Origin of the sequence: Staphylococcus sp. GDX8P114P-2 (assembly GCF_017892945.1) — a bacterium.
GTDB lineage: Bacteria > Bacillota > Bacilli > Staphylococcales > Staphylococcaceae > Staphylococcus > Staphylococcus arlettae.
In genome coordinates this window covers 115,344-291,672 of the sequence record NZ_JAESMB010000014.1, presented here as the reverse complement: position 1 = coordinate 291,672, position 176,329 = coordinate 115,344, and the positions used below count along the sequence as shown (strand labels likewise).

The following is a 176,329-nucleotide window of genomic DNA, read 5'->3' as shown; positions in this document are numbered from 1 at the left end:
GAAGCGCATTTTCAATGCAGTCAGCTACTGCCCATATGAAAAGAGGTTTCGAATAAAACATGGAGTGGGACAGAAATCTGATTTTGAAAAAATGATTTCGTCGTCCCACCCCGGCAAGGATGACTAGCGTTGAAAAAAGCTTGGTTTGAAGCGCATTTTCAATGCAGTCAGCTACTGCCAATGTGAAAAAGGTTTCGAATAAAACTTCGAGTGGGACAGAAATCTGATTTTGAAAAATGATTTCGTCGTCCCACCCCGGCAAGGATGACTAGCGTTGAAAAAAAGCTTGATTTGAAGCGCATTTTCAATGCAGTCAGCTACTGCCAATGTAAAAAGAGACTAGGACGAATCAATATTCGTCCTAGTCTCTTTTAGTTATATTTATTTTAAATAATCTAATACTACTGTGCCCACTGCTTCAGCTGCAACTAATAATGACTTTTCATTAATGTTAAATTTCGGATGATGATGCGGATAAATTTTACCATCATCTGGTGCCGCACCTGCATAAATAAACGTACTAGGAAGCTCTTTAGCATAATATGCAAAATCTTCAGAAGGCGGTTGTGGTTCGCATGCTTCAACGGCTTCTATATCGGGTAATTCCGCGTTTTGTAACGTTGTCACTACATAGTCTGTAAAATCTGGATCATTATATAGTGCTGGATAATCGTCTGTATATTCTAGTTCACAAGTTACACCAAATGTTTCTTCAAGACCATGAACTAAACGCTTAACTTCTTTTTGAATCGTATGTTTCGTATCATCTGTTAACGCACGCACATCACCTTCTAATTCTACACTTTCTTTAATGACATTAAATTGACCTTTACCGTCAAAGGAACCAATCGTAACAACGCCTGTTTCAAAAGGATTTAATCTACGTGAAACAACAGTTTGTACCGAATTGACAAAATATGCCCCTGCCACGATACTATCATTTGCTGTATGAGGTGACGATCCATGGCCACCGCTACCCGTAATTTTTAATTTGAAGATATCTCTCCCTGTTTGTACATTGCCACTACCATATAGTACTTTTCCAGCTGGCATATGGCTCATCACATGAACTCCGAGTACATGATCAACGCCATCTAATACACCATCTTTAATCATCGCTTGCGCTCCACCTGGAGGTACTTCTTCAGCAGGTTGATGAATGACAATTACTTTACCTGTAAATTGATCTTTTAATTCAATTAACGTATCAGCTAAAATAAGCATGTATGCAGTATGTGCATCATGACCACAAGCATGCATAACGCCTTCATTTTTCGAACTAAATGATAGCCCTGTGTCCTCTTGAATTGGCAAAGCATCAAAATCAGCTCTTATAGCTAATGTTTTACCTGGCTTACCACTATCAATTGTCACTTTTAAGCCTTTGGGTCCTACATTGGTTTCTACCGTACAATCTTTACCTTCATAAAATTCTTCAATATACTTTGGTGTAGCTTCTTCTTTAAAAGATAATTCTGGATGTTGGTGTAAATATCGACGAATTTCAATCATCTTGTCTTCTTTTTCTCTCAATTTTTGTACTAATTGATTTACCATATTATGTTACCCCTCTCAATGAATTTAATTACTTTATACACTATTAACTATAAATTATAACATGATAGATTGCAGAGATTTACTTTATATCCTCTAGTATTATATTTCCTAATAACGATTAGCTCACACGCTGACCTTTAACTATTAGTCTTTAATAAACGATTTAAGGCTGGAACATAATTGTTCCAGCCTTAAATTCACGCCTTATTTCATTAAAGCAGTATGTGATTACAATTAACCGTGACGTAACTGAAAGAAAGTAACCACAATTGCTGCTATTTTATTATTTTCTATTTTGTTGTTCAATCACTTGCTCGATGATTTCATTAAGTTGTTTAATATTATCACTTTGTTGTTGTAATAATTGCAACAACGCTTCATCAGAAGTGTTGTTTGGATCTGGTTGCTTAACATTTGCAGTAGTTGTTTGTTGTGATTGATATTGTTTTAGCGCTTCATATAAGAAATGTGAGTTCTGTGTTTGTTGAGCTATATTATTATAAATTTCTTTTGTTGCATTATCAACGTGCAGTGTATTGTTAGCATTAGCCGAAACGGATTGTTGATGTCCAGCTATATGGAAACTTCTATTATAAGTTTCAGTACTATTTGACTTTGATGCTGATTGTTTATGCTCTTGTAATGCATGTCCTTCAATATCAACATTAGGTAATATACGGTTCAACCAACTTGGCATATACCAAGAAGCTTTACCAAATAATTGCGTCAATGCTGGAACCAATAATAAACGGACAACAAATGCATCAAATAATACACCAAATCCTAGTGCAATTCCCATAGATTTAATCATGACATCATCTTGGAAAACGAAAGCAATGAATACACTGAACATGATTAGCGCAGCGGCTACTACAACAGGTCCACTTTCTTTAATACCGACCTTAATAGAATGTTCATTATTGCGTGTTTTACTATATTCTTCATGAATACGAGACATTAAGAATACTTCATAGTCCATTGCAAGTCCAAATAGTAATCCTATCGCTATAACTGGTAAGAATGCTAGTAATGGTCCTGTAGTATCTATACCAAATATATTAGACAAGAAGCCTTCTTGCATAATTAATGTCGTAAAACCAAGTGTTGCTGTTAAGGATAACACAAATCCTAATACTGCTTTTAATGGAATAATAATCGAACGGAACACAACCATTAATAGAATGAAGGCAAGTGCTACAATTACTCCAGCAAATAATGGAATAGCTTCATTTAGTTTTTGAGACATGTCAATATTGATTACACTTTGACCTGATACTTCAGTTTTAAAGTCATATTTATCTTGTGCATCATCTTTATAATCTCTTAAATCATGTACTAAATCATTTGTAGATTGAGCATTTGGCCCTTTTTCTGGAATTACTGCAACTAGTGCATAATCTTTACTATCACTTAGTTGTGGTGGTGTTGTCATATCAACATTATCCATATCATTAATATCTTTGGACATGTCTTGTAAATCTTTTTGTAATTCTTGTGGATTATCTTTTTTATCTTTGACATTGACGAGCATTGCAATTTGACCATTAAATCCTTCGCCAAATTTATCTGAAATAATATCATAGGCTTTTTTCTGCGTAGTATCTGCTGGTTTCATACCATCATCAGGTATACCTAGACGCATATCTTTAACTGGTACTGATGCTAATACTAAAATAATAAGACCTATTAAAACTGCTGCTAACGGCTTACCAACAACAAATTTTGACCATGGTGTCTCAACATCGTTGGCAAATTCAGATTTAGCTTGTTTAGGCTGAATTTGTTTATGGAAAATACTAATTATAGCTGGTAATAATGTTAATGCACTGATAACAGCTACCAATACACTAATTGCTGAAGCATAACCCATAACTGCTAAGAAATCGATGCCTACAAGTGCTAAACCACACACAGCAATAATTACTGTAATACCGGCAAAGACAACTGCACTTCCTGCTGTACCTACAGCTAAACCTATAGCTTTAATATGATCGGTTTCTGTTTTCATAATTTGTCGGTATCTAAAGAGTATAAATAACGCATAATCTATACCAACTGCTAAACCTATCATAACTGCTAAAGTTAAAGTCACGTTAGGTATGTCAAAGGCATAAGTTAATAACGAGATAATACCAACGCCAGAACCTAAACCGATAAGTGCACTAATAATAGGCATACCAGCAGCTATAAATGAACCAAATGTAATAAGTAATACTACAAATGCCACAATAATACCTATAAGTTCGGAACTACCACCTATTTCAGTAGATTCCATACCTGAACCCATTAATTCTACTTGAACATTATGTTTATCTTCTAAGTCGTTTACTTTATCTTGTACGTTATCTTTATTGTCATCTGTAATAGAAGTCGCACTAATATCATAATTGATATCAGCAAATAATGTCGTTTTATCTTTACTTATTTGTTTACTTTCATATGGATCAGCTACATTTTTAATGTCCTTGTCACCGTCTTTAATATCATCTAACGTACTTTGGACATCTTTCATGACATCTTGTTTAACAATACCATCATCTGTATCTGATTTAATGACCGCACGAATTTGTGCTTTTTCACTATCTTGATCGAATTCTTCTTCAATCTTATCGTTAGTATCTAATGATTGAAGTCCATTCATTGTAATATCATTATCAAATTTAGGTGCATTAAATGTTAAAGGTATGATAATTGCTACTAACACAACCAACCATCCTATAAGCGCCCACCATTTATTTTTGGCCATAAATGAACCTATTTTATACAAAAATTTTGCCAAGCTATTGCCTCCTTATTTAATCAACGTTATAGTCTAAATATATAGTGTAGATTATTTACAGTACTATACTACTAGTAATCCCCCCCAATTTTAAAGAAATAATAATTATTATATGTATATTTAAACTACAAAAACAGGAGGATTGTAGAATGAATCATTCTGATTTACGTGTTATAAAAACGAAACGCGCATTATCACAAAGCCTTTTTACACTTTTAGATAAAAAGGAATTTTCTGGAATTACTGTTAATCAAATATGCGAAGACGCGTTAGTCCATCGTACCACATTTTATAAACACTTCTATGATAAATACGATTTATTAATTTATTTAGTCACTGACTTAACGAATGGCTTTTTCTCAGCTGACATTAGCGATCGTATTAATAAACCTTTTTCGACTATGTTTGAATCATTCACCAACGTAAAATTTTTAGAGCGCATTTCACGTAAACAAGAAAATGATCGAGAGCTTGAAGAAACTTTAGTAAATCATTTCATTACGGTTTTGCAGAATGATATTAAAAAAAATGAACACCGTATAACTGTTGATGATAAAATACCGAGCGAACTCATTTTTTACATTTACGGTTCTACATTGCATGGTATTATGTCTTGGAAAAATGATTACAATATGGATTTGTCACCACATGAATTAGACAAAATTTATCATACACTTATTAATATCAAAGTTCAGGATGATTAAGTTGGCATTTCTAACATAAAAAGCCCCGTTACATGCAAAGTGCAACGGGACTTTTTTAAATTAAAACATTAAATTAAAACATTTCTGAAACAACTTTTTGTTCTAAGAAATTTAACATGTAATCTGGACTACCAGTTTTGGCATCTGTACCAGACATTTTAAATCCACCAAATGGATGATATCCTACTACTGCAGCTGTACAACCACGATTTAGATATAAGTTACCTACATCATAGTCACGTACTGCTTTTTGCCAATTTTCACGATTATTTGTAATAACCGCACCTGTTAAACCGTAGTCTGTATCATTAGCAATTGTTAATAGCTCATCGAAGTTTGAACCTTTAACGAATCCAACAACTGGGCCAAAAATCTCTTCTTGCATTATTTGGTCTTGTGATTTTAGTCCTGAGATAATTGTTGGTTCTACAAAGTAACCTGTACTGTCATCAGTACCGCCACCTTGTTCTAAATTGCCTTCTTTACTTCCAATTTCTATATAGTTTTTAATTTTATCAAATTGTTTTTGGTTAATTACAGGACCCATATACGTATTGTTTTCTGTATTACCCACAGTTAAATCTTTAGTGAGTTTAACTGCTTTTTCCAACACTTCATCATATACATCCTTATGGACAATAGCTCTTGAACATGCAGAACATTTTTGACCTGAAAAGCCAAAAGCTGAAGAAACAATTGCTTCGGCAGCTAAATCTGTATCAATCTCATTATCTACAATAATCGCATCTTTACCGCCCATTTCAGCGATAACGCGTTTTAAGAAATTTTGTCCTTCTTGTACTTTTGCAGCACGTTCAAAAATACGAGTACCAGTCGCTCTTGAACCAGTAAACGTCACGAAGTGTGTATGTTTACTATCTACAAGGTAATCACCAATTTCTTTCGGATCACCAGGTACAAAGTTAACTACACCTTTTGGTAAACCAGCTTCTTCTAAAATTTCAATTAATTTATAAGCTGTTAATGGCGTATCTTCAGCAGGTTTAAGTAACACAGTGTTACCAGCAACTACTGGTGCTAATGTCGTACCTGCCATTATAGCAAACGGGAAGTTCCATGGTGGAATTGTCACACCTGTACCAATTGGTTTATAGAAATATTTATTGTGCTCGCCTTCCCTATCTAATACGGGTTTACCATCAGCGAGTTCCATCATTGATCTTGCATAATATTCAATGAAGTCGATACCTTCTGCTGCATCACCAACTGCTTCGTCCCAAGGTTTGCCAGCTTCATAAACCATAACTGCTGAAATTTCTTCTTTACGTCTACGAATAATTGCAGAAACACGTAGTAAAAACTCAGCACGATCTCTGTGAGACCATTTTCTCCAAGATTCATACGCTTCATTTGCAGTATCAAAAGCTTTATCTACTTCTTTTTGTGTTGCTTTTGACACTTCTGCAATAATTTCAGTTGTTTTTGCTGGATTAACTGATTGATACGTATCATCTGTGTAAATCTTTTCCCCATTAATTACTAATGGAATTTTTTGGTTTAATTCACCTTTCACTTTCTTTAATGTTTCCTTGAAAGACTCAACATTTTGTTGATTTGTAAAATCAATACCTGGTTCATTGTGATAATTAACTACCATTTTTCTACCTCCATATCGTTTGTAAATAGAAAACTAAAATGGAAAAATCCATTTATTAGTTATATTCTAGCGATTCAAGAGTAGAATTGCAATCGCTTCCAACAATTTATTTTAAAATTAATATTAAGCTTACAATTTAATTCAATCGAGGGTTGCAAGTTTATTCTGTTTGATAAATTAATATGCTATTTGCTTCAGCGTAATCGAAAATTAATAATTTTTTACATTATATTTATATTGTGATTAAATTTAATGTGTTAAGCTGTTTATTCGATTAATTGAAATCACGTCATTAATTTAAAATACATAAAATACGAAGTGAAAGGTTTTGTTGTTCACATGAAAACTTATACCTCGGTTATTTTTTGGATGCGTGCCCTAGCTTGTTTGAGCATTGTTTTAATACATGCTATAACAACCACGTTTATTCAAAGCGATAATATAGGAAAAGGTACCTTAATCCGAGTCATACAATTATTATTAATGTTTAGCACACCCTTATTTGTGTTTATTTCTGAATTTTTACTAGCAAAAAATTATCATACTTCAATTAAAAAGGGCTTTTTCAAAGATAAGTTATTATTTCTTGGCATTCCTTATGTTTGTATAAATATAGGAATCTCTTATTTTTATTTTAAGCCAAAAACTTTTACTGAATTTTTAGGTTTTCTAGAATCAACAATGTTTCACGGAGCAGCAGTTACTTATTTCATTGTTATCATTCTGCAATTCTATATTTTGCATTTTCTATTTTCAAAGTATCTAGTCAATCGTAATCCTATCTTAATGGTTCTTTTTTCAGTACTATTTGCTACAGTTTATTGGGGCATTAGACAGTTTATTCCACAACCAGAATCGCCAATATTAGCTTGGTTCTGGGATCGTGAAGGTTGGATGTTATTCTTAGGTTGGTTGAGTTACTTTATTTTAGGTTTTTATACTGGTATATATTATGAAAAACTGATGGCTAATATTAAAAAATATACTTGGCTCATTTTGTTAGGTACTTTGCTAAGTACAGCATTTTTAATTTTCAATTATGTCTCAGGTGTTAGCACATGGGTAGAGTCAAAACGTTTTGATATCCCAATTTATGTAACGATGATTATTTTGTTATTCTTTTTATTCTCAGCGTATTTTAAATACGTTCCAAAATTCATTATTTTTATAAGTAATTATTCATTCTGTATTTACTTACTACATTACTTCTTTGTTAATCAATTAGGGTTATTAAGAGAAGATAGTGCCATTCGTAATATCGTTTTCACCTTTATTATTACGGTAACAGTATCTATTTGTTTAGCCTATTTAATCAATCAATTTAAATGGGGTAAATATATTATAGGTGGAATTGGTCACATTAAATACGAAAAAGTATATGAAAGTTACAAACACGGTAAAGTTGATTAACATAATAAAGCGCCGACATTCCTTAGTAGTAAGGATATGTCGGCGCTCTCTTTATGTATATTTAAGCTTTGCGTTTTTGTTGCTTGCGTTTTTTTCGTTGCTTCGTAGTACTTCGACGTGACAGTAACATGATGCCTGCAATAAACCATAATAATGATGAAACAACATTAACTGTTAAGACGTTAATAAGTGCAATTAAAATCAACAGAATGCCTGTAAATTTCGCTAGTTTGCCCATCATTGTGACACTTATCATCGCTATAATACAACATACTACACAAATAGCTAATATAATTAATGCGCCTTGCTTCATATAATCAAATAACGTACTAGGTGATAATTGACCAGTAAATTGTGCAATGTTTTGATTGTTATTCGCAGTTGCTATTAGTGGTAGCACTTTCTGTTTAATACTTGCATCATTGAGAAATGGTAATGCTAGCGCAGACGCCGCAATAACTACAAATTGCAATAAGATTCCTACCCAAGTTAATATTTTTTCTGTTGTTCGTTTCATGATTGTCCCTCCCTCAAACCAATTTCTTACACATAATTATACATTTTTTATGTTGCACAAGGCAAAAGAACTTTAGACTGATTTTATTATTTGAGTTATTTTCAAGTAACTTTAGTATTTGTTCAAAACTAATAATTAAATATTTCTGCTAGAATAAGATTATAATTACAAGGGGGATTCATTATGAATATACAAAACGCATCACCAGAACAATTACGTCATTACATTCGACATGGTATGCTCGATGGACATACTAGTGGTTTAGCTAAAGGTTATGTACAAGCCAACGTGGTCATTTTACCTTCAGCTTATGCTTATGATTTTTTAAAGTTTTGTTTTAGAAATCCTAAGTCTTGCCCGTTGCTTGATGTCTCAGAAGTTGGTTCTACTTCATTTCCATACTTTGCTAACTCTGCTGATATTCGTACTGATGTAGCTGAATATCGTGTTTATAAAGATGGTGAGCTCGTTGAAACACCTACAGACATCACACACTTATATAATGATGACTTAGTGAGTTTTTTAATTGGTTGTAGTTTTACGTTCGAACACGCTTTACTTGAAGCTCAAATTCCAATCCGACACATTGAAGAACAACATAATGTACCAATGTATATCACAAATATTCCAACCGAAGCGAGTGGGATATTTAGCGGTCCAACAACTGTAAGTATGCGTCCAATGACAGTGGCACAGGCCCTTAAAGCAACAGAAATTACTACTCGTTTTAAAGATGTACACGGTACACCGCTTCACTTCGGAGATCCTGAAACAATTGGCATTAAAAATATTAATAAACCTGATTTTGGTGAAGCTGTCACGATAAATACGAATGAAATACCTGTATTTTGGGGCTGTGGCGTCACACCACAATCTGTAGCACTTAACGTTAAACCACCACTTATGATTACACATTCACCGGGTCATATGTTTATTACAGATATTCGTGATAGTGAAATGTCACAATAGCAAGCAAAATTTTAACTACTAATCTCATTAATAAAGCGTTTGGCACATTTCGTTGTCCCAAACGCTTTATTATTTTTGAACTATCTATTTTCTAATTCATGTTTAGTAATAATTGGATAATTTTTAAATACCAGAGATGCGCCATAGCCCACAATGAGACCAATCACACCTAAAATAGCTCCATAAATAAGTATTGTAGTAGGACTATTAAACCCAAACATCACTAAAAAACCAGCTAATGGTGTCGCAGTACCAGTCGCATCATTAATCATACCAGACGATGCAATAACTGCGCCGCCAAGCGCACCTCCAATAAAATTAGCAGTATAAATCGGCACTGGATTAGCAGAAACGACATCTGCTTGTGATAACGGCTCAATACATACTGCAATCTTAGACTTACGGTCACCTAAGTTTAATCTATGGAACATTGTACCATTGATAAATGATGAACCAAATGACACCATGGCAGCAATAGCCATAGGTAAGCCTGTCATTCCTAAGAGGGCAGTAAGAGCCATAGAACTCAATGGTGCTGTACCTACAACTGTAATGATGCCGCCTAATATTAGACCCATCACAATCGGATTTACATCCATAGAATTTTGAATAATGTCACCAATCTTCATAAGTGAGTTATTTACTAATGGTGTAACACCTGTTGCCAATAATCGTGCTAACGGTGCGATTAATAAAATACCTACAATTAAATCGACACCATCTGGCACTTTTTTTTCAGCATATTTCATTATATAACCTACAACATACCCTGCAACGAAACCAGGAATAAGATCCAAACCACCACATGATACAGCAATAGCTAAAGCATATACCGGTGACACACCGATAGCTAAAGCCACTAAGCCAGCTGCAGCTACTCCACCTAAGCCACCAGCAGCGTCACCTAATTCCCCCAAAAATTTAATACCTAATAAATCTCCACCTACATATTTATGGAAAGCCTCCACTAAAAATGTAGCGATAGCAGCATTTGCCAAAGCACTCATTGCTTTCATACCACTGGGCGCTTTATATGTAAATAGCGTGAATAATGCTAATACTATTACTAAAAATATAGTCCCTATCAGAATATCCATGTACTTCTTTCCTCTCTTTTTCTTAAATAACTAATTATTTTTACATTGTCACGAATAATCATTTTAACATATTTATTTAATATATTCCGAACAATTTTATTTATTTAGTAATAAGCTCCGCAGAACATTTTATAATATTTATTAAATTTATATCAAAATATGACACAACTTTAAAAATATACAGTGTTACGTCACAGCCAACAAAATACCAACATTAACTTTGGCATAGCAGTTGGCCATACTTAGTTAGTGTTGGTATTGTAATATTGCTCTATTTTAATTTAATATGAAATAAATCTAGCCTTATGTAGTAATAGCTTTTACTACCTTTGCTGGTGTACCCATAGCTAGTGACTGAGCTGGTATATCTTTGGTCACGACACTGCCTGCACTAATAACACTGCCTTCTCCAATAGTAACACCTGGCAGCACGACTACATTCGCACCTAACCATACATTCGGACCTATTGTAATTGGTAAAGCCTGTTCTAGACCTGCATTACGTCGTGTCGCTTCTAATGGATGATTCGCCGTATAAAGACCACATTTAGGTCCGATAAACGTGTTATCTCCAATATTAATAGTTGCACAATCCATAAAGTAACAATCGTGATTCACAAAAACATTTTGCCCTAATTTGATATTATAACCATAATCGACCATGAAAGGACTTAGCAGTTCTACTTGCTGTGGTTCATAGTTTAATAGTTGCGTTAAGATAGCTTGCCGTTGTTCTAATGCACTAGGCTTAACTTGGTTCAACATATGACATAAATCTTTCGCATCCAGTCTTTCTTGTGCTAATTCTTCATTAAAATTAGCATCATACCATTCCCCGGCTAGCATTTTTTCTTTTTCATTCATCAAAATTGCACTCCCTTAATTTGCAAGCTGTTGTTAGCTTAAAAATAATAATAATCGATAAATTAGTGTGCCCGCATAGTTACCTATTACGTACCCTAGTGTTCCAATTATTAGGATAGGGCCAACTAAATTAGTCCATCGTTTGCCTATTGCTAACGCTGCTGCTGTTGTTGGTCCACCTGCAGTAGCATTACTAGCTAATAAAATTTCTTCTATTTTAAAATTGCACCATTTACCTATAACTAAGCTCAAGCCAAGATTAAATATCAATATAATAATGACAAAGATAAATAGTAATGGTGCTGTGCTTATAATTGTAACAAATGAAGCTGGAATACCTATAACAACAAAGAATATATAAATAAAAAATGTTCCAATTTCTGAAGCACCGGCCAAACGCTCAAAAAAGTCTCCCCAAATTACGACGACTAACAGCGTAAACGTTGTTAACAATAAATAAGGATCACCAAAAAACGATACTACAATATTCCATATTAAATTATTGTTAGGTAACCATGCTTGTAGTACTTCAGATAATTTAAAACTACCTGCAACTAATAAAATCGCGCAAGTAATTGATAAAGCAATATCTAAAAGTTGAATTTTTTTAGGTTGCCAATAATTTTGTTGTTCCTGTTCATTGTCAGTAGTTGCATAATCTGTATGATAATGACGTTTAATGATAGGTAATGCTGGTATCGCAATTAACAATAAAAAGTACAATGCCATTACACTATTATCAGCTACTACTGTAGCAGAAATCATCTCTTCAGGTGTATTAAGTTTAGCACTAAGTGCTGCAAAATTAACCCCGCCACCAATATAGCTACCAGTCATCATTGCACCTATTTTCGCTAAATATGGAATCCATTGTTGTAACACAATAAATCCAACTACCGTTCCTATCATAGTACCTACTGAAGCAATTAAAAATATTACTAATAAACCTCTGCTTTCTTTCCATATTTTTATAATATTAGAATTAAATAACAATAATGGAATAGATAGTGGTACTATATAATCCCACACAGTATCATAAACCGGTGATGCTGTTGGTATAATTTTAAAATTGGATAAAGCCATAGCCCCTACTAGCGCAATAATTGCACCTGAAATAGTACTTGCCCATCGATAATGTTGTTCTAATACTAAACTTACGGTTGCCCATAAAATAATTATCGCCCATAGTAACCATGTGTCATCTTTGGCAATCACTGTCCCCACATACATGATATTCTCCCCCTTTTTTTCCATACTCAATCTATAATTTATTACTGCTTATTATTACTAAGATATAATGTTTTATCAATAATTTTCAGAATTTTTGCTTAATATTACCGTTACATTATTGTGTAACTAAATTTAAATTGATATTCTTAACAATATCTTTTTAACATTCAAAGGGGTGAATTGTTATGAAACAAAGAATTGGGTTATTTCTCGGCCCATTACTATTTTTAATCATTTTATTTATTCCGAGTATTACAGGTTTGGATCATGCGCCACGCGCTGTCCTAGCTGTAACAGTTTTCGTAGCTACGTGGTGGATTACAGAAGCAATTCCCATTCCAGCAACCTCATTAATGCCATTAATTCTATTACCGTTAACAGGTGGTACCGATGAACAAATTGCTGCCAATGCTTATGCAGATCCGATTGTATTTATGTATATGGGTGGATTCATAATTGCTTTAGCTATAGAGAAGTGGAACTTACACCGGCGTATTGCTATGACAATTATTTCTATGATGGGATCCAGCAGTAACCATGTAATTCTAGGCACGATGATTGCGACAGCATTTATTTCAATGTGGATTTCAAATGCTGCTACTGCACTTATGATGTTACCCATTGCTTTAGCGTTAATAGAAGAAATTAAAACAGCAAAATTTCTCTCACCAGAATCGGCACATAAATTTTCTAAAGCTTTACTATTAACTGTGGCTTACTCTGCTTCAATAGGTGGGCTTGCTACTTTAATCGGTTCAGTGCCGAATGCAGTATTTGCTGCCGTTGCCGCTTCAAGCTTAGATCGTTCAGTATCATTCGCACAGTGGATGCTCTTTGCATTACCTATTACTATAATTTTATTAATTGTCCTTTACTTATTACTGACTAAATGGCTGTTCAAAATCGATGATGCTGATCAAGTTTCTTCTGATTTTGCTAAAAAAGAGCTACATAACTTAGGTCCAATGTCTTACGAAGAAAAATTAACAGGTTTAGTCTTTTTAATCGTAAGTGTACTGTGGATTTCAAGCAGTGCCTTACCTGCATCACTACATTTATCTGATACAGTAATTGCAATGATTGGGGCAGTTTTACTGTTTTTAATTCCTGCACGTGCTGATAAAGGTGGATTACTCGTATGGAAAGATATGTCTAAATTATCATGGGGTATTTTACTATTATTTGGCGGTGGCTTATCGTTAGCTGCTGCATTTGAAGATTCAGGACTTACCAAATGGTTTGGAGGTATGTTAGGTATTGTAGAACCATTACCGCTTATCCTTATCGTTATTGTGTTAACTACAGGTATTTTATTCTTAACAGAAGTCATGTCTAATACAGCTGTATCTAATATGCTTATGCCTATTAGTATAGGATTAGCAGCAGCCATTAATCAGGATCCATTTTTCATTATGGGAGTTGTCGCTTTATCTTCTACTTGTGCATTCATGTTACCTATATCAACACCACCGAATGCAGCAGTCTTTAGTTCCGATGAATTAGACATGAAAGATATGATTAAAGCCGGTTTCATTTTAAATATATTTACGATTATTATCATTTCGTTCTTTGTTTATTTCTGGTTACCAATTGCTTTTGGTTTGTAATGACATATGTTACAGTATCATGCTAAGGTATGATTTCACTTTTATACTAAGGACGCATGTAATTAACATAAATCAAATGTACAATAGCATTATAAACTACTAAAAGGAGTCGCTAATTATGAAAACATTAATTAAAGGTGCCATTGCTGTCTTACTCATATTGGGTGTAGTAAAAACTTTCCAAGATTATAATGTGCCCGCGGAAGCTTCAAATTACTATAACCAAGTTAAAAACGGCGAAGTGTTACAGAATGTCGAGAACATTAATTTTGATTCACTCAAAAACCTCAATTTCGAAGACTTCAAACCTGCAGATTTCTTTTAACTAGTTTATATGTAATCTCTATCCAGTACTTGAAGTAATGGTAGCCATGTTCAATTACTTCAATCATTTGCAAATACTAAATAACTATAAATACACAAGCCTTAGGTGATTGTTCGCCCAAGGCTTATTTTTATATATTATAATATCGATAGTGCTTAGGTCTTACTCTTATAAGAAGTAGACTAACCGAAGGCTATAGTCTAAAGCAGTGTCCGTGAAAAGCATGCACAAAAAAACCTGCCAACAAAGTCGGGAACTTTGTCTGTAACCTCTTGTTTTATAATCAGTAAATAAGCCTTAGATATTAATAATCCTTAGCACTTATCTATAATATTGGCAGTGGTTTTAGCCGACTTCTGCGGGAATAGCCCTAGCCGAAGACTACAGGCTGAGGCAGTGCCCGCGGAAAGCGCGCATAAAAAACTGCCAACAAAGTCGGAAACTTTGTCGACAGTCTATAAGATGCCACTTCTTATTTTACTTACAAGTGCTAAATTCAAATAGCGTGCTTCACTGTTCTACTAGAATGTATAAATGACATTATGCCAAATATACAATATACAATGGAATAAGCTATCATCACAATGTATATTGGCAGCATTTGTTGTGTTCCCATAATTTGATTAAATGCTGTAGCTGCAAAGAATGCATGACCTAATGAAACGATAAGTGGTAAACCAAAATTAACCATTACTTTTAGACTTAACCCTCGTAACATATCTCGATGCGTATAGCCCATTTTACATAAAATACGATAATTTTCGATTTCATCCTCGGTTTCATCCATCTGTTTGATATAAATTATACAGCCAGATGCTACTAAAAAAGCCAGTCCTAAAAATGATGTCACAAACAATAATATACCGATAGATTGATGTACGCGATCTTGAATCGCATCACGTGTCTCAATTTTAGGTTCAATACTTTGCGATAAGTCTGTCGCTTGAGTCATATCGTCATGATTTTTTATCGTAAAACCATATTGTTTATTCGTCTCCTCGGCAGAAGATTTTAATGATTGATACAAGTTATCGCTAAGCAAAAAGACTGGTTGATTAAACGAGACCGTTGATTGAAAAGCGTTTATAGTTTTTTCTGTATTAAATTTAATCGCAACATCTCTGTCACCTTTGAAAACAATGTCCTGCCCCAGTTTAAAGTCATAATTACCTTGTGCCGATTTAGGCATGATGACTTGCCCTTTATGACCATGTGCCTCAATACCTTTAAAATACTTGTCACTTGTTATGACAACATTAGAAGTTTTAACATTTTGCGAACCAATGTTGAACACGTCTTGTTTTTTTATCGGCACATAAGCAACTTCTTTATACGCAATATTATAATCGATATTATGTTGATTCAATTGTTTTTCTAATTTCTTAGCAGATTGTTGGTCATTATAAACAATATCTTGCGGTGATTGCATATCAACCATATCGTCACCTTGCGCTTTATTTATCGCGCTAAAACATAATACAGTCACTGTGACAGCTGAAATAGTAGCTATAATTGTTAGAGATAAAGCATTCTTTTTCATACGATGCATTATCGAAGCTGTAAACACCACATCTGTGATAGATACATGCCCACGCTTAAAGCGTTTCAGTGATTTAAAAATAACCGATACGGAACTTCTGAAAAATAAATACGCCCCGCCTATAGTCAAAATTAAAATACCTGGTATAAGTATACCTACTTGAGTAATAAATTTAGAGAACATTTCTGTCGACAAATAATAACCTGTAGCTATCATAATAATACCGAACGCACCAGCTATTACTTCTAAGACAGTAATTTTTTTGTGTGTCGTATCAGCTTTCGCTTTATCATCCATCAGCGATAAAATACTACGTTTTTTAATAAATATATAACTTTGAACTAAAATTAAAACAAATGCAATGAACAGCATAATCGCAGTTTGGATAACTGCCATGTATTGAAATCCTATCGATACGCCTATACTTATCCCTAACATTTTTAAAACGATCATCAATAAAATTTTAGAACCAAAAACACCTATAAAGATTCCAACAAGTCCTGTCGAGATAAACATGACACTTTGTTCTAAAAATAAAATACGTAACAAATGATATTTTGTTAGTCCGATTAATTGGTACATAGCAAACTCTTTTGTGCGACGTTTAATAAATAAGTAATTTGCATACATTAAAAATATAATAATTATGACGAATAAAAAATTAGCCCCAATTTCTGCACCTTTTTTAATTATCGTACTAGAATCTTCATTATTAATACTCTCTGTATACTTTAATGTCACAAAACTAAAAAACAAGACGATACTTGTTATTAAAGAAAATATATACATACCGTAGTAACGTATATTGTTCTTAAAGTTCTTTAAAATGATTTGATTAAATGTCATTCACGACACCACCTAAGGTTGCTTGCATATAAATAATATTTCGATAAAATTCTTTGTTATTATCGTCCCCTTGGTATAACTCGGAATGAATATTTCCGTCTTTTAGCATAATGACACGATTCGAATAACTTGCTGCAACTGGATCATGTGTCACCATTACAATGGTCGCATTAAATTGTTTATTCATTTCTTCTAATCTAAACAACAAATCTTGTGCACTTTTAGAATCCAGTGCTCCAGTAGGTTCATCTGCGAAAATGATAGCAGGTTTATGAACAAATGCACGCGCTGCTGCTGTACGCTGTTGTTGGCCTCCAGAAATTTCACTCGGATATTTATCGCGAATGTCATAAATACCCAATGCTTCAGTAATTTCATTAAAACTCTGAGTCATCTCTTCTTTAGACAATTTTTTTATAGACAGTGGTAACATTATGTTTTCTTTAACCGTTAACGTATTTAACACACTATAATCTTGGAAAATAAAGCCCACTTCACTTTTACGAAATGCTGCTAATTCTTTATTTTTCATTTTGCTAAGCTCATGTCCATTTATTTCGACAGTCCCACTTGTAATATAGTCTATAGAGCTTAAGACATTTAACAATGTTGTTTTACCTGAACCAGATGGGCCCATAATCGACACAAATTCACCTTTTTCAATGGCAAAATCTAATCCTTTTAGCACTTGTTGTTGGTGAAATCGATTACCGTAATTTTTAGTAAGTCCTTTGACATTTAATAATACCAACTTAAACACTCCTTTTTTGTTATTATCGATAAATCTATTGTATAGAAATTAAATTTTTTTCTCGCTGCATTCACCTAACAAATTACCTATCTCAAATGACAAAATTGTCACATCTGCACTAATGTTGCTATTTTCTCTATGATATAATAGTTAAATTGAAATCAAATCAAGGAGTAAAAAGCATGTTATCTAAATTAAAAAGAGAATGGCTAACTGACCCCGTTACTAATGTTTTAGCTGGTATCGTTGTCGCTTTAGCCCTTATACCTGAAGCGTTATCCTTTTCTATAATCGCCGGCGTTGATCCGATGGTGGGCTTATATTCCTCATTCATTATTGCAGTAGTCATTTCTATTGTTGGTGGACGACCAGCAATGATTTCAGCAGCTACAGGTGCTGTTGCTTTAGTAGTTGTTCCGTTAGTAAGAGATTATGGTGTAAACTACTTATTTGCCGCTACTATTTTAATGGGAATTTTACAGATTTTATTTGGAATTTTAAAAATCGGACGTTTAATGAAATTTATTCCAAACTCTGTCATGATTGGCTTTGTTAATGCTTTAGCAATATTAATTTTCCTTACACAACTCAAACATATTTTTGGCATTTCTATTGCTACTTATGTCTTTACCATTATTACCTTACTTATTATATATTTGTTACCTCAAGTATTCACACGTATTCCTGCACCATTAATCGCAATTATTTTATTAACCATAACAGCAATGTTAACTGGTGCAGATGTTAAGACTGTTGGTGATTTAGGTGATATCAAACGTACATTACCACATTTTTTAATACCAGATGTACCATTTACGTTTGAAACGTTGAAAATCATTTTTCCTTATTCATTGTCCATGGCTATAGTGGGCTTAGTTGAAAGTTTATTAACTGCACGTATCGTAGACAATGCTACTGATAGTTTTAGTAATAAAAACCGAGAATCTAGTGGCCAAGGTGTTGCTAATTTAATTACCGGCTTTTTTGGTGCCATGGGCGGTTGTGCTATGATTGGTCAATCTGTTATTAATGTACGTTCTGGTGCTACGACACGTTTATCTACTTTTACAGCTGGTGTATTTTTAATGATTTTAATACTAGTCTTTGGTGAGTGGGTCATTCAAATTCCTATGCCGATTCTTGCGGGCATAATGGTTATGGTGTCAGTAGGTACCTTCAATTGGAAATCTTTCAATTTTATAAAAAACGCACCACGTACAGATGCAGTAGTGATGTTGTTAACTGTCGCTATTGTCTTAGCTACAGATAACCTAGCTTTAGGCGTCGTAGCTGGTGTTATTGTCAGCGCATTGTGCTTTGCCACAAAAATTTCTAATATTACAGTTAAACGCAGTGACTCAGCTGATACGATTTACTATTCAATTAGTGGTCAAATCTTTTTTGTCTCTATTGATGCTTTAATGAATCAACTCGATTTTGATGTAACAAATAAAACAATTTATTTAGATTTTAAGAATGCACATTTATGGGATGACTCTGCTGTCAATGCCATAGATACACTTATTGAACAGTTTAACAAAAAGCATAACACTGTATACCTTCAACACTTGAATAAAGATAGTCATAAAATTATATCAGCATTAAGCGACATCAATAAAAAACATTTAATTTAAGATTTCCACTATGACTTTACTCGTAACGTGGTTGTTTGAAATAACAAAATTTAATAACTAGTATGCTAAGAGTAGAACCACGAAACCTAATATATAACTAGGCCGTGCGCATCTACTCTTTTTAAATTTAATGCTTGACTTTAATACCTATAGGGGGTATATTGAAGGCAAGATAACACATTAGGAGGAAACTCAGAGATGGCTACTTCTCATAAAACTACGTTTGGTATTACCGGTATGACTTGTACTGCTTGTGCCAATCGCATAGAAAAAAATTTGAATAAATTGCCTGATGTCGTTGCAACGGTCAACCCTACAACAGAAAAAGCGACTGTAGACTATGATCCTAATTCTACGTCACTCGAAACTATCACTGAAACCGTTCAAAATACTGGTTATGGGGTAATTACCGAAACAACTGAACTCGATGTTTTAGGTATGACGTGTGCTGCTTGTTCTACTCGTGTAGAAAAAATACTTAATCGTACAGATGGTGTATCACAGGCCAATGTGAATCTAACTACAGAACAAGCTAACATTGCGTACAATCCAGAAGTCACTACGCCAGAAGCGTTAATTGCTCGTATACAAAATATCGGGTACGATGCGCAACTAAAAGCAACAGCTGGAGATAAAGTTTCTCAAAAAAGTAAAGAGCTAAAGCGTAAACGATTGAAACTTATTATTTCAGCCATACTCTCGTTACCACTACTCTTGACCATGTTTGTTCATTTATTTAATTTGCCAATGCCCGCCATCTTAATGAATCCATACTTTCAATTAACCTTAGCTACTATTGTACAATTTGGTATTGGTTGGCAATTTTATATAGGTGCCTACAAAAGTTTACGTAGTGGTTCGGCTAACATGGATGTATTAGTAGCATTAGGTACAAGTGCTGCTTACTTCTATAGTCTATTTGAAACTATAAAATGGATTGTCCAACCACAAATCACACCACATCTTTATTTTGAAACAAGTGCAGTATTGATCACGCTTATCTTATTAGGTAAATATTTAGAAGCACGTGCTAAATCTCAAACGACTAATGCTTTAAGTACATTGTTAAATTTACAAGCTAAAGAAGCACGCGTAATTCGTAATGGTACTACGCAAATGATCCCATTAAAAGAAGTTGTTGTTGGCGATCATCTTATTGTTAAACCAGGAGAAAAAATACCTGTCGATGGACTTGTGATTAAAGGTACTACTTCTATTGACACTTCAATGATTACAGGTGAATCTATGCCAGTAACTAAATTTGAAAATGATGAAGTCATAGGTTCCACTATGAATAAAAATGGTGTCATTACTATGGAAGCAACGAAAGTAGGCAAAGATACAGCGCTATCTTCTATAGTACAAGTGGTCGAACAAGCACAAGGCTCTAAAGCACCTATTCAACGCCTAGCAGACACTATTTCCGGTTATTTTGTACCCATTGTAGTAGCGATTGCTATACTAACATTTATCGTATGGATCACTTTAGTACAAGTTGGACAAATCGAACATGCTCTAGTTGCATCTATTGCAGTTTTAGTAATCGCTTGTCCATGTGCCTTAGGTTTAGCTACACCAACTTCAATCATGGTAGGCACAGGAAAAGCAGCAGAACATGGTATATTATTTAAGGGTGGTTCTTATATTGAGCATACTCATAATATCAATACCATCGTCTTAGACAAAACAGGCACAATTACAAAAGGAACACCTGAAGTAACTGATTTTACTGGTTCAAATACTACATTACAATTATTGGCCAGTGCTGAACAGGGGTCCGAACATCCATTAGCTGAAGCAATAGTCACTTATGCTCAACAGCACGAAATAACATTATCACAACCTGAAACGTTCGAAGCATTGCCTGGCAAAGGCATTGTCGCTACAGTCGACAACCATACTATTCTCATTGGCAATCGTCAGTTAATGGATCAGTATGACGTAGATATTTCAATGGCTAATAACACTATGCAAAATTATGAAGATGCCGGTAAAACAACTATGCTTATTGCAATTAACAAAGAATATAGTGGCTTAATCGCAGTCGCTGATACAGTGAAAGCTACAGCACAACAAGCGATTGAGTTACTACATCAACAAAATATCGAGGTCGTAATGTTAACTGGTGATAATCAACGTACTGCACACGCTATAGCACAACAAGTGGGCATTGATACAGTTATTGCTGACGTCGTACCTGAAGAAAAAGCAGCAGTCATCGAGTCACTGCAACAACAAAATAAAAAAGTAGCAATGGTTGGCGATGGAATTAATGATGCACCTGCCTTAGTAACAGCTGATATAGGTATTGCTATTGGTACAGGTACCGAAGTGGCAATAGAAGCTGCTGATATTACAATTTTAGGTGGCGATTTATTACTCTTACCAAAAGCACTCTATACAAGTAAGGCTACAATACGTAATATACGCCAAAATCTGTTTTGGGCTTTCGGTTATAATGTTGCAGGCATACCAATTGCTGCTCTAGGATTATTAGCTCCATGGGTTGCTGGCGCAGCAATGGCCTTAAGTTCAGTCAGTGTCGTAACCAATGCTTTACGTTTGAAACGCATGAAATTATAGCAGTATGCTATTAAAAGGAGGTGATTCATATGACAACTGAAACAATTCAAGTTGAAGGTATGAGTTGTGACCATTGTAAACAAGCTGTAGAAGGCGCATTAACAAAATTATCTGGTGTCTCAACTGCGAAAGTTGACTTAACAGCTGGTAATGTCCAAGTTGATTATGATAACGACCAAGTTGAAGTCACAGATATGAAATCTGCAATTGAAGATCAAGGTTATGATGTCCAATAGGGAGTGGGACAGAAATCTGATTTTGAATAAATGATTTCGTCGTCCCACCCCGGCAAGGATGACTAGCGTTGAAAAAAGCTCGGTTTAAAGCGCATTTTCAATGCAGTCAGCTACTGCCAATACAAAAAGAGAGTGGGACAAATCAATATTGTCCCACTCTCTTTTTAATGATATAAATGTGCGATACTTTGCAATCGTTGTATTGCCACGGCTAACTGTTCATCATCAATTGCCAAAGACATACGTACATAGTGATGACCATTGTCCCCAAATGGAAAACCCGGTGCAACCAAAATAGATTGTTCCTGTAACAAATATTCTACAAATCCTTCTCCGTCAAAGTGTGGAGGTGTTTTCAACCATAAAAATATGCCACCCCTCATTGGTTCAAATGGTATGTCAACGTCAGCTAATGCACGTGTGATATCATCACGTCGTTGTCGGAATTTATTATTTTGTTGTTCTAAAAATGCATCATAATGATTGAGCGCGTAAGTAGCTGTATCTTGTAACGCACCAAACATGCCAGCATGTGTATGTGATTGATATTTTTTCAAAGCTTGAATAATATCCTTATTTCCTACGGCGAAACCTACCCGAAAACCTGACATATTATAGCCTTTAGAAAGAGAATATATTTCCACTGCTAACTCTTTTGCACCGTCTACTTGTAATATACTAGGATTTTTACTATCAAAACCAAACGCACTATAAGCAAAATCATGTACAATTTTAGTTTTGGTATTCTGAAATTGCGTAACTGCCTCTTTAAACACCTCGAGCGTAGCAACCGACCCCGTTGGATTATTAGGGTAAGTTAAATATACTAACCGCGTGTTTAACAACACATCTTGTGATATTTGTTGCCATTTTGGTAAATAATCAGGTGCTGTTAAATTCAACTTTTTAGGGATGGCATCAGCTAACTGGACACCCGCTAAATAATCAGCATAACCTGGGTCTGGCAATAATACATATTCCCCTGGATTTACAATAGCAGTTGGCAAAGCTACTAAGCCATTTTTAGTACCATATAAAATACACACTTCTGTATTGGCATCTAATGCTACACCATAATGACGTTGATAAAAATCAACGATCGCTTGTTTCAAACTCTCTTTACCATGAAATGCTACATATTTTTGATTCTCTGGTTCTTGCACTGCTTTGATAAATTTATTAACAATTCCATCAGGTGTATCACCATCTGGAATACCTACAGCTAAATTAATCAATGGTAAAGGGCCATGTGTCACTTTTTGTCCCATCGTTTTACCAAAATAACTATCGGGTATTTGTGCTAATCTGTCAGACATTGCCATTATTACTCCCCCTATGTATCTTTATATCAGAAATGTGCCGATATAGTGATGAAGTTCAATACATCTTACTTTTTACTTATCTGAATATTCTAACATATTAATACTAAAAAAAGACTACTCAATTGAGTAGTCTTTAGCTTTATACTGAGGTAAATTTTACCACCAGTTGTTTGAAGAACGGAAGTCTAACGCAGCTTCTACTGAACCATAACGTTCGTTAGCGTAGTTGATCATACCTTTAGTTTGTTCAGCAACTGAACCAGTTCCCCAAGATTCTTTAGTTTGACCTAAACCTCTGTATCCTAATTCGTTAACAGCATTTGGGTTACCGCTTGATTCAGGCATTACGATTGTATTCCACATAGCTTCTGTACCACCAGCAGCTAAGAATTGAGCTTTAGTTGATCCACCAGTTGAAGCTGATGAAGAGCTTGTGCTTGCTGAAGTTGAAGTTTTTGTAGTTGTTTGTGCTGGAGCACTTTCAGTTTTAACTGAAGTTGAAGCACTTGTTTGTTCTGTTTGAACTTCGTTAGTTGTTTCAGCTTTAGGAGCTTCTACTGCTTTAGGAGCTTCTACTGAAGCGTTAGATTGGCTTGAAGCTTGTGCTTGAGGTGCTTGTACATCTGTTGATGTTTGAGCTGAAGATCCACCGTCATAGCTCCAAGTCCAAGTAGTACCATTTGATTCGAAGTTGAATGAATGACCATTGTAGTTAAAGTCATAGTCATATGAACCAGAATGTACTGGTTTTTCATTTAATTCTTGAGCATTGCTTAATGCTAACTCAGCTAAATGAGCTTTATCAATGTTTTGTTCAGAAGCGTCAGCTTGGTTGCTGTTCGCTGCATATCCTGTTACACCTAATGCTACTGCTAATGATGATGCTAAAACTGTCTTTTTCATAATAAAATAAATCCTCCAATATTTTGCTTCGTAAAACTCTATTTTAAGTTTATAAATTTCGTATGTGCTAATTTCAATTTTTTAACGATTTGTTTTTCGACAAGAATTAATATACCATAAATCCAGCAAATTTGTATTACACTCAAATAACAAATCGTTTACAAAACATGTTCATTGTATGACATCATTTACTAATTGTTACTTTGAATAACAATCGCCTGACAGAATAGCATTTCCAGCACTTCAATCAAACTTGTCACAATAGCATTGAAATGACTACAAATCTAATTTATTTATTGTCAGAAAAATTACAACGTCTCACTCTGTTACATTCTTGTAATATTTCTGACGCTAATTTTGCTCTAATTATTAAGCTATCTACTAATTTTTCTGTAAGTCAAAGCAAGATTCACAAAATTCCAAGCAATAGTATTGTATTTTCGCACCAGTAATATTACACTAATAGTGAGAAAACGTTTCCTTTAGTATAAACGCGAGTTGGCACTTCCTGTTAGTTAAACGAATAACGATATATTTGGGAGGGATTAACATGGTTGCTCATGAAAAAGATTTAATCAAAGTAGACAAAAACAATGAAACACGCTCTAATAGTATTTCTGTAATGATAGACGAAGGCGGTTTAGGTGCTGATCAATATTATCAAATTGACAAGCACAAACGAAACCAATATGAAGCTATATTCAGACAAAAATCTAATACAGAGCTTGTAGATCTACTCATTACTAGTGCGGGAGAAAATGACAATACTAAATTCAACAATTCTTTACTTGCACTCCAAAATGAAGTACTACGCCGTATGAATCATTAAAACACTCTGCCAAACGATAACAGGGAAGTAACGTCTTCACGTTACTTCCCTGTTTGTATGCTCAAATCATTAAGCTAAAAATTTAAAAATATCTCTACTATATAATTTCAAAACCTTCATATATAAGGTATTAATTACAAAACCAATAATAAAAGGTATCACTAAAAATACTAAGATGACAGTTATTAAATTTAATAATGGTGAACCATCCATCAATCTAAAGGATGTTATAGGTCCTACCATACCTACAATTCCAAAGCCCGCAGATTCTTTTGTTCCTTCAATGCCTAACAATCCGCCAACAAAACCAGTTAGAATAGCGGTGGTAAGGATTGGTAATAAAATAATTGGATGCCTTACCATGTTAGGTATCATCATTTTAACGCCACCTAAAAATATAGTCAGTGGCACACCTGCTCGGTTGATCTTTATTGTTCCTGCAACTAGCGCTGCTTCACAGGCTACGATACCTAGAGAAGCTGAACCTGCTGCAACACCACTTATACCTATAGCTAATGCTGTAGCTACTGTGGAAATAGGTGAAATAATAAGAAAACTAAATACCATAGCTATAAGTATGGACATGAGTATTGGTTGTAAATCAGTAAATGTATTGACGAGATTTCCAATACCTGTAGTTATTAATTGCACATAAGGCAAAATAATCAAACCTATAAAACTAGCAATAACACCAACAAATGTCGGCATAATTATTAATGTCAAACTACCAAAGCGTTCCCCAATAACTAATATAAAAAACACTGCAATTGCTGCAGTAAGCATAGTATTTATTAAATCTCCTACCCCTACTAAGAGTACTGCTCCATTTTTAAATTGTGCTACGCCACTCCCTACAAAAGCAGAACTTGCAACCACAGCAGTAGACAGAGGCGTCAGTTGGAAACGCATGGCTATTAAAGCACCTACTAATAACGGCACTGTAAATTGAATGCCTTGCACAACTTGTAATAACATTTGAAAAATTTCATGTTTAGGTGCTAATACTTTAAATAATTCGCCTAATATCGCATTAGGTATTAACCCCGCAATAATAGCAATAGCTACCCCAGAAAGTACATTATATAAAAATTGTTTAGGACTGACTTTAATCATGTGTGGTACCTCCAAATTATGAAATGTACCTATCAATATAACATACATTCTGAATTTTCAGAATATTTATTTTAACTAACTCTAAACTACATTTGATAGAGTGTTTGTCTACTAAAAAATCTATAATTGTATTTACTCATTTGTTAACACTAAACCTTGAGTCGCGTTTTCGTAAAAATTAAGTTTTTTCAACGTATTACCAGTTGGCAAGTTAAGCTCAAATTGTTCCCAAATCCAAAATGCAATATTTTCAGCAGTCGTATTCATCTCGGGTAATGTTTCATTGAGTAATTGTTTATCTAAATACGGTGCTAAATATTGTTTATAAATTTTATCTACTACATTAAAATCTAAAGCTAAACCATAATCGTCAATTGGAGATAAGATTTCTATATCGAACTTGTAAGTGTGCATGGCTAAATCTATATGCTTCGTTTGAGAAAAGTAGATACGATTATCACATTTAAATTCATAATAATTTTTAATGCGAACAGACTGATTTTTATATTGAAATTGTTTAGGTGGTTGAACATTGTTAAATTTATTCATGTTAAAACACTTCCTTTTATTTCTTTATAATATCTATACCCAAAATACAAAATAGTAAATTTCAAGACTAACTACGATGATTAAAACATACTAAAGAAGGAAATTAACATACTAGATATTATATTCAGTTAAGAGCGACAATTACTATTACTTACATGGAGGTTTTAAAAATGCATATAAAATGCGAAAGAATCTATGCTAAACAACAATCTAAAGGCATTCGTATCTTAGTGGATCGTGTGTGGCCACGTGGTGTATCAAAAGAAAATGCTAATTTAGACTATTGGTTAAAAGATATCGCCCCATCTCCTACATTACGTAAATGGTTTAACCATGATCCAAATAAATTTGAAGAATTTAAAGCTTCTTATCTCAAGGAACTAGAATCTAATGATGCACAAAAAACAGAAGTCCAAAACATTCAAGACATCTTAAAAAACAATAACAATGATTTGTTATTACTGTATGGGGCAAAAGATGAAACTTATAATCACGCTGTAGTATTACGTTCATTTTTAGAAGAGAGGTTATCACAATGACAACTTCAAATATGATTGAATTGTCTCATCCTTGTATTAAACAACTAATAACACAAGATGCGCAACTGGCAAAACTGATAAAACACATCGGGCCAATTACATTTCCTAAGCGACCAAGTCCGCTAAAATCTATAATACGCTCAATCATCGGTCAACAAATCACTGTAAAGTTAGCACAAACGATTTTTCAACGCTTAACTGAGACAGTGAATGATGATTGGTCAATAGCATCATTATCTAAGTTATCAGCTACAAAACTACAAGAACTAGGATTATCACGAGCGAAAACGCAGTGCATTATAGCACTATTAGAGCATGTGCAAGCTGGTAACATAGATTTCCAAAAGCTACCTTATTTATCGAACACAGCAGTCACTCGCAACTTGACACAAGTGAAAGGTATAGGTCAATGGACTGCGGAAATATATCTTATATTCACCTTACACCGAATAGATATTCTTCCTGTGAAAGATGTCGGTTTGCAACGTGCAGCTCAATGGTTATATCAACCAACAAATACAACTAAAGCTGAAACTTTAAAACAATGTAATCAACGATGGACTGGGTGCCAAACAATAGGTGCGCTTTATTTATGGGAAGCCATCCGACGCGGGTACTTAGAATATGATCATATTGATGTACTTTAATATGTCACAATTATGCATTATATAAACTACGTTCACCTTCTGGTAGTTGCTCTATATAGTTTTTAGGGTCTTCTGCGTAATCATTGCCTATACCGCCTTGCATTCTTTGAAAATGTAAATGTGGTCCTGTAGTTTGTTTACCAGTATTACCTGAAAGTGCAATAACTTGCCCCGGTTTTACCGTATCTCCTTCTTTGACTTTATAATCATTTAGATGCATATACCATTGATAATAATTGCCATTACTTTCAGTGATTTGTAACACTTTACCGCCAAACTCATTATCAAATAAACGCGTAACTGTACCATGTGTTACAGCTTTTACTGGTGTATCTTCTGCCAAATGATAATCTATACCATAATGTTTTGCGTTATTTCCAAAATCACTGCGTTCGTATTCACCAAAATTCTCAGTTTCTCTACTAAAATTGAAAAATTGCTGTGATTCTGAATCTTGTCCTGTTTCTGTCACAGTATATTTCTCATTCACATCCTCTATCCAATGTTTAATTGGCTCAAAATAATAAATGACTGTAAATAAAGGAATTAAAAACAACAGAAATATAACTATAGCGTTAATACGATTTTTCAAGTTGATAAATCACCTTTCTTAAAATTTCTGTGGTCATTAAGTATACTTATTATAGCTTTGCAATGCTAGTTAATAGTCCTCAAATCCCACTCATACTTTAGTTGGAATAAAGTATTAAAAAAACCGTAAGTAGTAATCACGACTTACGGTAAAGGGTTTTACAAGTTATAATCTGCTAATAATTGCTCCATCACTTGCCAAATGGCCTCAACATTAACATCTACAGCAAAATAAGCATTCTTTTCCCCATCAGTTACATTATTCAAATCGACAGACATCGTACCATATGTGAGTGCGGAATGATGTTCAATAGCAATATGCGTATGTTGCATTTTGAACAATTCTGGTTTAATCAAATATAAAATTGCACATGCATCGTGAATAGGACCGCCATCCATGTCAAAGTGTGTTTTATACGTAGACTTAAAGAATTTCAGTAACTCAACTACAAAGCCTGCGACATCATTATTAATCAGCGCAAAACGTTGAATAATATCATCTGTAGCAAGTACTTGATGTGTTACATCTAATCCAAACACATTAATTCTCGCTCCACAATTAAACACGCGTTGCGCCGCTTCAGCATCGGCCCAAATATTAAATTCAGCTGTGGGCGTCCAATTGCCGAAAGTACCTCCACCCATTATAGTGATTGATTTGATATTTTGTACTATTTTAGCATCTCGAATTAATGCCGTCGCAATATTAGTCAATGGTCCCGTGGCTACAATTGTGACTGGCTCATCACTATTTTTAACAGCATCAATGATAACATCTGCAGCATGATGTGGTGTAGCATGGTGGCGTGGTGTTTCAGGTAACTTAGGACCGTCTAAACCAGTTACACCATGAATTTCTTCTGCAAATGATGGCTCCTTAATCAATGGTCGTGATGCACCCATAGAAACTGGAATTTCTCCTTTGCCCATAATATCTAACACATTCAATGCATTACGTGTATTTTTACTCACTGCTTGATTACCAGATACGGTAGTCACAGCTAAAATTTCCAAGTGACTTGTTCGAGCGCCTGCTAAGATCATAGCAATGGCATCATCATGTCCTGGGTCACAATCCATAATAATTTTTTCACTCATTATACTCACCTCTATATTTTTCAATAAATTGCTATGTTACAACTTATTTTGTTTTAATTTGTGTCGTTGTTTGAAATAAAATAATGTGATAATAACAAACCATAAAGGGGCTAAAATAACGCCAATACGTGTGCTTGGATTAATAAATAATACGCAAAATATAAACGCAAAAAAGACGATAATACTAAGCGCCATTATCTTACCACCAGGTAGTTTATAGTTACTTTGTGCATGTAATTGTGGATACTTTTTAGCATATCTATAATATGCTAGGGTGATTAACGTCCAAATTACTATATTCAATACTGTGGAAACTGTACTGATATATACAAACACTGCTGTTGCATTAGGGATAAAATAGTTTAGTAAGACCGCAATAGATAAACATGCACATGAAACAAGTAGTGCATTCATTGGTATACCTTTGCGATTTGTTATACCTAACCTTTCAGGTGCTTGCTTTCTATCAGCTAAACCAAACAGCGTTCGACTATTAGAAAAGATACCACTATTACATGCAGAAGCAGCTGCAGTTAAAACAACGAAATTAATAATACCAGCCGCAAAAGGGATACCGATTAAAGCAAATAATCTTACAAATGGACTGTCATTAGGGTCTAACTCATTCCATGGAATAATAGAAATAATAACAGCTAACGCGCCAATGTAAAAAATTAAAATACGAAATGGTACATTATTTATTGCCTGTGGTATGGTTTTATGTGGATTTTTAGTTTCACCTGCTGTAATACCAATCAATTCAATACCTACAAATGAAAATATGGCCATCTGGAAAGACATTAAAAAACCTGAAGCTCCATTCGGAAACAGACCGCCATGACTATAAATATTACTAACACTTGCTTGACCATATGGTGTTTTTACTGCCATTACCACCATTACAATACCTACTACTATTAAAGCGATAATAGTAACTACTTTGATAATCGCAAACCAAAATTCTAATTCTCCAAACATTCGAGTACTTAGTAAGTTAAACGCTAATAATAATAAAATACAAGCTAAAGCTGTGATCCAATTAGGTATTTGTGGCACCCAAAACGACACATATTTAGCAACAGCTGTAACTTCAGCCATACCTGATACAGTCCAAGTTAACCAATATGTCCACCCAGTGATAAAACCAGCAAGTGGTCCAACATATTCATTAGTTATGTCTGCAAATGAATTAAATTTCGTGTTGGATAATAACATTTCACCCATTGCTCGCATAAACATAAATAAGACAAAGCCAACAATTATATAGGTTAACAATATAGATGGACCAGCTAAATGAATGGATTGACCTGCCCCTAAAAATAATCCTGTACCAATTGCTCCACCTATCGCAATTAACTGAATATGACGATTACTTAACTCTCTATGTAATTTTGTTTCCATTGTTTTCCCCCTTGTAACAATAGACAGATAAAATCATTATGATTTTACCTCACACTTCATACCCCTATAACTATTCTTACCTTTGAACAGTTAATATAAAATATTATTCCCTTTTTTTAATTTTTGAAAACGCCTTCATAAATTTTATTTTTAGTATTTAAAAAAGTAGTTGTTTATTTGTATTCAAACCATATTATTTATTTATTAAACATTTATTGCAATTAGTGAATAAAGTGATAAATTTAAAATAATAATATAATTAACGAGGTGTTTTAATGAAAGCTATCTTAATTGGGGTTTTAGGAGCATTATTTTTTTCATTTACCTTTATATTAAATCATGTAATGTCCAATAATAGTGGCTCTTGGATGTTTAGCGCGTCATTGCGTTATATATTTATGTTTCCTTTGCTTCTTATTTTTGTCGCTATACACCAACGTCACCGTCATGTACATCGTCATATACGTCAAAATTTGAGTGCCTGGATACTATGGAGTACATTAGGTTTCGTCTGTTTTTACGTTCCTATAACATTTGTTGCAGATTATAGTCCTGGCTGGTTGATTTCATCTACTTGGCAATTAACTATTATTTGTGGTTTATTATTAGCACCATTATTTTACGAACAAGTTAATTACCGTAATCAAACAATTTTGATACGTGAACGTATCTCGTGGCGTTCAGTAGCTATTTCCAGCATTATGATTGTCGGTGTAATTCTGGTACAAATTCCCAACGCAACTTCTATTAAATTTACGACTTTCTTATTATCAGTAGTACCTTTAGTTATTGCAGGCTTTTGTTATCCTTTAGGGAATAGAAAAATGATGGTGTTAGTAGATAATCAATTATCTACTTTTGAACGAATCTACGGTATGACATTAGTAACACTGCCTATTTGGCTTGTTATTTTTGTGCTAGGCGTCTCATCACACGGATTACCATCACCATCACAAACACTACAATCATTTATTGTAGCAATCTTTTCAGGCATAATTGCGACATTTTTATTCTTTTATGCTACTAATCTAGTGAAACATAACCAAGCAAAACTAGCTGCCGTCGAATCGACTCAAGCTATGGAAATTGTTTTCACTTTAATTGGAGAAATGTTGTTACTCGGCATCGCACTTCCAACGCCACTTAGTATTATTGGTATTATTATAATTATGTTTGGTATCATTATTTATAGTATGTCTAACGGATTAATACAAGAAAAACAAGCAGACAGCTAAATAGTGGTATTTACCTACATAAATCTCTTACATTGACAATGATTGTTGAAATAAACATAATTTAATTAACTTCTATATTCAAGGAGCGACTGTAAATGACAACTACCGAATATATAGATCCACGTATTATTAGAACTAAAAAGTTATTGATGGATGCTTTCAGAAAAATAGCCAAAGAAAAAGAATTACACACCATGACTGTGAAAGATATCACTGATGAAGCAACGGTCAATCGAGCAACATTTTATGCTCATTTTATAGATAAATACGATATTATGGATTATACTTTGTCGGAAACAATTTTGAAAAATTTAAACAGTACACTTAATGTTTCATCAGAGCTCAATCATGACACACTTTGCAATATATTTATTACGATTACAAGTTATATTCAAAGTACTCATGAAGAGTGTAAATTAAACAGTGAAGCCTATGGTAAGATAGTCGAAAAGCGTATTAAAGAAGAATTAGAAGATATCTTTTTATCTTTAATTGAACAACAACATCCTAGTGAAAGCCGTGAGACGTTAGCTACAAGTGCACGTTTTTTATCATGGGGCTTATATGGTGTTGCTCATCACTGGTTTTATACAAGTAATGAGTCACCACAAGTATATATCGAAAAATCTTTACCCTTTCTAACTCAAAAAATTCTTAAGTAACGTTCAATATGTAGACGAACACTCATAACGACCCTTTAAAGCAGTTTTTTATACAAATTGACTTTGAAGGGTTTTTGAGACTTCAACTATACTCACTACTATTAATAATTTATTATGCGTAGCATGTAATATAAAGCGATAACCCGGGAAATCTTACTTCATTAATCAAGCTAACAGTATTAAAAGGGAGTGGGATAGAAATCTGATTTTGAAAAAATGATTTCGTCGTCCCTCCCCGGCAAGGATGACTAGCATTGAAACAAGCTTGGTTTGAAGTGCATTTTCAATGCAGTCAGCTACTGCCCATATGAAAAGAGGTTTCGAATAAAATATGGAGTGGAACAGAAATCTAATTTTAATAAAAAAGATTTCGTCTTCCCACCCCGACAAGGATGACTAGCATTGAAACAAGCTTGATTTGAAGCGCAATTTCAATGCAGTCAGCTAACTGCCAATAAGGAAAGAGACTAGGACAAATCAATGATGTTCTAGCCTCCATAACGTAGACAAATCCTTTGCATTAATTTGCGAAGAGTTTGTTTATTTTTTATTTATATAGCTTTGTCAAAATAGTAGTGCTTTTTCGTATATTTACATAGTAGGAGATAATGTCGACCTATCGAATCATATGATACATATAACCCATATCCTGTTGGCAGTGATTTATGCCGACTCCTGTGGGTAAAGCACTAGCCGAAGAATACAGGCTGAGGCAGTGCCCACGGAAAGCGTGCATAAAAACTGCCAATATACCAAACAGTCAACTACTACCAATATGAAAAGAGACTAGGACAAATCAATATTGTCCCAGCCTCTTTAACACAATCTAACAAGTTATTTATATATGTTTAGCGTCTTTTTGGATAACTGTGATTATTCCTTATTGATTATGTTCATTAATAAAGTTTAATACGTCGCCAGATAAAGGCACAGCATTATTACTTTGTCCTTCAACACCACCATAATGGATGCCGATTAATTCATTACTGCTATTGAAGACTCCAGAACCAGAATTACCACCGTAAGTACTCGCATCATATGTCATATCACCATCACCATTTGATATAATCTGACCGTTACTTTCCCACATTGTCGCTAATTCTTTATCTCCAGGATAACCAGTTATTGTAACATCATCACCTTTCTGAGCTTGTGTTGCATCACCGATTGTTGCCGGTTGCACAACATCTCCTACATGTTGCCCATTTTCATTTGGTTCGAAGTGTACTACTGCTAAATCTGCATTCCCTGGATAAGGTTCAGCACTTTTTTCTTCAAATGTACCGTTTGGATATGTAGAGGCATCTGAAGCAGCAGGTGAAAATTTCATATTACCATTTGATAAGTTCACAACGTGTTTATTGGTCAACACTGTATTTTCACCAATAACCACTCCAGTAGCTATGTTTTGACCTAAATCTGCATAGCCTACCGCCTGATAATGTCCACTAGTTGTGTTTTCGACTTGATGTCTATCGTTATTAGGTAATATGACTTCTTGCGTATTTTCTTTATCGTCTTGGCTAATTGGATAAGAAGTAGATTGTGCCTGTGATACAAAGCTGCCAGACACAATTGCCAATGCCATAATCGCGATTGACATGACTCGTGTAATAAATTTTCTCAAAATCATAATTCCTCCTTAAAATTGACCTGCATGTTCAATTTATATTTTATTTTATTATTATTCAAACATTTGCTGGTAATCAAACTAAATTAAAAACAAATAATTTATGCTAATTTTTATCTTTTCAACGTTTTTAATACTATGTTGTTTAGACAACTTCTTCTAGAGCATGTCGTTTGTCTTTACAGCCAAAGGTGCTATAATACCAATTAAACAACGGATGTTATTTAGTTAATGGTTGTTGTTTAATTTTATTAGATTGGAGGTAATGACGTGACATTAGCAGAAGAACACGAGACATTTCAGCGTACTTTTCAGCCACAGAAGTTAACGTTAGGACTAATTGTGCCATTTGACAATGCAACTCATGATGCGTATGCTTTTGCAACACAAGCACGATTAGCTAGTCTAGCTGATGATGTCGGCTTTAGTAGTTTGTTTGTCAGAGACAACCCATTATATAGCCCACATCTGGGAGACGTAACGACAAATTATGATCCATTTGTCTTTTTAACGTATTTAAGTACACATACAACTAATATTGCTTTAGGTACTTCAAGTATTGTAGCAACGTTACGTCATCCTATCCATCTAGCTAAAGCAACAACATCATTAGATTTAATATCGAATGAACGGCTGTTACTAGGTATGGCTACAGGTGATAGAAAATTTGAATTTCCTGCCTTTGACATTGATAGCGACCAGTTAAGTACAACTTTTCAACAAACAATCGAATCATTACAGTCAATGTGGCAGAGTCATTCACCACACATCGATAACGATTTATTTTCCCTATATGAAGAAAGTGGATTGCAAGTGCTACCCAAACACCGACATATTCCAATGTTTGCTACTGGATATGCACAACAAACGATGACGTGGATTAAAAAGCATATGGATGGTTGGATGTTCTATCCACAAGCATTCCAACAACAAAAAGCATTACTCGCTGAATGGCATGATTCAACACACTTCAAACCATTTATGCATCCTTTAGCCATTGACTTAGATAGTAATCCTAATGCACTTTTAAAACCTATTAAAGGCGGCTATCATTTAGGACGTAATACGTTATTACAAATGTTAAAACAATATGAAAAAATAGGAACAAACCATATTATGCTTCATTTCGTTAATTATAATCGAACTTATGAAGATATGATTTTGGAAATAGGTGAACATGTTATTCCCTATTTCTTACCACATTCAATACAGGAGGAACACAAACATGGAATTATTAGATAGAATCAATGCTTTAGCAAATAAAGAAAAAGTAACTACACTAACAACTGCAGAAAAAAGCGAGCAACATCATTTAAGACAAGAATATTTGAAAATGATTAGAGGACAAGTTGTTAATACGTTTTCAACATTAAAAGTAGTAGATCCATTAGGTGAAGATGTAACACCTGACAAAGTGTATCAATTACGAAAAGAAATGGATACTTTAGATTTGTAACTACAAATAAAAAGACTGGTGCACATTGATTGCCCAGTCTTTTTTCGTGCTTTATTAACAATTACATTGCGTATTAACGTTCTTAAAAACCAATTTACGCTTTAGCTTGAATAATTTTATACATACTACGTTCAACACTGCTAGCGTACATACCTCCAAATTTCAAAAAATGTACCATTAATAAATAGAGCTTATAAAATTCTAACCGTAGTTCCGCACCGTCAGCTAACGGTAACACTTGTTGATATGTTTCATAAAAACTCTGATTAAAAGCACCAAATACCATAGTAATTCCAATATCAAACTCTCTATCACCATATAAAGGTGCCGGATCAAATAATGCTGGTGAGCCATCTGTTAAAAACATGTGATTGCCACCCCACAAATCACCATGTAACAAGGAAGGTTCACTGTGATGTTCAGCTAAACTTTGATTAATAATTGCTCTGACTTGTTCATATTGTTGAATATCTGCTGTTTGCCACATCCCTCTCTCCACTAATGCGTCTTTCAGAGGATCTAAACGCTGTTTCACAAAAATATCTTGCCATTGTGTAGACCAAGCATTATCGAAAGTAATATCTCCACCTTGATACGGTAAATCAAAACCAAATTGACCCTCTGGTTGCTTATTTTGGTGCATTTTGGCAACTAAGCGCGCTAAATCACTTTGTTGACCTTCGATTCCTTCATCTAGATAACTTAATAATAAATAAGCATCATCTGTTATTTGACCATAATCAATTACTATAGGTGCTTGAATACCTTCAGCTTCAAACTGTTTCAGTCCAGCTATTTCTGCCGCATAAAAATCTGAGTTTCGATTACGTTGTACTAGTAAAAAATATTGTTCATCACTAGTATCTACTTTGTACGCCTCATTGACATCACCACCACTGATTGGTGTAATTGAAATTATATTTGCTATATTCAACTGTTCTATCCATTGTTTATCCATCGTATCCCTACTTTCCTTCGTGAAAATTATACGCTCTGTGGTCCAATATAAGTACCAAATTAGCAAGTCATATTAATGTATTTCACGTTTAACCTTTATTTAAATCATTACTCTATTGTAAAATAATAATAACTTTATAAATTAGTCGTAACATCAACTTTCATTTTTCAAAACTAAACTTTTTCTATTGGAGCGTAAATCATGTACAAATTACTCAAACCACTTATCTTTAACATCGATCCAGAACAAGCTCATGGTATGACCATTAATGCTTTAAAATTTATCCAAAAACATAATAAATTGCTTTCAGCAGTTAAAAGCTGTTTTGATTATCAACAAGACACGCTACAACAACAAATTGCTGGCGTAACTTTTAATAATCCTATTGGTTTAGCTGCTGGCTTTGACAAGTCGTGCGAAGTACCTAAAGTCCTTGAAATGGCTGGTTTTGGTGCCTTGGAATTAGGTGGCATAACGCCTAAACCTCAACCTGGCAATCCTAAGCCACGGATGTATCGTTTAATTGATGACCAAGCCATTATCAATCGTATGGGTTTTAACAATATTGGTATGAATAAAGCATTAAGTAATTTACGTAAATATGCTTATCATGTGCCCATCGGTATTAATATAGGCGTTAATAAAACAACTCCTTATGAAGAACGCTATCAAGATTATTTAAAGGTCATGGAAACTTTTAAATATGATGCGACATTTTTCACTGTGAATATTAGTTCACCAAACACAGCAAACTTACAAAACTTTCATGATAAAGATGAATTTGCGATGCTTTGTAATACATTAACATACTTTCAGGCATCTCAAAATATTACACAACCTATTTTCATTAAACTTACGTCTGATATTTCCACAACTGAATTAAGTCAAATTTTACCAACAATAGTTGATACATTTGATGGTATTATCTTGGCTAATACTACACAACGCCGTGAATCACTTACTTCTAACAACCAAAATGAAACTGGTGGTTTAAGTGGCAAGCCCTTATTCGAACGTAATTTAGAATTGATTAAATGGACATACCAACACACTAACGGAGACTTCCCTATTATTGGTACTGGCGGTATTTTTACTGCTGATGATGTCATTCGTATGATGCGTAATGGTGCATCACTTGTACAAATTTATAGTTCCCTTATTTTTGAAGGTCCTACACTTACTAAAAAAATGAATAAAGCTTTAGCTAGCTATTTACAACAAAATAATTATCATAATATTCAAGAGCTTGTTGGTTTAGATGCATAGTAAGTCCAGAGGCTAGGACAATATTGATTCGTCCTAGCCTCTTTTATATTGGCAGTAGCTGACTGCATTGAAATTGCGCTTCAAATCAAGCTTGTTTCAATGCTAGTCATCCTTGCCGGGGTGGGACGACGAAATCATTTTTTCAAAATCAGATTTCTGTCCACTCCCTTTCTATTATTTTGTTATATAATTCATGAAACTATTATGCACACACAAAAAATGGTAAAATAAATTTATATTGATACTTTTATTCTCACAAACTATTTTTGCCGTGCCATATATCGTTAGTTAGCAGCCCTCTCCTTCATAGCTACGTAAATTTGATAAGCAGGAGTGATTTTAATGGAAATTTTAAGAAAAACTACTGAAGATAATAAACCAACTTTTCATGTTCGCACGAATTTAGGCTTAATTATTAAAATAAAAGCAGCACCTGAAATGGATGAAACGGAAATTAACCAATTACTGGAATACGTCGCTAATGATATGGACAATAAATTAAAAAGTAATATTGAATAACTTAAGCATGCAATCTAAGTAAATACTACTAATTACCACACGCCTTTTTCTATACTATTTCCCTATGTTTTTAATAGTTATATAAACTTTATACACTGCAAAATACCAAATTTAAGTCATTATAATTTTTTTAATAGGGTATTAACAAGTAAAAGGAGGCAATGACTATGTATAATAATATTTTATTAGCATATGACTTTGACAACTCATTTACAAATGTGCCAAAAGAAATTGAAAGCTTAGCTGCAGGAAGAGACAATGTTACTGTAACGCTTTATAATGTAATATCCGAAGCGGAATTACAAAGTTCAGTGCGTTACAATAATAAACACTTAGAAGATATAGCTGAGGAAAAAGAACATCAACTACATCCATTTATTGAAGAGTTAGAAGCTACCGGTGTCTCTGTTAACGTAAAATTCAGTTCCGGACCTATTAAACAGACCTTACTAAAAGAACTTAAAGATTCCGCCTATGACATTATTGTCATGAGTAATAAACGCGATAAGGCTAATTTAGGTAATGTGCTAGGCAATGTTACACATAAAATTGCTAACAGCGCAGAGATACCTGTATTAATAATTAAATAACATAAAAAAACTCAATTTTTACAGATCTCCTTCCTATTAATATTGGAAGTTAGCATCTGTAATCATTGAGTTTTTCACTATCAACTAATCTTGGGCTTGAAGATACTGTTCAATCACTTGTAACACACCAGAATCGTCATTCGATGGTGCACGGTATTGTGCAACTCTTGCTAACTCAGGGCTACACGATGCCATAGCATAACTGTGTGGTGTCAGTTGCAACATCTCTATGTCATTGTTAGCATCACCGAAAGCTAATAATTCATGGTTCGCTATTCCCCAGTCGTCGAGCAAAGTTTGTATTGCTTTACCTTTATTCACTGATGGTACTAGTAAATCCACACTATCATTACCGCTTGTTACTGCTCTGACAATATCTGAATACCGTTGTTGTAAATCCTCAGTAATCGTAGTTACTAAATTTGTATCTTGAATGCGCATAGCGACTTTAATAAATGTATCATCAACTACTTCACTAAAATTATCCACAAATGTAATATTTTTATAGTATAACTGTGCATAATCTATAAAGGTTTGATTTGTGCCTTTCAGCATATATGCTGTTTTAATTCCACCTAATATAATATTTTCAATATGGTAAGTTTGTTGTAAATACTTTATTACATTATGTATATCACTATCGACAAAAGCCTCTTTAGCCAAGAGTTCGTTGTTAAAATAAGTTAATGCACCATTTTCAGCGACATACACAATTTTTTGATCTTTACCTGGGAAAAATGAACGCAATTGCTCATATTGATTTCCACTTGCAACAATAAATTTTATTTGTTGCTTTTCCATTTGTTTATATAATTGTTCAAAATAAGCCAGATCATATGTATGATCCGACTTAAAAAAAGTGCCGTCTTTATCGACTGCTATTGCTTTAATCAAGTTTAATCCCTCTTTCCTGAATTATTCAATTGCTGTCATCTCTTTAGCTCATCGCAATAACATTAAAGCGGTGGCCGTCCGGATCACTAAATAGTCCTCCATAATAACCTTCTAATTTAGTTCCTCGTTGCAACACTGTGCCATTTGCTTGGTTTACTAGCGTTAATAGGTCATCAACTTCCGCTTCCGTTGCTACTGATAGTGAAATTAAAGCTCCATCTATCTTTGGAATATTATCAAGACTCGCAGCTTTTTTAAATTGTTGCTGCTCTATTAACATAATAATTTTTCCATCTGCTGTTTCTATGCCTAACATCTTTGCTTGCATTGCTTCATTGTGTTTAATAGTAAAACCTAGTGCTTGGTAAAATCCTTCACTCACTGATAAATCTGCCACAGCTAAATTCAACCAATTTGATGTAATATTCATAAAAACACCATCCTTTTATCACTTAAATACCCTAAAATAATCATACAAATCGATTTTTATTACTTTGAAAATAGGGACTAAATGCACACTAAATTAACTTTTTCATGATGATTGGTTGTACCTATAGTTGAACTAAATTACTGACTATCATTCGTAATACGGGCTAAATGCTGAATTTGGCTTAAATTAACTTTTTTAATAAGTTGATTATAACTATTCATCGCAGCTACAGTTTGCTCAGCACCTTCAGCTGTCAAATATATATACATGGCACGTTGGTCTTCTACACATTCTTGTCTATAAACAAAAGCAGGAGTCATTTTTTCTAGTCTGACAATCAACCGAGACATGGCACTTTGACTTAAATCTACTACTTTAATTAAATCATTAATTTTATATTTCTTACCTTTACTGTTATAGATTTCATACAACACATAAAATTCTCTTAGACTTATATCAAATTGTTCTTTTAATACATTTTCGATCATAGTGTCGATATAACGTACGTACTTTGTAATTTCCATCCAGTTATCTATCTTTGTGCTAGCTTGCATAGTTATACCTCCTCTCTCTTAGATTACACGTGTATTTTAGTTTACATTTCTAACATCACTTGTGAATTCATATAATAATTAACTATAACATTATAATAACTTTTATTTATATTTCCAACTGCTATTGTTTTTCATTATAAGGTGCACAAGAAAATTTCACAATTTTCAGTATTGCACAACTTTAAATTTTTAAGTTATAATAACTTATATTCAATAAATGAGGTGGTTTTCTGAGTTTTTATGAATTTATACGAAATTTTACTGGTGATAATACGCCACTAGGAGAACTAGCAGATTTGGTATCTACAGATGCTGATTTTCCAATAAACGTGCAATCAAAAAGTGAAATTTTAGTATATTTTAGCACTTCGCCTTATTATAACAATAAGCATTTAGAAATTGTAAAAAGAGCCTTCTCTATTTACTTTCAAACTGCTAAATCTTAATAGGCAAATCACCATTTAAAGTCTAGAACGTTAAATTCGTTCTAGACTTTAGTTGACTGATATCAATTATTATTAAAATTTACCTATAATAAAACTACTGGCTGTAATAGATGCCAGTAGTTTTTAATATCTTTACTATTTCTTGCTTCGCCACTCTACATCATAAACAGCAAGCAATTGCTGTGTGTATGGATGTCTTTCTGCACTAAACAAATATTTTTTGTGAAAATCATCTACAATTTCGCCATCACGCATGACCACTATGCGTTCTACAGTAGCGGTAATAAACGCCATATCATGAGAAATTATAACCATTCCATGCTGAGTTTCTTCATAATAATTTAATAGTACATTGCTCATTTGTTGTTCTAGTAATACATCTAAATTTGAAGTAATTTCATCACAAATTAATATTTCAGGTTGCAACATTAATGTGCGTAAAATATTAAAGCGTTGTAATTGTCCCCCACTTAATTGATAAGGTTTTGCTTGTAATAACTCTGGGTCTAAATTCAATTGGGTCATTAAATGTTGTAACGTCAAATCAATATTACTATTAATAGATTTATAATATTTTTTAGGTTCTGCAAGTGATTGTGCCAGTGTTAAGTGGGTATTGAAACTTTCAATAGCGTGTTGAAAAATCGGCAACATCGTCAATGAATGTGCATCATATTGTCCCTTTGTTGGCGTAATTAATCTTAGCAAAATATGAGCCAGTGTCGTCTTACCTGAACCACTTTCTCCAACTATACCAACACGTTCTTGTGCATTCATAGTAAAGTTTATATTACGTAATATCGGTTTATTGTTATCAAAGTACGCTACATTTGTTAATTTAATCATATGATTCATCCTTCACTAACTGGCTGCGATGTCGAAATAGTGTCTCACTATATTGAGTCATCTGACCTTGTTTTACATTATCGATAGTAAGTCGATCTACGATTGAGCCGTCTTTTATCACTTGAATATAATCACTAAAACTTAATACATGCGTCAAATTATGAGTTATGACTAATAAAGTAGCTTTGTGTACATCAGCTAAATGACGTATAAGCGTCATTAAATGATAACCTGTAACAGCATCTAGTGCCCCCGTAGGTTCGTCAGCAATAATAAGTTGAGGTTTCAACATTAAAACACTAGCAATTTGGACTCTTGCAAGTTGACCACCTGACAATGTAAAGCGATATTGCTCCATAATTTTTTGTCCATTTAATTCAACCCATGCTAAAGCTTCCAATACTTTCGTTTTTGCTTGTTGTTTATTTACTGCAAAATGAGCTCGATAAATTGCTATTAATTGTTTGCCAATTTTAGTATGTTCATTAAAACTATGACTATAGTCTTGAGAAATATAGCCAATCGTTGTCCCTAGTAATTCGTACATATCTTTATACTGCTTACCATTATATTTTAATGTGGAGTGTGTCATTGTTAAATTATCAGGAACATGTTGAATCATTGCTTTGGCTGTCAAAGTCTTTCCTGATCCACTTTCACCAATTAACACATTGACTAACCCGCTTTTTATATATAAATCCACACCGTGAATGAGTGTTTTACCGCTATTATTGTTAATGTACAACTGCGTAATTTCTAATTGATTACTCATTTGACTCACGCTTCCCATTTAATAAATTATCCCGGAGACGATCTCCAACTAAATTAAATATTAAAATTGTTATTGTAATCATTAAAGCTGGTACAATCATTAATAAAGGATTACTTTCCATGAATGATCTACTCGCATTTAACATGGCTCCCCATTCAGGCGAAGGTGGTTGTGCACCTATCCCTAAAAATGACAATGATGAAATATATAAAATAATTTTCCCAAAATCCACTGTCATCAACACAAGTATCGACGGCATAACTTTTGGCAATACATGTTTCCAAATAATCATATAGTTTGGCACACCAAATAGTTTGGCCATTTTAATATAGGACTTGCCCATTTCGCCATTGACTATTGCACGTGTCAGTCTAGTGTAATTCATCCACTTTATAAGAGTTATCGCTATTACTAAATTCCAAATACTTGGTTTAAAGAAACTAGCCATAGCTATCATAAGTACAAATTCAGGTATACTTAAACCAATATCAAGCAATCGCATAATAACTTTATCTGTCCATCCATTCAAATATCCAGCTATTAATCCTAGTGGGACACCAATAATAACTACTAACACAAGCGTAATTAAACTCACAACTAAAGTATAGCGCGCACCTATAATCACCCTACTCAACACATCTCTACCATAATCATCAGTACCTAACCAATGTTGCAAACTTGGTGCTTCAAATGTTTGTGACAAGTGTACGTCAATAGCATCATTAGTAGAAACTACAAATTGTGCACCTATTATTATGACTAAATAACAAAAAAAGATAGCATATACAATGTTGCTCTTGTTTCGTTGAATCATTGTATACCGCCTCCTTGCTTATCTAGTTGATGCTGACGAATAGGTTGGTAAGATCTCCGTTTAGGATCTAACCACAGTAATAATAAATCACTAACAATATTTGCAATTACTACACAAAATCCAATTAATAGCACAGCCCCTTGTACTACAGGATAATCCCGAGCTCGGATGCTATCCATTAAAAAATAGCCCAATCCGGGTATACCAAATAAATTTTCAATCACCACAGTACCACCAATTAAACTACCTACAGACATTCCTAACATAGTTACAACGGGTATCATAGTTGGTTTAAACATATCGTGCCATAAAATATAATATTCAGACATACCCCGTATTCTCGAAGCTTCAACTTCTTTTGACCGAAATTGCTCAATGACTGTAGAACGAATTAAGCGTACATAGTATGCACTCATACCAATGCTCAAAGCAATTACTGGTAAAATATAACCTGTTATATTGTCGGTTCCTGATGAAGGTAACAGTTGTAATTGCTGCGCAAAAATATAAATCAAAAGAATTCCTACAAAAAATGACGGTACACTAACTGTCAATGACGTTAGTGTACGAATCAATGTATCTATCCATGTATGATAATACTTTGCTGACAGCACCCCTAGTGGGATAGAAATACACAACACAACTACAATAGTACAAAGTGCAATAATTAAAGTTGGTGGTGCATAATATAGCAATTCTTGAATTACTGGCGAACCTGTTTGATAACTCAGTCCAAAATCCAAGCGCACAATGTGCGTTAACCACTGAAAGTACTGTACGATTAGCGGTTGGTTGAGCCCTAATTTTTCTTTCGTAGCTTCAATTTGCGTTGATGAAACATTTGCCACGTCAAGCTGTAAAATTTTATCTATCGGGTTCCCTGGTGTTAACTTCATCAATATGAATGTAATGATGGATAACACAAACAAGACGATAATCATTTGTGTAAATCTGGAAATTAAATTTTTAATCATCCGTTTTCTCAACCTTATGATCTATAAGATAGATACCTTCAGGAGTAGCATTAACATTTTGCACCTGCTTATTCAAACCAACAATTGTATCATTATAAGTAATATAACTATTCGCATAATCTCGTGCAGTAATATCTAAGATTTCGTTCGTTAATTTTTGTCGTTTGTCATTATCTACCGTTGTATTGAACTGGTTAATGAGTTGATCTACTTGTTTATTATGATAATTACCTTGATTAATAGCTCCACCAGTTTTATAGGCTTGGTTAAAGAAATAACCTGTATCGCCACGAGGTAATGTTCCCATACTATACATAGACGCATCCCATTGTGATTTATCTTTTAAGTAACCGTCAATATCATCAACGTTACGCACATCAATCTCTATATTAACTTTCTTCGCATCTGACTGAATTACTTGCGCAATTTTAGGCAATTCAGGACGTCCATTATAAGTCGGCATTACTATTTTTAAAGGGTGTTCTTTAGTATAGCCTTCTTTCTTCAAGATTTTTTTAACTTCCTCAAGATTTTGCTGCTGTACTTTATTATGTTTAATGCCAGAGACAGAATCATTAAAAGGACCGTTTGCAGGTTTGGCATAGCCTTTTGATATTTCTTGGGTAATACTATGACGATCTATGACTTTATCTAATGCTTGACGCACTGGTTTAGTCATTTTATCGCTGTCATGATTATAGAGCAACATACCAGTTCTAAAGCCAGAGACATTCGAAATTTTAGTTTTATCATCTGCTTTTAAAGACTTCACTTTTTCGACAGGGACGTCAGTGATGACATCTGCTTTGCCAGATTTTAAATCACTTGCTCTAACGTTACCATCTTCTTGATATGTAACATTAATTTTTTCCATTTTCGGTTGTCCTTGCCAATAATCTTTATATTGCTGCAAACCTATTTTTTGCGATTGTTGATGTGACTTAATTTGATATGGGCCTGTGCCAATCGGTTTATTTTTAATGTCACTATTGGCATTCACATCATATATAGCAGCGAACGGACTTGCTAATTCTGAAATAAGTTCAGGATAAGGTTCCTTAGTTGTAATTTGCACTTGTTGTCCGTCGGCTTTAATTTGTTCAATAGGTAACGATCCTTTCACTAAATCACTATGTTTCAAACTATATTCCAAACTTTTTTTCACTGATTGACCTGTTAAGTGCTTACCATTTTGGAAATTAATATCATCTTTAATTGTTAAATTAAGCTCTTTAGCTGATGGTTGATTATATTTTTCGACTAATAATTTTTCAACATTACCTTTTTTATTAACTTTAAATAATGATTCAGCTGCCCCCATTTTGACAGGTACATCTGTGTCATAAGGTGCTAATGTTTTTGTTTTTAGTGGCAACTCCACATTTAAGGTCTTAGATTGATCTTGTTGACCAGACCCACTACATCCAGCTAATACGATTGTTGCAACCGCCACTAATGTAGCTAGTTTTTTCATATTAATTCCTACTTCCCATTTTGATTTTCTAATGATTCATCTATTTGTTGTTCTTGCATACGAGTGCCTGCAAACAACATAATCCATGTTGCAATAATGAATGGTAATGTAAACACCGGTAAACCAAATGGCGTTAATAATGTAGTTAATCCAGCATGTAACATGATGGTTAACAAAATCCCCAGTGCAATACTGATATATCGATTTATACGTGTTTCAAAAGCCACACCTAAAGCTAATACCGTCAAGACCACATTATAACCAAACAAACCTGCATTTATTTGATCATGATTTGCGCCAAACATTAAATCGATACCTAAACCTAATAAATTAGCACCAATTGACAACAGCCCCGCTTTTCTAGAAGCGATAAAAATACCTATTAAAATCAAGATACCTGCCATGACATTATCTAATAAAAATATTTCACTGAATCCTGACAAAAATGCTGATATAAAATGTACGTTATGTTCTGAAAAGACGATCTCTTTAACTGTATTAGGTAAAATATCAATATCAGCATCTACGTGTTGAAATTGAAAAGATGTTAATAACACACTAGAGCTAATGAACACATACGGTATAGTCAACATAGGTACACCAAAAGGTTTTAAAAATTCTCGCACTGCTGAACCAATAGGCATAGTTATTAATATCGCAATAATAACAAATACCCAACTATACCATTCTGACGTCAAAAAAATTGTTAGAGCAATACCTGTTAATACTGGGTTAAACCCAGCTAAACCAGCTGTTATTTCCGCTTCTGAATAATTGGTTTGCTTCGCTAATAATAACGCAATGATACTCGCTATAAGCGCAATCAACCCTACTTTCCAACTTCCTAAAAAGAGACCAATCAAAACAAACAAACCGGTCCATGGGTTTTGTAATAATAAAACCTGTGCAATATTATTCAAAACGATTTTAGCATACTTCATTCTTACACCTTATTTCTATTAAACTCAAGAACTTCCTATAACATTTTATAGCTAATAATTGTCAAAAACAACAAATGTAACTTTTATATAAAAATGTTTTATTATAAAATAAATGTGTAATGTTTGTACTATGTATGAAATAGTCTTAAAATTAATTAGTGCATAAACAAAATTTATATGCCAAACCAATTTAGAAAGTAGGGATTACAGTGCATTTTACACAACGCGAAGAAGATAAATTGATGCTTGTTGTTGCTGCTGACTTGGCACGAAGACGACAAGCAAGAGGCTTAAAGCTCAATTATCCTGAAGCTGTTGCTATTATCAGTTATGAATTGCTAGAGGGAGCAAGAGATGGTAAAACTGTTTCACAATTAATGAGTTATGGCAAACAAATTTTGAGCGAAGATGATGTAATGGAAGGCGTTGCAGATATGTTAACTGAAATGGAAATAGAAGCAACATTCCCAGATGGCACTAAGTTAATAACTGTACATCATCCAATAGTATAGGGAGGGACCTGTTATGAAACCAGGTGAAATAATCGTTAAACGTACAGAAATAGAAGTAAATAGCGGTTTAGACGCAACTATTTTGAACGTTAAAAACACAGGAGATCGTCCTATTCAAGTAGGCTCTCATTATCATTTTTATGAAGCAAATCCAGCGCTTACTTTTGAGCGTGAAAAAGCATATGGTAAACATCTAGATATACCTGCCGGGGCTGCTGTACGTTTTGAACCGGGAGATGCAAAAGATGTACAACTTGTTGAATATACTGGTAAACGTCGTATTTTCGGTTTCCGTGGTGAAGTCAATGGACCAATCGACGAAACACGTGTCTTTAAGCCAGAAGACGACGACAAAGTCATATTAGCAGAAAAGAAAAATAGTAAAAATGCTAATAAAGAAAGTGGGTATAAAAAATGAGTTTCAAAATGACGCAATCACAATACACAAGTTTATATGGCCCGACAATTGGGGATGCAATCCGTCTAGGAGATACGAATTTATTCGCTGTTGTGGAAAAAGATTATGCTACATATGGCGATGAAGCAGCGTTTGGTGGCGGTAAGTCTATTAGAGATGGTATGTCTCAAAACCCTAATGTCACACGTGATGATAAAGATGTAGCAGACTTAGTTATTACTAATGCTGTGATTATTGATTATGACAAAGTAATCAAAGCTGATATTGGTATTAAAAATGGCTTTATTATGAAATACGGTAAAGCTGGAAATCCAGATATTATGGGCAACGTCGATATCGTCATTGGTGCTACTACAGATGTTATTTCTGCTGAAGGAAAAATCATTACGGCCGGTGGGATAGATACGCACGTTCACTTTATCAATCCAGAGCAATCACAAGTAGCATTGGAAAGTGGTATTACTACACATATAGGTGGTGGTACTGGCGCTTCTGAAGGCGCAAAAGCAACTACTGTCACACCAGGTCCTTGGCATATTCACCGTATGTTACAAGCTGCAGAAGCCTTACCTTTAAATGTTGGTTTTACAGGTAAGGGGCAAGCTGTTAACCACACTGCACTTATCGAGCAAATACATGCCGGTGTTATCGGCTTAAAAGTCCACGAAGACTGGGGCGCAACTCCTTCAGCCCTACACCATGCTCTAACAGTAGCTGATGACTATGATATCCAAATCGCTTTACACGCCGATACGTTAAACGAAGCTGGCTTTATGGAAGATACAATGGCCGCTGTGAAAGACCGTGTATTGCATATGTATCATACAGAAGGCGCTGGTGGTGGACACGCACCAGATTTAATTAAATCTGCTGCCTACTCTAATATCTTACCTTCATCTACAAATCCTACACTTCCGTTTACAGTGAATACAATAGACGAACATTTAGATATGGTAATGATTACGCATCACCTTAATGCCGCTATTCCTGAAGATATCGCATTTGCAGATTCTCGTATACGTAAAGAAACGATCGCTGCTGAAGATGTCTTACAAGATATGGGTGTCTTTAGTATGGTAAGTTCTGACTCTCAAGCAATGGGTCGTGTCGGTGAAGTTATTACACGTACTTGGCAAGTAGCACACCGCATGAAAGCGCAACGTGGTTCACTAGAAGGCGATAGTGAATACAATGATAACAATCGTATTAAACGCTACATCGCTAAGTACACAATCAATCCAGCGATTACACATGGTATTTCAGATTATGTCGGTTCTATTGAAGAAGGAAAATTAGCAGATTTGATTATGTGGGAACCTGCATTTTTCGGTGCAAAACCAGACGTTATCGTTAAAGGTGGTTTAATTAACACGGCAGTAAATGGTGATGCTAATGGCTCTATTCCAACTTCTGAACCATTAAAATACCGTGTGATGTATGGACAATATGGCGGTAATATCCAAAGTACTTCAATGACATTCGTGTCAAAAACTGCCTTCGAAAGTGACATCGGCACACATTTAGGCTTGAGACGCAAGATTCGACCTGTGCACAATATTCGTAAATTAACCAAAAAAGATATGCAAAACAATGATGCTACACCATCATTAGATGTAGATCCACAAACTTACGAAGTATTCGTAGATGGAGAAAAGATCACAAGCGAACCTGCAACAGAATTACCACTATCTCAAAGATATTTCTTATTTTAGGAGGAACACAGTTGATTATTGAAGAAATACAAGGCAATATTGCTAATTTATCAGCAGATCAAAAGCAAAAACATATCGAAAAAGTTTACTTGGAAAATTCAGATTTAGTTAAACGTATCCAACGCGTAACTACAGATCATGGTAACGAGGTAGGCATTCGCCTGACTCAACCTATTGATTTACAGTATGGTGATATTTTGTATGCAGATGATAATAATATGATTGTAATTGATGTAAATTCTGAAGATTTACTCGTTATCAAACCACGCTCTTTACAAGAGATGGGTGATATTGCTCATCAATTGGGAAACAGACATTTACCAGCGCAATTTACTGAAAGTGAAATGCTTGTCCAGTATGATTATCTCGTAGAATCATTGCTTCAAGACTTAGGTATTCCATACAGTCATGAGGACCGTAAAGTCAACAAAGCATTTCGTCACATAGGCCATTCACATGATTGATTATAATGCTTTACGTCTATTTCAATTTTGTGATTCCCAATTTCCGACGGGTGCTTTTAGTCACTCATTTGGACTGGAAACCTATATTCAAAACAATATAGTCCACGATGCAAATAGCTTTCAACAATGGCTCACTATGTTTCTCAAAGAACAATTGACATATAGTGATGGTCTAACCATTCGTTTAGTTGTAGAGGCATTAGAACAAAATGACTCTGCCAAAATATTAAAGTTAGATCATTTACTCTTTGTACAAAGTATGCCACGTGAGACCAGACAAGGTGCAAAACAAATGGGAGTTCGCATGGTTAAATTGGCCAATGAACTTTACGATAGTCCTTGGATTAAATGGTATGAAGATGCTTATAAACAGAAAGAAGCACATCTTCACCCTGCAATTTGCTTTGCAATGTTAGGTCATCATTTAGCACTCGAAAGCGCTCAAATTATTGATTATTATCTATATCAAAACATTTCCAGCCTTACTCAAAATGCTGTACGTGCCATTCCATTAGGTCAAACTTCAGGTCAACGTATAGTGACGACTATGATTGGTCAAATCGAACCAATCAGAAATCATATTTTATCAATATCTGAAGCCGATCTAGGTTTAACTGCTCCAGGCTTAGAACTAAATCAAATGGAGCATGAAAACGTGAATGTCAGAATTTTTATATCATAGGAGGTATTTATATGTCACAAACAATAAAAATAGGTGTTGGTGGCCCAGTAGGTGCCGGCAAAACACAACTCATTGAAAAATTAGTAAAACGCCTCTCACAAGACCATAGTATTGGTGTTATCACTAATGATATTTATACAAAAGAAGATGAAAAGATTCTAGTCAACTCTGGAGTATTACCTGAAGATAGAATTATTGGCGTTGAAACTGGCGGTTGCCCGCATACTGCTATTCGAGAAGATGCATCAATGAACTTTGCCGCTATCGACGAACTCAAAGAACGTAATGACGATATTGAGCTTATTTTTATCGAATCTGGCGGGGATAACTTAGCTGCCACTTTCAGCCCTGAATTAGTGGACTTCTCTATCTATATCATCGATGTAGCACAAGGCGAAAAAATTCCTCGTAAAGGTGGACAAGGTATGATTAAATCTGATTACTTTGTTATCAATAAAACAGATTTAGCACCTTATGTAGGCGCATCTTTAGATCAAATGGCTGAAGATACAAAAACATTCCGTGGAAATCGTCCATTTGCATTTACCAATTTAAAAACTGATGATGGACTAGAAGATGTATTAAATTGGATAGATAATGATATATTCCTTAAAGGGCTTGCCTAATGTCTAATCATTGGACAGGACAATTAGATATGACCATCTTTAATAATGGTCGTAAATCTGTGGCTAGAGATGTATTTTTCGAGCAAGCTTTAAAAGTGATGCGTCCAATTTACTTAGATGAATCACATGTCCCTACATTTTATATTGTCAACGTCGGCGGTGGCTATTTAGATGGTGACCGTTACCGCATGAATTTTAATGTTGAAGCTGATGCTGCAGTAACATTAACTTCTCAAGGTGCTACAAAAATTTATAAAACATTAAATGATCATGTTGAACAATATCAAACATTTAACATTGCTGATAATGGATTTTTAGAATATGTTGCAGATCCAATTATTGCATATGAAAATGCTAAATTTTTCCAACATAACTGTATCAATTTAAGTACGCAAGGTTCTATATTTTATACAGATATTTTGACACCTGGTTATGCCAAAGATGATACTGACTTTAGTTATGATTATATGCATTTATTGAATGAAATCTATGTAGATCATAACTTAGTAAGTTATGATAATTTGTTGTTAGCTCCTAGCAAAAACAATATAGGTGACATTGGCTATATGGAAAATTATACGCATTTAGGTTCATGTTATTTTATTCATCCTCAAGTAAATCAACACTTTATAGAGGATCTATATGAACATATAAAACCACTTGCAAAACAATATGACTGTCGCGTTGGTATTACTTTATTAGCTACTCATGGATTAAGCATACGTGTGTTATCAAATAAAACAAATATCATTGAACATTTGTTTTCACAGGTACAGTCTTATGTTGTGGAACAAATATTCCATCGACCTACACCATTCTTAAGAAAATATTAAGGTGACTCATAAAAAGGTTCAAAGCAATGATTGCTTTGAACCTTTTTATTGTTTAAATTGTCTGTAATAACATAATCACACTTAATGCCAAAATAACTAGTGTCGCTAGATAAATGCTTAATTTTTCAGCTTTTGTTGCTGATTTTTCTTCTTTAGAAAACAAACTAAATAACGAGCCATCTCTACCGATTAACAATGCAATAGAATAACTAAGTAAGACAAGAGATATAATAAATAAAATAATTGCACTTATTACCATCGTTAGATTACCTCCTTGTTGTAATTACTAACTAATCTATCATGGATTCAATATTCAAACGACTAATACCCCTTATAACATCTACACAGCTTGATTTTATCTTTATCATCATGAGATGATAGTACTTAATATAATAAGTTTTTATTTGCTTAAAATGAAATTAATGGAGGAAAACCACATGACAGTCAATTATATTTACCGAAACACTGTTCAACCATCATGGATTGACCATAACAATCACATGCACGATGCACAATATTATGCTGTATTTAGCGATAGCGTGGTAGCATTCTTTGAAGCGATGGATTTTTCAGTTAGTCGTCGTAAGGATCAAAATATAACTATTTTTAGCTTAGAAGCTCATATAACATTTCTTAAAGAATTAGTCTTAGATGAGTCTTTTTATGTCCAACCACATATTTATGATTATGATGCTAAACGCGTTCATCTATTTTTATCTATGTACAACGCACTAGACGAACCGATTGCTACATACGAAATTATCATGATGGCTGTCAATTATCAAACACGTAAAAGCACGATCTTCCCCGAAGATATTTTAACGACTATTCAACAACAATATGAAACGCAAGCTGCTTTCACTCCACCAAAACAATTAGGTCATGTTATTCAAATACCACGAAAATAAACAAAAGAGTGAGACAGCAATCTAATGTTATTAACAAGATTGTGTCACCTCTCCAAAAGATAACTAACATTGAAAAAAGCAGGATTGACGTACAATTTCAATATAGTCATCTACCTACAATATAAAATTAGGCTGGGTTGAATCAATCATCCCCAGCCTTTTTACTTACTATACCTTTAAACTATAATACAAACTGTCTTTTACAAAAGTCGCAAATTCATCAAATGCTTTATCTCGTGATTTATTGGCGTCAATAATCATCGGCAAATTCAAGTTGAACGTCTGTGCAACTATAGTCCGTATAGCATATTCTTTGTTCACGTCTCTCATATAACCTTGATCAATCAACTTTTGCAATAATGGGGTTAATTGAGCGAGCAAATTTTCAGTAAACAAATTTATGACTATTGTTTGTAACTGTACACTAGTCAGTGCTTCATTGAGTAATACTTTAATTAACACTCTATTGTCATAAATAAATTGTGAACGATTATCGACGAACTTATCGATAAATGTTTTCAAATCATTAGTCAATGTAAGTTCTGTTTTGAACTCGGTAAGCGCTACAGGAATAACATTATTTTTTAAAATAGGTATTAATCCAGCATATAGTAGTGTTTGCTTATTTTTGAAATGTTTAAAAACTGTCCCTTCTGCAACTTGTGCATGCTGCGCAATATCTTTAGTAGTTGTTTTATCATAGCCCTGCTCGCTAAATAATATAACTGCACTTTGCAACACTCTTTTTTGACGTTCACTCAGATGTTCAAGCCGAGGCATAATTGACTCTACTATTGCTTTTAAACTGTTCATGACTATTCACCCTAAACTTTTCTATAACGTTTCATGCCTATGATATTTAATACGAGTAATATAAGGAAAAATGCTAATAATACAAGCAAATTTAAGTATACGTCTTCTAGTACAAATCCTTTAATCATGACATCTTGCATCGTTTGTCCTGCATAGTAAAGTGGCATAATATGAGCAATATAACCTAATATTTTACTCATAGATTCTATAGGAATCAGACCCGCAAACAGTACTTGTGGCACAATAACGAGTGGAATAAATTGAATCATTTGGAATTCTGATGCTGCAAATGTTGATAATAAAATACCAAAGGTTAATGCTACAAGTGCTGTAAGTATAGTTGTTAAAAGAACGACCAAAATTGATCCTTCTACTATAATATTCAGTACATATACTGCAAAAAGTACGACAATTACCGTTTGAATTATACTAAAGATACCGTAACCAATAATATAACCAAATATAATTTGACTACGCTTGATGGGTGAAGCTAGCAGTCGTTCTAATGTGCCTGATGTACGTTCTTTTAATAAACCAATGCCCGAAATTAAAAAAGTAAAGAAAAACACAAAGAATGCAATTAATATCGGATTAATCATATCAAAGTATGTTGAACTTGCTGAACCATATATGTAATCTGTCTTTATTTCATACGGTTGTACGTTATTTTGAGAGCTTTGACTAGCATCAGTAGCTCCTGCTTGTTGCTGTACATTTGCTAATGCATCTTGCAACTCCTTCGCATTATTTTTCATTTGTGTCATGTTTTGATTAATCAACCACTTTTGATTTAGTGAAGCCAACACTCCCGACTGTGTAGGATTATCATTCGCATATGTAACATGTAGTTGATTGTCTTCAACAGTAGCAAAACCAGTTAAATCGCCCGATTTTATTTTATTAGCAATATCCTTATTATTATCATAATAGCGAATATCTATTCCTTCTTTTTCTACAGCATTAATAAATGTTTTTGGTGCCTCAGCTACACCTAACTTAACACCATTCGAATTATCCGATACGGAAAAAATATAATATAACAATGATAAAATAAGTAACGGTGCAATGATCAATAATGCAAGTGTCCTTTTATCTCTTAGTGTTTGCTTTACAATACGCTTTGCAATGTGTAATGCATTCATCATTATTCCTCCATATTTAAAAATACGCCTTCAATCGTATCTGTATGATATTGTTGTTTGATTTCTTCCGGAGTGCCGGTTGTGATGATACGGCCATGATTCATTAGTACTAACCTGTCGCATTTTGTCGCCTCATCTAATACATGTGTGGTAACTATGATGCTTTTCCCTTGTTCTTTGGCTAGATTTAAATCATGCCATACTGCTTGTCTAAGTTTTGGATCTATGCCTACAGTTGGTTCATCTAAAATTAACACCGCTGGGTCTTGTAAAAAACTAATAGCTAAGGATAAGCGTCTCTTCATCCCGCCTGAATAATGTTTCACCTTTTTATTTAAGGCGTCCTCAAGGTTGACCATTTCACTACAAATTTTCACACGTTCACGAATATGTTTTCGTTTTTTAATATAAATACCTGCAAAAAATTTTAAATTTTCTTTACCTGTCAAATCTTCATATAGTGCATCACTTTGTGCCATATAACCGATATCTTTCAATACCTTCCTATTGGGAATCGACTTTTCATTTATAGTAACCCATCCTGTATCAGTATGCTCCATGCCAAGTATACATTGAATCAACGTCGTTTTTCCTGTACCTGAAGGACCAATTAATCCTACAATTTCACCAGGTTCAAAATTAACATTAATATCTTCTAACACTTGTTGTTTCTTAAAAGCCTTACTCACATTGTTTACTTCAATCAATTAAACTACCCCCTAAAAGTGAGTGAATACTCATTTCTCAGTTACACATTACATTTTTTTAGTAATTAAGTCAAAGGTAATCTTATTTTGACTTAATACTGACCTGTTGTTATCATTAAGTAGAACGGTCATTCTATCCAAAGGTGTGAAATATGATGTCACAAAAGAAGCAAGATATTTTAACAGCTGCAGAACGTTTATTTTATGATTATGGCTTTAGAGGCGTTGGTTTAAAACAAATCATTCAAGAAGCCAATGTTGCTACAATGACATTATATAATCATTTTGATTCGAAGGATAAATTGGTAGAAGCTGTATTACAACAACGTGAATCTCGCTATTGGCAATATCTTGATAGTCATGTAGCACGTAATCCACAGTACCCATTTTTATCCGCTGTAGAAGCGCATTGTCAGTGGTTAAATGATTATTCCTCTCAAGGCGATATGTTTATTCGAGCGATTGAAGATTATGCAGATCAAGATAACAAAATTGAAAATATTGCTCGTGGCCATAAACAACGTCTACTCAATTATTTGGAAAATTTAGCAACTGAAGCTGGTATTACGAATGGTGAAGACTTAGCAATTCAATTCACGCTTTTATTAGAGGGGACGACTTCTATGACTGCGCTTATTAATGCTAAAAGAGCGACTGCCCAGGCTTTGAGTATGGCACGGATGTTACTCAATGAAGCATACAAATAATCATTATTACGAGGTAATTGCTGTAATCAGGTGTGCCTCGTTTCTTAATTCCCTTAAATAGAATGAACGTTCTATCTAATATAAATTAATTTACAAGGTGGTATTAACGTGCACTTTTCTAAATTAGTTTTTCCTGGTATAGCCATGATTGCTACTACTTACGGACTTGGGCGCTTTAGTTTTGGTTTATTTTTACCTTCCATAACTGAAGATATCGGGATGACAACATCACAAGCTGGTATTATCTCATCTTTATTTTATTTAGCTTATTGTTTTACGATTATATATGCTACTTTTCAAACAGCTACGATAGGCCCCAAACGTATGATTATGCTTGCTGGATTATCTGTTATTGTTGGTTTATTTACTATTGGTATATCGCCAAATGCGTTAATACTATCTTTAGGTGTCCTTTTTGCTGGTGCTAGTACTGGCCTTGTTTCACCACCTTATGGTTATACTATTTCTTTATGGATTCGTATGACCGATCAAGGTAAAGCCAATACTTGGATCAATTCCGGTACAAGCTTTGGACTAATGTTTACAGGATTAACTGCAATGGTAGTATTTTTAGATTGGCGCGCAACTTATTTTATATATGGTGTTATTGCTGTTGTTGTTTTATTATGGAATTTCAAAAATATTCCACCATTACAACATAATTTAAATATTTCAACAGGTTCATTTAATATACGTGATATCACATATAGTAAGCGCATTATCCTAGCTTCTTTACTTTTAGGTTTTGCTACAGCACCTTTTTGGACCTTTTCAAAATCCTTTATAGAACAGACAGGTCATTATACAGATTTAGAACTTTCTATATTTTGGATACTTATTGGACTTTTTGGTATTATCGGAGGAGTTTCAGGCGCTATGATTGATAAACGAGGTATACATTTCGCTTATAATTTAGGCGTTATTATGCTTGCTACTTCTTCCTTATTATTAGCATTTACACCTAATATTTGGTTATTGGCCTTTATTTCTTCAGGCTTATTTGGATTTAGTTATATTTATTTAACAGGTGTATTGTTAGTGTGGGGAATTAAAATTTTCGCCAAAAATGCTTCATTAGGTATAGGCATACCTTTTTTATTATTAGCAGTTGGCCAAGTTATAGGGTCATCATTAGCAGGTATCGTCATTGATACCGTAAACTTTCAAAATACATTTATTATATTCGGTATCACTGGTTATTTAGCGTTATTACTATATCCACAAATTAAGGTTAAAGCTAAGCCACAACCTAAAGGCAAATATAACAAGTTACAACAAAGCAATAAAGAAATACTCGACTACTATGAACAGCATAATTAAATACTACTAACTAAATCTACTCTCCATAACTGACTTCCACTACATTTATGATTTGCGTTTTAATGTATTCCAATTTTAATTGCTACTATCATTCACCTAAGTGGCCAACCATAGTTCCGCTTAGGTGAATTCATTTTAATTGAACATGGCTCTTTACTTTATTGTAGTTAAACACTATTACTAGTTAAGTTATAAGTCTAACCTTGTTTTTAAAATTTTTCATATTTAATCCCTATCTTTTTAGTATGTTTTATTGATTTATAATTATATTATGTGTATAGTGTGAATTATCAGAATATTTTAAAATTAAGGAGCTTCGTTATGACTAATAATAAATGGCATTTAGATACTTTATCAATTCATGCAGGACAAGAAGTCGATGACTTTTCAAAATCAAGAGCTGTACCTATTTATCAAACTTCAAGTTATGTTTTTGATGATACAAACCACGCTCAAGCTTTATTTTCATTAGCAGAATCAGGTAATATTTATACTCGCATTATGAACCCAACTCAAAATGTCTTTGAAGAACGTATAACGGCATTAGAAGGAGGCGTAGGTGCCCTTGCAACTTCTTCTGGCCAAGCTGCGATTCACCTAGCTTTACTCAACATTGTAGAAAGCGGCGATGAAATTGTTGCTTCTTCAAACTTATACGGTGGAACTTATAATTTATTAAATGTCACTTTTAAGAAGTTAGGTATTACTGTGCATTTCGTTGATCCAAGCAATCCTGAAAACTTTGCACAAGCAATCACAGAAAAAACTAAAGCCGTCTATGCTGAAACTATTGGTAACCCACGCATAGATGTTTTAGATATTGAAGCAGTAGCTCAAGTTGCACATAACAATAACATTCCATTAATTGTTGATAATACTTTCCCTACCCCTTACTTATTACGTCCATTTGAATATGGTGCAGACATTATTGTTCATTCTGCGACTAAATTTATTGGAGGTCACGGCACATCAATAGGCGGTGTTATTGTTGATAGTGGTAAGTTTAACTGGGACAATGGTAAATTCCCTGGCTTAGTAGAACCTGATGCAAGTTATCATGGCATCTCCTATGCTCATGATGTAGGTGCAGCAGCATATATTACTAAAGCACGTGTACAATTATTACGTGATTTAGGTTCTGCCGTTTCGCCATTTAATGTACATGAATTTTTACTAGGCTTAGAAACTTTACACTTACGTTTAGAGCGTCATTCTCAAAATGCATTACAAGTGGCAGAATATTTAGAACAACATCCAAAAGTAAAATGGGTCAATTATCCAGGCTTAACAAGTAATGCTTATTACGATCTTGGTCAAAAATATTTACCAAACGGACAAGGTGCGATACTAACATTTGGTATTGATGGCACAGTTGCTGAGATTGCACAATTTGTTGATGGCTTATCATTATTTTCTCATCTCGCAAATGTTGGGGACTCAAAGTCTCTAGTAATTCATCCAGCTAGTACTACTCATCAGCAATTATCTGACGAAGAACGATTAGCTTCAGGTGTTACAAACGATCTTGTGCGTTTATCTGTTGGAACTGAAAATATCCATGATATTTTAACTGATTTGGAAAACGCCTTAAAAGAAGTTTAATTACTGTTAGATGACTCATTTTACTAAGAGGCTGGGACAATTTTGATTCGTCCTAGTCTCTTTTCATATTGGTATTAGCTAACTATATTGAAAATGCACTACAACTCATTTTTTCAACGCTAGTCATCCTTGCCTGGGTGAGACGACGAAATCATTTTTTCAAAATCAGATTTCTGTCCCACTCCCTTTAGTGTGACGGCACATTGGCTTCAGACAACCAGAAGACTACCCGCAACACATTATAATTTTTTCACTTTAGGCAACCATTTCTTTTTGAATTTATACAAAACCACTGCCATAATAATGTTAATATCTATTGGCTAGGAGGACGGACTATTGAACAGTGAACGCGATAAAATCACCATGACTGTCATTTTACTTGCGGGTAAAATACTACTCTCATCAGGCGCTGAAGTATCGCGCGTAGAAGATACCATGCGTCGTATGGCTATCAGTATGGGTTATTATAACAGTCAAGGGTACGTCATTAATGTTTTTATTAATTTTTCCTTAAGTGAAGATCACGATACACGTATCGTCAGAATCAATAAAAACATTACCAATTTATTGAAAATTTTTCAGGTCAATACTATCTCTAGACAACTCTCTAGTAACACACTGTCTATTTACGAAGCGCATCGTTTACTACAAAATATTGATCGCACCTCTTTAAGTAGTCCGCTTTGGCAAAAAGTAATCGCTGCAGGTATAATTTCTCTCAGTTTTTTATATTTACTTAATGGCGAGTGGATTAACGTACCTATTACACTACTTGCAGGAGCTATTGGTTATTTAATAGTTGAATATATGCAAAGTAAATCATTGACTATGTTTATACCAGAGTTTGTAGGTTCATTCATTTTAGGCTCAATCGTTATTTTAGGTTCTCAGATGATACATACGTACGAGTCGTTAGGACCGACAATGATCGCCTCGGTTATGCCTATTGTGCCTGGTGTAGTCATTACTACAGCAATACAAGATTTGTTTAGTCGTCATATGTTAATGTTTACTGCAAAATTTTTAGAAGCACTTGTAATCGCCTTTGCTATAGGCTCAGGTATTGCAATTGCCTATTTAATCTATTAAGGAGGCCACAAAATTATGATACTATTTTCCTGTCTATTTAGCTTTATGGCTTCTTACTTCTTTGCATTAATATATGATGCTCCAAAAAAATTATTTATACCTGCTGGATTAGCTGGTGCTTGTGGCTATATGGTACATTTTATCTTTAATTTAAGTTTTCAAATGGATACCATTTATACGAGTTTATTAGGTAGTTTGTCCTTAGGTTTAATCAGTCACATATTAAGTCGCTTATTAAAAGCACCTGTTGTGATCTTTATGATTCCCGGCATCATTCCACTTGTACCTGGAAGTCTAGCATTCAGAGCAACTCAAGAGCTAGTAACTTTGAACTTTACAGATGCTGGTAATACGTTTATACGCGCTATTTTAATTGCTGGTTCAATTGCACTTGGTCTGCTAATATCCGATCAATTGTCTAAAACTTTAAACATTAGAAAATATTGGCACATTAAGAAAAACCGCCTGTAATTATCAATATAAAAAGCACAAGTATTATTTGCATAAATACTTGTGCTTTTTATATATTACGTGACATCATACAAACCAGTTAATACATTTGCTTCTAATTTGCTTACTTCTACATTGATAGGTTTATTGGTATTTAAAATGTGTGCTTGCGCATACGTAGTAATGCATTCTTCGTAAGGTAAGGGACTTTGTGTAACCCCACCACCTAAAACAATAGTATACACATTAAAAATATTGTAAATATTAGTGCATAATTGCGCTGTCATTTGCATTATTTCTTCCATCATCGCAGTAATTTCATCATTGTCATTGTTTAAATATAACTTTATAGCTTCTTGGGTCGATACTTCACGCTCTAAAATGGTACTCGCTTTACGACTAATAGCCAAGCCTGAAATTTCGTTTTCCACACAGCCATATTGCTGGCACACCGGACATTGATAGTCACTATTACTTTTGATCATTGTATGTCCAATTTCCCCCATATTACCATCGCTTCCAGCTAATACTTCTCCATTATAGACTAGTGCCATCCCTACACCTGTACTAATTGTTAAATATACAAATGAAGATGTTGTTTCAGGCAACGCTCTTTTTTCAGCACGTATTGCGGCATCAGTGTCGTTTACAAAAGCTGGTTTGAATTCACTACGTGTTGTTATATATGCGCCAGCATCAAAATTTTTATACGCTTGTAGGTTAGGAGGATTTAAAAATATCCCTTGGTGATAATCACACGGACCAGGCATCGCAATATTTAACGTTTGTTGCTCAATTTGTTGATATTTTTGTAGCAATGCTTGTGCATGCTCAAGTATTTGGTCAAATTCTGCTTCAGGACTCTCTGTTATTGTTGGGAAAGTCTGCTGATCTACAACGGTCATGTGTGCATCAATGACGCCTACAATAGTTTTTGTTCCTCCGATATCTACGGCTATTCTATACATTTCTTTCTCCCCCTTTAACACTAAACATAACTAACGATCATACTAAAGTTTCCTGTAAAATAAATATCTTGATCTTCAGTAGTTAGAATAAAATGTGCGCCTTTTTCCAAATCAAAGTGTTGTTGTCCTATATACAGTACACCTTCGCCCTCTATTACTGACACTAAATAATAAGGTTGCTGTTTATCAAATGCTAATTGTTGATGTATATCCCATTTTTCTACAGTAAAAAATGTCGTCGATACTAGTTGTTGATACGTATATTGCTCGTATTGTTCTTTCGGTAACCTCGTCTGCGGAATTTGACGGTCGACATCAATCACAGCTTTACTTTGTTCTAAGTGTAATTCGCGCTGCTTGCCATTACTATCAGTACGTTCATAATCATAAATTCTATATGTAGTATCAGAAGATTGTTGTGTTTCTAAAATCATAATACCTTTACCAATTGCATGCACTGTCCCTGAAGGAACATAGAAGAAATCACCTTTTGTTACTTTAATATGATGAAACAATGTTTCAAAATCACCTTGGTCTAACATTTGATTTAATTCATCTTGGTTGTCTGCGTTAACACCATAGATAATTTCAGCATCAGGTGCGGCATCTAGAATATACCAACATTCTGTTTTACCATTTTCCCCTTCATATTTTTGTGCATAATTATCATCAGGATGTACTTGGACTGACAATTTATCATTGGCATCAAGAATTTTCGTCAATAAAGGAAAATTCTGTTGTCCACTAGCCCCAAATAATGACGGTGCTTGTTCCCATACTTGGTCTAATGTATATCCTTGATAAGGTCCATTCGTAATTACATTGGGACCATTGGGATGCGCTGAAATCGCCCAACATTCACCAGTGTGGTCAAAAGGAATATTATAATTAAAGTTCTTTAACTGTGTGCCTCCCCATATGCGTTCTTGAAATACAGGCTGTAAAAATAAAACCATACTATCCCACCTATTGCTTATATTAGTTTTAGTTACCGATAGATTTTCAACAATTGTTCAATAATTTTAATGTCTGCTGATTATGAGCAACTAAACACATTGACTTAATGTGCCTTTCTACAAATAGTCAAGAAACCTATCTATACTAATGATATTAATTGTAGCTACAATTAATATCATTAGCAAGTAAGCTCCGTTTAGAGTTAATTTGACCAACATGGTCAAAAGTTCTATACTTAGAGTAAAATTACCACTTAACATAATGGAAGTGATTCTATGCATCAAGCCTTTTACAAACTAGATTCCAAAAAACAACGACAAATTATTAACGCTGCTTTAAATGAATTTGCGCAAAAAGGACCTCATGACGCTTCAACTAATGCTATCGTCAGTGCTGCCAACATTAGCAAAGGAACATTATTTTATTACTTTAAAAATAAACAAAGTTTGTATTATTATTTAATTGACTATGCTTTAGAGTTTGTTCGTGAAGAGTATCTTAATAAAGTTGATATGTCACAGCAAGATATTTTCAACAGAATTCAAGCTATGATGATAATAAAAATGAAAATGTTAAAAAGTCATCCTACTATTATTAATTTTTTAAGTTTACCTATCCTTGCAACTACGGACAACGAACTTAGCGACGACTTAGTAACCAAAATTAAACAATTAGAACAACAAAGTTATGATGTAATGACTGAAAATATTGATTATAATTATTTCAAAAATGACGTAAATCCAACCCACGCCTTACAGTTAATTCAGTTTATGATTACGGGTTACAGTGAATCCGTCAAACAGCACCTTACTGTCGACGATATTACTAATAATAACTACACATACTATTTTCATGAATTCGAAGTATATTTAGCGGAAATGCGCAAATTATTTTATAAATAAATGAGGTGTCACAAATGACTGTACTTAATATCACTAACTTAACCAAACGCTTTGGCAAGTTTAAAGCATTAGACGGTATAGATTTAAAATTACAACCAGGAGAAATTTTTGGTTTTATTGGACCTAACGGTGCTGGTAAATCAACAACATTACAAATCATTTTAGGTGTACTTACACCTAGTTCCGGTAATATTGAAATCTTTGGCAAAGATGCTCTAACAGAAGTAGTGACCATACATGAACATTTGGCTTTTGTTCCCGGTGATGTCAATTTATGGCCTAATTTAACTGGAGGAGAAGTTATAGATTTCTTTTTAAGTTTGCATAAGCATGCCAACTACGCGAAAAAAGAGCGTCTCATTGAGCAATTCGATTTAGATATTAGTAAAAAGTGTGGCACATATTCCAAAGGAAATCGTCAAAAAGTAGCATTAATTGCCGCATTAAGTATCGATGCTGAACTCTATATCTTCGACGAGCCAACATCTGGGTTAGACCCGTTAATGGAAGATGTATTCCAATCATGTATTAAAGAAATTAAAGCTAATAATGGTACTGTATTATTATCTAGTCATATTTTAAGTGAAGTTGAAAAACTATGTGATCGTGTCGCCATTATTCGGAAAGGCAAAATAATAGAAAATGGTACTTTAGCTGAGTTACGCCACTTAACACGTATGAACTTCATCGTTGAAACATCACATAATTTACATGATCTTCCTAATATAGCAGGTGTGCATAATATACAACAATCTGGTTCACGTTATTCGTTTGATGTTGATTCAAATAAGTTAACGCCTCTTATTCAATATTTGAGTCAATTTACTTTGACATATTTAGAAAGTAAGCCACCAACGTTAGAAGACTTATTCCGCAGACATTATGGTGACACAATAGAAGAAGGTGAGTAGTCATGCGCCAATATTTCAACAAAACATTACACTTAACACTCTTTTATTTCAAACGCAATTTAGTAACTAATGCACTATGGGTCATTAGCATCGCATTATTAACATTAATTATTCCACCTGCTTTTAAAGCGATGTACCCAACACAACGCGAATTAAATACTGTCATTCCCATGCTAGATAATCCTGCAGTAAAAACAATGTTAGGCCCGATAAAATTAGATGACGTTAATATAGCTACTGTTTTTGCGCATGAAATGCTTTTATTTACAGCAATTGTAGTAGCAATAATGAACATTTTATTTGTTGGACAACAAACACGAGGTGATGAAGAGCGAGGACGCCTCATATTATTAAACGCCTTACCTATAGGTAAACACGCTCAAATAATGAGTGTTATGTTAAATATTATAATATTAAACCTTGCTCTATTTATACCTATAGGTAGTGGTTTACTAGTTATGTCAGGAGATGGCTTTTCAACAATCGGCTCTTTACTTTATGCACTGAATTTAAGCGCAATTGGAGTGCTATTTGGTTTTCTTACATTAGTTGTAGCCCAACTTGCAACAACCGTCAGTGGGACTACTGGTATTACAATTGGCATTTTAATGTTGTCCTATTTTATAAGAGCCATTGGCGATGGTTTAGATAATGATTTGTCTTTGATATCACCACTGGGCTGGTTGTCGAGAACATTTCCGTACGCTGAAAATAATTGGTGGCCACTCGTTTTCATAATGATACTAGCACTTATTTGTCTACCAAGCGCAATGATATTAAAAATCAAACGAGACATTAACTCAGGTTATTTACCCGAAAAATCTGGTCACACTCACATTAAACGTTATATGAAATCACCATTAGGATTACAAATTCGTTTACAACGCACCCTTTTCATTTCCTTTGCTTGTGGCATGTTGTTACTTGGGTTATCCTATGGTTCAATTTTTGGAACTTTAGATACATTCTTTGAAGATAATCCATTATTAAAGCAAATGCTAGTCAGCAAAGGCGATAACTATGCTGAACAATTTTTACCAACATTAATGGTAGTCATGGCTATGGTCGCCACAATACCAACGCTAATTTCATTGTTTAAGTTCAAAAAGGATAATCATCACGGATACACATTAATGCTATTAGCAAACCCAATGACCCGTCTTACTTATTTTGGTACTTATATTATTTTAAGTATTATTAACGCATTTACGATGATTTTTTTAGCAAGTTTAGGATTGTATATTGGTCAATATTTTGTCATGGATGAACCGTTATCTTTTATCTCAGTCATCAGTTCAGGTATCATTTATATTCCTGCTATTTTAGCTTTTGTAGCTTTAGGTATTTTAATATTAGGTGTCTCAAACAAATTGACATCAATTGTCTATGCTTATCTTGCTTACTGTTTTGTAGTCGTCTATATAGGTAACTTGCTCAATGTACGTGAATGGCTGAAAAATTTAACACCCTTTCATCATATTCCACAAATACCGATAGACGATTTTACAGTATTACCTTTAATTATTTTAATAATATTAGCACTATGTATAACTGTTTTTGGGCTCTTATTATTTCAACGTAAAGATTTATAATTGTTGCTAAATTGCACAAAATTACATGAAATAAGTATGTAAAATGATATTTAATCCTAAAAGAAAAGTAACGTACATACTCTAAACCATTGTATGCTACGTTACTTTTTGTTTCACATGGAACAGTACTCCAGCACTAATCAATGTAAAGAGCTTCCACATTTTATTAGCTTGATGCTTATTTTTAGAGAATTAATCACAATTTTTATTAAAATTCGTTACATCTCGATTTTTTGGGGTAAAAATAATATAATTCCAATAACTTATGTGAATCATTATTCACGTTCAAACACTAGTGTCATCCAGTAAAAATACATATTTTAGGAGTGTTTTCTATGCGTATTTTAGTATTAGGTGCAGGCGGCATTGGCGGATATTTCGGAGGTAGATTAGCTGAACAAGGTAAAGATGTTACCTTTTTAGTCCGCCCCAAACGTAAAGCATCGCTTGAAAAAAATGGTTTAGTCATTAATAGCGTAAATGGTAATTATGCTTTCCAACCAAAATTAATAACGGCACAACAAGATGTAGAACCTTTTGATATTGTGTTATTGTCTTCTAAAGCTTATCATTTAGAACAATCTATCGAAGATTTACGACCTTTCGTGGGACCAAATACAGTCATTATCCCCTTACTCAATGGTATTGCTCATATTGCCACACTCCAACAAGCATTTGGTCGTGAACGTATTTTGGGTGGGTTATGTATCATTGAAACTACGTTAGATCCATTAGGTGAAGTGAGCCATACGAGTGATTTTGATCAACTTATTTTTGGTGAGCTTGATGGAACCACGTCAGAACGCGTACAACAAATCGCCGATGCTTTTGCAGGTACGAAAGCAAAATTTATTTTAAGTGAGCACATCAAGCGTGATATGTGGCATAAATACTTAATGATTACTGTACTGTTTAGTGTAACTACATTAATGCATGCACCAATTGGCCCTATTCGTGATAGCGAAGGTGGTAAGCCGTATATTGAAGCAATGTATCAAGAAGTTGCTAGTATCATGCAAGCACATCAAGCGCCTATTTCAGAAGATATAGTGAAACGGTATATGAAGTCGTTAGATAATCTGTCCTATCACTTTAAAACATCCATGCAACGTGATATGGAGCGTGGGTTAAATATTGAAGGTCAACATATTCAAGGCTATATTTTATCATTAGCGAATCAATACGATTTCCCTGCGCCATTACTAACATCCGTTTACCAAAACTTAAATGTCTATAATGAAATGCTCTCATAGATTAGCATAATATCTATAAAACTATAGTACAATTATCGACATAAAGCTTCATTTTTTCTATTTCTTGAGTTGTTTGACTCATTGATTGATTCAACATAATAACTACCACTGATAATTTATAAATTATAGTATTGTCAGTGATTTGACCGACTAAAGGCTAATGCAGTGCCCGCGGAAAGCGTACATAAAAAGAGATACTCATGTGAGTATCTCTTTTTTATTATGCCTCTTTTTGATTCGTACGTTTTTGAATCAATATTGAAATTACTGCTAAAATAATAATTAGTACTACAATGCCAATTACACCTAAATATTTGGCTACATTCCCAAAAATTATACCTACCGCTAAAAAGTCAGTATCTGAGAATGTTGTGGCTGCACCACCTAAGTCACCTAAGAAAGGTAAGAACAATAATGGTAAGAACGTAATGAGCAAGCCATTTAGTGCTGAACCTGCTACCGCGCCTCGAATACCGCCACGTGCATTACCAAATACACCTGATGTTGCTCCTAAAAAGAAGTGTGCAACAACGCCTGGTAAAATAACTACACCACCAAATAAAAACAAGACAAACATTCCTATTACACCAACAATGAAACTTACAAAAAAGCCAATTAACACTGCATTTTGTGCATATGGAAAGACAATCGGACAATCTAATGCTGGTTTCGTATTTGGTACAAGTTTCTCTGAAATACCTTTAAATGCTGGTACAATTTCAGCTAAAATCAAACGTACTCCAGTTAAAATAATAAATACCCCGGCTGCAAATGTAACACCTTGTATTAATGAAAATACAATGAAGTTTTGCCCATCACTAATATCTGAATGTACAAATGCTGGTCCAGCAAATAGTGAAGCTATAAAATAAAGTAAGGTCATCGTAATTGAAATACTAATCGTACTTTCTCTTAAGAAACCAAGACTTTTCGGAAAGTTAATGTCTTCAGTTGATTTTGATTTTCCTTTAAATAATTTACCGACTTCACCTGCAGCCCAATAACTAATTGTCCCAAAATGTCCTAAAGCTACTTGATTATTACCGGTAATTTTTTGCATCGTTGGATGCGCTAAGGCTGGTAATATGGCCATAATTAAACCTAAAATAATCGCACCAATCACAACTGTTAATGTACCTGTAATTTTGCCGACAGATAATAAAATTGCTAAAAATGCTGCCATATAAAACGTATGGTGCCCAGTTAAAAATATATACTTCAAATTGGAAAAGCGTGCAATTAATATGTTCACAATCATTCCAAACACCATAATCAATGCTGCTGTCGTACCATATTTTTCTAACGCAATAGAGATAATTGCTTCATTATTTGGCACTACCCCTTGCACGCCAAAAGCGTGTTGGAATATTTTTCCAAAAGGTTCTAATGATTGTGTGACTACACTAGCTCCAGCACTTAACACTAAAAAGCCTAATACAGTTTTAATTGTTCCTGATGTAACATCAACTGCTGATTTCTTTTGTACGATCAGACCAATTAATGCAATCATTGCAACAAGAATAGCAGGTTGACTTAATACATCTACAATAAAATCTAATATTGCTTGCATAACATCCCCTCCAATCAATGGTTTATAATTTACCTAGTTCTTGCAATTTATCATTTAATTTAGTTTGTAATTCTTCTTTATCTAAAATATTGTCTAAAACCAGTACGTCACCTAAATTTTTAGTGTTTTCTTCTAAGTCACGACCACAAATAAATAATTCGGCCATATCTGGGCTCGCAGTCATAACGTCACTATGCTCAACTGTAATATCTGTAGGTGCATTTAAATTTTTCAAAGCCTCTTGTGCATTCATTTCCACCATAAAGCTGCTACCTAATCCATGACCACATACTACTAAAATTTTCATTTTCATCATTCTCCTTTTAATATATTAATAATCTCTGTATTATTTTGTGCTGATAGTAATTCTTCGACTGTTTGCTTATCGCCTAAAATTTGTGCTAATTGTTTTAATATTTCTAAATGTGCTGTATTATCGACTGCACTTAGTACAAAAACTAACGACGCAAAATGTCCTTCTTCTGAAAAGTTAATATGCTGATTAAGTTTTAGTAAACTCAATCCAACTTTATGCACATGTGAATCGGGTCGTGCATGCGCAATTGCAATTTCAGGCGCAATCACAATATAGGGCCCTAATGATTTCACACTGTTAATCATTGCCGTAATATAAGGTTGGTCAAAATAGCGTTGATTTAACAATGGTTGTGCTGCAATATCTATAGCTTCAGACCAATGCTCCACATGATCTTTAATTTGCACTTTATCTGACGTTAAAATCTCTAAGGCCATTTAGCAATATCCTCCTTAATACTAATTTGCTTGATAGCTTCAATAATTTGTGGCTTATCTCCTTGTAATAAATGTGTTCTCGTAGTTTCATCCATAATTAATTCGCTTAGTTGTCGCAAGGCATTCAAATGTATTTGCGGTTGCTCGGTTGCTAACGTAATAATTACGTTTACCGGATCATACTGTTCATGGTCAAACTTAATACCTTCTGCAAAGTGGACGATACTAAATCCGACACCTTGGCGTACATGTTTATGTTGCGCATGTATTAACGCAATATGTGGACTAATAACCATATACGGACCAAACGCATCTAATTGATTGATAATATCTTGACCGTAATTTATATCTACAATTGATTTGGCAACTAATATGTCTACTGCTTGTTGAATTGCACTATTTCTAGTTACTTTTGGCTGATGAGTGATGATGTGCTCTTTAGGTAAGACATCCTGCAAATTAGGACCTAACATTTTGACATCATTGACATATTTTTCTCTTGAGGCATTAATAATATCGTTCAATTGCATGCGATCTTCTTGAGTTAAAAATGGACTAACTCTAACTATCGGAACAGATAATTGTGTCACCTCTACTGTCGAAATCACATAATCTATACGCTCATTGCGTAGCTGTGAATCATCGATTTCGTATACTGAGTATGCATCAATTACCTCTAACTCTGGATATATATTTTTAATCTTACTTTTTAATAATTGCGATGTCCCGATACCAGAACCACATAACAACACTACTTTAATTGCTGGCTTTGTACTTGATGATAAGCGCTCAATTGCGGAAGCAAAATGAATAGTAATATAAGACAACTCATCCGCTTCAAATTCAATATTATATGCTTGTTCAATCAACCAGACATGATGTTTTAAAGCTTGAATAATATTCGCGTATTGCTGAGTAATTTCATCATTCAAAGGATTTTTATGAGTCAATTTAAATTTCATCCTATGAATGGCAGGTCGCAAATGAACGACTAAACCATCGAGTAATTTATTATCAGATAATAGATTAACCCCTAGTTCACCACTCATAAGTTCGACTAATTGATGCGTTAATATTTCTAATTCATCAGCGTCTTCAAAGACGTCATTTTCTGCTACACTTTTAGCCCCGAGTAGATGTAGCGTAATAAACGCAGACTCACTAGGTGGAAATTCAACTAAAAATGCGGTTTCTAATTTGTCAGTCAACTCCATAGCAATACGGAACTGTTCCGTTTGTACTAATTTGTCATATTCTATTGTAGGTATTTCAAATACATCATTACTACGTGTACGATGAATGGCAATTAAAATATGATAAATCAATCCATCGATTGCACTTTGAACCAAATGGTAATTATTGTCTGACAAAGTAGAAATAACTGCTAAACGAATTTGTTTTAACTCATCATTAGAAAATAATTGATTCCCCATATAATGTGTATGCGTTTGAAAATATTCATTAACCCGTGCTGCATATGCTTTGCGAAAATTGCTTTCTTCACCTTCAATTACAAAACCTTTATTCTTTTTATACACGAGTGACAATCCATTACTTTCTAACCAAGTTTGAACTACCTTTAAATCTTCGACTATCGTTCTCCTAGACACTGAGACCATTGCCGCAAATGTTTGTGAGGATGTAGGTTCAGATGATTCAAATAATTTTAAAGTAATGTAAAGTATGCGTTCACTTTTATCATAATGAAGTGTCGGTCGCACAGCAGATTGAGTTAATTTAGCATTAGTCACATTCAATTTCGTCATTTTTACACCCTTGGACTTGTTCCGTTCAATCTTCAAGTCTAAGTCTGATGCTGAAGCTTCAATCATTTCTAAATCATATTGAATTGTACGATTCGTCACTTTTAATTGTGCTGCTAAATCATGAATTGCTATAAAAGATGCTTGTGCTACCACATAATCTACAATTTTACGTTGCCTCATACTTAACAATTCAATTGCCTCCTCACACATTTATTGTAACCGTTTTCTTAAGGATATAGATGTGTAATCTCATTCGTCATCTAATCCGAAAGAGTGCACATCTATAATTAAACATTATTATAATAAAAAAGGGATAAGATAGTAATCAAATATTAACATTTGATTAACTATCTTATCCCTTAAGGGTCATTATTTAATATTGAACTTTCTACTCTACATCTCTAATGACATTTAAAAATCTTTGTAATTGTGTTGTTTGTGGATGGTTAATGATTTGATCTGGTGCACCTTGCTCCCCAATAACACCATCATGAATAAAGACGATTTTATTAGACACTTCTTTAGCAAAACGCATTTCATGTGTAACAATCACCATAGTCATACCTTCTTGTGCTAAATCCTTAATAACTTTTAAGACATCATTTACGAGCTCAGGATCTAACGCAGAAGTTGGTTCATCAAACAACATAACTTTAGGGTTCATCGCTAATGCACGAGCGATTGCGACACGTTGCTGTTGCCCACCAGATAATGCTAATGGTCGTTGGTCTTTTACTTCAGTTAATCCCACTTTTTCTAATAGCGCAAGCGCTTGTTGTTCCGCTTCTGCTTTTTTTAATTTTTTTACAGTCACTAAACCTTCCATGACATTTTCAATTGCTGTTTTATGTGGAAATAAATTATAACTTTGGAATACCATACCTGACTTTTGGCGTACCGCAATTTGTGATTTTTTATCGTCATTTTTATAAGTTATACCATCGACATACACTGTTCCCTCAGATGGTAACTCTAAGGCATTGATCATTCGTAGTAAAGTTGTTTTACCAGAACCTGAACGTCCAATCAGTGTTACCACTTCTCCTTGTTCTACCGATAAATCAATACCTTTGATGACTGATTTAGTCCCGAAAGCTTTGTGAATATTATTCAATTCAATCATGTACGATACCCTCTTTCTAGGTAAGATTCATAGTAGTTTTGTACGATTGAAATGATAAAACATACAACCCAGTACAAAATAGCAACTAAAATATAAATAGTTAAATATTCATATGTTGTAGATGCAACTTCTTGAGCCTTCCTGAACATTTCAGCAACTAGGATAAATCCTAATAAAGACGTATCTTTGATTAAACTTAAAAATGTATTACCTAAAGCTGGTACTGATACACGAATGGCTTGAGGTAAAATAATACGTTGCACTGTCTGTCTATAATTCATCCCTATAGAATATGCCGCTTCCGTTTGGCCTTTAGGAATAGATATAATGCCCCCTCGAATTATTTCTGAGGCATAAGCACCAACATTTAAGGATAGTCCTATAATTGCTGCTACAACAGGTGCTAAAGTCCATTGATTCTCTGAATTGTTCGTTATTAACCGACCTAATTCCGGAATTCCATAAAAGATAATAAATAATTGTACAATCATTGGCGTTCCACGAATAATTGAAATGTAAAAGCGTGCGATACCTCTCAACACACGACTTGTGGATATTCTCATCAATGCAGTAAATAGTGCAATGATTAACCCCAATACAAACGTTACTAAAGTTATTGGAATCGAATATTTCACAAGACCTTCCAGCATAGGTAAAAATGCTTGCCCTGCTGCGTTTAATGCATGTTGTTGTTCATCATTAAGGTTTAGAAACATCTTCGCCAAACCATTTCTTACTTATTTTCGCTAGTTCGCCATTATCTTTTAATTTTTTAACAGCTTTATTTACTTCTTTGATTGTTTTGTCATCTTCTTTTTTACTAAATGTAAATGCAGACTGACTCTTTTCTGCATCTCCTTCGATTGCTTTCACTTTTGCATTTGGTTTTTGTTTTTTATAGTCTAAATACGAAATATTATCATTAAACGTACCTTCAACACGGTTAGATTGTAATAAATCCATAGCTTGGTTAAAACCATCTACTTTCGTAATTTCAGCACCTTTAGATTTCGCTAATTTTCCATAATTTGATGTAAATGTTTGTGCTAACTTTTTACCTTTAACGTCATCAAAAGATTTAATCTTTTTATTATTTTCATTTACAACCAACACACCATGTGAATAAGTGTATGGCTCAGAAAATTTATACTTCTCTTTACGTTCTTTATTAATACCTACTTGGTTTGCTATAACATTAAAACGTCCTGAATCCAAACCAGCAAACATTGAGTCCCATTGTGTTTCTTTAAATTTAACTTTATAACCCATTTCTTTTGCAACTGCTTTTGTCACATCAATATCGTACCCAGTTAATTTATCATTCTTATCATGAAATGAGAAAGGTGCATATGTTCCTTCTGTACCTACGACAAATGTTTTATCCTCACTTACAGTTTTTGTATCACTTTTCTTATCAGATGATTCATTGCCACAAGCTGTTAACGTCAGTGCAATAACCCCTGCAACCAGACCATAAAAAATCTTCTTCATCACAAAACCTCCATCCTTATTATTCTAATCGGAATAAAAACAGTTTAGACCCATACCCACAATTAGTCAACTACTCAGTATTAATTTATACATTTATTTTACAATTGCCTATAACTTAATGTCAGTAACATACTTAGACGCAAATGTTAGGACGGCGTTATTTCCACAATAAGAACGCACTATTAAATGATTCTCACATTGTATAGTGCGTTTAAAATAAAAGTTATAATTGTTGTATCGTTTGATATAATTCTATAATTTCTTTTGCTAAGTCATTAAATGCTATTCCTGTCATCAAATGATCTTGGCTATGCACCGTTAAAAGTGTGATAGCTTGTATCTCACCTTGTGCTTCTGCAGTCAGCATATCTGTTTGTACATTATGTGCTGATACTAATGATTTTTCTGCAGCTTGCACTTTTGTATGAGCTGTTTGAAAATCACCTTTTTTTGCAGCATGTATCGCCTCCATTGCATGACTTTTTGCATCTCCTCCGAAAGCAATTAACTGCATTGCTTGAGATATACTTTTATCTTCTGCCATAGTATCCCACCTATTCAGTCATTAAAGATTCTGCCAACTCCAGTACATTTTCACCATTCATTGTGCCGTAATCTGTCATAGGTATAACAGCGATTTTTGTACCAACACTTTGTGCTTTTTCTTCATAACTTTCCTTCTGAAAACGCACTTGCGGTCCCAATAGCAAAACATCAATATTACCTTTATCAATATTTTCATCTGCTTCAGTAGTAGAAACTGCAAATACGCTTCTATCTAAATTTTTAGATGCTGCTGCTTCTTCAATTTTCTTCACTAATATACTGGTACTCATTCCAGCTGAACATACTAACATAATAGTTTTTTGAGACATGTTCTCCACCTCTTTAAGTATTTTTATCGGTTGATTGATCTTGCTATCATAGAAATCGTATGTCTTGCTCCACGAATCGCCTTACTCATTTCGTAAATATTCTCAACTGGTGCTAGTCCTCCATATCCTGCATCGCCAATATGTTGTATATCTACCCCGCACATTTTATTTTTAAGAGCAAAATCCCTAATTGTACTCACGTCAGAACTTTCTTGGCTTGTTCCAATAGCTGACATTACTAATCCCCCATGTTGATGTACTGTAGTCACTATTGTTTTTAACTGACTTTCATCGAATCCAGGAACTGTACCAATCGAAGGTACTAAAATGATATCGGCGCCGGCGTCCATAAAGTGCTTAACATATTTTTCTGTAATGACAGGTTCATCAACGCCCGCACTATGCATTTTTCCAGCAATAATTAATCCGGAAAAGTGCGTACGTGTAGTTTTAATCGCTTCAGTTATTTTGGCATTAGTCACACCAGTCCCCGGGTTACCAGTCATACAGACAAAATCAATTTTTAATTTTTCTAACGCTTGAACAGTTTGAGGATTCGCTTGTCTTCCTGTTGCTATAGTTAACTTCGTTTCATTCATATTAGCTGTTTCGTCAACTGGTTCTATATTAACGCCTATTGGTCTTCCAACATAACGCTTTAAGAGTTCAATGCTATTTTCCCCTTCAATATTCACAATTGCAGGTTCTAATGCGTCTAAGCCATTTAAGAGAATTAAATCTGCACCAAATGCCCTAGCCAATTCAGCATTAGAAATATCTGGAATAATTGGTATGCGTGTAACCACATTTTCAGATAAAATAACTCTGCCATCACTCGCTTTAATACTTTGTTTCAATTCTGTAGGAGTCATGGCAACAATTTCAGATGCATTAGCGCTAATTAATCTTTTAACCATAAAATCTTCCTTTCGTTATTGATTATTATTCGATGACGATTTTTCTTGTGTTTCCATATACAAATTATATCTTTCTAACGCTCTATAAAATGGATAATAAATAACAATATCAATAATGATACAGACAATTTGTACAATTGAACCACTAATATGACCGGTTGCTAAAAATCCACTAATTATTGGAGGCATTGTCCAAGGCATAGCTGTACCATTTGTTAAATGTACTAATCCAGTTGCCATCGCAAAATACGTTATAGTAGCGTTAATCATCGGCGCCAAAATAAAAGGTACTATGAGTCTTACATTTAAAACTACGGGAATTCCAAACAAGGTTGGTTCATTAATGTTGAATATCCCTGGAGTCAATGTTAAAGGTGCCATCATTTTTGTAATTTTACTTGCTTTATGTTTTAACGCTATGATTGCAATAACTATAACTAATCCTATAGTAGAACCACCGCCCCCCATAAACACAAAATTATCAATAAATGGTTGAGTAATAATATGCGGTAACTCACCGTTTGGATCGGCTTGATAAGCGATACGATTTTCATCAATATTTTTCAACCAAATAGGTTGCATTACAGCATTAACTACATTTGCACCATGTATACCAACAAACCAAAACATACTATTAAGCCCTACTAAAATAATAGTTCCTATTAAGGAACCGCCTAAAATGCTTAATGGTACACCTAGTGTATTCACAATGACTTCATGAATATTACCAAAAGGCAATTTATCTAGTATGATATAAATGATAAGCCACAACATAATAATGACTGTCCCAGGTATCAAAGCACTAAAACTTTTTGAAACTGCTGGTGGTACTTGCTCTGGCATCTTTATTCTGATATCTCGATTAATAAACCATTGAAATATTAATCCTGAAACAATTCCAATGATTAAAGCTACAAACAACCCTTGACTCCCCATAAATATTTGAGGAATAGCTTCTTCTGATGCTTTCCCTTTTGACATCACTGTTGGTGTAACAACTAAAAAGGCTGACATCGCAATAATACCAGCAGACACACCGTCTGTTTTATACTGTTTCGCTATACTATGTGCAACTCCAAAACTAGCAACTAATCCCATCAACCCAAACGTACCATTCACTGCTTTTAACAAATATTGCTGAATTCCTTGTTGCTCTAGCCATTCAATCCATCCAGGAATAGCAATACCACTAATCACTAAAAAGAGAGAACCAATAATAATTAATGGCATAGCAACAATAATACCGTCGCGTAATGATATTAATATTTTATTCGAACCTAACTTAGTGGCTAGTGGCAACAAGTGCTTTTCCAACGCGTCATTAAATTTACTCATATCACTCACCTCTTTTCATGTAAGCGGTTACATAATTTTTTAATTAATTATAAATTATAATTAAAAATTAGTCAATTTGTTGCATATTACACTATTTTTTCTATAATTATAATTAATCACTAATGAAATGGCGGGATAAATGTTGAAAAAAACAACGAAACAACTATATATAAGGGGACAAATACTTAATGAGTTGTATTTACGTGGCCCTATTTCACGTGTCGATATTGCTCATAACACCGGCATAACTCCCGCAACAACAACAGAAGTTACAGCTGAATTACTATCAGAAGGGCTGATTGATAATGCACCTACCGCTTCAACTATCACAACTCAAATGGGTTCCGGACGAAAAAAGATATTGTTATCTATTTGTAATCATCATAGTTATTACATTGGCATGGAATTATCACGTAGCTTTTTGTCATTCTGTTTAACAACGAATACTGGTGAAATCATTGATACAGCATATATTACGCAATTTCCTACTTCACCAGACAATATTATTGCTGCAACATTCGTAAAGCAACAAATGTTACGTTTTATCAAAAAACATAACCAACTCAATGTTAAAGCAATCGGTATTGCGTTACCGGGACATTTCAATAAAGGAGAAAAAACTATAGCATCAGTCAGCGAATGGAAAAACTTTGATATAAAATCAGTCTTCGAGGTCGCTCCACTACCTATTTAGAAAATAATGTACATTGTATGAGTCTTTATGAGCATCTGATGACTGCAAAAAATAAGGGGCAAAATTTTATATTTTTTCATGCTGTTCACGGTATTTTTTCTTCTAGTATTTATCAAGAAGATTTATATGGAAAAAGAAATTTTTCTGTAGGTGAAATTGGCCATACCATAATCCAACCCGATGGCCCTTTATGTGAATGTGGTAGAAATGGTTGTTTGCAAACTTATGTTGGTGGCTTTCATATCATCGCAAAAGCTCAAAGTATTTTCCAAAATAGTAAAAATACCTTCTTGCATAGTTTAGTATCTTGTAGCGAGGAAATTACTTTAGATACTGTGATTGAAGCTTATCACTTAGGAGATATTGCCATGATACGAATTATTAAAGAAGCAATGCAAGCTGTATCAATTACCCTAAATAACCTTACCTTGTTAATTGATGCACCAAAAATTTATTTACACGGTCCTATTTTTAATAATGATATTACATCGCAAATATTAGAAGAATATATCCATCACAAAAATCTGTATGGTAAAAGTAATGAAATTAACTTCGAAATTGTTCCTTATCACGAATTAAACGGAGCTAGAGGTGCTGCAACCTTGGCAATACATCATTACCTTATTTGGTCTCACCGCTAGCTCCTTTATTTTAAGATGTCGTAGGTATATTGGTATCGTAATCAACTTCAAATCCCATATCTTGAATCATGTCAAAATCAAGCTGATTAGGTTGTCCACCTGTTATTAAATAGTCACCTACAAATATTGAATTAGCTACTAATAATGCTGTAGGTTGTAATGATTTTAAATTCACTTCTCTGCCACCAGCTATACGGATTTCTTTAGTTGGATTAATTAAACGAAACATCGCTAAAATTCTAAGACATTTTAGTGGCGTTAACTCATCCATCTCTCCAAATTTAGTACCTTTAATAGGATGTAGAAAATTAATCGGTATACTGTCAGCATCAATTTGTTTAAGTGCAAAGGCCATATCAATACGATCTTGATGGCTCTCACCCATACCGCAAATCACACCTGAACACGGTGAAATTTGATGTTTCTTCATAATTTCGACTGTTTGGACGCGTTGTTCATACGTATGGGTAGAGACCACTTCGCTGTGATAATGCTCACTAGTATTTAAGTTGTGATTATAACGATCAACTCCCGCAGCTTTTAAACGTTCTGCTTGTTCCTCATTTGCTAAGCCTAAACATGCACAAATTTTTAATTGTGGATGTTTTTGTTTAATACTTTCAACCGTATGTGCAATATGATCCACTTCTTTATCACTCGGGCCTCGACCACTCATTACGATACAATATGTTCCAATTTGATGATTATTAGCGGCTTCTGCACCACGCTCTATTTCTTCCTGTGACACTAGTGCATAGCGTTGCTTTTGTTTCATATCTCGTGATTGGCCGCAGTAACCACAGTCTTCTGGACATATACCACTTTTGGCATTTAAGATCATATTTAATTTTACTTTTTTACCATAAAAATGCTGACGTAGTTGGTAAGCTTCATACACTAAATCCATGGTATCGATATTATTATCTTGATATAATTCATACGCTTCTTCTGCAGTTAAGTGCTGACCTGCTAATATATTATGCGCGATTTCCATACTATCCCCCCTAAATATGAGAATAGTATACCACAAATGTAAACCTTTTATATAATTAAGTTTACATTTGTTTTAGTAGTCCTTATCCGCGACCATGGTTAACTGCCTCTGCGCATTACTTCAAACTTGTTTTAAGTCGGCATTTTCACTACAAGACGTGCTGCTTCTCCACGATCTAACCGATCAAAACCTTCATTAATATCATCCAATGTTATAACATCTGTTAATAAAGTATCGACTGGCAATCGTTTTTGATTATACAAAGTTATAAAATGAGGTATGTCACGCTCAGGAACACAACTGCCTACATAGGAACCTTTGATTGTACGTTCTTCAGCAGCCAGCGTTACTTGTGGTAGTGAAAATTGATGGCTCGGATCTGGCAAGCCTGTTGTCGTAGTCACCCCACCACGTTTGGTAATGGCATATGCGACGTCCATAGCAGGAACTACCCCTGCAGTTTCAAACGCATAATCAACGCCACCTTGTACATATTTTTTAACTGCTGATGCGACATCGTCATCACCAGAATTAAATACGGCAGTGGCACCTAAACTTTTGGCTAAATCAAACTTATCTTCATTAATATCTAAAGCAATAATTTCACTCGCCCCTGCTAATTTCGCTCCCATAATGGCATTTAAACCTATACCACCTAATCCAACGACCGCCACTGTACTGCCTGCTTGTACTTGTGCAGTATTAACTACAGCACCAATACCTGTGATTACTGCACACCCAAAAATTGCTACCATTTCAAATGGTATCGATTTATCTACTTTAACAATTGAATGTGTAGAAACGACCGCATATTCAGAAAATCCTGACACGCCCAGATGATGATGTATAGTATCTTCTTCTGCGGAGGATAAACGATAACCACCGCCTAACATTTCACCTTGTTCGTTTGATTTTGCGCCACGCTCACATAAAGCTGGTCTTCCTTCTTTACACGGTAAACATTTGCCGCAACTAGGAATAAAGGTACACACTACATGATCTCCGACGTCAAAATCTTCGACATCTTTACCAAGCTGAACCACTTCGCCTGTAGCTTCATGACCCAGCACCATAGGCATTGGCCTTGGTCTACTTCCATTTATCACGGATAAATCAGAATGACATAGTCCTGTTGCCCCAATTTTAATTAATACTTCATTTTTTTGAGGTTCTGCTAATTCTACCTTTTTTATTGATAATGGCTGCGATTGCGCATATGGTTTCTCTTTGCCCATTTCTGTTAACAATGCTGCTTTCGTTTGCATTAATATCACCCTTCACTACAAAATTTAAATTATTCATAAAATCCTTCTGTAGATTTTCTGAAACCTTGGAATTGTTCTCCATCATGACCAAACCATATTTGAGCATTTTTCTCGTCTGCTAGTTTTTTTATTTTCTCTACAGACTTCGTCCAACCAATTGAATCATATAATATGCCAGGTGGTTTAAAAGGTGTCCCCATGCTTTCTTTCGTATAAATGGCATCTGATGCTAAAATAATAGTGCCTAATTCTGAACTCTCTATCTCTAAACCAATAAGTCCCCATGCATGTCCGCTACCATAGTTTAAAACACGCACGCCTTCAACCAATTTGAGATTGTCATCTTCTTTGGAGACGGTGCGCCACGTTAAATTACTTTTAATCCAGGCATCTATATCTGCCCAAATGTATGCCCCAGCTTGTTGATTGCGCGCATATGTTTTCATAGCACCACTTAATTCATCATCATGTACAATAATTGTCGCATTGGTAAAATATTCCAAGCACCCTGCATGATCCAGATGTAGATGCGAAGCAACTACAAAATCAACTTCCTTAGGATCAACTCCGATTTGCTCTAACCTGTTGGGTAAATGACATGACTCATCTGCAAAATAAGGAAAGGCTTTTTGTGTTGCAGATATCCAGCGCCCATTCTCTCCCATAGCATTTGGATTACAAGCAGTATCAAAAAGTATTTTGGCATCTGGGTGGTCAATAAACACTGTATAAATCGGAAATTCATGCATTTCGTTTGGTGCATTAGGCGCATCTAATGTTGCTTGATTCGCGTTAGCAATCATCAAATTTTTATCCATTTTCATACGTCCATTGTCTAAAACATAAATCTTCATGCGTTCTTTTTTTACATTTACCATCAAACTCACCCCTTTTATGTGTATAATTACATCTTAATTGTATTTGTTAGCTTTTTCAATTATTATCCATGTCTACATTGAACTTAGTCTTTTTACTTTGATCAATAAAAACTGGTAGTTATCTGTTTATGATAACTACCAGTTTGCGCTATATTTTATTCACTTACTTGATTATTAGATTGCGTTACTACTTAAAAAATGTCACCTAAAGTCACAGACAAAATGGACTTTATAGAATGCAACCTGTTTTCGGCTTGGTCAAAAACAACTGAATGATCGCCTCTAAATACTTGGTCAGTAATTTCCATTTCGGAAATGCCAAATTGCTCATATATTTTTTGACCTACTTCTGTATTTAGATCGTGAAAGGCAGGTAAACAATGCAATACGATAACATCTGGATTCATTGTAGTTGTTAGCATTTTTTCGTTTACTTGATATGGCAATAATTGTTCTATACGTGACTGATATACAGATTGGTCATCGCCCATAGAAAACCACACATCTGTATAAATCGCATCCGTTTGAAAAACAGCTTGTTGCACATCCTCAGTAATTAATATTTTGCTACCTGACTTATTAGCATAGTACTGCGCTAATTCTTGTATTTTAATATCTGGTTGCAACGTTTTAGGTGCTGCAATGTGAACATTTATTCCTAAAATTGCACCTGTCACTAATAAATCTTGAGCTACATTATTCTGTGCATCGCCAATGTAAGTTAAAGTTTTGTCTTCGAATGTGCCCCACGTTTCTTTTAATGTGAAGAAATCCGCTATCATTTGCGTTGGATGCCATTCGTTTGTAAGACCGTTCCACACTGGTACTCCTGCATGGTTAGCCAATGTTTCAACATCTTGTTGATAATAACCTCTAAATTCAATGCCATCATACATTCTGCCTAATACTTTGGCAGTGTCTTCAGTGGATTCTTTAACACCTAAATGAATATCACCTTGACCAAAATATTCAGCGGTTGCTCCTAAGTCACATGCTGCAACACTAAATGCAGCACGTGTTCGCGTCGATGGTTTTTCAAATAACAATGCCAAATTTTTACCTTTTAAATAAGGATGTGGGATACCTCTATTTTTCTTTTCTTTCAATTCACCTGTAAAGTCAATCAAAGTTAATAATTCATCCGCAGTAAAATCTGACGTTTTTAAAAAACTTTGTCCTTTAAAACTTTGCAATTTGTTTAATTCTGTTGTGTACGCCCCAACTAGATCACTCTCCAATATCCTAAGATTATATTTAATACTAAACGGGATAGCGTGAAAAATCAAGTATAAATATACTAAAATTTGCATATATTTAATATAACAATTAATCCATTACTAGTTTAAAATATTGCAAATAACATCAAAATACTGTAATAAAAGCTTTTATAAATAACGACACCAACCATAATAGAGTTAATTTACACGTTTTTATATACATCTTTAATCAGACTTTTTCTAATTCATTACATTTCAATTATCTTGCTAAAAAATAGTACACATAAAAAAGTGACGTGATTCCTAAATAGTTATTGTGGAATCACGTCACTGTTATTGTTTTATTTACTATGTCTCAAACTTGTCATTAAGATATTTCTTCTTTTAGTTGTTTGCCTCCGGATCTTTCTTCTGGTGTTTTGAGGAAGCGAGTCATAATAGCACTTGCAGCATATAATCCAAATAATAAATACATCATACCTTGTACACCTATAGCATCGTAAAATAATGCTACTAAACCAGGTCCAACAAATACACATAGTCCTGCGCCTAAGTTTAAAATAGCCATCGCAGGTCCTTTATCACCATCTCCAACTAAAGATGGTACAAGTGCTGAAATAGGTACAAAGCCGGCTAAACACATTCCCCATAAAAATCCAACTAGTCCAACTATAAAGACATTACCTGTGAACATTTCTGGTATAAAATATAAACCTAATGTGAAAATGGCACAACCAATTCCTCCGATATAGGAAATGGTATTTTTCCAACCAATCTTATCACTTAATGCCCCAAAAATAAGATTAAAAATAATATTTGCGACAAATATAGTTCCCCAAATATTTAACCATGTCGTCGTTTCAATACCTTTAGTCGATAAATATATAGGTAAAAATAGTGGAAATGCATACTGTGCAGCTTGATTAATAATACGCACGATACATGCTACTGCAACTCGCGGTTCTCTTATTAGAATAGTAATTCCTGCAAGCATTTCTGATATATGTGCTTTTGCTCCGCCTTCTCTTTCTTCTAAATTAAATTCATCTTTATTCACGAAAACAGCTAAGAATGTACCAATTAAAACCCAAATAATCGCTGTCCATAGTGTTGCAAAGTGACCAAATAAGTTAATAGAAAATGATGAATAAAATGCGCCTAATACACTTAAGCCACCTGTAAATACAAACCAAAACCAACCTACAGCGGCTCCTAAACGTTTTTGTGGTGAACGATATGCAACCCACACTAAAAATGAATACGCAAATAATGGATAACCAAACCCTCTAATTGCATAAGATGGTATCATAAGTTCATAATTTAATGCAGGTATTGCAAACCCTACAAATATCGCATGACCAATAATATAAAGTCCTGTTCCTAACAGCATTACTTTCCGTGGACCAAAACTTTCTACTAACACTCCAGATAGCCAAGAACCAATAGCAATTGTAACACCATATGATGTCGTTAATATCGCGGTTTGATGAACTGATAATCCTTGATCTACTAAATATGGACTAATCCATGCAAGCTCTAATCCATCACCCATCATAAAAATTAATACACCGATATACCCCCATAATAGTGTCGGTGGCATTCCCACCTTCGCCAATTTGTTATTCATACTAACACATCCCTTTATTGTATATTATTCATTTACGTAGTGTTGGAACGCACTATGCAATTCCACACCAGTAACGTCATTCGTTACTCTCACTATAAATTAAACAACCTAAAAGAAAACGTTTTCATTTGTTAGTGTAATTCTATTGCATTTTTTCTTATAATGCAAATTTATTTTCATTTATTTTCGTTTATTTTCACTTTCTCTTTGTTTTACTATTCACTTAGCATAAAACTATACCATTTAGACATTATAAAGAGAGTGGGACAGAAATCTGATTTTGAAAAAATGATTTTGTCGTCCCACCCCGGCAAGGATGACTAGCGTTAAAAAAAAGCTCGGTTTGAAGCGCATTTTCAATGCAGTCAGCTACTGCCCATATGAAAAAGAGACTAAGACAATCAATATCCTCCCAGTATCATCACAACATAAAAACCATTGTTGTTAATTTATATAGTCGGTCTTTGTGCCCGACTCTGGAAGAAAGTACGCACAAAAATACTGCCAACAAAGTTAAAAACTTTGTCGGCAGTCTGAGAACACTATATTTATACAGATAGTACTTCCATCAAATTAATTACTTTATTGATTTTTCAAATTGACTGTACAATTGTTGTGCCTCATTATCATCAGACAACCCATAGACATTCATTCTACCATCTTGAAATAAAGTACATTGCACGTGGTCATAAGAGAAAATTTTGGCAAATGGATTTGCTTTAATAAACTGACCTGGTAAATACTGAGCATTTTTAAAAGCAGATGCTTCAAACCTAAACAAGTAAGTATTACCACACAACGCTTCAATACGCTGTTGCATTGGTTTATTCAATAGTTCATATTGTTGGTTTTTACAAACAGGACAATTGTGGTCTCTCAATGTTGTAACATTAATACCTTGATGATTAAGTTTAAATGTATCTACCGTCAGTAATTTACCAGAAAACCCAACACCAGCAGCATAGCGCACTAATTCACTCACTTCCAAACTCGCCACCTGTGTCACTACAGTTGGTAAAACACCATTAACGGCACAACTTTCTGCTGTGTCAGGGATAGTATTTAATAAACATTTTAAGCACGGGCCTTGAAAATCAATACCATAAACCGTCCCTTTACTTCCTACGGCGGCACCATAAATCCATGGTATTTGATGCTTATGACATGCCTCATTAATCAGATACCTAATACGAAAGTGGTCCATACCATCAATTACAACATGTGGATTAGTATCTTGTAATATCCCTTCTATATTCGTAGTAGTCAGTTCACAGTCATAGGACTCAACAGTAACTGAGCTATTGATACGCTGTAAGTGGCGTTCAAGTGCCACAACCTTTGGCAACACTTGTTCAGCATCTTGTTCATTATACAAAGTTTGACGGTGTAAATTAGACAACTCTACAATATCCATATCAATAATAGTTAACTTGCCAATCCCCATACGTGCCAACATTTCCGCAACATGACTACCTAAGGCACCCACACCAACTATCATCACATGCAGCGCCATTAATTGTCGTTGCCCTGTTTCACCAAATTGTGGAAAGCGCAGTTGTCTTTCATAACGTTGAATCATAAAAAGCCAATACCTTCTGTAGGACTAGAAGCTTGCGCTGTATAACGTATTGGAATACGTCCCGCTTCATAACTTAAACGACCAGCTGCTATCCCATAACGCATCGCTTCAGCCATTTTCACCGGATCTGTAGCACTTGAAATAGCTGTATTAAGCAAAATAGCATCTGCACCAAGTTCCATAGCATGGCATGCATCTTTTGCCGAACCAATACCAGCATCAACAATTACTGGCACTGTTACTTTTTCAATAATATAACGTAAATTTAAAGGATTATTAATACCTCTCCCCGTACCAATAGGTGAAGCAAGAGGCATAACTGCATGAACCCCTAACTCAACTAATCGTTTGGCTAACACTACATCATTAGAGATATAAGGACATACAATATAACCTTTATCCAATAAAATTTTACAAGCTTCATATGTTTCAAGTGGATCCGGTAATAATGTGTCATCATCCCCTATCACTTCTACTTTAATCATGTCACAAACACCTGCATGCTGGGCAATTTCAGCAATACGTACTGCTTCGGCTGCAGTATGTGCACCAGCAGTGTTAGGAAATGTAATATATTTTGATAAATTTACGTTAGCTAATGGATTAGGTAATTCCTTATCATATAAATTCATTCTTCTTACTGCAAACGTTAATACTTCAGTTTCAGAAGCTGTAATCGCTGCTGACTGTATTTGTTCATTATCAAATTTCCCAGTACCTAATAATAAGCGTGACTTCAATTTAAATGGACCTATTTCTAACATATTTAACCGCCTCCTACGAATTCTAATAGTTCTAATCGGTCTGATGATTTCACCATCTGATTGTGAAACTGTGCTTGTTGTATTAATTGTTGATTGTGTTCAACGACAACTCTATTCTCATCTATTTCTAATTCCTTGAGTATTGCAACAATGGATAATTCTTGTTCAAAATGAAATGTATCGCCATTAATAATAACTTCCACTCGTACAACCTCCTAATTTAAAATCATTTAAAATTTCAGGTTTCACACCACTTTTCAACCACAACGCAATGAGTTCACCTACTACCGGTGACAACAAAATACCATTGCGATAATGTCCAGTAATGACAAATAAGCCCTGTTGTATCTCATCCATGACCGGCTTTTCTTGATTGGTATACGGTCTGACACCAGACCAATGCTTTATAATAGTAGCATTCCCCAATGCTGGCACGTATGTTAGTGCTTGGTGTAACAAGCACTGCATTCCTCCGGCAGTAACATTTACGGAATAATCATTAAAATAACTAGTCGCACCAATTAAATAACGCTGTTTCATTTTAGGTACTATATAACAGCCATCAGTAAAAAATAATGTAGTAGCTAATTGTATATCCCGTGATTCGAATAACATCACTTCACCTTTGACACCAGTAGGTTCATGGGCTTTCAGCTGACCATTCAACAAATAATGACTCCATGCTCCACCAGCTACGATTACTTTTTGAGCTGCAAATTTACCTTTATTAGTACAAACACTATAACCTTCATGGCCTGCTTGGATGTCGGTGACTTCTGTAGAAAATATACGTTCTATATGACGTTTGTGTAATGAAGCTAATAATGCTTTTGTATAACGATTAGCATTGATTTGATGATCCTCTGGAATATGAAATGCTGTATTTGTTGGAAAAGAAATATCATAGTTTCTATATTGTTGTATGTCTTTATTTGTCAGTAATCGCACTTGCGGATTATGTTGCTGTAAAAATTCATATTGCTCTAGCACTTGATGACTATGTTGTGCTTCAGCCGCTATTTTCAACAATCCACTTTGTCTATATTCAATATCGATACCAACCTCTTCAGCTATACTATGTGCTAATGGTTCAAAATATTGCTGAGACTTTAACGCTAAACGATATAAAGCACTATCACTATTAAATTCATTTTGTGCACCGAGCATACCACCTGCTTTATAAGAGGCATGTTTTCCCGGTATATCACGATCTATAACTGCTATACGATAAGCTTCGCTATTCAAAGCACGTGCAATGGACATCCCCATTACACCTGAGCCAATAATTAGTACATCATACATGATTACGCCACACCTCACTCAAAGTTTTTAATGTTAACTGTGAAGCTTCGAGAAATAAGTTAATACCACTTATACCATAGAACTCAGTTGATAATTGTTGAGCCGTATTTTCATTAATACCTCCGAGCGCTACTACTGGTATCGGTAATGCTAAAACTGCTTGAATCTCTTTGTTCTTTCTAGGGATTTGACCTGGTTTAGAGCTTGTAGGAAATATATGGCCAAACAATATATAATCAACATGATGTTGCAAGGCAAATTGTGCACTATCGACATTGTGTGTCGACATACTTACCACTACATTAGGAAACTTTTTCTTAATCGTCTGTATTTCTCTTGCTCGTTCTGAGAAATGAATCGCGCTTAATCCACATTGTTCTAATACATAAATATCGCTATGTATAGCTATTTTAGAGCGGGAAATTCCATACGTTATAGCTAATTGTATCCATGCAATTAACTCAGTAGATGTCATAGGCGTACGCACTATCAAATAGTCTATATATGGCATCACTCGTTGATAATGTACGATATCAGCATGTGTTAAATGTTTATACTGTGTAATAGCAACTAACAAAAAAAGACACCTCAATAAAAAAACGTTATTTTTCTGGGTAGAAAAATAACGTCTATATCACAAAAGTTAGTCATGTTATCAACGCCACTTTCCTACGCCAGTATCAACTGGATCAGGTTCCAGGAATCCCAAAGTTCACTACTTTAGTCTCAGCCTTTTCAAAGGCACTTCCAGTGGTCTCTAATCTATATAATTTTAATCTTACTGTTTCAACAATGCATTGTTATTGTTAATTTAACCTAATCATTAATAAAATGCAAATCCATTTATCGTTGCTTATTGCTCCTAATGCGTTATTTCATTGTCTCGTGCTTCACTTATCATTAGTAATTGTTCCGTTAGTGGTTGGCTTTGTGTATAAACTTGACGATAAATATCAAAATATCGCTTATACTGCTGATGATTGACACTATCAGGATGAAATTCTTTGTCATAAGTTACAAAAACACGACTACATGCTTCCATACTATCAAACCAGTTAACACCTGTTGCTGCAATAATAGCTGCTCCCATACTCGGACCTTCTTCATGACTTAATTTGCGCATAGACGCATTAAAAATATCTGCTTGTAACTGCAACCAAAAATCACTTTTAGCTCCACCTCCAGTAGCAGTAATATGTGTTAAAGACTTGCCATTTTCTCGTAAATATAATATTGACTCATACAAGGAATAGCTAATCCCCTCAATCACTGCACGTGCCATGTCACTACGTGTATGCAAACTACTAAGTCCAATCCAACTCCCCCTAATATACGCATCACCATGAGGTGTACGTTCGCCTGAAAGATATGGTGTAAATAATAAACCGTTAGCACCTATAGATGATTGTTGAGCTAGTAACAAAATATCATCAAAGCTAAGCTCTGGTGCTAGTGTTTTTTGGAACCATGCCAAACTATCTCCTGCAGCTAAAGTTACCCCCATAATGTAGGATACATGCGGTAAAGCATGTTGAAATAAGTGCATATTTTGACCATAGCTTGCAGCATTCGCTTCACAAGTCAAAATTACACCAGAGGTTCCAATACTACATAACGTATCATGAGGCTTAACTACACCTGAACCTAATGCAGCACAGGCGTTATCACCACCCCCTGCAAATACTTGAATATTAGTATTCAAACCGAGAGACTTTGCTACATCCGGCTTTACATTACCTACATATGATTCTGCTGAAGTTAGATCCGGAAAGATCTGAGCATCTATGCCAAACAAGGCTCCAGTATCATATGACCATTGTTGCGTTTTCGGGTCTAATAATAAAGTGCTTGAAGCATCAGACACTTCCATAGACAATACTCCAGTTAATTTAAAACGAACATAGTCTTTAGGTAATAAAAACTTATAAGTTCGTTCCCAATTGCTAGGTTCATATTGTTTTACCCACATCATTTTAGTTAAAGTAAAGCCTTCTAGCACAGGATTACCTAGCACATATTGTCCTAAGCGTTTTTTGATAATTTCACACTGCTCAGTCGTTCGTGTATCATTCCATAAAATGGCTGGTCTAATTGCTTCACCATATTGATCGACAAGGACTAAACCATGCATTTGTCCTGAAAACGACATTCCTTCTACTTGTACTACTCTCATACTTTCCATCTCACTAATGGTCTGCAATGTATCTTTAGTGGCTTGCACCCATTCATCTGGGTGTTGTTCACTAAATCCTGCTTGTGGGTGTAGCGTTGTAATTGGCTTATTGGCACTGGCTAACACTTGTCCTTGTTGGTTAACCACAATTGTTTTAACTGCACTCGTACCGATATCTACACCGAGTACTACTTTTTCCATGTAACCTCTAACCTTTCTTTTGTAAATTGACATTGTCGTCACCTAAATTAATACAGTAATCTCCACTATTTGGCAACTGCTTAAATTTCACTACTTGTTACTTCTTTTTTACTATTATAGTTGCGCTAAAAATGAATTTAAGACCTCCCGGAGTCTAATTCAATTTAGACTATCAGTGCTAACAAGGACTTCACCCTTACAACTAAAATTTTCAAATCATCATTTATCGAGGTTCATAATAAACTGTTGTAAAAACTTTTAATCCGTTTTCATTTTGTATAATTATATTAATAAATCTTTCATTAAGTCTTTTTGCTTATCAAACAATTGTTATAGCTGTATAATTTATATAGTTTGTCAAAGGAGTGATATATCATGAGTACATTTTCAACTGATGAAAAAGTACAAATATTATCTGATATTGTAGCTATGAATACAGTTAATGATAATGAAATTGAAGTATGTGAATACTTCCAAAAATTATTTCAACAACACGGCATTACATCAACGATTGAAAAAGTGGATGAACGTCGTGCCAATTTAATTGCTGAAATCGGTGAAACAGGACCTGTTATTGGTATTTCAGGTCATATGGATGTAGTTTCCGAAGGTGATCGTAGTCAATGGAGCTATGAACCATTCCAATTGACGGAAAATGATGGTTTCCTTTATGGTCGTGGTGCTGCAGATATGAAATCAGGTTTAGCTGCACTTGCCATTGCCCTAATAGAAATCAACAATAGCAATACTTTAAACTACGGGAAAATTAGATTTCTAGCGACTTCGGGTGAAGAAATGGAACAACTCGGTTCTCAAAGTTTATATGAACAAGGTTATATGGATGATGTAGAAGCTTTAATCATCGCTGAACCATGTCAAAACATGTTAGTTTATGCACATAAAGGCTCTATGGATTATCGTATTACATCACATGGTGTGTCTGCACATAGTTCCTTACCTATCTTAGGTAAAAATGCTATTAAACCATTAATTGAATTTATTCAAGATATCGATACTACATCAACACAAATAGCTAAAGAAGTTAAAGGCACAGCATTTGATTTTTCTAATATGATTTCTAAATTTAGTCAACAGTTACCACAAGCCATACAAGCAGCTCAAGTAGAAGAAGTATTAAGTGGACTTGTTGTAAGTAATACATTGATTAAAGGTGGCGTACAAGTAAACTCTATCCCAGAATCTGCTGAAGCTGAGTTTAACATTCGAACTATACCAGAATATGACAATAATCAAGTTAAACAATTATTCAACAATACTTTAGCAAAACATAATGAATCAGGCGCTAACTTGGTCAGTGATTTATACCTCGATTTAGACCCAGTATTAACTACTGGTAAAAATAGTTTGATTGATACAGCTAAAAATATCGGAGATCGTATATTTGCTACAGATTTACAAGCTGAACCAACTGTAGCTGTTACAGATGCTTCTAATTTATTAAGAAGTAAAGATGAATCATTCCCATTGTTAGTTTTCGGTCCTGGTGAAAATCCACATCAATTAGATGAATGTGTAAGTAAAGAAAAATATTTAACATTTATTGATTTTTATATCGAATTATTAACAACTTATAATCAACAATAAATAATATCCAAACAAACTCTCACTAAATCGTAGTGATTGTTTCAGACTGTCGACAAAGTTTTCAGGTTTGTTGGCAGTTTTTTTGTGCGCGCTTTCCACGGGCACTGCCTTATCCTGTAGTCTTCGGCGAGTGCTTTCCCACTGGAGTCGCCCATAATAACTCTAAAACTTCATAATATAAAAAAGGTTGGGACAATATTGATTTGTCCCAACCTCTTTTATCTATTAATAATACATCAATGTATAGTGGTTCCAACGGTATCACCTTTGTGCACTTTTTCCACAATGTGTGTTTCCGAACCTGCTGCAATAACTACTTTTTGACAGCCGTGTTGAATTGCTAATACAGCATCTTGAACCTTTGGAATCATCCCACCATAGATTTCTTTTTGTTCAATATATTTTTGAATATCTTTAGCATTGAGTGACGCCTGTACTTTTTCGTCAATAAGCACCCCTGGAATGTCGCTTAAAATATAAATTGGCGCTTCTAAAACTTCGGCTATTTTATATGCTAAAGTATCTGCATTAATGTTGTACTGTTGTTTTGTACCTTGTTTCAATCCTATTGAAGCAATAACTGGAATAAATTCTGATGCTAGCACATTCAATGCAACAGTATTAATATTGATCGGTTCACCAACAAAGCCATATTGTTGATGTAAAGGTTCAATATCAAACAATTGGGCATCTATACCATTAAGTCCAAGTGCACCTTGTCCTTGTACATTAAATTTACTTACTAATTCAGGATTCACTTTCCCAATTAGTGTCTGACTCGTTATGCTTAATACTTGTTCAGAAGTTACGCGTAACCCATCTTTAAATTCAGGTGCTACATCATTATGAGCTAAAGCTGTATTAATAAAAGGTCCTCCACCGTGTACTATTATTGGCTGATAACCTTGTTGTTTTAACCTATAAATATCTTGGATAATTGAATCATCTAAATTCGTTAATGTACTACCGCCTATTTTAATTACAATATAACTCATTTCATCATCCTCACGTTCTATATGACGCATTTATGCGCACATAATCATAAGTCAAATCACAACCGTAAGCAACAGCGTTACCATGACCATCTCCTACTTTAGCTTCAATGACAATATCATCTTGCTCAAGCTTTGCTTTCATCGTAACTTCATCAAAGGCTACTGACATTCCTTGATGAACAACGTCTGTATCACACAATGAAACATAAGTGTCATCTGGTTCAAATTGATCAGAAGCATAACCCATAGCTGCAACAATACGTCCAAAGTTGGCATCTTCACCATGTATTGCTGTTTTTACTAAATTAGATGACACGATACTTTTAGCTATTTTACGTGCATCGATATCGTCAACGGCTCCAGTTACTTTGGCTGTAACTAACTTCGTTGCACCTTCACCATCTTTAGCAATTTCTTTTGCAAGATATTGGCAAACATAATGCATTGCTTCTTGGAATTCTTGCCAATCTGGGTGTTCAGTAGTTAATGGAGCGTGATTCGCTTGGCCATTAGCCATACAAAGCACCATATCATTTGTACTTGTATCGCCATCAACGGTAATCATATTAAAAGAATCATCAATCGTCATTTTTAAACTTTGGCTTAATGTTTCACCATCAATATTAGCATCAGTAGTTACAAAACCTAACATAGTGGCCATGTTAGGATGAATCATACCTGAGCCTTTGGCTGTTCCGCCAATAGTAACGGTTGTGCCATCAATTTCTACTTGAACAGCTAAATTTTTAGTACATTTATCTGTAGTTAAAATAGCTTCATTAAAATACTCACTATTATTATATTGTTCTTTTAATACATTCTGTGTTCCATGATAAATTTTATCCATAGGTAAAAATTCACCTATCACGCCTGTGGAAGCAACTCCAACATTGGTCGGTAAAATTTTCAATTGTTCTGCCACCCATTGTTGCGTATCTTTAGCATCTTTCAGCCCTTGTTCACCTGTACAGGCATTGGCATTAGCAGAATTAACTACGATGGCTTGTAATGTTTGATTTTGAGCTATGCTTTCTTGTGTCACGATCAAAGGCGCAGCTTTAAAACGATTTAACGTATACACACCAGCAGCTTGCGCTTCTGTAGTAGAAAAAATCCACCCAAAATCATTATTTTGTTTTCTTAATCCTGCATGCATACCACCAGCAATAAATCCTAGAGGTGAGCTGACATCACCTTCAAAATCTACATTTAATTTACTTTTTACTTGTACATTACTATAGTCTTCCATCCCATCTCTCCCATCTATGGATATACTGGCAATTGATTCAATCCTGTAGCTGAATCAAGGCCAAAAAGTTTGTTTAAATTTTGAATTGCTTGACCACTAGCACCTTTTACTAAATTATCAATGACTGACACAATAATAGCTTGGTTATTCTCTTCATTTACGTACACACCAATATCACAAAAATTACTACCTGCTACCTCTTTCGTTTTCGGAAATTCTCCTATGTCTCTAATTCGTACAAAGGGCGCATCTGCGTAATAACGCTGAAATTGTGCATGCAAGGATTCAGTGGTTGTATGTTCTTTTAATTGAACATAAATCGTTGATAAAATACCGCGTGTCATCGGTACCAAATGTGGGGTAAACGTTACCGCTATTTTTTCATCGGCAAGCTGTGTTAAATATTGTTCAATTTCTGGCTTATGTTTATGTTTACCTATAGCATAAGCACTGAAATTTTCATTCATCTCTGAATAGTGCACATGTTGGGCAAGTGACCTTCCAGCACCGGAAACACCTGTTTTAGCATCTATAATAATAGAATTATTATGAATTATTTGGCTATCTACTAATGGGTGTAATGCTAATAAAGTAGCTGTAGGGAAACAACCAGGATTGGCAATCAATTGTGTATTAGAAGCGTCAATAGTCGACCATTCTGCAATACTGTATTGAGCTGAATCCAAAGCTGATTGCGGTGCTGCTGTTTCTCCATAAAATTGTTCATACACCGCTCTATCTTTTAATCTAAAATCACCTGATAAATCAATGACTTTAATGTTTTGTGCTAAAAATTTCGGTGCTAAATGTTTACTTATATTTGATGGCGTAGCAAAAAACACAACATCACATGTAATATTATTATTTTCTAAAGACTCAAAACGATAGGGTAAATGGTTTAAGTGAGGAAAAGTTCCAGATACGAGTTCTCCTGCTTTAGAATGTGAAAAAATATATTTAATTTTTACACTAGGATGATGTGCGAGCAATCTAATAAGTTCTACCGCACCGTATCCACTTCCGCCTACTATACCAACTTCAATCATTTAGTTCAGTCCTTTCAGAATATTCCGTCTTTTAAGTTAATTTATTTTTGTAATACTTCAGTAATTACATCGATAACTTTAGTGATTTCTGTCTCATCAATAACTAATGGGGGCGAAATTCGAATAATATTACCTTGTGTTTCTTTGCATAACACACCTTTTTTAATCATCTCTAAACAATAAGGTTGTGCATTTTCTGTCAATTCGATCCCGATAAACAATCCTCTACCTCTCACATCGACGATTACATCACTATCAATCAACTGTAAATTGTTCAGTAACTGTTGACCTAATGTCGCTGAATTTTCGATAAGTTTTTCTTCTATTAATACATCTAAAGCTGCAGTAGACACTGCACATGCCAGTGGATTACCACCAAAAGTCGAACCGTGTGTACCTGGTGTAAGTACATTCATGACTGACTCGTCTGCTAATACTGCCGAGATGGGGTATAATCCTCCACCCAATGACTTACCGAGCAAGTATATATCAGCTGTTACACCTTCCCACTCCGTTGCAAACATTTTACCTGTACGACCTAGACCAACTTGAATTTCATCTGCAATAAATAAAATATTATGTTCATCACAAAGTTCACGTACTTGAGCAATAAAGTTATCAGATGGAATATTCACACCACCTTCTCCTTGAATAGGCTCTAAAATAATTGCAGATGTATGTTCATTAATTTCTGATTTTAGCTGTGCTACATCACCGAAATCAATGTAATGCATGTTATCTAATAAAGGTCCAAAACCTTGCTTATAACTTTCTTGCGATGATAAAGACAATGCCCCTAATGTTCTGCCATGGAAATTACCGTTCATTGCAATAATCTCACTGCGTCCTTCTGGCACACCTTTAACATCTTCGCCCCACTTACGTGCAATTTTTATCGCAGTTTCTACTGCTTCAGCACCTGTATTCATGGGTAATACTTTATCTTTATTAGCTAATGTACAAATTTTTTCTTCCCAAACACCTAAATTGTCGCTATATAAAGCACGAGAGACCATCGTTATCTGTTCGCTTTGTTCTTGAAATGCTTTTATGATTTTGGGATGGCAGTGCCCATGGTTAACAACTGAAAATCCTGAAATACAATCAATGTACTCATTGTTTTCAATATCCCAAACTTTCGCACCTTTACCTTTGGATAGAACTAGATTCATTGGACTATAATTGATCGAACTATACTTATCTGTATGTGTAATTACATCGTTCTTTAAATCGTTCATCAAAACCCTCTCTCTTTATATTTATTCTTAAAAATGAATTAATATTCGTTATCATACACCTCGACTGTTAATAAGTCAAATTAAATTACAGCTTCTTTTCTGTTATTAATCCTGCTACTCACTATTATCAAATGTTTACCATTTGTCATTATTGCAGCTTCTTTTTAACTTTTGTGATAGATTTAATATTTCAAAAAAACATGGCAACTGCAATTTTTTAAAAGATTCCTATACTATCCAACCATACAATGGGTTGTGCCACACATACTTTTCTAAATATTGTTAATATTCTGAAAAAATTAATTATAACATACTCTTAAACTATTACAACTGTTATCATCGTAAAATTACACACAAATACGCATACAAAATTTATGCAAGTTTTAAGTTAATAAATAAAACCGGCAAATACTCAAATATTATTTGTCGGCTTTATACATGAGTTATTTTATCCTCCTATAAAGCTTTATTCTGCTGTTGTTGAGTCTAATTTTTGTTCTACTTTTAATTGTGAAGTCATATCTTTATTAATTTTTTTGGCACGTTTAAAATAAATGCTTTCAAAATAACTCGTTGTACCTAATTTATAAAAGATTAAAGCTACGATGATAATAACTACAAAATCATAAGGATAATGTATCCAGTTTAATCCTTTAAACTCTTTACTACCAATAAACGATAAGAAAGCTAAAATAATTAAATACACAATAATCCATAAACTACCACCGATTTGTTTTTTCGTGTTTTTCCAATTCATTTTATATTCATAGAAGAAATAAATTGGCAAGCCTAATATAATAATGAAAATCACTTCAGCTGTGGTTGGCCACATTGCCCAATAAATTGCTAAAGAAGCTAAAACGAACGAAAATGGTGCCATAAATTTCAACATACTTGCTCTAAATGGTCTATGCATTTGCGGCGCCATTTTACGTAATGAAATAACCGTCGTAGGTCCAGTTAAATACGCAACTAGTGTAGCCGTTGAAATAACACTCGCTAACACTGCCCAATCACGGAATAAAGAAACCATTATCATACTTATGATAGCATTGAAAATAATTGCTACTCGTGGAATTTTGTACCTTTCATTCATCTGTCCTAAGAATTTCGGTATATGTCCATTTTTTTCCATTGCGCGTAACACACGACCAGTAACTGCTACAAACGATACACCAGTACCGAATGGTGAGACTACTGCTTCAATATAGAGTAGAATAGCTAACCAATTTAATCCTAGTAAAATAGCCATATCCGCGAATGGTGAGTTGAAATTAATACCTGCCCAGCCATTACTGTGCAACATATCGCTTGGCATTGATGTAATAAAAGTACTTTGCAACACTATGTAAAGCACTGCACTCAATATTAATGAAATAGCTATTCCTCTAGCAATATTCTTTTCTGGTTTCTCTATCTCAGAACCCATATTAATGATAGTTTGAAATGCATTAAATGAGAAAATAATTCCAGAAGCTGTTGTAGCTGCAAATATTGGCGCACTGCCATAAGGCATAAATGTACCAACTGAGTGCCCATAATTGCCAGTATCGAAGCCAGAAATCATTAACATGATAATTGTTAATAATGGAACACCTAATTTAAACACCGAAATCAGACTAGTGAATGAGGTTAATAATTTAACAGACCAATAATTTAATAATGAAAATATGATGATAATAACGAAGACAGCCAATAAGCCAATATTACTTATTGAGCCTCCTTCCATTAAATTGCCCATAAACTTAGCCCAATCCCAAGGCCATGAACTCATATACTGTACTGCAGAGACTGCTTCAATCGGGATAATTGTTACAAGGGATACCCAATTGGCCCAAGCTGCAATAAAACCAAGCAAAGAACCATGTGTATATTGTGCATAGTTACTCATACCACCGGATTGAGGGAACATCGTGCCAATTTCAATATAGTTATACGCTATTGAGCCAATAACCGCAAAACCGATAATCCATGAAATAATTGCTGCTGGTCCAGCAATAGAAGATGCTTCCCACGCACCAAATAACCAACCAGAACCAATAAGTGATCCTAAGCCTAGTAGTACGAGTTGCGCTAAATTAATCTTATTACTCTTATTCTGTTTTTCCATACAAACCCCTATAACATTTTTTGTCTTTTATACTCATCTTTATTCTTGTTATACACAATATACATTTTATTGTATAGTCGATTATTATACACTTATTTAAAAACCAGTCAAACAGCTAACAATATATAACATTAATTGTATAAAAATACGTTATATAGCTAATTGATGCATAATCGTTTTTTTGAATTAACTTCGTTTATGCTATACGTACAGTCAATAAATCGGCACTTGCTTATGTAACTTATTTATTCATAAATTTTATAATTTCTATGCTTTCCACTGAACAATACTTTGTCTCATACAGCCCTTTATAACAACATTTAACCGTTTACATAATCATATAAATTATAAATTTGGTACATTTTTCTCTATAATAATATATTTTACACTTTGCGAGTGATATATGCATTTTTTCTCACGAAATTAGCCTTTATTTTGTACGATTTAATGTAACACAAATACGCTGCCGTAAAATTCTACACGCTACGAATAAGCATAAAAAAGAAGAGCAGAGCAATCTTATTTTCAAAAGATTACTCTGCTACCCCATATTTATCTACTTTTTAATATGCTAAGCCATTACTGAGGCTTATCTTCTTCTGTCCACCATAGTGCATCTTTAGGATTCTTAATAACTTCTTCATACTCTGACTGACTTTCTACATTCGGATATGCACCACGTAATGATTTATTTGACGTTGACTTGAACATAAAGCCAAAGATTAATAAACCAATAACATTAATAGCTACTAAGTAATAAGATGGTGCAATTTGTTGGCCAGTTGTTTCCACTAAAGTTGATAAAATGAATGGCGTTAGGCCACCAAAAATAGCAGCACCAATATTATATACCAATGATAATGTTCGCAATCTTACTTTAGTATGGAACATACTTGGTAACACTGAAGGCATAACACCTTCAAACGTTGACATAAACAGTGCAATAATAAAGAGACCTATAATTACAACTGGAATGGATGGTATAGTCATTAGCCAAAATGCCAAAATTGAAAATAAGCTAAATCCTGCAAGTCCAAACATCGTTGTACGTTTATTGCCCACTTTATCACTATACCAACCAAAGAAAAAGACTGCCGGTATCATAAGTGCCATGGTTATCGTACTTAATATAGATCCCATCGTACCACCTAGATTAATTGTGGTATTTAAAAATGATGGCATGTATGACAACACCATGTAGTTAGCAACATTTAAAAATGCTACACCAGTAAAGCACACAATAACGTCTTTCCAATAATATTTGAAGATATCTAAATAAGAATATTCTAATTCTTCTTGTTCTTCTAACGTAGATTCATATGCCGGACTCTCATCCAAACTACTACGCAGAATAATACCGACAATACCTAGTGGAGCTGCAATAATAAACGGTATTCTCCAACCCCAATCAGCCATTTGTTGGTCTGATAATAAAGCATACATTGTACCAGCCAATATTGCTGCCAAAATATTACCTGCCAATGTACCGATTTCTAAGCCACTTCCTAATTTACCGCGAGTACTATCAGGTGAAGACTCAGCAATAAAAGTCATGGCGCCTGCATACTCTCCTCCTGTTGAAAAGGATTGTATCATTCTAACTACAAGTAACAAAATAGGTGCCCAAATGCCTATTTGATCTTGTGTTGGTAACAGACCTAACATCAACGTAGATGCGGCCATTAATAAAATTGTAGTAGATAATACAATTTTTCTACCATATTTATCTCCAAGGTGGCTGAAGAAAATACCACCTATTGGTCTTACTATAAAAGCAAATGCAAATACTGCAAAAGTTGAAATGATTTGCATTTCTTGAGGTAAATTACCAAAAAAGTTTGCACTAAGTATGACTGCCAACTGGGCATACAAACCAAAGTCAAACCACTCTATTGCATTACCAATCCCCGTGGCAACGACTGTTTTTTTGGCTTTACTTGAATCAACGTGATTCACGTTTTCCTTTTTGAATTTCACACAAAAACACCCCTTATTTGTATCTACCTTTACAAATAACCTATTCAGATAAATATAAACACCAAATTAGAAATTTTAATTTTACACACTTTTGCTAAATTAAAATATCTTTCGTTATTTATGCACTTAAAGTTAATACTAAGTTGCTAAAACACTAATCATAAATAAGTTCATTAAAGGGTTAAGCAACTTAATTCACTTTTTTTTAGCGTGGTATAATAAAGTAGTTATATTTAACTTGGAGGTGCAAACATATGAAACAACTTTATTTTAATCATGACGGTGGCGTGGATGATTTAATTTCATTATTCTTATTATTACAAATGGAAAACATTAATCTTATTGGTGTAAGTGCAATTGGCGCAGATAGTTATGTAGAACCTGCAACGAGTGCATCCCAAAAAATTATCAATCGCTTTTCAACTACACAGATAGATGTTGCCGCTTCTAAAGAACGTGGCAAAAACCCATTCCCTAAAGATTGGCGTATGCATGCCTTTTTTATGGATGCTTTACCTATTTTAAATGAACCTACCGCTTCACAGTCTACAATACTTGATACCGACGCCTATCAAGATATTATTGACAAAGTAAGTCAATCTTCTGAGCCTGTAACCTTATTATTTACTGGACCATTAACTGATTTAGCTAAAGCTTTAGCAGTAAATCCAACTATAGAACACAATATTGCACGTTTAGTATGGATGGGAGGCACATTCTTATCAAAAGGTAATGTTGAAGAGCCGGAACATGATGGCAGTGCCGAATGGAATGCTTTTTGGGACCCTGAGGCTGTAGCTGCAGTATTTAATACTACTATTTCAATTGATATGGTTGCGCTTGAAAGTACCAATCAAGTACCGTTAACACCTGCTATTCGACAACAATGGGCCGACGAACGTCATCATATCGGGGTTGATTTCTTAGGAGTTAGTTACGCAGCAGTTCCACCACTAACACATTTCCAAACAAACTCTACTTACTTTTTATGGGATGTATTAACAACTGCTTATATTGGTAAACCTGAATTAGTACATCAATACACTGTGAAAGCCGCTGTTATCACTGATGGTCCTAGCCAAGGTAAAATTTACCAAGATGAAACTAACGGTCGAGAAGTAGACGTTGTTACTCATGTTGATCATGATGACTTTTTCTTATATATTACTGATTTAGCTAAAAAAGTTACACACTAACTTACAACACACATAGGAAGCGCTACAAAGACCTAGTGTTATTAAAAATTTTGTCGTCTCAATCTCTTGCTTTAAACATAAACGAACCTTAGGCTACTTTCACCTAAGGTTCGTTTAATATTGAAAGTTTTTTGGCCAATTACAGAAGAAAGCCCACTAGCCAAAGACACTAGCCTAAGGCAACGCCTACGGAAGTCTGTACAAAAAATCTGCCAATAAAACCGAAAACTTTGTCTGTATCCTCTTGTTTTATTGTCAGTAAACAGACCTTAAACATTAGTACTCCAAAATATTTTTCTATATATTAGCAGTAATTTGAGCCGACTCCTGCGGGAATAGCACTAGCTGAAGACTACAGGTTGAAGCAGTGCCCGCGGAAAGCGTGCACAAAAACTGCTAACAAAATCGGTTTTCACTACATCCACTGAAATGATTCCTAGACACCTCTCGCTCACCTTTATACTGTCAATAACTTGTTGGAGTTAAAAACTGTTCATCTATAATCGAACGTGTATGTTGTTGTAAATGCGCTACAGACATATCACTATCTTCTTTAAACTGTACAGAATGTTTATCTGCTAACTTAGTTGGATATCGATGTAACGGATATACAGCAAAATTATATCTGCTATCGCTATTGCCAGGGTCTACAATTTCATTATGAATGACTAATGATTTCCACCGTACATCCTCAATCGACACCCCTTTAGGACTTTTGTTAATATCAAAATTCACACTTCCACCAAGGATATTTTTCTCGTCACCTGTTTCTTGGCCATTAAGAAAATTTCCCAGTGAATAGGCTACAAAAGTACGCTGACCATGCTTTCCTTCAACCCATTCCATTGGTTGTATAACGTGAGGATGCATACCTAAAACAACATCAACACCTTCATCTGCAAACAATTGTGCATAATACCGTTGCTTGTTACTAGGCTTACTTTTGCCTTCTTTGCCCCAATGCGCGGATACAATAATTACATCACTTAATTTACGCGCTTTAGCAATATCACGTTTAATCACCGCTTCATCGAAATAATTAATATGATAAGGCGCTTTACGCTTTAGACCATTCGTACCATATGTATAACTCAGCATAGCAACTTTAATACCTTTAACTTTTTTAATTGGAATATTATTACGATCTTCGGACGACTTAAATGTACCAGTGTACATTGTACGATGACGCTTCCATAAATCAATTTGATGTTCCAATCCAGCTACTCCTTGATCTAAAGCATGATTATTAGCCCCATTAATAAGATTAAAACCACTTGCTACTACATTTTGTGCTAACTGGCTTGGTGTATTAAAACGTTTAAAACCTGAAAATGCTTTATCATCTCCACCCATAGGAGATTCTTGATTAATATACGCTATATCTGCTGATTGAATATACTGTTCTACTGGTTTATACATTTCACTAAAATCAAACGTACCATCTTGTTGACGCGCATCATTATAAACTACAGGATGGATTAAGTTGTCACCTACTGCCACTACAGAGGTATGTTTGTCCAAGTATTTCAGTTCATTTAACGTTGTATAACCAACACACAAAAATAAAATAATCACTAAACTGAACGTTAGTCTATATTTCTTCATTTTATTATCCCCTTATATATGTGTGATTATAATAATGAATTAAAAAAAGTAATCATAAAAACATAAGTTTGTTTAATATGATTACTTTTATTATATTATTCTAGAATCGTTTGACTCTCTTTTTCATGCAACATTTGAGTTATTTGATTATATTCATTCATCACAGCTACTTTAGGAACATGTGACTGGAGTTCTTCTTCATTCAGAGCAACATAGGTCATAATAATTACAACATCATCCACTTCAACCAAACGTGACGCTGCACCATTCAAACAAATCTTGCCACTACCTCGTTCACCTTCAATAACATACGTTTCAAAACGCGCACCGTTATTATTATTTACAATCGCTACTTTTTCATTAGGTAAAATATCCACAGCTTCTAGTATATCTTTATCAATCGTAATGCTGCCTACATAATTCAAATTAGATTCTGTCACTCTGGCTCTGTGAATTTTAGCATTCATCATTGTTCTAATCATTAAGATACCTCTCCTATTATAATATTATCGATCAAGCGTGCTGTAGAAAATTTCACTGCTAAAGAAATAAAAATACGTCCTGATATGTACTTTTGTTCCTTTAATTCTGGATAACTGTATACAGCAACTTCTTCTACATTACCACTCGTATGAGAGGTCAAACATTGTGTCACACCTTTTATGAGCACGTCACTGCGACGTTCACCTTCATCATATAATTGCTTAGCATAGCACAAACTTTTGTATAAATGTACTGCTTCTTCACGTTCTTGAGTAGTAAGATAAATATTGCGTGAACTTTTAGCTAAACCATCTGCTTCCCTAATAATATCAACACCTACAATACGAATATTATGATTAAAGTCTGCTACCATTTTTTCAACAATAGCTAATTGTTGGGCATCTTTTTTGCCGAAGTAAGCAACATCTGGTTGAATAATATTAAATAATTTATTTACCACTGTAACGACACCATCAAAATGACCTGGTCGTTGTGCACCTTCTAACACTGTAGCAAGTCTACCTACTTTTAACGCTACACCTAATTCAGCTGGATACATATCATCAACTGATGGATAAAACACATAATCCACACCTACAGTCTCTACTAAACTGACATCTTGTTCAATTTGCCTTGGATATGCATCAAAATCTTCATCAGGCCCAAACTGTAAAGGATTTACAAATACACTCGCAACAGTGATATCTTGCTCTCTCACAGATTGTTGCATCATGGTTAAATGACCATCATGTAGTGCACCCATTGTAGGTACAAAACCTATAGATTTATTTGATTTTCTTAATTGTAGCATTAACGATTGCATCTCTTGAATATTTGAAATAACTTGTGTCATTGTTCTACTCCTCGTCCCAAACTTTCTTTTTGTACGTATGTTCAACTGATGGAAATTCATGCTTTTTCACTTCTGTATGGTATTGTTGCAATGCTTCAACACCTATAGCAAAATCACCATATTGTTTGACGAATTTAGCATGTCGGTCTACACCATAATTTAAAACATCGTGATAGACCAATACTTGCCCATCTGTACCAACACCTGCACCAATACCGATCACCGGAATAGTCAAAGTCTTACTAATTTTACGTGCTAAGTCACTAGGCACAGCTTCTAACACAAGCATAATTGCGCCAGCTTGTTCCATGCGTTGTGCATCAGCTACTAACTGTTGTGCTGCTTCAGTCGAAGCACCTTGCATTTTATAACCCATAATACCGACACTTTGTGGTGTTAACCCAAGATGGGGTACGACTGGGATGCCTAATGCTTTACAACGTATAATAAATGATTCAATATGTGCACCTTCAGCTTTAATCGCATGTGCCCCACTTTGTTGATATAAACGAACTGCATTAGCTATATCTTGGTCTGGATTACTGCCCACCGTCCCAAAAGGCATATCAACAACGATAAACGTATTCGGTGCGCCTCGCTTCACAGCTTTACTATGATGTATCATATCGTCTAAAGTAACTTGAACTGTACTGTCATAACCAAGCACTGTCATACCTAAAGAATCACCGACTAATATCGTATCAATATGCGCTGCTTCTACTTGTTTGGCACTTGGATAGTCATAGGCAGTGAGCATAGATATCTTTTCCTTATTTTGTTTCATTGTTAATAAATCACTTATAGTTTTAACCATCATTTAACCCCATTTGTTATAATATTAGCAATAGTATATAAAAATCATACCCAAAAAGGAAGTAGTAAGATATGACAAAATTTGCTGTAATTGGACCAGGTGCTGTAGGTTGTACTATCGCTTATGAACTCAAAAAATCTTTTTCTACTGTAAGTTTATTAGGACGTCAACATAAGACGATCAATTATTACCCGGGAGATAATAATGTAGCACAACCGCTAAATGTCACACCATTAACCGAAGCTAAAGGTAAGGTTGATGTTGTATTTGTTGCTGTCAAAACGTATCAATTAGATTCTGTAACGCCTCATATACAAAGGATTTGCTCCTCTAATACACTTGTAATTTTAGCGCAAAATGGTTACGTCAATACAGATAGTTTACAGCTACCGCATATCTATCAAGCAGTAGTCTATATTAGTGGCCAAAAGCAGCACGATAACGTGTTGCACTATCGAGATGAAATACTTCATATTCAAAAAGATTCACATACACAAGCACTTGCACGACAACTTCAACATACACAACTCACTTTAGTTTTAGAAGACGATATCACTACTAAAATTTGGTATAAATTGCTTGTTAATTTGGGTATTAATACAGTTACTGCGTTAACACAAACACCTGCCAAAGTATTACAAACTGAAGAGGCTAAACAATTATGTCGTGACTTATTACTTGAAGGTGTACAAGTTGCTAAAGCTGAAGGCATTCAGTTACCTCAAACTATTGTTGATGACATCTTTTCTATTTATAATGGTTATCCTGATGAAATGGGTACAAGTATGTATTATGACTATTTACACTCACGTCCTATAGAAGTAGAAGCCATACAAGGTTTTATCTTTCATAAGGGAATTAAACACAATTTAGCAATACCTACAATTCGTACAACTTATAAATTACTTCATGCCTATCAACAACATGTAAAGTTATAAAGCATAAAACTATTTAAATTAACATTTTACATCGTCACTTACTATAGATAGACAAAAAGAACTTGGAACATTAAACACGTTCCAAGTTCTTTTACTCTACAATTATTTTACAGCTTTGACGCTATTATTTAATTGTTCCAGCATCTTTGTCACTAACACCGTGTTGATAGTAGTCAACATACTCAGGTGCTAATAATTCTTTACCACGAATTATGTCTGCTGCTTTTTCTGCCATCATTAATACTGGTGCATGGATATTACCATTTGTTGTACGTGGCATTGCTGAAGCATCCACAACACGTAAGTTTTCCATACCATGTACTTTCATTGTCTCTGGATCAACTACTGACATTGGATCTGATGCCGGACCCATCTTCGCACTACATGAAGGGTGTAAAGCTGTTTCGCCATCACGTTTAACCCAGTCAATAATTTCTTCTGGTGTTTGTACTTCTGGCCCAGGTGAAATTTCTCCACCATTATACTGATCCATAGCTGATTGATTTAAAATATTACGCGCAACTTGAATTGCTTCTACCCATTCACGCTTATCTTCTTCTGTTGATAGATAATTAAAGATAAATTCTGGTTTTTCAAATGGGTCTTTGGACTTAATTTTTAAATGTCCACGTGAGTTAGAGTACATTGGTCCTACGTGCACTTGATACCCATGTGCAACTGGTGCTTTTTGACCATCATATCTTACAGCTATCGGCAAGAAGTGGAACATTAAGTTTGGATAATCTACGTCTTCATTTGAACGAACAAAACCCCCACCTTCAAAGTGGTTAGATGCTGCCGCACCCTTACGTGCAAATAGCCATTGCATACCAATCCAAGGCATTTTAAGTTTATTTAAACTAGGTTGTAATGAAATAGGTTCTTTACTCTTATGTTGTACGTAAACTTCTAAATGGTCTTCAAAGTTTTCACCCACACCAGGTAAATCAATACGTGGCTCGATATCCATAGATTTTAAGAACTCTGCATCACCAATTCCAGATAATTGTAATAATTGTGGTGTATTGATGGCGCCACCTGATAAAATAACTTCTTTCGCATTTATCGTTTGTTCTTTACCATTACGTTTAAATGTAACGCCAGAAACTTTATTATTACTTTCAAAGTTGATTTTCGTAACAAATGCACGTGTTACAACATCTAAGTTTTTACGACGCATTGCAGGGTGTAAGTATGCTCTTGAAGCTGACACACGACGACCATTACTTACGTTACTATCGAAAGGTCCAAAACCTTCTTGACGGTAACCATTCACATCTGGTGTCTTATTATAACCCGCTTCTACACCAGCTTCGAAAAATGATTGGAATAATGGGTTATCTGCTGGTCCACGTCTTAATTTTATCGGACCATGATGACCACGATATTGATCGTCTTTTGTTGCACCAAATGTATTTTCTAATCGTTTGAAATATGGTAAGACGTGTGCAAAATCCCAGCCTTCCATACCTTCTGGTTCTGCCCACTTTTCATAATCAAGTGGATTACCACGTTGATAAATCATACCGTTAATAGAACTTGAACCGCCTAACACTTTACCTCGGGCATGTCCTACTTTACGACCATCCATAAATGGTTCTGCATTTGTTTCATAAATCCAGTCATATAGTTTATTACCTGCTGGATACATTAACGCTGCTGGCATTTGAATTAATAAATCCCAAAAATAGTCACTACGTCCTGCTTCTAACACTAATACGTTTTTCGATTTATCTTCACTTAAACGTGCGCCTAGTACTGAACCAGCACTACCGCCACCAATAATTATATAATCATAAGATTGTTTCATGTGTGTAAAAACCTCCTAAGTTTGTCTTGATTGTGCACTTATTTACCAAACCAATTCACTGCTTCTGGATTAGTATTACGCAATATATGTTTTTCTTCTTGGTATTCTGCTAGACCTGCTTTCCCTAATTCTCTACCAATACCTGATTGTTTATAGCCGCCCCAAGGTGCTTGTGCAAAATATGGATGGAAATCATTAATCCATACCGTACCCATTTTCAACTTACTCGCAACGCGTTCTGCTTTGCCAACATCATTCGTAAAGACGCCACCAGCTAATCCATAAATCGAATCATTCGCTAATTGGATTGCTTCTGCTTCTGTATCAAAACCTTCGATTGTCACTACTGGGCCAAAGACTTCTTCTTGCACGATTCGCATTGATGTATCACAGTTCGTGATTACAGTTGGTTCAAAGAAGAAACCATCTTGTAAGTCTTCACGCTCTGGACGTTTACCACCAATCGCAATTGTTGCGTTCTCATCTTTAGCAATTTCCATGTAGTTTTCAATTTTCGTTCTATGTTCTGCAGAAATGACTGGTCCCATTTCTGTTGTTTCATCAAAGCCATTACCTAATTTGATATTTTTTACACGTTCGATTAGTGCTGCTTCAAATTTATCTTTGATATCGTTATGCACAATAATTCTAGAACCTGCGGAACATACTTGTCCTGCGTGGAAATAACCACCATTTAAAGCTTGATCCACTGCTAAATCAAAATCAGCATCGTCAAAGATGACGTTAGGGTTTTTACCACCTAATTCTAGGGCGATATTTGTCACATGGTCCGCTGCTTGCTTCATAATGTGTTTACCAGTTTGAATTCCACCTGTGAAAGAAACTAAGTCTACTTCTGGATGAGAAGATAACGGTTCTCCTACTTCAGATCCTTTACCTAAGACTAAGTTGATAACCCCTTTAGGGAAACCTATTTCTTCCATTAATTCGAATACTCGAATCGTTGTTAAAGGCGTAATTTCACTTGGCTTCATAACTAAGGAACAACCAGCTACTAATGCTGGTGCAATTTTCCATGAAGCTTGTAATAAAGGATAATTCCATGGTGTAATTTGTGTCACCACTCCTACAGGCTCTTTTACAACTTTACTTGTTGAGTTTGGAATTGGTGAATCGATTAATTCACCTCCGTCTTTATCGCCTAAACCTGCAAAATACATAAAGACATTATGGATATCGTCCATATCAGCATATGATTCTTCCAAAGTCTTACCAGTATCTAATGTTTCTAGTCTTGCTAATTCTTCTTTATTCGCTTTGATTGCATCTGCAATTGCTCTTACTTTCTGTGCTCTGACTTCACTTGTTTCTTGAGTCCATTCACCTAATTCAACCGATTCTCTCGCTGCCAAAATTGCGCGTTCAGCATCTTCGGCTGTGCCTTCTGCAACTTCTATAATTGTTTCTTGATTATATGGATTGATAATTTTACGTGTTTCATTATTTGCACTATCTACCCACTCACCATCAATATATTGACGACGAGATAAATTGTTTACAAGTTCCATCAAAATACCTCCGTTAACTTTGTTAAATTTTTATTTAACGAATTTTACAAACTTATGTTAGCATAGTAATTGAAAGTGTGTCAAACGCATTTAATTATTAAAATCGACGCTATACATCAAAATATCATGTAGTATTATGGTAATATTGGTATCAACGCGTCTTATTTTATTAATAATATTATGAATGGATTTGGAGGTGCACCTTATGGTGAATAAAGAACAACCTGAAGTGTTAGTAGACCAAGCTAAAGATATTGTTATCAATGCAATCGGTGCAACTATGGACTTGTATGGTATTAATCGGAGCGTCGGAAATTTGTATGGCACGATGTTATTTGAAGAAAGCATGACTTTAGACGAAATGCGTCAACAACTTCAAATGAGTAAACCTAGTATGAGTGCCGGTGTCAAACGTTTACAAGAATACGATATCGTGAAACAAAAATTCACGCGTGGTAGTAGAAAGCAACACTTTATTGCAGAAAAAAACTTTTTCAATTTCTTCAGTAACTTCTTCCCTCATAAATGGAATCGAGAGATTGAAATTAATCGTGATGGTGTTTATGAAGCTGTTGCACTTTTAGATAAGCTCATCAATGATGAACAGGTAGACGCAACTACTAAAACCGAAGCTGAAACAATAAAGCAACAACTTATCGATACGTTGCCTTACTATGAATGGTTAGCAAATTTAAGTGACGCAATTGAATCAGGTGAAATTTTTGAATATTTCCCAATTCCAGAGCAAAAAGAAATTAAGTAACGTAGACAAGAGACTAGGACAATATTGATTGTCCTAGTCTCTTGTTATATTGGCAGTAGCTGACTGCATTGCAAATGCGCTTCAAACCAAGCTTTTTTCAATACTAGTCATCATTGCCGGGGGCCGACTTCTGTGGGAACAGCACACGCCGAAGACTACAGGCTGAGGCAGTGACCGCAGAAAGTGCACAAAAAAAACTGCCGACAAGGTCAGTGACATTGTCGACAGCTTAGCGCTATAACTAATACTTTTGCGCTTCTGTTATTTATAAGTTATCATCTTGCTTTTTCTCACCAATTTGCGTAATGCGCAATGAACGACGTTCTATCTCTTTATATTTATCAGCACGACGTTGTAATTTCAATCGATCTTTATTTAACGTTTGAATAAACGAGTACATCATCATCACAAATATGACTAGCAGTGGCACACTGGAAACTACGGTGGCCGTTTTAAGTACGGTCATCGCTTCCTCACCACCTACTAACATTAATGAAAATGGTAGTAAACATAATGCAAAAGCCCAAAATAGACGATTGGCTTTGATTGGCTCTCCAATAACCATATTTTGTGATGCAGCAGCTAAGATATATGCTCCTGAATCAAATGTCGTTGCTAAGAATAAAATAGCTGAGATACAGAATAATACAATGACAACCTTACCTAACGGCAAATGATCTAAAATTGAAATTATGGTTGCTTCTGGTCCCATCGAATTGATATGACTTACAACATCAAAAGTACCTGAAACTTGTAAATATACTGCATAGTTTCCAAAGATACCAAAGAACAACATACAACCGAATGTGCCATATATTATCGTTCCTAAAACAACTTCTTTCAGTGTACGGCCACGTGAGATACGAGCAATAAATAAGCCGATAAATGGCGCATAAACGAACCACCAACCCCAATAGAATACTGTCCATGACTCAGGGAATTTCGTATCTTTATTACCAGGTATACTCGCTTCTGGTTCTAACCAAGTCGCCATTTGGAAAAAGTTTTTAAACATATTACCGGCACTTGTCACTGTATTTTCTAAAATATACAATGTTGGCCCGACAATGAGTACAAATGCTAGTAAAACAAATGCTAATATCACATTGGCATCGCTGAGAACTTTAATACCTTTTTTCAAACCCGAGTATGAACTATAAGCAAAAATAGCAGTAACACCTAATAAAACTATACTTTTGGTAATCATACTATTACCGTCAACGCCAAAAAGATTTTCCAAACCGGCTGAAACCATTGGCACACCTAATGCTAATGACGTCGCCGTTCCACCAACTAAACCAAGTATAAATAATACGTCAATAATTTTAGCAATAAATCCATCCGTGTGACCTTTTAAAATTGGTCTCATCGTTTGACTAATTTTATAAACTGGCTTGTTTTTCACAAAAATCAAATAACCAATAGCTAATGCTGGCAATACAAATGATGCCCATGCAATTGGTCCCCAATGGAACATGCCATACATTGTGGCATATTCTAAAGCTTCCGCTGACTTACCTTTTGCCCCATGCGGTGGAACTTGGAAATAATAAACCCATTCTATTAATCCCCAATATAAAATATCAGAAGCGATTCCAGCACAAAACAACATTGCTGCCCAACTAAATGTATTAAACTCAGGTCGGTCATTCGCACGACCTAACGTGACATTTCCATACTTACCAAATGCAATGTACAGTACAAAAATTAATACTGCCAAACCGATAACTATGTATGCGACACCTAAATTGGTAGTCACTATATCATTTAATTGAGTAATAAAAACTTCGCTTGCTTTTGGAAAAACCATCATAGGAATAACACAAATTAATAAAATAGCAAAAGCACCTATGAAGGTTGTCCAATCCATAACCTTACTTCTACGTTCTTTTTCTTTATCCAAAAATGGGTCCCCCAATCAAATTGATTTTCATATTCCAAACATTTCATTACGCTAGCGCGAAAACAAATGCATAAGATTTAATTCACAAACATGAGGTTAACTAAAAATATATAATAATGCAAATTGCATACAGTTTTCAGAATCTTTCACGATGAATAAATATATATATTACATATTTTTCTTTCTCATAAAAATCGCCACAATCATAGTGTTAAATTTGAATTTAACGAAATGAACAAATCTTACAACGGTGCAATGATGAATTTTTATTCGTTTTTATAGCATAAATATCCATTTAAAAAAATTAAAATACACGCTATTTTTTGCATGCACTGCCTAAACTCAATTTGACATATCATCTTCATTTTCTTGCTAATTTTATTTCTTCTGCAAAACATCATATGTCCATATTTATCGATGTATTTTATTATTCTCGGAAAGTAAATATTTCGTATTTTGCGTGGTAACATTATTTCTTACTCATAAAAATTAATAAATTCCATGATTTTTATTTCAATAAGCGAATAGTTATTGTCAAGGACACACGTTTTAAGTAGTATTGGTATTATAAAAATTGTTTTATCTATGAAACGAGGGAATGTTATGTGGACTTTTTATGCTGAATATTGGCGCAATGCTTTAAACTTTAAGGGGCGTTCTAGACGTAAAGCACTGTGGTATCCAATATTATTAAATCATGTTATTTTTACAGCTGTGATTAATATTTTTTGTGCTACTGTTTTAAGTTTTTCTGAACAAAGTATTTCAATAGTAAACACACTACTCGCTTTAATCTTTTTTGTTCCTGATTATGCTGTATCAACACGTAGATTACATGATTCTGGAAGAACAATGTTATTACCAACATTATTCGGTATTACAATACTGTATACGCAGTTACTGAGCTATATTGCACCAACAGGGACGTTTGCAATCATCATCACTTTCCCTATTAGTATTTTTTCCTTAGTCGTATCAATTTTGATATTGATTTTTTCTTTACTACCAGGAGATAAGCAGGTAAATGATTACGGTTCAAATCCACGCGTACATCATATTTTTTAAGTGTTTTTAAACTCTAACTTTATTATGTTACATTGTTGAACATTCAGTTTATGATTTATGATTACCGTCAATACAAACAAAAAGCTGGAACATGACATATGTTCCAGCTTTTTGTTTGTATTAATAAACTATTGTTGGTCAGACGCAAAAGCAATGCCAGCAGTCTGTCTTGCTTGTTCAAATGTTCTCATCACTGCTAGTGAATGTGTTAACAAGTCATAGCACCTTGTATAATCACTTTGATCATAAATCTCTTTAAAATCAACAGTCTCATAGTATAGCAAATTGTCTGTGAGTTGATTATTTAACTCATACTGACCATCTTTAAGATGCAATGTTACTTTATCAAAAGCGTTTGCACCATTCTCTATATGCATAAATCCTTCTTCACCTTGAATCTGTATGAAATCTATACCATTCGTATCTTTAGAACCAACACACGTGGCAAGAAAATCATCATATTGCAGGGTTAATATACCAGAAGTATCAATACCATTGGCATGTTTATTTGCCATATATTGCACGTCTCGAGGTTCTCCGAAGAGGCTGAGCACAAAGTGTAAGTTATAAATATTAATATCCGCTAGCGCCCCTCCAGAAAATTTAGGATTAAAAACATTCGGTGACTCTCCACGTAACAAGGCATCATATCTACTTGAATATTTTCCGTAATTACATTGAATCATTTTAATATGTCCTAATTTATGTAACTGCGCTTTTGCTAGTTGATAGTTGGGTAAATGTATCGTCGTTATGGCTTCAAACAGCATTAGTTTTTGGTCACGTGCTAATTGGATAAGTGCTTCTGCTTCTTTTACTGTTGATGTTAATGGTTTTTCACAAATAACATGTTTACCATGTTTGAGTGCTTCACTTGCATACTTATAATGCAAACTATTAGGTGAAGCAATATATATTACATCTATAGTATTATCATTAAAAAAAGCATCTATATTTGTATGTATCGTATCAATACCGTAAGTGTCCGCTAACACCTTAGCATTATCGTAATTACGTGTGTACATAGCAACGCAACTAACGTCTTCAATTTCACCAATCGCTGACAAAAAGCGATCGACTATAAAACCAGTACCAATTGTCCCTATTTTCATGACAGCATCTCCTACCCTTGTTTTATTTTATCGTTACAGTAATACAATTTGTAACGCGCTTACTTTCTATAGTTCATGATTCATTACTAAAATGCAACTAAATATGCTTATGCATGTTACCAATTAACATTGGAACACTTCAATTTGTTATAATAGAATCGTCTTTTACACATTACATAGCTTAAAATTTTATATTAATGAGGTTGTTATATGACACAAACGAACAAAACACAAATTATTGATTATTGGAATAAACGTGCCACCACTTTTAGTGAAGATAAACAAGCTGAATTGGAAAGTGACCATGCAACATCATGGTTAACTGAAATTTCACGTTATATTACGATTCGTCCAAATATGCGTATTTTAGATATTGGTACAGGCGCTGGCTTTTTAGCTATTTTATGCGCACAACAAGGTGCAACTGTTAACGGTATTGACTTATCTCCTGAGATGGTTCACTCTGCGCAACAGAACGCAGCTCGTTTTCAACAAACTATAGATTTTCAAATTATGGATGCAGAATCTTTAAACTTTGATAATCAAACATTTGATGTAGTCATTGCACGCAATGTGACGTGGTTACTACCACATCCAAAAGCAGCATATCAAGAATGGCTGCGTGTCTTAAAACAGGATGGTATTTTAATCAATATCGATGCTAATTATGGCCAAGATAGCTTCACATCTTATCAAGATTTCACGAATGACCATGCCCATGCAAAACTCGGAGATGATATGTTAACAGAAAGTGAGACCATCAAACAAAATTTAACAATTAATAAACAACCTAGACCTACTTATGACTTTCAATTATTACTTGAGTTAGGTTACGAAGACATTACTGCAGATACTTCCGTACATGGACGTGTTTATCAGCATCAAGATGCCTTTTACAATCCAGCACCTGTCTTTATGCTAAGCGTGCGTAAATAAATAGCGAAACTATGCTTGCCGAACACTACATCGTAAATAACTATAATTTTTTAAACGTGGGCTTTCTTTTACAACTGTATAGTATAACAATTGCGTTATTCGAAATTTTTTATCATACTAGAAGAGAATAAAATATAAGGAGTGAAAGCAATGAATACAGAACAACTTGAAAAAATCAAAACTGGAAAAGGTTTTATTGCGGCGTTAGACCAAAGTGGCGGTAGTACACCAAAAGCACTTAAAGATTATGGCGTGACTGAAGATCAATATGATAGTGAAGATGAAATGTTCAATTTAGTTCATGATATGCGTACTCGCATCGTCGCTTCACCTGCATTTACTTCAGACAAAATTGTCGGAGCAATTTTATTCGAACAAACAATGGATCGTACAGTCGAAGGTAAACACACTGGTGATTACCTTGCAGATAAAGGCATTGTACCATTCTTAAAAGTAGATAAAGGTTTGGCTGAACAAAAAGACGGTGTTCAATTAATGAAACCAATGCCAGAATTAGATAGTTTATTAAGTCGCGCAAATGAGCATAAAATTTTTGGCACTAAGATGCGTTCTAACATTCTTGAATTAAATAAAGACGGCATTGATTTAGTCGTTAAACAACAATTTGATGTAGCTAAACAAATTATCGCTGCTGGTTTAGTCCCAATTATTGAACCAGAAGTCAACATAAACGCAGAAAACAAAGCTGATATTGAAGCATATTTAGCTGACTCTATTTTAACTGAATTAAACAAGTTAAATGATGACCAGTTAGTCATGCTGAAATTAACGATTCCTACTAATCCTAATCAATATCAAACATTAATTAACCATCAAAATGTCGTACGTGTCGTTGCATTATCTGGTGGTTATAGTAGAGAAGCAGCTAACAATTTACTTAAAGCCAATGATGGACTAATCGCAAGCTTCTCACGTGCATTGATTAATGATTTAAATGTAAATCAAAGTGACGAAGAATTCGACCGTATTTTAGGCGAAACGATTGAATCAATTTACGATGCTTCAGTAAATAAAAATGCCTAAATCCGTCACTATATTTCCTAAGTAATATTATTATCAATTTCTATAAAGACTCAAAAAAGACTAATCTTGAAAAAGGATTAGTCTTTTTTTAGATTAATAGTAGCACAAATCAGCTGGTATACTTGAAAACATTTTTAATCCCTCTGCATCGTAAAAAGCACGTATAGTTTTTACTTAAAATTCTAAAATGAAGTACTTTATCTAAAAGCTATAGCCAAGTACAAACGATAACTACATTTATTTCTATTTCTTGAATTCTTTGGCTCGTTAATTTTATGCTACATAGCCTTTGTATAAGTAATATTTTAGTATCATATTAGCAGTGCTTTGGGCCGACTCCTGCGGGAATAGCACTCGCCGAAGACTACAGGCTGAGGCAGTGCCCACGGAAAGCGTGCACAAAAAAACTGCCAACAAAGCCAGAAATTTGGTCTGTACCCTTTTGTTTTATTGACGGTAAACAGACTTTAAATATTAGTTCTCCTAAAGACTTTTCTATATTATTGACAGTGCTTTGGGCCGACTCCTGCGGGAATAGCACTCTCCAAAGACTACAGGCTGAGGCAGTGCCTGCGGAAAGCGTGCACAAAAAAACTGCCAACAAAGCCAGAAATTTGACCTGTACCCTTTTGTTTTATTGACGGTAAACAGACTTTAAATATTAGTTCTCCTAAAGACTTTTCTATAGTATTGGCAGTGCTTTGGGCCGACTCCTGCGGGAATAGCACTCGCCGAAGACTACAGGCTAAGGCAGTGCCCGCGGAAAGCGCGCACAAAAAAACTGCCAACAAAGCCAGTAACTTTGTTGACAGTACGAGACTAACCTTGAAAAAGGATTAGTCTTTTTTATTAGCGAGTTTCACTTTAACTCGTATGTTGATATATTAATTTGTTTTTTCAGCTTGATAAGCAATAACTGAATTCTTTCTTTTCTGTGTGAAATATAATACCGCAGCAATCACATACCACGCTAACACAATCAACCATTCTGATGGCCAAGATAAAGATGATGGCATACCTGGCATGTAAATCAAGATAAAACCAATACTTAATACAATCGCAGTGATACCTACTGCTATACCATTTTTAATACGATACGGTCTGACCAAGTCTGGTTGAGACTTTCTTAATTTCACAAAAGAAATAGCTACAAGTAAATAACCTAACACAACACCAATTCCGCCAGCATTAACAATCCATTGTAATGCCGGACGACCTAATAACGGTGCGACAAATGCTAAAACGCCTAAAAATAGGATTCCGTGCGTAGGTGTTTTATATTTAGGATGAATATAAGCAAACCACTCAGAAATCATACCATTTTTAGCCATAGCATATAAAATACGGCTACCACCAATAATAAATGCGTTCCAACTCGTGATGATACCAGCAACACCACCTAATACAAGTAACACACCAAATCCACCACTACCAAATAGATTTACCATAGCATCTGCAGTAGCTAAACTACTCGTTGATAATTCTTTCGGTGTTAATCCTGTCGCTACACCAAAAACAATTAACAAATAAAAAATAACTGAAGCAATAATTGAAACTACTAAAATGCTTCCTATCTTTTTGGCTGGTGCTTTTACTTCTTCAGCAATTTGCGGTATAACATCAAAACCTACAAATAAAAATGGTATCATCATTAACACAGATAATGTGCCACCTGCACCATTTTCAAATGGTTTTAGCTGACTAAAATCACCATTAAATCCTGCACCACCTACTAAAAGCAAGCCTACCGCTACAATAAATATCGTAAAAACGGTCTGCAATACCGCTGCAGGTTTTACACCAAAATAATTAAGCGATGTTAAAATAATGCTACCAAGCGAACCGATGAGTACCCAAGTTAAGTACACATCCCAGCCTGCAACATTCCAGAGTAATCCTTGATGTTGAAATGGGATAACATAGTCTATCACTGTTGGTAATGCAACTGCTTCAAACGTAATGACTGATACATAGCCAAACAACACAGACCACCCTGAAATAAAAGCAACGCCAGGTGCAAAGGCTTTTTTTACAAAAACAAAACCACCACCTGTTTCTGGTATGGCTGAAGCTAATTCAGCGTAGGTCAAACCTATGACAATGACCAAAATACCACCGATAACAAATGCGATAATACTACCGATAAAACCAGCCGTAGAAACCCATTCACCTGACAATACTACCCAACCCCAACCGAGCATTGCACCGATTGCTAAAAACAGTACATCTACGATATTCATTGTTTTATTAAACTGAGATTTCATATATCGTACCCCTTATATTAAATTCTATTAATCCACATAAATGTCAACAAGCGTGTCGATGTGATAGCTTAACACACTTGTTGTCGTGTTATAGTTATTGTTTGATAGATAAATATTTAGTTTCTAAATATGGTTCTATGCCTTCAGTTGCACCTTCTCGACCATAACCACTTTCTTTGACACCACCGAATGGTGCATGGGCTGCAGATGGCCCACCATCATTCCAACCAATAACGCCATATTCAAGTTCATTATAGAATTTTAAACCTGTGCGATAATCATTCGTAAAGAAGTATGCAGCTAGGCCAAATGGTGTGTCATTTGCGATGCGAATGACTTCATCAATATCATCGTAAGCCATAACTGGTGCTAATGGACCAAATGTTTCCTCGTTCATTACTTTCATATCTTGAGTGGCATTCGCTATCACAACTGGTCGTAAGAAATTGCCACCTAACGCTGTCATGTCATCAAGTGAACGTGAAATAGAAGCACCTTTGGTTGATGCATCTGTCACTTGATCTAAAACTTTAGCAACTGCATCACTATTAATTAATGGGCCAACTTTCACACCTTCATCCATGCCATTACCTACTTTAAGTTCATGTACTTTCGCAGTTAATTTTTTGGTATATTCGTCTACGATGGATTGATGAACATAAATACGGTTAGCACAAATACAAGTTTGGCCTGCATTTCTAAATTTAGAGGCAATTGTTTCTTCAACTGCTGCATCTATATCCGCATCGCTATGAATAATGAATGGTGCCAGCCCCCCTAATTCCATAGTTGCATTTTTCACAGAGTCTGAAGCCTGTTGAATTAATTTTTTCCCTACTGGTGTAGAGCCGGTAAATGTGATTTTACGAATTGCTTCATGACTCGTGAATAATTCACCTGCATCCCTACCTGATGCAATGACATAAGATATAACATCTTCAGGAAAACCTGCTTTATGTGCTAATTCAATTAATTTAATCGTCGTTAATGGCGTTTGAACAGCTGGTTTACAAACAATTGTACAACCAGCCGCTACTGCTGGTGCGATTTTACGTGTAATCATGGCTGCAGGGAAATTCCATGGCGTAATAGCCCCCACAACACCAATAGGAAACTTGTCTACAAGAATCTTTTTGTTTGGTGTATTAGCCGGAATTGTACGTCCATATACACGCTTGGCTTCTTCGGCATACCATTTCACATACGAATTAGCGTATGTTACTTCACCTTTAGCTTCAGCAAACGGCTTGCCACCTTCTAATGTGATAAGCTCTGCTAATTCATCAATGTTATTATCAATGAGTTCCGCCCATTTATATAATGTTGCCGCACGTTCATGTGCATCTACGGCTTTCCACGATTGAAATGCCTCTTGAGCACGATCTATTTGAGCATTGATTTCAACTTCAGGCGTATAATCTAAAGTAGATATTACTTCTTCTGTTGCTGGATTAATTACTTCTAATTTTGTCATCACAATGACCCCCTTTATTATTTCAACAGTAAAGCTCGATATTGAAACAGATAATTGTCAATACGTTTAAGCCACAATACTGTCTTACTTATATTATACCTGTTGTGTTGAAGTTACTTCGTTTAATGCTGCCGTTAAAATATCAAAGCCTCGTGTAAGTTCTTCATCTGTAATCACTAAAGGCGTTAGGAAGCGTATGACGTTACCTTTAATTCCAGCAGACAACAATAACAAGCCTTGTTCATTGGCAACCTTCACAATGTTAGCTGTTAATGCTTTATCAGGTTTACCAGTTTGAGGATCGATAACTTCGAAAGCAACCATTGCACCTAATCTACGTGTATGTTGTATAAAATGATGAGTTGTACTTAAAGCACTCAATTTATCTTCGATAGCTTGTCCTATTTGTTCTGCTTTTTCGTTTAACTGTTCTTGTTCAATGATTTCAATAACTTTTAACGCCGCTTCACATGCCAATGGATTCCCTGCATAGGTACCACCAATTTCTCCAGGGTTTGCACTATCGACAATTTCAGCCTTACCAACGACACCGCTTAAAGGAAAACCTGCTGCTAAAGATTTAGATACAGTCATTAAGTCTGGCTCAACATCAAAATGTTCAATGGCAAATAATTTACCCGTACGTGCAAAACCAGTTTGGATTTCATCAGCTACAAAAACAATACCATGTGCTTCACAAATATTTTTCACTGCTTGGACAAATGATTTCGGTGGGATAATAAAACCACCTTCACCTTGTACTGGTTCCATTACGACACACGCTACTTCTTCAGGATCAACAGTTTCAATAAAGAAATCTTCTAATCTTGCAATCGCTTGTGCTTCGAAATCTTCCTGTGATACATCATCAGTTTTATCCGCTACGTTAGGATAAGGTGCTTGGTAAACTTCAGGCGCAAAAGGTCCGAAGCCAAGTTTATATGGACGTACCTTACTAGTCATTGACATTGTTAAGTTTGTACGACCGTGAAATCCTCTTACAAATGAAACCACTGCTTGTCTACCTGTATATTTTCTAGCAATTTTCACAGCATTTTCTACCGCTTCCGCACCAGAGTTCAATAGTACTGATTTTTTAGCAAAATTACCCGGTGTAATGTGTGCCAGTTTTTCCGCCAATTTTAAATAACTTTCATACATAATGACATTAAAACCTGGATGAATAAATTTATCTAATTGATTTTTTAAATGTGCGGTAATTTCTGGATGTGAATGTCCTACATTTAATGTACCGATAGCACCCGCAAAATCAATAAACTCATTACCTTCAATATCAGTAATAGTTGCACCTTTAGCATAATCTGCTACGTGTAGGTTACCATTGCCTACCCCTCTTGCCACATATGTTTCTCTTAGCGCTTGATAATCATTTGAATTTTTAGTCATATCTAGACCCCCGTTTTCTGTTTATAATATGAACCACCAAAAAAGCGGTTACATTTCCACTAACGTATCTTTACGATACTACCCAAACAGATGGTTATACCATTTGGAAATTTATCTATTTTCTAAAAATTTAAAATATTCTTGGTATGATGTAAAGGACCAGATAGCTAAAACATATGGTACCAGTTACTTGATAAGAATCGCTTTTAATGTTGACACAGCCTTACTCATTGTAGTCAAATCTATATTGGCAAAACCGATAATCAATGTTTTGGTTGCTGTCGTTTCGCCTACAGGTTCCACCGTAAATCTATTTATTGTATATAACTCAACTTGATGTTCGTGCGCACGACTTTCTATTTCCGTGTAACTATAATTCGTCTTCACTTCAACAATGAAATGTAAGCCTGCTTTCGTATCCTTAATAGTAATTTTATCTTTAAATTCTTTTTTCAATGCTCTAATTAACTTTATTCTTTTTTCTTCATAAATATGGTGCATTTTTTTAATATAGCGTTCATAATGTCCATCTTTAATCAACATGTATAATGTTAGTGCGTTCAGCATTGAAAAATCTGGAATTACATTATGATTCGTAGTTTCAAAGCGTTTGACTAACGACGTTGGTAAAATCATATAACTTAAGCGTAAGCCGGGCATTAATGTTTTTGAAAATGTTCCTAAATATATAACTCGTCCACTTTTATCAAAACTATACAAAGATGGAATATTATCAGTATTATACTTAAATTCACTGTCATAATCGTCTTCTACTATATAACCATTCGTTTGTGTCATCCAGTTTAATAAATCTATACGTCTAGAAATCGGCATATTTGTCCCCATCGGAAATTGGTGTGACGGTGTGACTATTACTAAATTAGGATTTAATGCTTTTAAAGCTTTTATTGAGATACCTTTATTATCTAACGATACAGGAATGGTTACTTTTTGTGATCGATTGAGTAAATCTCTAAATCTGGAATAACCAGGATTTTCTACAGCAATTTTACTATCTTCTTCCATTACATCTAACAACTGTTTGAGTAGTACATTCGTCCCAGACCCAATAATAATTTGTTCTGGATGACAATGAATGCCACGTTTATAAGATACCAATTTAGCAATAGTTTGTCTTAGTTCCATAGGCCCTTTAAACTCAGGTATCGAAGACAGTCGTGACGTAAATTGTCTAAACACTTGTTTTTGTAACTTTAACCATGTCTCCATCGGAAAGTTTTCGATATTAGTACTCATATGTGAAAAAGAATATTGATATTGTGGTGCTGCTTCTCTATAGTAATCTTCCAATTGAATTTGAGTTTGTGGTTTCACAATTAATTGTTCTAAAGGTTCGATGTAATAACCTTTGCGCTCTTGGGTGTAAATATAGCCTTCTTCCAATAATTGCTCATATGCTGCCTTCACACTATTTACACTAATATTAGCGTGTTGTGCCATTGCTCTTTTAGATGGTAATTTTTCATGGCTTTCATATTTATATGCCAAAATATCATCCTTCAAGTCATTATACAGTTGGCGATAAATGTAATTCACTGAACTTTCTTGCATATGTATCCTCCTTATCCGACTTACTTATCATTGTAGCGATTTTTACGCTTACGACAACTGTTATCGTACAATAAAAAGACCCACGAGACAGTAACCAATTGACTAAATGTTGATTCTATCATCTGGATCTCTTCTGTACTGTTAACTTTAACTATTATTAATTGCAGCTTTCAGCTTTAATACTTAGCTTTTTTATAATATTGGCGAAGCTAATTTAGCAATTGATTGCTTGAATTTAACCCAACCTGAACGTTGTTCATAGCGTTCTTGCGTTAATTTTTGTGATACTTTTAAATCTTCGTTAAAAGCAGCTTTTAATTGCTGAGTAATGGTTTCATCATATATAAATGCATTTACTTCGAAATTTAATTCAAAACTACGTACATCCATATTCGCAGACCCTACACTAGCTACCTCATCATCAATCAAGAGCATTTTTGAGTGAATAAAACCATTCTCATACGTATACACATTGACACCGTCTTCAATTAATAAAGCAACACTTGCTAAAGTTGCCCAATGAACTAATGGTTGATCCGGTTTATTCGGTATAATCATATGGACTTCTACACCTGATTTAGCAGCTATCCGTAAAGCGTTAATGTAACCTCGATCTGGAACAAAATACGGGGTATGGATATAAATCGATTTTTTCGCACTCATAATCATTCTTAAATAGCCAAACTCTATTTGATGCCAATTATCATTAGGTCCACTTAGCGCGAGCTGCATCATCACATTACCTTCAGATTGAGCATTATTCGGAAAGTACTTATCACTATAATCCAATTGTTCTCGACGTGATTGTGAATTCCAATCCTCTATAAAACTAAGTTGTAATGCATCAACACCATCACCTTGAATTCTTATATGCGTATCTCTCCAATAACCAATTTTTTCGTCTTTGCCTAAGTACTCATCGCCGATATTAAAACCACCAACATAACCTTTGTGACCATCTATGACTAATATTTTCCGGTGATTTCGATTATTTATTCTAAAGTTCACAGGTATAATTACCGCTTTAAAGAAAGCCTCTACTTGTCCACCGTTTTGCTGAAATTGCTTAAATCGCGATTTATGTAATGACTTTGAACCAACTGCATCGTACAATAATTTAACTTCTAATCCTTCACTCGCTTTTTGTTCCAATATTTCAAGGATTTCATTACCAATACCATCTAACTTTAAAATATAATATTCCATATGAATGTATGTTTGTGCATTTCTTAAATCTTCTTTCATTTGTTCAAATAACTTACGTCCATCAGTAAATATATCAACTTTATTATTATTACTAAGAAATGATTGTTCTCGTGTTAATAATGTATGCACAATATCAGAATGTTTTTTAGTAATTTGATGCTCCGTATCAACCACATAATCTGTTGCATCTTCAAGTTGTTGATTCACTCGTTGTTTATCATCTTCAATTAATTTACCTTCACTAATACTTAGTGCTCGTTTTTGCTTCACCATTCTGCCTAAGAATATATACATTATAAAACCAAAAATTGGCATTACAAATAATAATAACAGCCATGCCCACGTAGCAGTAGCGTCACGCCGGTCACGATCTAAAAATATAATAATAAAAGCTAATCCTAAATTAATCACAAAGAAAAATAGTAATATTCCTTTATAAATAGGACTAATACCTGGATCTAATATGATTTGCATTGCTAACACCTCGCCATCTCTAAGCTATATCATTGTTATTACCCTTTATTATCTAAACACAACATTATAGATCACGCAAAAAAAACAGTTGTAGCAATTTTTGTGACTACAACTGTTTTTCGCCTTTTATGTTAAATATTGCTCAATATGAAATGCTGATTCTTCAATTGAACGATATTCTGTATTAATAACTTCAGCGTTCAATTTATGAAATATTTCTTCAGCATATGCCAATTCTTCTTTAATGCGTTCAACGCTATTATAATTCGTAGGACCACTCAAACCAAGCACTCTTACTCGTTCATTACGAATATTCATAATATAATTGGGACTAGCAGTTAAGCCAAATACTTTTAATTTTTTATTTTTAAATACTTCATCTGGAATAGCGACCTCTGGCACTAGCGGAATGTTAGCTATTTTATATCCTTTATTCGCTAAATACATACTAAGTGGTGTTTTAGACGTCCGTGACACACCTAAAATCAATGCATCCGCTTCACCTATATCTGTAAAGTGTTTGCCATCATCATATTTCACTGAATATTCAATAGCTTCAATTCGTTTAAAATATTGTTCATCCAGTTTGCGAAGTGCGCCACTTTCCAAAATCGGTTGACTCTCAGTCCGTTGTTGAATCATATCAATTAAGTCTGTCATGTAATCAATATATTGTAATTGATGTGCTTGTGTATATTGTTTACCGAGTGCATTAAATTCAGGATTGACCAGCGTCGTAATGACGATTGCATGTTCTGCAACTGCCAACTCTAAAATATTCATAAGCTCTTCTTTACTTTGAATAAATGGAAACTTTTTAATCGCGACTTGGTTCAATTCAGGAAATTGTGATAATGTAGCATGAACCATACGTTGCGCTGTCTCACCAATAGAATCAGAAATGACAAAAATACTTAGTTGTGCTGTTTGAACATTATTTGACACTCAATCGCCCGCTTTCTACTTCGCTTTGTGCTGTTGCTAAAATAGCTCCCGGTACTCTATATGGTGAACAAGAAACATAATCAATTTCTAAATCATTGAAATAGTGAATAGATTTCTCATCTCCCCCAAGTTCTCCGCACACACCAATTTTTATATTAGGATTCACTTGTTTTGCTTGCACTGAAGCCAATTTAATTAATTCTCCCACACCAGATTTATCTATAGTTTGGAAAGGATCTTGTTCTAATATACCTTGATTGCTATAAGCATTTATAAACTTACCTGAATCGTCACGTGAAAAACCAAAAGTCAATTGTGTTAAATCATTCGTCCCAAAACTAAAGAAGTCAGATACTGTTGCCAACTCAGCTGCAATTAGACATGCTCTTGGTGTTTCTATCATTGTGCCAATCAAGTAATGTAAATCCTGTCCTGTTTCTTGTGCTAATGCTTCAATACGTTCTGTAATCAATGTTTTCAATGTAGTAAATTCTTCAACAGTTGACACTAACGGAATCATAATTTCTGGATTTGTGTCGATACCTTCCTCTTTTAGGCGTATCACACTTTTCATTATTGCCTCAGCTTGCATCACATATAATTCTGGGTAAGTGATAGCTAAACGACACCCTCTATGTCCTAACATCGGGTTTACTTCATTTAAGCTTTCAATATGTTTATCGAGTGTTGTCACAGTGACACCAAGCTGTTCAGCCACTTGCGCTTTTTCCGACTCAGAACGTGGTAAAAATTCATGTAATGGTGGGTCTAGTAATCGAATAATCGTAGGTTTTTCACCAGATTGTCTTAATATTTGTTCAAAATCTTCCGTTTGATAACCACCAATTGTATTTAAAGCTGTAATACGTTGTTCTTGTGTATGCGCTAAAATAAAACGACGCATTTCAATTAATCGTTCTGGTGCAAAGAACATATGCTCCGTACGTACTAAGCCAATACCTTTTGCGCCAAATTGGTACCCTGCAGTAATATCTGGTACCGTTTCTGCATTCATACGAACTGATAAACGTGCAATATCTTCAGCCCAAGTCATATACTGTTCAAATGCTTCACTATGCTCAGCAGTAATCGTTGCTATTTCCCCTACATAAATATCGCCTTTTGCGCCATCGACTGAAATAATATCACCTTCAGCTAATGTACCTCCTGGGTATGTAACAACTTTTTCCGTTGTATTAATTTCTAAATCTGCACAGCCTGTAACACAACATTTACCCATACCTCTAGCAACTACTGCTGCGTGTGAAGTCATACCGCCATGCGTTGTCACAATTGCTTCACTGGCAACCATACCTTCAATATCTTCTGGTGATGTTTCTGGTCGCATTAAAATAACCTTTTCACCTTGTTCATGTTGTTCTTTTGCTTCTTCAGCCGAGAAGACAACCTTCCCACTCGCAGCCCCAGGACTGGCTGGCAATCCTACTGTTGAAATAACAGTTGCCTTTGTTAAAGCTTCATCATCAAAATTTGGATGAAGTAGTTGCTCAATTGATTTCACTTCAACTTTAGTCAGCGCTTCTTGTTTTGTTATCACTTGTTCATTGACCAAGTCGACGGCAATATTTACCGCAGCATTTGCCGTTCGTTTACCATTGCGTGTTTGTAAAATATAAAGTTGCTCATTTTCGATTGTAAATTCTATATCTTGCATATCTCGATAATGTTGTTCTAACTGTTGTGACACGCTGACAAATTGTTGGTGTACATGAGGCATTTGTTCTTCTAATGAAGCAATATCTTTAGGAGTACGTATGCCTGCCACCACATCTTCGCCTTGTGCATTTAATAAATACTCTCCAAACAATTTCGCTTCACCCGTTACTGGATTACGTGTGAATGCCACCCCAGTACCACTACGTTCCCCACTATTACCAAAGACCATTTCTTGAATATTGACTGCTGTCCCTATTTCGTACGGTATGTCATTTAACTGTCTGTAAACACGTGCACGATCATTGTCCCACGATTTAAAAACAGCTTCGATAGCCTCTGTTAATTGCACTGTTGGTTCTTGAGGAAATGGTTTATAAACTTTTTCAACATATAATGATTTGTAGTGTTCGCAAATTTCTTTCAAACCTTCAGCTGGTATATCTGCATCATTGTCATAGCCATGGTCCGTTTTATATTTATCAAAGTATGCATCAAATGCTGTCATTGGCACATTATAGACCACTTCACCGAACATTTGTAACAGTCGACGGTAACAATCATAAGCAAAACGTTCATCATTGGTTTTGCGCGCTAATTTTTTTACATTGTCATCATTTAATCCTAAGTTCAAAATAGTATCCATCATACCAGGCATTGATATTTTGGCGCCACTTCTCACAGATACAAGTAACAATTGTTCATCTGATGAAAATGATTTACTCGTACGTTGTGAAAATAAGTCAAGTTGTGTTTGTAGTTGTGCTACCACTTCCTCAGATAACTTACTTCCGTGCTCAAGATATTCAATGCAAGCTTGAGTCGTAATCGTAAATCCATCAGGTACAGGTAAACCTAAGCGTTTCATCTCTGCTAAATTGGCCCCTTTACCACCTAACAAATCTTTCATTGATTTTTGTCCTTCATCAAAAGCATATACTAATTTTGTCATACTATATCACCTCTAATTGTTTAATATGTCATACTAATGAATAAGAGTATGTCATATTAATGGTAAAAAGACAACTAAAATGTATAATATTTACAGAAAATTCTATTTTTTGATAATAGATTTAACCAGTAATAAGTTATAACAAAGCGCTCGAGTTATTAATATATCTTATTTATCACTTAGTAAAATTATTAACCTTACTGCACAAAAATATTGCTTTCTGTAATGCTACAAAATTTTATAAATACAAAAAAACGTCAATTTCTATATCATCTCAATAGAAATTGACGCTACTTCTTTAGTTAAATTATTCCAATATAATATTAATTATATTTTTTCTACATGTGCAGTTGTTTGTTTTACACTTTGTTGTTCTCCAATTGCTTCAATTTCTTCTAAAGTACGACCACGTGACTCAGGCACACATTTTTTCACGAATAGTACACCTAAGATACAAATTACTCCGAAAATAGCAAAGACAATTTGTTGTGAGAAATAAGCTGTCATTATTGGGAATAACAAACCTACTAAGAATGAACCGATCCAGTTTAATGATGAAGCTGCACCAGATGCAAATCCTCTAATAGTTAGTGGGAAAATTTCACCGACAATAACCCAAGTTAATGGAGCCCATGTAAATGAATAAAATGCTACATAAATACTTAAAAAGACCACAATTAAAATTGGATTAGTATTAGGTGCAATCATATGAATCACAGCTGGTAAAATGAATGATAACCCCATAACTGTACCGCCCAACATAAGTAAAGTACGACGGTTAAATTTATCCGCAATTGCGATAAATAATAATGAGCCTAATACTAAAATGACACCTTGAATGATTGGCCACATTAAAGCATTACTCGCTGAATTACCAGTTGCCTGTTCCACAATCAACGGAATGTAATAAAATATAGCATTGGCACCTTGGAATTGTTGGAAGGCAGCGACACCTAACCCTGCTACTACTAAATATTTATATTTCCCAGTAAATAAAGTTGCTAATGTATTATTAACTTGTGTTTTTTGCTCTTTAGCAATTGTATCTTGAATTTCTCGTAGTTCTACATCGATATTTTGATTATGACGTAAATTACTCAATACAGTTTTAGCTTCTTCAAATTTATTATTTTTAATTAAAAAGCGTGGAGATTCTGGTAATCGTAACACACCTATAAATAATACAACAGCTGGTAAGGCCGCAATACCTAACATTAGTCTCCATCCTAATTCAATTGGTAATCCACGTAAAAAATAATCAACAATATAAGATAATAACATACCTGAAACGATCATCGTTTGGTTCATACCGGACAAGCGACCACGATATTTTGCAGGTGCCATTTCAGACATATAAGCTGGCACCAATGCAGATGCTGCCCCTACAGCTAAACCTAATATGACACGTGAAATCGTCAAGAAATAGCTGCCATTATGAGGTGCAATACCTGATAAAATTGACCCTATAATAAACACGATTGCTGACAGTAAAATCATTTTCCGTCTGCCTAATTTATCTGATAATCGCCCTGCTAAAATACCACCGAATATTGCGCCTAACATGACTGAAGAAGTAATCAGACCAATGATAAAACCACTATTAATTCCCCAATCTTCACGTAAAAATGGTAATGCACCAGTCATAACACCAATATCATAACCAAACAGAATACCCCCAAATGCACCGAAAAAATAAATAAATTGATTTGATACTTTACTTTGTACTTTCATCCCATTCACCTTCTTTTTTAATAAGCCAAGTGCTATGCGTAATAAGTGAAATTAATCTATTATCGTATATTCAGCATTAAACATTTTTAATAGCATTAAAATTTGTGTTTTAGTTAACGCTAAAGATAAAACCGTATGATGCCCGCCACCTTCTTCAAGCCATCTTTTCACACCAGTTGTGAGTGAAGGTTGCACTTCCCACAACACACGAGCAACTGGTAAATGTGGGGCAGGTTCATCTAACTGTTTGGCGGTAATATCATTCACAATAAACTTATAATGTGTTCCTAAATCAACCATCGTGACTACTACACCATCACCTGGTTTACCATCAAAAACTAATCGCGCTGGATCGTTTTTGTCACCAATTCCTAAAGGGTTAACTACAATTTTAGGTTTAGTAGCTGCCAGTGTAGGATCTACTTCTAACATATGTGACCCTAAAATATGTGCTTGATCTTTTCTTAAATCATATGTGTAGTCTTCCATAAACCCTGTCGCTTCATTTTGTGCAGCGATTTTCAATAATCTATCTAGTGCAGCCGTTTTCCAATCACCTTCACCTGCAAATCCATAACCTTGTTCGTTCAAACGCTGTACTGCTAATCCAGGCAACTGTTTCAGACCATGTAAATCTTCAAAATTTGACGTAAAGGCGCTATAACCGCCATCATCTAAAAATCGTTTTATCGCAATCTCATATTTGATTTGTTCAATAACAGATGCATTAAAATCGTCTTCACTATAATTACGATAGTCAAAATCATATTGTTGTTGATATACTTCAAATAATTGAGTTATTTCTTCTTCTTTAACTTCGTTAACATAGCTAACTAAATCACCAATTCCATAATAATCTACAGTCCAGCCATATTGAATTTGTGCTTCTATCTTATCGCCTTCTGTAACAGCAACATTACGCATATTATCACCAAATCGTGCTACTTTCAGACCAAAGCTTTCATTATAAGCATATGCCACATGCATCCATGCCTTTAATTGGCTTTGAATTTCGGTGTTCTGCCAATCACCAAAAATAATTTCATTTTGCTTATTTAAACGACGATTGATAAAGCCATATTCTCTATCGCCATGTGCTGATTGATGTAAATTCATATAATCCATATCGATATGTTGCCAATCTATATCATTACGATATTGCGTCGCTAAATGCAGTAAAGGTTTTTGTAATAATTGTGTACCTCTAATCCACATTTTTGCTGGTGAAAATGTGTGCATCCATGTAATAACACCTAAAATATCATCTCGGTAATTAGCTTCTTTCATAATTTGAGTAATTACATCTGCAGAAGTTGCTAACTGTGGTTGTAATTCAATTTCAAACGGCAAGTCTGCTTTATTATTCAATTCATTTGCTATATCTTGTGCGTTGCTCTTAACTTGGTCTAATGCCTCTTCACCGTATAAAGCTTGTGATCCTACCACAAACCAAAATTTTTTATTCTCTGCCATTATTATTCCTCCTTAATTTTGCCCATAATAAGCATTCGCCCCATGTTTGCGCTCAAAATGTTTGTCTAATATTTCTTGAGGAAGCGCTTCCGCAAATGGGTTTAATTGTCGTGTAAAGATATTCATTTTACATACTTCTTCTAACACAACTGCATTCATTACTGCATGCTCACAATCTTCTCCCCAGACAAATGGTGCATGTCCATGTAATAATACTGCAGGTACATCATGTGGATTAATACCTTGATTCTTAAACGTTTCAACGATGACATTTCCAGTTTCCAATTCATAATCATTGTTGATTTCATCGGAGTTTAAAAATCGTGCACATGGGATGGAACCATAAAATGTATCAGCGTGCGTCGTTCCCATAGCAGGTACATCTAATCCAGATTGTGACCATGTAGTAGCCCACGGTGAATGTGTGTGTACCACACTGCCGATATCTCCAAATTGTTGATATAACACTGCATGTGTAGGCATATCTGATGAAGGTCTCAAACTGCCTTCTACAACTTCACCCTGTAAATTACAAACCACCATATCAGCTGGTTGCATCGTTGCGTAATCTACACCGCTTGGTTTAATAACAAATAGTTGTGTTTCTGAATCAAACGCACTGACATTACCCCATGTATATTTAATTAATCCACGTTTGGGCAATTCTAAATTTGCTTGATATACTTCAGCTTTTAATTGTTCTAACATCGGCTTCCCCTCCTAAATATTTATCTATTGCTTGTTCAATCGGCAATGCCTGTTTTACTTTTGCTACATAGTTATTAAAATTAACAACCTCTTGTGATGAAGGTGTGACAGTCACTTCAGTTGCACCTTCAAATACATAGTCGTTTAAAAACGTCTCCAAAGAGATCTGTTCTTGGAGTGCACTATAATAAGCTAAAATACTAATCCCCCATGCGCCGCCTTCACTTGCAGTATCCATCACCGTAATATCATTGTTTACAGCCGATGCTAATACTTGTTGAGCTATCTTTTTCGTTTTAAAAATACCACCATGTGCAATTAACTTATTTACAGTGACTGATTCTTGCGTTTGCAACAAATCCATTCCTATTTTCAATGTGCTAAAAGCACTATATAAATGCATTTTCATAAAATTAGCTAAATTAAAATTATTTGTTGGTTCCCGTAAGAATAAAGGATATCCAGTTGCAACATCAGTAATATTCTCACCAGAAATATAGTTGTAAGATAATAGACCACCAACATCATCATCACTAGCTAATGATGCTTCAAAAAGTTGTCCGTACAACTGTTCATGTGAAATATCGATACCTAAAGTCTGTAAGACTTCGTTAAACAGTCGCATCCAATCATTGATATCTGATGTGCAATTATTTGTATGAATCATAGCAACTTCATCACCTGCTGGCGTCGTTACAATATCAATTTCTGGATACATTGCTTGCAAACTTTGTTCTAACACTATCATCGCAAAAGAACTTGTACCTGCTGAGATGTTGCCAGTATTAACTGTTACTGCATTTGTAGCAACCATACCTGTGCCAGCATCTCCTTCAGGTGGACATAAGATACAACCACCTTCAAGTTCACCTGTTGGATCTAGTAATTTGGCACCTATGTCAGTTAATGTTCCGCCTTGTTCGCCGGCTAATCGTATTTCTGGCAACAGTTGTTCTAATTGTTGTGTGTAGCCATGACTTGCAAATAGCTTATTCGCAATTTCTAATAAATCTTGTCTATAAGCTTTTTCTTGTGGATCTACTGGAAACATTCCTGATGCATCACCAATACCTATGACCTTTTCTCCTGTTAAATACCAATGAACATATCCTGCTAAAGTTGTCACATAATCAAGTTGCTGTGTATGTGGTTCTGCTGACAACATCGCTTGATAAATATGAGCAATACTCCAACGTTCAGGAATATTAAAGTTAAATGCATTACTTAATTCCTTTGCTGCTGCAGTAGTATTACCATTACGCCAAGTTCTAAATGGTACAAGGATATCTTCTTGTTCGTTAAAAGCTAAATAACCATGCATCATTGCACTGATGCCTATAGATTTAACTCGCTTCAACGTAATATCATATGTGCTTTTTAACTCTTTTGCCATCATTTGATAGCTTTGTTGTAACCCAACCCATACATCGTTAAGCGAATAAGTCCAGTAACCATCTTTCAATTGATTTTCCCAATCAAAATTACCTGATGCTACTACTTGCAAGTGACTATCTATTGCTACAGTTTTAATTCTAGTCGATCCTAATTCAATACCAATCGATATATCTTCTTGCTTTAATTCTTGCGTACTTACTCTCATTTCAACACCCCATTACTGTAACCGTTTTCAAGATAAATATAAAACATTTGTCCGTACATGTCAATATAATTATATTTTTGTCCGTACAAATATCAGCTAATTAAAACCCCAAACCAACGCGGCTGTTGATTTGGGGGCTTAATTTATTTTTTTAACTGAATTACGTTCTATAATATATGTGTCGATACGTTCTTCTGGCTGTATTTTATCTGTGTCAATAGTCTCTATCATCCAGTTAGCTGCCTTTTCTCCTAACAACTCTTGCGGATGTGATGTGGTTGTTAAATTCATATCGCTTAATCTACTCAATACAGAATTGTCTTCCCCAACAACCGAAATATCATTCGGTATACTAAATCCAAGTTGTCTTAAACGTTGAATGATTTGATACGCGATTTCATCGTTATAACAGACAACTGCAGAAACTGATATTTTTTGTTGTTGAATGTGTTGGACTATCTGTTCTACTACTTGGCGTTTATTTTCAGTATCATAAGTGTAAATATGCTCACCCTTGAAAACAATATTATTATGTTCGAAGGCATTAAAATAACCTTTCATTCGTAATTTTCCTTGATTATCATCAATCTTAGTAATTAATGCGATATCTTCATGACCATGATCAATTAAATATTGTGTTGCTAAATAGCCTGACTTAATATCATCAATTGCAATATACGGTAAGTTTAGCTCATCATACGTAGCATTAATCATAAGTATTGGTATATCCCGTTGTTTGAACATAGAATAATAAGATAGATTAGGGTTATAAACATTACTTTTCGTCGGTTCGATAATTAATCCTGTCACGCCTTGATTTAACATCATTTCTAAGCATTTGCGCTCTTCATCATGGTTATTATTTGTACTCGCTAATATTAAAGAATAACCATTATCACGTAACACGTGTTCAATACCTCTTATAATACTGGGAAAAATATAGTCGGATAAGTACGTCACAATAACACCAATTTTTTTAGTTCCTGTTGTTTGCTGCGCATTTAAAAAACTATAGCTCACATATGAGCCAGCACCTTTTCTTTTTTTTATATAGCCTTCTGCCACAAGGATATCCATTGCTTGTCGAATTGTATAACGGCTAACTTGATAATTATCTTGAAATTGTTTTTCCGTCGGTAACAACATACCCACGTGATAACTCTTATCGAGAATTTTGCCTTTAATTTCATCGGCTATTACTTGATATTTGGGCTTATTCATATCTGACGATCTCCTAGTATTACCTAATTTTCTCATACACATTTAGTATAGCATAACTATTTAACGCACTTTTATATTTATCTAGCACGTTATATAAAATATGACAGATAGTTAATATTGTGTCATAAATGCACGAAAAGAAAAAGTAAGCAGAATTGACTACCTTTTTAAAAAGGCGTTCAAGTCTGCTTACTTGTATGAACCAATAGCAATTTAAATTTAATATGTTCACGTAATGCGTGCACTTTGCTATAAGTCAAAATAGTAACTAAAATTTATTGTAAGTTAAGCGCGTAATCGTATGATTTTCAGCTTTGTGTAACACTAAATCAGCTCTATTTTTAGTAGGATAGATATTATGCAAAATATTAGGTTCATTTACATTTGTCCACAATTGTTTAGCAATTGCTATTGCTTCTGTTTCCGTTAAATCTTTATATTGATAAAAATGTGATTCTGGTTTTTGGAAAGCACTTTGCTGTAGTTTTAAGAACCGTTCGATATACCACTTTTTCATTACTTCTAAAGCGACATCAAGATAAATTTTATAATCTATATAATCAGTTACAAGCTCTGATGCTTGGCTATGAACTTGAAATATATTCACTCCTTCAATAATTAAAATATCCGGTTGATGAATATAATGAAATTGCTCGACTAACCGATCATACGTTAAATGGGAATACGTATAAGTTGCAACTTTTTCCCCAGCTTTAATAGCTTTTAAGTGTTGGATGAGTGTTTTAGTTTCATAGCTTTCTGGAAAACCTTTTTTTGACATTATATTTTGCTCTAACAGTTGTTGCTTAGGTAAAATATAACCATCTGTCGTAATCAGATCTACCTTCCACGTTGGATTTTCTTTTTTTAATAATTCCAATAATAATCGCGCTATCGTACTCTTCCCAGCAGCCACCCCACCAGAAACCCCAATAATAAATGGTGTTTTGTGGTGTTTATTAAGTAATTTATTATGTACATAACTAATATAATCCATATGGCGCTGTGCTTTTTCTGACAATAAATCTATTAGAGGAAAATACAAGGATTTAATTTCCTGTTTTGTTGCATAATCGTTGAAACTAAGTATTTCTTCTAAGTTAATATCATCTAACTCTATATTTGTTGAACTTTGCACTTTTTGCCATTCTTCTTTAGAAAATTCCACAAGCCTAGCTCCCTTTATACAAACTGTTATACCAATTCATTCACTTTGACATAACTCACTTCAATATAATCAATCTCAACAAGTATAATGTAACATTCTCATGGTTTCAATGATAATTTCGAAATTTAATGTATCCGCTTTAATCTAGTATAGAGAGAACAGAAACTCATATTTTCACTAATGGTTAATACTATTTTGAACGTGCATGCTTGCCTAGGGCATAGTTTGAGCCTGTAGTTTCTCACTCATACTACTTCCCCGGGCGTCAGCACGTTTCAAAATCGCTGCTATTTATATTTTGTTTTTCTTGCAATATCAAATTATGAGAAATACTAAAGGTTTAAAATTACTGCAATTAGTACTATAATGTAAACACTTACATTTTTAACAACTACATTACTGGAGTGATGAATGTGAAGACAAAAGTTCTATATGGTAAATCTGACGTAGAGATCGATGTACCAGATCACAGTACTCTTATTGAACCTAGCACTATACCACCACTAGATAATGATGTTGAGTCAATTATGGACGCTTTAACGCAACCCATTGCCTCACCACCACTACATACTATGGTTAAAGCAACAGATACAGTAGCTATTGTGATTAGTGACATTACACGACCTACGCCTAATCACATTTTAGTACCATGTTTGTTGCGCGCATTAAGTCATGTTCCTAAAGAAAATTTCGTCATTATTAATGGAACAGGTACACATAGAGACCAAACAAGAGAAGAGCTGGTCCAAATGTTAGGTGAAGATATTGTAGCAAACATACGTATAGTACATAACCATTGCCATGACTATGACAGTCTGACCAAAGTTGGTCATAGTAAATACGGCTGTGATGTTTATTTAAACAAAGATTATGTAGCAGCTGATTTTAAAATTGTCACTGGTTTTATCGAACCGCATTTTTTCGCCGGATTTTCAGGTGGTCCAAAAGGTATAATGCCTGGCATTGCTGGCATCGAAACGATAATGACCTTTCACAATGCTCAAATGATAGGTGATATTCGTTCTACGTGGGGCAATATGGATGACAACCCTGTTCAAGATATGACACGTGAAATCAATGCAATGTGTAAGCCAGACTTTATGCTGAATGTAGCGCTCAACAAAGATAAAGCTATTACTAAAGTCTTTGCAGGTGAATTATATGAAGCACATGATCGTGGCTGTGACTACGTCAAAAAGCACGCCATGTTTAAATGTGATGAACGTTTTGATGTTGTCATAGCTTCCAACTCAGGTTACCCGCTTGACCAAAACTTATATCAAACTGTAAAAGGTATGAGTGCTGCTCATAAAGTAGTTAAAGAAGGCGGCAGCATTATTATGGTATCCGAATGTGCTGATGGCTTTCCAGATCATGGTAAATTTGCTGAAATTTTCAAATTAGCTGAAACACCTCAAGGTATTTTAGATTTAATACATGATCCTCAATTTCAAGAAATGGATCAATGGCAAGTCCAAAAACAAGCTAGCATTCAAACATTCGCTAACGTTTATGTTTATTCAAAATTGACAGACCAACAGTTACTAGATTCCATGTTGAAACCTACTGATAATATTGAGAAAACCTTGGAGTCATTAGCAAGAGAAAAAGGCAAACCTTTAACTATCGGTGTCATGCCACAAGGTCCACTTACGATACCTTACGTTGAATCATAAAAGAGGAGGATTAAAAATGCTAACATTAGAAGAAAAAAACAAACAACTTACAACAGTCTTACAATCAATGAAACGTGTTATAGTCGCTTTTTCAGGTGGGGTCGATAGCACATTAGTATTGCATAAAGCGATTGAAGTTTTAGGATCAGATAATGTTATTGGTGTAATCGTGAAGTCAGAACTTTTCCGCCATGAAGAATTCACACAAGCTACAGAGCTAGCACAACAATTAGGTGCGCACGTAATTGAAACAGAAATTGAAGAATTACAAGACGCAAATATTGTCAACAATACTCCACAAAGTTGGTATTACAGCAAACGTTTATTGTATGCACAATTAGACGACCTTAAACATAAATATCATTGTGCTTATGTGTTAGACGGTATGATTATGGATGACCTAGATGATTATCGTCCTGGACTACAAGCACGTGATGATTTCTCCGTTCGCAGTGTCTTACAAGAAGTTGAACTCTACAAGTATGAAGTCAGAACATTAAGCAAACAAGCTGACCTCCCAGTGTGGAATAAACCAGCATTATGTAGTTTAGCATCACGCATACCTTATGGAGAAACTTTAACTATGGACAAAATAACTAAAGTGAATGAAGCAGAAAAAATCATTTTAAATTTAAATATCAATCATGTACGTGTACGTTACCATAACAATATCGCACGTATTGAAGTTGCTGACGCAGATATTGCGACTTTAGTACAACACCGTCAAGCTATTAGTTTACAGTTAAAAGAATTAGGTTTTGACTATGTAACAATCGACATGGACGGTTATCGTGTAGGTAGTATGAATGAAGTTTTAAATTCCTCTGCATCACATTAAGTTATGAAAGGCTGCGTTAGAACATGACCGATAAGACAAACGATCTAGATGCAATTTTACAACAAGTACAATCGAAGCAATTATCGATTAACGATGCTAAAAGTCAGCTTAAACATTTTGATGATTTGGGCTTCGCTAAAATAGACCTACATCGTTCACAACGTCAAGGTTTTCCCGAAGTTATTTACGGCGATGGAAAAAGTGCTGAACAAATTGATGATATTATACACAGTTTAAAGTCCAACGACCAAACGATATTAGCTACACGTGTATCTGAAAGCAAAGCACAGTATGTATTAGCACGTCATCCAGAATTATCATATCACGCACAGGCTAATATTATATGTACACCCATTGAAACTATCACTCCTTCTACGCATTATGCTGCTATTATCTGTGCTGGCACTTCTGACTTGCCAGTCGCAGAAGAAGCTGCACTCACTGCAGAAGTCATGGGCATTGCAGTTAAGCGTTTTTATGATGTTGGTGTTTCAGGTATACATCGTCTATTTGAAAGTATCGAAGACATTCGTAATAGTTCAGTATCCGTTGTCGTAGCGGGTATGGAAGGCGCCTTAAGTAGCGTCGTATCAGGTTTAGTAGACCATCCAGTCTATGCAATCCCGACCAGTGTTGGTTACGGTGCAAACCTATCAGGGGTAACTACACTTTTAGCTATGCTCAATGGCTGTGCACCAGGCACAAGTGTTTTAAATATCGATAATGGTTTTGGTGGTGGCTATAATGCTGCCCAACTTATAAAGATGCTCGAAAAAGATTAAAAGAGGAGTTTTAGTATGACACAAGCAATTTATATTGATTGCCATGCTGGTATTGCCGGTGATATGTTTTTAGCTGCTTTAGTAGATTTAGGTGCAGATCCTGAATATATTACTGCTGAATTGCAGAAGTTACCTATTGATACATTTGATTTAAGCTTTACCAAACAAGTCAAACAAGGTATCAATGCCCAAACTTTAACTATCGACTTTACCGAAGCACACCACCATCGTAAAGCTGCTGATATTTATAAACTTATAACAGAAAGTACATTACCTGAACGTGTCAAAACACGTAGTACACAAATCTTTACTGAAATTGCACAAGCAGAAGCTAAAATACATGGCATGCCAATAGAAGAAGTACACTTTCATGAGGTAGGAGCAATGGACTCTATCATCGATATTATCGGTTGTTGTCTGGCTTTAGAAGATTTAAATATAGATTCAATATATTGCTCAACCATTCCAACTGGCCATGGTAGAATACATATTGCACATGGTATCTACCCTGTACCTGCACCAGCAACCCTCGAAATATTAACAGGTGTACCGCTGGCAAATTTTGACGTTGAAAGCGAATTAACTACACCTACGGGAGCGGCTATAGTTAAAAGTTTAGCTACACATTTCGGTCCTATGCCTGCTATCATACCAACAAATATAGCCTATGGCGCAGGTACAAAAGATTTTGACTTTCCAAATGTGTTAAGGCTTGTTCAATTCACAGCATCAGCTGCACAACAAGATACAGTGCAAGTGTTAGAATGCCAAATTGATGATATGACAGGCGAAACATTAGGAGATTTTTTAGATAGTGTATTAGCAAAAGGTGCATTAGACGTATATTACACGCCAATTTCTATGAAGAAAAATCGCCCTGCTATCGCCTTAACCGTAATATGCGAACTAGCAAACAAGCCTTTTTTCGAAGACTACCTTTTGCTACATACTACAACACTGGGCGTACGAAGCAGTACTGTCCAAAGACGTGTACTCGAACGTGATTTCGACACGCTGTCAACACAATACGGGGATATAACTATTAAAATTGCTAAGCTTGGGTCCAAAACAATAAAAATAAAGCCTGAATTTAGTGACATGCGCCGTATTGCGCATGAAACTGGACAGCCGTTACACCAATTATATTCAGAAATTAGTGCTGAAATTCATCAACACTATGGTCACCTTAACTAAATATCTTCATATCAATAATATATTAGAACACAGACGTACCCAATAATTGAATGAGAGGTACGTCTGTTTTTTACATTTAACTGAGATAAATCCCCCATTAAATTCAAACTATTAAAAAATACATTTGTTTTCATAATTGAAATAATAAAAGATTTAATTTAATATTTATATCATGCATAATTAAATAACAAACTATTAAATTATTGATTGTGCAGTTATTCAAAAGTGAAAGAAGCGTGTATGTTTATGAATTTGAAAGACAAGTTATTCCATTTAGTGGAAGATCAAGAACAAGAAATGATTCAGATACGTCGACATTTACATCAACATCCTGAATTATCATTTCAAGAGAGTAATACCGCAGAGTATATCAAAAACTTTTATCACAATAAGGATGTATCACTCACACAACCTGTATCAGATGCACATGCGATTATCGTTGAAATTAAAGGAGGTCAACCTGGTAAAACGATTGGTTTACGTGCTGATTTTGATGCTTTACCAATTTCAGAAGAAACAGAAGTGCCCTTCAAATCACAAAATGAAGGTGTCATGCATGCGTGTGGTCATGATGCCCATACTGCCTATTTATTAGGTGTTGCAAATGCACTAATCGAGGTTAAAGAAGAACTTTCTGGCACTATAAAAATTATCCATCAGCATGCCGAGGAACTACCACCAGGTGGCGCTCAACAAATTTTAGCTACTGGAGCTTTAACAGATGTTGATGAAATTTATGGTATCCATATTGTACCAGCTGTAGAACCTGATACCATTGCCTATAATAAAAATAATGCATTTGCTGGTAGTTCAACATTCACTTTAACAATTAAAGGTTTAGGTGGTCATGCAGCAAGCCCTCATAAAACACATGATGCTTTAATTGCAGGAACACAGTTTGTCAATGCTATTCAAACAATCGTTTCTCGTAGAATAGACCCATTAGAGACTGGTGTAGTAACTATTGGCGCGTTTGACGCACCTGGTACTGCCAATGTTATTCAAGATACAGTGACAATCAAAGGGACAGCCCGTTATTTAAATGACGACTTAGAGCAGTTTATCTATCAAGAAATTGACAAGATCGCTCAAAGTGTTGCACTAGGCTTTGATATTACGTATGACCTTGATTATCAATTTGGTTATCCAGTATTATATAATCATCCAACTCAAACTGACAACGCTGCTAATGTCTTAGCACAAAGCAAAGGCGATTACTTCCAACACCTCATAGAAATACCACAAGTTACAGGTTCAGAAGATTTTGCTTATTATTTACAACAAATACCAGGTACCTTTTATTTCATAGGTAGTAAACCATATAATGTAGACACACCTTATATGAATCACCACCCTAAATTTGAAGTCAATGAAGATTGTTTACTCGTAGCAGCAAAATCACTCATTGATATCACATTAGATCGTTTACAAAACGCATAACAAACGCAGACAAACCTTAGGATAGAGCCCCTAAGGTTTGTTTTTATATCTATTAGTTAATTTTATTAAATACCAATGGTCTTTTAGGCCAAATATTGACAGGGCTTTATGCCGACTCCTGCGGAAATAGCACAAGCGAAGACTACAGGCTGAGCTGTGCCCGCGGAAAGCGTGCACAAAAACTGCCAACAAAACCAGTTACTTTTTAGTTATTAAATCTTAAGAAGCCATTACCAAATACATCTCGAACATCATGTACAACAACAAAGGCATCTTGATCAATATCATTAATAATTTGTTTTAATGGTGTTAATTGATTTTGAGAAATCACCACATAGATGACCTCCATATCTTTTTGCGAATATTGCCCTTTACCATTTAATAGCGTCGCGCCTCTTCCAGTAGCTTGATAAATACTTTCACTAATCGCTTTATGCTGATGCGAAATGATAGTTACAGCCTTTTGTGGATTGAAACCTTCTAAGACGAAAGACATTGCTTTTTCTACCATGAAAAGCATCACAATTGTAAACAACACATTTTGAAAACTAATTGCTACCAATGCAGACACTACAACAATGATATCTAATATTAATAATCCTTTGGCAGGTTTCACATTAAAATACTTATAAATAATCATTGCGATAACCGATGTACCACCTAATGTACCTCCTGTATTTAAAATCAGACCTGTGCCAATCCCAATAAGTACACCACCAAAAATCACTGCAATAAATGTGGAATCAATACCTAAATTTATCCGTTCAGTCAACGTTAAAAATAAAGAAATAAAAGTAATCGTAAAAATAGTATAAATCGCACTTACTCTACTTAAATATTTCCAACCGATGATAATTAAAAAGATATTAATTATTAGAGTAGATAATGCCGGAGAAATAGACAACGTATATTTCAAAATCAATGAAATACCAATTGAACCACCTTCACCTAAATTTGTTGGAATGACAAATGCATTGATACCTACTGCTGCTAAAAAAGCGCCTAAAGCAATAAAGATAATATTTTTTAAATGCTCATTCATACTATTTTTCAGCCTCCTTTAATTCATTTTTAACACACAGCTTTAAATTATAACTGATTTAGAGATACTGTAAAACCTTATTTTCCCAAGAAAATAAAGTCGCAATATTAAAATAATATTTACATAATAAAAAGCACTCCCCACTATAGTGGAAGTGCTTTTTGTAAGATCAAATTAAGTCCTTTAAACATATTGCATAACTTTGTCTACAGGCATTCTATATGAAGCATGAGCTTCTTTAACACCTTTACCAACAGCGATAATTACAACTGGGACATAACGTGTCGCATCTAAGCCTAATGTTTCTGCGATTTGATCCGCTTCAAAACCACCAATTGGATTCGTATCATAACCATGTGCTTTAGCTACTAACATAAATTACATAGCAGCAAGACTACTATCAATTTTAACGATGTCATTCATTTGTTGCGTTGAAATACTATTATAAAACTCTGTTACGGTCGGTAACATTTGGTTTTTAACTTCTAATGGCATATAGTTATTTTCTACGGCTTTACTATAAATAAATTCACCATTTTCATGACATGCCATATCTCCAAAAATAACTACCATGGCAGAAGATGTATCATTTTGATTAGTATTAAATTTAATTAACGGACGTAACTTAGCTTTTCCTTCGTCACTTTCAACAACCATAAAGCGCCAAGGTTGCATATTTACCGAAGATGGTGCCATCGTTGCCTGGCGAATCATATCTTCCATTTCTTCGTGTGGAATTTTATATTGTTCATCAAAAAGTTTCACAGATTTGCGACCAGCTAAAATATCTTTAAAATCATTCATTTTTGTCACTATACTTTCCTTCTTTCTAATTATGCGTAGCTCAACTACTTATTTTTCACATAATCAGTATAATAAATATATTCGGTTCAGAAAGCAACTATCAAGATTCATTATACGTTGTCTATACAACACATATAGCAAAGTGTTAATTAACTTAATATTTCAGTTATTATAAAGCATTCACACCTTTAAAAACAAGATAAATACTCATAAGAATTAACACTATTTTTAATAAATTGGATAATTTAGCAGCATCTATACTTTGATTGATTTTAACTCCAATTCGCGTACCTACGAAACTCGCAAGAATTAAAATGATACCATACCCCCACAACACATGCCCTTGGACAATATGACCTACGGAACTAGATAAACTGGAAGTGAATATAATAATCATACTCGTAGCCACAGCAACATGTGGTGTGAAATTAAAGACGATAATCATTAACGGTGTCATTAAAACTCCACCACCTATGCCAAACAAACCAGCTGTTATACCAACAAAGAAAGAAAAACCAATCGCTAATGGTATATGTACATTTTTCTCTTTATCTTCAGTTTTTGCTGCTAAACGATCCTTAATAATTAAAATGATAGAAATAATTAGTAAAAATGCGCCAAATATGATGTTAAAGTAAACATCATTTAAAAAGCGACTTAAATATGCGCCAAATAATGAGCCCGGAATAATGCCGATTGAAAACATTATTCCGTGTTTAAAATCAATTGAGTTTTTACCACTCGCACGATATCTTAAAATGGAAAATAACCCTGTAAATACTAAAGTTAATGATGATATACCGATTGCGGTTTGTGTTGTAATACCTGATAATATATCAGAATTAGCCCCGATAAATACTAATGTAGGCACAATAATAATGCCACCACCTACACCAATCAGTGATCCAATAATTGAGGATACGACTCCAATTAAAAGCAATATGATAATCGCCATAGTTACACCCTTTCAATATGTATAGCATTAATTTATTTTAAATTATTTTTATAATTATTAATTTTAACACTTTTATCATCTTCATTTGCTTCAAAATACCAAATTCCATCATCTTCAATTAAGTTTTCACCATCTATTGTTGCTTTATGCATATTTTTAAGTGCAGGTTTATAGTTACTATACAATGATTTTAAATCTCCTAAGCTTAAATTTGTTTGTACATTATTTTCTGTCACTTTCAGTATACGGTTCAACGTTATCAAACTGTTGGACTGGTTTAATTTTTTACCTAATGCTTCAATAACTTGTCTCTGTCTTGCAGTACGTCCTTCATCTCCGCCAGCACCTGTTTCCTTACGACTACGTACGTAATCTAATGCTTTATCACCGGATAATGTAACTTTCTTACCTTCCTTAAAATTAGAACCATTGTAATTAAAAGTTGCATTACTAGTAACTGTTACACCATCACAAAGATCAATGAGTTGTTGGAAACCATCCATATCGACTGTCATATATCCATCTATTGGCACATTTAAATTTTGACGCAAACTTTCCATTGCTAATTTAGGCCCACCATATGCATGAGCGTGTGCCATTTTTTCATGACCTTCTATATCTGGTATTTCACTATATGTATCTCTTGGCACGGAGATTAGTTCAGTCTTCTCATTCTGTGGATTTATAGATGCTATTACTATAGTATCTGTACGTTGACCCGTATGTGTTTTTGCGCGAGTAGCATCAGAATCCACACCAAAAATGGCTATTGAAATTGGTTTTTGTGCTTTAATTTTGTGCTGTGTCGCTACAGTTTGTTTACTATGTTGTGAATCTTGAATCGCATTATTAAAATGAATTATTTTATATATTATAAAACTACTTATGACGATTAATAATATCAATAATATCATTATTATTTTACTTCTCTTGGTTATATTCATGACGGTATTCCTCCGTTTCTGTCATAGCTAATGATATTAACATAATAGCTATGACTAACAAGCTTCCTACAGTATCAGTAAGATAATGCGCATTAACATAAACACGTGACAGTATCATTGCACAAACTAACACAATACCAATAACTTTAACCCCTTTATGATGCGTAATTAATATGATTAAACTTACTAAAATACTTACGCTTAATACGTGCATACTCGGAAAGCTATACCCATCAAAAGCAACTGATGGTCGAGGTCGAGCAATAGCGTATTTCATAACGGTACCAATAAGAAACACACTAAAACACCAAAAACCATATAACCAAAATGTTTTGCGTCGATAAAAGTACAGACCTGTTAAAATTAATAATACTAAAATCAAACAATGCACTGGCGCTAAGATATCGGACAAAATACTAAGCCCTTGTTTGAAAAATGGATTCGGTAGTAAGTGCAGTGCAAGTTGATGTGCGTAACGATCAATCATGTCACTTACTCCAGTAATAATGCACATCAGTAATAAAATTAGTAATGCACACAACGAAAGCATGGAATAAAAGTTTTTCAATTTAAGCGCCTCCTGCATTTATTTTTCTGGCAACTGCCATTAATGTGCCAATTGCTAAACTGATACTTAACATGGATGAACCACCATAACTTAGCATTGGCAGTGTTACACCAGTTAATGGAATCATCCCTGAGACACCTGCTAAATTGATAAACACTTGAACAAAGATGTAACTCACAATACCTATACAGACTAATTTATAAAAATGATCTGTTGTTTTATTGGCATAAATAAGTCCTTTCACCAAAATAACAGCATAAATAATTAATACACAGACCACTCCTAACAATCCCATTTCCTCGGAAATAACTGTAAAAATAAAATCTGTATGTGGCTCAGGTAAATAACCTAGTTTAGAAATGCCATTACCCAAACCACGTCCCGTCAGCCCTCCATTGGCAATAGAAGTTAAAGCAGTGGTAAGTTGATAACCATCACTATTTTCATATTTGAAGGGATCAATAACGACTTGTAAACGCCTTAAACGGTAAACATTTTTAACATCAAAGATTAATGTGTAAATTATGTATAACAACATAGGAACTAACGTTACGCCCAATATTTGTAGCTTTATTTTATTTTTGATATCAGAATACAACAATATACAAGCAATAATTGCTACGGTTAAAAGCGTTCCACCTAAATCGCCTTGTAATAATACTAAAAATAGTCCAATTCCTAACAGTGCTAATGGAGGAATTAATTGCTTTACGCTATAATCTATTTTTAATGATAAGCGTCGATCAATAATGTAAGAAAGATAAAAAATAGAAGTTAGTTTTAAAAACTCTGAGGATTGTAAACTAAAAAATCCTAAATTAATCCAATTGCGAGAACCATTTATTTCTTTACCAACCAACACTGTAATTAATAATAGTGCTAACGTTGCTAATACGATGAATTGTTGAGTCCCACTCCGTTTGAACGCATTTAAATTTAAAAACAAACTAAAAAATAGCACAATGCCTAAACCTAATACGAAAAAGATTAATTGTCTGGTCATAAAATGATTGGCTTTAATTGGTAATCCATTAGTTAATGTTCCTTTAGATGCTGCAACCATACTCGCACTATAAACCATTACAACACCTACTAAGCCCAATAAGATATAACACAGGATTAAACTAAAATCTAAATACTTCACCTTCTCCCAAATTTTCAAAATGACTTGCTTCATATGCTCACCTCAGTACATTTGCTATACTTTAGTAAAACAAAATGCAAGTTTTAGCACAATCATACTTTAGGACTACCTAACTTTTTTATAAACATAGGCTAAAATTAGTTTTGCACCATATATCTACTCTATTCAATACAACTACTATTTCTACTGTTCGTCTAATCAGTGGCACCCCATACTGCATTATTCAAAAAACTTAATTGTTTTATATACTTAATAAATTTATTTTCTTAAAAAATATTTTCAAAAAGCGATTGACTAAATTTTCAGAAAACAATACAATTGATGATTATATTTAAAATTACGTTTTTTAATTAAGTTACGATGTGAGGAGCACTGTTATGCAACAACACGATAGTTTTAAACGCACCATGAAACAACGACATTTAATGTTACTTAGTTTTGGTGGCGTAATTGGTACAGGATTATTTTTAAGTTCAGGTTATACTTTGCAACAAGCAGGACCATTAGGTACAGTTCTCTCCTATATAATTGGTGCTGTACTCGTATATCTAGTTATGCTGTGCTTGGGACAACTAGCAATTAAACACCCCGTTACCGGAGGTTTTCATGTTTATGCGAGTCGTTATATCCACCCAGCTGTAGGTTACATTGTAGCTTGGTTTTATTGGCTAACTTGGACAGTAGCTTTAGGTTCAGAATTTACTGCTGTCGGTCTATTAATGCAAAAATGGTTACCCGATGTTCCCGTTTATATTTTTTCTACGATTGCCATTATTCTAGTATTAGTGTTTAATATCATTTCTACACGCTTTTATGCCGAAGTGGAATTTTACTTTTCTTTAGTTAAGGTTATAGCTATCATTGCGTTTATTATTTTAGGTATTGCTGTAATTATTGGTTTGATTAACTATGATGGCTACCAAGGTAGTAGCACTATTATAGAACGTTATACACAACCAACTTTCCCTAATGGTTTAGGCGCAGTATTTTTAACTATGTTAGCAGTAAATTATGCTTTTAGTGGAACAGAATTAATAGGTATTGCTGCTGGAGAAACTGAAGCTCCAGCACAAGTTATTCCTAAAGCCATTCGTGCAACACTATGGCGTCTTATTATTTTCTTCATAGGCACAATGGTAGTCATCTCAATTTTGATTCCTAGTTACCAAGGAAAATCATTAGAAAGTCCTTTTGTTGTGATTTTTCAACGTATTGGTATTCCATTTGCTGGTGATATTATGAATATCGTTATTATTACAGCCTTACTGTCTGCTGCTAATTCAGGGTTATATGCAGCTAGTAGAATGATTTGGAGCTTAGCGAATGAGGGCATGTTCCCGCAATGGTTTGGAGTCTTAAACCGAGCTAAATTACCTATTCGCGCTATACTTTTTAGTATGCTCGGTGGCTTACTGTCATTATTATCTAGTGTTTATGTCGCTGATACACTGTATGTCGTTTTAGTCTCAATAGCCGGGTTGGCAGTCGTTATTGTCTGGATGAGTATTTGTATTTCTTACTTTAATGCTAAACGCCTTGAACCTTCACTTAAAATACATCAAAGTGTCCCTATCATTGCCTTTATTCTTTGTTTCATTTCATGTATTGGAATGATTTTTGATAGTAATCAAGCGCCAGCATTGTATTTCGGTATACCATTTGCTGTACTAGCACTACTTTACTATTACTTTAAATACAACCGTAAGGAGTCGACAAATCTATGAGACTAAAAGATAAATTATTACTAAAACGCCCGTTAATCTTAGATGGTGGTCTAGCAACTACGTTAGAATCATATGGTTGTAACTTAAACACCTCACTGTGGTCGAGTGAAATATTAAAAAATGATCCAGCAAAAATCCAACAAGCCCATGCTGATTTTACACAAGCAGGTGCGGATATATTGCTGACAAGTACTTATCAAGCTAGTTATGCTACATTTTCAGCTATAGGTTTGAGTGATGCCGCTATCGATGCATTAATCGCTGATGCTGTTTATCAAGTTAAACAAGCAACTACAGAACAACAAGTTATTGTAGGTAGCTTAGGTCCTTATGGTGCTTATTTGAGCGATGGCTCTGAGTATACTGGCACTTATAATATCTCTAGGTCAGATTATGTCGACTTTCATCGTCAGCGCATCGACAGCCTAATTGCACAAGGCGTGCATGATTTTGTTTTCGAAACTATACCAAGCTTTGCAGAAATCCAAGCCATTGTGACAGCAATTATCCCTCTTTATAATCAAAAACAGACATTTTGGTTATCTGTAACAGTGGATGATGCCGGTAATTTATCAGACGGAACAGCTTTCGAAACGTTGCGAGATTACTTACAAGATTACGACCCTATATTACCTATATTTGGCATTAATTGTTCTACTGTTACTGGAATTAATAACACTATAGCTAGAGGATTATTGTCATTACCGCAAACTATCGCCTTATATCCTAATGGTGGCGCACATTATGATGCTGAGTCGAAAACTTGGTCTTCTGACAGTAATGAACAAGCAATTTTGGATTGTGTTACGAGCTGGGCACAACAAAATGTAGCTATTATTGGAGGGTGTTGTCAGACAACACCTCAAACCATCAAACGTATTGTTGCAAAATTAAATCGTTAAATTTCATAATAAAAAAGTCCGAGGCATATTACCTCGGACTTTATTTATTTAATTATTATTGCTCTAACACAGTAACTTCCTCAGGAATAGATTTTTGAGCTCCTTCTGTCTGTACTGCAATAGAGGCCGCTTTATTAGCATAAGTAATAGCTTCTTCAATATTAAAGTTTTCCATATTCAATCGGCTTGCAAATGCACCAATAAAAGTATCCCCTGCTGCAGTAGTATCTACAGCATGTACTTTAACTGCTGGAATTAAATTAGCATCCTCTTTTGTAGCATAATAAGTACCTTGCTCACCTAATGTAATTAATACTACTTGCATACCTAATGATAAGAAATAATCAGCATTTTTATGCATTGAATCACGATCAGTCACTGGAATACCACTTAATAATTCTGCTTCTGATTCATTAGGAATAATAATATCTGTTAATTGCAAGAGTGCTTTAGATAATTCACTTGCAGGCGCTGGATTCAAGATTGTTGTTACGTCATGTTGACGTGCAATCGTAAATGCTTTAATAATAGCTGGCACCGGTACTTCTAATTGCGCAATAATATAGTCAGCGTTAGCAATAGCCGCTTCAGCTTGCTCTACATCTTGTTCATTTAAAGTCATGTTAGCTCCACCATAAACAAGAATTGTATTTTGACCAGCTTCATCTATAGTAATAAATGCTTGTCCTGTTTCTGCTTCATCCGTTGTAATAATATAATCTGTATTCATTTGTGCAGCTTGGAAATCTTCTAACATGAAATTAGCATCTCCATCACTGCCAATTTTTGAGATGAATGTAGTTTGTGCATTAGAACGTGCTGTCGCTAATGCTTGGTTCGCACCTTTGCCCCCACCATATATTTTTTGCGCATTATCTACATGTAATGTTTCACCAGGTTTAGCAAATCGTGCTACATTGATAATCTTATCTACATTTGTAGAACCGATAATTACTACTTTATTCGTCATAGTGTTTTCTCCTTTACTGTTCAAACTTAATCCCTATTAAAATGTTACATTACATTCCAAAGCAATATTAGAAAATGGTGTTATTTCTCCTGTACGAATATTGGCTTTTGTTAAAGTATGTGTTAAATTTTGTTTCATTTCATCATGTGGAATAAATTCAATTGTTACATCTTCGTCTAACAACTCTTTTATTGCTACTAATTGATCTGGATTCGCTGTTTTAATTTCTTCGGCCAAATAAACCTTTTGTACTTTAACTTCACTTAACACATTACTCAACATAGCAATAAATGTCGGTAATTCTTTTTCTATCGCTAAATCGATACGACGATCATCATTCGGAATCGGCATGCCCGCATCATTTATTGTAATTAAATCAAAATGACCTAATGTTGCTATTGCATGTGACACATGACTATTTAATACTCGATTTTTTTTCATTACACTCTCTCCCTTAGATTATACTATTTTATAAATACCGTAACAGTTGCTGCAGCTAAAATTAATACTAAACCTATAATAGTAATTACTAGCTCTTTTGGCGTTTTCTTCTGTTTTAAGAAATAAATACCTGTTAATGTAGCTAATACGACAGAAGTTTGTGACAAGACAAATCCTGTAGCTAAGCCATTCATATCTGGTTGAGCAGAAATTAAATATGTTAATGCAGCAAATGCGAAGAAGAAACCAGAAATAATTTGCTTCCAACTGACACTTTCTGTAAATGCATTTTGGTGTTTTAAATTCATCAATGCGTATACTACTGCTACAATTACCATTCCCATCGCTTGTGGTAAGAAGGCTTGCATACCTCCAATATCTGTTGCTTGTGGCGCAGCAGAATATGCCCAATAACCAATTTCACCAATTAGTAGTAAAATAACTGCACGTTTTAAATTCTTACTATATTGTGATTCTTGTGTTTCTTTCCAAACTGTCATTCGCGCACCTATTAAAATAACAAGCAATGCAGTAAAACCAATAATTTTATTCGTTACTCCAGGCCAGTCGCCTAATGCAAACACGCCCCATAATGAAGCTCCCAATAATTGGAAAGCTGTAGTAATAGGCATTGCTTTTGATGATCCTATTAATGCAAAAGCTTTAAATGTAATAATTTGTCCAAATGCCCAACCTGCACCTGAAATTAAAGAAAATACTAAATCCATTCCTGTCGGCAGCGACATTCCTTGAATTAATGCAAAAACTGCTGCAAAAATCAATGTTCCTACAGTTGCACCAAAAATTTGGTTTACTGGTTTCCCGCCATATAATGATGCAATCGTTGGAAATAACCCCCAACCTAGTAACGGACCTAATCCGACTAACAACGCTATAATATCCATATGACACCTCTATATCTAAAATTATGTGTGTTTATTATTAGGTAAAACGATTTAGTAAAACGTTTTACTAGATTTATAATACCACTATTTTTATTTTTTGTATACGCTTTCATTAATATTTTTCAATTTTACCATGTTGACTTTACGTTACATCGTGCTTATTTTTGTTGTCACACAGGGTCTTAAACTAAATGTTTGCGCACTGTTTTTTGCTCACAAAAACATTTAATTTGTAGTAATAAAAATAACCTAGTCGTTATAGACGACTAGGTTATTGCACAATTACATTATTCAATTTACGACCACATTTTATGTAAATTCCTTTAACCTCATTTGTAATAGCGTTAATTATGTATAAATACGTGTTTATCTTAACTGTTATCCAAGTTGGCACGTGCCGTAGTCGCTCTTACTATAAGTTCACTCGGCAAGACTATAGATTGTTGGTCACGGTGAGTTAATGTGCTGTCTAACTTGTCCATAATTAATTGCAAAGCCACTTCTCCGATTGTTTCTATCGGTTGTGCAACCGTAGTCAGTGCAGGTGTCATGTATTGAGCAATATCGATATCATCAAAGCCTACAATCGATACATCTTGAGGCACTTGCCATCCTTTATCAGCCAAGCCTCTAATAATACCAATAGCCATTTCATCATTCGTTGCAAACACTGCCGTAGAATGTGATGCAATAATATCGTCGACGGCTGCATATCCTCCTGCTTTCGATAAAGTGCTTTCAATCACTTTAGGTGTTGCCACATTATGTGATTGGCAATAGTGTTTAAAGCCTTCCATACGCAAGTTCATATTACTCGTTAGATGAGCAGGTTGGACGATTGTAAGCTGCTTATGACCTAACTCAATCAAATGACGTGCTGCTAACTCTCCACCACCTGTTTCATGCGTACGTACAATGTCTGTAAAGCCATGGTCATCACTTTGGTCTAATACTACATATGGTATTCTATGCGTAGTTAAATAATTATTTAAACGTTCAGGGTTTTTAATCATTTGCGCAATAATCAAACCATCCATCCCACGTTCTACTAAATGCATGATACCTGCTTCAATATCTTCTTCAGGCGCTGTCAAAAAGAACAAATCTACATCAGCTTCTTTGTTTGCATCCATCGATTGCATCATCGTAGAGAAAAATGGGTTAGCCAAATTCGGTAATAACACACCTATTAATTTAGTTTTACTGCCTCTTAATTGTTGCGCATTTTTATTTGGCAAGTAACCTAGCTTTTGTTTAGCAGCAAGTACTTTTTCGATAGTATCAGTAGTAAAGCGATCACGCTTGTCGTTTAATACTTGCGATACTGTTGTTAAAGATACACCTGCTTCTTTAGCTACATCTTTGATAGAGACCTTTTTCATGTAGTAACACCCTCCTTATCTTCCAATTGTCCATTTAATGATAACTTTAAAACTTATACACTTGCAACAGAGACTCCAGATTTATCTAATGGTATCTTTTTTATCTTCTGTTAATTTAGGTACTACTGTTGGCACTTTTATTGCTGGTTTATTCATAGCTACATTAGGTTCTAACTATGTCATATTGATTGGCATACTTGCCTGTTTTATTAATGTCGCTATGATCGTCGTTAGAAATAACATGATGAAATATAATGAACAATGCAGTTAACGCTCAAATTTCTGTATAAAATACACTTGTAAATAATTATATAGTTTACTAACTATATGACTACTATTTACTTAAAAAACTTATACAATAAGCCTCGAAATCGACTATTTCGAGGCTTAAGTACTTTAGTACACATCACGTTGATAGCGTCTGTCTACTTTTAATTGTGTTAAATACGCTTCTGCTTCTTCTTCATTGCACTTACTTTCAGTTGCTATCACTTCTCTTATTGCTTCATGAACTGCTTTGGCCATATACGTTTCATCACCACAAATATAAATAGCTGCACCTGATTCTAACCATTGATAAAATAATTCACTATTTTCTTTAATTTTATCTTGCACATATAATTTTGAAGCAGTGTCTCTAGAAAAAGCTAAATCTAATTTCGCTAACGTACCATTTGCTAACCATGCTTGCCAATCAGCTTCATATAAAAAGTCTGTAGCACGTTTTTGATCTCCAAAGAATAACCATGTATTTCCTTTTAAATTCAAATCTTCTCGTTCTTCTAAGAAACTGCGGAATGGTGCTACTCCAGTACCAGGACCAATCATAATAACTTTTGTATCTTCATCAAATGGGAATTTAAAACTTGGATTTTTCTTCAAGCACATTCTCACGCTTTCACCGGGTTTCACACGATCTGCTAATTGCGTAGAACATACACCATTTCGTGCACGACCGTAAGATTCATATCTTACAGCTTTTACGGTAATATGCACTTCATTAGGATTTGCTTTATAACTGCTTGCTATAGAATAAGTACGTGGTGGCAATTTCCGTAAATTTTCTATTACAATATCAGGGCTAACAGCTGGTGGATAATATTCACTAAATAAGTCGATAAGATCTCTACCATAAATATAATCTTTAACCCATGTATCATTTAAAACTAAGTTATTCAACTCATCATCATTTATTAAAACTGCCATGTTTTTCAGTAATGTTGGCGTTAATTTAGTGATTTCAAAATGGTGTGTCAACGCATCTACTACAGATACTGCATCCCCATTATCTAAAATGATATCTTCATATGGATCCCAACCCAACATAGCAATGAGTTGCATGACAAGTTGGTCATCATTTGCTGGAAAGATATCTAAACTATCGCCAGGTTCAAATCCTTCTCCATAATTATCTAACAATAATTCGATGTGTCTAACTTCTTTATTCGAACCTTCACCATTTAAGTTGATGTTCTCTAACACTTCTGCATAGTATGGATTGGATTTTGAATATTTACGCTCTTTCATAGACAGTACAGATTCTGTACTGTCTGTAGCAGCAACGCGATTGTCGTCTTGGTCACCTACTGCAGACAATACTTGTTGCATCCATGATTCGGCAGATTCTTCATAGTCAAAGTCGCAATCCACACGTTCAACAAGGCGAGTCGCACCTAATTCAGCAACACGCTCATCGAAATCTTTACCTGCTTGGCAAAAGAATTCAAATGACTCATCGCCAAGTGCTAAAACTGAATAACGTACGTCTGCCAAATTTGGAGCTTGTTCACTATATAAAAATTCATAAAATGAAATCGCACTTATTGGTGGTTCCCCTTCACCATGAGTTGACGAAATCAAGAACAAGTCTTCGGATTGTGCTAACGTATCAAACTTGTAATCGTCCATTTCCGATATAGTCACTGTAAAACCATTTTCCACTAATCTTTCATTTAATGTCTCGGCCACAGTTTGTGCATTACCCGTTTCAGTACCATATAATATAGTAATACTACGCGGTTTATCTGCTTCATCTGGACTATTCGTTATATGTGAAGATTCTGTAGCTTCGTTACTACTTGGAATCGTTGTATTATTACTATTTTCTACTAAATATTGTCCAACCCATGCGCGCTGTTCAGGAGTTAATTTTGCTATTATTTCAGTAAGTTGTTGCGCTTCGGTTTCTGTTAATGGACTGTTTTGATCATTGATATGCAAAGGAACATCACCTCTCGTATGATTAATCTATCTGTTACAATTTAACTACTATTAGTCCCTTGAATATCGCCCGCTTATTATATTGTTACTATTACCATACTTTTTATTAGCATATGTGTTATTTTCACTCTACACATATGTTTTTCATCTATCCCACTTATATAATTTTATTATTTAACTCATTATTAAGCAAACATTCAAAATAACCACCATATAAATTTACTATAAAATAAATTTTACAAGTATCTATACTTCATGGTGCGAACATCAATGCCCTATAGCTACCAAAATACATAAAAATAGGAGTGGGGCAGAAATCTAATTTTATTACAAAGATTTCGTCGACCACTCCGACAAAGATGACTAAAATTGAAAAAGCTTAATTTGCAGCGCATTTTCAGTTCAGTCATCTACTGAGAATATGAAAAGAGACTAGGATGAATCAACGCTGTCCCAGTCTCCTATTTGTCTTGCTACTATTTTAAATGTATTGATGTTTTGTTAAATAAGCTACTATTTTAGCAACCGCTTCATCTACAGATAAGGCTTCTGTATCAATTTCAATTTCTGGATTTGTTGGTGCTTCATATGGTGCATTGATACCAGTAAAGCCTTGGATTTCTCCTGCACGTGCTTTTTTATATAAACCTTTAGGGTCTCGAGATTCACAACCTTCTAAACTACATTTTGTATAGACTTCTATGAACTCACCTTGCGCTAAAGTGTCACGTACTACATTACGATCCGCTGCATAAGGAGAAATAAATGCTGTTGTCGTTAATACGCCAGCGTCGACCATAAGTTTACCTACTTCACCGATACGACGAATATTTTCAGTACGATCCTCTGGACTGAACCCTAAGTTGTTATTTAAACCATGTCGAATATTGTCACCATCAAGTCGATAAGTTTGTACTTGTTGTTCGAAAAGTGCTTTTTCTAATGCTACTGATACTGTAGACTTACCAGAACCTGATAATCCAGTAAACCAAATCACTGCACTTTTATGGCGATTGCGTTGCTGGCGCTGTGCTTTAGTAACTTCTGAATCGTGCCATGTAATATTTGTTGATGTCGTCATGTTTCTGTCTCCTTTTTAAGCTTCTGTAACTTGTAAACCTTTGATTAATACCTCTGCTACTTCTGGACGTGAGAATTCTTTTGGTAACTGTTCGCCATTACGTAATTTTTCACGTACTTTCGTACCACTTAAATGTACATGTGCTGTCTTGTCATGTGGGCAAGTTTTTGCTGTCGCCATGTTGTCACACTTTGTGCAATAAAAAGCATGTTCAAATTTGAATATTTGAATACCTAGCTCAGTTTCGTATTCACTAATTAATTCTTGCGCTTCATACGTACCATAATAATCACCGACACCTGCATGGTCACGTCCGACAATAAAGTGTGTACATCCATAGTTTTTACGCACTGTTGCATGCAGTATTGCTTCTCTTGGTCCTGCATATCTCATAGCAGCCGGATAAATAACTAATCTGTTGCGTTCTTCAGGGTAATAATGTTTCAAAATTACTTGGTAACTTTCCATGCGAACGTCTGCTGGAATATCATCAGATTTAGTTTCACCAACTAATGGATTAAGTAACAACCCATCTACAGATTCTAATGCAATTTTTTGAATATATTCATGTGCGCGATGCACAGGGTTACGAGTTTGGAAACCTACTACAGTCTTCCAACCTAAATCATAAAATAATTGACGTGTTTCGCTTGGGTCTAGATGGAATTCATCAAATTCATCATGTTTCGGTCGGTTTACTAACTCTATCGGGCCAGCTAAGTATACGTTCCCTTTTTCATAAACTTTTTGGACACCTGGATGAGCTGTTTCTGTTGTGCCATAAACTTTTTGTGCTTCATTTTCTTTGTCATAGGTGAATTTTTCTTCTAATGTGAGCACACCATACAATTGCTTATCTTCTCCGTATAATGCTACTTTATCTCCGATAGATAGCTCATCTGCTTGTGCTTCAGTAACAGGTAAAGTAATAGGGATACTCCATACTAAACCATTACTTAAATGTAAATTTTCTACAACACTATGGTAATCTTTTTCCCCCATAAATCCAGTCAATGGGCTAAAACCACCAATCGCAATTAATTCTAAATCTGATAAACTCCAAGGGTTTAATGTTAATGACGCTAATTGTGGTGCCACTTCAATAAGTTGTTCACGCTGTTCACCTACTGCTTGTCTATTAACCAATTCGCCACCGTGTGGTTTAATAGTATTTTCCAAAAGTTCTGTTGATAAAGTCATTTTATTCAGCTCCTTATATTTATTTCATTTATGTTAGTTGTTCGTTTGTTTTTTCGTAATGACAGATGGTAATTGTTTATTTTGATATAATGTATAAATTAATAAAATAAACCACAGGATGACTACTGCTATTTTGACACTGATAACAACTGTCGCATTATCTACAAAAGTACCTAAGAAAGTACTAATATTAGTGAAAATAATAATACCTCCGACACATACTGCTAATATATACACAGGCATTACTTTCACAATCCATGCTGCAAATGGGGCTGCAATTGCACCACCAATTGCTAAGGCAACGACTAAGCCCAAGCTAATTTGTTCCCACCCTAGAAAAATAATAAAGCCAAGAGAAGCAGATAATGTGATGAAAAATTCACTAGCAGATACGGTGCCTATAACATATCGAGGCTCGATCTTATTTCGTGATAATAATAATGGAGTATTAACGGGTCCCCAGCCACCGCCACCTATCGTGTCTAAAAATCCTGCTACAATACCTTGTGGTATGATTTGCCATTTAGAAAACTTTCCTTCTTTAAGTTGTTGTTGATGTTGTTTTTTAAAGACAAATTGATAAATAATAAATAGCCCCATCGTCAGTAAAAATAGTGAAATAAATGGTTTGATTAAATCACTGTGTATATTACTTAACACTGCTGAGCCAATAAATGCAGCAATTGCACCAGGTATTGCTAGTTTAATAGCCATGCGCTTATCAACATTTTTAAATTTATAATGTGACACGCCTGAAGCCGCCGTAGTAGCAATTTCAGAAAAGTGAATTGTTGCTGAAACAATTGCTGGTGCAGCACCTGCTGCTAATAAAATTGAGGAAGATGTTGCCCCAAATCCCATACCTAATGAACCATCAATCATTTGTGCAAAAAAACCTGCAAGTGCAAATATTAGTAGTTTTTTCAAAAGCAATACCTTCCTTTCGTGTTATATGTTTTCAGCTAGCCAGGACAGCAGTTGTTGTTGAAATTGCTTATATTGATACTTGTCATCTAGTACTGTGGCTAATAACTTTTGCTGTTCCGCATGTGAGATATTTGATTGCTTTATTTGTTGCCGACAGGTATATAAAAAGTCTACATACTGTTCATAATCTGGCGGAAATTGTTGTTGTAATTCTGCTAAGATAGCAGTAGTTAATTTGGGGCTAGCACCCGAAGTCGAGACACTAATCGATAATTTACCTCGCTTTAATATCCCAGGAAATACTACATCACCTTGCTCGCTATCACTGGCCATGTTTAACAACGTCTGTTGTGGTAATTCTTGCTTAACCATACGATTTACTGCTTTATTATTAGTTGCTACGACAACTAATGCAGCAGGTGGCAATTGATGTATACTATAGTCTTGTGCTAGCCATTGAATTTGCTGTTGTTCATACAACTTTTGTAGTTTCGCAGTTAGTGTTGGACTCATTACCGTGATATATGCATCAAACTGCATCAACTTGTTAACTCTGCGTTCGGCAATAGCACCTCCACCAATTATGACTATTGATTTATTTGTTAAATCTAATAATATCGGCATATGTGCCATAGCCTCACTCCTAACTTACACTTGCGTTACTGCTTCTAGTACTCTATCTTTCAATGCTTCTTTAATTGCTGGATGATGCCCTAAGTGATCACATAATACGATGTCACTCGAGCTCTTTGTAGTGTCAACTGTTTGTGCTATGTGACGTTCTAAAATACCAGTAAACCAAATATAGGGCACCACAAAAATTTGTGAATATTCTGACTCTAATGCTGATGATAATGCATCTTCAAACGACGGCTTACATGCTGCTAAATAACATACTTCAATATCATTTACGGGCAACAGTGTTTGTAATTCTTGTGCAATGGCAGTAATATCAACTTGCGTTTGAGGATTGTAACTTCCCCTACCCACTACTAGAATTTGCGCATCTTCGTTGATAGGTATTGCTGTTTCATTAATACGCGTCTGTAATATTTGTGTTAATCTACTTTGAACACCTAAAGGTTGACCGTATGTAAATGAAACATGCGGATATTGTTGTTGTATTGTAGTTATTGCTTGAGGTATATCTTTAAAATAATGCCCTGCACTTAGTAACAATACTGGTATTACTGCAATTGTTGTGGCACCTTGTTTGACAAGTGTTTCCACGCCTTCCGCAATCGTAGGTTCTGCTAACTCTAAAAAGCATATTGTCTGTAGTGATATATCAACTTGTTGTTGAACATCTGTAATAAATTCTATGGCTTCTTGAGTAGCTTCAGGCACTCTACTACCATGGCTTACATATAACACACCTTGCATGGGTCTCTACCTCCAATGCTTATTGGTTTGTTGCAGCTAATAATTGTGCAGGTGTTTGCTCTTGCTCAAACCAACTAATTTTGTCTCGTAAGTTAACAACTTCACCTACAATAATCATCGCCGGATTTTTAATTGCTTTCGCACGTTCCACGATATCGTCTAGTGTTCCAGTCACAGTTTGTTGTTGTTCTGTCGTACCATAATGTACTAACGCAACTGGTGTTTCTTTCGATCTACCGTGATTAATTAAACGCTGACTAATTTCTGGTAATTTTTTCACTCCCATATAAATGCACAACGTTTCTGGTCCACGTGCTAAACTATGCCAATATTCATCATTGTCTACATCATCTTTTGTAACTGCAGTGACAAAAGCCACAGAAGAACTATAATCACGATGTGTTACAGGAATACCAGCATAAGCAGGTGCAGCCACACCTGAAGTAATACCTGGTACTACTTCAAATGCTAATCCTTCTGCTGCAAGTGCTTCTGCTTCTTCACCACCTCGACCAAAGATGAAAGGATCTCCACCTTTTAATCTAGTGACTGTATTACCTTTTTGCGCTAAAGCAACAAGTAAGGCATTAATATCTTCTTGAGGCATCGAATGATGATTAGGATGCTTTCCACAATATACAAACCTCGCACCATCAGCTGCATAATCTAGTAACGCCTTATTGACGAGTCGATCATATAAAATCACATCTGCTTGTTCTATTGCTTTTGCCCCTTTGACCGTTATTAAATCTGGGTCTCCAGGTCCTGCTCCAACTAAATATACCTTGCCCATTCTGCCACCTCATTTTTGATATATATTAACTATGGAATTTTTGTCCATCTGTTACAGCTTCTACATAACCTGCACGGATAACAAAATCTCCAAAACGTTCGCCTTCTTCGCGTTCTTTACCATAATGTATAAATATTGGTTTCAATGTTTCTAATATCTCGTCTTCACCAATATTTTCTTTAAATAATTTGTTTAAACGATCGCCCGTAAAGCCACCTCCAAGATATAAATTGTATTTACCTGGCGCTTTACCGATAAAGGCGATTTCTGCTAATGCTGGTCTTGCACAACCGTTTGGACAACCTGTCATACGAATTGTAATTTCTTCTTCTTTCACGCCCGCTTCATCCAATAATTCCTCTATTTTATTCAATAATGAAGGTAAATAACGTTCAGATTCAGCCATCGCCAATCCACATGTTGGGAAAGCGACACATGCCATGGAATTACGACGCAAACCTGTATAATTTTCACCGTCTGTAATACCGTACTCATCAATAATTTGTTGAATATTTTCTTTTTCTTCAGCACTGACATTCGCAATAATTAAGTTTTGGTTCGGTGATAAGCGGAAATCACCTGTATGAATTTCTGCAATTTTACGCAATGCAGTTTTTAATTTGTAATCTGTAGTATCTTTGACGCGGCCATTTTGCACAAACAATGTGAAATGCCATTTGCCACTACCTTCTGTCCAACCGTAACGATCGCCATTATGATCAAAATGAAACTCTCGTGGTGATTCCAAATCCCAACCTAAACGTTTATTTAATTCTTTAAGAATCCAATCGACGCCTAAGCGATCTACTGTATATTTAAATCTAGCATTGGCACGATTAGATCTATTACCATAGTCACGTTGAATTGTAAGTATTGTTTCCGCGACCTCTACTGCTTGTGCTTTATCAAAATAGCCTATTAACTTTCCTAGTTGTGGATAGGTACTAGGTTCGCCATGTTTCATACCCATACCTCCACCAACTGTTACATTAAAACCAGTTAAGTTATCATCATTATCTGTAATAGCAATTAATCCAATATCTTGTGAGTACACATCAACGTCATTGGAAGGTGGCACTGAAATACCAATCTTGAATTTACGTGGTAAATACGTTTTACCATACATCGGTTCAACCTCTTCGCTCGTGCTTAACACTTTTTCGCCATCTAGCCAAATTTCATGATATGCACCAGTTTGTGGCGACAACTGATTACTAATGTCATTGGCAATATCATTGACTTCGCTATGCACCCCAGATTGATAAGGATTCGGATTACACATAACGTTACGATTCACGTCACCGCAGGCAGCCAAAGAATCCATTAACGCTGAATTTATGCTTTGCATAGAAAATTTTAAGTCGCGCTTTAATATACCGTGAAATTGAAACGCTTGGCGTGTTGTTAGTTTGATTGTGCCATTGGCATAAGCATCTGCAATGTCATCCATTGCGATCCACTGATCTGCTGAAGCAGTGCCTCCCGGTACACGTACTCGAATCATAAAACTAAATGCCGGCTCTAATTTTTGTTTACGTCGCTCATCTCTTAAATCTCTATCATCTTGCATGTAACTACCATGGAACTTAAGTAGTTTAGTGTCTTCTTCTGCAATTGCACCTGTTACAGGGTCTACTAATCCTTCAGCAATTGTTCCACGTAAATAATTACTTTCTACTTTTATGCGTTCCATTTCATCTAGTTTCTCTGATAACTCTGAATTGAAATTAGTCACGCTATCATTCCTTCCCTATTTAATATACATCTCGTTGATATCGTTTTTCTGTTTTTAATTGCGTTAAATACGTTTCCGCATCTGCTTCACTTAAATGGCCTTCTTTTTCTACGACACGGCGTATTGCTTCATGCACGTCTTTAGCCATATACTTTTCATCACCACAAACGTAAATAGCTGCGCCTTCTTCCAACCATTGATAAAATGTTGCACTATTTTCCTCGATACGATGTTGCACATATACTTTTTCATCAGTATCTCTTGAAAATGCGAGGTCAATTTTGCTTAAATAACCTTCATCTAACCAACCTTGCCAATCTGTTTGATATAAGAAATCTGTAGTAAAGTGCTGTTCACCAAAGAACAACCAAGTATTACCTTTTAGATCTAATTCTTCACGTTCTTCTAAGTAGCTTCTAAATGGTGCAACACCTGTACCAGGTCCAATCATGATGACTTTTTTATCTTCATCAAACGGGAATTTAAAGTTTGGATTTTTTTTCAAATACATTTTCACTGTATCGCCAGGTTGTACACGTTCAGCAAATTGGATGGAACATACACCTTTGCGTTCTCTGTTATGTGCTTCATATCTCACCGCACAGACTGTTAAATGTACTTCATCAGGATTTGCTTTATAACTACTAGCAATAGAATATTCACGTGCTGGTAATTTTCGAAGCACATCTACTAATGCTTGCGGTTGTAATTGTGTGACTGCAAAGTCCGTAAAGAAATCGACTAAATCGCGTCCTTCAATATAGTTTTGGACCCACCCATCTTCAGCTAATTTCGTTGATAACGTACTATCATCTACTAATTCGGCTAATTTTTGAATTAAGGGTTTAGTTAATTTTGTTATTTCAACATGTGATGTCAAAGCGTCTTCTAAGGTTACTTCTGTACCGTTAGTATCAACAGTTACTACTGCTTGAGCGTCAAAATTCAATACTTCTATTAATTGCGTCACGATTTCTGGATCATTTTCCGGTAAGATTGCTAGACAATCTCCTGGTTCGAAACCTTCACCGTAATTATCTAATAACAACTCCACGTGTCTAACTTCTTTATTAGAACCTCGTCCATTTAAATTAATATTTTCTAAGACTTCTGCTTCATAAGGATTAGACTTAGAATATTTTTTCTCTTTCGCTGACTGTACTGATGTATGACTTTCTGAAACAACGTCACGGTTATCTTGAGGGCCACTCAATGCATGTAAAATATCATTCATCCATTTATCTGCAGGTTCATCATAATCTAAATCACAATCTACACGCTCCACAAGGCTTTCTCCGCCTAGTTCTTTGAGTCTGGCATCAAAATCTTTTCCTGTTTGACAGAAAAATTCATATGATTCATCACCTAAAGATAGTACTGAATAGCGTACGCCTGACAGTTTTGGTGCTTTTCTACTATGTATAAATTCATGGAAAGTAATAGCATTGTCTGGTGGATCACCTTCACCATGTGTTGCAGATACAATAAATAAATCCTCTACCTTTTTCAGATCTTTTGTTTTAAAAGCATCCATCGACGACAACGTTACGGTATAACCATTTTCAGTTAAACGAGCATCTAAAACTTCTGCTAAGCTTTGTGCATTACCAGTTTCCGAGCCATACAAAACAGTGATTGCTCGTGGTTTTGTTATTTCGTGAGTATCATTTGTTCCAATTGATGTTGAAGCAGTTGTTGCATTTGCTGTAGCTGCTTCAGGTGCGACTACTGCCGTACCTAGTTGTTGATTAGCAGTTAAATAGCCACTTAACCATACTTGTTGTTCTGGTGTTAATGTACTCAATAATTGATTTATTTGTGTTGCCTCTTCTTCACTAAATGGACTGTTCGTTACACTTAATTGCAAGGGATGTCACCTCATATTTTTATTTTTATTAAACTAATCAGAATAGTCAGGTATATAGTTATAACAAACCACTAAACTACATTCACAACGAGGTGTAATACTCGTGCGTCACTTTGTGGCAAGCAACTATATTGCACCTAACCTATAATTCCAATTAGAATACTATGAATTAGTTGTAAAAAAATAGGCTATCTTTAATAGCGTATAGTTAATTTTTAGGATCTACCGTGTGTAGTCCACATTCTGTCTTACCAAATCCTGACCAACGACCTGCTCTAGAATCTCCATCTGCTGCTACTCTTGAAGTACAAGGTATACAGCCGATACTCGGATATTGAAAATCGTGCAATTCATTGTAAGTTAAATCATGTGTTTCAATATATTCCCACACATCATCCCACGTCCAATGTATTAATGGGCAAACCTTAACCGATTTGAAGCGCTCATCTTTATTAATAAAATTCGTGTGTTGACGACTTGGTGATTGTTCTCGTCTCAAACCAGAAACCCACGCCGTAGCACCTGCAAGCACCTCTTCTAAAGGTTTAATCTTTCTAATATAACAACATTGGTTTGGGTCTTTTTTCCATAATGCTGTGCCATACTGTTCAGATTGTTCATCCAATGTTAAGTCTGGCTTCTTCAGTTCAATTTGCAACTTAGGATAGCGTTCTTTGACACGGTCTATTAAATCGTACGTTTCTTGAAAATGTAAGTCTGTATCTAAAAAGACAATCTTGGCATCGGCTTTCACTTGTGATATCAAATCTATCAAAATCATTCCTTCTGCACCAAAACTGCATGAATAGACAATTTCATCACCATAGCTGTCATAAGCCAACTTCAAAATATCATAGGCTCCTTTAGTACTATTTGTGATATCTAAATCTTGAAACAGATTGTTCGTAAACGTATCGTAGGTAACCTTTGCTTCTGTCATATATTATATAGGCCCCCTTTTCTTTTTGGGTATTTTCTATCAAACTAAAATATTTCTTAATTTAGAATTTTTAGAAAATAATAATTATGCTAATTACCATACCCGATGTATATTTACATGTCAATGCAATATTTAAACCGAAAAACATGTAGAAAGCGATTCCATTTACTAGAATCGTCATTTTTGGTATTAAAAAAATTTTTATTTTTATTTTCATCACATATGAATGGAACAGAAATCTAATTTTATTAAAAATTTTCGTCGTCTCACCTGCCAATGCTGACTAAAATTGGAAAAGCTTCAGTTGAAGCATAGTTCAGTCAACTATTAGCTATACGGCAAGAGGCTGGCATGACTTACTTATGTTCAATTTCATCACTAAAATATACACTTGTTTAATTAACATTAAGGTTTGATTTATCTGTTGATCTTCGATAAATGATGCTATAACAACAAAACTGATTGTAAACATTGCTGGTTACAATCAGTTTCGATATATCATTTCCTTATTTTTAGACTACCGACAGTCTTATGATTAAAGTTGTTGTGCGAATGATACTAACATTGCTTGATATTTTTCAATAGATGCAAGTTCAGCATATTCATCATCACCGTGCCAATGTGCTCCGGCAGGTCCAAACTCAATCGCCGGAACATTATATCTAGCATAATAGCGTGTATCTGCAAAACCATGTTGCCCAAAGACGGCCACACTATCCTCAAGAGTATGTGTTTTAATTGTCTTGATTAACTTTTGTATATAGGGATTGTCTTTGTTAGTGAGCACAGGAGGGCCCTCTAAATGAATGTCTAATTGGCTATCCGTTAGACCTTTAATTTGCTCAATAATTGCAGCCCTATTTTGTGTTGGCAAATAACGAATATCAAACGATAATTTACACGTATCAGGCACTTTATTATAAACATCACCACCACTAATTTTAGCTAAATTTATCGATGGTCCATCATAAAAATCCGATTGCTCTTGTGCAAATGGCAGATCCAGAATTTGTTCATAAATAGCCATACTTTTAGCTATCGCATTTGTTCCCTCCCATGGACGACTACTATGAGCCGCAACACCAGTTATCGTTAAATCAAATTGTAAAATGCCTTTAGCTTGAATACCTATACCTAGCTGTGTAGGTTCTGCGCATATAACAAAGTCACCCAAGTGACCAGCAGTAGTTAAATAGTCAGCACAATTTACACCACCTATTTCTTCGTCTGTCATTAAATGCAACTGCACTTTCACATTCGTTAATCGCGCGTCATTTAACTCAACAAGTGCTCCCATCATTGCTGCGACACCAGCCTTCATATCTGCGCTCCCTCTACCATAGATTCTATTATCTTTTATTTCAGGGTTAAATTGACTATCTTTACCACTAACTACGTCTACATGACCATTTAGAATTAACGTTTGCTCTCCTTGTCCTACTTCACATAGCAACATTTTAAATCCATTATTTGAAATAATTTGTGGTGCAAGATTTTCTTGCTCTAACCACGTTTTACAATATTCTATCGTGTCATTCGCTACTGTCTTGTGAGAACTATCATACGTAATTAATTCTTGTAATAATTTAATCGTCTTGTCCAATTTAACCCCTCCATATTTTCTTAATTGAGCAAAAGTATACGATATTGTCTGAATATTGACAAGGTTCAGTAAATTTAGTACTATTTAAGCAACTTGAAGAAAACTTATTTTTTCACAGTGCTTATAAGTATATAAAGTTAAGCAATGGCGCTTATTTGACTTAATCCATGCGGATGGTCATTTAAGCGCCTTTTTTTATTACAAAGGGGGTCGTTTTATGAGCGATAAGTTAAATCATAATTGGATAAATGGTCAACAATTCACTACAACAAACTCATTACAAGTGGTCAATCCAGCCAATGGTGAAACTATTGGTGAAGTACCAAAGGTCGATGCTGAAGCAGTAAAACAAAGTATTAATGCTGCACATCAAGCTTTCAATACTTGGTCCAACTATACTGCTGAATATCGAGGTGCTGTTTTAGAACAATGGGCACACAATTTATTAGCGAAACAAGAAGAATTAGCCACTATAATGAGTGAAGAACAAGGCAAGCCTTATGCTGAAGCTTATGGTGAGATTGGTGTATGTGCGAAATTCATTAAATGGTATGCCGAAGAAGGCAAGCGTATTTATGGAGAAATTATCCCTCCGTCATCGCCACAACAACGTATATCTGTAATTAAACAACCAGTAGGTGTATGTGGTTTAATTACACCGTGGAACTTCCCTGGTGCTATGATTGCGCGTAAAGTTGCACCGGCGTTAGCAGCAGGCTGTACAGTTATCGTTAAGCCTTCAAGTGAAACACCACGTATTGCGATTGCGATATTTGATGAATTATTAGCTACAGATATTGATGCTGGCGTGGCTAATATCATTACTGGTAGCGCATCGTTGATATCTGATACTTTATTCGATGACGCACGAGTTCGCAAAATTTCGTTCACTGGATCAACAGCAATTGGTAAATCACTTATGAAAAAAGCTGCTGATAATATCACACGTATCTCATTAGAATTGGGTGGTAATGCACCAACAATCGTATTACCAGATGCTGATTTGGACCAAGCTGCCAATGCTGTAGTAGAAAATAAGTTCGAAAATACAGGTCAAATGTGTAATGGCATTAATACTGTACTTGTGCATAAAGATATTACGACTGCTTTTACTAACAAAGTCATTGAACGCGTTAAAAAATTAAAAGTGGGTCCAGCCACTGATAAAAATGCTCAAGTTGGACCACTCATTAATCATGGTGCGATTGACAAAGTATCAACACTTGTAGCTGATGCTCAGTCAAATGGTGCAACAGTAGCTACTGGAGGTCAAAAATTAGCATTATCTGATTTTGGCTTATTCTATGAACCTACTGTAGTAACCAATGTCACTGCTGATATGAATATTGCTCAAGAAGAAATATTCGGACCTGTCGCACCTATCATCGAATTTGAGTCAGTCGAAGAAGCTATAAAGATTGCAAATGCTTCACCATATGGCTTAGCCGCTTATTTTTTCACTAATAACATTAATACTGTATACAAAATAAGTGAACAATTAGAATTTGGCATGATCGGTGTTAACGGCACTCAACTTAGTGTTCCACAAGCACCCTTTGGCGGTATTAAAGAAAGTGGTATGGGCCGCGAAGGTGGTCATCATGGATTAGATGGTTTCTTAGAATTAAAATACATTTCGCTTTCATTACATGAATAAATCATTATAAAGGGGTTGGAAGTTATGTTTAAAGAAATTAATCCAAACATAAAAACAGGTGATATTAGCAAGGATGAATTGCTCGAATTAATCAAGCAAGACAAAATAGATACTCTCGTATTAGGTTTTTGCGATATGCAAGGTCGCTTAATGGGGAAACGAATTACAGGTGATTTCATCTTAGAAAACGATATTGATGAAGGTACTCATTTTTGTAATTACCTATTAGGCACTAATTTTGAAATGGATACTAATGATGGTTTTGAATATATGAATTGGGACAAAGGTTATGGTGACTATTTAGCATCTCCTGACTGGGATACATTAAAAATTGTCCCTTGGTTTGAGAAAACAGCTATGGTTTTTTGCGATGTCTACACTGTAGATGGTAGTGAATCTATTGCTATTGCACCTCGTACAATTTTAAAAGAACAAATTAAAAAAGCTGAAAACTATGGTTTATCACCTCATTTAGCCAGTGAATTAGAGTTTTATTTATTCAACGATTCATTCGAGAATATTGATAAAAACGGCTATGAACATATTGAGGCTGCTGGTCATTTAAATGAAGACTACAATTTATTACAAGGCACAAAAAACGAGCCCATTTATCAAGAAATCAGAAGTCAAATGCATCATATGGGAATTGTTATTGAATCTTCAAAAGGTGAAGCATATAAAGGGCAACACGAAATAAACTTAAAATATGCCCATGCGTTAAAAGCTGCAGATCAACATTTAATGTTCAAACATGGCATGAAAGAAATTTGTATTCAAAATGATAAAGCTGTGACATTCATGGCTAAACCTTATGCAGAGTGGACAGGTTCAAGTGGTCATATCCATTTAAGTATGATGGAAAAAGGAACACAATCGAATGCGTTTTATGCAGGAGATAATGCAGAAAATCCAATGTCTGACACAATGCAACATTTCTTGGCAGGTATTATTAAATACACTAAGGATTTTGCTTTAATGTATGCGCCTTATGTAAATTCATATAAACGCTTTGCTCCTAACTCTTGGGCTCCTGTAAGTATAGCTTGGAGTCGCGATAATCGCTCTGCTGGTTATAGAGTTGTAGGTCATGGTAACGCTCTTAGATTTGAATCACGAATCTCTGGTGCTGATATGAATCCTTACCTCGCTTATTCGGCACTTATCGGTGCAGGTTTATATGGTATCGAACATAAAATTCCGTTACCTGCTGAATTAAAAGGTAATGCCTATGAGCAAGATAGTGTAGATCGCATTCCATCTTCTTTACATGAAGCCATTTTACAATGGAAAAATAGTGACGTTGTCAAAGAAGTGCTAGGAGAAGATGTCGCACAACACTACTTACATGCAGCACAATCTGAACAAAATGACTATGATTCATTTGTCACTACTTGGGAACGTTCACGCTATTTCGAACAAAGCTAATTCACACACTATTTAGGAGGGTTTACTATGAGATTAAACAACAAAGTATGTATTATTACAGGTGCTGGTGGCGGTATGGGTAAAGTAGCTGCCGAGAAATTTGCAGAACAAGGTGGAAAAATTGCCGTATTTGAACGCGATGTTGATGCAGGTCAAAATACAGTCGCGACTATTCAACAAAATGGTGGCGAAGCAGCATTTTTTAAAGTAGACATTGCCAATGAACAAGACGTCAAAAACGCAGTAGCAGCAACCGTAGAACAATTCGGTAAAATAGATGTCTTATATAATAATGCTGGAGTTATGCCAGAAGCAGATAATTCTGTCGTCAATACTAGTGAAGAAGTTTGGGATTTAGTCATGAACATCAACGTCAAAGGTATCTTCTTTATGACTAAATACGTCATTCCAGAAATGGAAAAAAATCAAGCTGGTTCAATTATAAACATTGCCTCCTTTGTAGCTGAAATGGGTTGTTCTGTTCCTCAGGATGCTTACACCGCTTCAAAAGGTGCTGTAGTATCTTTGACAAAATCACTAGCTATTCAATTTAGACCTAAAGGCATTCGTACCAATGCGATTAGTCCAGGTCCAATTGAAACTCCTCTACTAATGGAGTGGTTAGTATCAGATGAAGATGCTAAAAATGTCCGCTTAGGTAGACAACCTTCTGGACGTTTTGGTAAACCTGAAGACATTGTAAACTGTGCATTATATTTAGCCTCCGATGAGTCTGATTGGACAAACGGTGCTAATATTAATGTTGATGGTGGTATTACAGCAAACTACTTTTAACACTACTCAAAAAGCCCAACTGATGTAATGTCAGTTGGGCTTTTTAATGTGTATTTTAAATCTTCAGCTTATTGTGTGCACATGAAATCATCGAATTAACCACATATTTATAAGTTATTTGTCTATATATTCGTTTGGCTTAATAATTCCTGAGTGACGATCAATTTCTTCTAGTTTTTTAGCCTTTGGAATACATAAGATATATGCGAAAAGAACCGCTAAGATACCTGCACTTAACTTACCAATCATTACTGCTGGTATTAAAGTAGGTTGAAAATTCGCCGTATATGATAAATGATCTCCTAATAAAAATGCTGCACAGACACCAAAAGCTATATTAATTACCTTGTCTTTAGGTGGCATATCTCGCACTAATTTAAACATCGCTAAAATGTTCGCTACAGTAGCTATAATACCTGCACTTCCAACTTCACTTAAACCAACTCGTTGTCCTACTTTTGTTAAAGGTGTAGAGAAATACTTTCGAATTAAATATACCATTGGGAACGCTCCAGATAACATAATTGCTATATTCCCAGCATTTTCTAGTGCCCTAAAATTGTCTTCTTTATCAGCCATGATAGGATCAAATCCCCATACACCAAAAACATTAGTAAAGAACCCTGTAAATATTTCTACTACTGAAAAAACAAAGACTAGTTTAATACAAATATCTAAAATCTTCCCAAAAATAATAAATAATTTAATCATAATATCAGAAAAGAAGTATAAGCCAATTGCAGTAACTATCACAAAGATAATTAATGGTAACAAATTCGTAAAAACAGTGGAAATACTAATCGAGAAAACATGTGATGCAGCACTCGCCGTATCGATAACAGTTCTAATTTTCATATGACTCATTAAAATAATCATCGTTGAAATAAAAACACCAAATGGTATAGCCAGCAAGCCAGATAAAATACCAAGCGCCATATATTTATGATCTCGTTTATCTAACATCGGTAATCCTAATGGAATAGTAAAAACAATTGTAGCACCGGCCATAAAACCGACAACCATTGCCATAATCCAACCTTCATAACTCTGTTTCAACACTTCTGCTAACTGATAACCGCCCATATCTGTTGCTAAAATCGAAGTTGCAGCAATAGCTGGATCAGCACCTATTTTTTCAAAAAATGGTCCACAAACTTGTTCTATAAATTTTGATATAAACGGAATAGATGCCATGATCCCTGCTGAATTAGCAAAGATAGGTCCTATCGTATAAATCCCTTCCATAAACTCTTTACCGACACCCATTTCTGGATTTCTAATAGCTCCAAAAGCTCCAATTACTGCACATACCATAATGATATAAATAATAATTGTCCCAATATGTTCCATCATTTTCTCCCCCTTTTGTTTCTTCAAAAAATACAAAAAGATGCCCATTTGAAATTACAAATAAGCATCTTTGCTTCTAATATATTCACTTGTTTCTAGTACTACATCTAACCAAATTGCTTAATTACTTTTAATGCAATTTGTTCAATACCAGTATGATGATTCATACTCAATTTCCTCAGCTTTTGATAAGCCTTGTCTTCGCTAATGTTTTGCCGTTCCATAATTAAACCCTTTGCTTTTTCTATGCATTTGCGCTGTTCTATCGCCTCATAAGATGCCGTTACTTTTTGTTTCAGTTCAAATTGTTGCTTCGCTTGTGACAATGCTATTTCTACAGCAGGAAGCAATTGCGATTCTGCTATAGGTTTGACAATATATCCTACAATATTTGCTTGCTTCGCTTGTTGAATAAACTCATTTTGGCTATATGCCGTTAAAATCAATATAGGAATATCATAACGCTTACTAATTATTTTACTTGCTTTCAAACCATCAAGTTTAGGCATTTTTATATCCATGATAATTAAGTCTGGTTTATATTGTTCTGTAGCTTCAATTGCTTTTTCACCATTATTGACGGCAGCTACAACGTCAAATTGTGCATCTTCTAACATCGCGACAACATCTAACCTTACAATGGACTCATCCTCAACGACAATAATTTTATTCATATTGCAATGCTCCCCTTATATTGAAATACGATTTGTGCAAGTGTTCCAATAGTATTGCTGTTAATAGTAAAGTGACCATCTAAATCATTTTCTGTAATTGTGTTAACGATATTTAAACCAAATGACTTTTGATAACTACTAGCTCCTGTACCATTATCTTGAATCATTAAAGTAAATGCTTGTGACTGTTGATCATATGTCAGTCTAACTTCAATTTCACCAGTTGCATAAGCTGTAAAAGCATGGTTTAAGCAATTGGTAATTAGTTCATTTGCAATTAATGCTATCGCAATGGCTATATGTGACGGCAAATAATAGCGCTCTGCTAGATGATAGTCGATTTGAATTGTTTTTATATCTGAACTTTCATTAGCTACTAACATATTGCCTATTTTTTGAATTAATGTTCCAATATTAACTTGGTCAGCGTCAGACTCACTCAAAATCACTTCATAAACAGAAGCAATACACAAAATACGGTTTAAACTTTCTTTAAAATAATATTGACTCTCTTCAGGTATGCCCATGCGCATTTGTAGCCTCAACAAACTTGCAACCGTTTGCAAATTATTTTTCACACGATGGTGTACTTCTCGAATTGCTACTGTTTTAGAAATTAATGCTTTTTCTTTCTCTTTTAATTCCGTAATATCTTTAAACATCATTAAATATCCAGAAACATGCGTGTCCGTATAAAGCTTAATACATTTAACTTGGTAATATTTATCATAAATTGCACGTTCTTCCAACACAATGACACGCTCATCATTTAAAATATGATGTAATCTCGGAAAATACTTTAGAAATGACGAGTTTAATTCACATGTTTCACTCGTCAATGCTTCAACCATTTGTTCTCCCTTTAAATTAAAGTACCGAATCAAATAAGACTTATCTAAATAAAACAGGCTTTCTTCTATCATGTCTGGCACGAATATTGATTCATGTTTTGGCTGTTTAAACAACTCTGAAATAGTCTCTGTGGCTTTAGATAACGCAGTCAATTTTTGTTCATTCGCGATTTGTTGCGTGATATCTTTTTCCATTATCAACGCTCCAATAGTTTCCCCATTCAGTATTATTGGTGTCACATTTTGCTCTACGACTTTCCCTTCTTGTGTGACTCCCCTATGCTCATGAACATCTTTTCCTGTTGTCAGTGCTTGAAATACAGCAGGCTCAAAAGATTCATAAACATTTTGAGTAACTACCGAATTTTGATAAAGCGAGCTATCACCTTTAGGTAAAGCTTCAGCAACGACTATTAAATGATCAGCTTCAATAGCATAACAATCAATAAAAACATAAGCTCTGTTCAACTTAGAAATACGTGGAAGTTGTTCTGCAAGCTGTATAATATGATCAATTTGCTGTT

At 34.7% G+C, this 176,329-nt stretch carries 161 protein-coding genes, 1 pseudogene and 1 riboswitch (1 of these 163 running past the window's edge); of the genes and pseudogenes, 56 read left to right on the top strand and 106 right to left on the bottom strand.

Features of this window, described 5'->3' with window-relative positions:
• Positions 1-381 precede the first annotated feature (381 nt).
• Together KA845_RS08610 and KA845_RS08605 are read right to left on the bottom strand one after the other, a co-directional pair.
• Positions 382-1,557: a M20 family metallopeptidase gene (locus KA845_RS08610; RefSeq protein ID WP_002510761.1), complete on the bottom strand. Its 1,176-nt coding sequence runs from the start codon at positions 1,555-1,557 to the stop codon at positions 382-384.
• Positions 1,558-1,840: 283 nt separating this feature from the next.
• Positions 1,841-4,336, bottom strand: coding sequence for an MMPL family transporter (locus tag KA845_RS08605; RefSeq protein WP_103388541.1), 2,496 nt, complete (start codon positions 4,334-4,336; stop codon positions 1,841-1,843).
• 149 nt (positions 4,337-4,485) lie between these two features.
• On the opposite strand from KA845_RS08605, the gene KA845_RS08600 reads away from it, so the two are divergent.
• Positions 4,486-5,040 carry a TetR/AcrR family transcriptional regulator gene (locus KA845_RS08600; protein ID WP_103388540.1) on the top strand — a complete coding sequence of 185 codons (555 nt, stop codon included), beginning with the start codon at positions 4,486-4,488 and terminating at the stop codon, positions 5,038-5,040.
• Positions 5,041-5,113: 73 nt separating this feature from the next.
• On the opposite strand, the gene pruA is transcribed toward KA845_RS08600, so the two are convergent.
• A complete protein-coding gene (pruA, locus tag KA845_RS08595; protein ID WP_002508792.1) occupies positions 5,114-6,658 on the bottom strand; it encodes an L-glutamate gamma-semialdehyde dehydrogenase in 1,545 nt (514 codons plus the stop codon).
• Positions 6,659-6,997: 339 nt separating this feature from the next.
• Between pruA and KA845_RS08590 the strand changes: the two genes are divergently transcribed.
• A complete protein-coding gene (locus KA845_RS08590) occupies positions 6,998-8,068 on the top strand; it encodes an acyltransferase family protein (RefSeq protein WP_103388539.1) in 1,071 nt (356 codons plus the stop codon).
• 61 nt (positions 8,069-8,129) lie between these two features.
• Here the strand turns inward: KA845_RS08590 and KA845_RS08585 are convergent, their stop codons facing one another.
• Positions 8,130-8,585 carry a DUF4064 domain-containing protein gene (locus KA845_RS08585; protein WP_103388538.1) on the bottom strand — a complete coding sequence of 152 codons (456 nt, stop codon included), beginning with the start codon at positions 8,583-8,585 and terminating at the stop codon, positions 8,130-8,132.
• A 183-nt stretch (positions 8,586-8,768) separates the two neighbouring features.
• Here KA845_RS08585 and KA845_RS08580 point away from each other — a divergent pair, with 183 nt between their 5' ends.
• Positions 8,769-9,554, top strand: a complete 786-nt coding sequence (locus tag KA845_RS08580) for a putative hydro-lyase (RefSeq protein ID WP_103388537.1) — start codon at positions 8,769-8,771, stop codon at positions 9,552-9,554.
• A gap of 80 nt (positions 9,555-9,634) precedes the next feature.
• On the opposite strand, the gene KA845_RS08575 is transcribed toward KA845_RS08580, so the two are convergent.
• The 3 genes from KA845_RS08575 to KA845_RS08565 all read right to left on the bottom strand — a co-directional run bounded on the left by KA845_RS08575 (position 9,635) and on the right by KA845_RS08565 (position 12,745).
• The gene (locus KA845_RS08575) at positions 9,635-10,651 is read right to left on the bottom strand and encodes a PTS sugar transporter subunit IIC (protein WP_021459599.1); all 1,017 of its coding nucleotides are present in this window, start codon (positions 10,649-10,651) and stop codon (positions 9,635-9,637) included.
• A 303-nt stretch (positions 10,652-10,954) separates the two neighbouring features.
• A complete protein-coding gene (locus KA845_RS08570) occupies positions 10,955-11,515 on the bottom strand; it encodes a sugar O-acetyltransferase (RefSeq protein WP_002508798.1) in 561 nt (186 codons plus the stop codon).
• A 33-nt stretch (positions 11,516-11,548) separates the two neighbouring features.
• Positions 11,549-12,745 (bottom strand): DUF819 family protein, encoded by a 1,197-nt coding sequence (locus KA845_RS08565; RefSeq protein WP_210127964.1) that lies wholly within the window; start codon positions 12,743-12,745, stop codon positions 11,549-11,551.
• A gap of 185 nt (positions 12,746-12,930) precedes the next feature.
• Here KA845_RS08565 and KA845_RS08560 point away from each other — a divergent pair, with 185 nt between their 5' ends.
• Both KA845_RS08560 and KA845_RS08555 read left to right on the top strand, forming a co-directional pair.
• Positions 12,931-14,352, top strand: a complete 1,422-nt coding sequence (locus KA845_RS08560) for an SLC13 family permease (RefSeq protein ID WP_103388535.1) — start codon at positions 12,931-12,933, stop codon at positions 14,350-14,352.
• Positions 14,353-14,470: 118 nt separating this feature from the next.
• A complete protein-coding gene (locus KA845_RS08555; protein ID WP_002508801.1) occupies positions 14,471-14,677 on the top strand; it encodes a hypothetical protein in 207 nt (68 codons plus the stop codon).
• Positions 14,678-15,173: 496 nt separating this feature from the next.
• Here the strand turns inward: KA845_RS08555 and KA845_RS08550 are convergent, their stop codons facing one another.
• Together KA845_RS08550 and KA845_RS08545 are read right to left on the bottom strand one after the other, a co-directional pair.
• Positions 15,174-17,063, bottom strand: a complete 1,890-nt coding sequence (locus tag KA845_RS08550) for an FtsX-like permease family protein (RefSeq protein WP_002508802.1) — start codon at positions 17,061-17,063, stop codon at positions 15,174-15,176.
• The gene (locus tag KA845_RS08545; protein WP_103388534.1) at positions 17,053-17,814 is read right to left on the bottom strand and encodes an ABC transporter ATP-binding protein; all 762 of its coding nucleotides are present in this window, start codon (positions 17,812-17,814) and stop codon (positions 17,053-17,055) included. The genes KA845_RS08550 and KA845_RS08545 overlap by 11 nt, the downstream gene beginning before the upstream one ends.
• Before the next feature lie 182 nt (positions 17,815-17,996).
• Here KA845_RS08545 and KA845_RS08540 point away from each other — a divergent pair, with 182 nt between their 5' ends.
• The 3 genes from KA845_RS08540 (at position 17,997) to copZ (ending at position 22,267) form a co-directional block, all read left to right on the top strand.
• Positions 17,997-19,448 carry a SulP family inorganic anion transporter gene (locus KA845_RS08540; RefSeq protein WP_103388533.1) on the top strand — a complete coding sequence of 484 codons (1,452 nt, stop codon included), beginning with the start codon at positions 17,997-17,999 and terminating at the stop codon, positions 19,446-19,448.
• A gap of 198 nt (positions 19,449-19,646) precedes the next feature.
• Positions 19,647-22,031: a heavy metal translocating P-type ATPase gene (locus tag KA845_RS08535; protein ID WP_002508805.1), complete on the top strand. Its 2,385-nt coding sequence runs from the start codon at positions 19,647-19,649 to the stop codon at positions 22,029-22,031.
• A gap of 29 nt (positions 22,032-22,060) precedes the next feature.
• Positions 22,061-22,267: a copper chaperone CopZ gene (copZ, locus tag KA845_RS08530; RefSeq protein WP_002508806.1), complete on the top strand. Its 207-nt coding sequence runs from the start codon at positions 22,061-22,063 to the stop codon at positions 22,265-22,267.
• A 164-nt stretch (positions 22,268-22,431) separates the two neighbouring features.
• Here copZ and KA845_RS08525 read toward each other — a convergent pair whose 3' ends face one another.
• Both KA845_RS08525 and KA845_RS08520 read right to left on the bottom strand, forming a co-directional pair.
• Positions 22,432-23,589, bottom strand: coding sequence for an aminotransferase class I/II-fold pyridoxal phosphate-dependent enzyme (locus KA845_RS08525; protein WP_103388532.1), 1,158 nt, complete (start codon positions 23,587-23,589; stop codon positions 22,432-22,434).
• Between the two features lie 156 nt (positions 23,590-23,745).
• Entirely contained in the window at positions 23,746-24,492 is a 747-nt protein-coding gene (locus KA845_RS08520) for an aggregation-promoting factor C-terminal-like domain-containing protein (protein WP_002508808.1), read from the bottom strand.
• Between the two features lie 550 nt (positions 24,493-25,042).
• Here KA845_RS08520 and KA845_RS08515 point away from each other — a divergent pair.
• A complete protein-coding gene (locus KA845_RS08515; protein WP_002508809.1) occupies positions 25,043-25,321 on the top strand; it encodes a hypothetical protein in 279 nt (92 codons plus the stop codon).
• Between the two features lie 69 nt (positions 25,322-25,390).
• Here the strand turns inward: KA845_RS08515 and KA845_RS08510 are convergent, their stop codons facing one another.
• Positions 25,391-26,434, bottom strand: a complete 1,044-nt coding sequence (locus tag KA845_RS08510) for a PTS sugar transporter subunit IIC (RefSeq protein WP_103388531.1) — start codon at positions 26,432-26,434, stop codon at positions 25,391-25,393.
• A 132-nt stretch (positions 26,435-26,566) separates the two neighbouring features.
• The gene (locus tag KA845_RS08505) at positions 26,567-26,983 is read right to left on the bottom strand and encodes a 6-pyruvoyl trahydropterin synthase family protein (RefSeq protein ID WP_002508811.1); all 417 of its coding nucleotides are present in this window, start codon (positions 26,981-26,983) and stop codon (positions 26,567-26,569) included.
• A 170-nt stretch (positions 26,984-27,153) separates the two neighbouring features.
• On the opposite strand from KA845_RS08505, the gene KA845_RS08500 reads away from it, so the two are divergent.
• Positions 27,154-27,522, top strand: coding sequence for a DUF488 domain-containing protein (locus KA845_RS08500; protein ID WP_002508812.1), 369 nt, complete (start codon positions 27,154-27,156; stop codon positions 27,520-27,522).
• A complete protein-coding gene (locus tag KA845_RS08495) occupies positions 27,519-28,169 on the top strand; it encodes a DNA-3-methyladenine glycosylase family protein (RefSeq protein WP_002508813.1) in 651 nt (216 codons plus the stop codon). Before KA845_RS08500 ends, KA845_RS08495 begins: the two co-directional genes overlap by 4 nt.
• Positions 28,170-28,179: 10 nt before the next feature.
• On the opposite strand, the gene KA845_RS08490 is transcribed toward KA845_RS08495, so the two are convergent.
• The 3 genes from KA845_RS08490 to KA845_RS08480 all read right to left on the bottom strand — a co-directional run bounded on the left by KA845_RS08490 (position 28,180) and on the right by KA845_RS08480 (position 31,259).
• Positions 28,180-28,761, bottom strand: coding sequence for a M23 family metallopeptidase (locus tag KA845_RS08490; RefSeq protein WP_204176799.1), 582 nt, complete (start codon positions 28,759-28,761; stop codon positions 28,180-28,182).
• Between the two features lie 158 nt (positions 28,762-28,919).
• The gene (locus KA845_RS08485; protein ID WP_002508815.1) at positions 28,920-29,858 is read right to left on the bottom strand and encodes a nucleoside hydrolase; all 939 of its coding nucleotides are present in this window, start codon (positions 29,856-29,858) and stop codon (positions 28,920-28,922) included.
• 36 nt (positions 29,859-29,894) lie between these two features.
• Positions 29,895-31,259, bottom strand: coding sequence for an amino acid permease (locus KA845_RS08480; protein WP_021459608.1), 1,365 nt, complete (start codon positions 31,257-31,259; stop codon positions 29,895-29,897).
• 275 nt (positions 31,260-31,534) lie between these two features.
• Between KA845_RS08480 and KA845_RS08475 the strand changes: the two genes are divergently transcribed.
• Together KA845_RS08475 and KA845_RS08470 are read left to right on the top strand one after the other, a co-directional pair.
• Complete coding sequence (locus KA845_RS08475; RefSeq protein ID WP_021459609.1) at positions 31,535-32,494, top strand: DMT family transporter; 960 nt, start codon at positions 31,535-31,537, stop codon at positions 32,492-32,494.
• A 95-nt stretch (positions 32,495-32,589) separates the two neighbouring features.
• Entirely contained in the window at positions 32,590-33,156 is a 567-nt protein-coding gene (locus KA845_RS08470) for a TetR/AcrR family transcriptional regulator (RefSeq protein ID WP_002508818.1), read from the top strand.
• A gap of 880 nt (positions 33,157-34,036) precedes the next feature.
• Here KA845_RS08470 and KA845_RS08465 read toward each other — a convergent pair.
• On the bottom strand, positions 34,037-34,789 hold the full coding sequence (locus tag KA845_RS08465; RefSeq protein WP_021459610.1) for a trypsin-like serine peptidase: 753 nt from the start codon (positions 34,787-34,789) through the stop codon (positions 34,037-34,039).
• 267 nt (positions 34,790-35,056) lie between these two features.
• On the opposite strand from KA845_RS08465, the gene KA845_RS08460 reads away from it, so the two are divergent.
• Complete coding sequence (locus KA845_RS08460; protein WP_002508820.1) at positions 35,057-36,028, top strand: LLM class oxidoreductase; 972 nt, start codon at positions 35,057-35,059, stop codon at positions 36,026-36,028.
• Entirely contained in the window at positions 36,012-36,242 is a 231-nt protein-coding gene (locus KA845_RS08455; RefSeq protein ID WP_002508821.1) for a DUF896 domain-containing protein, read from the top strand. The genes KA845_RS08460 and KA845_RS08455 overlap by 17 nt, the downstream gene beginning before the upstream one ends.
• 94 nt (positions 36,243-36,336) lie before the next feature.
• Here the strand turns inward: KA845_RS08455 and KA845_RS08450 are convergent, their stop codons facing one another.
• Positions 36,337-37,200 carry a fructosamine kinase family protein gene (locus tag KA845_RS08450; RefSeq protein WP_210127963.1) on the bottom strand — a complete coding sequence of 288 codons (864 nt, stop codon included), beginning with the start codon at positions 37,198-37,200 and terminating at the stop codon, positions 36,337-36,339.
• 201 nt (positions 37,201-37,401) lie between these two features.
• On the opposite strand from KA845_RS08450, the gene KA845_RS08445 reads away from it, so the two are divergent.
• The 3 genes from KA845_RS08445 (at position 37,402) to KA845_RS08435 (ending at position 39,575) form a co-directional block, all read left to right on the top strand.
• Entirely contained in the window at positions 37,402-38,466 is a 1,065-nt protein-coding gene (locus tag KA845_RS08445) for a quinone-dependent dihydroorotate dehydrogenase (RefSeq protein WP_103388192.1), read from the top strand.
• A 342-nt stretch (positions 38,467-38,808) separates the two neighbouring features.
• Positions 38,809-38,985: a hypothetical protein gene (locus tag KA845_RS08440; RefSeq protein WP_021459614.1), complete on the top strand. Its 177-nt coding sequence runs from the start codon at positions 38,809-38,811 to the stop codon at positions 38,983-38,985.
• A gap of 167 nt (positions 38,986-39,152) precedes the next feature.
• Positions 39,153-39,575, top strand: a complete 423-nt coding sequence (locus tag KA845_RS08435; protein ID WP_103388193.1) for a universal stress protein — start codon at positions 39,153-39,155, stop codon at positions 39,573-39,575.
• Positions 39,576-39,659: 84 nt separating this feature from the next.
• On the opposite strand, the gene KA845_RS08430 is transcribed toward KA845_RS08435, so the two are convergent.
• From KA845_RS08430 to KA845_RS08420, 3 genes are all read right to left on the bottom strand, one after another.
• Positions 39,660-40,469, bottom strand: coding sequence for a Cof-type HAD-IIB family hydrolase (locus KA845_RS08430; protein ID WP_021459616.1), 810 nt, complete (start codon positions 40,467-40,469; stop codon positions 39,660-39,662).
• A 43-nt stretch (positions 40,470-40,512) separates the two neighbouring features.
• Complete coding sequence (locus KA845_RS08425) at positions 40,513-40,899, bottom strand: VOC family protein (RefSeq protein WP_103388194.1); 387 nt, start codon at positions 40,897-40,899, stop codon at positions 40,513-40,515.
• Positions 40,900-41,036: 137 nt separating this feature from the next.
• Positions 41,037-41,453, bottom strand: a complete 417-nt coding sequence (locus KA845_RS08420) for a transcriptional regulator, SarA/Rot family (RefSeq protein WP_103388195.1) — start codon at positions 41,451-41,453, stop codon at positions 41,037-41,039.
• Between the two features lie 230 nt (positions 41,454-41,683).
• Here KA845_RS08420 and KA845_RS08415 point away from each other — a divergent pair, with 230 nt between their 5' ends.
• The gene (locus KA845_RS08415; RefSeq protein WP_082435637.1) at positions 41,684-41,899 is read left to right on the top strand and encodes a YozE family protein; all 216 of its coding nucleotides are present in this window, start codon (positions 41,684-41,686) and stop codon (positions 41,897-41,899) included.
• A 135-nt stretch (positions 41,900-42,034) separates the two neighbouring features.
• On the opposite strand, the gene KA845_RS08410 is transcribed toward KA845_RS08415, so the two are convergent.
• The 6 genes from KA845_RS08410 to yut are packed head-to-tail and all read right to left on the bottom strand — an operon-like array spanning position 42,035 to position 47,720.
• Positions 42,035-42,745, bottom strand: coding sequence for an ABC transporter ATP-binding protein (locus KA845_RS08410; protein WP_167867812.1), 711 nt, complete (start codon positions 42,743-42,745; stop codon positions 42,035-42,037).
• Positions 42,738-43,517, bottom strand: coding sequence for an ATP-binding cassette domain-containing protein (locus KA845_RS08405; protein WP_021459620.1), 780 nt, complete (start codon positions 43,515-43,517; stop codon positions 42,738-42,740). The genes KA845_RS08410 and KA845_RS08405 overlap by 8 nt, the downstream gene beginning before the upstream one ends.
• A complete protein-coding gene (nikC, locus tag KA845_RS08400; RefSeq protein ID WP_021459621.1) occupies positions 43,510-44,331 on the bottom strand; it encodes a nickel transporter permease in 822 nt (273 codons plus the stop codon). Before nikC ends, KA845_RS08405 begins: the two co-directional genes overlap by 8 nt.
• Positions 44,328-45,305 carry a nickel ABC transporter permease gene (gene nikB, locus KA845_RS08395; RefSeq protein ID WP_021459622.1) on the bottom strand — a complete coding sequence of 326 codons (978 nt, stop codon included), beginning with the start codon at positions 45,303-45,305 and terminating at the stop codon, positions 44,328-44,330. Before nikB ends, nikC begins: the two co-directional genes overlap by 4 nt.
• Positions 45,298-46,785 (bottom strand): nickel ABC transporter substrate-binding protein, encoded by a 1,488-nt coding sequence (gene nikA, locus KA845_RS08390; RefSeq protein WP_210127968.1) that lies wholly within the window; start codon positions 46,783-46,785, stop codon positions 45,298-45,300. Before nikA ends, nikB begins: the two co-directional genes overlap by 8 nt.
• Positions 46,786-46,787: 2 nt before the next feature.
• Entirely contained in the window at positions 46,788-47,720 is a 933-nt protein-coding gene (gene yut / locus KA845_RS08385) for an urea transporter (protein ID WP_210127961.1), read from the bottom strand.
• 209 nt (positions 47,721-47,929) lie between these two features.
• On the opposite strand from yut, the gene KA845_RS08380 reads away from it, so the two are divergent.
• From KA845_RS08380 to KA845_RS08350, 7 genes are read left to right on the top strand one after another with little or no spacing between them, the layout of a single operon-like run.
• The gene (locus tag KA845_RS08380; protein WP_021459625.1) at positions 47,930-48,232 is read left to right on the top strand and encodes an urease subunit gamma; all 303 of its coding nucleotides are present in this window, start codon (positions 47,930-47,932) and stop codon (positions 48,230-48,232) included.
• Between the two features lie 13 nt (positions 48,233-48,245).
• On the top strand, positions 48,246-48,650 hold the full coding sequence (locus KA845_RS08375; protein ID WP_167867811.1) for an urease subunit beta: 405 nt from the start codon (positions 48,246-48,248) through the stop codon (positions 48,648-48,650).
• Positions 48,647-50,362, top strand: a complete 1,716-nt coding sequence (ureC, locus tag KA845_RS08370; protein WP_021459627.1) for an urease subunit alpha — start codon at positions 48,647-48,649, stop codon at positions 50,360-50,362. The genes KA845_RS08375 and ureC overlap by 4 nt, the downstream gene beginning before the upstream one ends.
• An 11-nt stretch (positions 50,363-50,373) precedes the next feature.
• On the top strand, positions 50,374-50,826 hold the full coding sequence (gene ureE / locus KA845_RS08365; RefSeq protein ID WP_021459628.1) for an urease accessory protein UreE: 453 nt from the start codon (positions 50,374-50,376) through the stop codon (positions 50,824-50,826).
• A complete protein-coding gene (locus KA845_RS08360) occupies positions 50,819-51,508 on the top strand; it encodes an urease accessory protein UreF (protein ID WP_210127959.1) in 690 nt (229 codons plus the stop codon). Before ureE ends, KA845_RS08360 begins: the two co-directional genes overlap by 8 nt.
• Positions 51,509-51,519: 11 nt before the next feature.
• Positions 51,520-52,134: an urease accessory protein UreG gene (gene ureG, locus KA845_RS08355; protein WP_210127957.1), complete on the top strand. Its 615-nt coding sequence runs from the start codon at positions 51,520-51,522 to the stop codon at positions 52,132-52,134.
• Positions 52,134-52,967 (top strand): urease accessory protein UreD, encoded by an 834-nt coding sequence (locus KA845_RS08350; RefSeq protein ID WP_021459631.1) that lies wholly within the window; start codon positions 52,134-52,136, stop codon positions 52,965-52,967. The genes ureG and KA845_RS08350 overlap by 1 nt, the downstream gene beginning before the upstream one ends.
• A 52-nt stretch (positions 52,968-53,019) precedes the next feature.
• Here the strand turns inward: KA845_RS08350 and KA845_RS08345 are convergent, their stop codons facing one another.
• On the bottom strand, positions 53,020-53,226 hold the full coding sequence (locus KA845_RS08345) for a hypothetical protein (protein WP_021459632.1): 207 nt from the start codon (positions 53,224-53,226) through the stop codon (positions 53,020-53,022).
• A 178-nt stretch (positions 53,227-53,404) separates the two neighbouring features.
• Here KA845_RS08345 and KA845_RS08340 point away from each other — a divergent pair, with 178 nt between their 5' ends.
• Entirely contained in the window at positions 53,405-53,875 is a 471-nt protein-coding gene (locus KA845_RS08340; protein ID WP_002508831.1) for a thioesterase family protein, read from the top strand.
• A 168-nt stretch (positions 53,876-54,043) separates the two neighbouring features.
• Here the strand turns inward: KA845_RS08340 and KA845_RS08335 are convergent, their stop codons facing one another.
• From KA845_RS08335 to KA845_RS08325, 3 genes are read right to left on the bottom strand one after another with little or no spacing between them, the layout of a single operon-like run.
• Positions 54,044-54,688 carry a TetR/AcrR family transcriptional regulator gene (locus KA845_RS08335; RefSeq protein ID WP_021459633.1) on the bottom strand — a complete coding sequence of 215 codons (645 nt, stop codon included), beginning with the start codon at positions 54,686-54,688 and terminating at the stop codon, positions 54,044-54,046.
• Between the two features lie 11 nt (positions 54,689-54,699).
• Complete coding sequence (locus tag KA845_RS08330; RefSeq protein ID WP_210127955.1) at positions 54,700-55,830, bottom strand: ABC transporter permease; 1,131 nt, start codon at positions 55,828-55,830, stop codon at positions 54,700-54,702.
• Positions 55,831-55,832: 2 nt separating this feature from the next.
• Entirely contained in the window at positions 55,833-56,537 is a 705-nt protein-coding gene (locus KA845_RS08325; RefSeq protein WP_103388199.1) for an ABC transporter ATP-binding protein, read from the bottom strand.
• 155 nt (positions 56,538-56,692) lie between these two features.
• On the opposite strand from KA845_RS08325, the gene KA845_RS08320 reads away from it, so the two are divergent.
• The 5 genes from KA845_RS08320 (at position 56,693) to KA845_RS08300 (ending at position 61,726) form a co-directional block, all read left to right on the top strand.
• A complete protein-coding gene (locus KA845_RS08320) occupies positions 56,693-57,244 on the top strand; it encodes a TetR/AcrR family transcriptional regulator (RefSeq protein ID WP_002508836.1) in 552 nt (183 codons plus the stop codon).
• A gap of 108 nt (positions 57,245-57,352) precedes the next feature.
• Positions 57,353-58,564 (top strand): MFS transporter, encoded by a 1,212-nt coding sequence (locus KA845_RS08315; RefSeq protein ID WP_119510846.1) that lies wholly within the window; start codon positions 57,353-57,355, stop codon positions 58,562-58,564.
• A gap of 321 nt (positions 58,565-58,885) precedes the next feature.
• A complete protein-coding gene (locus tag KA845_RS08310) occupies positions 58,886-60,166 on the top strand; it encodes a homocysteine synthase (RefSeq protein WP_103388201.1) in 1,281 nt (426 codons plus the stop codon).
• Between the two features lie 336 nt (positions 60,167-60,502).
• Complete coding sequence (locus KA845_RS08305) at positions 60,503-61,255, top strand: threonine/serine exporter family protein (protein ID WP_002508839.1); 753 nt, start codon at positions 60,503-60,505, stop codon at positions 61,253-61,255.
• A gap of 15 nt (positions 61,256-61,270) precedes the next feature.
• Positions 61,271-61,726 carry a threonine/serine exporter family protein gene (locus KA845_RS08300; protein ID WP_002508840.1) on the top strand — a complete coding sequence of 152 codons (456 nt, stop codon included), beginning with the start codon at positions 61,271-61,273 and terminating at the stop codon, positions 61,724-61,726.
• A 56-nt stretch (positions 61,727-61,782) separates the two neighbouring features.
• On the opposite strand, the gene KA845_RS08295 is transcribed toward KA845_RS08300, so the two are convergent.
• Together KA845_RS08295 and manA are read right to left on the bottom strand one after the other, a co-directional pair.
• Positions 61,783-62,673 (bottom strand): ROK family protein, encoded by an 891-nt coding sequence (locus KA845_RS08295; protein WP_021459638.1) that lies wholly within the window; start codon positions 62,671-62,673, stop codon positions 61,783-61,785.
• Between the two features lie 20 nt (positions 62,674-62,693).
• On the bottom strand, positions 62,694-63,629 hold the full coding sequence (manA, locus tag KA845_RS08290; protein WP_021459639.1) for a mannose-6-phosphate isomerase, class I: 936 nt from the start codon (positions 63,627-63,629) through the stop codon (positions 62,694-62,696).
• 276 nt (positions 63,630-63,905) lie between these two features.
• On the opposite strand from manA, the gene KA845_RS08285 reads away from it, so the two are divergent.
• From KA845_RS08285 to panE, 4 genes are all read left to right on the top strand, one after another.
• Entirely contained in the window at positions 63,906-64,532 is a 627-nt protein-coding gene (locus KA845_RS08285; protein ID WP_103388202.1) for a TetR/AcrR family transcriptional regulator, read from the top strand.
• Between the two features lie 14 nt (positions 64,533-64,546).
• Positions 64,547-65,443, top strand: a complete 897-nt coding sequence (locus KA845_RS08280; RefSeq protein WP_002508844.1) for an ABC transporter ATP-binding protein — start codon at positions 64,547-64,549, stop codon at positions 65,441-65,443.
• Positions 65,444-65,445: 2 nt separating this feature from the next.
• Positions 65,446-67,035: an ABC transporter permease gene (locus KA845_RS08275; protein WP_021459641.1), complete on the top strand. Its 1,590-nt coding sequence runs from the start codon at positions 65,446-65,448 to the stop codon at positions 67,033-67,035.
• Positions 67,036-67,370: 335 nt separating this feature from the next.
• Positions 67,371-68,288: a 2-dehydropantoate 2-reductase gene (gene panE / locus KA845_RS08270; protein ID WP_210127953.1), complete on the top strand. Its 918-nt coding sequence runs from the start codon at positions 67,371-67,373 to the stop codon at positions 68,286-68,288.
• 220 nt (positions 68,289-68,508) lie between these two features.
• Here the strand turns inward: panE and KA845_RS08265 are convergent, their stop codons facing one another.
• The 11 genes from KA845_RS08265 to KA845_RS08215 all read right to left on the bottom strand — a co-directional run bounded on the left by KA845_RS08265 (position 68,509) and on the right by KA845_RS08215 (position 78,118).
• Positions 68,509-69,858 (bottom strand): PTS ascorbate transporter subunit IIC, encoded by a 1,350-nt coding sequence (locus KA845_RS08265; protein WP_103388205.1) that lies wholly within the window; start codon positions 69,856-69,858, stop codon positions 68,509-68,511.
• 22 nt (positions 69,859-69,880) lie between these two features.
• Positions 69,881-70,165 carry a PTS sugar transporter subunit IIB gene (locus KA845_RS08260; RefSeq protein WP_002508848.1) on the bottom strand — a complete coding sequence of 95 codons (285 nt, stop codon included), beginning with the start codon at positions 70,163-70,165 and terminating at the stop codon, positions 69,881-69,883.
• A 5-nt stretch (positions 70,166-70,170) separates the two neighbouring features.
• The gene (locus KA845_RS08255; RefSeq protein ID WP_103388206.1) at positions 70,171-70,611 is read right to left on the bottom strand and encodes a PTS sugar transporter subunit IIA; all 441 of its coding nucleotides are present in this window, start codon (positions 70,609-70,611) and stop codon (positions 70,171-70,173) included.
• Positions 70,602-72,557, bottom strand: a complete 1,956-nt coding sequence (locus tag KA845_RS08250; RefSeq protein ID WP_313661883.1) for a BglG family transcription antiterminator — start codon at positions 72,555-72,557, stop codon at positions 70,602-70,604. Before KA845_RS08250 ends, KA845_RS08255 begins: the two co-directional genes overlap by 10 nt.
• Positions 72,558-72,765: 208 nt before the next feature.
• Positions 72,766-73,500, bottom strand: coding sequence for an amino acid ABC transporter ATP-binding protein (locus KA845_RS08245; RefSeq protein ID WP_021459646.1), 735 nt, complete (start codon positions 73,498-73,500; stop codon positions 72,766-72,768).
• Positions 73,497-74,216, bottom strand: coding sequence for an amino acid ABC transporter permease (locus KA845_RS08240; protein WP_021459647.1), 720 nt, complete (start codon positions 74,214-74,216; stop codon positions 73,497-73,499). Before KA845_RS08240 ends, KA845_RS08245 begins: the two co-directional genes overlap by 4 nt.
• On the bottom strand, positions 74,200-74,991 hold the full coding sequence (locus KA845_RS08235; protein WP_204176711.1) for an amino acid ABC transporter substrate-binding protein: 792 nt from the start codon (positions 74,989-74,991) through the stop codon (positions 74,200-74,202). The genes KA845_RS08240 and KA845_RS08235 overlap by 17 nt, the downstream gene beginning before the upstream one ends.
• Before the next feature lie 223 nt (positions 74,992-75,214).
• Positions 75,215-75,535, bottom strand: coding sequence for a PTS lactose/cellobiose transporter subunit IIA (locus KA845_RS08230; protein ID WP_210127951.1), 321 nt, complete (start codon positions 75,533-75,535; stop codon positions 75,215-75,217).
• 10 nt (positions 75,536-75,545) lie between these two features.
• Positions 75,546-75,866 (bottom strand): PTS sugar transporter subunit IIB, encoded by a 321-nt coding sequence (locus KA845_RS08225; protein WP_107374160.1) that lies wholly within the window; start codon positions 75,864-75,866, stop codon positions 75,546-75,548.
• 23 nt (positions 75,867-75,889) lie between these two features.
• Positions 75,890-76,783 carry a DUF7916 family protein gene (locus KA845_RS08220; protein ID WP_107374161.1) on the bottom strand — a complete coding sequence of 298 codons (894 nt, stop codon included), beginning with the start codon at positions 76,781-76,783 and terminating at the stop codon, positions 75,890-75,892.
• A gap of 15 nt (positions 76,784-76,798) precedes the next feature.
• Positions 76,799-78,118 carry a PTS sugar transporter subunit IIC gene (locus KA845_RS08215; protein ID WP_107376615.1) on the bottom strand — a complete coding sequence of 440 codons (1,320 nt, stop codon included), beginning with the start codon at positions 78,116-78,118 and terminating at the stop codon, positions 76,799-76,801.
• A gap of 139 nt (positions 78,119-78,257) precedes the next feature.
• Between KA845_RS08215 and KA845_RS13035 the strand changes: the two genes are divergently transcribed.
• Entirely contained in the window at positions 78,258-78,812 is a 555-nt protein-coding gene (locus KA845_RS13035) for an ROK family transcriptional regulator (protein ID WP_245338059.1), read from the top strand.
• 17 nt (positions 78,813-78,829) lie between these two features.
• Positions 78,830-79,453: an ROK family protein gene (locus KA845_RS13030; RefSeq protein ID WP_481906366.1), complete on the top strand. Its 624-nt coding sequence runs from the start codon at positions 78,830-78,832 to the stop codon at positions 79,451-79,453.
• 10 nt (positions 79,454-79,463) lie between these two features.
• Here the strand turns inward: KA845_RS13030 and bioB are convergent, their stop codons facing one another.
• From bioB to xylB, 11 genes are all read right to left on the bottom strand, one after another.
• A complete protein-coding gene (gene bioB, locus KA845_RS08205; protein WP_210127948.1) occupies positions 79,464-80,447 on the bottom strand; it encodes a biotin synthase BioB in 984 nt (327 codons plus the stop codon).
• Positions 80,448-80,578: 131 nt separating this feature from the next.
• Entirely contained in the window at positions 80,579-81,712 is a 1,134-nt protein-coding gene (locus tag KA845_RS08200) for a zinc-dependent alcohol dehydrogenase family protein (protein ID WP_210127947.1), read from the bottom strand.
• Between the two features lie 29 nt (positions 81,713-81,741).
• Complete coding sequence (gene ahlS / locus KA845_RS08195; RefSeq protein WP_021459651.1) at positions 81,742-82,590, bottom strand: AhlS family quorum-quenching N-acyl homoserine lactonase; 849 nt, start codon at positions 82,588-82,590, stop codon at positions 81,742-81,744.
• 191 nt (positions 82,591-82,781) lie between these two features.
• Positions 82,782-83,783 (bottom strand): ornithine carbamoyltransferase, encoded by a 1,002-nt coding sequence (gene argF, locus KA845_RS08190; protein ID WP_210127945.1) that lies wholly within the window; start codon positions 83,781-83,783, stop codon positions 82,782-82,784.
• 391 nt (positions 83,784-84,174) lie between these two features.
• Positions 84,175-85,434 carry an MFS transporter gene (locus KA845_RS08185; protein ID WP_210127943.1) on the bottom strand — a complete coding sequence of 420 codons (1,260 nt, stop codon included), beginning with the start codon at positions 85,432-85,434 and terminating at the stop codon, positions 84,175-84,177.
• A gap of 577 nt (positions 85,435-86,011) precedes the next feature.
• Positions 86,012-87,010 carry a ThiF family adenylyltransferase gene (locus tag KA845_RS08180; protein ID WP_031266776.1) on the bottom strand — a complete coding sequence of 333 codons (999 nt, stop codon included), beginning with the start codon at positions 87,008-87,010 and terminating at the stop codon, positions 86,012-86,014.
• Complete coding sequence (locus tag KA845_RS08175) at positions 87,010-87,777, bottom strand: thiazole synthase (RefSeq protein ID WP_002508861.1); 768 nt, start codon at positions 87,775-87,777, stop codon at positions 87,010-87,012. Before KA845_RS08175 ends, KA845_RS08180 begins: the two co-directional genes overlap by 1 nt.
• A 2-nt stretch (positions 87,778-87,779) precedes the next feature.
• On the bottom strand, positions 87,780-87,980 hold the full coding sequence (gene thiS / locus KA845_RS08170) for a sulfur carrier protein ThiS (protein ID WP_002508862.1): 201 nt from the start codon (positions 87,978-87,980) through the stop codon (positions 87,780-87,782).
• The gene (thiO, locus tag KA845_RS08165; protein ID WP_103388212.1) at positions 87,964-89,079 is read right to left on the bottom strand and encodes a glycine oxidase ThiO; all 1,116 of its coding nucleotides are present in this window, start codon (positions 89,077-89,079) and stop codon (positions 87,964-87,966) included. The genes thiS and thiO overlap by 17 nt, the downstream gene beginning before the upstream one ends.
• Positions 89,072-89,656: a thiamine phosphate synthase gene (locus KA845_RS08160; protein ID WP_002508864.1), complete on the bottom strand. Its 585-nt coding sequence runs from the start codon at positions 89,654-89,656 to the stop codon at positions 89,072-89,074. Before KA845_RS08160 ends, thiO begins: the two co-directional genes overlap by 8 nt.
• Before the next feature lie 72 nt (positions 89,657-89,728).
• Positions 89,729-89,838: riboswitch (TPP riboswitch) on the bottom strand.
• Positions 89,839-89,941: 103 nt separating this feature from the next.
• Positions 89,942-91,453, bottom strand: a complete 1,512-nt coding sequence (xylB, locus tag KA845_RS08155) for a xylulokinase (RefSeq protein ID WP_103388213.1) — start codon at positions 91,451-91,453, stop codon at positions 89,942-89,944.
• A gap of 375 nt (positions 91,454-91,828) precedes the next feature.
• Here xylB and KA845_RS08150 point away from each other — a divergent pair, with 375 nt between their 5' ends.
• Complete coding sequence (locus KA845_RS08150) at positions 91,829-93,058, top strand: ArgE/DapE family deacylase (protein ID WP_103388214.1); 1,230 nt, start codon at positions 91,829-91,831, stop codon at positions 93,056-93,058.
• Positions 93,059-93,294: 236 nt separating this feature from the next.
• Here KA845_RS08150 and argB read toward each other — a convergent pair whose 3' ends face one another.
• From argB to KA845_RS08120, 6 genes are all read right to left on the bottom strand, one after another.
• Complete coding sequence (gene argB, locus KA845_RS08145) at positions 93,295-94,053, bottom strand: acetylglutamate kinase (RefSeq protein WP_103388359.1); 759 nt, start codon at positions 94,051-94,053, stop codon at positions 93,295-93,297.
• Positions 94,054-94,063: 10 nt separating this feature from the next.
• Entirely contained in the window at positions 94,064-95,302 is a 1,239-nt protein-coding gene (gene argJ, locus KA845_RS08140) for a bifunctional glutamate N-acetyltransferase/amino-acid acetyltransferase ArgJ (protein WP_103388215.1), read from the bottom strand.
• A 14-nt stretch (positions 95,303-95,316) separates the two neighbouring features.
• Entirely contained in the window at positions 95,317-96,348 is a 1,032-nt protein-coding gene (gene argC / locus KA845_RS08135) for an N-acetyl-gamma-glutamyl-phosphate reductase (RefSeq protein WP_021459657.1), read from the bottom strand.
• A gap of 41 nt (positions 96,349-96,389) precedes the next feature.
• A complete protein-coding gene (gene rocD, locus KA845_RS08130; RefSeq protein ID WP_021459658.1) occupies positions 96,390-97,586 on the bottom strand; it encodes an ornithine--oxo-acid transaminase in 1,197 nt (398 codons plus the stop codon).
• A 466-nt stretch (positions 97,587-98,052) separates the two neighbouring features.
• Positions 98,053-99,696: an APC family permease gene (locus KA845_RS08125; protein ID WP_167867804.1), complete on the bottom strand. Its 1,644-nt coding sequence runs from the start codon at positions 99,694-99,696 to the stop codon at positions 98,053-98,055.
• Positions 99,697-100,275: 579 nt separating this feature from the next.
• The gene (locus KA845_RS08120; protein WP_021459660.1) at positions 100,276-101,673 is read right to left on the bottom strand and encodes an MFS transporter; all 1,398 of its coding nucleotides are present in this window, start codon (positions 101,671-101,673) and stop codon (positions 100,276-100,278) included.
• A 254-nt stretch (positions 101,674-101,927) separates the two neighbouring features.
• Between KA845_RS08120 and KA845_RS08115 the strand changes: the two genes are divergently transcribed.
• A complete protein-coding gene (locus KA845_RS08115) occupies positions 101,928-102,869 on the top strand; it encodes a nucleoside hydrolase (RefSeq protein ID WP_021459661.1) in 942 nt (313 codons plus the stop codon).
• Between the two features lie 465 nt (positions 102,870-103,334).
• On the opposite strand, the gene KA845_RS08110 is transcribed toward KA845_RS08115, so the two are convergent.
• The 4 genes from KA845_RS08110 to panB all read right to left on the bottom strand — a co-directional run bounded on the left by KA845_RS08110 (position 103,335) and on the right by panB (position 106,624).
• Positions 103,335-104,474 carry a CapA family protein gene (locus KA845_RS08110; RefSeq protein WP_210127941.1) on the bottom strand — a complete coding sequence of 380 codons (1,140 nt, stop codon included), beginning with the start codon at positions 104,472-104,474 and terminating at the stop codon, positions 103,335-103,337.
• A gap of 95 nt (positions 104,475-104,569) precedes the next feature.
• Positions 104,570-104,956: an aspartate 1-decarboxylase gene (gene panD / locus KA845_RS08105; protein ID WP_002508875.1), complete on the bottom strand. Its 387-nt coding sequence runs from the start codon at positions 104,954-104,956 to the stop codon at positions 104,570-104,572.
• Complete coding sequence (panC, locus tag KA845_RS08100) at positions 104,956-105,810, bottom strand: pantoate--beta-alanine ligase (protein ID WP_021459663.1); 855 nt, start codon at positions 105,808-105,810, stop codon at positions 104,956-104,958. Before panC ends, panD begins: the two co-directional genes overlap by 1 nt.
• Positions 105,811-105,814: 4 nt before the next feature.
• On the bottom strand, positions 105,815-106,624 hold the full coding sequence (panB, locus tag KA845_RS08095; protein ID WP_002508877.1) for a 3-methyl-2-oxobutanoate hydroxymethyltransferase: 810 nt from the start codon (positions 106,622-106,624) through the stop codon (positions 105,815-105,817).
• A 71-nt stretch (positions 106,625-106,695) separates the two neighbouring features.
• Here panB and KA845_RS08090 point away from each other — a divergent pair, with 71 nt between their 5' ends.
• Positions 106,696-107,562, top strand: coding sequence for an oxidoreductase (locus tag KA845_RS08090; protein WP_167867802.1), 867 nt, complete (start codon positions 106,696-106,698; stop codon positions 107,560-107,562).
• Positions 107,563-107,686: 124 nt separating this feature from the next.
• Here the strand turns inward: KA845_RS08090 and betA are convergent, their stop codons facing one another.
• Positions 107,687-109,372, bottom strand: coding sequence for a choline dehydrogenase (gene betA / locus KA845_RS08085; protein WP_167867801.1), 1,686 nt, complete (start codon positions 109,370-109,372; stop codon positions 107,687-107,689).
• Positions 109,373-109,410: 38 nt separating this feature from the next.
• A complete protein-coding gene (gene betB / locus KA845_RS08080; RefSeq protein ID WP_103388223.1) occupies positions 109,411-110,901 on the bottom strand; it encodes a betaine-aldehyde dehydrogenase in 1,491 nt (496 codons plus the stop codon).
• Between the two features lie 205 nt (positions 110,902-111,106).
• On the opposite strand from betB, the gene cudC reads away from it, so the two are divergent.
• Positions 111,107-111,664, top strand: coding sequence for a choline uptake/conversion transcriptional regulator CudC (cudC, locus tag KA845_RS08075; RefSeq protein ID WP_103388224.1), 558 nt, complete (start codon positions 111,107-111,109; stop codon positions 111,662-111,664).
• Between the two features lie 265 nt (positions 111,665-111,929).
• Here the strand turns inward: cudC and KA845_RS08070 are convergent, their stop codons facing one another.
• Positions 111,930-113,534, bottom strand: a complete 1,605-nt coding sequence (locus tag KA845_RS08070) for a BCCT family transporter (protein WP_103388360.1) — start codon at positions 113,532-113,534, stop codon at positions 111,930-111,932.
• 636 nt (positions 113,535-114,170) lie between these two features.
• Between KA845_RS08070 and KA845_RS08065 the strand changes: the two genes are divergently transcribed.
• Positions 114,171-114,632: a DUF805 domain-containing protein gene (locus KA845_RS08065; protein ID WP_021459668.1), complete on the top strand. Its 462-nt coding sequence runs from the start codon at positions 114,171-114,173 to the stop codon at positions 114,630-114,632.
• Positions 114,633-114,760: 128 nt separating this feature from the next.
• Here KA845_RS08065 and KA845_RS08060 read toward each other — a convergent pair whose 3' ends face one another.
• Positions 114,761-115,744: a Gfo/Idh/MocA family protein gene (locus KA845_RS08060; RefSeq protein WP_103388226.1), complete on the bottom strand. Its 984-nt coding sequence runs from the start codon at positions 115,742-115,744 to the stop codon at positions 114,761-114,763.
• Positions 115,745-115,954: 210 nt separating this feature from the next.
• Here KA845_RS08060 and KA845_RS08055 point away from each other — a divergent pair, with 210 nt between their 5' ends.
• Positions 115,955-116,680, top strand: coding sequence for a class I SAM-dependent methyltransferase (locus tag KA845_RS08055; RefSeq protein ID WP_002509873.1), 726 nt, complete (start codon positions 115,955-115,957; stop codon positions 116,678-116,680).
• A 150-nt stretch (positions 116,681-116,830) separates the two neighbouring features.
• The gene (locus tag KA845_RS08050; RefSeq protein WP_103388227.1) at positions 116,831-117,724 is read left to right on the top strand and encodes a fructose bisphosphate aldolase; all 894 of its coding nucleotides are present in this window, start codon (positions 116,831-116,833) and stop codon (positions 117,722-117,724) included.
• A gap of 884 nt (positions 117,725-118,608) precedes the next feature.
• Here KA845_RS08050 and KA845_RS08045 read toward each other — a convergent pair.
• The 13 genes from KA845_RS08045 to coaA all read right to left on the bottom strand — a co-directional run bounded on the left by KA845_RS08045 (position 118,609) and on the right by coaA (position 137,593).
• Positions 118,609-119,988: an APC family permease gene (locus tag KA845_RS08045; RefSeq protein WP_167867800.1), complete on the bottom strand. Its 1,380-nt coding sequence runs from the start codon at positions 119,986-119,988 to the stop codon at positions 118,609-118,611.
• Positions 119,989-120,082: 94 nt separating this feature from the next.
• Entirely contained in the window at positions 120,083-121,462 is a 1,380-nt protein-coding gene (locus KA845_RS08040) for an NAD-dependent succinate-semialdehyde dehydrogenase (RefSeq protein ID WP_167867799.1), read from the bottom strand.
• A gap of 93 nt (positions 121,463-121,555) precedes the next feature.
• Entirely contained in the window at positions 121,556-122,869 is a 1,314-nt protein-coding gene (gene gabT / locus KA845_RS08035; RefSeq protein WP_167867798.1) for a 4-aminobutyrate--2-oxoglutarate transaminase, read from the bottom strand.
• A 186-nt stretch (positions 122,870-123,055) separates the two neighbouring features.
• Positions 123,056-124,441, bottom strand: a complete 1,386-nt coding sequence (gene gabR, locus KA845_RS08030) for a MocR-like transcriptional regulator GabR (protein WP_210127939.1) — start codon at positions 124,439-124,441, stop codon at positions 123,056-123,058.
• 192 nt (positions 124,442-124,633) lie between these two features.
• Positions 124,634-126,121 carry a cardiolipin synthase gene (cls, locus tag KA845_RS08025; RefSeq protein WP_167867796.1) on the bottom strand — a complete coding sequence of 496 codons (1,488 nt, stop codon included), beginning with the start codon at positions 126,119-126,121 and terminating at the stop codon, positions 124,634-124,636.
• A 126-nt stretch (positions 126,122-126,247) separates the two neighbouring features.
• A complete protein-coding gene (locus KA845_RS08020; RefSeq protein WP_002509866.1) occupies positions 126,248-127,066 on the bottom strand; it encodes a pyruvate, water dikinase regulatory protein in 819 nt (272 codons plus the stop codon).
• Positions 127,056-129,692 carry a pyruvate, phosphate dikinase gene (gene ppdK / locus KA845_RS08015; protein WP_002509865.1) on the bottom strand — a complete coding sequence of 879 codons (2,637 nt, stop codon included), beginning with the start codon at positions 129,690-129,692 and terminating at the stop codon, positions 127,056-127,058. The genes KA845_RS08020 and ppdK overlap by 11 nt, the downstream gene beginning before the upstream one ends.
• A 327-nt stretch (positions 129,693-130,019) precedes the next feature.
• Positions 130,020-131,423 carry a sugar porter family MFS transporter gene (locus tag KA845_RS08010; protein WP_167867795.1) on the bottom strand — a complete coding sequence of 468 codons (1,404 nt, stop codon included), beginning with the start codon at positions 131,421-131,423 and terminating at the stop codon, positions 130,020-130,022.
• A 51-nt stretch (positions 131,424-131,474) separates the two neighbouring features.
• Entirely contained in the window at positions 131,475-132,896 is a 1,422-nt protein-coding gene (gene araA / locus KA845_RS08005; protein ID WP_210127937.1) for an L-arabinose isomerase, read from the bottom strand.
• A 12-nt stretch (positions 132,897-132,908) separates the two neighbouring features.
• Entirely contained in the window at positions 132,909-133,604 is a 696-nt protein-coding gene (locus tag KA845_RS08000) for an L-ribulose-5-phosphate 4-epimerase (protein ID WP_002509026.1), read from the bottom strand.
• Positions 133,582-135,204, bottom strand: a complete 1,623-nt coding sequence (locus KA845_RS07995; RefSeq protein WP_107373748.1) for a xylulokinase — start codon at positions 135,202-135,204, stop codon at positions 133,582-133,584. The genes KA845_RS08000 and KA845_RS07995 overlap by 23 nt, the downstream gene beginning before the upstream one ends.
• Before the next feature lie 138 nt (positions 135,205-135,342).
• Positions 135,343-136,425, bottom strand: coding sequence for a GntR family transcriptional regulator (locus tag KA845_RS07990; protein WP_021459683.1), 1,083 nt, complete (start codon positions 136,423-136,425; stop codon positions 135,343-135,345).
• A gap of 268 nt (positions 136,426-136,693) precedes the next feature.
• On the bottom strand, positions 136,694-137,593 hold the full coding sequence (gene coaA / locus KA845_RS07985) for a type I pantothenate kinase (RefSeq protein WP_002509029.1): 900 nt from the start codon (positions 137,591-137,593) through the stop codon (positions 136,694-136,696).
• A gap of 413 nt (positions 137,594-138,006) precedes the next feature.
• Here coaA and larA point away from each other — a divergent pair, with 413 nt between their 5' ends.
• From larA to KA845_RS07960, 5 genes are all read left to right on the top strand, one after another.
• Positions 138,007-139,269, top strand: a complete 1,263-nt coding sequence (gene larA, locus KA845_RS07980) for a nickel-dependent lactate racemase (RefSeq protein ID WP_151508324.1) — start codon at positions 138,007-138,009, stop codon at positions 139,267-139,269.
• Between the two features lie 16 nt (positions 139,270-139,285).
• Positions 139,286-140,107, top strand: a complete 822-nt coding sequence (gene larE / locus KA845_RS07975; RefSeq protein WP_002509031.1) for an ATP-dependent sacrificial sulfur transferase LarE — start codon at positions 139,286-139,288, stop codon at positions 140,105-140,107.
• Positions 140,108-140,130: 23 nt separating this feature from the next.
• Positions 140,131-140,889: a nickel pincer cofactor biosynthesis protein LarB gene (gene larB, locus KA845_RS07970; RefSeq protein ID WP_167867793.1), complete on the top strand. Its 759-nt coding sequence runs from the start codon at positions 140,131-140,133 to the stop codon at positions 140,887-140,889.
• Positions 140,890-140,904: 15 nt separating this feature from the next.
• Positions 140,905-142,083, top strand: coding sequence for a nickel pincer cofactor biosynthesis protein LarC (larC, locus tag KA845_RS07965; protein WP_103388237.1), 1,179 nt, complete (start codon positions 140,905-140,907; stop codon positions 142,081-142,083).
• A gap of 246 nt (positions 142,084-142,329) precedes the next feature.
• Entirely contained in the window at positions 142,330-143,523 is a 1,194-nt protein-coding gene (locus KA845_RS07960) for a M20 metallopeptidase family protein (protein ID WP_167867792.1), read from the top strand.
• 205 nt (positions 143,524-143,728) lie between these two features.
• Here KA845_RS07960 and KA845_RS07955 read toward each other — a convergent pair whose 3' ends face one another.
• The 6 genes and pseudogenes from KA845_RS07955 to KA845_RS07930 form a co-directional block, all read right to left on the bottom strand.
• A complete protein-coding gene (locus KA845_RS07955; RefSeq protein WP_225975826.1) occupies positions 143,729-144,577 on the bottom strand; it encodes a YitT family protein in 849 nt (282 codons plus the stop codon).
• Positions 144,578-144,748: 171 nt separating this feature from the next.
• Positions 144,749-145,369: pseudogene (locus tag KA845_RS07950) on the bottom strand (nitroreductase family protein).
• Between the two features lie 169 nt (positions 145,370-145,538).
• Positions 145,539-146,324, bottom strand: a complete 786-nt coding sequence (locus KA845_RS07945; protein ID WP_210127935.1) for a sulfite exporter TauE/SafE family protein — start codon at positions 146,322-146,324, stop codon at positions 145,539-145,541.
• A 32-nt stretch (positions 146,325-146,356) separates the two neighbouring features.
• Positions 146,357-147,268, bottom strand: a complete 912-nt coding sequence (locus KA845_RS07940) for an LCP family protein (protein WP_167867791.1) — start codon at positions 147,266-147,268, stop codon at positions 146,357-146,359.
• Positions 147,246-147,755, bottom strand: a complete 510-nt coding sequence (locus KA845_RS07935; protein ID WP_002509038.1) for a phosphatase PAP2 family protein — start codon at positions 147,753-147,755, stop codon at positions 147,246-147,248. Before KA845_RS07935 ends, KA845_RS07940 begins: the two co-directional genes overlap by 23 nt.
• Before the next feature lie 82 nt (positions 147,756-147,837).
• On the bottom strand, positions 147,838-149,013 hold the full coding sequence (locus KA845_RS07930) for an FtsW/RodA/SpoVE family cell cycle protein (RefSeq protein ID WP_002509039.1): 1,176 nt from the start codon (positions 149,011-149,013) through the stop codon (positions 147,838-147,840).
• 344 nt (positions 149,014-149,357) lie between these two features.
• Here KA845_RS07930 and KA845_RS07925 point away from each other — a divergent pair, with 344 nt between their 5' ends.
• Positions 149,358-150,704, top strand: coding sequence for an amino acid permease (locus KA845_RS07925; protein ID WP_021459270.1), 1,347 nt, complete (start codon positions 149,358-149,360; stop codon positions 150,702-150,704).
• Positions 150,701-151,606 carry a homocysteine S-methyltransferase gene (gene mmuM, locus KA845_RS07920; protein WP_167867790.1) on the top strand — a complete coding sequence of 302 codons (906 nt, stop codon included), beginning with the start codon at positions 150,701-150,703 and terminating at the stop codon, positions 151,604-151,606. Before KA845_RS07925 ends, mmuM begins: the two co-directional genes overlap by 4 nt.
• Positions 151,607-151,661: 55 nt before the next feature.
• Here mmuM and rbsK read toward each other — a convergent pair whose 3' ends face one another.
• The 4 genes from rbsK to rbsR all read right to left on the bottom strand — a co-directional run bounded on the left by rbsK (position 151,662) and on the right by rbsR (position 155,304).
• Positions 151,662-152,576, bottom strand: a complete 915-nt coding sequence (gene rbsK, locus KA845_RS07915; protein WP_103388238.1) for a ribokinase — start codon at positions 152,574-152,576, stop codon at positions 151,662-151,664.
• Positions 152,577-152,612: 36 nt separating this feature from the next.
• Positions 152,613-153,017: a D-ribose pyranase gene (gene rbsD / locus KA845_RS07910; protein WP_021459267.1), complete on the bottom strand. Its 405-nt coding sequence runs from the start codon at positions 153,015-153,017 to the stop codon at positions 152,613-152,615.
• Positions 153,018-153,040: 23 nt separating this feature from the next.
• Entirely contained in the window at positions 153,041-153,922 is an 882-nt protein-coding gene (gene rbsU, locus KA845_RS07905; protein ID WP_103388239.1) for a ribose/proton symporter RbsU, read from the bottom strand.
• Positions 153,923-154,293: 371 nt separating this feature from the next.
• Positions 154,294-155,304 (bottom strand): ribose utilization transcriptional repressor RbsR, encoded by a 1,011-nt coding sequence (gene rbsR / locus KA845_RS07900; RefSeq protein ID WP_002509047.1) that lies wholly within the window; start codon positions 155,302-155,304, stop codon positions 154,294-154,296.
• Positions 155,305-155,392: 88 nt separating this feature from the next.
• On the opposite strand from rbsR, the gene KA845_RS07895 reads away from it, so the two are divergent.
• Positions 155,393-155,575, top strand: a complete 183-nt coding sequence (locus KA845_RS07895; protein WP_002509048.1) for a hypothetical protein — start codon at positions 155,393-155,395, stop codon at positions 155,573-155,575.
• 125 nt (positions 155,576-155,700) lie between these two features.
• On the opposite strand, the gene KA845_RS07890 is transcribed toward KA845_RS07895, so the two are convergent.
• From KA845_RS07890 to KA845_RS07840, 11 genes are all read right to left on the bottom strand, one after another.
• Positions 155,701-157,524 (bottom strand): assimilatory sulfite reductase (NADPH) flavoprotein subunit, encoded by a 1,824-nt coding sequence (locus KA845_RS07890; protein ID WP_021459434.1) that lies wholly within the window; start codon positions 157,522-157,524, stop codon positions 155,701-155,703.
• A 481-nt stretch (positions 157,525-158,005) separates the two neighbouring features.
• Positions 158,006-158,605, bottom strand: coding sequence for an adenylyl-sulfate kinase (cysC, locus tag KA845_RS07885; protein WP_002509050.1), 600 nt, complete (start codon positions 158,603-158,605; stop codon positions 158,006-158,008).
• 15 nt (positions 158,606-158,620) lie between these two features.
• Entirely contained in the window at positions 158,621-159,805 is a 1,185-nt protein-coding gene (gene sat / locus KA845_RS07880; RefSeq protein WP_167867787.1) for a sulfate adenylyltransferase, read from the bottom strand.
• A gap of 33 nt (positions 159,806-159,838) precedes the next feature.
• Positions 159,839-160,732, bottom strand: a complete 894-nt coding sequence (locus KA845_RS07875; protein ID WP_103388243.1) for a sulfite exporter TauE/SafE family protein — start codon at positions 160,730-160,732, stop codon at positions 159,839-159,841.
• Between the two features lie 21 nt (positions 160,733-160,753).
• The gene (locus tag KA845_RS07870; protein ID WP_002509053.1) at positions 160,754-161,365 is read right to left on the bottom strand and encodes an NAD(P)-binding protein; all 612 of its coding nucleotides are present in this window, start codon (positions 161,363-161,365) and stop codon (positions 160,754-160,756) included.
• Between the two features lie 15 nt (positions 161,366-161,380).
• Complete coding sequence (locus KA845_RS07865; RefSeq protein WP_021459439.1) at positions 161,381-162,115, bottom strand: sirohydrochlorin chelatase; 735 nt, start codon at positions 162,113-162,115, stop codon at positions 161,381-161,383.
• A 19-nt stretch (positions 162,116-162,134) separates the two neighbouring features.
• Positions 162,135-162,908, bottom strand: a complete 774-nt coding sequence (gene cobA / locus KA845_RS07860; RefSeq protein ID WP_002509055.1) for a uroporphyrinogen-III C-methyltransferase — start codon at positions 162,906-162,908, stop codon at positions 162,135-162,137.
• Positions 162,909-162,933: 25 nt separating this feature from the next.
• Positions 162,934-164,643 carry an NADPH-dependent assimilatory sulfite reductase hemoprotein subunit gene (locus KA845_RS07855; RefSeq protein WP_002509056.1) on the bottom strand — a complete coding sequence of 570 codons (1,710 nt, stop codon included), beginning with the start codon at positions 164,641-164,643 and terminating at the stop codon, positions 162,934-162,936.
• 19 nt (positions 164,644-164,662) lie between these two features.
• A complete protein-coding gene (locus KA845_RS07850; RefSeq protein WP_210127933.1) occupies positions 164,663-166,510 on the bottom strand; it encodes an assimilatory sulfite reductase (NADPH) flavoprotein subunit in 1,848 nt (615 codons plus the stop codon).
• Positions 166,511-166,718: 208 nt separating this feature from the next.
• On the bottom strand, positions 166,719-167,450 hold the full coding sequence (locus KA845_RS07845; protein ID WP_245338057.1) for a phosphoadenylyl-sulfate reductase: 732 nt from the start codon (positions 167,448-167,450) through the stop codon (positions 166,719-166,721).
• A gap of 535 nt (positions 167,451-167,985) precedes the next feature.
• Positions 167,986-169,053, bottom strand: a complete 1,068-nt coding sequence (locus KA845_RS07840) for a M20 family metallopeptidase (protein ID WP_167867784.1) — start codon at positions 169,051-169,053, stop codon at positions 167,986-167,988.
• Positions 169,054-169,270: 217 nt separating this feature from the next.
• On the opposite strand from KA845_RS07840, the gene KA845_RS07835 reads away from it, so the two are divergent.
• The 3 genes from KA845_RS07835 to KA845_RS07825 are packed head-to-tail and all read left to right on the top strand — an operon-like array spanning position 169,271 to position 172,930.
• Positions 169,271-170,710: an NAD-dependent succinate-semialdehyde dehydrogenase gene (locus tag KA845_RS07835; protein ID WP_167867783.1), complete on the top strand. Its 1,440-nt coding sequence runs from the start codon at positions 169,271-169,273 to the stop codon at positions 170,708-170,710.
• A gap of 24 nt (positions 170,711-170,734) precedes the next feature.
• On the top strand, positions 170,735-172,135 hold the full coding sequence (locus KA845_RS07830; protein WP_135023618.1) for a glutamine synthetase family protein: 1,401 nt from the start codon (positions 170,735-170,737) through the stop codon (positions 172,133-172,135).
• 27 nt (positions 172,136-172,162) lie between these two features.
• The gene (locus KA845_RS07825) at positions 172,163-172,930 is read left to right on the top strand and encodes an SDR family NAD(P)-dependent oxidoreductase (RefSeq protein ID WP_167867782.1); all 768 of its coding nucleotides are present in this window, start codon (positions 172,163-172,165) and stop codon (positions 172,928-172,930) included.
• A 114-nt stretch (positions 172,931-173,044) separates the two neighbouring features.
• Here the strand turns inward: KA845_RS07825 and eutH are convergent, their stop codons facing one another.
• From eutH to KA845_RS07810, 3 genes are all read right to left on the bottom strand, one after another.
• Positions 173,045-174,280 (bottom strand): ethanolamine utilization protein EutH, encoded by a 1,236-nt coding sequence (gene eutH, locus KA845_RS07820; RefSeq protein ID WP_135023715.1) that lies wholly within the window; start codon positions 174,278-174,280, stop codon positions 173,045-173,047.
• A gap of 107 nt (positions 174,281-174,387) precedes the next feature.
• A complete protein-coding gene (locus tag KA845_RS07815) occupies positions 174,388-174,954 on the bottom strand; it encodes an ANTAR domain-containing response regulator (protein ID WP_135023622.1) in 567 nt (188 codons plus the stop codon).
• On the bottom strand, positions 174,951-176,329 hold the 3' portion of the coding sequence (locus KA845_RS07810) for a sensor histidine kinase (RefSeq protein WP_167867864.1). It continues 28 nt past the right edge of the window; 1,379 of the gene's 1,407 nt are visible here — the last part of the coding sequence; its start codon lies off the right edge, out of view; its stop codon occupies positions 174,951-174,953. The genes KA845_RS07815 and KA845_RS07810 overlap by 4 nt, the downstream gene beginning before the upstream one ends.

Excerpts from the sequence above, each read along its gene's own strand:
- gabR (WP_210127939.1), bottom strand. The coding sequence starts at position 124,441 with ATGCAAGAAAGTTCAGTGAATTACATTTATCGCCAACTGTATAATGAC.
- KA845_RS08215 (WP_107376615.1), bottom strand. The coding sequence starts at position 78,118 with ATGAGTAAATTTAATGACGCGTTGGAAAAGCACTTGTTGCCACTAGCC.
- KA845_RS08470 (WP_002508818.1), top strand. The coding sequence starts at position 32,590 with ATGACAACTACCGAATATATAGATCCACGTATTATTAGAACTAAAAAG.
- KA845_RS08070 (WP_103388360.1), bottom strand. The coding sequence starts at position 113,534 with ATGGATTGGACAACCTTCATAGGTGCTTTTGCTATTTTATTAATTTGT.
- KA845_RS08335 (WP_021459633.1), bottom strand. The coding sequence starts at position 54,688 with ATGAACAGTTTAAAAGCAATAGTAGAGTCAATTATGCCTCGGCTTGAA.
- KA845_RS07935 (WP_002509038.1), bottom strand. The coding sequence starts at position 147,755 with ATGATTGATCGTTACGCACATCAACTTGCACTGCACTTACTACCGAAT.
- KA845_RS08235 (WP_204176711.1), bottom strand. The coding sequence starts at position 74,991 with ATGAAGAAGATTTTTTATGGTCTGGTTGCAGGGGTTATTGCACTGACG.
- KA845_RS08465 (WP_021459610.1), bottom strand. The coding sequence starts at position 34,789 with ATGATTTTGAGAAAATTTATTACACGAGTCATGTCAATCGCGATTATG.
- KA845_RS07945 (WP_210127935.1), bottom strand. The coding sequence starts at position 146,324 with ATGGCGATTATCATATTGCTTTTAATTGGAGTCGTATCCTCAATTATT.
- panD (WP_002508875.1), bottom strand. The coding sequence starts at position 104,956 with ATGATTAGAACAATGATGAATGCTAAAATTCACAGAGCCAGAGTGACA.
- KA845_RS08310 (WP_103388201.1), top strand. The coding sequence starts at position 58,886 with ATGACTAATAATAAATGGCATTTAGATACTTTATCAATTCATGCAGGA.
- panC (WP_021459663.1), bottom strand. The coding sequence starts at position 105,810 with ATGACACAAGTTATTTCAAATATTCAAGAGATGCAATCGTTAATGCTA.
- KA845_RS08475 (WP_021459609.1), top strand. The coding sequence starts at position 31,535 with ATGAAAGCTATCTTAATTGGGGTTTTAGGAGCATTATTTTTTTCATTT.
- KA845_RS08565 (WP_210127964.1), bottom strand. The coding sequence starts at position 12,745 with ATGTATGTGGGGACAGTGATTGCCAAAGATGACACATGGTTACTATGG.
- larB (WP_167867793.1), top strand. The coding sequence starts at position 140,131 with ATGACCGATAAGACAAACGATCTAGATGCAATTTTACAACAAGTACAA.
- KA845_RS07870 (WP_002509053.1), bottom strand. The coding sequence starts at position 161,365 with ATGGCACATATGCCGATATTATTAGATTTAACAAATAAATCAATAGTC.
- rbsK (WP_103388238.1), bottom strand. The coding sequence starts at position 152,576 with ATGACGAATAAAGTAGTAATTATCGGTTCTACAAATGTAGATAAGATT.
- gabT (WP_167867798.1), bottom strand. The coding sequence starts at position 122,869 with ATGACTAAAAATTCAAATGATTATCAAGCGCTAAGAGAAACATATGTG.
- cobA (WP_002509055.1), bottom strand. The coding sequence starts at position 162,908 with ATGGGCAAGGTATATTTAGTTGGAGCAGGACCTGGAGACCCAGATTTA.
- KA845_RS08230 (WP_210127951.1), bottom strand. The coding sequence starts at position 75,535 with ATGGCAGAAGATAAAAGTATATCTCAAGCAATGCAGTTAATTGCTTTC.
- ureC (WP_021459627.1), top strand. The coding sequence starts at position 48,647 with ATGAGTTTCAAAATGACGCAATCACAATACACAAGTTTATATGGCCCG.
- yut (WP_210127961.1), bottom strand. The coding sequence starts at position 47,720 with ATGAAGTATGCTAAAATCGTTTTGAATAATATTGCACAGGTTTTATTA.
- KA845_RS08450 (WP_210127963.1), bottom strand. The coding sequence starts at position 37,200 with ATGGATAAACAATGGATAGAACAGTTGAATATAGCAAATATAATTTCA.
- KA845_RS08410 (WP_167867812.1), bottom strand. The coding sequence starts at position 42,745 with ATGATTAAATTAACAAATGTAGCGTACTTTGATAACAATAAACCGATA.
- KA845_RS07845 (WP_245338057.1), bottom strand. The coding sequence starts at position 167,450 with ATGACAGAAGCAAAGGTTACCTACGATACGTTTACGAACAATCTGTTT.
- KA845_RS08110 (WP_210127941.1), bottom strand. The coding sequence starts at position 104,474 with ATGAAGAAATATAGACTAACGTTCAGTTTAGTGATTATTTTATTTTTG.
- betB (WP_103388223.1), bottom strand. The coding sequence starts at position 110,901 with ATGGAACTTGTAAACAATTTATCTCGTCGTCAATATATTGATGGTGAG.
- KA845_RS07995 (WP_107373748.1), bottom strand. The coding sequence starts at position 135,204 with ATGAGAGTAAGTACGCAAGAATTAAAGCAAGAAGATATATCGATTGGT.
- nikC (WP_021459621.1), bottom strand. The coding sequence starts at position 44,331 with ATGATTCAACGAAACAAGAGCAACATTGTATATGCTATCTTTTTTTGT.
- KA845_RS08220 (WP_107374161.1), bottom strand. The coding sequence starts at position 76,783 with ATGGTTAAAAGATTAATTAGCGCTAATGCATCTGAAATTGTTGCCATG.
- thiO (WP_103388212.1), bottom strand. The coding sequence starts at position 89,079 with ATGTATGATGTACTAATTATTGGCTCAGGTGTAATGGGGATGTCCATT.
- KA845_RS08610 (WP_002510761.1), bottom strand. The coding sequence starts at position 1,557 with ATGGTAAATCAATTAGTACAAAAATTGAGAGAAAAAGAAGACAAGATG.
- KA845_RS08560 (WP_103388535.1), top strand. The coding sequence starts at position 12,931 with ATGAAACAAAGAATTGGGTTATTTCTCGGCCCATTACTATTTTTAATC.
- KA845_RS08570 (WP_002508798.1), bottom strand. The coding sequence starts at position 11,515 with ATGAATGAAAAAGAAAAAATGCTAGCCGGGGAATGGTATGATGCTAAT.
- rbsR (WP_002509047.1), bottom strand. The coding sequence starts at position 155,304 with ATGAAAAAGGTCTCTATCAAAGATGTAGCTAAAGAAGCAGGTGTATCT.
- KA845_RS13030 (WP_481906366.1), top strand. The coding sequence starts at position 78,830 with ATGAGTCTTTATGAGCATCTGATGACTGCAAAAAATAAGGGGCAAAAT.
- KA845_RS08320 (WP_002508836.1), top strand. The coding sequence starts at position 56,693 with ATGTCACAAAAGAAGCAAGATATTTTAACAGCTGCAGAACGTTTATTT.
- panE (WP_210127953.1), top strand. The coding sequence starts at position 67,371 with ATGCGTATTTTAGTATTAGGTGCAGGCGGCATTGGCGGATATTTCGGA.
- KA845_RS08440 (WP_021459614.1), top strand. The coding sequence starts at position 38,809 with ATGGAAATTTTAAGAAAAACTACTGAAGATAATAAACCAACTTTTCAT.
- sat (WP_167867787.1), bottom strand. The coding sequence starts at position 159,805 with ATGACTTTATCAACAGAACTTTTGGAAAATACTATTAAACCACACGGT.
- KA845_RS07940 (WP_167867791.1), bottom strand. The coding sequence starts at position 147,268 with ATGAATATAACCAAGAGAAGTAAAATAATAATGATATTATTGATATTA.
- rbsU (WP_103388239.1), bottom strand. The coding sequence starts at position 153,922 with ATGGATATTATAGCGTTGTTAGTCGGATTAGGTCCGTTACTAGGTTGG.
- larC (WP_103388237.1), top strand. The coding sequence starts at position 140,905 with ATGACACAAGCAATTTATATTGATTGCCATGCTGGTATTGCCGGTGAT.
- KA845_RS08010 (WP_167867795.1), bottom strand. The coding sequence starts at position 131,423 with ATGAAAGTACAAAGTAAAGTATCAAATCAATTTATTTATTTTTTCGGT.
- mmuM (WP_167867790.1), top strand. The coding sequence starts at position 150,701 with ATGAGACTAAAAGATAAATTATTACTAAAACGCCCGTTAATCTTAGAT.
- KA845_RS08495 (WP_002508813.1), top strand. The coding sequence starts at position 27,519 with ATGACAACTTCAAATATGATTGAATTGTCTCATCCTTGTATTAAACAA.
- KA845_RS08345 (WP_021459632.1), bottom strand. The coding sequence starts at position 53,226 with ATGGTAATAAGTGCAATTATTTTATTTATTATATCTCTTGTCTTACTT.
- KA845_RS08185 (WP_210127943.1), bottom strand. The coding sequence starts at position 85,434 with ATGAATAACAAATTGGCGAAGGTGGGAATGCCACCGACACTATTATGG.
- panB (WP_002508877.1), bottom strand. The coding sequence starts at position 106,624 with ATGGTTAAAACTATAAGTGATTTATTAACAATGAAACAAAATAAGGAA.
- KA845_RS08280 (WP_002508844.1), top strand. The coding sequence starts at position 64,547 with ATGACTGTACTTAATATCACTAACTTAACCAAACGCTTTGGCAAGTTT.
- KA845_RS07930 (WP_002509039.1), bottom strand. The coding sequence starts at position 149,013 with ATGAAGCAAGTCATTTTGAAAATTTGGGAGAAGGTGAAGTATTTAGAT.
- KA845_RS08275 (WP_021459641.1), top strand. The coding sequence starts at position 65,446 with ATGCGCCAATATTTCAACAAAACATTACACTTAACACTCTTTTATTTC.
- KA845_RS08520 (WP_002508808.1), bottom strand. The coding sequence starts at position 24,492 with ATGAAAAAGACAGTTTTAGCATCATCATTAGCAGTAGCATTAGGTGTA.
- KA845_RS08350 (WP_021459631.1), top strand. The coding sequence starts at position 52,134 with ATGTCTAATCATTGGACAGGACAATTAGATATGACCATCTTTAATAAT.
- KA845_RS08505 (WP_002508811.1), bottom strand. The coding sequence starts at position 26,983 with ATGAATAAATTTAACAATGTTCAACCACCTAAACAATTTCAATATAAA.
- KA845_RS08405 (WP_021459620.1), bottom strand. The coding sequence starts at position 43,517 with ATGAGTAATCAATTAGAAATTACGCAGTTGTACATTAACAATAATAGC.
- KA845_RS08575 (WP_021459599.1), bottom strand. The coding sequence starts at position 10,651 with ATGGATATTCTGATAGGGACTATATTTTTAGTAATAGTATTAGCATTA.
- KA845_RS08055 (WP_002509873.1), top strand. The coding sequence starts at position 115,955 with ATGACACAAACGAACAAAACACAAATTATTGATTATTGGAATAAACGT.
- KA845_RS08300 (WP_002508840.1), top strand. The coding sequence starts at position 61,271 with ATGATACTATTTTCCTGTCTATTTAGCTTTATGGCTTCTTACTTCTTT.
- cls (WP_167867796.1), bottom strand. The coding sequence starts at position 126,121 with ATGCAAATCATATTAGATCCAGGTATTAGTCCTATTTATAAAGGAATA.
- bioB (WP_210127948.1), bottom strand. The coding sequence starts at position 80,447 with ATGGAAATCGCGCATAATATATTAGCAGGTCAGCACTTAACTGCAGAA.
- KA845_RS08150 (WP_103388214.1), top strand. The coding sequence starts at position 91,829 with ATGAGTACATTTTCAACTGATGAAAAAGTACAAATATTATCTGATATT.
- KA845_RS08485 (WP_002508815.1), bottom strand. The coding sequence starts at position 29,858 with ATGAGTGAAAAAATTATTATGGATTGTGACCCAGGACATGATGATGCC.
- KA845_RS08445 (WP_103388192.1), top strand. The coding sequence starts at position 37,402 with ATGTACAAATTACTCAAACCACTTATCTTTAACATCGATCCAGAACAA.
- KA845_RS08555 (WP_002508801.1), top strand. The coding sequence starts at position 14,471 with ATGAAAACATTAATTAAAGGTGCCATTGCTGTCTTACTCATATTGGGT.
- KA845_RS08295 (WP_021459638.1), bottom strand. The coding sequence starts at position 62,673 with ATGTATAGAATAGCCGTAGATATCGGAGGAACAAAAACTATTGTAGGC.
- KA845_RS08240 (WP_021459647.1), bottom strand. The coding sequence starts at position 74,216 with ATGTTTCTAAACCTTAATGATGAACAACAACATGCATTAAACGCAGCA.
- KA845_RS08285 (WP_103388202.1), top strand. The coding sequence starts at position 63,906 with ATGCATCAAGCCTTTTACAAACTAGATTCCAAAAAACAACGACAAATT.
- KA845_RS08340 (WP_002508831.1), top strand. The coding sequence starts at position 53,405 with ATGACAGTCAATTATATTTACCGAAACACTGTTCAACCATCATGGATT.
- argJ (WP_103388215.1), bottom strand. The coding sequence starts at position 95,302 with ATGGAAGACTATAGTAATGTACAAGTAAAAAGTAAATTAAATGTAGAT.
- larE (WP_002509031.1), top strand. The coding sequence starts at position 139,286 with ATGCTAACATTAGAAGAAAAAAACAAACAACTTACAACAGTCTTACAA.
- KA845_RS08060 (WP_103388226.1), bottom strand. The coding sequence starts at position 115,744 with ATGAAAATAGGGACAATTGGTACTGGTTTTATAGTCGATCGCTTTTTG.
- KA845_RS13035 (WP_245338059.1), top strand. The coding sequence starts at position 78,258 with ATGTTGAAAAAAACAACGAAACAACTATATATAAGGGGACAAATACTT.
- KA845_RS08455 (WP_002508821.1), top strand. The coding sequence starts at position 36,012 with ATGGAATTATTAGATAGAATCAATGCTTTAGCAAATAAAGAAAAAGTA.
- KA845_RS08600 (WP_103388540.1), top strand. The coding sequence starts at position 4,486 with ATGAATCATTCTGATTTACGTGTTATAAAAACGAAACGCGCATTATCA.
- rbsD (WP_021459267.1), bottom strand. The coding sequence starts at position 153,017 with ATGAAAAAAAATCGAGTATTAAATAGTCATGTGTCACATGCAATAGCA.
- copZ (WP_002508806.1), top strand. The coding sequence starts at position 22,061 with ATGACAACTGAAACAATTCAAGTTGAAGGTATGAGTTGTGACCATTGT.
- KA845_RS08535 (WP_002508805.1), top strand. The coding sequence starts at position 19,647 with ATGGCTACTTCTCATAAAACTACGTTTGGTATTACCGGTATGACTTGT.
- KA845_RS08580 (WP_103388537.1), top strand. The coding sequence starts at position 8,769 with ATGAATATACAAAACGCATCACCAGAACAATTACGTCATTACATTCGA.
- KA845_RS08435 (WP_103388193.1), top strand. The coding sequence starts at position 39,153 with ATGTATAATAATATTTTATTAGCATATGACTTTGACAACTCATTTACA.
- KA845_RS08225 (WP_107374160.1), bottom strand. The coding sequence starts at position 75,866 with ATGTCTCAAAAAACTATTATGTTAGTATGTTCAGCTGGAATGAGTACC.
- KA845_RS08200 (WP_210127947.1), bottom strand. The coding sequence starts at position 81,712 with ATGCAAACGAAAGCAGCATTGTTAACAGAAATGGGCAAAGAGAAACCA.
- KA845_RS08265 (WP_103388205.1), bottom strand. The coding sequence starts at position 69,858 with ATGCAAGCAATATTAGATTTTATTGTAGATGTATTAAGTCAACCTGCT.
- KA845_RS07825 (WP_167867782.1), top strand. The coding sequence starts at position 172,163 with ATGAGATTAAACAACAAAGTATGTATTATTACAGGTGCTGGTGGCGGT.
- KA845_RS07865 (WP_021459439.1), bottom strand. The coding sequence starts at position 162,115 with ATGCAAGGTGTGTTATATGTAAGCCATGGTAGTAGAGTGCCTGAAGCT.
- KA845_RS08090 (WP_167867802.1), top strand. The coding sequence starts at position 106,696 with ATGACAAAATTTGCTGTAATTGGACCAGGTGCTGTAGGTTGTACTATC.
- KA845_RS08510 (WP_103388531.1), bottom strand. The coding sequence starts at position 26,434 with ATGATTAAAGTCAGTCCTAAACAATTTTTATATAATGTACTTTCTGGG.
- ppdK (WP_002509865.1), bottom strand. The coding sequence starts at position 129,692 with ATGACAAAATTAGTATATGCTTTTGATGAAGGACAAAAATCAATGAAA.
- manA (WP_021459639.1), bottom strand. The coding sequence starts at position 63,629 with ATGGTTTTATTTTTACAGCCTGTATTTCAAGAACGCATATGGGGAGGC.
- KA845_RS07960 (WP_167867792.1), top strand. The coding sequence starts at position 142,330 with ATGAATTTGAAAGACAAGTTATTCCATTTAGTGGAAGATCAAGAACAA.
- KA845_RS08125 (WP_167867804.1), bottom strand. The coding sequence starts at position 99,696 with ATGGAAAAACAGAATAAGAGTAATAAGATTAATTTAGCGCAACTCGTA.
- nikB (WP_021459622.1), bottom strand. The coding sequence starts at position 45,305 with ATGATTAAAAATTTAATTTCCAGATTTACACAAATGATTATCGTCTTG.
- KA845_RS07835 (WP_167867783.1), top strand. The coding sequence starts at position 169,271 with ATGAGCGATAAGTTAAATCATAATTGGATAAATGGTCAACAATTCACT.
- KA845_RS08425 (WP_103388194.1), bottom strand. The coding sequence starts at position 40,899 with ATGAATATTACATCAAATTGGTTGAATTTAGCTGTGGCAGATTTATCA.
- KA845_RS07815 (WP_135023622.1), bottom strand. The coding sequence starts at position 174,954 with ATGAATAAAATTATTGTCGTTGAGGATGAGTCCATTGTAAGGTTAGAT.
- KA845_RS08115 (WP_021459661.1), top strand. The coding sequence starts at position 101,928 with ATGAAACAACTTTATTTTAATCATGACGGTGGCGTGGATGATTTAATT.
- KA845_RS08040 (WP_167867799.1), bottom strand. The coding sequence starts at position 121,462 with ATGACAAAATTAGAAGTAATTAATCCAGCAACAGAAGAAGTAATATCT.
- KA845_RS08525 (WP_103388532.1), bottom strand. The coding sequence starts at position 23,589 with ATGGCAATGTCTGACAGATTAGCACAAATACCCGATAGTTATTTTGGT.
- KA845_RS07925 (WP_021459270.1), top strand. The coding sequence starts at position 149,358 with ATGCAACAACACGATAGTTTTAAACGCACCATGAAACAACGACATTTA.
- KA845_RS08375 (WP_167867811.1), top strand. The coding sequence starts at position 48,246 with ATGAAACCAGGTGAAATAATCGTTAAACGTACAGAAATAGAAGTAAAT.
- KA845_RS08590 (WP_103388539.1), top strand. The coding sequence starts at position 6,998 with ATGAAAACTTATACCTCGGTTATTTTTTGGATGCGTGCCCTAGCTTGT.
- KA845_RS08550 (WP_002508802.1), bottom strand. The coding sequence starts at position 17,063 with ATGACATTTAATCAAATCATTTTAAAGAACTTTAAGAACAATATACGT.
- KA845_RS08420 (WP_103388195.1), bottom strand. The coding sequence starts at position 41,453 with ATGCAAGCTAGCACAAAGATAGATAACTGGATGGAAATTACAAAGTAC.
- rocD (WP_021459658.1), bottom strand. The coding sequence starts at position 97,586 with ATGAACGATTTAAAGAACGATGTAATTACACATACAGATAAGTATAGT.
- eutH (WP_135023715.1), bottom strand. The coding sequence starts at position 174,280 with ATGGAACATATTGGGACAATTATTATTTATATCATTATGGTATGTGCA.
- KA845_RS08000 (WP_002509026.1), bottom strand. The coding sequence starts at position 133,604 with ATGTTAGAACAATTAAAAGCTGAAGTATATCAAGCAAATTTAGAATTG.
- KA845_RS08480 (WP_021459608.1), bottom strand. The coding sequence starts at position 31,259 with ATGGAAACAAAATTACATAGAGAGTTAAGTAATCGTCATATTCAGTTA.
- araA (WP_210127937.1), bottom strand. The coding sequence starts at position 132,896 with ATGGCAGAGAATAAAAAATTTTGGTTTGTGGTAGGATCACAAGCTTTA.
- KA845_RS08045 (WP_167867800.1), bottom strand. The coding sequence starts at position 119,988 with ATGAAATCTCAGTTTAATAAAACAATGAATATCGTAGATGTACTGTTT.
- KA845_RS08330 (WP_210127955.1), bottom strand. The coding sequence starts at position 55,830 with ATGAATGCATTACACATTGCAAAGCGTATTGTAAAGCAAACACTAAGA.
- KA845_RS08585 (WP_103388538.1), bottom strand. The coding sequence starts at position 8,585 with ATGAAACGAACAACAGAAAAAATATTAACTTGGGTAGGAATCTTATTG.
- KA845_RS08515 (WP_002508809.1), top strand. The coding sequence starts at position 25,043 with ATGGTTGCTCATGAAAAAGATTTAATCAAAGTAGACAAAAACAATGAA.
- KA845_RS08050 (WP_103388227.1), top strand. The coding sequence starts at position 116,831 with ATGAATACAGAACAACTTGAAAAAATCAAAACTGGAAAAGGTTTTATT.
- KA845_RS08255 (WP_103388206.1), bottom strand. The coding sequence starts at position 70,611 with ATGGCCTTAGAGATTTTAACGTCAGATAAAGTGCAAATTAAAGATCAT.
- cudC (WP_103388224.1), top strand. The coding sequence starts at position 111,107 with ATGGTGAATAAAGAACAACCTGAAGTGTTAGTAGACCAAGCTAAAGAT.
- betA (WP_167867801.1), bottom strand. The coding sequence starts at position 109,372 with ATGAAACAATCTTATGATTATATAATTATTGGTGGCGGTAGTGCTGGT.
- argC (WP_021459657.1), bottom strand. The coding sequence starts at position 96,348 with ATGATTGAAGTTGGTATAGTAGGCGGAAGTGGATACGGTGCGGTAGAA.
- pruA (WP_002508792.1), bottom strand. The coding sequence starts at position 6,658 with ATGGTAGTTAATTATCACAATGAACCAGGTATTGATTTTACAAATCAA.
- KA845_RS08260 (WP_002508848.1), bottom strand. The coding sequence starts at position 70,165 with ATGAAAATTTTAGTAGTATGTGGTCATGGATTAGGTAGCAGCTTTATG.
- KA845_RS07990 (WP_021459683.1), bottom strand. The coding sequence starts at position 136,425 with ATGAATAAGCCCAAATATCAAGTAATAGCCGATGAAATTAAAGGCAAA.
- ahlS (WP_021459651.1), bottom strand. The coding sequence starts at position 82,590 with ATGGTAAATGTAAAAAAAGAACGCATGAAGATTTATGTTTTAGACAAT.
- KA845_RS08065 (WP_021459668.1), top strand. The coding sequence starts at position 114,171 with ATGTGGACTTTTTATGCTGAATATTGGCGCAATGCTTTAAACTTTAAG.
- KA845_RS07895 (WP_002509048.1), top strand. The coding sequence starts at position 155,393 with ATGGTATCTTTTTTATCTTCTGTTAATTTAGGTACTACTGTTGGCACT.
- KA845_RS08175 (WP_002508861.1), bottom strand. The coding sequence starts at position 87,777 with ATGTTAGAAATAGGTCCATTTAAATTGAAGTCACGCTTATTATTAGGT.
- KA845_RS08360 (WP_210127959.1), top strand. The coding sequence starts at position 50,819 with ATGATTGATTATAATGCTTTACGTCTATTTCAATTTTGTGATTCCCAA.
- KA845_RS08500 (WP_002508812.1), top strand. The coding sequence starts at position 27,154 with ATGCATATAAAATGCGAAAGAATCTATGCTAAACAACAATCTAAAGGC.
- cysC (WP_002509050.1), bottom strand. The coding sequence starts at position 158,605 with ATGACGACATCAACAAATATTACATGGCACGATTCAGAAGTTACTAAA.
- KA845_RS08250 (WP_313661883.1), bottom strand. The coding sequence starts at position 72,557 with ATGAGGCAACGTAAAATTGTAGATTATGTGGTAGCACAAGCATCTTTT.
- argB (WP_103388359.1), bottom strand. The coding sequence starts at position 94,053 with ATGAGTTATATTGTAATTAAAATAGGCGGTAGTACATTAACGAATTTA.
- KA845_RS08245 (WP_021459646.1), bottom strand. The coding sequence starts at position 73,500 with ATGATTGAATTGAATAATATTCACAAAGCTTTCGGGACTAAATCAGTC.
- ureG (WP_210127957.1), top strand. The coding sequence starts at position 51,520 with ATGTCACAAACAATAAAAATAGGTGTTGGTGGCCCAGTAGGTGCCGGC.
- KA845_RS07830 (WP_135023618.1), top strand. The coding sequence starts at position 170,735 with ATGTTTAAAGAAATTAATCCAAACATAAAAACAGGTGATATTAGCAAG.
- xylB (WP_103388213.1), bottom strand. The coding sequence starts at position 91,453 with ATGGAAAAAGTAGTACTCGGTGTAGATATCGGTACGAGTGCAGTTAAA.
- KA845_RS08540 (WP_103388533.1), top strand. The coding sequence starts at position 17,997 with ATGTTATCTAAATTAAAAAGAGAATGGCTAACTGACCCCGTTACTAAT.